At 44.5% G+C, this 230,686-nt stretch carries 232 protein-coding genes, 8 pseudogenes, 2 riboswitches and 1 other annotated feature (2 of these 243 only partly in view); of the genes and pseudogenes, 219 read left to right on the top strand and 21 right to left on the bottom strand.

What is annotated here, in order from left to right; translation table 11 throughout:
• The 6 genes in view from NQ489_RS10145 to NQ489_RS10120 are tightly spaced (at most 27 nt apart) and all read left to right on the top strand, a layout consistent with a single transcriptional unit that may run on beyond the window.
• A protein-coding gene (locus tag NQ489_RS10145; protein WP_021650566.1) for a bifunctional cobalt-precorrin-7 (C(5))-methyltransferase/cobalt-precorrin-6B (C(15))-methyltransferase crosses the window boundary here: on the top strand, positions 1–398 show its end. The gene continues 1,576 nt to the left of window position 1, outside the view; 398 of the gene's 1,974 nt are visible here — the last part of the coding sequence; its start codon lies off the left edge, out of view; it ends in the stop codon at positions 396–398.
• On the top strand, positions 399–1,802 hold the full coding sequence (locus tag NQ489_RS10140; RefSeq protein WP_021650565.1) for a cobyrinate a,c-diamide synthase: 1,404 nt from the start codon (positions 399–401) through the stop codon (positions 1,800–1,802).
• Positions 1,789–2,766 (top strand): adenosylcobinamide-phosphate synthase CbiB, encoded by a 978-nt coding sequence (gene cbiB / locus NQ489_RS10135; protein WP_021650564.1) that lies wholly within the window; start codon positions 1,789–1,791, stop codon positions 2,764–2,766. Before NQ489_RS10140 ends, cbiB begins: the two co-directional genes overlap by 14 nt.
• Before the next feature lie 27 nt (positions 2,767–2,793).
• On the top strand, positions 2,794–3,846 hold the full coding sequence (gene cobD / locus NQ489_RS10130; RefSeq protein ID WP_015524815.1) for a threonine-phosphate decarboxylase CobD: 1,053 nt from the start codon (positions 2,794–2,796) through the stop codon (positions 3,844–3,846).
• Positions 3,831–5,351: a cobyric acid synthase gene (locus NQ489_RS10125; protein ID WP_021650563.1), complete on the top strand. Its 1,521-nt coding sequence runs from the start codon at positions 3,831–3,833 to the stop codon at positions 5,349–5,351. The genes cobD and NQ489_RS10125 overlap by 16 nt, the downstream gene beginning before the upstream one ends.
• Before the next feature lie 2 nt (positions 5,352–5,353).
• The gene (locus NQ489_RS10120) at positions 5,354–5,995 is read left to right on the top strand and encodes a precorrin-8X methylmutase (RefSeq protein ID WP_015524817.1); all 642 of its coding nucleotides are present in this window, start codon (positions 5,354–5,356) and stop codon (positions 5,993–5,995) included.
• Here NQ489_RS10120 and pdxR read toward each other — a convergent pair.
• Positions 5,992–7,308 (bottom strand): MocR-like pyridoxine biosynthesis transcription factor PdxR, encoded by a 1,317-nt coding sequence (gene pdxR / locus NQ489_RS10115; RefSeq protein WP_044960829.1) that lies wholly within the window; start codon positions 7,306–7,308, stop codon positions 5,992–5,994. The genes NQ489_RS10120 and pdxR overlap by 4 nt on opposite strands.
• Positions 7,309–7,400: 92 nt before the next feature.
• On the opposite strand from pdxR, the gene NQ489_RS10110 reads away from it, so the two are divergent.
• A complete protein-coding gene (locus NQ489_RS10110) occupies positions 7,401–8,267 on the top strand; it encodes a pyridoxamine kinase (RefSeq protein WP_021650560.1) in 867 nt (288 codons plus the stop codon).
• Between the two features lie 30 nt (positions 8,268–8,297).
• Here NQ489_RS10110 and NQ489_RS10105 read toward each other — a convergent pair whose 3' ends face one another.
• The gene (locus NQ489_RS10105; RefSeq protein ID WP_021650559.1) at positions 8,298–10,214 is read right to left on the bottom strand and encodes an ABC-F family ATP-binding cassette domain-containing protein; all 1,917 of its coding nucleotides are present in this window, start codon (positions 10,212–10,214) and stop codon (positions 8,298–8,300) included.
• A 214-nt stretch (positions 10,215–10,428) separates the two neighbouring features.
• Between NQ489_RS10105 and NQ489_RS10100 the strand changes: the two genes are divergently transcribed.
• The 33 genes from NQ489_RS10100 to NQ489_RS09945 all read left to right on the top strand — a co-directional run bounded on the left by NQ489_RS10100 (position 10,429) and on the right by NQ489_RS09945 (position 43,530).
• Positions 10,429–11,076 (top strand): redox-sensing transcriptional repressor Rex, encoded by a 648-nt coding sequence (locus tag NQ489_RS10100; protein WP_021650558.1) that lies wholly within the window; start codon positions 10,429–10,431, stop codon positions 11,074–11,076.
• A 61-nt stretch (positions 11,077–11,137) separates the two neighbouring features.
• A complete protein-coding gene (locus tag NQ489_RS10095; RefSeq protein ID WP_021650557.1) occupies positions 11,138–12,655 on the top strand; it encodes a bifunctional ADP-dependent NAD(P)H-hydrate dehydratase/NAD(P)H-hydrate epimerase in 1,518 nt (505 codons plus the stop codon).
• Complete coding sequence (gene alr, locus NQ489_RS10090; protein WP_015524822.1) at positions 12,652–13,821, top strand: alanine racemase; 1,170 nt, start codon at positions 12,652–12,654, stop codon at positions 13,819–13,821. The genes NQ489_RS10095 and alr overlap by 4 nt, the downstream gene beginning before the upstream one ends.
• A 156-nt stretch (positions 13,822–13,977) precedes the next feature.
• Complete coding sequence (locus NQ489_RS10085; RefSeq protein ID WP_021650556.1) at positions 13,978–14,325, top strand: type II toxin-antitoxin system PemK/MazF family toxin; 348 nt, start codon at positions 13,978–13,980, stop codon at positions 14,323–14,325.
• A 153-nt stretch (positions 14,326–14,478) separates the two neighbouring features.
• On the top strand, positions 14,479–15,222 hold the full coding sequence (locus tag NQ489_RS10080; protein WP_015524823.1) for a YebC/PmpR family DNA-binding transcriptional regulator: 744 nt from the start codon (positions 14,479–14,481) through the stop codon (positions 15,220–15,222).
• A gap of 68 nt (positions 15,223–15,290) precedes the next feature.
• Positions 15,291–16,004 carry a ClpP family protease gene (locus NQ489_RS10075; protein WP_021650555.1) on the top strand — a complete coding sequence of 238 codons (714 nt, stop codon included), beginning with the start codon at positions 15,291–15,293 and terminating at the stop codon, positions 16,002–16,004.
• A 165-nt stretch (positions 16,005–16,169) separates the two neighbouring features.
• Positions 16,170–17,057 carry a sulfide/dihydroorotate dehydrogenase-like FAD/NAD-binding protein gene (locus NQ489_RS10070; RefSeq protein ID WP_015524825.1) on the top strand — a complete coding sequence of 296 codons (888 nt, stop codon included), beginning with the start codon at positions 16,170–16,172 and terminating at the stop codon, positions 17,055–17,057.
• A complete protein-coding gene (gltA, locus tag NQ489_RS10065; RefSeq protein ID WP_021650554.1) occupies positions 17,057–18,451 on the top strand; it encodes an NADPH-dependent glutamate synthase in 1,395 nt (464 codons plus the stop codon). Before NQ489_RS10070 ends, gltA begins: the two co-directional genes overlap by 1 nt.
• A gap of 179 nt (positions 18,452–18,630) precedes the next feature.
• A complete protein-coding gene (locus NQ489_RS10060; protein ID WP_015524826.1) occupies positions 18,631–19,506 on the top strand; it encodes an undecaprenyl-diphosphate phosphatase in 876 nt (291 codons plus the stop codon).
• A gap of 23 nt (positions 19,507–19,529) precedes the next feature.
• Positions 19,530–22,277 carry a DNA translocase FtsK gene (locus NQ489_RS10055; RefSeq protein ID WP_021650553.1) on the top strand — a complete coding sequence of 916 codons (2,748 nt, stop codon included), beginning with the start codon at positions 19,530–19,532 and terminating at the stop codon, positions 22,275–22,277.
• Positions 22,274–22,753 carry a 23S rRNA (pseudouridine(1915)-N(3))-methyltransferase RlmH gene (gene rlmH, locus NQ489_RS10050; RefSeq protein WP_021650552.1) on the top strand — a complete coding sequence of 160 codons (480 nt, stop codon included), beginning with the start codon at positions 22,274–22,276 and terminating at the stop codon, positions 22,751–22,753. Before NQ489_RS10055 ends, rlmH begins: the two co-directional genes overlap by 4 nt.
• A gap of 115 nt (positions 22,754–22,868) precedes the next feature.
• Positions 22,869–23,156: a co-chaperone GroES gene (groES, locus tag NQ489_RS10045; RefSeq protein ID WP_044960825.1), complete on the top strand. Its 288-nt coding sequence runs from the start codon at positions 22,869–22,871 to the stop codon at positions 23,154–23,156.
• Positions 23,156–23,650 (top strand): MATE family efflux transporter, encoded by a 495-nt coding sequence (locus NQ489_RS10040; RefSeq protein ID WP_021650550.1) that lies wholly within the window; start codon positions 23,156–23,158, stop codon positions 23,648–23,650. The genes groES and NQ489_RS10040 overlap by 1 nt, the downstream gene beginning before the upstream one ends.
• Before the next feature lie 8 nt (positions 23,651–23,658).
• A complete protein-coding gene (locus NQ489_RS17620; RefSeq protein WP_021650549.1) occupies positions 23,659–23,913 on the top strand; it encodes a hypothetical protein in 255 nt (84 codons plus the stop codon).
• 222 nt (positions 23,914–24,135) lie between these two features.
• Positions 24,136–25,707, top strand: coding sequence for an ABC transporter substrate-binding protein (locus NQ489_RS10035; RefSeq protein ID WP_021650548.1), 1,572 nt, complete (start codon positions 24,136–24,138; stop codon positions 25,705–25,707).
• Between the two features lie 98 nt (positions 25,708–25,805).
• Positions 25,806–26,756: an ABC transporter permease gene (locus NQ489_RS10030; protein WP_021650547.1), complete on the top strand. Its 951-nt coding sequence runs from the start codon at positions 25,806–25,808 to the stop codon at positions 26,754–26,756.
• A gap of 13 nt (positions 26,757–26,769) precedes the next feature.
• Positions 26,770–27,603 carry an ABC transporter permease gene (locus NQ489_RS10025; RefSeq protein ID WP_021650546.1) on the top strand — a complete coding sequence of 278 codons (834 nt, stop codon included), beginning with the start codon at positions 26,770–26,772 and terminating at the stop codon, positions 27,601–27,603.
• Between the two features lie 15 nt (positions 27,604–27,618).
• Positions 27,619–28,578 (top strand): ABC transporter ATP-binding protein, encoded by a 960-nt coding sequence (locus NQ489_RS10020; protein WP_021650545.1) that lies wholly within the window; start codon positions 27,619–27,621, stop codon positions 28,576–28,578.
• Positions 28,575–29,552 (top strand): ABC transporter ATP-binding protein, encoded by a 978-nt coding sequence (locus NQ489_RS10015; RefSeq protein ID WP_021650544.1) that lies wholly within the window; start codon positions 28,575–28,577, stop codon positions 29,550–29,552. Before NQ489_RS10020 ends, NQ489_RS10015 begins: the two co-directional genes overlap by 4 nt.
• A gap of 77 nt (positions 29,553–29,629) precedes the next feature.
• A complete protein-coding gene (locus NQ489_RS10010; protein WP_044960854.1) occupies positions 29,630–30,850 on the top strand; it encodes an L-cysteine desulfidase family protein in 1,221 nt (406 codons plus the stop codon).
• 44 nt (positions 30,851–30,894) lie between these two features.
• Positions 30,895–31,686, top strand: a complete 792-nt coding sequence (locus NQ489_RS10005) for an NYN domain-containing protein (protein ID WP_021650542.1) — start codon at positions 30,895–30,897, stop codon at positions 31,684–31,686.
• Positions 31,683–32,645 (top strand): tRNA dihydrouridine synthase, encoded by a 963-nt coding sequence (locus NQ489_RS10000; protein WP_021650541.1) that lies wholly within the window; start codon positions 31,683–31,685, stop codon positions 32,643–32,645. The genes NQ489_RS10005 and NQ489_RS10000 overlap by 4 nt, the downstream gene beginning before the upstream one ends.
• Positions 32,642–33,187: a DUF2284 domain-containing protein gene (locus tag NQ489_RS09995; protein WP_015524841.1), complete on the top strand. Its 546-nt coding sequence runs from the start codon at positions 32,642–32,644 to the stop codon at positions 33,185–33,187. Before NQ489_RS10000 ends, NQ489_RS09995 begins: the two co-directional genes overlap by 4 nt.
• 84 nt (positions 33,188–33,271) lie before the next feature.
• Positions 33,272–33,535 carry a YabP/YqfC family sporulation protein gene (locus tag NQ489_RS09990; RefSeq protein ID WP_021650540.1) on the top strand — a complete coding sequence of 88 codons (264 nt, stop codon included), beginning with the start codon at positions 33,272–33,274 and terminating at the stop codon, positions 33,533–33,535.
• The gene (locus tag NQ489_RS09985; RefSeq protein ID WP_021650539.1) at positions 33,535–34,740 is read left to right on the top strand and encodes a sporulation protein YqfD; all 1,206 of its coding nucleotides are present in this window, start codon (positions 33,535–33,537) and stop codon (positions 34,738–34,740) included. Before NQ489_RS09990 ends, NQ489_RS09985 begins: the two co-directional genes overlap by 1 nt.
• Positions 34,733–35,758 (top strand): PhoH family protein, encoded by a 1,026-nt coding sequence (locus NQ489_RS09980; protein ID WP_021650538.1) that lies wholly within the window; start codon positions 34,733–34,735, stop codon positions 35,756–35,758. The genes NQ489_RS09985 and NQ489_RS09980 overlap by 8 nt, the downstream gene beginning before the upstream one ends.
• Complete coding sequence (ybeY, locus tag NQ489_RS09975) at positions 35,755–36,249, top strand: rRNA maturation RNase YbeY (RefSeq protein ID WP_021650537.1); 495 nt, start codon at positions 35,755–35,757, stop codon at positions 36,247–36,249. The genes NQ489_RS09980 and ybeY overlap by 4 nt, the downstream gene beginning before the upstream one ends.
• Positions 36,250–36,325: 76 nt before the next feature.
• Positions 36,326–37,375: a DUF3048 domain-containing protein gene (locus tag NQ489_RS09970; protein WP_021650536.1), complete on the top strand. Its 1,050-nt coding sequence runs from the start codon at positions 36,326–36,328 to the stop codon at positions 37,373–37,375.
• A 34-nt stretch (positions 37,376–37,409) separates the two neighbouring features.
• A complete protein-coding gene (gene proB / locus NQ489_RS09965) occupies positions 37,410–38,273 on the top strand; it encodes a glutamate 5-kinase (protein WP_044960851.1) in 864 nt (287 codons plus the stop codon).
• A gap of 16 nt (positions 38,274–38,289) precedes the next feature.
• Positions 38,290–38,511 (top strand): DUF896 domain-containing protein, encoded by a 222-nt coding sequence (locus tag NQ489_RS09960; protein WP_044960849.1) that lies wholly within the window; start codon positions 38,290–38,292, stop codon positions 38,509–38,511.
• Positions 38,489–39,049 (top strand): 5-formyltetrahydrofolate cyclo-ligase, encoded by a 561-nt coding sequence (locus NQ489_RS09955; protein ID WP_021650534.1) that lies wholly within the window; start codon positions 38,489–38,491, stop codon positions 39,047–39,049. The genes NQ489_RS09960 and NQ489_RS09955 overlap by 23 nt, the downstream gene beginning before the upstream one ends.
• A gap of 43 nt (positions 39,050–39,092) precedes the next feature.
• Positions 39,093–40,343, top strand: a complete 1,251-nt coding sequence (locus NQ489_RS09950; protein ID WP_021650533.1) for a glutamate-5-semialdehyde dehydrogenase — start codon at positions 39,093–39,095, stop codon at positions 40,341–40,343.
• Between the two features lie 112 nt (positions 40,344–40,455).
• Positions 40,456–43,530, top strand: coding sequence for a hypothetical protein (locus NQ489_RS09945; RefSeq protein WP_021650532.1), 3,075 nt, complete (start codon positions 40,456–40,458; stop codon positions 43,528–43,530).
• A 90-nt stretch (positions 43,531–43,620) separates the two neighbouring features.
• Here the strand turns inward: NQ489_RS09945 and NQ489_RS09940 are convergent, their stop codons facing one another.
• Positions 43,621–44,352 carry an ABC transporter permease gene (locus NQ489_RS09940; RefSeq protein WP_021650531.1) on the bottom strand — a complete coding sequence of 244 codons (732 nt, stop codon included), beginning with the start codon at positions 44,350–44,352 and terminating at the stop codon, positions 43,621–43,623.
• A gap of 54 nt (positions 44,353–44,406) precedes the next feature.
• Entirely contained in the window at positions 44,407–45,249 is an 843-nt protein-coding gene (locus NQ489_RS09935) for an ABC transporter ATP-binding protein (protein WP_021650530.1), read from the bottom strand.
• A gap of 149 nt (positions 45,250–45,398) precedes the next feature.
• Between NQ489_RS09935 and NQ489_RS09930 the strand changes: the two genes are divergently transcribed.
• The 24 genes from NQ489_RS09930 to rpsA all read left to right on the top strand — a co-directional run bounded on the left by NQ489_RS09930 (position 45,399) and on the right by rpsA (position 71,912).
• Complete coding sequence (locus tag NQ489_RS09930) at positions 45,399–45,932, top strand: iron transport-associated domain protein (RefSeq protein ID WP_021650529.1); 534 nt, start codon at positions 45,399–45,401, stop codon at positions 45,930–45,932.
• Between the two features lie 77 nt (positions 45,933–46,009).
• Positions 46,010–46,903: a M14 family zinc carboxypeptidase gene (locus NQ489_RS09925; protein ID WP_015524854.1), complete on the top strand. Its 894-nt coding sequence runs from the start codon at positions 46,010–46,012 to the stop codon at positions 46,901–46,903.
• A 482-nt stretch (positions 46,904–47,385) separates the two neighbouring features.
• Positions 47,386–47,865, top strand: coding sequence for a signal peptidase I (locus NQ489_RS09920; RefSeq protein ID WP_021650528.1), 480 nt, complete (start codon positions 47,386–47,388; stop codon positions 47,863–47,865).
• Positions 47,866–47,867: 2 nt separating this feature from the next.
• A complete protein-coding gene (locus NQ489_RS09915) occupies positions 47,868–48,515 on the top strand; it encodes a TasA family protein (RefSeq protein WP_015524856.1) in 648 nt (215 codons plus the stop codon).
• Complete coding sequence (locus NQ489_RS09910; protein ID WP_021650527.1) at positions 48,512–49,096, top strand: hypothetical protein; 585 nt, start codon at positions 48,512–48,514, stop codon at positions 49,094–49,096. The genes NQ489_RS09915 and NQ489_RS09910 overlap by 4 nt, the downstream gene beginning before the upstream one ends.
• Positions 49,093–50,316 (top strand): hypothetical protein, encoded by a 1,224-nt coding sequence (locus tag NQ489_RS09905; RefSeq protein ID WP_021650526.1) that lies wholly within the window; start codon positions 49,093–49,095, stop codon positions 50,314–50,316. Before NQ489_RS09910 ends, NQ489_RS09905 begins: the two co-directional genes overlap by 4 nt.
• A complete protein-coding gene (locus tag NQ489_RS09900; protein ID WP_044960813.1) occupies positions 50,313–53,597 on the top strand; it encodes a SpaA isopeptide-forming pilin-related protein in 3,285 nt (1,094 codons plus the stop codon). Before NQ489_RS09905 ends, NQ489_RS09900 begins: the two co-directional genes overlap by 4 nt.
• A gap of 158 nt (positions 53,598–53,755) precedes the next feature.
• Positions 53,756–55,777, top strand: a complete 2,022-nt coding sequence (locus tag NQ489_RS09895; protein ID WP_021650524.1) for a GGDEF domain-containing protein — start codon at positions 53,756–53,758, stop codon at positions 55,775–55,777.
• Between the two features lie 108 nt (positions 55,778–55,885).
• Complete coding sequence (locus tag NQ489_RS09890) at positions 55,886–57,073, top strand: D-alanyl-D-alanine carboxypeptidase family protein (RefSeq protein ID WP_021650522.1); 1,188 nt, start codon at positions 55,886–55,888, stop codon at positions 57,071–57,073.
• An 87-nt stretch (positions 57,074–57,160) separates the two neighbouring features.
• The gene (locus tag NQ489_RS09885) at positions 57,161–58,195 is read left to right on the top strand and encodes a molybdopterin-binding protein (protein WP_021650521.1); all 1,035 of its coding nucleotides are present in this window, start codon (positions 57,161–57,163) and stop codon (positions 58,193–58,195) included.
• A 1-nt stretch (position 58,196) separates the two neighbouring features.
• On the top strand, positions 58,197–59,003 hold the full coding sequence (locus NQ489_RS09880; RefSeq protein WP_021650520.1) for a metallophosphoesterase: 807 nt from the start codon (positions 58,197–58,199) through the stop codon (positions 59,001–59,003).
• Positions 59,004–59,012: 9 nt separating this feature from the next.
• Positions 59,013–59,798, top strand: coding sequence for a segregation and condensation protein A (locus NQ489_RS09875; RefSeq protein ID WP_021650519.1), 786 nt, complete (start codon positions 59,013–59,015; stop codon positions 59,796–59,798).
• A gap of 23 nt (positions 59,799–59,821) precedes the next feature.
• Positions 59,822–60,391 (top strand): SMC-Scp complex subunit ScpB, encoded by a 570-nt coding sequence (gene scpB, locus NQ489_RS09870; protein WP_021650518.1) that lies wholly within the window; start codon positions 59,822–59,824, stop codon positions 60,389–60,391.
• Between the two features lie 73 nt (positions 60,392–60,464).
• Complete coding sequence (locus NQ489_RS09865; protein ID WP_044960811.1) at positions 60,465–61,262, top strand: zinc dependent phospholipase C family protein; 798 nt, start codon at positions 60,465–60,467, stop codon at positions 61,260–61,262.
• Between the two features lie 112 nt (positions 61,263–61,374).
• A complete protein-coding gene (locus tag NQ489_RS09860; protein WP_044960808.1) occupies positions 61,375–62,598 on the top strand; it encodes a D-alanyl-D-alanine carboxypeptidase family protein in 1,224 nt (407 codons plus the stop codon).
• 141 nt (positions 62,599–62,739) lie between these two features.
• Positions 62,740–64,176 (top strand): acyl-CoA carboxylase subunit beta, encoded by a 1,437-nt coding sequence (locus NQ489_RS09855; protein WP_021650515.1) that lies wholly within the window; start codon positions 62,740–62,742, stop codon positions 64,174–64,176.
• 13 nt (positions 64,177–64,189) lie between these two features.
• A complete protein-coding gene (locus tag NQ489_RS09850; RefSeq protein WP_021650514.1) occupies positions 64,190–64,951 on the top strand; it encodes an OadG family transporter subunit in 762 nt (253 codons plus the stop codon).
• Positions 64,952–64,974: 23 nt separating this feature from the next.
• Entirely contained in the window at positions 64,975–65,355 is a 381-nt protein-coding gene (locus tag NQ489_RS09845) for a biotin/lipoyl-containing protein (protein ID WP_015524870.1), read from the top strand.
• Between the two features lie 15 nt (positions 65,356–65,370).
• The gene (locus NQ489_RS09840; protein WP_015524871.1) at positions 65,371–66,519 is read left to right on the top strand and encodes a sodium ion-translocating decarboxylase subunit beta; all 1,149 of its coding nucleotides are present in this window, start codon (positions 65,371–65,373) and stop codon (positions 66,517–66,519) included.
• A gap of 36 nt (positions 66,520–66,555) precedes the next feature.
• Positions 66,556–67,968: an oxaloacetate decarboxylase subunit alpha gene (locus NQ489_RS09835; protein ID WP_015524872.1), complete on the top strand. Its 1,413-nt coding sequence runs from the start codon at positions 66,556–66,558 to the stop codon at positions 67,966–67,968.
• Positions 67,969–68,071: 103 nt separating this feature from the next.
• The gene (locus tag NQ489_RS09830) at positions 68,072–69,301 is read left to right on the top strand and encodes an NAD(P)/FAD-dependent oxidoreductase (RefSeq protein ID WP_021650513.1); all 1,230 of its coding nucleotides are present in this window, start codon (positions 68,072–68,074) and stop codon (positions 69,299–69,301) included.
• A gap of 25 nt (positions 69,302–69,326) precedes the next feature.
• Complete coding sequence (gene cmk, locus NQ489_RS09825; RefSeq protein ID WP_015524874.1) at positions 69,327–69,992, top strand: (d)CMP kinase; 666 nt, start codon at positions 69,327–69,329, stop codon at positions 69,990–69,992.
• Entirely contained in the window at positions 69,989–70,855 is an 867-nt protein-coding gene (gene ispH / locus NQ489_RS09820; RefSeq protein ID WP_021650511.1) for a 4-hydroxy-3-methylbut-2-enyl diphosphate reductase, read from the top strand. Before cmk ends, ispH begins: the two co-directional genes overlap by 4 nt.
• Positions 70,836–71,912: a 30S ribosomal protein S1 gene (gene rpsA, locus NQ489_RS09815; protein ID WP_015524876.1), complete on the top strand. Its 1,077-nt coding sequence runs from the start codon at positions 70,836–70,838 to the stop codon at positions 71,910–71,912. The genes ispH and rpsA overlap by 20 nt, the downstream gene beginning before the upstream one ends.
• 99 nt (positions 71,913–72,011) lie before the next feature.
• Here rpsA and NQ489_RS09810 read toward each other — a convergent pair whose 3' ends face one another.
• Positions 72,012–73,031, bottom strand: coding sequence for a ribonuclease H-like domain-containing protein (locus tag NQ489_RS09810; RefSeq protein ID WP_044960804.1), 1,020 nt, complete (start codon positions 73,029–73,031; stop codon positions 72,012–72,014).
• A 479-nt stretch (positions 73,032–73,510) separates the two neighbouring features.
• Between NQ489_RS09810 and rsxC the strand changes: the two genes are divergently transcribed.
• The 21 genes and pseudogenes from rsxC (at position 73,511) to NQ489_RS09710 (ending at position 91,320) form a co-directional block, all read left to right on the top strand.
• Positions 73,511–74,836, top strand: a complete 1,326-nt coding sequence (gene rsxC, locus NQ489_RS09805) for an electron transport complex subunit RsxC (protein WP_021650509.1) — start codon at positions 73,511–73,513, stop codon at positions 74,834–74,836.
• Positions 74,837–74,850: 14 nt separating this feature from the next.
• A complete protein-coding gene (locus NQ489_RS09800; protein WP_021650508.1) occupies positions 74,851–75,828 on the top strand; it encodes an RnfABCDGE type electron transport complex subunit D in 978 nt (325 codons plus the stop codon).
• Entirely contained in the window at positions 75,828–76,406 is a 579-nt protein-coding gene (locus NQ489_RS09795; protein ID WP_021650507.1) for an RnfABCDGE type electron transport complex subunit G, read from the top strand. Before NQ489_RS09800 ends, NQ489_RS09795 begins: the two co-directional genes overlap by 1 nt.
• A gap of 14 nt (positions 76,407–76,420) precedes the next feature.
• Complete coding sequence (rsxE, locus tag NQ489_RS09790) at positions 76,421–77,125, top strand: electron transport complex subunit RsxE (protein ID WP_015524883.1); 705 nt, start codon at positions 76,421–76,423, stop codon at positions 77,123–77,125.
• 16 nt (positions 77,126–77,141) lie between these two features.
• The gene (locus NQ489_RS09785) at positions 77,142–77,717 is read left to right on the top strand and encodes an electron transport complex protein RnfA (RefSeq protein WP_015524884.1); all 576 of its coding nucleotides are present in this window, start codon (positions 77,142–77,144) and stop codon (positions 77,715–77,717) included.
• A 13-nt stretch (positions 77,718–77,730) separates the two neighbouring features.
• Positions 77,731–78,522 carry an RnfABCDGE type electron transport complex subunit B gene (locus NQ489_RS09780; RefSeq protein WP_021650506.1) on the top strand — a complete coding sequence of 264 codons (792 nt, stop codon included), beginning with the start codon at positions 77,731–77,733 and terminating at the stop codon, positions 78,520–78,522.
• Positions 78,523–78,750: 228 nt separating this feature from the next.
• Positions 78,751–79,815, top strand: a complete 1,065-nt coding sequence (gene trpS, locus NQ489_RS09775) for a tryptophan--tRNA ligase (RefSeq protein WP_015524886.1) — start codon at positions 78,751–78,753, stop codon at positions 79,813–79,815.
• Between the two features lie 146 nt (positions 79,816–79,961).
• Positions 79,962–80,573 carry a Holliday junction branch migration protein RuvA gene (gene ruvA, locus NQ489_RS09770; protein WP_021650504.1) on the top strand — a complete coding sequence of 204 codons (612 nt, stop codon included), beginning with the start codon at positions 79,962–79,964 and terminating at the stop codon, positions 80,571–80,573.
• 207 nt (positions 80,574–80,780) lie between these two features.
• Positions 80,781–80,915: pseudogene (locus NQ489_RS09765) on the top strand (transposase); the annotation flags it as partial.
• Complete coding sequence (locus NQ489_RS17845; RefSeq protein WP_326928962.1) at positions 80,878–81,042, top strand: helix-turn-helix domain-containing protein; 165 nt, start codon at positions 80,878–80,880, stop codon at positions 81,040–81,042. The pseudogene NQ489_RS09765 and the gene NQ489_RS17845, both read left to right, overlap by 38 nt.
• On the top strand, positions 81,014–81,973 hold the full coding sequence (locus tag NQ489_RS09760; protein WP_326928961.1) for an RNA-guided endonuclease InsQ/TnpB family protein: 960 nt from the start codon (positions 81,014–81,016) through the stop codon (positions 81,971–81,973). Before NQ489_RS17845 ends, NQ489_RS09760 begins: the two co-directional genes overlap by 29 nt.
• Before the next feature lie 210 nt (positions 81,974–82,183).
• Positions 82,184–83,194 (top strand): Holliday junction branch migration DNA helicase RuvB, encoded by a 1,011-nt coding sequence (gene ruvB, locus NQ489_RS09755; protein WP_015524888.1) that lies wholly within the window; start codon positions 82,184–82,186, stop codon positions 83,192–83,194.
• Positions 83,195–83,324: 130 nt separating this feature from the next.
• On the top strand, positions 83,325–83,732 hold the full coding sequence (locus tag NQ489_RS09750; RefSeq protein WP_015524889.1) for a cell division protein ZapA: 408 nt from the start codon (positions 83,325–83,327) through the stop codon (positions 83,730–83,732).
• 88 nt (positions 83,733–83,820) lie between these two features.
• Complete coding sequence (locus NQ489_RS09745) at positions 83,821–85,980, top strand: peptidase U32 family protein (protein WP_021651505.1); 2,160 nt, start codon at positions 83,821–83,823, stop codon at positions 85,978–85,980.
• A gap of 6 nt (positions 85,981–85,986) precedes the next feature.
• The gene (locus NQ489_RS09740; protein ID WP_015524892.1) at positions 85,987–87,366 is read left to right on the top strand and encodes an FtsW/RodA/SpoVE family cell cycle protein; all 1,380 of its coding nucleotides are present in this window, start codon (positions 85,987–85,989) and stop codon (positions 87,364–87,366) included.
• Positions 87,269–88,762, top strand: a complete 1,494-nt coding sequence (locus tag NQ489_RS09735; protein ID WP_084449157.1) for a peptidoglycan D,D-transpeptidase FtsI family protein — start codon at positions 87,269–87,271, stop codon at positions 88,760–88,762. The genes NQ489_RS09740 and NQ489_RS09735 overlap by 98 nt, the downstream gene beginning before the upstream one ends.
• A 100-nt stretch (positions 88,763–88,862) precedes the next feature.
• Entirely contained in the window at positions 88,863–89,318 is a 456-nt protein-coding gene (locus tag NQ489_RS09730) for an NUDIX hydrolase (RefSeq protein WP_015524893.1), read from the top strand.
• A 63-nt stretch (positions 89,319–89,381) separates the two neighbouring features.
• On the top strand, positions 89,382–89,693 hold the full coding sequence (locus tag NQ489_RS09725) for a hypothetical protein (protein WP_044961521.1): 312 nt from the start codon (positions 89,382–89,384) through the stop codon (positions 89,691–89,693).
• A 4-nt stretch (positions 89,694–89,697) separates the two neighbouring features.
• Positions 89,698–90,768 carry a DUF2953 domain-containing protein gene (locus tag NQ489_RS09720; RefSeq protein WP_021651501.1) on the top strand — a complete coding sequence of 357 codons (1,071 nt, stop codon included), beginning with the start codon at positions 89,698–89,700 and terminating at the stop codon, positions 90,766–90,768.
• On the top strand, positions 90,752–91,123 hold the full coding sequence (locus NQ489_RS09715) for a GerW family sporulation protein (RefSeq protein WP_015524896.1): 372 nt from the start codon (positions 90,752–90,754) through the stop codon (positions 91,121–91,123). The genes NQ489_RS09720 and NQ489_RS09715 overlap by 17 nt, the downstream gene beginning before the upstream one ends.
• 59 nt (positions 91,124–91,182) lie before the next feature.
• A complete protein-coding gene (locus NQ489_RS09710) occupies positions 91,183–91,320 on the top strand; it encodes a hypothetical protein (RefSeq protein WP_173740860.1) in 138 nt (45 codons plus the stop codon).
• Between the two features lie 97 nt (positions 91,321–91,417).
• Here the strand turns inward: NQ489_RS09710 and rpmB are convergent, their stop codons facing one another.
• The gene (rpmB, locus tag NQ489_RS09705) at positions 91,418–91,606 is read right to left on the bottom strand and encodes a 50S ribosomal protein L28 (RefSeq protein WP_015524898.1); all 189 of its coding nucleotides are present in this window, start codon (positions 91,604–91,606) and stop codon (positions 91,418–91,420) included.
• A gap of 392 nt (positions 91,607–91,998) precedes the next feature.
• Between rpmB and NQ489_RS09700 the strand changes: the two genes are divergently transcribed.
• From NQ489_RS09700 to NQ489_RS09665, 8 genes are all read left to right on the top strand, one after another.
• On the top strand, positions 91,999–92,373 hold the full coding sequence (locus tag NQ489_RS09700; protein WP_021651500.1) for an MmcQ/YjbR family DNA-binding protein: 375 nt from the start codon (positions 91,999–92,001) through the stop codon (positions 92,371–92,373).
• Positions 92,370–92,801, top strand: a complete 432-nt coding sequence (locus tag NQ489_RS09695) for a flavodoxin family protein (RefSeq protein ID WP_021651499.1) — start codon at positions 92,370–92,372, stop codon at positions 92,799–92,801. The genes NQ489_RS09700 and NQ489_RS09695 overlap by 4 nt, the downstream gene beginning before the upstream one ends.
• A gap of 202 nt (positions 92,802–93,003) precedes the next feature.
• Complete coding sequence (locus NQ489_RS09690; RefSeq protein WP_015524900.1) at positions 93,004–93,363, top strand: Asp23/Gls24 family envelope stress response protein; 360 nt, start codon at positions 93,004–93,006, stop codon at positions 93,361–93,363.
• A gap of 20 nt (positions 93,364–93,383) precedes the next feature.
• Positions 93,384–95,036 (top strand): DAK2 domain-containing protein, encoded by a 1,653-nt coding sequence (locus tag NQ489_RS09685; protein WP_156906919.1) that lies wholly within the window; start codon positions 93,384–93,386, stop codon positions 95,034–95,036.
• A gap of 12 nt (positions 95,037–95,048) precedes the next feature.
• Positions 95,049–97,109, top strand: a complete 2,061-nt coding sequence (recG, locus tag NQ489_RS09680) for an ATP-dependent DNA helicase RecG (RefSeq protein ID WP_021651497.1) — start codon at positions 95,049–95,051, stop codon at positions 97,107–97,109.
• 78 nt (positions 97,110–97,187) lie between these two features.
• Positions 97,188–100,643 carry a BspA family leucine-rich repeat surface protein gene (locus NQ489_RS09675; protein WP_198013390.1) on the top strand — a complete coding sequence of 1,152 codons (3,456 nt, stop codon included), beginning with the start codon at positions 97,188–97,190 and terminating at the stop codon, positions 100,641–100,643.
• A gap of 95 nt (positions 100,644–100,738) precedes the next feature.
• Positions 100,739–101,314, top strand: a complete 576-nt coding sequence (locus tag NQ489_RS09670) for a DUF6465 family protein (protein WP_021651495.1) — start codon at positions 100,739–100,741, stop codon at positions 101,312–101,314.
• Between the two features lie 167 nt (positions 101,315–101,481).
• Positions 101,482–102,096, top strand: coding sequence for a GDSL-type esterase/lipase family protein (locus NQ489_RS09665; RefSeq protein WP_044961520.1), 615 nt, complete (start codon positions 101,482–101,484; stop codon positions 102,094–102,096).
• Positions 102,097–102,241: 145 nt separating this feature from the next.
• Here the strand turns inward: NQ489_RS09665 and NQ489_RS09660 are convergent, their stop codons facing one another.
• The gene (locus NQ489_RS09660; protein ID WP_021651493.1) at positions 102,242–102,472 is read right to left on the bottom strand and encodes an alpha/beta-type small acid-soluble spore protein; all 231 of its coding nucleotides are present in this window, start codon (positions 102,470–102,472) and stop codon (positions 102,242–102,244) included.
• A gap of 476 nt (positions 102,473–102,948) precedes the next feature.
• Between NQ489_RS09660 and NQ489_RS09655 the strand changes: the two are divergent.
• From NQ489_RS09655 to NQ489_RS09635, 5 genes and pseudogenes are all read left to right on the top strand, one after another.
• Positions 102,949–103,578: pseudogene (locus NQ489_RS09655) on the top strand (DNA/RNA non-specific endonuclease); the annotation flags it as partial.
• A gap of 172 nt (positions 103,579–103,750) precedes the next feature.
• Complete coding sequence (locus NQ489_RS09650) at positions 103,751–104,146, top strand: methylglyoxal synthase (RefSeq protein WP_015524908.1); 396 nt, start codon at positions 103,751–103,753, stop codon at positions 104,144–104,146.
• Complete coding sequence (gene rsmD, locus NQ489_RS09645; RefSeq protein ID WP_015524909.1) at positions 104,143–104,691, top strand: 16S rRNA (guanine(966)-N(2))-methyltransferase RsmD; 549 nt, start codon at positions 104,143–104,145, stop codon at positions 104,689–104,691. The genes NQ489_RS09650 and rsmD overlap by 4 nt, the downstream gene beginning before the upstream one ends.
• 15 nt (positions 104,692–104,706) lie before the next feature.
• Complete coding sequence (coaD, locus tag NQ489_RS09640; RefSeq protein WP_015524910.1) at positions 104,707–105,201, top strand: pantetheine-phosphate adenylyltransferase; 495 nt, start codon at positions 104,707–104,709, stop codon at positions 105,199–105,201.
• Between the two features lie 12 nt (positions 105,202–105,213).
• Entirely contained in the window at positions 105,214–105,852 is a 639-nt protein-coding gene (locus NQ489_RS09635) for a hypothetical protein (protein ID WP_015524911.1), read from the top strand.
• On the opposite strand, the gene NQ489_RS09630 is transcribed toward NQ489_RS09635, so the two are convergent.
• Entirely contained in the window at positions 105,829–106,764 is a 936-nt protein-coding gene (locus tag NQ489_RS09630; protein WP_021651491.1) for a sporulation integral membrane protein YlbJ, read from the bottom strand. The two genes, NQ489_RS09635 and NQ489_RS09630, sit on opposite strands and share 24 nt — an antisense overlap.
• Before the next feature lie 82 nt (positions 106,765–106,846).
• Here NQ489_RS09630 and NQ489_RS09625 point away from each other — a divergent pair, with 82 nt between their 5' ends.
• From NQ489_RS09625 to putP, 20 genes are all read left to right on the top strand, one after another.
• Positions 106,847–108,292, top strand: coding sequence for an aminoacyl-histidine dipeptidase (locus NQ489_RS09625; RefSeq protein ID WP_022426340.1), 1,446 nt, complete (start codon positions 106,847–106,849; stop codon positions 108,290–108,292).
• Positions 108,293–108,569: 277 nt separating this feature from the next.
• A complete protein-coding gene (locus tag NQ489_RS09620) occupies positions 108,570–109,382 on the top strand; it encodes a GTP pyrophosphokinase (RefSeq protein WP_015524915.1) in 813 nt (270 codons plus the stop codon).
• Between the two features lie 46 nt (positions 109,383–109,428).
• The gene (locus tag NQ489_RS09615) at positions 109,429–111,303 is read left to right on the top strand and encodes a YgiQ family radical SAM protein (RefSeq protein WP_021651488.1); all 1,875 of its coding nucleotides are present in this window, start codon (positions 109,429–109,431) and stop codon (positions 111,301–111,303) included.
• Positions 111,266–111,886 (top strand): hypothetical protein, encoded by a 621-nt coding sequence (locus NQ489_RS09610; protein ID WP_021651487.1) that lies wholly within the window; start codon positions 111,266–111,268, stop codon positions 111,884–111,886. Before NQ489_RS09615 ends, NQ489_RS09610 begins: the two co-directional genes overlap by 38 nt.
• Positions 111,887–111,898: 12 nt before the next feature.
• Complete coding sequence (locus NQ489_RS09605) at positions 111,899–112,867, top strand: RluA family pseudouridine synthase (RefSeq protein WP_021651486.1); 969 nt, start codon at positions 111,899–111,901, stop codon at positions 112,865–112,867.
• Positions 112,851–113,408: a signal peptidase I gene (gene lepB / locus NQ489_RS09600; protein WP_015524918.1), complete on the top strand. Its 558-nt coding sequence runs from the start codon at positions 112,851–112,853 to the stop codon at positions 113,406–113,408. The genes NQ489_RS09605 and lepB overlap by 17 nt, the downstream gene beginning before the upstream one ends.
• Before the next feature lie 12 nt (positions 113,409–113,420).
• Positions 113,421–113,954 (top strand): Holliday junction resolvase RecU, encoded by a 534-nt coding sequence (locus NQ489_RS09595; RefSeq protein ID WP_015524919.1) that lies wholly within the window; start codon positions 113,421–113,423, stop codon positions 113,952–113,954.
• A 110-nt stretch (positions 113,955–114,064) separates the two neighbouring features.
• On the top strand, positions 114,065–115,186 hold the full coding sequence (hisZ, locus tag NQ489_RS09590; RefSeq protein WP_044961519.1) for an ATP phosphoribosyltransferase regulatory subunit: 1,122 nt from the start codon (positions 114,065–114,067) through the stop codon (positions 115,184–115,186).
• On the top strand, positions 115,186–115,824 hold the full coding sequence (hisG, locus tag NQ489_RS09585) for an ATP phosphoribosyltransferase (protein WP_021651484.1): 639 nt from the start codon (positions 115,186–115,188) through the stop codon (positions 115,822–115,824). The genes hisZ and hisG overlap by 1 nt, the downstream gene beginning before the upstream one ends.
• Positions 115,825–115,874: 50 nt before the next feature.
• Positions 115,875–117,185: a histidinol dehydrogenase gene (gene hisD / locus NQ489_RS09580; RefSeq protein ID WP_021651483.1), complete on the top strand. Its 1,311-nt coding sequence runs from the start codon at positions 115,875–115,877 to the stop codon at positions 117,183–117,185.
• Positions 117,185–117,772 carry an imidazoleglycerol-phosphate dehydratase HisB gene (gene hisB / locus NQ489_RS09575; RefSeq protein ID WP_015524923.1) on the top strand — a complete coding sequence of 196 codons (588 nt, stop codon included), beginning with the start codon at positions 117,185–117,187 and terminating at the stop codon, positions 117,770–117,772. The genes hisD and hisB overlap by 1 nt, the downstream gene beginning before the upstream one ends.
• Positions 117,773–117,790: 18 nt before the next feature.
• Positions 117,791–119,071: a bifunctional phosphoribosyl-AMP cyclohydrolase/phosphoribosyl-ATP diphosphatase HisIE gene (hisIE, locus tag NQ489_RS09570; RefSeq protein WP_021651482.1), complete on the top strand. Its 1,281-nt coding sequence runs from the start codon at positions 117,791–117,793 to the stop codon at positions 119,069–119,071.
• A 150-nt stretch (positions 119,072–119,221) separates the two neighbouring features.
• A complete protein-coding gene (locus NQ489_RS09565; RefSeq protein WP_015524925.1) occupies positions 119,222–120,181 on the top strand; it encodes a M14 family metallopeptidase in 960 nt (319 codons plus the stop codon).
• A gap of 284 nt (positions 120,182–120,465) precedes the next feature.
• Positions 120,466–120,654, top strand: a riboswitch (cobalamin riboswitch).
• 184 nt (positions 120,655–120,838) lie between these two features.
• Positions 120,839–121,777 carry a nickel ABC transporter permease gene (gene nikB, locus NQ489_RS09560; RefSeq protein WP_021651480.1) on the top strand — a complete coding sequence of 313 codons (939 nt, stop codon included), beginning with the start codon at positions 120,839–120,841 and terminating at the stop codon, positions 121,775–121,777.
• Positions 121,778–122,608, top strand: coding sequence for a nickel transporter permease (gene nikC / locus NQ489_RS09555; RefSeq protein WP_021651479.1), 831 nt, complete (start codon positions 121,778–121,780; stop codon positions 122,606–122,608).
• Positions 122,609–122,666: 58 nt separating this feature from the next.
• Positions 122,667–124,235 carry an ABC transporter substrate-binding protein gene (locus NQ489_RS09550; protein WP_021651478.1) on the top strand — a complete coding sequence of 523 codons (1,569 nt, stop codon included), beginning with the start codon at positions 122,667–122,669 and terminating at the stop codon, positions 124,233–124,235.
• Between the two features lie 14 nt (positions 124,236–124,249).
• Entirely contained in the window at positions 124,250–125,035 is a 786-nt protein-coding gene (locus NQ489_RS09545) for an ABC transporter ATP-binding protein (RefSeq protein WP_021651477.1), read from the top strand.
• Complete coding sequence (locus NQ489_RS09540; RefSeq protein WP_021651476.1) at positions 125,028–125,993, top strand: ABC transporter ATP-binding protein; 966 nt, start codon at positions 125,028–125,030, stop codon at positions 125,991–125,993. The genes NQ489_RS09545 and NQ489_RS09540 overlap by 8 nt, the downstream gene beginning before the upstream one ends.
• 190 nt (positions 125,994–126,183) lie before the next feature.
• Complete coding sequence (locus NQ489_RS09535) at positions 126,184–126,312, top strand: hypothetical protein (RefSeq protein WP_021651475.1); 129 nt, start codon at positions 126,184–126,186, stop codon at positions 126,310–126,312.
• Positions 126,313–126,544: 232 nt separating this feature from the next.
• Positions 126,545–128,077, top strand: a complete 1,533-nt coding sequence (gene putP / locus NQ489_RS09530) for a sodium/proline symporter PutP (protein ID WP_044961518.1) — start codon at positions 126,545–126,547, stop codon at positions 128,075–128,077.
• A 114-nt stretch (positions 128,078–128,191) separates the two neighbouring features.
• Here the strand turns inward: putP and folK are convergent, their stop codons facing one another.
• The 6 genes from folK to NQ489_RS09500 all read right to left on the bottom strand — a co-directional run bounded on the left by folK (position 128,192) and on the right by NQ489_RS09500 (position 131,972).
• On the bottom strand, positions 128,192–129,022 hold the full coding sequence (folK, locus tag NQ489_RS09525) for a 2-amino-4-hydroxy-6-hydroxymethyldihydropteridine diphosphokinase (protein WP_021651472.1): 831 nt from the start codon (positions 129,020–129,022) through the stop codon (positions 128,192–128,194).
• A 9-nt stretch (positions 129,023–129,031) separates the two neighbouring features.
• Positions 129,032–129,838 carry a dihydropteroate synthase gene (gene folP, locus NQ489_RS09520; protein ID WP_021651471.1) on the bottom strand — a complete coding sequence of 269 codons (807 nt, stop codon included), beginning with the start codon at positions 129,836–129,838 and terminating at the stop codon, positions 129,032–129,034.
• Between the two features lie 11 nt (positions 129,839–129,849).
• On the bottom strand, positions 129,850–130,326 hold the full coding sequence (locus tag NQ489_RS09515; RefSeq protein WP_021651470.1) for an HD domain-containing protein: 477 nt from the start codon (positions 130,324–130,326) through the stop codon (positions 129,850–129,852).
• A complete protein-coding gene (folE, locus tag NQ489_RS09510) occupies positions 130,326–130,883 on the bottom strand; it encodes a GTP cyclohydrolase I FolE (protein ID WP_015524935.1) in 558 nt (185 codons plus the stop codon). Before folE ends, NQ489_RS09515 begins: the two co-directional genes overlap by 1 nt.
• A 144-nt stretch (positions 130,884–131,027) precedes the next feature.
• Positions 131,028–131,124, bottom strand: a riboswitch (THF riboswitch).
• Between the two features lie 219 nt (positions 131,125–131,343).
• On the bottom strand, positions 131,344–131,619 hold the full coding sequence (locus NQ489_RS09505; protein ID WP_015524936.1) for a hypothetical protein: 276 nt from the start codon (positions 131,617–131,619) through the stop codon (positions 131,344–131,346).
• Positions 131,616–131,972, bottom strand: coding sequence for a hypothetical protein (locus NQ489_RS09500; protein ID WP_022426549.1), 357 nt, complete (start codon positions 131,970–131,972; stop codon positions 131,616–131,618). The genes NQ489_RS09505 and NQ489_RS09500 overlap by 4 nt, the downstream gene beginning before the upstream one ends.
• A gap of 106 nt (positions 131,973–132,078) precedes the next feature.
• On the opposite strand from NQ489_RS09500, the gene NQ489_RS09495 reads away from it, so the two are divergent.
• Positions 132,079–132,213, top strand: a complete 135-nt coding sequence (locus tag NQ489_RS09495) for a hypothetical protein (RefSeq protein ID WP_021651468.1) — start codon at positions 132,079–132,081, stop codon at positions 132,211–132,213.
• A gap of 19 nt (positions 132,214–132,232) precedes the next feature.
• Here NQ489_RS09495 and NQ489_RS09490 read toward each other — a convergent pair whose 3' ends face one another.
• The gene (locus NQ489_RS09490; protein ID WP_015524939.1) at positions 132,233–132,532 is read right to left on the bottom strand and encodes a hypothetical protein; all 300 of its coding nucleotides are present in this window, start codon (positions 132,530–132,532) and stop codon (positions 132,233–132,235) included.
• A gap of 174 nt (positions 132,533–132,706) precedes the next feature.
• Between NQ489_RS09490 and NQ489_RS09485 the strand changes: the two genes are divergently transcribed.
• The 34 genes and pseudogenes from NQ489_RS09485 (at position 132,707) to galT (ending at position 170,397) form a co-directional block, all read left to right on the top strand.
• Positions 132,707–133,975, top strand: coding sequence for a cell wall hydrolase (locus NQ489_RS09485; RefSeq protein ID WP_044961517.1), 1,269 nt, complete (start codon positions 132,707–132,709; stop codon positions 133,973–133,975).
• 77 nt (positions 133,976–134,052) lie between these two features.
• Positions 134,053–134,541: a ribonuclease HI gene (gene rnhA / locus NQ489_RS09480; protein WP_021651464.1), complete on the top strand. Its 489-nt coding sequence runs from the start codon at positions 134,053–134,055 to the stop codon at positions 134,539–134,541.
• Between the two features lie 194 nt (positions 134,542–134,735).
• Positions 134,736–135,041, top strand: a binding site (T-box leader).
• A gap of 48 nt (positions 135,042–135,089) precedes the next feature.
• On the top strand, positions 135,090–136,316 hold the full coding sequence (gene tyrS / locus NQ489_RS09475) for a tyrosine--tRNA ligase (protein WP_015524942.1): 1,227 nt from the start codon (positions 135,090–135,092) through the stop codon (positions 136,314–136,316).
• 86 nt (positions 136,317–136,402) lie between these two features.
• The gene (alaS, locus tag NQ489_RS09470; RefSeq protein WP_021651462.1) at positions 136,403–139,045 is read left to right on the top strand and encodes an alanine--tRNA ligase; all 2,643 of its coding nucleotides are present in this window, start codon (positions 136,403–136,405) and stop codon (positions 139,043–139,045) included.
• 165 nt (positions 139,046–139,210) lie between these two features.
• Positions 139,211–139,387, top strand: coding sequence for a 30S ribosomal protein S21 (gene rpsU, locus NQ489_RS09465; protein WP_004222305.1), 177 nt, complete (start codon positions 139,211–139,213; stop codon positions 139,385–139,387).
• Between the two features lie 80 nt (positions 139,388–139,467).
• The gene (cls, locus tag NQ489_RS09460) at positions 139,468–141,042 is read left to right on the top strand and encodes a cardiolipin synthase (protein WP_021651460.1); all 1,575 of its coding nucleotides are present in this window, start codon (positions 139,468–139,470) and stop codon (positions 141,040–141,042) included.
• A gap of 101 nt (positions 141,043–141,143) precedes the next feature.
• A complete protein-coding gene (gene miaB / locus NQ489_RS09455; protein ID WP_021651459.1) occupies positions 141,144–142,571 on the top strand; it encodes a tRNA (N6-isopentenyl adenosine(37)-C2)-methylthiotransferase MiaB in 1,428 nt (475 codons plus the stop codon).
• Positions 142,572–142,803: 232 nt separating this feature from the next.
• Complete coding sequence (locus tag NQ489_RS09450; RefSeq protein ID WP_044961516.1) at positions 142,804–143,115, top strand: metal-sensing transcriptional repressor; 312 nt, start codon at positions 142,804–142,806, stop codon at positions 143,113–143,115.
• Positions 143,116–143,151: 36 nt separating this feature from the next.
• On the top strand, positions 143,152–145,713 hold the full coding sequence (locus NQ489_RS09445; protein WP_021651457.1) for a heavy metal translocating P-type ATPase: 2,562 nt from the start codon (positions 143,152–143,154) through the stop codon (positions 145,711–145,713).
• A gap of 262 nt (positions 145,714–145,975) precedes the next feature.
• Positions 145,976–147,388: an amidophosphoribosyltransferase gene (locus tag NQ489_RS09440; RefSeq protein WP_021651456.1), complete on the top strand. Its 1,413-nt coding sequence runs from the start codon at positions 145,976–145,978 to the stop codon at positions 147,386–147,388.
• Between the two features lie 205 nt (positions 147,389–147,593).
• Complete coding sequence (locus NQ489_RS09435; RefSeq protein WP_021651454.1) at positions 147,594–148,274, top strand: HAD family hydrolase; 681 nt, start codon at positions 147,594–147,596, stop codon at positions 148,272–148,274.
• Complete coding sequence (gene thiD / locus NQ489_RS09430; protein ID WP_021651453.1) at positions 148,271–149,074, top strand: bifunctional hydroxymethylpyrimidine kinase/phosphomethylpyrimidine kinase; 804 nt, start codon at positions 148,271–148,273, stop codon at positions 149,072–149,074. The genes NQ489_RS09435 and thiD overlap by 4 nt, the downstream gene beginning before the upstream one ends.
• Before the next feature lie 4 nt (positions 149,075–149,078).
• Positions 149,079–150,869 carry an aminopeptidase P family protein gene (locus tag NQ489_RS09425; protein WP_021651452.1) on the top strand — a complete coding sequence of 597 codons (1,791 nt, stop codon included), beginning with the start codon at positions 149,079–149,081 and terminating at the stop codon, positions 150,867–150,869.
• A gap of 101 nt (positions 150,870–150,970) precedes the next feature.
• The gene (add, locus tag NQ489_RS09420; protein WP_021651451.1) at positions 150,971–151,969 is read left to right on the top strand and encodes an adenosine deaminase; all 999 of its coding nucleotides are present in this window, start codon (positions 150,971–150,973) and stop codon (positions 151,967–151,969) included.
• Between the two features lie 128 nt (positions 151,970–152,097).
• Positions 152,098–153,984, top strand: coding sequence for a beta-N-acetylhexosaminidase (locus NQ489_RS09415; protein WP_049946998.1), 1,887 nt, complete (start codon positions 152,098–152,100; stop codon positions 153,982–153,984).
• A 168-nt stretch (positions 153,985–154,152) separates the two neighbouring features.
• A complete protein-coding gene (locus NQ489_RS09410) occupies positions 154,153–154,818 on the top strand; it encodes a response regulator transcription factor (RefSeq protein WP_005423065.1) in 666 nt (221 codons plus the stop codon).
• Positions 154,819–155,267: 449 nt separating this feature from the next.
• Positions 155,268–156,236, top strand: coding sequence for a sensor histidine kinase (locus NQ489_RS09405; RefSeq protein ID WP_227945634.1), 969 nt, complete (start codon positions 155,268–155,270; stop codon positions 156,234–156,236).
• 99 nt (positions 156,237–156,335) lie between these two features.
• Positions 156,336–157,820, top strand: coding sequence for a DUF6034 family protein (locus tag NQ489_RS09400; protein ID WP_021651448.1), 1,485 nt, complete (start codon positions 156,336–156,338; stop codon positions 157,818–157,820).
• A 118-nt stretch (positions 157,821–157,938) separates the two neighbouring features.
• On the top strand, positions 157,939–158,712 hold the full coding sequence (locus NQ489_RS09395; RefSeq protein WP_227945633.1) for a hypothetical protein: 774 nt from the start codon (positions 157,939–157,941) through the stop codon (positions 158,710–158,712).
• 18 nt (positions 158,713–158,730) lie between these two features.
• Positions 158,731–159,459 carry an ABC transporter permease gene (locus tag NQ489_RS09390; protein ID WP_021651446.1) on the top strand — a complete coding sequence of 243 codons (729 nt, stop codon included), beginning with the start codon at positions 158,731–158,733 and terminating at the stop codon, positions 159,457–159,459.
• 43 nt (positions 159,460–159,502) lie between these two features.
• The gene (locus NQ489_RS09385; RefSeq protein WP_044925097.1) at positions 159,503–160,153 is read left to right on the top strand and encodes an ATP-binding cassette domain-containing protein; all 651 of its coding nucleotides are present in this window, start codon (positions 159,503–159,505) and stop codon (positions 160,151–160,153) included.
• A gap of 2 nt (positions 160,154–160,155) precedes the next feature.
• The gene (locus tag NQ489_RS09380; RefSeq protein WP_021651445.1) at positions 160,156–161,469 is read left to right on the top strand and encodes a hypothetical protein; all 1,314 of its coding nucleotides are present in this window, start codon (positions 160,156–160,158) and stop codon (positions 161,467–161,469) included.
• The gene (locus NQ489_RS09375; RefSeq protein ID WP_021651444.1) at positions 161,466–162,173 is read left to right on the top strand and encodes a hypothetical protein; all 708 of its coding nucleotides are present in this window, start codon (positions 161,466–161,468) and stop codon (positions 162,171–162,173) included. The genes NQ489_RS09380 and NQ489_RS09375 overlap by 4 nt, the downstream gene beginning before the upstream one ends.
• A 416-nt stretch (positions 162,174–162,589) precedes the next feature.
• Positions 162,590–163,567 (top strand): M28 family metallopeptidase, encoded by a 978-nt coding sequence (locus NQ489_RS09370; RefSeq protein WP_021651442.1) that lies wholly within the window; start codon positions 162,590–162,592, stop codon positions 163,565–163,567.
• Between the two features lie 140 nt (positions 163,568–163,707).
• Complete coding sequence (locus NQ489_RS09365) at positions 163,708–164,082, top strand: hypothetical protein (protein WP_021651441.1); 375 nt, start codon at positions 163,708–163,710, stop codon at positions 164,080–164,082.
• Positions 164,083–164,394: 312 nt separating this feature from the next.
• A pseudogene (locus NQ489_RS09360) lies at positions 164,395–164,529 on the top strand (hypothetical protein); the annotation flags it as partial.
• On the top strand, positions 164,492–165,589 hold the full coding sequence (locus NQ489_RS09355) for an RNA-guided endonuclease TnpB family protein (RefSeq protein ID WP_110925765.1): 1,098 nt from the start codon (positions 164,492–164,494) through the stop codon (positions 165,587–165,589). The pseudogene NQ489_RS09360 and the gene NQ489_RS09355, both read left to right, overlap by 38 nt.
• Before the next feature lie 841 nt (positions 165,590–166,430).
• Positions 166,431–166,784, top strand: coding sequence for a hypothetical protein (locus NQ489_RS09350; RefSeq protein WP_021652245.1), 354 nt, complete (start codon positions 166,431–166,433; stop codon positions 166,782–166,784).
• Complete coding sequence (locus NQ489_RS09345; protein WP_084449175.1) at positions 166,690–167,070, top strand: DUF4825 domain-containing protein; 381 nt, start codon at positions 166,690–166,692, stop codon at positions 167,068–167,070. Before NQ489_RS09350 ends, NQ489_RS09345 begins: the two co-directional genes overlap by 95 nt.
• 280 nt (positions 167,071–167,350) lie before the next feature.
• Positions 167,351–167,830: a hypothetical protein gene (locus NQ489_RS09340; RefSeq protein WP_059085791.1), complete on the top strand. Its 480-nt coding sequence runs from the start codon at positions 167,351–167,353 to the stop codon at positions 167,828–167,830.
• A 67-nt stretch (positions 167,831–167,897) separates the two neighbouring features.
• A complete protein-coding gene (locus NQ489_RS17965) occupies positions 167,898–167,954 on the top strand; it encodes a hypothetical protein (RefSeq protein ID WP_442860162.1) in 57 nt (18 codons plus the stop codon).
• A gap of 427 nt (positions 167,955–168,381) precedes the next feature.
• A pseudogene (locus NQ489_RS17840) lies at positions 168,382–168,561 on the top strand (AraC family transcriptional regulator); the annotation flags it as partial.
• Position 168,562: 1 nt separating this feature from the next.
• Positions 168,563–168,913 (top strand): DUF2500 domain-containing protein, encoded by a 351-nt coding sequence (locus NQ489_RS09330; protein WP_044961943.1) that lies wholly within the window; start codon positions 168,563–168,565, stop codon positions 168,911–168,913.
• Entirely contained in the window at positions 168,907–170,397 is a 1,491-nt protein-coding gene (gene galT / locus NQ489_RS09325; RefSeq protein ID WP_021652240.1) for a UDP-glucose--hexose-1-phosphate uridylyltransferase, read from the top strand. The genes NQ489_RS09330 and galT overlap by 7 nt, the downstream gene beginning before the upstream one ends.
• A gap of 109 nt (positions 170,398–170,506) precedes the next feature.
• Here the strand turns inward: galT and NQ489_RS09320 are convergent, their stop codons facing one another.
• Positions 170,507–170,920 (bottom strand): hypothetical protein, encoded by a 414-nt coding sequence (locus tag NQ489_RS09320; protein ID WP_044961941.1) that lies wholly within the window; start codon positions 170,918–170,920, stop codon positions 170,507–170,509.
• Positions 170,921–171,451: 531 nt separating this feature from the next.
• Here NQ489_RS09320 and NQ489_RS09315 point away from each other — a divergent pair.
• The 22 genes and pseudogenes from NQ489_RS09315 (at position 171,452) to NQ489_RS09210 (ending at position 189,013) form a co-directional block, all read left to right on the top strand.
• Positions 171,452–172,900, top strand: a complete 1,449-nt coding sequence (locus NQ489_RS09315) for a L,D-transpeptidase family protein (RefSeq protein ID WP_021652238.1) — start codon at positions 171,452–171,454, stop codon at positions 172,898–172,900.
• Positions 172,901–173,165: 265 nt separating this feature from the next.
• Positions 173,166–173,579: an IS66 family insertion sequence element accessory protein TnpA gene (gene tnpA / locus NQ489_RS09310; RefSeq protein WP_198013380.1), complete on the top strand. Its 414-nt coding sequence runs from the start codon at positions 173,166–173,168 to the stop codon at positions 173,577–173,579.
• On the top strand, positions 173,573–173,917 hold the full coding sequence (gene tnpB, locus NQ489_RS09305; RefSeq protein ID WP_009246070.1) for an IS66 family insertion sequence element accessory protein TnpB: 345 nt from the start codon (positions 173,573–173,575) through the stop codon (positions 173,915–173,917). Before tnpA ends, tnpB begins: the two co-directional genes overlap by 7 nt.
• A gap of 150 nt (positions 173,918–174,067) precedes the next feature.
• Positions 174,068–175,684, top strand: a complete 1,617-nt coding sequence (locus tag NQ489_RS09300; protein WP_021650231.1) for an IS66-like element ISRgn2 family transposase — start codon at positions 174,068–174,070, stop codon at positions 175,682–175,684.
• A 48-nt stretch (positions 175,685–175,732) separates the two neighbouring features.
• Positions 175,733–175,933, top strand: a complete 201-nt coding sequence (locus tag NQ489_RS09295) for a hypothetical protein (RefSeq protein WP_021651964.1) — start codon at positions 175,733–175,735, stop codon at positions 175,931–175,933.
• Positions 175,934–176,009: 76 nt separating this feature from the next.
• Complete coding sequence (locus tag NQ489_RS09290; protein WP_021651963.1) at positions 176,010–176,360, top strand: DUF2116 family Zn-ribbon domain-containing protein; 351 nt, start codon at positions 176,010–176,012, stop codon at positions 176,358–176,360.
• A gap of 63 nt (positions 176,361–176,423) precedes the next feature.
• Positions 176,424–176,675 carry a DUF6019 family protein gene (locus NQ489_RS09285; RefSeq protein WP_044961769.1) on the top strand — a complete coding sequence of 84 codons (252 nt, stop codon included), beginning with the start codon at positions 176,424–176,426 and terminating at the stop codon, positions 176,673–176,675.
• 33 nt (positions 176,676–176,708) lie between these two features.
• Positions 176,709–177,424: pseudogene (locus NQ489_RS09280) on the top strand (AAA family ATPase).
• Between the two features lie 69 nt (positions 177,425–177,493).
• On the top strand, positions 177,494–178,288 hold the full coding sequence (locus tag NQ489_RS09275) for a CPBP family intramembrane glutamic endopeptidase (protein ID WP_021651959.1): 795 nt from the start codon (positions 177,494–177,496) through the stop codon (positions 178,286–178,288).
• Positions 178,289–178,458: 170 nt separating this feature from the next.
• The gene (locus tag NQ489_RS09270) at positions 178,459–179,118 is read left to right on the top strand and encodes a response regulator transcription factor (protein WP_044961767.1); all 660 of its coding nucleotides are present in this window, start codon (positions 178,459–178,461) and stop codon (positions 179,116–179,118) included.
• A 2-nt stretch (positions 179,119–179,120) separates the two neighbouring features.
• Positions 179,121–180,380, top strand: a complete 1,260-nt coding sequence (locus NQ489_RS09265) for a sensor histidine kinase (RefSeq protein WP_021651957.1) — start codon at positions 179,121–179,123, stop codon at positions 180,378–180,380.
• A 110-nt stretch (positions 180,381–180,490) separates the two neighbouring features.
• Positions 180,491–181,873, top strand: a complete 1,383-nt coding sequence (locus NQ489_RS09260) for a DUF6034 family protein (protein WP_044961766.1) — start codon at positions 180,491–180,493, stop codon at positions 181,871–181,873.
• A gap of 3 nt (positions 181,874–181,876) precedes the next feature.
• A pseudogene (locus tag NQ489_RS09255) lies at positions 181,877–182,122 on the top strand (hypothetical protein); the annotation flags it as partial.
• 359 nt (positions 182,123–182,481) lie between these two features.
• On the top strand, positions 182,482–183,075 hold the full coding sequence (locus NQ489_RS09250) for a type IV toxin-antitoxin system AbiEi family antitoxin domain-containing protein (RefSeq protein ID WP_021651954.1): 594 nt from the start codon (positions 182,482–182,484) through the stop codon (positions 183,073–183,075).
• Positions 183,076–183,342 (top strand): annotated as a pseudogene (locus tag NQ489_RS09245) (nucleotidyl transferase AbiEii/AbiGii toxin family protein); the annotation flags it as partial. It abuts the gene before it with no gap.
• A 19-nt stretch (positions 183,343–183,361) separates the two neighbouring features.
• A complete protein-coding gene (locus tag NQ489_RS09240) occupies positions 183,362–184,054 on the top strand; it encodes a response regulator transcription factor (RefSeq protein WP_021651952.1) in 693 nt (230 codons plus the stop codon).
• Between the two features lie 5 nt (positions 184,055–184,059).
• Positions 184,060–184,977, top strand: a complete 918-nt coding sequence (locus NQ489_RS09235; protein WP_021651951.1) for a sensor histidine kinase — start codon at positions 184,060–184,062, stop codon at positions 184,975–184,977.
• 216 nt (positions 184,978–185,193) lie between these two features.
• Positions 185,194–186,120, top strand: coding sequence for an ABC transporter ATP-binding protein (locus tag NQ489_RS09230; protein ID WP_044961765.1), 927 nt, complete (start codon positions 185,194–185,196; stop codon positions 186,118–186,120).
• Positions 186,113–186,907, top strand: a complete 795-nt coding sequence (locus tag NQ489_RS09225; protein ID WP_021651949.1) for an ABC transporter permease — start codon at positions 186,113–186,115, stop codon at positions 186,905–186,907. Before NQ489_RS09230 ends, NQ489_RS09225 begins: the two co-directional genes overlap by 8 nt.
• Before the next feature lie 12 nt (positions 186,908–186,919).
• Positions 186,920–187,735, top strand: a complete 816-nt coding sequence (locus NQ489_RS09220) for an ABC transporter permease (RefSeq protein WP_021651948.1) — start codon at positions 186,920–186,922, stop codon at positions 187,733–187,735.
• Between the two features lie 5 nt (positions 187,736–187,740).
• Positions 187,741–188,202 carry a hypothetical protein gene (locus NQ489_RS09215; RefSeq protein WP_044961764.1) on the top strand — a complete coding sequence of 154 codons (462 nt, stop codon included), beginning with the start codon at positions 187,741–187,743 and terminating at the stop codon, positions 188,200–188,202.
• A gap of 397 nt (positions 188,203–188,599) precedes the next feature.
• A complete protein-coding gene (locus NQ489_RS09210) occupies positions 188,600–189,013 on the top strand; it encodes a sigma-70 family RNA polymerase sigma factor (protein ID WP_044961763.1) in 414 nt (137 codons plus the stop codon).
• 145 nt (positions 189,014–189,158) lie between these two features.
• Here NQ489_RS09210 and NQ489_RS09205 read toward each other — a convergent pair whose 3' ends face one another.
• On the bottom strand, positions 189,159–190,523 hold the full coding sequence (locus NQ489_RS09205) for a sensor histidine kinase (RefSeq protein ID WP_021651944.1): 1,365 nt from the start codon (positions 190,521–190,523) through the stop codon (positions 189,159–189,161).
• A 4-nt stretch (positions 190,524–190,527) separates the two neighbouring features.
• Complete coding sequence (locus NQ489_RS09200) at positions 190,528–191,229, bottom strand: response regulator transcription factor (RefSeq protein WP_044961761.1); 702 nt, start codon at positions 191,227–191,229, stop codon at positions 190,528–190,530.
• A 142-nt stretch (positions 191,230–191,371) separates the two neighbouring features.
• On the opposite strand from NQ489_RS09200, the gene NQ489_RS09195 reads away from it, so the two are divergent.
• The 4 genes from NQ489_RS09195 to NQ489_RS09180 are packed head-to-tail and all read left to right on the top strand — an operon-like array spanning position 191,372 to position 193,940.
• Positions 191,372–192,136 (top strand): ABC transporter ATP-binding protein, encoded by a 765-nt coding sequence (locus NQ489_RS09195; protein WP_118617161.1) that lies wholly within the window; start codon positions 191,372–191,374, stop codon positions 192,134–192,136.
• A complete protein-coding gene (locus NQ489_RS09190) occupies positions 192,133–192,858 on the top strand; it encodes an ABC transporter permease (RefSeq protein WP_021653132.1) in 726 nt (241 codons plus the stop codon). The genes NQ489_RS09195 and NQ489_RS09190 overlap by 4 nt, the downstream gene beginning before the upstream one ends.
• A 16-nt stretch (positions 192,859–192,874) precedes the next feature.
• Entirely contained in the window at positions 192,875–193,639 is a 765-nt protein-coding gene (locus tag NQ489_RS09185; RefSeq protein ID WP_021653131.1) for an ABC transporter permease, read from the top strand.
• Positions 193,640–193,643: 4 nt separating this feature from the next.
• Positions 193,644–193,940: a hypothetical protein gene (locus NQ489_RS09180; RefSeq protein ID WP_021653130.1), complete on the top strand. Its 297-nt coding sequence runs from the start codon at positions 193,644–193,646 to the stop codon at positions 193,938–193,940.
• A gap of 342 nt (positions 193,941–194,282) precedes the next feature.
• Here NQ489_RS09180 and NQ489_RS09175 read toward each other — a convergent pair.
• A pseudogene (locus NQ489_RS09175) lies at positions 194,283–194,514 on the bottom strand (DUF6061 family protein).
• Between the two features lie 488 nt (positions 194,515–195,002).
• On the opposite strand from NQ489_RS09175, the gene NQ489_RS09170 reads away from it, so the two are divergent.
• From NQ489_RS09170 to NQ489_RS09145, 6 genes are all read left to right on the top strand, one after another.
• Entirely contained in the window at positions 195,003–195,959 is a 957-nt protein-coding gene (locus NQ489_RS09170) for a helix-turn-helix domain-containing protein (protein ID WP_021653127.1), read from the top strand.
• Positions 195,960–196,132: 173 nt separating this feature from the next.
• Positions 196,133–196,810: a response regulator transcription factor gene (locus NQ489_RS09165; RefSeq protein WP_021653126.1), complete on the top strand. Its 678-nt coding sequence runs from the start codon at positions 196,133–196,135 to the stop codon at positions 196,808–196,810.
• Complete coding sequence (locus tag NQ489_RS09160) at positions 196,803–197,702, top strand: sensor histidine kinase (RefSeq protein ID WP_021653125.1); 900 nt, start codon at positions 196,803–196,805, stop codon at positions 197,700–197,702. The genes NQ489_RS09165 and NQ489_RS09160 overlap by 8 nt, the downstream gene beginning before the upstream one ends.
• A gap of 135 nt (positions 197,703–197,837) precedes the next feature.
• Positions 197,838–198,344, top strand: a complete 507-nt coding sequence (locus tag NQ489_RS09155) for an ABC transporter ATP-binding protein (RefSeq protein ID WP_330670988.1) — start codon at positions 197,838–197,840, stop codon at positions 198,342–198,344.
• A gap of 391 nt (positions 198,345–198,735) precedes the next feature.
• The gene (locus tag NQ489_RS09150; RefSeq protein WP_024852766.1) at positions 198,736–199,344 is read left to right on the top strand and encodes a hypothetical protein; all 609 of its coding nucleotides are present in this window, start codon (positions 198,736–198,738) and stop codon (positions 199,342–199,344) included.
• On the top strand, positions 199,341–200,198 hold the full coding sequence (locus tag NQ489_RS09145) for a macro domain-containing protein (protein WP_021651979.1): 858 nt from the start codon (positions 199,341–199,343) through the stop codon (positions 200,196–200,198). The genes NQ489_RS09150 and NQ489_RS09145 overlap by 4 nt, the downstream gene beginning before the upstream one ends.
• Positions 200,199–200,347: 149 nt before the next feature.
• On the opposite strand, the gene NQ489_RS09140 is transcribed toward NQ489_RS09145, so the two are convergent.
• Complete coding sequence (locus tag NQ489_RS09140; protein ID WP_021651980.1) at positions 200,348–200,602, bottom strand: helix-turn-helix domain-containing protein; 255 nt, start codon at positions 200,600–200,602, stop codon at positions 200,348–200,350.
• Positions 200,603–200,814: 212 nt separating this feature from the next.
• Positions 200,815–201,051 carry a helix-turn-helix domain-containing protein gene (locus NQ489_RS09135; protein ID WP_044961784.1) on the bottom strand — a complete coding sequence of 79 codons (237 nt, stop codon included), beginning with the start codon at positions 201,049–201,051 and terminating at the stop codon, positions 200,815–200,817.
• A 118-nt stretch (positions 201,052–201,169) separates the two neighbouring features.
• Here NQ489_RS09135 and NQ489_RS09130 point away from each other — a divergent pair, with 118 nt between their 5' ends.
• From NQ489_RS09130 to NQ489_RS08965, 34 genes are all read left to right on the top strand, one after another.
• Positions 201,170–201,571 carry a hypothetical protein gene (locus NQ489_RS09130; protein WP_044961786.1) on the top strand — a complete coding sequence of 134 codons (402 nt, stop codon included), beginning with the start codon at positions 201,170–201,172 and terminating at the stop codon, positions 201,569–201,571.
• Between the two features lie 61 nt (positions 201,572–201,632).
• Positions 201,633–201,950, top strand: coding sequence for a DUF5720 family protein (locus NQ489_RS09125; protein WP_044961788.1), 318 nt, complete (start codon positions 201,633–201,635; stop codon positions 201,948–201,950).
• 110 nt (positions 201,951–202,060) lie between these two features.
• Positions 202,061–202,969, top strand: coding sequence for a ParM/StbA family protein (locus NQ489_RS09120; RefSeq protein WP_021651984.1), 909 nt, complete (start codon positions 202,061–202,063; stop codon positions 202,967–202,969).
• Positions 202,966–203,241, top strand: coding sequence for a hypothetical protein (locus NQ489_RS09115; protein WP_021651985.1), 276 nt, complete (start codon positions 202,966–202,968; stop codon positions 203,239–203,241). The genes NQ489_RS09120 and NQ489_RS09115 overlap by 4 nt, the downstream gene beginning before the upstream one ends.
• Positions 203,242–203,397: 156 nt before the next feature.
• A complete protein-coding gene (locus NQ489_RS09110; protein WP_009248030.1) occupies positions 203,398–203,907 on the top strand; it encodes a hypothetical protein in 510 nt (169 codons plus the stop codon).
• Between the two features lie 83 nt (positions 203,908–203,990).
• The gene (gene dcm / locus NQ489_RS09105; protein ID WP_064787015.1) at positions 203,991–205,280 is read left to right on the top strand and encodes a DNA (cytosine-5-)-methyltransferase; all 1,290 of its coding nucleotides are present in this window, start codon (positions 203,991–203,993) and stop codon (positions 205,278–205,280) included.
• A gap of 6 nt (positions 205,281–205,286) precedes the next feature.
• On the top strand, positions 205,287–206,246 hold the full coding sequence (locus NQ489_RS09100; RefSeq protein ID WP_021651988.1) for an amidoligase family protein: 960 nt from the start codon (positions 205,287–205,289) through the stop codon (positions 206,244–206,246).
• Between the two features lie 10 nt (positions 206,247–206,256).
• The gene (locus NQ489_RS09095) at positions 206,257–206,754 is read left to right on the top strand and encodes a gamma-glutamylcyclotransferase family protein (protein ID WP_021651989.1); all 498 of its coding nucleotides are present in this window, start codon (positions 206,257–206,259) and stop codon (positions 206,752–206,754) included.
• 54 nt (positions 206,755–206,808) lie between these two features.
• On the top strand, positions 206,809–211,200 hold the full coding sequence (locus NQ489_RS09090) for a SpaA isopeptide-forming pilin-related protein (protein WP_021651990.1): 4,392 nt from the start codon (positions 206,809–206,811) through the stop codon (positions 211,198–211,200).
• Positions 211,178–211,960 carry a class B sortase gene (locus tag NQ489_RS09085; RefSeq protein WP_031476124.1) on the top strand — a complete coding sequence of 261 codons (783 nt, stop codon included), beginning with the start codon at positions 211,178–211,180 and terminating at the stop codon, positions 211,958–211,960. The genes NQ489_RS09090 and NQ489_RS09085 overlap by 23 nt, the downstream gene beginning before the upstream one ends.
• Before the next feature lie 596 nt (positions 211,961–212,556).
• Positions 212,557–212,859, top strand: a complete 303-nt coding sequence (locus NQ489_RS09080; RefSeq protein ID WP_009248024.1) for a type II toxin-antitoxin system RelB/DinJ family antitoxin — start codon at positions 212,557–212,559, stop codon at positions 212,857–212,859.
• A 1-nt stretch (position 212,860) separates the two neighbouring features.
• On the top strand, positions 212,861–213,175 hold the full coding sequence (locus tag NQ489_RS09075) for a type II toxin-antitoxin system RelE/ParE family toxin (protein ID WP_009248023.1): 315 nt from the start codon (positions 212,861–212,863) through the stop codon (positions 213,173–213,175).
• A 96-nt stretch (positions 213,176–213,271) separates the two neighbouring features.
• Positions 213,272–214,432: a methionine adenosyltransferase gene (metK, locus tag NQ489_RS09070; RefSeq protein WP_009248022.1), complete on the top strand. Its 1,161-nt coding sequence runs from the start codon at positions 213,272–213,274 to the stop codon at positions 214,430–214,432.
• Positions 214,432–215,403, top strand: a complete 972-nt coding sequence (locus tag NQ489_RS09065; RefSeq protein ID WP_009248021.1) for a DUF3991 and TOPRIM domain-containing protein — start codon at positions 214,432–214,434, stop codon at positions 215,401–215,403. Before metK ends, NQ489_RS09065 begins: the two co-directional genes overlap by 1 nt.
• Positions 215,404–215,408: 5 nt before the next feature.
• Positions 215,409–216,206, top strand: a complete 798-nt coding sequence (locus NQ489_RS09060) for a hypothetical protein (RefSeq protein ID WP_044961791.1) — start codon at positions 215,409–215,411, stop codon at positions 216,204–216,206.
• 99 nt (positions 216,207–216,305) lie between these two features.
• A complete protein-coding gene (locus NQ489_RS09055) occupies positions 216,306–217,340 on the top strand; it encodes a hypothetical protein (RefSeq protein ID WP_021651994.1) in 1,035 nt (344 codons plus the stop codon).
• Between the two features lie 18 nt (positions 217,341–217,358).
• Positions 217,359–218,165: a DNA-methyltransferase gene (locus NQ489_RS09050; protein WP_009248018.1), complete on the top strand. Its 807-nt coding sequence runs from the start codon at positions 217,359–217,361 to the stop codon at positions 218,163–218,165.
• A gap of 81 nt (positions 218,166–218,246) precedes the next feature.
• A complete protein-coding gene (locus tag NQ489_RS09045) occupies positions 218,247–218,573 on the top strand; it encodes a DUF7768 domain-containing protein (RefSeq protein ID WP_044961833.1) in 327 nt (108 codons plus the stop codon).
• A 126-nt stretch (positions 218,574–218,699) separates the two neighbouring features.
• Positions 218,700–219,077, top strand: coding sequence for a hypothetical protein (locus NQ489_RS09040; RefSeq protein WP_021651997.1), 378 nt, complete (start codon positions 218,700–218,702; stop codon positions 219,075–219,077).
• A gap of 8 nt (positions 219,078–219,085) precedes the next feature.
• Positions 219,086–219,394: a plasmid mobilization protein gene (locus tag NQ489_RS09035; protein ID WP_009248015.1), complete on the top strand. Its 309-nt coding sequence runs from the start codon at positions 219,086–219,088 to the stop codon at positions 219,392–219,394.
• Entirely contained in the window at positions 219,395–220,669 is a 1,275-nt protein-coding gene (locus NQ489_RS09030; protein ID WP_021651998.1) for a relaxase/mobilization nuclease domain-containing protein, read from the top strand. It abuts the gene before it with no gap.
• Between the two features lie 14 nt (positions 220,670–220,683).
• Positions 220,684–221,484 (top strand): PcfB family protein, encoded by an 801-nt coding sequence (locus NQ489_RS09025; RefSeq protein ID WP_021651999.1) that lies wholly within the window; start codon positions 220,684–220,686, stop codon positions 221,482–221,484.
• Between the two features lie 6 nt (positions 221,485–221,490).
• Positions 221,491–222,441, top strand: a complete 951-nt coding sequence (locus NQ489_RS09020; RefSeq protein ID WP_021652000.1) for an ArdC-like ssDNA-binding domain-containing protein — start codon at positions 221,491–221,493, stop codon at positions 222,439–222,441.
• Between the two features lie 81 nt (positions 222,442–222,522).
• On the top strand, positions 222,523–222,834 hold the full coding sequence (locus tag NQ489_RS09015) for a hypothetical protein (protein ID WP_044961794.1): 312 nt from the start codon (positions 222,523–222,525) through the stop codon (positions 222,832–222,834).
• 18 nt (positions 222,835–222,852) lie between these two features.
• Positions 222,853–223,131, top strand: coding sequence for a DUF4314 domain-containing protein (locus NQ489_RS09010; RefSeq protein WP_009248010.1), 279 nt, complete (start codon positions 222,853–222,855; stop codon positions 223,129–223,131).
• Between the two features lie 32 nt (positions 223,132–223,163).
• Positions 223,164–224,891 (top strand): VirD4-like conjugal transfer protein, CD1115 family, encoded by a 1,728-nt coding sequence (locus NQ489_RS09005; RefSeq protein ID WP_021652002.1) that lies wholly within the window; start codon positions 223,164–223,166, stop codon positions 224,889–224,891.
• 8 nt (positions 224,892–224,899) lie between these two features.
• A complete protein-coding gene (locus NQ489_RS09000; RefSeq protein ID WP_021652003.1) occupies positions 224,900–225,238 on the top strand; it encodes a hypothetical protein in 339 nt (112 codons plus the stop codon).
• A gap of 63 nt (positions 225,239–225,301) precedes the next feature.
• Complete coding sequence (locus NQ489_RS08995; RefSeq protein ID WP_044961796.1) at positions 225,302–226,141, top strand: hypothetical protein; 840 nt, start codon at positions 225,302–225,304, stop codon at positions 226,139–226,141.
• A gap of 14 nt (positions 226,142–226,155) precedes the next feature.
• Complete coding sequence (locus tag NQ489_RS08990) at positions 226,156–226,620, top strand: DUF4313 domain-containing protein (RefSeq protein ID WP_021652005.1); 465 nt, start codon at positions 226,156–226,158, stop codon at positions 226,618–226,620.
• A 6-nt stretch (positions 226,621–226,626) separates the two neighbouring features.
• Positions 226,627–227,073 carry a PrgI family protein gene (locus tag NQ489_RS08985; RefSeq protein ID WP_021652006.1) on the top strand — a complete coding sequence of 149 codons (447 nt, stop codon included), beginning with the start codon at positions 226,627–226,629 and terminating at the stop codon, positions 227,071–227,073.
• Positions 227,066–229,396 carry a VirB4-like conjugal transfer ATPase, CD1110 family gene (locus NQ489_RS08980; RefSeq protein ID WP_021652007.1) on the top strand — a complete coding sequence of 777 codons (2,331 nt, stop codon included), beginning with the start codon at positions 227,066–227,068 and terminating at the stop codon, positions 229,394–229,396. The genes NQ489_RS08985 and NQ489_RS08980 overlap by 8 nt, the downstream gene beginning before the upstream one ends.
• A 68-nt stretch (positions 229,397–229,464) precedes the next feature.
• Positions 229,465–230,265, top strand: a complete 801-nt coding sequence (locus NQ489_RS08975; protein WP_021652008.1) for a DUF6674 family protein — start codon at positions 229,465–229,467, stop codon at positions 230,263–230,265.
• Positions 230,266–230,295: 30 nt separating this feature from the next.
• Complete coding sequence (locus NQ489_RS08970; RefSeq protein ID WP_021652009.1) at positions 230,296–230,643, top strand: hypothetical protein; 348 nt, start codon at positions 230,296–230,298, stop codon at positions 230,641–230,643.
• A gap of 27 nt (positions 230,644–230,670) precedes the next feature.
• Positions 230,671–230,686: the start of a CHAP domain-containing protein gene (locus tag NQ489_RS08965; protein WP_021652010.1), read on the top strand. The gene runs 1,694 nt beyond the window's last position; 16 of the gene's 1,710 nt are visible here — the first part of the coding sequence; the start codon lies at positions 230,671–230,673; its stop codon lies beyond the right edge, outside the window.

Genomic DNA, 230,686 nt, shown 5'->3' with positions numbered 1-230,686 from the left:
ATGCCATCGAGAAAAAGGAAGATGCCCTTGCTCTTCTGAAGGAGAACAGGCGGAAATTTGCCACAGACAATCTGGAGATCGTGCCTGGTACTGCACCGGAAGCGATGGTGGAACTACCTGTTCCGACACATGCCTTTATCGGCGGGTCTTCCGGAAACATGAACGAGATCATCCGGCTTCTTCTGGATAAAAATCCGGGAGTACGGATCGTGATCAATTGCATCACTCTGGAGACGGTGACGGAAGCCATGAATGCCATACGAGATTTCAGCCTGACGGATGTGGATATCGTACAGCTGTCTGCGGCAAGATCCAAATCTATCGGAAGGTATCATATGATGATGGGTGAGAATCCGATCTATATCATTTCCTGCAGCGGAAGAGGGGAGGAGATTTAGGTGAAGGTCTCGAGAATACTTCTTGCGGCAGGTGCCAGCGGAAGCGGAAAAACCCTGATCACCTGCGGGCTGCTTCAGGCGCTGGTGAACCGTGGCCTTAAGGTGGCTTCTTTTAAATGCGGCCCGGATTACATAGATCCTATGTTCCACAGCCGTGTGATCGGTACAAGATCCCGAAACCTGGATACGTTTTTTACAGATGGAGACAGAACCCGGTATCTTCTGGCAAAGAACGCATCGGACTGTGAGATCGCAGTGATGGAGGGAGTCATGGGGTATTATGACGGTGTAGGAGGGATCACCTCCAGAGCCAGCGCCTATGATCTGGCCTCCACCACAGATACACCGGTGATCCTGATCGTAAACAGCCGTGGCATGAGTGTTTCCCTGGCTGCCTATGTAAAGGGCTTTCTGGAATACAAAAAGGATAGTCATATCTGCGGCGTGATCTTTAACCAGATGTCTCCCATGCTGTATCCCAGGATGAAGAAGCTTCTGGAAGAGGAGCTTTCCGTAAAGGTGCTGGGATATGTTCCGAAGGTGGAGGACTGTGTGATCGAAAGCCGTCATCTGGGGCTGGTGCTTCCGGAGGAGATCCCGGAGCTGAAAAGCCGTCTGCAGAAGCTTTCCGAGGTACTGGAGAAAACCCTGGATATCGATGGGATCCTGGAGCTTGCAGGGGAAGCACCGGAGCTTGCGGCACCAGAGACGGAAATGCTGATACAGAAGGATACTGCCTTCGGATACCGTACAGAGGAAAAGGTGCGGATCGGTGTGGCGGATGATGAAGCCTTCTGCTTTTTCTATGCGGATAATTTAAATCTTCTGGAGCAGATGGGAGCGGAGCTAGTACGTTTTTCACCCATTCATGACAGAGAGCTTCCGGAGGATCTGGACGGGCTTCTTTTAAGCGGCGGTTACCCGGAATTAAACGGGGAGGCGCTGGAAGAAAATCAGGAAATGTGCACCCGGATCCGGGAAGTCATCCTGGACGGAATGCCTTGTCTGGCAGAATGTGGCGGATTCATGTATCTTCATCAGGAGATGGAGGATATGGAAGGAAAGCAGCGCAGAGTCTGCGGGGTGATCCCTGGAAGGGCTTACCGGACACCGAAGCTGAACCGGTTCGGCTATATCACCCTTACGGAAAAACAGGATACCGGACTTGGTGAGATCCCGGCTCATGAATTCCATTACTTTGATTCCACAGATTGCGGAGAGGATTTTCATGCGGCAAAGCCGGCATCTAAAAGAGGATGGGATTGTATCCATGACCGGGGCAGGCTGATGGCAGGATTTCCGCATCTTTATTATTACGGAAATCCCAGGGTTCCGGCACGCTTTCTGAAGAACGCACTGGAATATAAGAAGGAACGGAGGCAGAAAAAAGATGCTGAAATATAGTCTTCCTGCACTGGCCATAGGATTTGTGCTGGATCTTCTGATCGGAGATCCCAGATGGCTTTATCATCCGATCTGTGTCATCGGCAATCTGATTGCAGTGCTGGAAAAGGTGATCCGGAAGATTTTTCCGAAAAATCACGGCGGTGAGCTGACAGGAGGCTTTCTGATCGTAGTGCTTGTCTGTCTGTTCAGCGGCGGGGTGCCGCTTCTGGTGCTTTATTATCTTTACCGGTATCTGCCGGTGGCCGGATTTGTGCTGGAGGTTTTCTGGTGCTATCAGCTTCTTGCCACCCGTTCCCTGAAAGATGAGAGTATGAAGGTTTATGACCGGCTGAAAAACGGAACTCTGGACGAGGCACGCTATGCGGTGTCCATGATCGTAGGCCGTGATACCAGAGAGCTTACGGAAACCGGCGTGACAAAGGCTGCCGTGGAAACCGTTGCGGAAAATGCATCCGACGGCGTGATCGCCCCCATGCTTTATATGGCTATCGGCGGGGTGCCGCTGATGTTTTTGTATAAGGGTATCAATACCATGGATTCCATGCTTGGATATAAAAATGACAAATATCTTTATTTCGGCCGTATTGCGGCAAAGCTGGATGATGTGGCCAATTATATCCCTGCCAGGATCTCCGGATGGCTGATGGTGGCAGGAACTGTTTTTACAGGAATGGATACAAAAAATGCGGCAAAGATCTACAAACGTGACCGGAGAAATCATGCAAGCCCCAACTCTGCTCAGACAGAGGCTGCCATGGCCGGAGCGCTGGATGTACAGCTTGCGGGAAATGCATATTATTTCGGGAAATTATATGAAAAACCCACGATCGGGGATCCGATCCGCCCGGTGGAGCCGGAGGATATCAAAAGAGCTAACCGGCTGATGTACGCGGCATCCATACTGGGTGTGGTTGTATTTGGACTGCTCAGTGCGGGGATCCGGTTCGGGTTATTAAGGTAACAATAAATACAGACAGGAGAATGACCAATGACAAAACACATACATGGAGGAGACGTATATAAACATAAAGACTGCCTGGATTTTTCGGCAAATCTGAATCCTTTGGGAACACCGGAAAGTGTGAAGCAGGCCATTATCCACAGTCTGGATCATATTGCACAGTATCCCCAGGTGGGATGCGGCGTTCTCAGGGAAAGGATCGCAGAATCGGAAGGGGTAAAAGCGGAAGAGGTAATATGCGGTAACGGAGCAGCAGAAGTGATCTTTACGCTCTGTCATGCAGTAAAGCCAAAGCGGGCTCTGATCCCGGCGCCTACTTTTGCGGAATACGGACAGGCTCTGGCCAGCACTGGCTGTGAGCTGGAATATTACATGCTGACGGAAAATGACGGTTTTGTGCTCAGTGAAGCATATCTGGATATCCTCCATAAGGGACTGGATATGGCTTTCTTATGTAACCCCAACAATCCTACCGGCATGCTGATCCCCCACAGGCTTCTGAAAAGGATCCTGGAAAAATGCAGAAAGCTGGATATCCTGCTGGTGGTAGATGAATGTTTCCTTGATTTTGTAAAGGAACCGGAAGAGTATTCTCTGAAGCATTCTCTTTCCGGGTTCAATAATCTTTTTATCCTGAAAGCATTTACAAAAAGATATGCCATGGCCGGTGTGCGGCTGGGCTATGGCCTCTGTTCTGACAGAAAGCTGATGGAAAGGATGGAGCTCTGCGTTCAGCCATGGAATGTTTCCACCATGGCCCAGGCAGCCGGGCTCCAGGCACTTACAGAGACGGAATATGTAGAGGAGGGAAGACAGCTTGTTTTTCGGGAGGCACAGTGGCTAAAGGATGAGCTGGTCCGCATTGGGTATAAAGTATTTCCGTCGGAAGCAAATTATATTTTCTTTAAAGGACCGGAGGAGCTCTTTGACTTCTGTCTGCGCAAGCGGATCCTGATCCGTGACTGCAGCAATTATCCGGGTCTTACAAAGGGGTATTACCGGATCGCGGTAAAGCGCCATGAAGAAAATGTAAAACTGATCGAAGTACTTGAGGGAGGTATATTATGGCAAAAGCAATAATGGTACAGGGAACCATGTCCAATGCCGGAAAAAGCCTGCTGGCTGCGGGACTTTGCAGGATCTTTAAGCAGGATGGATATCGTGTGGCTCCTTTTAAATCACAAAATATGGCACTGAATTCCTTTATCACAGAGGATGGTCTTGAGATGGGACGGGCTCAGGTCATGCAGGCAGAGGCAGCCGGGATCCGGCCGTCTGTCCTGATGAATCCCATTCTTCTGAAGCCTACCAATGATGTAGGCTCCCAGGTGATCGTAAACGGAGAGGTTCTTGGAACCATGAGTGCCAGGGATTATTTCAAATATAAGAAGACCCTGGTTCCGGATGTGATGAAGGCGTACAACGCTCTTGCAGCGGAAAACGATATCATTGTCATCGAAGGTGCGGGAAGTCCTGCCGAGATCAATCTCAAGGATGAGGATATTGTAAATATGGGTATGGCAAAGATGGCCAAGGCACCGGTCCTTCTTGTGGGAGATATTGACCGTGGAGGTGTTTTTGCCCAGCTGATCGGTACGGTGGAGCTTCTGGAGGACGATGAGAAAGCTATGGTAAAGGGGCTGATCATCAACAAATTCCGCGGAGATAAGACTATTCTGGACCCTGGTGTTGTCATGCTTGAGGAAAGAAGCGGGATCCCGGTGGTGGGTGTGGCGCCTTATCTGGATATCCAGGTGGAGGATGAGGACAGCCTGACGGAGCGTTTTGACCGGAAGCAGGAAGCCGGTGTCATTGATATCGCAGTGGTCCGTACACCAAGGATTTCCAACTTTACGGATTTTAATCCTTTTGAGAGCATTCCCGGAGTTTCTCTCCGCTATGTAAAACACCCGAGAGATCTTCACTCTCCGGATATGATCATCCTTCCTGGAACCAAGAACACCATGGGTGATCTGATCTGGATGCGGGAAAGCGGAATGGAGGCAGCGGTTCTCAAGGAAGCCTCCAGAGGCAAGCTGATCTTTGGTGTCTGCGGCGGCTATCAGATGCTGGGCGAGACCTTAAGCGATCCTCATGGCGTTGAAAATGGCGGTTCCATGAAAGGAATGGGACTTCTTCCCATGGAAACGGTATTTGCCGAAAAGAAAACCAGGACCAGGGTGCAGGGGCATTTCGGTCAGCTGTCCGGTGTGTTTGCTCCTCTTTCCGGTGCGGAAATCGAGGGCTATGAGATCCATATGGGCGAAAGCATCCTGAAGGACAATGCAGGAACAGCCACGAAGATCACAGACAGCGTCAGCGGTAAGAAAAAAGAAGAGGGTGCTTTTGCGGGAAATGTGTGCGGAACCTATATCCACGGCGTTTTCGATAAGGAAGCATCTGCAGAGGCGATCATCCGCGTGATCGGCGAGAAAAAAGGTATTGATGTGGAAAATATGACAGGCGTGGATTTTGCGGCATTTAAGGAACAGCAGTATGATATCCTGGCTGCAGAGCTGCGGAAGCATCTGGATATGAAAAAAATCTATGAGATACTGGAAAACGGGATTACGGAGGAAGAATAGAAATGAAAGTTGAGCTTGAAAATGTAAAACCCATGGAGATTGAAAAAAGAAGCTTTGAGATCATCACAGAAGAGCTGGGGGATACTCCCCTGATCCCGGGAACAGAGCTGATCGTAAAACGCTGCATCCACACAAGCGCAGATTTTGATTATGCAAAAAATCTCTGCTTCTCGGAGGGGGCAGTGGAAATGGCCATGGACGCCATCCGCAACGGTGCCTGTATCGTCACAGATACCCAGATGGCAAAGGCCGGGATCAACAAGCGTGCACTTGCCCGCTACGGCGGTGAGGCTTACTGCTTCATGTCCGATGAGGATGTGGCTGCCCTTGCAAAAAAGAACGGGACTACCAGAGCCACAGCCAGCATGGACAAGGCAGCAGAGATGGATAAAAAGCTGATCTTTGCCATTGGAAACGCACCTACCGCACTGGTACGTCTTTATGAGCTTATTGAGAATGGAAAGCTTTCTCCTGAGCTGATCATCGGTGTGCCGGTAGGCTTTGTGAATGTTGTGCAGTCCAAGGAGCTGATCATGCACGCAGATGTGCCTTATATTGTGGCAAAAGGACGCAAGGGTGGAAGCAATATTGCTGCGTGCATTGTAAATGCCCTGCTCTACATGATCGATAACCGGAGAGATTAGGAGTCGGTAACCTCCTTCAGAAGCTGACAGGCAGGCAGAAAATCCTTGGATGGAATGGAGGAGCAGGAGAGGACCAGGGTGACCTCGGCTCCGTTTTCTCTGAGAACCTCCAGTCCCAGACCACGGTTCCGGGCTCTGTCTGTCAGTTCACTGCCTGTGAGAGAACAGGGAAGAGTAAGGGCAAGGCTGGTTCCTGCGGCTCCTGTTTGGATCTGGCAGTCCTGGCCGAAGGTTTCCCGGACAGCCTGGGAAAGAGCCTTCAGCTTCTGGGAATAAAGGCGGCGGAGCTTTCTTGTCTGGGAAGCCAGATGCCCGTCGCGGATAAACTGGCAGAGCGCGATCTGTTCTGCCTTGGAAGCAGTCTGATTATAAAAGGCTGCTTTTTTTGTATATTTTTCCCGGAGAGAGCGTGGCAGTACCATGAAGCTGACACGGATGGAGGGCAGCAGCAGCCTGGAAAAGGAACCGATATAGACAACGTTTTCACCACCTGCAAGACCGAAAAGTGAAGGCGTTGGCTTCTGGAAATAAACAAATTCGTTTTCGAAATCATCCTCAATGATCAGATGGTCATTGATCTCTGCATGACGGATCAGCTCCAGGCGTCGTTTTACCGGCATGATCTCGCCCCATTTCGTCATGTGAGCAGGAGAAACATAGATCACATCGCAGCTTTTGTCCCGGTAATGGACATCAAAGCCGTAATCCTGAAAGATGGTGCTGCATGTGGTGAAGGACGGTGTGGGGAACGAAACGGTTTTCCGTTCATGGATCAGAGGGCAGAGGATCTGGAGAAGGGGCTGGAGACCGGCCCCTACTACAATGTCATCCGGGGAGCAGATCACATTTCTGCGTTCCCGGATATAGTCTGCGAGAACCTCCCGGAAATCGCTTTCGCCCTGTGGTTCGCCATAAGAAAGCATACGGTCGCCCTGGCGGAGGGCACTTTTGATGTAACGCTGCCACAGATCAAAACGGAAGCTTTCCCGGTCAACACCGGAAGAGGCAAAATCATAAAGGCAGGGCGTGATATCCTTATCCTGTTTTTCGGGGGTAAGCAGATGCTGCTTGGAAGCAATGCCGGTGACATAATAGCCGCTCTGTGCCCTGGCGATGATATAGCCGTCTGCTGCCAGCAGAAGATAGGCATTTTCGATGGTGGTACGGCTCAGCTTCAGCTCCTGGGCGCATTTGCGGAGGGAGGGCATTTTGCTTCCGGGAAGGAGACGGCCTTCCAGAATCAGCTTCCGGTAATAGTGATAAACCTCCAGATAAAGGTGTTCTTTTTTGTGTTCAGCGGATATATTTAACATAAGTATGATGATTTCCTTCCAAAAATGATTGCGTAAACCTGACAGTTCATTCTATAATATTACAGAAAAAAACTCAAGACTGGAGAATTACCATGAAAAAAATAGCAGTGATCAATGATCTTTCCGGGCTGGGGAAATGTTCACTGACAGCAGCGATCCCGGTGATCTCGGTGATGGGAGTCCAGGCGTGTCCACTTCCCACCGCTGTTTTAAGCAACCAGACCGGTTATGAAAGTTATTTCTGTGAGGATTTCACAGAGCATATGGAACCATATATGGAGCAGTGGAAAAAAAGAGGATTTTTCCCGGATGGGATCTATACAGGATTTCTTTCTGACGATAAGCAGGCAGACAGGATCCTGAAATTTATGGATGCGTTTGCAGGGAAGGATACTCTGATCCTTACAGATCCGGTGATGGGGGATGACGGCGCGGTTTATCCGATCTATACAGAAGAGCTTCGCAGCCGGTTCTGCGAACTGACACGTCGTTCCTATGTGATCACACCGAACCTTACGGAAGCCCTCCTTCTTCTCTACGGAAAAGAAAAAATGGAGGAGATCTGGAATAAACTGCAAAAGGTATCAGAGGCCCGGCGGATGGAAGAGATCCGGGAGATCGGGTGCGGACTTGCCCGGAAATTTTCACTTCCTGCCGTTGTGATCACCGGAGTGGATCACAGGGAGGAGGGGCAGCCTCTGAAAATGGGAAATCTTGTCCTGGAAAACGGAAACAGCTCCTGGGTATTTGCAGAGAAATCCGGCGGAAGCTATTCCGGGACAGGAGATCTTTTTGCATCCGTGCTCAGTGCAGGGCTGGTAAAAAGATATTCCATGAAAACCTGTGCAGAGCTGGCCGTGGATTTTATCTCGGCATCGATCCGCGATGCGGTGGAGGAAGGAACAGACCGTAACGATGGTGTATGCTTTGAACAGCATCTCGGCATGCTGCTTCCATAAAAACATAAGGGGATAAAAAAAAGCTGACCGTCAGGCCAGCTCTTCCCATTTTTCATAAAGCTCTTCCAGTTCTTCAGCGATGGCTGCTTTTTCGCGGCTCAGCTTTGTACATTCCGCTACATTGGTGCAGACATCCGGAAGGACCATGGTTTCGTCGATCTCGCTGTCTCTTGTTTCCAGCTCTTCGATACGGGCTTCGACTTTTTTCAGCTCGGCTTCCCGTTTTCGTTTCTTTGCCTGTTCTTCCTTCATCTGCTGCCAGGAAAGCTTGTTCTCGGAAACCGCTTTTTCTTCTGTAGGTGCCTCCGGAGAAGTGCTTCCCGGTGCATAGGTACTGGTCAGCTCCTCCTTCTTTTCCAGATAGTAATCATAATCACCGATGTAATTTACCACTGCTTGGTTTGTCAGCTCCATGATCCTGGTCGCAGTCTGATTGATAAAGTAACGGTCATGGGATACATAAAGGACTGTACCGGTGTAGCTGACTAGTGCTTCCTCCAAGATCTCCTTGGAAGCAATATCCAGATGGTTGGTAGGCTCGTCAAGGATCAGGAAGTTGGCTTCGGAAAGCATCAGCTTTGCAAGGGAAACACGGCCTCTTTCTCCACCGGAAAGTGCGGAGATTTCCTTGAAAACATCATCTCCGGTAAAGAGAAATGCGGCAAGCATATTTCGGATCTCGGTCTCTGCGAGAGTCGGATAAGTATCGGAGATCTCCTGGAAAATCGTTTTGTCCATATGCAGAACATGATGTTCCTGATCGTAATAACCGATCTGCACCTTGGAACCAAGGGAAAATTTGCCGGCATCTGCCTCAATAAGACCGTTGATGATCTTCAGCATGGTGGTCTTTCCGGTTCCGTTGTTTCCGATCAGTGCCACACGCTCGCCGCGTTTGATATCAAAGGAGATATCGGAGAACAGGGTCTGTCCCGGAAAGGCCTTGGAAAGCGCTTCCACGTGGAGCACATCGTTTCCGCTTAACACCCGTGGTTCCAGCGAGATACGCATCCGGTCCTGGAGCTCAAGAGGTTTTTCAATTCTCTGTACACGGTCCAGCATTTTTTCACGGCTTTCCGCACGTTTGATGGATTTTTCACGGTTAAAGGATTTCAGCTTGGCGATAACGGCTTCCTGATGCTTGATATCCCGCTGCTGATTTAAGTATGCCTTGTACTGTGCGTCACGAAGCTGAGCCTTCTTGAGAGCATAGGCAGAGTAGTTGCCGCTGTATACGCGGGTCTGTCCGGCTTCGATCTCAATGACCTTGGTGACCACCTTATCCAGAAAATAACGGTCATGGGAGACGATAAAAACAGCTCCCGGATAATTCAGAAGATAAGTTTCCAGCCAGGAGATGCTTTCCATATCCAGGTGATTGGTTGGCTCATCCAGAAGCAGGATATCCGGCTTGGAAAGAAGCATCTTGCCCAGCGCCACGCGGGTTTTCTGACCGCCGGAAAGAGTTTCAATCTGCTTGTCATAATCTTCCTCCGTGAAGCCGAGACCCTTTAAGACACCGGTCAGCTCACTTTTGTAAGCGTATCCGTTCTCCAGCTCAAACTGATGGGTCAGGCGGGTATAGGTTTCCATCAGACGGTTCAGCTCATCACCGGTCACCGTGTTCATTTCCTGTTCCATATTGCGGATACGGCGTTCCATATCGATGATGTGCTGCTTGGTGGTAAGAAGCTCTTCGTAGATGGTATGATGTCCGTGGATATCCTGGTACTGGGCAAGATAGCCGATATTTTTATCCCGGGCAAGCACCACGGTACCGGAATCAGCAGAAAGCTCCTGCATGATGATACGCAGCAGTGTGGTCTTTCCTGCACCGTTGCAGCCGATCAGAGCAGCCTTTTCACGGTCTTCAATGTGAAAGGATGCATCATTTAAAATTACTTTTTCGCCAAAGGCCTTGCATATATTCTGACATGATAAAATCATAAAAACTGTCCTCCTGTATAAAGAATCACCCCTGTTTATGTCTGAACAGGGAAAAATCCTCCACCTATTATAACGGAAACTGCCGGGATTTCAAAGAAAAAATCAATTATTAGAAAAAATATAAAGAAATTTGTACAGAATAGACAACTTTAATTGACAGGAAAATGTCAATTCGTTATAATTAACCTAGTGTAAGGTAAGGAGGAAAACTATCGTGGAGACAAAACAAATCTCGAAAGCGGTGATTAAGCGTCTGCCACGCTATTACCGCTACTTAGGAGAGCTGATGGAAGATAATGTAGAACGTATTTCTTCCAATGAATTAAGTAAGAAGATGCATACCACAGCTTCTCAGATCCGTCAGGATCTTAATAATTTTGGCGGTTTTGGGCAGCAGGGGTATGGCTATAATGTACACTATCTTTATACAGAGATCGGTAAGATCCTGGGACTGGATACCGTTCATCCGATGATCATCCTGGGTGCCGGTAATCTGGGACAGGCACTTGCCAATTATGTGGATTTTGAGAAGCGCGGGTTCAGGCTGGTTGGTATCTTTGACGTAAATCCTGTGCTTGAGGGCATCGCAGTCCGTGGACTTGAGATCCAAATGCTCAGTGAGCTTCCGTTTTTCCTGAGAGAGAATAACGTGGAGATCGCGATTCTGACACTTCCCAAGAATAAAGCCAAGGAAATGGCGGATATCCTGGTGGAGAACGGGATCAAGGCAATCTGGAATTTTGCACATCTCGATCTTGAGACACCGGATGATGTGATCGTAGAGAACGTTCATCTTTCCGAGAGTCTGATGACACTGTCTTATAATCTCAGTAAATACAGGCAGGAACATGTGGATAAGTAAGAATTGTTAAGCTGCCGGAAACGGCAGCTTTCTCTATGACAGAGGGGAGGCAGAAGACAGAATGAAGAAGCTTGTTACCTGCAAAGAAATGAAGGATCTGGACTCCACAACGATCCGTGAGATCGGAGTTCCCTCCGAGGTTCTGATGGAGCGGGCAGCACTGAAGGTGGTAGAGGAAACAGAAAAGTATCTCCAGAAGGACGAAAGGATCCTGGTAGTCTGCGGAAGCGGAAATAATGGCGGTGACGGTATCGCTGTTGCCAGATTGTTCCATCTGAAGGGGATCCGGGTAGAGTTTTATATGGTCGGAAACAAAGATAAAATGACCAGAGAGACTGCTCTTCAGTATAAGATCGCTTCCGGTTATCGTGTCCCGGAGGTGAATAACCCGCAGTGGAGTGAATATACTACTATAGTAGATGCCGTGTTTGGGGTAGGCCTGACGCGTCCGATCGAGGGGCATTATGCTGATATCATCCATGAGATGAACAGTGCGAGGGCCAAAAAGATCGCAGTTGACATCCCGTCAGGAGTGAACGGAGATACTGGCCTGGAAATGGGAATTGCCTTCAGCGCCGATCTGACTGTCACATTTGCCTACCGGAAAAGAGGTCTTTGCTTTTATCCGGGAAGACTGTATGCAGGAAGGATCGTTACCGCCGATATCGGGATCTATGAGCAAGAAGCTGTGACTGCATCTGCCGCCTGTCTGGAAAATAAAGATCTGAAGCTGTTTCCGGAACGTGATCCCGGCGGAAACAAGGGTACCTTCGGAAAAGTGCTCTTTGTGACCGGAAGTGAGGGAATGTGCGGAGCCGCTTATTTAAGCGCCAGTGCAGCACTTCGTGCCGGTGCGGGAATGGTAAAGATCCAGACTGTGGAAGCCAACAGGATCCCACTGCAGATACTCCTTCCGGAGGCTATGGTCTGCAGCCGCTTTGATCAGGAATCCAATGAACAGCTTCTATCCTGGTGTGATGTGATCGTGATCGGACCGGGACTTGGAACATCAGTGGCCAGCCGTGAGAGAGAACAGTGGTTTCTCACGGCGGCTGCCCGGGAGAAAAAGCCGCTGATCCTGGATGCGGACGGCCTGAACCTTCTGGCTGCACATCCACAGTGGTATCAGTATCTGGGAGAGCATGTAGTCCTGACACCGCATATCGGAGAAATGAGCCGGCTCAGTGGCAGAACGATCCAGGAGATCCAGCATGAGATCGCAGATATTGCACTGAAATGTGCTGCGGAAACAGGCTCTGTGTGCGTATTGAAGGATGCATGTACGGTGATCGCAGATGAGAAAAGCCAGATGTATCTGAATCTTTCCGGTAATTCCGGAATGGCAACTGCAGGAAGCGGAGATGTGCTTTCCGGGATCCTGGCAGCAGTGTTATGTATGTATCTGAAAACGGAGGAACAGCCTCCCATGGTTTTAAAGGCCGCGTTAGGTGTTTATCTTCACGGACTTTGCGGTGATCTTGCAGCCGCTGAAAAAGGAAAGCGCAGTATGCTGGCAGGAGATATCATAGAATATCTGCCCAAGGCATTAGCTATAGGTGAAGAGGAGTCGGAATTATGAAAAAATACGAGAGAGTAAAAGCACTGGTATCACTGGATGCCATTGCCCACAATTTTGAGGAAATGCATAAAAATGTCAAAGAAGGGACAAAGATCATCGCTGTGATCAAGGCGGACGGTTATGGCCATGGTGCCAGAGCTATTGCCCGTCTGATCCAGGACTATGACTATATCTGGGGATTTGCAACAGCTACTGCAGAGGAGGCACTGGAACTTCGGCATGCAGGGATCACCAAGCCTGTCCTGATCCTTGGCCTTGTATTTGAGGAATATTATGAGGAACTTGCAGCCAATGATATCCGAATCACCATATCGGATCTTAATACAGCGGCAGAATATGCAAAAGCAGGTGCACGCATTGGAAAAAATGTACATATTCATCTGGCTCTGGATACGGGAATGACAAGGATCGGATATGCGGATATTCCGGAAAATGCAGTAAAGATCGAAAAAATCTCAAAAATCCCGAATCTGGTGATCGAGGGAATGTTTACCCATTTTGCCAGGGCGGATGAGACCGACCGTTCTCCTGCACTGGTGCAGCTGGACCGTTATCTTCGTTTTGCAGAGCTTCTGGAAAAAAGAGGTGTTCATATTCCGGTACGTCACTGCTCCAACAGTGCAGGTATCATCCGTGTTCCGGAAGCAAATCTCAATGTTGTTCGTGCCGGCATCACCATTTACGGTATTTATCCGTCAGAGGAGGTAGAACGTGATATTGTGAAGCTGACACCTGCAATGGAGCTGAAAAGTCATGTATCCTATGTGAAAAATGTGGAACGTGGAACAGCGGTAAGCTATGGAGGAACGTTTGTTACAGAACGCTTTACCAGAATGGCAACGATCCCCGTAGGTTATGCAGATGGCTATCCGAGACAGCTTTCCAATAAGGGCTGGGTCCTGATCCGGGGCAAAAAAGCTCCGATCCTCGGACGGGTCTGCATGGATCAGTTTATGGTTGATGTCACAGATATCCCGGAGGTGAAGGCCGGGGACGAGGTCACCCTGATGGGAAGAGATGGAGAGGAATTTATCAGTGTGGAGACACTGGGAGATCTTTCCGGAAGATTTTCCTATGAATTTGTCTGCGGGATCAGTAAACGTGTTCCGCGGGTTTATATCAAAGACGGTAAGGAATGCGGAGAAGAGGAGAGCTTTTTCCAGTAGATCCGTAAATACCCGGATCCGGAAAACGTCGGGTCAGACATAAGGCCGGTAAAAAAGTACCACGCATGGTATACACAAAGAAATTGTGGAAATACTTATCTGTAAAAAGGAATACGGCTTGCAAATAAGCCGGACCAGAATCGGAGTGTGAATTGTGTGGTTATAAAAAGAGGGGATATTTTTTACGCGGACTTAAGACCTGTAGTGGGCAGTGAACAGGGCGGCATCCGTCCGGTGCTGATCATCCAGAACGATGTGGGCAACCGTCACAGTCCCACAGTGATCTGTGCGGCAATTACATCAAAAATGAATAAGGCAAAGCTGCCGACACATATTGAGATCGATGCATCCGCCTACGGGATCGAAAAGGATTCCGTGATCCTTCTGGAACAGCTCCGCACCATCGACAAGCGGCGTCTGAAGGATAAGGTGTGTCATCTGGACAGTGCTATGCTTGATAAGGTGAATCATGCGCTTGAGATCAGTCTGGAACTGACTTTTTAGGGGAACATGAGGAATTTTGACCGGTTTGTTTTCTGATTCTTGACGAAATCTTTTATAAGTGCTATATTAAACCGAGTTGCAATTATGTAAAACGGTACCCAAAATGAGCAGGGCACGAAAGAAAATATACGGTAACAAGGAGAGGAAGATACCATGTCAGGACATTCAAAATTTGCCAACATCAAACATAAGAAAGAGAAAAATGATGCCAAGAAGGGTAAGATCTTCACAGTCATCGGCCGTGAGATCGTTATGGCAGTAAAGGCCGGCGGCCCGGATCCTGCAAACAACAGCAAGCTTCGTGATGTCATCGCAAAAGCAAAAGCGAACAACATGCCGAACGATACGATCGATCGTGGAATCAAGAAGGCAGCAGGTGCGGATTCTGCAGACAGCTACGAGAAGGCTGTATATGAGGGATATGGTCCGAACGGTGTTGCTATTATCGTAGAGACTCTTACAGATAACAAGAACCGTACTGCAGGTAATGTACGTAACGCGTTTACCAAGGGTAACGGAAGCATCGGAACACAGGGATGCGTATCCTTTATGTTCGACCAGAAGGGCCAGATCATCATCGATAAGGAAGAGCTTGAGGATGAGTGCGGCGAGATGGATGCGGACGAGCTGATGATGACAGCTCTGGATGCAGGTGCTGAGGACTTCAACGAGGAAGAGGACAGCTTTGAGATCATCACAGCACCGGACGATTTCAGTGCTGTACGTGAGGCTCTTGAGAAAGCCGGAATCCCGCTTGTAGAAGCACAGATTGCCATGATCCCGCAGACCTATGTGGAGCTGACGGATGATCAGGCTATCAAAGATCTTCACAGAACACTGGATCTTCTTGATGATGACGACGACGTTACTGACGTATGGACAAACTGGGACGAATGATCTCTGAATAGAAAGTAATATTTTGCATATAATACCTCCAGAATTTCAGATTCCGGAGGTATTTTTTTATGGAAAAACAGAGCGAAGAGAGAAAACAGAAGGAACTGGACCGGGAAGCGAGCCAGAACGAACAGATCCGGGAAACCGGGCAGGCAGTGCTCGATGGAAATTTCCGGAAGCATAAAGTGGAGCTTCTGACGGTGATCGGGGAAATCGAAGGTCATGAATCCGCGCCGTCTCACAGCAAAACAACCAAGTATGAGCATGTACTGCCAAAGCTGGCTCTCATTGAGGACGATGAGGAGATCGAGGGGCTTCTGATCCTTTTAAATACGGTAGGAGGAGATGTGGAGGCAGGGCTTGCCATTGCGGAGATGATCGCGTCTCTGAGTATCCCTACGGTTTCCCTGGTGCTGGGCGGGGGACATTCCATAGGTGTACCCATGGCAGTATCAGCAGATTATTCCTTTATCGTGCCAAGTGCTACCATGGTGGTCCATCCGGTGCGCCAGAACGGAATGTTCATCGGCGTAGCGCAGTCCTACCGCAATATGGAAAAGATCCAGGACCGGATCATTGCCTTTGTATCCGGACATTCACATATCACGGCAGAACGGATGGAGGAGCTGATGCTGGATACCTCCCAGCTTGTAAAAGATGTGGGGACTATGCTGGAGGGTGAGGAAGCGGTAAAGGAAGGACTCATCGATGAAGTAGGAGGGATCCGGGAGGCACTGGACCGATTGTATACCCTTATCGAAAGGAAAAAAACACAGAAATAACCAGTTTTGTATGTGGCTTTTGATGATGCTAGTTGTATAAGGCTAACATGGTTGCGCTGTGCTGTGGTAAAGAATTTTGACAGAAATTGTAAATCTACTCTTGTCATATGCTGATTTTTAGCGTATTATTAATAAAGGTTTATAATTTGCGCGAGGAGGAAGACCATGTATAAGGTTTTAAAAGCTGAAACGCTGGCAGCTAAGATCCATCTTATGGTTGTGCATGCACCACGTGTTGCAAGCCACTGTCTGCCAGGACAATTTATCATTGTGAAACTTGACGAAAAGGGAGAAAGGATCCCGCTTACCATCTGCGATTACGATCGCGAGGCCGGTACAGTTACCATCGTATTCCAGGAGATCGGAGCATCTACCATTAAGATGTCCGCACTGAAGGCGGGAGATTCATTCCGTGATTTCGTAGGACCTCTGGGATGTCCGTCTGAGTTCGTCCATGAGGATATCGAAGAACTTAAGAAGAAAAAAATGGTATTCGTAGCCGGTGGTGTCGGTACCGCACCTGTTTATCCGCAGGTTAAATGGCTCCATGAGCACGGCATCACAGCGGATGTTATCCTTGGTTCCAAGACTAAGGATATGGTTATCCTTGAGAAAGAGCTTGGCGCTGTTTCCAATCTTTATGTTACAACAGATGACGGTTCCTATGGCCGTTCCGGTATGGTAACAAAGACTCTTGAGGATCTTGTGACAAACGAGGGCAAGCATTATGACGTCTGTGTAGCGATCGGACCGATGATCATGATGAAATTTGTCTGTCTTCTTACCAAGAAGCTTGGTATCCACACAATTGTCAGCATGAACCCGATCATGGTTGACGGAACCGGTATGTGCGGCGCTTGTCGTCTCCAGGTCGGTGATGAGATCAAATTTGCCTGCGTAGACGGACCGGAGTTCGACGGACATCTCGTTGATTTCGATCAGGCTATGAAGAGAAGCCAGATGTATAAGACCCAGGAGGGCCGTGCATTACTGAAGCTTCAGGAAGGCGATACCCACCACGGTGGATGCGGACATTGCGGAGGTGACAACTAATGGCAGATGCAAAAATGTTAAAAAAAGTTCCTGTAAGAGAGCAGGATCCGAAGGTACGTGCGACAAACTTCGAGGAAGTATGTCTTGGATATAATCAGGAAGAAGCAATGGAAGAGGCACAGAGATGCCTTGGCTGTAAGAAACCGAAATGTGTAGAGGGATGTCCGGTATCCATCAATATTCCGGGATTTATCGAGCACATCAAAGAGGGCAACATGGAAGAGGCTTACAAGGTGATCGGTTTATCTTCCGCACTTCCGGCTATCTGTGGTCGTGTATGTCCGCAGGAATCCCAGTGTGAGGGACAGTGTATCCGCGGTAAGAAGGGCGAGGCTGTTTCTATCGGTAAGCTGGAGAGATTCGTTGCAGACTATGCTCTGGAGCATGATATCAAACCTGCAGGAGCAGAGGTTAAGAACGGACATAAGGTTGCAGTGATCGGTTCCGGTCCATCCGGACTTACCTGTGCAGGTGACCTTGCAAAGGCAGGATACGATGTAACTGTATTCGAGGCTCTTCATGAGCTTGGCGGTGTTCTTGTTTACGGTATTCCGGAGTTCCGTCTTCCGAAGCAGAAGGTTGTTAAGAAAGAGATCGAGAAGGTCAAAGAACTTGGCGTTAAATTCGAGACAAACGTTGTCATCGGTAAGTCCACTACCATCGATCAGCTGATCGAGGATGAGGGATTTGAGGCTGTATTCATCGGTTCCGGTGCAGGACTTCCGATGTTCATGGGCATCCCGGGTGAGAATGCAAGCGGTGTATTCTCTGCAAACGAGTACCTGACAAGAAGCAACCTCATGAAAGCATTCGATGATTCCTATGATACACCGATCGCAGCAGGCAAAAAGGTTGCAGTTGTCGGCGGTGGTAACGTTGCCATGGATGCTGCAAGAACAGCGCTGAGACTTGGTGCTGAGGTACATATCGTATACAGAAGAAGTGAGGCAGAGCTTCCTGCACGAGCAGAGGAAGTTCATCACGCTAAGGAAGAGGGCATCATCTTTGATCTTCTTACAAATCCGAAGGAGATCCTCGTTGATGAGAACGGCCACGTAAACGGTATGAAGGTTGTCAAGATGGAGCTTGGTGAGCCGGATGCATCCGGAAGAAGACGTCCGGTAGAGATTCCTGGTTCCGAGTATGATATGGATGTAGATACTGTCATCATGTCTCTTGGTACTTCACCGAACCCGCTGATCTCTTCCACAACCAAGGGCCTTGACATCAACAAGAGAAGATGTATCGTTGCCGAGGAAGAAACCGGTAAGACATCCAAGGACGGCGTATATGCCGGTGGTGATGCCGTTACAGGTGCAGCTACCGTAATCCTTGCCATGGGTGCAGGTAAAGCTGGTGCAAAAGGTATCGACGAATATCTGAAAAATAAATAAGCAGAAAGTCTGTTTATAAACAGATCCTCCGACTGTGTTTTTTGATGCAGCCGGAGGATTTTTTTTCTTGTAGATCAAAAAAGAACATTTGTTTGAAACTTTTGCCAAGTGAAGATTGTAAGTTTTACTCAGTTATGCTATAATGTGTTGGAAAAAATTTAAGAAAAGGAAATATCATTATGTCAGTGATACATGCGATTATATTGGGAATCATTCAGGGAATCACCGAATTTCTGCCGGTGAGCAGCTTCGGACATCTCTGTGGAGTGCAGGATCTTTTGGGCGGTACCAGAGGCTCCGGTGTGCTTTTTGAAGTGATGCTCCATCTGGGAACTATGATAGCTCTGATCCTTGTTTTTCTGAAGGACATCAAGAAGATCGGGATCGAGCTGATCGGAATGATACTGGATCTGATCGGAAATGCCAATATTTTTCTCTATAACCGTAGGACTGGGAAAGAGCTTACCTACGCAAAGATCATAAGCGGAACTTACCGGAAGCTTACTGCCCTGATTATGGTATCTACTATTCCTACAGTCCTGATCGGATATCAGTGCAAACGACTTGTTGTGCGAAGCGCATCCTCACACATGTTTTCCGGGATCGGAATCCTTCTTACAGGTGTGATCCTCCTTGTTGTGGACTACAGTAATGTCAATGGCAGCAAGGGAACAAAAGAAACCAGCTTCGGAGATGCTATGTGGATGGGTATCTGCCAGGGCCTTTCTGTGTTTCCGGGCCTTTCCAGGCTTGGACTTACCATGAGCGCAGGACTTTTCTGCGGCCTCGGACGGAAGTTTGCAGTGAAATATTCGCTGCTGATGAGCATTCCGGCTGTGGTGGGAGCTTTTTTTGTGGAGATGGGAGAGTTCACTTCTGTTCATATGACTGTTGGCCAGGGATTTACTTATGTTCTTGGAATGATCGTGGCCGGGATCACAGGCTATCTGGTGATCCGTTTTATGCTTAAGCTTTCGAATCAGGTCAGACTGCGTTATTTTGCATTTTATTCTTTTGCAGCCGGAATCCTTATTCTGGCAGCGAATTATATTTGATATCAACTGGGAGGAGTCTGACAATGGCAGCTTCAAAAACGACAAAAAAAAGAAAAAGAAAACCTGCAGCGAAGCAGCAGCCTGTCGGTAACCGCTTTCAGACAGAGATCTTGATCCTTGTGATGTTTGCGGCCTGCCTGATCCTGATGATCAGTGCATTTGGTATGGGAGGAATCGTAGGAAATGCCATCAGTGCCGTATGCTTTGGCATCATGGGACTTTGTGCATATATTTTCCCGATCCTGCTTTTTGCCGGAGTTACGTTCCTGATCGTGAACAATACCAACCGCCTTGCCTACAAAAAGGTACTGGCGGGCGTGGTATTTTTTGTGTTCCTCTGCGGCTTTCTTCAGCTGATCACAGAGGGCTATACGCCAAGTACCACGTTTTCAGATTATTATTCACTGAGTTCGGAATACCGTACCGGCGGTGGAGTATTCGGTGGTGCAGTATGTATTTCCACAGCATCCGCTTTTGGCGTTGTGGGCGGAACTGTGATCATCGTTCTGGTGCTTCTTGTGTCTCTCATTATCATAACACAGAGATCCTTCTTCGGATTTATGAATAAGATCCTGGACTTTTTTACAGATGCAGCAAGAGAGGGCAGAGAAGCTTATCTTGAGGGACAGCCGGACAGAGAAAAGCAGAAGGAGCTTCGCAGAAAGATCCGTGCGGAAAAAAGAGCGGAGAAGATCCGCCGGCTGGAAGAAGAGCTGGAGGAAGAAGAACTTGCCCTTACAGAGAAAGATCCGGAAAATATCTCAAAAAAACAAAAGAAAAAAACAAGAAGATCGCAGAAAGAAAGACAGGCTGCGGTGAAGGCGAACCGGGAAGGAGAATTTAATCTTCCTTCTTTCCTTGATGAACAAAAGGCTGTACTTCCGGCAGATACAGATCTGACAGAAGAGGATCCAGGGCTTGATGAGAAACCGGAGGAGCATGCTCAGCCGCTGGAATTCCAGATCCACCGTTCACAGTCCCAGCCGGCCCGGGAAGAGTCGGAGGAGCCGGATTTCGAAAGAGAAATGCAGGAAGCCGAAGAGGAGGATGCTTATGCCGGCTACGAGGATGTGGATATTCCCGAGATGCAGCAGATCCTGCCGGCAAAGACAGCTGCAGCAGCAAAAGCTTCTCGGGAAACAGGAAAGGCAGCCGTTCCCGCTGAGATAAAGGAGGATCCTCAGCCGGAAGCTGAACAGAAGGCATCCCATCAGCCCTCCAGAAACCCGAAGTCATCTCAGACAGAGATCGAGCATGGGATCAGAAATATCCAGCATGAGATCAGCCAGGGAGAAGCTCCGGAGAAGAAACCATATCAGTATCCGCCGCTGAAGCTTCTGAAGCGCGGAGATGGCAGATCTCAGGGAGATTCCGATGCACATCTGCGCAAAACAGCGCAGAAGCTTCAGGAAACCCTGCATAATTTCGGCGTCAATGTAACCGTTACCAATGTGAGCTGCGGACCTACCGTTACCCGCTATGAGCTGCAGCCGGAAATGGGTGTGAAGGTCAGCAAGATCGTTGGTCTTTCCGATGATATCAAGCTGAATCTTGCTACACCGGATATCCGCATCGAAGCACCGATACCGGGAAAGGCAGCCGTGGGGATCGAGGTCCCGAACAAGGAGAACAGCCCGGTCATGCTGCGGGATCTTCTTCAGTCAGAGGAGTTTAAAAATGCGAAATCCAAGCTGTCCTTTGCAGCAGGTAAGGATATTGCCGGAAAACCGGTAGTGGCAGATATTGCCAAGATGCCGCATCTTCTTATCGCCGGAGCAACCGGCTCCGGAAAATCCGTCTGCATCAATACGCTGATCATCAGCATCCTTTATAAGGCTACACCGGATGAGGTGCGTCTGATCATGATCGATCCGAAGGTGGTGGAGCTCAGTGTATATAACGGGATCCCGCACCTGTTCATTCCGGTGGTCACAGATCCGAAGAAAGCGGCCGGTGCGCTGAACTGGGCTGTTTCCGAGATGACCAGCCGTTACAATGCCTTTGCGGAATATGGGGTACGTAATCTTGGAGAATATAACAAAAAGGTTGCCAATATGCGGGTCCCGGAGGGAGAAAAGGCACCTGAGAAGATGCCGCAGATCGTGATCATCGTGGATGAGCTTGCGGATCTTATGATGGTTGCGCCGGGAGAAGTTGAGGATGCGATCTGCCGTCTGGCCCAGCTGGCACGTGCAGCAGGTATCCATCTGATCATTGCTACCCAGAGACCATCGGTCAATGTCATCACAGGTCTGATCAAGGCCAATATGCCGTCCAGGATCGCATTTTCCGTATCTTCCGGTGTGGATTCCAGGACGATCCTGGATATGAACGGTGCCGAGAAGCTTCTTGGCAAGGGCGATATGCTGTTTTATCCTCAGGGATATCAGAAGCCGGCCAGACTGCAGGGCGCTTTTGTTTCAGATGAGGAGGTCAGTGCAGTCGTAGAATATGTCTCTGACAAAAATCAGGGTGCTGTTTATGATACCTCCATCGAGAAGCAGGTCAATACAGCTGGTGTTCCGGGAGGAGCCGGCGGCGGTGACAGAGATGTCTATTTTACAGAAGCCGGTAAATTTATCATTGAGAAGGAAAAGGCCTCCATCGGTATGCTCCAGCGTATGTTCAAGATCGGATTTAACCGTGCGGCAAGGATCATGGATCAGCTTTGTGACGCAGGAGTGGTAGGTCCGGAGGAAGGAACCAAGCCAAGGAAGGTTTTGATGTCAGCAGAAGAATTTGAGAATTATCTGGAGGAGAACGGTGGATGAAAATAAGTATCCTGACAGTAGGGAAGATCAAGGAAAAATATCTGCGGGATGCCATTGCGGAGTATTCCAAGCGCCTTGGGCGTTACTGCAAGCTGGAGATCATAGAAGTGTCCGACGAAAAAACACCGGATAATGCCAGCGAAACAGTAGAAGATGCCATTCGGAACAAGGAAGGGGAGCGTCTTCTTAAATATATCCGGGATGATGCGTTTGTGATCACTCTAGAGATCGGAGGCGAACAGCTGACCTCTGAGAACTTCGCACGGAAGATCAACGAGCTGGGAATACGTGGGACCAGCCATATCCAGTTTGTGATCGGCGGCTCTATCGGTCTTGGAAAAGAAGTACTGAAGAGATCAGACTATGCTTTAAGCTTTTCGAAGATGACATTTCCTCATCAGCTGATGCGTGTGATCCTTCTGGAACAGATCTACCGCAGCTATCGTATCATCAGCGGAGAGCCCTATCATAAATAATATCATACTACATATCTGCAAATATCTTGACAATTTTCGGATATGTAGTATGATAAAAAAAGAGTAGCACTCGAAGCTCAAGAGTGCTAATAATCACAGAAAGAAGGAAATGAATATGGCATTAAAACCAGTTGCAGACAGAGTTATCGTAAAATATTTTGAGACAGAAGACAAAACCGCATCCGGCATCGTACTTCCGGACAGCTCCAAGGAGAAAACCCAGCAGGCAGAGGTTATCGCAGTAGGTGGCGGTAAGGTCGTAGACGGTAAAGAAGTACCGGTACAGGTAAAGCCGGGCGACCGTGTGATCTACGGAAAATACACAGGAACCGAGATCAAATATGAGGGTGAGAAATATCTGGTGATTAACGCAGATGATATCATTGCCATCGTAAAAGATTGATGAAGAATTTTTATCGTAATTTTCTGAAATTATGCTCCATGCTGGTGCTGCAGAATGTAGTGACCTTAAGTGTCAATCTTGCGGACAACATTATGCTGGGAGCTTTCAGCGAAACTGCATTATCCGGTGTGACCACCGTAAACCAGGTACAGTTCGTCTTTCAGCAGCTGCTTATGGCTCTGGGAGACGGACTTGTCATATTCGGAAGTCAGTACTGGGGAAAGAAAGAGACAGAGCCGGTAAGGAAGATCGGTGCCTGGGCCATGCGCACAGGCTTTTTTATTGCCCTTATGCTGTTTATCCTGGCCAGCCTTTTTCCAACACAGCTGCTGGGGCTTTTTACAACAGACCAGACGATTATCAAAGCCGGTCTTTCCTATCTGGCGATCATCCGGTTTACTTACTTTTTCTTTGCAGTGACGCAGATCCTGCTTGCTACACTGCGCTGTGTGGAAATTGCAGGGGTTGCCTTCGGGCTTTCGGTAATGACTTAAGTGTAGTAATGGTAGGAATGTCCTATCAGATGCCGACAAACGGTGGTATCATTCGGGGAAGCGGAAGCATCGCTTATTCCATGAAGGTGGACCTGATCAGTACCTGGGGGATCGTGATCCCTCTGTCCATGTTTATGGCATTTGTAGTCAAGGCATCTCCGGCAGTGGTGGTATGCTGCCTGAATGCAGATCAGATCTTTAAATGCGTGCCTGCATTTTTGAAGTGCAATTACGGACACTGGATCAAAAATATGACGAATTAAGGAAATATATATAGATCAGAGGCAAGATACAGAAAATTTATCTTGACGCCTGTGTAATCTGTATGTAGAATAAATACAAGCTTTAACGAAATGCAGTAAAAAAATCTCTGAAGAGCCAGGGACAGCTTGACAAAGGTAATATGGTATAGTATTATCTTGCTTATATCATATTAAACTGGTGGGAAAAGAGGTATACTCACTGAAACACAGGAGGAACAGGAAATGAGAAAAAAAGTACTGGCAGCGCTTCTGGCAGCTGCAGTGGCAGGAACAACTGTTATGTCAGGAATGACTGCTTTTGCAGCAGAAACAGAAGGAACCAAGGCGGAAGGCGGAAATATTACCATTGCAGAAACAGCAGATCCGCAGAACATCAATCCGCTTTACGTTGTGGATCAGACAAGCTTCGATATGATGCAGGCACTGTACAGCCCGTTTTTTGAGATCGTGAACGGAGAGATGTATTACGGAAACGGACTTTGCGAAAGTGTAACAGCCAATGATGATGCCAGCGAATTCACATTGAAGCTCAAAGACGGACTGAAATGGCATGACGGTCAGCCGATCACAGCCGATGATGTGGTATTCACCATGCAGGTGCTGGTAGATGAGAAGCAGAATGTTCCGTACTCTTCTTACGGATACGTTAATGACAAGGCAGTAGAGGCAGAGAAGGTTGATGACCTTACAGTCAAGATTTCCCTTGGATCATCTTCCGCAGGATTTCTTGGCGGACTGAGCCAGGTTTACTGTATTCCGAAGCATATTTATGACGGCGTGGAGAATATCGGAGAAAGTGATCTCAACAATGAACCGGTGGGAAGTGGTCCTTTTAAGTTCGAGGAATACAAATCCGGAGAGTATTATAAAGTAACAAAATTCGATGACTATTTTGATGATGTAAATCTGGATTCCATCACCTTCAAGATCGTAAAGGATTCCAGCTCCGCCAATGCGGCACTTGCAAGCGGAGATCTGGATGCACGTTTGATCAGCGCAGATGATTACGATACCGTCAGTGCTTATGATAACGTAAACATCAATACCTATAATTCCGGACGTGTCAACGCCATGTTCATGAATGAGCTGAACGAAGATCTTCAGGATGTAAAGGTACGTCAGGCGATCGCATACGCACTGAATAAAGAGGAGTTCTGTCAGTTTGCTTTCCTTTCCGAGGATTATGCAGAACCTGCAGATTCTATTTTCACACCGGATACACTCTACTATACAAAACCGGACAATACCTACGACAATGATCCGGCTAAAGCACAGGAGCTCCTTTCCGAAGCAGGAAAGACAAGTCTTTCTCTGAATCTGATGTATATCTCCACAGATAAGACAATGGAGAGTGAGGCTCTGTATGTACAGTCTGCCCTTGCCAATGTAGGAATCACTATCAATCTTCTTCCTACAGATGAGTCTACCTTCAAGAATAAGACAAAGGATCCGGAGTGCACAGATTATGATCTGGTACTGAGCTTCTACACTCTGGGAGAAGAGCCGAGCCTTTATGCAGACATGAGTTCTTCCGTCAGCCGTTCCAACTATTCCAGGATCAAGGATACAGATCTGGATGCATTATGGGAAGAGGGCAACAGCACTGCAGATGAGACAAAACGTGGCGAGATTTATAAGGAGATCCAGAATACGATCAATGATAACATGTATATCTATCCGATCGCTTATTCCAATGGTTTCTATGCGGTAAGTAAAGATTTCGGAGGCTTTGATGAATGTCTGTTAAAAACTATTTATTATGATTATTCCAAGATCTACACATTGGAGAAATAAATAATTTTATAGCGGATGAATACCGGAAACAGAAAGAGGCTGACGCGTTTTTGCGCCAGCCGATTTCCTGTTTTCGGGGAAAATAAAGGAGGTACATTTTGAAGAAGATCGTAAACCGTCTGATACAGTGTATTCTGACACTGTTTATTGTCTCTGTTCTCTGCTTTGCACTGACAAAAGCAGCGCCCGGAGATCCTGTCCTGACTTATGTGGAACCAAATATGAGTGAAGAATATATCCAGAACCTGAGAGAAAGCCTGGGACTTACAAAGCCTGTCTATGAGCAGTACTTTCTGTGGCTGGGAAGGATCCTTCACGGGAATTTCGGAAATTCCCTGATGAATAACCGACCGGTCCTGACACAGATGCTGGAGAGGCTTCCCGCAACCGTGATCCTAATGGGAACCAGCATGCTGCTTGGTTTTCTCATTGCCATTGTACTGGGCCTGTATTCCGGAAAGAATAAAAATGGTGTTCTGGATAAGATCACCAGCATGTTCTGTTATGTAGGTATCTCCATTCCTACGTTCTGGTTCGGTATCATGCTGATCTATCTCTTCAGTGTGCATCTCCATATCCTGCCAAGTATCGGTATGCATTCAGACGGCAACCGTTCCTTAGGAGATCTGATCCTGCATATGGTCATGCCTTGCGCAGTTCTGACCTTTGCAAATGCGTCACAGTACATCCGGTATTTAAGAAGCAGTACCATTACGGAAATGTCCTCCGATTATGTTATGGTGCAGAAGGCTTACGGAATGAAAGAGTCTGGAATCCTTTTCCGGCATGTACTGAAAAATGCCATGCTTCCTATGATCACAGTTCTCGGAATGAGCCTGCAGTCTCTGGTTTCCGGTGCCATTATCACCGAGCAGGTTTTTGCATGGCCGGGAATCGGTCAGCTGGCAGTGACCGCTGTTATGCAGTATGATTATCCCCTGATCATGGGAATCACCATGTTTACCGCGCTTCTCGTGGTGCTCGGAAATCTTCTGGCAGATATCCTGTATGCTGTCTTTGATCCGAGGATCCGCAAAGCAGGATGTTAGGAGGTAAAGGGACATGAGAGAAAATATCTGGAAAAATATCAAACTTGGTTTTAAGACAAATAAACTTGCAGTGGTAGGTGCAGCAGCGATCATCCTGCTGGCACTGATCTCCATTTTTGCCTTTTTGTATCCGGTAGATCCCAATGCCATCAGCGCCACAGAGAGACTGAATGCTCCTTCCATGGCGCATCTTTTCGGTACGGATGATATGGGACGGGATTATCTGGCCCGCTGTATTTACGGAGGAAGAGCATCCCTTCTGGTGGGCTTCCTTTCCATGGTGCTTTCGACAGCCCTTGGTGTGATCATCGGTTCCATCAGCGGTTTTGTGGGAGGAACGGTGGATGCAGTGCTGATGCGTCTGGTGGATGCGCTGATGAGCCTTCCGACATTCCTGATCATGATCGTTATGAATGCCTTCCTGAAACCGGGACTTCAGAACATTGTCCTGATCATCGGCTTTCTGACCTGGATGAATATTGCCAGGATCGTCCGTGGCGAGACTATTTCCCTGAACGAGAGAGAGTATGTCATCTATGCAAAGATCTCTGGACAGAAGAAATTCTCCACCATTGTACATCATATCCTGCCTAACATCATGCCTACCATTATCGTGGCTGCAACCATGAACATTGCCAATGCCATCCTGATGGAATCTGCACTGAGCTTTTTTGGCCTGGGTATCCAGCCGCCTACGGCTTCCTGGGGAAGTATGCTGAGCAATGCACAGCGCTATATCCAGCAGGCACCGTATCTGGCTATTTTCCCCGGAATCCTGATCCTGATCACGGTCGTCAGCTTCAATTATCTGGGAGAAGTATTAAGAAAAGTATTCGAGCCCAAGTAAGGAGGACATTTACATATGGAAAAATTACTGGAAGTAAAAGATCTGAAGGTGTCTTTCTTTACAGACCTTGGAGAGACACAGGCAGTAAAAGGTGCAGGCTTTGCCATCAGTGAGGGGGATTTTTTCGGGATCGTAGGAGAGTCCGGAAGCGGAAAAAGCGTGACCACCAAATCCATTCTCCGTCTCGGACCATCCAACTGTAAGATCATGGGTGGTGAGATCCTGTTCCGGGGAGAAGATATCCTGAAGAAAAATGAAGCAGAGCTCCGTGAGATTCGCGGTGGTGAGATCGCCATGATCTTTCAGGATTCTCTTTCCGCACTGAATCCGGTTTACACTGTTGGCAATAAGATGGTAGAGCTGATCCGGCGCCATACCAATATGAACAAAAAAGAAGCAAAGGCCCGGGTGCTGGAGCTTCTCACAGCCGTTGGCATCACAGACCCGGAAAAGGCTATGAACAGCTATCCCCACGAGCTTTCCGGCGGTATGCGCCAGCGTGTGATGATCGCCATGGCCATGAGCAGTGATCCGAAGATTCTGATCGCAGATGAGCCCACCACAGCCCTGGATGTTACGATCCAGGCGCAGATCCTTCATCTGCTTCTGGAGCTTCAGAAAAAAAACAATATGAGCATCATCCTGATCACTCATGATCTGGGCGTTGTAGCGCAGACCTGTAAACGGGTAGCTGTCATGTGTGGTGGCTACGTGGTGGAAGAGGGAACTGTAGAAGAGATCTTTCTTCATCCGGGACATCCCTATACACAGGCACTGATCGCAAGCATGCCGCGGGTGGGAGGTACCTTTGAACAGTTTCTGGAGAGAGATCTTTCGGACGGAAACGGTGATCTGTGTCCCTTCCTGAATCGCTGTAAATATGCGGACAAAACCTGTGAAGCCTGTCTTCCGAAATATTATGAGGCTTCAGAGGGACACAGGATATTCTGTCACAGAAGGGAGGAGAAGAGATGAGCAAGCCCTTAATTGAAGTAAAAGATCTGAAAGTATATTTTAAACAGAAATCTCCGAAGCTTCTGTCCTTTAAGCCGGGCATACTGAAGGCTGTGGATCAGGTAAGCTTTTCGATTGAAAAGGGGAAAACCTTCGGTCTGGTAGGAGAATCCGGAAGCGGAAAATCTACCATCGGAAAGGCAATCCTACGTTATCATAAACCCACAGGCGGTGAGATTTTTTATGAAGGAACAGAGATCGGAGCCATGGGGGAAAAAGAACTGCTTCCATATCGCAAAAAAATGCAGTCCGTTTTTCAGGATCCCTATTCCTCTCTGGACCCAAGCCATACAGTGCAGGATATCATCTGTGAGCCTATGGCGATCCATAAAATGTACACGCAGAAAGAACGTAAGGAGCGTGCAAAAGAACTGATCCGCGTGGTTGGCCTCAAAGAGCAGGATCTTCTGAAGTATCCTCATGAGTTCTCCGGCGGACAGCGTCAGAGGATTTCCATTGCAAGAGCACTTTCCGTACAGCCGGAATTTGTAGTCTGCGATGAGCCCATTTCTGCGCTGGATGTTTCCCTGCAGGCCCAGATCGTCCAGATGCTTCAGGATCTTCAGGAAAAATACGGGCTGACCTATCTGTTCATCAGCCATCAGCTGCAGGTGGTCCAGAAGATCTGTGATGAGATCGGGGTGCTTTATCTTGGAAATCTCATGGAGATCGCAGATGCAGATAAGCTCTATTCCAATCCGCTACATCCTTATACAAAAATGCTGATCTCCTCGATTCCGGTTCCGGACCCGAGAGTCAAAACTCTGGATCAGATCGTTACGGATACCGGAGTACAGTCCAGATCTATCGGGGGCTGCCGCTTCCATAACCGCTGTCCGTGGTGTGAGGAACGCTGCAGACAGGAAACCCCGGCACTTCGTCAGGTGGAGCCGGGACATATGGTAGCATGTCATAAATATCAGGAAAAGAAATAATCATAAAATACGGGAAGGTAAATAAAAAAGTGGACAAAAATATATATAAAAACTATCTGGCGATCCTCCGTGAGGAGATGATCCCGGCTATGGGATGTACAGAACCGATCGCTCTGGCCTATGGTGCGGCAAGAGCAAGAGAGATCCTTGGGAAAGAGCCGGAGCGTATCGTAGCAAAATGTTCCGGAAATATCATCAAAAATGTGCGTTGTGTGATCATTCCCAATTCAGGAGGCTTAAAGGGGATTCCTGCAGGTGTGATCCTTGGGGCGGTGGCAGGAGATGCCTCACTGAATATGGAAGTTCTTTCCAAAGTCGATGAAAAGGGCAGGGCACGCTGCCGGGAACTTCTGGAGGCAGATATCTGTAAGGTGGAGCTTCTGGACACGCCGGTAGTCCTTCACATTATCATCGAAATGTATGCCGGTGAAGATGCCGTCAGCCTGGAGATCAAATACGATCATATCAATGTGACCAGGATCAGCAAAAACGGAGAGATCCTCCTTGATGCAGATAAAGCAGTGGAAGAAAAGGAAGAGACGGACCGCGGCCTGTTAAATCTGGAGGATATTCGGGAATTTGCAGATACCGTAGAGCTTTCCGATGTAAAGGAGCTTCTGGATGCGCAGATCAGAAGCAACATGGCCATTGCTCATGAGGGAATGACCGGAAAATACGGCCTGGGTATCGGGCGCGTGATCCGTGAAAATTATTCTCACGATATGCTCACCAGAATGAGAAGTCTTACTGCAGCGGCTTCTGAGGCACGTATGGGTGGCTGTGATATGCCGGTTGTCATCAATTCCGGAAGCGGAAATCAGGGAATTGCATGCTCTGTTCCGCTGATCGTCTATGCAAGAGAGATGGAGCTGCCGGATTACAGCCTCTACAGGGCTCTGGTGTTTTCCAATCTCCTCACAGTTTATCAGAAGCAATATATAGGGAAGCTGTCTGCCTTCTGCGGTGCGGTATCGGCCTCCTGTGCAGCCGGAGCTGCCATTACCTATATGGTAGGCGGAGATATTTCCCTGATCAAAAAAACGATCGAGAATACCCTCGCCAATATTCCGGGAATCATCTGTGATGGGGCCAAGATTTCCTGTGCTGCCAAGATCGCAGCCTGTCTTGACGCAGCCTTTCTGGCACATCATCTTGCCATGAACGGGCAGTCTTATGCACCTTATACAGGAATTCTCCAGGAAGAAACCGCAGAGACCATCAGCTGTGTGGGACAGATCGGAAAAGACGGTATGAAGGAAACAGACAGAGAGATCCTCAAGATCATGCTGGAGCATTGACCCGCATCGGAGACGGCACAGATTAAACAGAAAAGGTTGGATTTATGGACAACGAATTAAGAATTGCAATACTGATCGATGCAGATAATGTATCAGACAAATACATCAAGATCATCGTGGATGAAGTGGCAAACATCGGCATAGCCACCTACAAACGGATCTATGGAGACTGGACCAGTGCACGGCTTTCCTCCTGGAAAAAGGTTCTTCTGGAGGATTCCATCATTCCTATCCAGCAGTACAGCTATACCACCGGAAAAAACGCCACCGATTCGGCGATGATCATTGATGCCATGGATATTCTGTATTCCGGAAATGTGGATGGATATTGTATTGTTTCTTCGGATAGTGATTTCACCCGTCTGGCAGCAAGGCTCCGGGAATCCGGAATGCTGGTCCTGGGTATGGGAGAGGAGAAGACGCCGAAGCCGTTTATTTCCGCATGCAACCAGTTTAAATATCTGGATCTTCTCTATCGCAACCAACAGGAAGAAGAGAAGAAGGAAGATCTGGCTACTGCAGCAGAAGCTAAAAAATCCGGAAACAGCAGCAAACAGAGCAGCCCCGGCTCCAGGAAGAACAAAGATCTCAAGCGGGTACGCAAGGCCATTAATGCCATCATCGAGAAATTTTCTGACGAAGAGGGATGGCTTTCCTCCGGACAGCTGGGCGACCAGCTTGGGAAACGACTTCCGGATTTTGATGTGCGTAATTACGGATATTCCAAGCTGACCCCCTTTATCAAATCTCTGGGAAATTATGAGACAGGCAGGATCCCCACAGGAAGCGGAGGGAGAAAGCAGATCTATTTCCGGATGAAGGAGGATAAACAATGAAGAATTATCTGGCACCTATGGAGGGCGTAACCAACTGGGTTTACCGGAATGCATATCATGACTGTTTTTATCCCATGGATAAATACTTTACTCCCTTCATCACTGCCAAGCCCAATAAACGTCTCAGCAGCAAGGAGATCAAAGAGGTATCACCGGAAACCAACGGAGATCTTCCGGTGATCCCCCAGATCCTGACCAACAATGCGGAGGATTTTGTGAAAACAGCCCATATCTTCCGGGATGAATATGGACACAGGGAAGTAAATCTCAATCTGGGATGCCCCTCGGGAACTGTCACAGCCAAGGGAAAGGGTGCCGGTTTCCTGGGCGAGCCGGATAAGCTGGAACGTTTTCTGGATGAGATCTTCGAAAAGACCGGGATGGAGATCTCCATAAAAACGAGAGTGGGAACGGATTATGAGGAAGACTGGGAACGGCTTCTTGAGATCTACGGCAGATATCCGCTGAAGGAGCTGATCATCCATCCACGCCTTCTGAAGGATCATTATAAGGGAGTTCCCAGATATGGACTGTATGAGGAGGCAAGGGAAAAGCTGAAGGTTCCCCTGGGATATAACGGGGATATTTTTTCAGTGGAGGCTTATCAGGAAATCCGGGAGAAATTTCCGGATGCAGACAGCGTCATGTACGGAAGAGGCCTGATCGCAAGGCCCTATCTTCTGGATGCCATTATGCAAAAAGAAGACGGAGAGGATCATCGGGAAGAATACCGAAAAAAGCTGCGGCAGTTCCATGACCGTCTTTACCGGGATTATCAGGAATATCTTTCAGGAGAACGAAATGTACTTTTCCGCATGAAGGAATTGTGGAGTTATATGGCACCGGGCTTTACCAATTATGCCAGATATCTGAAAAAGATCAAAAAATCCCAGCATTTTGGTGACTATGAGGCAGCAGTTATGAGCCTTTTTGGAGAACAGGAGATCTTAAAGGTATGAACAGTATAAAAGAAAAATTTGATGAGTTTATTTCCCAGTATCCCATTTTTGAGTATCGTGTGCTGGATACCGGGGATATTAAAGTACAGTCACGTGTACGCACGATCTGTAAACAGGAATGTGAACGTTATGGAAGCACATGGGCCTGTCCTCCGGCAGTGGGAGAGCTGTCAGAATGCGAAAAGAAGATCCGAAGCTATCCGAAAGCAGTTTTCTTTTCCAGCGTTGCGGAGGTATCGGATATCATGAACATGAAGGAGATGCTTTCCACAAGAATGGAACACGAAGCGCTTACAGAGAAGGTACGTGATTTTCTGGAGGGAGAGGGCTATGAGACCTTTACGCTTTCTACGGAATCCTGTGACTTCTGTGAACGCTGTGCCTATCTGGACGGAAAACCATGCCGTTTTCCGGAGCATATGCATCCATGTCTGGAAAGCTATGGCGTGGTAGTCAGTGAGATCGTAGAAAAGGAAGCTATGGAATACAATCTGGGTGGAAATACCATTCTCTGGTTTTCCATGGTGCTGATCCGCAGATAAAAGACAAAAAGCAGATACAGTGAAAGATACATAAGAAGAAATCCTCCGGCATAGATTAATGATAAAAGCCGGAGGATTTTTTTAATGAGAAAAATGTCAGCTTTTCTGGAGCTTCCCGGGGAACCGGCATTTCGGGAGGTGCAGGTGATACTTACGGGAAAACGCCGGGCAGTGATCGAAAATTACCGGAATATCCAGAGCTATACAAGGGAGGAGATCCTGATACTGACACCTTCCGGCAGACTTGTGATCCGTGGGAAAAACCTTGTGATCCCCTGCTACACAACCCTTGAACTATGTATCCGCGGGCAGATCGAAAGCATTACGCTGGAGGAGGGAAATAAGTAATGATCCCAGGTTTTGTGCGGGTTTCTGTTAAGGGGCAGCAGTGCCAGCGGTTTGTGAATCTGTGCAGAGGCAGGGAAATGGATCTGAAAAGGATCATCTGTACCGGTGAGACGGAGCTTCAGCTCACCATGAGGGTAGCGGATTTTCTGCAGATCTCGCCACTGCGGAGAAAAACAGGGGTACATATCCACATCCTGAAAAAAAGAGGACCTTTGTTTTTTCTGCTTTTCTGTAAAAGAAGAAAAATGATCCCCGCGGGGTTTCTGGCAGTTTGCTGCCTCCTTTTTTTTCTGTCAGGCAGAGTGTGGAACGTTGAGATCCGGGGAAATATTTTAAATCCCACACCCCAGCTGATGAGCTTTCTGAAAGAGCAGGGGGTCTGTTTCGGAGTATCCAGAAAAAAGATCAGCTGCAGTGCACTTGCAGCTTCCCTGCGAAGAGAATTTCCGGAGATCACCTGGGTGTCTGCCGGATTTTCGGGAACGGGCCTGCGTTTTGAGATCCGGGAGGGAACTGCCGGAGAAAAAGCAGAGCCGGAAGAAAGAGCATGCAGTCTGTTTTCAACTCTGGACGGTGTGATCGATTCCATGGTCACACGGCAGGGAACTCCTCTTGTCAGGGCTGGGGATGAAATAAAAAAAGGTCAGGAACTGGTTTCCGGGATCGTGGACATCACCGATGACAGTCAGGAGGTCATCCGCTATGCATATGTTCAGGCAGATGCGGATATTTACATCCGACATACCATTGCCTATTACGATACCTTTCCGTTGGACATAGAGAAAAAGGTATGGTCCGATAAAAAGAAAACAAGGCTTTTTTTTCAGCTGGGAAACTGGTTTCTGGACTTTTCCTCTCCTCTGAAACAAAATGAGGAACGCCTCGTCAGCCGGGAACCTCTTTTCAGTATCGGGATTTTTCGTTCTCCTGTTACCCTGGGGATCGCTGCGATCGGAAAGTATGAAGTACAGAAAGAGCAGCTGACAGAGGATGTCGCAAAAAAACAGGCCATACAAAGGCTTTATGCCTATGAAGAAAAATTAATAGAAAAAGGGGTTCAAATATCTGAAAATAATGTTAAAATAGAAATAAATCACCAGGACTGCGTCAGCAGAGGCACTCTTACCGTCATTGAACGGACCGGAAGAGAAGCCCCCACAGAAAAAAAGACGCAGTCAAAAGAAAGGACACCAGAGGATGGCTAGCAGCATTATCGAATTATATGTGGATGTGCCGGCAGACCGCCAGGCGAATATTTTCGGACAGTTTGACGAGCATCTGAAGCTGATCGAACGTACTCTGAACGTAACCATGATCTTCCGTGACGGTTCTCTTAAGATCCTGGGAAGCCAGGAGGGAGCCACACAGGCCAGGGCAATCGTGGAGGAACTGAACACACTTGCGGGCAGAGGCAATACCATCACACAGCAGAATGTGAATTACGCACTTTCCCTTGCCATGGAGAAGATCGGCTCCGTGATGGAGGAGATCGACAAGGATTTTATCTGTAATACCATACAGGGCAGACCCATCAAGCCCAAGACTCTCGGACAGAAGGACTATGTGGAACAGATCCGTAAGAAGATGATCGTGTTCGGCGTGGGACCTGCCGGAACCGGCAAAACCTATCTTGCCATGGCTATGGCAGTAACTGCTTTTCGCAATGAGGAGGTTTCCAGGATCATTCTTACCAGACCGGCCATTGAGGCAGGCGAGAAGCTGGGATTCCTTCCTGGCGATCTCCAGAGCAAGGTCGATCCCTATCTGCGTCCTCTTTATGACGCATTGTATCAGATCATGGGCGCAGACAGCTTTGCCAAAAACATGGAGAAGGGGCTCATCGAGGTTGCCCCTCTTGCCTATATGAGGGGACGTACACTGGATAATGCCTTCATCATCCTGGATGAGGCACAGAATACCACACCTGCCCAGATGAAGATGTTCCTGACCAGGATCGGCTTCGGTTCCAAGGTGATCATCACAGGAGATGCATCCCAGAAGGACCTTCCCAGGGACGCCACGTCTGGTCTGGATGTAGCGATGAAGGTGCTGAAGAAGATCGATGATATCGGATTCTGTCAGCTGACCAGCAAGGATGTTGTACGTCATCCACTTGTACAGCAGATCGTACAGGCCTATGACGATTATGAAAAAAAACAGAAGCCTGTCAAATCCAGGAAGGATGACAGGTATGCTGTAAAAAATAAGGAGTACAGAAGATGACCATAAATATCGAATATGAGACAGATCAGGATCTGGGCATTGACTATGCTGCCCTTGCATCCCAGGTTGCGGACAAGGTTCTTGAAATGGAAAAATGTCCCTATGACGGACAGGTCAATCTTGTCCTGACAGACAACGAGGAGATCAAGAGGGTAAATACGGAATTCCGGAATATCCAGGCGCCTACGGATGTGCTGTCATTTCCTATGATTCCCTTTGAGACACCGGCGGATTATTCCGTTGTGGAAGAGGATGAGTCCTATTTTGATCTGGACAGTGATGAACTCCTTCTTGGAGATATCATGATCTCCGTGCCTAAGGTTTTTGCCCAGGCAGAGGAATACGGACATAGTGTGACAAGGGAATTCTGTTTCCTGGTGGCACACAGTATGCTGCATCTTCTGGGCTATGATCATATGACAGAGGATGAGGCAAAGGTCATGGAAGCCAAGCAGGCAGCGGCACTGAAGGCGCTGGGGATCAACCGCTAGCTCCGGAATGACTGCGGGCTGTCCCACGGAAAAGCTAAGCGGAAAACTCTTCCGCTTTAAGAAAAGGAGGTAATATATGAGAATGAAAAAGACAGGTATCCTGGCAGGTATCACAGCTGCATGCATCTGCATTGCCCAGACTGTTCCCGCTTTTGGAGCAGGGCAGGATCTGGTAGGCTTTGTCCCCAATGAGGAAAAGCAGGAAGAAACCCAGGTAAAGAGCTATCTTACCGGCGAAAATGTTCCGGAGAGCATTGGACGGAGAAGACCGGTTGCCGTGATGATGGGCAACAACAGTGTCGGAGCTCCCCAGAGTGGTATCGGACATGCCGGTGTTGTTTACGAAGCGCCGGTGGAAGGTAATATTACCCGTCTTATGGGTATTCTCGAAGATTACGATGAGTTGGAACGAATCGGTTCCGTTCGCAGCTGCCGTGACTATTATCTCTTTTATGCCAACGAATTTAATGCGATCTATGCCCACTACGGACAGGCTGCCTATGCACTGCCTTATCTGGAGCAGCATGTGATCGATAACCTCAACGGGATCCAGATCGGCAAGCTGGCTTTTTTCCGCACAACAGACAGGAAGGCACCTCACAATGCCTACACAGATGCCAGTCACCTTCAGGCAGGCATAGATGCCATGGGATACAGCCAGGAATATAAAGAAGAATATACCGGACATTATCTTTTTGCAGAAGATGGTACAGAGACTGTACCGGATGGGATCACAGCCAGCCTTGTGAAGCTGGATAATTTTACTGACAATCATCCGTGGTATGAATACGATGAAGAGACAAAGGAATATAAGAGATTCCAGTTTGGCAAGGAACATGTGGATCAGTTGGATAATGAACCGCTTACCTGCGACAATATCATCCTTCAGTATTCATCCTGCCCGGCCTACGATGGAAACGGCTATCTGAATATTGATGCCATTTCCGGCGGAGAGGGCAAGTTTATTACCAGAGGCAAAGCTATTGATATCCGCTGGGAGAAGGATTCTCCATGGGGGATCACGCATTATTACGACGGAAATGAACAGGAGATCCGCCTGAATCCGGGTACTACCTGGGTGGAGATCGTACAAAATGACAGGATTGATTCCGTTACTTATCAGTAAGACTAATATACAGGTATCAGGAGAAACAAAAAACATGAACGCAAATTACAGGGAACGACTGAAAGACAAGAAACGCATCGTTATCAAGATCGGATCATCATCACTGATCCACGCAGAAACAGGAAGACTGGATTTCCGTAAGCTGGAGATCCTGGCCAGAGAGCTCAGCGACCTTCACAATCAGGGGAAAGACGTAGTGCTGGTATCCTCCGGAGCCATTGCGGTAGGTGCAGCTGCACTGGGTATGAAGGGAAAGCCGGCAGAGCTTGAGAAAAAGCAGGCCTGTGCAGCTGTGGGACAGGCCAGGCTGATGACCATTTATCAGAAGCTTTTCGGGGAATACAATCAGATGGTGGCACAGATCCTGATGACCAAGAATACCATGGTCAACAATACCAATCGCAGGAATGCCCAGAATACCTTCCAGCAGCTTCTGGCAGAAAAGGTGATCCCTATTGTAAATGAGAACGACTCGGTATCCTCCTACGAATTCCAGAACCTGGTAAAATTCGGAGACAACGATACCCTTTCCTCTGTGGTTGCTGCACTGATCGATGCGGATCTTCTGATCCTCATGTCCGATATTGACGGTCTTTTTACAGACGATCCCAATTCTAATCCGGATGCACAGTTTATCGACATTGTAGAAAACATGGATGACAATATGCGTAAGCTTGGCAAATCCTCCACAGGAAGCAATGTCGGTACCGGGGGAATGGCGACCAAGCTTACTGCTGCGATCATCGCCACTGCGGCAGGGGCGGACATGGTCATTGCCAACGGAAACGACTTCCACAACATCCACAGGATCGTGGAAGGCAGGAGCTGCGGAACATTATTTGTAGGAAACAAGAAGGAAGAATTCTTCCTCATTGATTATATCGAAAAACTGCTTTAAGGAGAGTATCACTATGATGGACAATATCAAGATCGACAGGATCAACGCACTGGCACATAAACAGAAAAGTGTAGGTCTTACCGAGGAAGAAAAGGTGGAACAGGCGAAGCTTCGGAGAGAATATCTGGATGCAGTGAAGGGGAACCTCCGTGCGCATCTGAATAATATCGATATCAAAGAAAAGGATGGCAGCATCACCAATCTTGGAGAAAAATATGGAAGAAAAAAAGGAAATTAGAAAAAAGATCTTCAAAGCCAGAAAAGAACATACCGATGCCTGGATCCGGGAAAACAGTCTCCGGATCACAGAGGCCCTGACACAGCTTCCGGAATACCGGAATGCAGAACGGATCATGGCATACGCAGATTATAACCATGAAGTGATCACACGCTATATCATCGAGCAAGCCTGGAAAGACGGCAAGGAAGTGGCAGTGCCAAAGGTTTTCGGAAAGGATATGGTATTTTACAGACTGACCGATTTCAGTCAGCTGGAATCCGGCTACTTCGGGATCCCTGAGCCAAAGGAAGACGGAGAAACGGTTTCCTGGGAAGAAGCCATGATGGTCATGCCCGGGGTGGCTTTTGACGTGAATTGCAACCGGGTAGGCTATGGCGGCGGTTTTTATGACCGCTTTCTGGAAAAACATCCGGAGGTCTGCCGCGTTGCAGTAGGATTTTCCTTCCAGATCCTTTCGGAGGTTCCCACAGAGCCTACGGATATCCGTCCGCAGGTCATTGTGACGGAAGAGAATATATACCGCGATGCACAGTAAGATATTGCTGTAAAGACAGAAAGAAAGGCAGGAATATTTGGAAATGAATGAAATGCTTGAAAAACTGGGACAGAATGCGAAAGATGCGGAGACAGTCCTTCGAAATCTTTCCACAAATGACAAAAATAAAACCCTGGAAGCTGTGGCAAAGGCTCTTGTCGCTCATACCGATGAGATCCTGAAGGCCAATGCCCTGGATGTGGAAAACGGTAAAAAGAATCAGATGCCGGAAGGCCTGATCGACCGTCTGATGCTGACACCGGAGAGGATCGAAGGAATGGCAGACGGACTTCGTCAGCTTACCGGTCTTGAAGATCCCATCGGGGAAGTTACCGGTATGAAAAAACGTCCCAACGGACTTCTGATCGGACAGAAACGTGTTCCCTTAGGCGTGATCGGCATCATTTATGAAGCGCGTCCCAATGTTACCTCAGATGCATTCGGTCTTTGTTTCAAAACCGGAAATGTCGTGATCCTGAAGGGTGGAAGCGACGCGATCCATTCCAATACTGCCATTGTCAACTGTATCCGTGAGGCATTAAAAGCCTGCAGCATTACCGAGGATGCTATCCAGCTGATCCAGGATACCTCCAGAGAAACGGCTGCGGAATTTATGAAGCTGAACCGGTATGTGGATGTACTGATCCCACGTGGCGGAAGAGGACTGATCAAAGCAGTGGTAAACCAGAGTACGATCCCTGTCATCGAGACCGGAACCGGAAACTGCCATATCTATGTGGACGAGACTGCAGATCTTCAGATGGCAGCGGATATTGTGATCAATGCAAAGACCCAGCGTGTGGGTGTATGCAATGCATGCGAGTCCCTTCTTGTAAACCGTAAGGTGAAGGACGATTTCCTGCCGGTACTGGCCGGACGCCTTAAGGAGAAGCATGTGGAGGTCCGTGCAGATGAAGCAGCAAAGGCTCTGATGCCGGGAGCAGTTCCTGCAACAGAAGAGGACTGGGGAACAGAATATCTTGACTATATCCTTTCTGTAAAGGTAGTGGATTCCGTGGAGGAAGCCATTGCACATATCAATAAATATAATACAAAGCATTCGGAGGCTATCATTACCAATGATTATACCCATGCCCAGAAATTCCTGGATGAGGTAGATGCAGCGGCAGTTTATGTGAACGCTTCTACCAGATTCACCGATGGAAATGAGTTTGGATTCGGTGCGGAGATCGGGATCAGCACCCAGAAGCTCCATGCAAGAGGCCCAATGGGACTCCTTGCACTGACCACCACCAAGTATATTATTTATGGTAACGGACAGGTACGTCCGTAAGACAGATACAGTAAAGCGGATTCTTTGGTCCGCTTTACTTTTTTGAAGTGTTGTGCTATACTTTTTTGTAATTGGATTTAAACAGACTAACTCATAACAGGAGGACTTATAAATGAAAAAAAAGCAGCTTTTTGCAGTCCTGCTTGCAGGTTCCATGACTGTTGGAATGGCACCTGCCGCAGCGTTTGCCGCTGAAGATACCGGAGCGGTAACAGAGGCAGAAGCACCGACTGCAGACGAGAATACAGAAACACCAGATGACGGAGCGGCTGTGGATGACCAGTCACAGAGTGAAGCCGACGCCCAGGCTCAGGCAGAGGCCGAAGCCCAGGCAGCAGCTCAGGCCCAGGCAGAGGCAGAAGCACAGGCAGCAGCCCAGGCCCAGGCGGAAGCAGAGGCACAGGCAGCAGCCCAGGCTCAGGCGGAAGCAGAGGCACAGGCAGCAGCTCAGGCTCAGGCGGAAGAGGCGCAGCAGGAGCAGCAAACTACTGCGGCAGATGCAACGGTTACTACTGCGGCAGAACTTCAGGCAGCGATTAATAATGCACCTGATTTTGCAGGATCTATTGATGATAGTGATCTATATACATCTGCTTATAAGATTCTGATCAGTGCATCGTTTAATCTCACAGATACTATTACCGTTCCTGCCAATAAAAATATTGCAATTTTTGGTGCAACAAATGCTACAACTGTAGTTGGACGTGGAAGTGTTGCAGGAGATATGTTCAAAGTAAGTGCAGGAAGTATTTTGTCCATGACACAGAATGAAGGTGACGGCTCCTCAGAAATCGGTAAACTTTCTGTTGAAGGTAAGAAAGACGATGAAACTGCAGTCGATGGATCGATTGTTTCCGTAGAAGCTGGCGCTAAATTTGTGATGACGACAGGTGTTACCCTTTCCAAGAATGTTTCTACTGCAGCAGGTGCGGCAGTTAAAAACAGCGGTAAACTTGTAATTACAGGTGGAGAGATCAAAGATAATGTATCTACAGGCGGAGCTGTTTACAGCACAGGTACGATTTCTTTGGAACATGGAACGGATGCTGCAGCAGACGAACCGAAGATCATCGAGAACTATACAAGCGCAGAAAAGAACGTAAAATCCAATATCGTATTAGGAAAGCAGGATCAGAGTGCAGGAAGTATCATCATTGTCGGTGCATTTGAGAACCAGAACATTGGATATTCCGTAGAGAATCCGGTAGTTGACTATACAGTTTTCCAGAAGCCTGAATCTTTAGCTGCGGATGCATTTGCAAAGGCAATTAAGGCGATGAGCTATGAAGGCGACCAGAGTTATGGAATAAATACAGCTACAGGTCTGCTTGTTTCCAACATTCCAACGGTTAATATTGATAATCCTACAAGTAAAGAAGCAAATACTGTTTCTGTAACCTTCACATCTGATAAAGCAGGTACATATTACTATAAATATGTTGCAAAAGGTGCGGAAGCTCCGACCATCGAGACAGCTACAGAAGGTGGAACGGTTAAGGCAGGAGAAACTACTTCCCTGAAACTTACCAAGGTCACAGACAAGACTATTGACCTTTATGTATGGGTAAAAGAAAGTGAAAGTGGTAACGCCATTGTTGGTGAAGGTGTAAAGAAGGATATTGCAGTAACACAGGCACAGAATCCAGTTGATCCGAAACCGGCAGCACCAAAGGTTACAAAAATCAGCGCAGAAAGTAAAACTGCAACAACTGCAGAAGTAGTTCTTCAGTCTGATAAGAGTGGTACATGCTATTACAAATGGGTGGCAAAGGGAGCGGATAAACCTTCCATTACAACTAAAGACAGCAAGATTGCGGTCACCGCAAAAAAAGATTGTAAGATTGATCTGAAAAATCTGGAAGGTGATGCGATTGATCTTTATGTGCAGGTAGTAGCAAAAGATGGATCAAAGACAGCAGTGACCAAGATTGCAACTGTTACTTTGAAAGAAACAGCTAAAACACCTGCGAAGATTTCCAACGTAAGCTACAAATGGAAAGGTCATACATCTGCGACTGTAACTATGCGTTCTGATAAAGCAGGTGTGTACTATTATGAATGGGTAAAACGTGGTTCCAAAGCTCCGACAGTTGATAAAATGAGCAAAGGAACAAAGGTTTCCGCAAATAAGGATTTCACGATCAGTTTGAAAGATTTGGATGCAAACAATGCGATTGATGTTTATGTGAGTATCAAAGGAACTGACGGAACTGTAAGTACACCAAAGAAGATTACATTGGATGAAGCTAAGCGTCCGGCAAATGTCAGATGGGTTGGCTTTTCATGGATCAACCATACATCTGCGAATGTTACCCTTATTTCGAATAAGAGCGGTACCTGTTATTATAAATGGGTTTCTCGTAACAGTGATGGCACATCTGCCACTCCGAAAGATCTTACATCTACCGGAAAACAGATAACATTTACTGCTGATAAGAAATTTAATATCGGTCTTGAGGATTTAGATTCTGACAACCCAATTGATCTTTATATCCAGATCAAAGATAAAAATGGTGTTTTGACGAATCCATTGAAAATAGCATTTAAAGAAGATTCCAGACCGAAAGTTGCAGATCCAACTCCGACTGACACACCGAATGCATACATCCCGGATGTAAAAGAGAGCATAGTACAGGGACTGGATGAGGCAATTCAGTTCTATCCGAATCAGTTCTATGAATTTACTGTGATCGGTGCAGGAACAACCAATCAGGATCCAAATGAGGGTGATGTGAAGTGGGTTCCGGTTTACTGGAGTACAGCTGCAAACCCAACCCAGAGCCAGATGCATACAGCATGGAAGATTGGTTCCGGCAAGGGAATCAACAAAGACGCTACATACAACCTGTATGTATTCTTCCAGAAATACGTCTATACCGGTGGTCAGTGGCAGAAGACAGATACCATTGAATCTGCAGTATATCAGTTTAAATCTGCAAAACTGACACCTACCGGAACTCCGGGAGCAGACGGTTCATATGGCGGCGGTCAGACAGGCTCTGATCCGGATGCAACCATAACAGGAGAGGCATCTGCAACATCCTCCAACGGAGGCAACGGAACCAGATCTAAGAACGCAGTATCAACAGCTGATAACTCACCGGTCGGAACCATGTCCGCACTGGCAGTGGCATCACTTCTTGCAGGTGGATATGTGATTGTGAGAAGAAGAAAAAAAGATATTTAAACGCACAATAGCCAGAATAGCATAAGAAACAAAAAATCACCGGTTTTCCGAAAGAACAGGAAAGCCGGTGATTTTTTTGTAAAGAAAAATTTACAGATTTTTTTTCTTATAGATAAACCAGGAAGCTGCAATGCTGAATGCAATGAGATAGACTGTCAGGATCAGGACACTGAGGTAATTGACTCCACCGCCAGAAGCAATGGTACGGATCAGATGACTGGTCTGTGACAGTGGAAGAGCAGCTACAAAATTCCCAAGAAAGCCCGGGATCTTCTCTGTAGAGAAGAAGGTGTTGCACAAAAAAGCCATTGGCATAATGATATAATTGGAAAAACGAGGTACATCCGCATGGTTTTTGGCAAGGAAAGAAACCACAACGCCGATGGCTGAAAATACAGCACCGTTGAGGAACATCACCAGCAATGACCATCCGTTGAACACAAGACCGGTTCCGATCGGCATAGTCAGAAGAAGAATGATCCCTCCTGCATATAGCCCGCGGAGACTGCCTCCGATAATCTGTCCGGCAATAAACTGCCACAGAGGTGTCGGAGATATCATAACCTGGTCAAAGGCTTTCTCGTAAAGACGCTGTACATTCAGATTCTGTGCGATAGCATTAAAGCTTCCGTTCATTGTAGTCAGTGAAACTACACCAGGGATCAGGAAATTCAGATAAGGCTCTCCATGTGAGGAGGTCTGGATCCCCATTCCAAAAACGATCAGATACATCAGCGGCGCGATCATGGCCGCCAGCGTGATCTTATAGAAATCCCTTCGGAACTCCACCCATTTTTCCCATAAAATAGTAAGTATTCCCATGATAATTCATCGTCCATTCTGTTAAATTATAAGATAACTGTGGCTGACGCCGGCTTATCGCTGCATCAGATGCCTGCCTGCGCGCTCCACAAAAACATCCTCCAGAGTTGTCTCACGAAGGGTGCACTGTCCGTCCAGAGAGGACAGAAAAGAGATGGCCTCTTCCCGACTGTGGAAGTAGTGGCTTTTTGCCCCTTCCGGTGTTTCCTGATCTACGGTGTATTTGCCCAGGCCGTCGATCAGGCCCGATGGAGTATTGATCTCCTCCAGCTTTCCGTGATCCATAAGTGCTACCCGGTTGCAGAGAGACTGTGCCTCTTCCATATAGTGGGTTGTCAGAAGAATGGTCAGATTTTTTCCGTTCAGCTGACGGAGAAGATTCCACATCTGTCGTCTGGATAGCGCGTCCATACCTGCAGTGGGCTCGTCCAGAAGAAGGATCTCCGGACTTGTGAGAAGTGCCCGGCATACCATAAGCTTTCGTTTCATACCACCGGAAAGCTTCCTTACAGTCCGCTTGCGGAAGGGAAGAAGTCCACAGAAATCCAGAAGCTCTTCAGTTTTCCGTTTAATCTCTTTTCGTGGCATGAAATAAAGACGGCCCTGATATTCCATGATCTCGTCCATGTTCATATCCTGGCGCATGGAATATTCCTGCGTGATCACGCTGATCTTGCGCTTCAGATCCGGTCGGTTGCGTCCAAGTGTCTGCCCATCAATGAGGATTTCGCCCTCTGTGGGCAGGAGCAGAGTGGAAAGCAGACTGATCGTGGTGGTCTTTCCGGCACCGTTGGGTCCCAGCAGACCGAAAAATTCGCCGGTTTCTATGCGAAGATCCAGAGAATCCACAGCAGTAAAACTGTCGAATTTTTTTGTGAGATTTTTTGTTTCGATCATCTCTGTTCATTTCCTTTCGTTTGTATGCAAATTTCACTCTATTATACTGGAAAAGAAGAGACATTTCAACAATTCTGAGATGTTCTTTACAGAAAAGGGGCGTTGTGCTATAGTGATACGAAGGAAAAATAGAAAACGGAGAGAAAACCATGAAACACAGGATGAGAACAATAATGCTGCTTCTTCTGACTATGCTGCTGCTATGCCCGATACAGGTTCTGGCTGCAGGTGGAGAGAACGCAGTGAAGACAGATCTGGAGGACGGAGAATATTCCATACAGGTGGAGCTGGAAGGCGGAAGCGGAAAGGCCAGCGTTTCTTCCCCCACATTGATGCTGGTAAAGGATGGGAAGATGTATGCACGGCTCCAGTGGAGCAGCTCCAACTATGATTATATGATCGTAGATGGGGAAAAATATCTCAATGAGAGCGAGGAAGGCAGAAATTCTGTTTTTACTGTCCCGGTAACTGCCCTGGATGATAAGATGGAAGTGATCGCAGATACACTGGCCATGGGCGCCCCGCATGAGATCGATTATACGCTGACCTTTTATGAGGCTTCCATTGGCTCCAAGGGCCAGCTTCCTCAGGAGGCAGCGAAAAGAGTGGTTGCAGTTGCGCTGGTGATCATCATCGGCGGCGGTATCCTGAATTATTTTGTAAACAAAAGGAATCGGTGTTAAACCGGTTCTTTTTTTATGCCCTTTCGCATAATATACATAATAATGAACATGTATAAAGACGGAAGGAAGGGAACATCATGGATACAGTACAGGATAAAACCTACGAAGCAATTTATTATTCACTGTGGGAGGCAGCCAGGCGTTACAGCAGCTTTACACAGTTTCGGGTGATCGGAAAAAGCCACGATGACCGGATGATCCCTATGCTGGAGATCGGACAGGGAGATGCCTGTATTTTCTGTGTGGCCGGTTTTTCCGGAACGGATGGACAGATGACGGACAGGCTTACCAGGATGGCACTGGAGCTTTGCAGAATATATGAATGCAACTGGACCGTGGACGAGCTTTATGAGGTAAAAAAGCTCCTGGATCAGACCAGGCTTTGTATCATACCGGTGGTCAATCCGGATGGATATGAGATCTGCCGGAAGGGCTACAATACTGTGCGAAATCCCATTTTCCGTCAGATGCTGAAAATGCAGGATGTTCCCTGCGATGAATTCGAGGGAAATGCAAGAGGAATGGATACTGCACGGAATTTTCCTACTACCTTCTGCAGCAGAAAAAAGATCCATCAGCAGCCTGCCAGTGAAAATGAGACACGTGCACTGATCCGGATCTTTCAGGAATACGGAGGACGTGGCCTGCTGGTTTTCTGCGGATATGGAAAAAAGGTGGTTTATTATCGGCGGGATCAGAATTTTTCCACTGGTCAGAGATGCTACCGTCTTGCACGCCACCTAAAAAAATGTACCAGGGGAAAGCTGGAGCAGCTTGCAATAGAACGAGAAGCGCAGAACGGGCGAAGGAGCACAGGCAGGCCGGAACAGTATTACGGAGAAATGATCCGCCAGCCGGCTTTCCGGATCGAATTGCCGGTAAATTCCGGAAATAAAGAAGAGGAAGAACGGGAAATCCGTGATCTGATGCTGCTTCCATTGGAATATATTTACTCTCTGGTACAGCTGTAAAAAAATCTGGCGTTGCACGGATGCAGGGTCTGTCAGCTTATGAAAAATAGGGTGACAGACATACCCGCTGAGAAACCAGTGTCGAATCCTGTCGGACGAATTTGATTGACTTCCGGATCTGTGGACCCTATAATAATATCATCTGAAACAAATCTTTTTTAACAAATGTCGCAGGAATCTTTCACCTCTGTAAGTAATGAGAGGAACTGCACATCTGAGCATATCTGCTCGAATAATTTCCATTCAGTATTTTTGCTGTATTATTATTTTGATCATGCTTGTCCTCACTTCAAAATCTGTGAGTTTAAGTGATGGGAGCATGTTGCGAATTGCCATATTGACTGCTATACAGGGAGGACTTTTTTATGGCTCAATTTATGTGGGGCAGGTCTCCGCCGGAATTTTCCTGATATCCGAACACTGTTTCTTTCCCTGCAGAGGGAAGTGATCATCAAATATCGTATGTAGAACAGAATACAGGAATGAAAATATTTTTTCGATGTATCGGCAACACAGTTCTGGGACTGATGCTGGTGATGGCATTGGTGCTTCTTATTCCCGGACTTTTCGGGATCCGGCCCTATGTGGTCTATTCCGGATCCATGGAACCTGAGATCCCAACCGGAGCTGTGGTTTTTACAAAGGAAGGAGAGTTTTCTCCGAAAAAGGGAGATATCATTACTTTTCATAACGGAGATACCGTTGTCACCCACAGAGTGGTTAAAAAAGAAAAGGACATCTTTATCACAAAAGGTGACGCCAACAAGACAGAAGATCCTGTTCCCGCAGAGGCGTCACAGATCATCGGGCGGGTAGTCTTTCACCTGCCTTATCTGGGCTACGTGATCCATTTTCTGAAAGCCCGGATCCCTTTTGCCGCAGTTTGCATAGCGGCATGTCTGTCAGTACTCTTTGATCTGGCATATACCCCAAAAAAGAAAAAAATACAGGGAGGAATTTAATCATGATGAAAAACAGAAAACTGGTAAAAGGAATCGCACTTGCTGCTGTGATCACTGCACTGGCAGCCGGAGGAACAGCTGCATATCTCACGGATTTTGAAACGGCAACCAACAGCTTTACCGTAGGAAAAGTGGATATCGACCTGGATGAGCCTAACTGGAAACCGGAGGACAATACAGATCTGGTTCCTACTCAGGTGATCCGGAAGGACCCCTATGTAGCAAATAAAGGAGTAAATGAAGCATTTGTCTATCTGGAAGTTTCTGTTCCGGTCCGAAATGTGATCACAGTAGCCAAGGATGGTACCAGGAATGCGCTTGCAAAAACAGAGCTGTTCAGCTTCACCAAAAACAAGGACTGGACACAGCTGGAGCGGACCGAAGTGGGGCAGAATATGGTCTACACCTATGCATATAACCACATCCTGAAGCCGGGAACAAAGACTACAACTCTTTTTGATACAGTAACCTTTGCCAATATCATCGAAGGTCAGCTGGATACACAGCAGATCGATATGCCGGTACGGGCTTATGCGATCCAGGCTACCAATACCGGGGATGACAAGACTACGGTTCTGGAGCAGGCAACTGCTGCTTACCAGAAATATGTAAATCAGAATAAAGGACAGGCCGGTGGTGTCACGAAATGAATAAATTAAAAAGACCCGTTTTCCTTCTCCTGACAACAGGGCTCCTGTGCGCAACAGGGACTGCGGCGTATTTTTCAGACTTCGAAAAAAAGATAAATTCTGCTGCAGTGGGGTATGTGACAACGGAGATCGAGGAAGATTTTCCGGATCCTACACCTACGCCTATGGAGAATGGTCCGTCCTACAGAAAAGAGATCCGGATCGGAAATTTTTCCGGCAGTGTGAAAGGGTTCCAGGCAGACTGCTATGTGAGGATGTCCCTTTCCTACTCCAATGACGATATCGGCAGAGGCGTGAAATTAACAGGTCTGGATACGGCAAACTGGGTGTATAACAGTCAGGACGGCTATTATTACTACCGGAAAAAAATATCCGAGGGTGAAAAAACAACTCCTCTGTGTACCGGATTTCAGATCGATCCCCAAAAGATCGATGATACTTATAGGGACAGCATTAAAGATTTTGAGATCAATGTTTATGAGGAAGCTGTACAGGCAGAAGGATTTTCAGATTATGAAAGTGCGTGGAGGTATTTTTCAGATCCGGTTTCTGCTCAGGCAGAAAGGAGGGGGAATGCTTGAAAAAACACCTTAAAGCCCTGCTGGTAGGTGCTGCTGTGGCAGGCAGTATCCTGGCGTGCACGGCTGCTTATGCCAGATTTTCAGATTCCGTGACAGTGACCAATCACATATCAGTGGGAGATATCAATATTTCTCTTCGGGAACTGGAAAAAAAGGACGGCCGAGAAATGAAATATCAGGATCGCCGGATCGTTCTTCCGGGAGATGAGATATCCAAGATCCCCAGGATCACCAATCACTCAGAGCCATGCTGGGTAAGGGTGAAGATCTCTTATACAGATGATCTGGAAGGTTTGGATGGTCTGGATGACAGGAATCTTACAGGAATGTCACCGAGATGGATCCGGAAGGGAGAGTATTTTTATTATACCAGGAAGCTGGAACAGGGAGACAGCGTGGATATTTTTACCGGTGTGACTGTACCATCCCAATGGGATGAATCCTACCAGGATAAGAAGCTGGGGATCACCATCGTGGCGGATGCTGTCCAGGCGGCAAATTTTGCACCGGATTTCCGTGCCATGTCACCCTGGGGAAATCAGAAGATCTTAAGATGTATCCACGATACCGATGGTCTTGTGGTTCAGAAAAAAAGTCCGGTGGATCTGAAGGTGGAGTTTGAAGGAAATGCGCACAAACTGATCGCGGCTCCGGAAGACTTTTTTTCCGGATTTTCCACGGCAATGCCGGGAGATGTTTTTCATGATTCTGTAGAGATCCGTAATACAACGGAGCATGCAGCAGAGATCTTCTTCCGCACATCACCGGAATGTAAATCGGTAAAGGATCAGGAATTTCTGAAAAAGCTGAAGCTGGTGATCACCATGAATGATAAAAAGCTGTATTCCGGGGATCTTCTGGCTGCATCTCTCAATAAAGCCGTGTCCCTGGGGGAATTTTCCAGCGGAGAAAAAGGAAACATGAGATTTGAGGTTACGGTTCCGGCAGAGCTGGATAATTTATATGCTCTTCGGGCAGCAGATGTGAAATGGATCTTTTCTGTGGAGGAGGATCAGGAGACGGTGGAAACCAGTCTCGTCCCACGCCGGAATGACAGGAAAGAAGCCACAGAAAGAGCTTCCGGAAATAACAGCTCTTCGGTAAGGACGACACCAGTGAAGACAGGAGATGAATCTCCTGTGATCCTGTTTGCACTGATGGCCGTTATAGCGCTGCTTACCTGCAGTCTGACGCTATGGAAAGGAGGACGAAAAAATTGAAAAGAAGAATGATCGGTGCATGGATGGCATTGATGATCACAGCTTCTTCTCTTGTGGTTTCGGCCAGTCCTGCAGCAGATATGAGTTCGGTATCAGCAGATCCGCAGCAGGAACAGACAGAACCGGAGGAAGAAGAGGAGGCCCCGGACATTCCGGTAACAGATCAGCCTGGGGAGGCTGAAATGCCGGTTCCGACAGCCTTGCCTGAACCGGAAACGGTGGAGGAAGCTTTTGAAGAAGGTAAAGATAATACTGAAAATACGGACAGTGATGAGCTGATCGAACCGGAAGAAGAACCGGAAGCTGCTTCAAAAGAAGGAGAAAATATAGCTCTGACAGAGATAACGGAGCAGACAGAGGATCCGGGATTTACTGTATTCACGGAAGAAAACGCGGAAATCCTTACAGGAGAAAGTGAAGAGGATCAGGAACTGATCCAGGATATCGAAAACGGAGAGATCATTGCTCTTTCTGCAGCACTTCCCGGGGAGTTCCGGGAAGCTGGCAGTGCGGAAGTAATCTCTGAAGGAGAGGATGCTATCGCAGCTACAGCACTTTCCCCGTCCCAGTATTATCTGGACAGCTGGACCAGGGTTTACTGCGATGAGATCTGGACAGCTGCCAATGATTTTCTTGGTTCCGGAAATAAAACTCGTATGGGATGTACGTATCGCTCTGTACATTATATCGATGATACAGGAGAGGAAAAGGTTTCACCTCTGTATTGCCTGAAAGCAACTCAGGATGGGTTGGACAGTATGACGCTGAAGAATGAGGCAGTAAAAGCACTGACTAATTCTGTGATCCAGAAGCTTTTGTACTTTGGTTACGGAGGACCGGGGGATCTGGGAACCGGATACGACCCCTCCTGCAGTCACATAGACTGGTCAAAATGGCAGAACCGTTATGTATTTACGCATATTGCGCTGTCAAAGGTATACTTTAATGACTGTGGATATGCCACAGCAGCAGAAGTAGAACATACAGGGATAAACCGCCTGATCGATAAGATCCAGACATTGACGATCCCTGCAAGAAACAAGGCAGCCGTTTATGTTTCCGAAGACGGTTCCTGGGCAGCAGCATCCGGAAAGACGATCCCGTTAAGTGTATTCCGAAGCAGACCTGCAGGTTTTCCCTTTGTTCCGGACAGTATGAAGGACGGATTTCAGATGAGTACTCTTATGAAAGTAACAGATGGAGCAAAAGCAGGGAACGGGATCACCATAACAAGAGGAGCCGCAGAAAAATGGCAGCTGGCCTACTGGACAAGTGCAGCGGATTATAATTCTCACAAAACCAATCCCAAAATGATGTCGGGGACAAGCCTGAGTCTGAAGGATGGGGCATATTTTTTTCTGATCTTTCCGTTAAATGCATCTGCAGCAAAGAAGTTTTCCTGCAAAATGCTGCTTCAGCCGGTTTCCTATATCCTGGTTGACGGAAGTGCCCAGGCAGGAAAAGATGGAGTACAGGATTTTGGCGCTTACGTATACCAGGGAACAAGAGGAAGCCTTTCGTTTTCAGTAAAGCCATCGGTTTACGGCAATGCAAAGCTGGTCAAGAAGGAACCCAACACGGGAAAACTGATCCAGGGAGCGCAGTACGGACTGTTTGCAGCAGAAGCTCTGACCTCCGGATATCGTACTATGTACAGTAAGGATCAGAAGGTTTCAACCGGAACAACAAACGCCGGTGGAGAGATCCTTTTTTCAAAACTGGTTCCCGGAAAATACTATGTGAAAGAAACGAAAGCCGCTGCAGGCTATAAACTGAACACCGCTATCAAAAATGTTACAGTAACCGGCGGAAAGACGACAACCGTCAGCGTAACGGATATCATGGATATCAGCGGAACAGTATCCATCAGAAAGAAAGACGGAAATACCGGCGATCCACTGGCAGGAGCTGAATTCACCCTGTATCAGTGGAGTAAAAAAAGCAAAGCCTACGTAACCTTAAAAAAACTGACTTATGATGGACAGAAGCGTACCTATAACTCCGGGAAATTTAATTATACCGAAGACAATCAGGGAAAATTCCGTGTGCGTGAGACAAAATCTCCTCCCAATTACACCGGAAACTGGCAGAAGAATTTTACGCTGGATAAGCCGGGAGAAAAGCAGGAATTTCTGTTTGAAGCAGTGAACTACCAGACTGAAAAACGAAGGATTGAAGTTCGTAAGATCGATGCGAAAACCGGTGAGATCCTGAAAGGTGCGGAATTTACACTTTATGAATACAGTGCAGCAAAAAAAGCCTATAAAGAAAAAGGAACACTTCTGGATTATGACAGCTCCAGCGAACTTTATGTAAGCGGAGAACTTTTAAAGACCTCGGATAATGAGGGAAAATATAAGATCGTGGAAACAAAGACTCCGCCCGGATATACAGGAAGCTGGGAAGAAATGGTAGATATCACAGACAAGGATGCACGCCTTTCCTTTGAAGTTGTCAATGAAAAGGAAAAGGAATATACAGGGGTGATCCGTCTGAGAAAAACAGATATCTATACCGGGGAAGTTCTGGAAGATGCGGAATTTACCGTGCTTCAGTGGAATAGAGGGAAGCAGACTTACCAAAATGACCTGGGCGGGCAGAGCATCCTGAAATTTGACGTAGAAACCGGATGGTACTCTACGGAAGAGCTGCTGCTTACAGATGCTAATCAGGGAAGGTTCAAAGTAGTGGAAACAAAAAATCCGGAAAACTATACAGGCAAATACGAAAAGGAGGTAATCTTCCAGAAAAAAGAAAATACAGATACGGATACTGTGGATCTGAAAGCAGAGAATACTCCGGTAACACTTCCGCTGGGAAATATCACCATCATAAAAAAGATCAAAGAGGAGGATATTACCTGGGCTCATGGAAATCCAACCTTTTCCTTTGTGGCAGAAGGTACGGATCTATCCGGAAATCCTCACAGATATGAGGATTATGTGACCTTTACCAGAGGAAGCTATGAAACCGATAAAAATGGCTATGCAACATTATCGGTCACTCTCAGGAATATCCCGCTGGGGCAGTATACGGTCTGGGAAAAACCGGTACTACGCTACTATCTGAAAGATGTACGAGCAAATACAGAGAATGTCCGCATCATAAAAGGCGCTGCACCTGCATATGGTACAGATCCCCGGAAGATTGCTTCCGGTACGGCTGCTCTGACAACGGAAAACAAAACTGCATCGCTGACCTTTGTAAATGAAAAATCCAGATATGACCGATATTCCCATAATGACAGCATAAAAAATACCATACCCGTATCATTTTCATGAAAAAAGGCAGGAGGGCAGGAGTAATCCTGCCCTTAGCTGCGTATTTTATATAGTAAAAAACAAACTGTAAAAAGAAATAAAAGAACTACATATATACAGTAAGATATGGTATACTTTCACTAATACTGTGAGATCAGGAACCCTTTGGGAGGTCGTGAATGAAAACAGATGAAAAAAATCCTATTTTTGATATTCGGGATACATTGGAAAAATACGCTTGCATTTATCGAAATACTACACTGAAGCTTTTTCAGTACTGTCAGGAGACGGACATATATGAACGTCTGGATGAATACCTGAGACCTGTAAAAAATATTACGGATTTTAAGACTAGTGGACAGAAATACAGCAATGTTTATAAAGACGACTGGAAGTTTTTGACGGATTTTTTGACATCCCGGGAAGGCGGGACGATAGAAGTGCGGTGTATCAATAAAGACGGTAATGCGAGTCTTCTGACAGTACGGGGATTTATAGCACAGGATAAAATTACCGGATATCATTATTTCATAGGAAGCTCCAGAGATATCACCAGGGAGAAGCTGCAGGAAGAATTTCTTGAGGAACGTGCCCAGAAAGATCCTCTGACCGGAGTGTATAACCGCTTTTTCGGAAAAGAACTGATCGATGAATACCTTGCATCCAGAAATCCCTATGCAGGATGCGGGATGATGGTGCTTGATGTAGATTATTTTAAAAATGTAAATGATACTTACGGACATATGTTCGGTGATGAAGTCCTGAAACGTTTTGCGGAGCTGTTTGTGGCTTTGTTCGACATTAATGATGTGATCATGCGTCTGGGTGGCGATGAATTTGTGATCCTTTTGAAGGATATCAGCCATGCAGCAATCATGAAAAAGGCAGGAAAACTGATACGGGAAGTGCAGAAACTTAAATTTCCGGGAACCACGTATCTGGCAACCTGCAGTGTGGGGATCTGCTTTCTTCCGGAAAATGTTTCCGGATATACATATCAGCAGCTCTTTGAAAATGCAGACTGGGCACTTTACCAGGCAAAGAAAAATGGAAAAAACCGCTATGCTTTCTGTGATAATCTGAGACGTTTTGAGGATAAGACAGAGGAAAAGCAGGAATTATACGAGGGTGTTGAGATAGATGCCAGATATCTTCATAATGATATTGTTTCTACTGCATTTGAAATATTTGAAAAAATGAGCAGCTTTCAGGCAGCGATTGAACTTCTGATGAAAGTGATCGGTCTGAAATTCCGGCTTAACCGGATCACAGTCCTGCATACCAAGGTGGCAGAGCAGAAAATAAACAGGGTTTTTCAATGGGTTTCGGAAGAAGAATACAGGCTTTTGATAGATGAGATACATTTTTCAAAAAGTGATTTTATCACATTGTTTCGCCACAATGATGAATATGGTACTGTGGTGATTCAGGAGAATGATCTGGCTGAATATTCGGAACAGAGAAGAAAGAATGTGTTACAGTGCGGAGCAAAAACCGTAGTCTGTGCTGCCATGTACTGTGAGGGAAGCTATACAGGGGCCATTGCATACGTGACCTGCCAGGAAAAAAGGCTCTGGTCCAGAGAAGATCGTAAGCTATTGGGAGAAGTGACCAAGATCATTTCTGCGCATTATGCCAAGAACCAAGCATTTAACAGTGCTTATCGTAGCATTGCTGCAGAATCCGGACGGGATCAGCTTACCGGATTGTCTTCTTTTTCAAGATTTCGCGAAAATGTGGAGAAAATGCTGATCGGAGGTTACGGGCCGGGACATGCAGTGATATATACCGATTTTGAAAAATTTAAACGTATTAATGCAAAATACGGATATCGTGTGGGAGATCAGATCCTGCGGCAGTTTTCTGAGTATGTGATAAGCGTTCTAAAAACAGATATGGATGTATATTTTACCAGGGCGATCTCTGATCATTTTATCCTTTTCACTCCATGTGATATGGATGTTGATCCGGAAACATCTGTTTTAAAGACCAATCAGGAGTTCTTACGGCAGATGAAAGAGAAATATCCGGATATGGAGCTCTGTGTCCGCACTGGGATCTATCTGATCACCAAAGAATGTAACAATGCATCTGAGGCGATCGATGCAGCGAATTATGCAAGAAAATATGCTGCTGGAAATTGTGAAACAGGTGTTAAGCTGTATGACGAAGAACTGAAAAAGCAAAGCGATGCAGAGTGAAAGATACAGGAATACGGACCAGAATCTATGCTTTTTCAGAATTTCAGGAATAATCTTTCGGGAAAGCTTTTACAATAGAACAGAGATGTTTGCGGCAGGAGTGAGCTTATGAACAGAAGTGTTCCGGAAAGTCTTTTAATCTGTATTTTAGTCTTATGCCTGGCTCTGACACCCGTTGGTGTTAGGGGAGAAACGGAAGATAGTGGAAAAGCACAGCAGCTGATCGAAGCGCCGGGTGCAGTCCTTATGGAAAAAGAAACCGGTACCGTGATCTATTCCAGGGATCCTGACACCCGAAGAAGCCCGGCCAGTATTACAAAGATCATGACATTGATCCTGATCTTTGATGCTATCCGTGAGGGAACCCTGCATCTGGAGGATAGCATTACCACCAGTGCTTATGCCAGATCCATGGGAGGGTCTCAGGTATTTCTGGAAGAAGGGGAAAAGCAGACTGCAGAAACCATGATCAAATGTATTGTGATCGCTTCCGGAAATGATGCCAGCGTAGCTATGGCGGAGCATGTTGCGGGAACAGAACAAGCCTTTGTGGAGAGGATGAACGAGAGGGCGAAGGATCTTGGAATGAAAAATACTCATTTTGTGGATTGCTGCGGGCTGACGGAATCACAGGAGCATTATACAACTCCCTATGACATTGCACTTATGAGCAGGGAGCTCATCAGCAGATATCCGGAAGTTCTTACATATTCATCTGTCTGGATGGAGGATATCACACATGTTACCAGAAAAGGCTCCTCGAAATTTACACTGACCAACACAAATAAACTGCTGCGCAGCTATGAGGGGTGTATGGGACTTAAAACAGGCAGCACCAGTATTGCAAAATACTGTCTCAGTGCTGTGGCAGAACGAAATGGGATCACACTGATCGCCTCAGTGATGGCCGCACCGGACCCGAAAACAAGATTCCGGGATGCAGCAGCTCTTTTAAATTACGGCTTTTCTAAATGCACATTGTATCTGGATGATGCTCTGGAGCCACTGAAACCTATGAAGCTCCGCAAAGGAGTCAAAGAGCAGGTTCCGCTTGTATATAGAGGGAAATTCCGATATATCAGCACAGATGGAACGAAACCTGACAATGTTAAGAAAAAGTTGATCCTTCCCAAAGAACAAAGTGCGCCGGTGAAAAAAGGGCAGAAAGCAGGGGCACAGGAATACTATCAGGATGGGAAAAAGATCGGTAGTCTGGATATCCTGTACGGGGAAACAATAAAAAAGGCCGGATACCATGACTGGCTGGAAAGAACCTGTCAGGCATTTCTTTTGTGATGCCTGCAACATATTTTGACAAAAAGGGCAGACTGGATGTATAATACAACGGATTGAAGAAATAACAGAACAGGGAAGGGATTTTGGATGAAAGAGATCAGAACAGAAGATGCAGTGGGACACATTCTGTGCCATGATATCACGCAGATCATAAAAGATGAGAAAAAAGGCGTTCTTTTCAAAAAGGGGCATGTAGTGAAAGAAGAGGATATACCACTGCTGCTCTCTGTAGGAAAAGAACACCTTTTTGTGTGGGAGAAAAAACCGGGGATTCTTCACGAAAATGAAGCTGCAGAGATCCTTTACAAAATCTGTGCCGGAAACTCTTCCAAAGTACATGGAACTGAGATCAAAGAAGGTAAGATCGAGGTGGTATCAAAGATCGATGGTATTCTGAAAATACGTCGTGATGCACTTGTGGCTGTGAATTCTCTGGGAGAAATGATGATTGCTTCCAGACATGGCGATTTTCCGATAAAAAAAGGTGATAAGGTTGCAGGAACCAGGATCATTCCGCTTGTGATCGAGAAAGAGAAAATGGATGCAGCAGAGAGGGCAGCAGGAAACCTTCCGATCTTTGACATTCTCCCTTACCAGCATAAAAAAGTAGGGATCGTCACAACCGGAAGTGAGATCAAAAAAGGACTGATCCGGGATACCTTCACACCGGTACTCCGGGAAAAGCTTTCCGGGTTTCCGACAGAAGTGACAGGCCAGGTGATGCCGGGAGATGATAAGGAAGAGATCACAAAGGCTATTCTTTCTTTTGCAGATGCAGGGGCAGATCTGATCTTCTGTACCGGTGGAATGAGCGTGGATCCTGATGACCGTACTCCAGGTGGAATCCGGGATACCGGAGCAAAGATCATAACCTATGGAGCACCTGTACTTCCAGGAGCTATGTTGCTTGTGGCATATCTTGAGCGGGACGGAAGATCCATACCGGTACTTGGACTTCCGGGCTGCGTCATGTACGCAAAAAGAACAGTATTTGATCTGATCCTGCCCAGAGTGATGGCAGATGATGAGATCAAGGCAGAGGAGATTGCCGCGCTGGGAGAAGGCGGACTATGTCTGAACTGTCCGGTTTGTACTTTCCCGAACTGCGGATTTGGAAAATAATATGAAAAAATTCAGAATCAAACAATATGAGATCCATACGGACAAGATCCATGCTCCACAGGGCGTGAGGATGATTCTTCTTGCAGATCTTCACGGAATATCCTACGGAAAAGACAATATCCGGCTGACAGAGACGATCCGAAAGCTTGCCCCGGACGTGATCCTTTCTGCCGGCGACATGGCTGTACGCACAGAAACGAATACTCTGGTAACTGCATGTAAGCTGCTGACAGAGCTTGCCGGAGATTTTCCCGTGTATTATGCACTTGGCAATCATGAATATAAAATGTTCCTTTCCGAAGAATACCGGCCATATTATGCAAAATACGAAAGAGCACTGAAAAAAGCCGGTGTGCATATTTTAAGGAACGGACGTGAAGATATGGTCCTGCAGGGAGAACACTTCTGTTTCTGGGGATTGGAGCTTCCCATCGAATATTATCACAAACCAAGATCACCGAAGCTAAAAAAAGAAGTGATGGAAGAAATGATCGGAAAACCTGAAGATAAAGGGATGCAGATCCTGCTGGCACATAATCCGAAATACGGAAAAACCTATTTTGAATGGGGCGCGGATCTGATCCTGTCCGGACATTATCACGGAGGCGTTGTCCGTCTCAGCGAACATTACGGCCTTTCATCTCCTCAATATCTGTTTCTCCCGCCGTTTTGCTGCGGAGACTTTCACAAAGGGGATCAGCATATGATCGTCAGTGCTGGACTTGGAGAACATACCATCCCCATTCGGATCCATAATCCAAGGGAACTGCTGGTGATCGATATAAAACCTTCCGAAAAAATGAAATGAGGAAACCCTATGGCATTATCTGTTAAGCTGAATGTATTTGAAGGCCCTCTGGATCTTCTGCTTCACCTGATCGACAAAAACAAGATCGATATCTATGATATTCCTATTGTGGAGATCACAGATCAGTATATGGAATATCTGCATTCCATGGAAAAAGAAGATCTGGGGATCATGAGTGAATTTCTTGTCATGGCAGCTACTCTTCTGGATATCAAATGTAAAATGCTTCTTCCGAAAGAAGTGAATGAGGAAGGAGAAGAGGAGGACCCTAGAGCAGAGCTTGTGCAGAAGCTGCTGGAATATAAGATGTACAAATATATGTCCTATGAATTACGGGACAGGCTTGGAGATGCGGCAGGGGTTTATTACCGAAAACAGGATCTTCCGGAAGAAGTGCTGCAGTATACTCCACCGTCTGATCCCCAGGAACTTCTCCGGGGTCTGACACTGGAGCGGATGAGTGCGATCTATCAGGCTTTGATCCGCAGACAGGAAAATAAGATCGATCCGATCCGAAGTAAATTCGGAAGGATTGAAAAAGAGGAAATATCACTTTCCGATAAATTGCTGGAAATGAAGGAATATGCAAAAGCGCACCGGAAATTCAGCTTTCGCAGGCTGATGGAAAACCAGCATTCCAAAATACAGCTGATCGTGACCTTTCTGGCGATTCTGGAACTGATGAAGATGGGACATGTTCATGCAGAACAGGAAGAGCTTTTTGATGATATTCATGTGGAAGTTATCACGGATCCGGACACATGGAAGAATCTGACAGAGTTCGCAGATGAATAATATAGTAGGAATGAGGACAATAAGTGGAAATCAAACGAATTGAAGGAGAAATCGAAGCCATCCTGTTTGCAATGGGAGAAGCTGTGGAATTACCCCGTATTGCCAGAGCGATCCGTCAGGATCCGACAACAACGGAAAATATCATCCGAAATATGATGATCCGTTATCAGGAAGAAGAGCGGGGGATCCAGATCATAGAGCTCGAAAACTCCTTTCAGCTTTGTACAAAAAAAGAATACTATGATTCTCTTATCCGGATCGCAGCGCAGCCAAAGAAACCCACGCTGACAGACGTTATGCTTGAGACCCTTTCGATCATTGCCTACAAACAGCCCGTTACAAAAGCAGAGATCGAAAAGATCCGAGGGGTAAAATGTGATCATGCCATCAATAAGCTGATGGATTATGATCTGGTGAGAGAACTTGGACGTCTGGATGCTCCGGGTCGCCCGATCCTCCTGGGAACCACCGAAGAATTTCTGCGTTGCTTTGGTGTCCATGGGCTGGAAGACCTTCCGGAAATGGATCCGGTCCAGCTGGAGGATTTCAAGGCGGAAGCAGAGGAAGAGATCCAGCTGAAGCTGGACGTATAACAAATAACACGGACAGATGCCGGTTTACCGGGACCTGCCGGACAGATCAGAAAACAGAAGAGGAGTGACGAAAATGCCCACAACATACGCACATGATCTTTTTGGAAAAAGGGTTTACCGGAAACTTTCCGCAAAATTACAGCATCTGATCCGAAGCAACGGAAATCTGTACCGGATCGGACAGCATGGTCCGGATATCCTGTTTTATTATTTTATATCCAAAAATCCGGTGACACAGTACGGAGTGCAGATGCATGGACGGAAAGCAAGAGAATTCTTTGAAAAGGGCATGGCGAAGGTCCGGGAGGAAAAAAATCCTGCACTGATGGCTTACCTGTTGGGGTTCGGATGTCATTATATCCTGGATTCTACCTGTCATCCTTACGTCAATCAGGTAGCTGCCGAGGGGAAAATCTCACATACGCTCTTTGAGAAGGAATTTGACCGTATGCTGATGTATGAAACCGGCAAAGATCCATTGCGTTTTTATCCGTCGCATGGGATCCGTGCCAGTTTTCTCAGTGCATGGACGATACACCAGGTACTGCCGGCGATCCGTACCTGGAACATTTATCTGTCATTGAAAATGATGAAGATATTCACCTGTATTTTGGTATGTGATGATGGAGGAAGGAAGAGACGCCTTTCGGAACATGCCCTTTCCCCCGCAGGAAAAAAGATATCTGCGTTTATTACCGAATTTTTTATGAGCCCGGAGCCGGAGATCGACTGTAGGGAGGAGCTTCTTAAGCTGGACAGTCTGATGGAAGAGGCACTTGCCAAGGCGCCGGATATGCTGGAAGAGCTTGCTGCACTTGCAGTCAGGCCAGGACATCTTTCTGACAGATGGGATCTGACCTTTAACGGATGATCGATCCCGGCAGACAATAGATACAAGTGATATCTGAATGCTATCCCCGCATAAAATTAAATATAACAGTTACTGTAAACAGTTATATGAACCGTGTACGGGGTGATGCATTATGAGCAAACGGCGTATGGCCGCTGTCGTGCTGGTGACAGCGGTCCTTATTATTTGTCAGATCTTTCCGGTAAAGGCGGCAGATGACGAAAATCTATATGCACTTTCTGCAGTTCTCATGGATGGGGAGACCGGCCGTGTGCTGTACGGAAAAGAAGCATACAAGGGACGGCCGAATGCCAGCACCACAAAGGTAATGACCTGTATTCTTGCTCTGGAGCTGGCAAGGGGAGATGATTACGTACAGGTTTCCGGGAATGCGGCATCTCAGCCACAGACACGTCTTGGCATGCGGGAGGGCCAGCAGTTTTATCTGGAGGATCTTCTCTATTCACTGATGCTGAAAAGCCATAATGATTCCGCCGTGGCCATCGCGGAACATATCGGCGGCTCCGTAGAAGGTTTTGCAGAGAAGATGAATGAAAAAGCAAAAGAGCTGGGATGTAAGGACACACATTTTGTTACACCCAATGGTCTGGATGGAGAAGATGAAGGAGGTATCCATCATACAACAGCCCGGGATCTTGCCTTGATCATGGCGTATGCAATAAAAAATGCAACATTTGTCCATATTACCCAGACTAGAGATTATACTTTCACGGATATCTCAGGAAAAAAGCATTATTCGGTACATAATACCAATGCTTTCCTGGATATGGAAACAGGAGTGATCTCCGGAAAAACAGGATTTACAGGAAATGCCGGATATTGTTATGTCTGCGCAGTCCGACAGGACGAGCGATTATTTATCGTGGCTCTTCTGGGATGCGGATGGCCCGGAAATAAAAATTATAAATGGAGCGATACTAAGAAGCTTCTTTCCTATGGCAGGGAAAATTATCAGTATGTGATGCTGCCGGAGCTTCCGCAGCTGCCTGAGATCCCGGTAACAGAAGCAGCACCGGGAAAAGAAGATCCATATCCGCAAAAGTCCGATCGTTCCGGATATCCTCCCAAACAGGTTATGCTGAAAATACACGCAGTACTTTCTGAAAAAGATCGTGAGAAAAGATATCTTCTGAAAAAAACAGAAACGATCACATGGGAAACGGAGCTTCCGGATAAGCTCCCGGCACCAATACAGAAAAACCAGAAGATCGGTACACTCCATGCAAAGCTCAACGGAAAAGAACTCCTTTCCTGCCTTGTAACCGCCGATGACAAAATCGACAGAATTACCTATAAATGGTATGTGGATAAAGTATTTAAGGATTATTTCCATTAATTTAGCGACCCCTGGCATAAGTCAGGGGTTAATTTTTTAACGTTCGTGACGAAAAGTATTGAATTTTCTGCAAAAAAAAGGTACAATTATACTCGGCTGAATTTTTGGTTATATTAATAAAAAAATGGAGGGCATAGTATAATGAGTAATGCGACACAAAGCGTAGCGGCTGCAAGGATCAATTCCCTGCTTGACGCCAACAGTTTTGTTGAGATCGGACAGGCTGTCACAGCCAGAGCTACAGATTTCAACATGACTGAAAAAAAAGCACCTTCAGACGGTGTGATCACCGGATATGGTGTGATTGACGGCAGTCTGGTGTATGTATACAGCCAGGATGCATCTGTACTGAACGGAACAGTTGGTGAGATGCATGCCAAAAAGATCGCCAAAATTTATGATCTCGCTCTGAAAGTTGGAGCACCTGTTATCGGTCTTGTAGACTGTGCGGGACTTCGTCTTCAGGAGGCTACCGATGCACTTGAGGCATTTGGTGAGATCTATCTGAAACAGACACTGGCATCCGGTGTTATTCCACAGATCACTGCTGTTTTCGGAACATGCGGCGGTGGAATGGCAGTTGTACCGGCTCTTACAGACTTTACATTTGTAGAGGAGAAGAAGGGCAGACTGTTTGTAAACACTCCAAATGCACTGGAAGGAAACAGAGTGGAAAAATGCGATTCAGCTTCCGCACAGTTCCAGAGTGAGGAGACAGGACTTGTTGACGGCATCGGAACAGAAGAGGAGATCCTTGGACAGATCCGTACACTGGTCAGCATGCTTCCGGAGAATAATGAAGACAATGACAGCTTCAAGGAATGCACAGATGACCTGAACAGAGTATGTGATGATATTGCAGGCTGCACAGGCGACACAGCTATTGCGCTTTCAAGAATCGCTGATAATGGTGAGTTTTTTGAAACAAAGGCAGCTTACGGCCAGGATGTCGTAACAGGCTTCCTTCGTCTGAACGGAGCTACCGTTGGCGCTGTTGCAAACAGAAGCGAATCTTACGATGCTGATGGCAATAAGACAGAGATTTCCGACGGAACTCTTTCTGCAAGAGGTGCAAGAAAAGCAGCAGACTTCGTAAAATTCTGTGATGCTTTTGAGATTCCGGTACTTACTCTTACTAATGTAACAGGATTTAAAGCTACACTCTGCAATGAGAAGATGATGGCTAAATCCGTAGGTGAGATGGTACATGCTTTTGCATCTGCGACTGTACCGAAGGTAAATGTTGTAATTGGTAAAGCATACGGAACTGCATACGTTGCCATGAACAGCAAATCTGTCGGAGCAGATATGGTTTATGCATGGGATACAGCTGAGATCGGTATGATGGATGCTTCCCTTGCAGCAAAGATCATGTATGAGGGAGCTGACGCTTCTACACTGAATGAGAAGGCAGCTGAGTACAAAGAACTCCAGAACGGTATCGCATCTGCAGCAGCAAGAGGATATGTGGATACTGTGATCAAAGCAGAAGATACAAGAAAATATGTAATCGGTGCTTTTGAGATGCTGTTCACAAAAAGGGAAGACCGTCCATCCAAAAAGCATGGAACAGTCTAAGTGAGGTGAGCGTATGAGACAGTTTTATAAAAAGATCTCTTCTGTCTGCATGGCACTTCTTTGCGTAGCTGCACTTCTGATTGGATGCACAGCTACTGCATGGGCTGCTGATGAGATTGATGATTCTGTAAAGAGTCAGCTTGTCACAACAACCAAGGGCCTGACGGATGCGATCATCGCAATGTCCGAGGATGATATCCAGGGATATCTGGAATCAGAGGATGCTTTCACACAGAGTGCTGCAAGTGCATGGGATGGCTCCAGAGAAGAGCTTGGTGAGAAAAAAGGTGATATTGATGAGAAAGATATCACAGTGGAGTATTCCGATGATCAGTATACCGTTGTTGTTCCGGTATCCTTCGAGAAAAACAAAGCGAATTTCACTTATGTATTTGATAAATCAGGAACCCCGACTTCTCTTACAGTTGATGTGAATTATACACTGGCACAGAACATGGAGAAGGCAGCGATGAATACAGTGATGGGTCTCGGAACAGTATTTGTGATCCTGGTATTCCTGATCTTCGTGATCTCTCTTTTCAAATATATTCCCGGACTTGTGGAAGGAAAGAAAAAAGAGAGCAAACCGGCTCCGGCAGCCGCAGCACCGGCTCCGGTTGCAGCACCAGTTGCTGAGCCTGCTGTTGAGGATGTGACAGATGATGGTGAGCTTATTGCCGTGATCGCCGCAGCGATCGCTGCTTCTGAAGGCAAAACAAGCACAGACGGATTCGTAGTACGTTCCATCCGCAAAGTCAACCGCAGAAAAAGATAATCATTATTTAGGAGGATTTTAAAATGAAGAGTTATACAATTACTGTTAACGGAACAGCATATGAAGTTACTGTAGAAGAGAACGGAAACGCAGCAGCTCCAGTTGCAGCAGCACCAAAAGCAGCAGCTCCGGCTCCTAAGGCAGCTCCGGCAGCAGCTCCTAAGGCAGCAGCTCCGGCAGCAGGCGCAGGTTCTGTTAAAGTTTCCGCAGCCGTTCCTGGAAAAGTTGTAAAAATCGTTGCATCTGTTGGACAGAGCGTAAAAGCTGGTGACAGCGTAGTGATCGTTGAGTCCATGAAGATGGAGATCCCGGTTGTTGCTCCTCAGGACGGAACAATCGCCAGCATCGATGTTGCAGAGGGTGCTGCCGTTGAAAATGGAGATACTCTTGCAACAATGAACTAAACAGGAGGTAGACAAATGTCTTATGTAACAAATACCCTGTCAAACCTGATCCATCAGACAGCATTTTTCAACCTTACCTGGGGAAACTACCTGATGATCGCAGTGGCATGTGTGTTCTTATATCTTGCCATTAAACATGGTTTTGAGCCGCTGCTGTTGGTTCCGATCGCTTTTGGTATGCTTCTGGTAAATATTTATCCGGACATTATGCTGAGCATTGAGGATTCATCCAATGGCGTTGGCGGACTTCTTCATTATTTTTACTTAATGGATGAGTGGAGTATTCTTCCTTCACTGATCTTCCTGGGTGTCGGTGCGATGACAGACTTCGGTCCGCTGATCGCAAACCCGATCAGCTTCCTGATGGGAGCAGCTGCACAGCTTGGTATTTACCTTGCATACTTCCTTGCAATTTTCCTTGGATTTAATGGTAAAGCAGCAGCAGCGATCTCTATCATTGGTGGTGCTGACGGCCCGACTTCCATTTTCCTTGCAGGTAAGCTTGGACAGTCTTCTCTTATGGGACCGATCGCAGTGGCAGCATATTCCTATATGTCCCTGGTACCGATCATCCAGCCTCCGATCATGAAGGCTTTCACAACAGAGAAAGAGCGTAAGATCAAAATGGCGCAGCTCCGTCCTGTTACAAAACTTGAGAAGATCCTTTTCCCGATCGTTATCACAATCGTTGTTTGCCTGATCCTTCCGACAACAGCTCCCCTTGTTGGTATGCTGATGCTCGGAAACCTGTTCCGTGAGTCCGGAGTTGTTAAACAGCTTTCTGAAACAGCTTCCAACGCTCTTATGTACATCGTAGTAATCCTTCTCGGAACATCTGTAGGTGCTTCCACAAGTGCTGAGGCGTTCTTGAACGTAGATACACTGAAGATCGTAGTTCTTGGTCTTGTTGCCTTTGCCTGCGGTACTTTTGGCGGTGTTATGCTTGGTAAGCTTCTCTGCAAGGTTACTCACGGAAAGATCAATCCTCTGATCGGATCAGCCGGTGTTTCTGCCGTTCCTATGGCAGCCCGTGTATCCCAGAAGGTTGGTGCTGAGGCAGATCCTACAAACTTCCTGCTGATGCATGCGATGGGACCGAACGTTGCTGGTGTTATCGGTACAGCGGTTGCTGCCGGTACATTCATGGCGATTTTTGGTGTCTAACCCATTGTCTTATAAAAATTTGTAAGGAGAATAATTATGGCAGAAATAGAGAAAAAACCTGTGAAAGTTGTGGAAACGATCCTGCGTGACGCTCATCAGTCCCTGATCGCTACACGTATGAGCACAGAGCAGATGCTTCCGATCATTGAGAAGCTTGACAAAGTCGGCTACTATGCAGTAGAGTGCTGGGGCGGTGCTACTTTCGATGCTTCCTTACGTTTCCTGAAAGAGGATCCGTGGGAAAGACTTCGTAAACTTCGTGACGGTTTCAAAAACACAAAGCTTCAGATGCTGTTCCGTGGACAGAACATCCTTGGATATCGTCCATATGCAGATGATGTAGTAGAGTATTTTGTACAGAAATCCGCAGCTAACGGTATCGATATCATCCGTATCTTTGACTGTATGAATGACCTTCGTAACCTTCAGACAGCTGTAAAAGCAGCAAACAAGGAGAAAGCACATGCACAGGTTGCAATGGCTTACACACTTGGTGATGCTTACACACTTGATTACTGGACAGATCTTGCAAAACGTATCGAAGATATGGGTGCAGATTCCATCTGTATCAAAGATATGGCAGGACTTCTTGTTCCGTACAAAGCTACAGAGCTTGTTCAGGCTCTCAAAGAGACTGTTAAGATCCCGATCGATCTTCATTCTCACTATACATCCGGTGTTGCTTCCATGACATATATGAAGGCAGTAGAGGCAGGTGTTGATATCATCGACACAGCAATGTCTCCGTTTGCTCTTGGAACATCCCAGCCTGCAACAGAGGTTATGGTTGAGACCTTCAAGGGAACACCATATGATACAGGATTTGATCAGCAGCTTCTCGCTGAGATCGCTGACTACTTCCGTCCGATGCGTGATGAGGCTCTTGATACAGGTCTTCTCAATCCGAAGAACCTTGGTGTAAACATCAAGACTCTTCTGTATCAGGTACCTGGCGGAATGCTTTCCAACCTGACATCACAGCTGAAAGAGCAGCATGCCGAGGATAAATTCTACGAAGTACTTGAGGAAGTTCCGCGTGTACGTAAAGACCTTGGTGAGCCACCGCTTGTTACACCGTCCTCTCAGATCGTTGGTACACAGGCTGTATTTAACGTGATCATGGGCGAGCGTTACAAGGTTGTCACAAAAGAGACAAAAGACGTGTTAAGTGGTAAGTATGGCGCAACAGCCAGACCGTTCAATCCGGAAGTACAGAAAAAATGTATCGGAGATATTGAACCGATCACATGCCGTCCGGCAGATCTTCTGGAGGATGAGCTTGATAAGCTTGAGAGCGAGATGGCACAGTACAAGGAGCAGGATGAGGATGTTCTCACATATGCACTGTTCCCGCAGGTTGCCATGGACTTCTTTAAATATCGCCAGGCTCAGAAGACAAAAGTTGATGAGACTGTAGCAGATACCAAGAACGGCGCATACCCGGTATAAAGCACACATAGAAATGCAGATGCATTTCAAAACAGGAAAAGGAGCTTGCTGTATGCAGGCTCCTTTGTGCATAAAAAAGATAAAAAAGGCAGGATAACAGGTAATGTCCAAAGTTGCGATCATAGGCGGCGGTGCCGCCGGAATGCTCTGCGGTGTATATGCTGCGCGCAGAGGACACCAGGTTCACATACTGGAAAAAAATGAGAAACTCGGAAAAAAGCTTTTCATCACCGGAAAGGGACGGTGCAACGTCACCAATGATTCCGATACCGAAGAACTTTTTCCGGCAGTGATGTCAAACCGCAAATTTCTTTACAGTGCTTTCTACACCTATGGAAGCAGAGATGTGATGGAATTTTTTGAGGAGGCAGGAGTGCCGCTGAAAACAGAGCGTGGAAACCGGGTTTTTCCGGTATCGGATCATTCATCAGATATTATCCGTGCGCTTGAGCGGGAACTGAAAAAAGCCGGAGCGCAGATCCATCTTCATACAGAGGTAACGGAAGTTTGTACACAGGATGAAAAAGTTACCGGTGTATTACTTTCGGACGGTACCTTTTTTGAAGCGGATACTGTGGTAGTTGCCACAGGCGGGCTTTCCTACCCGTCCACAGGTTCCACAGGAGATGGATATCGTTTTGCTGCTGAAACGGGACATAAAGTTGTTTCCCAGTCACCATCACTGGTACCATTGGTGGCAAAAGAAGATTATGTTTCCAAACTTCAGGGCCTTTCCCTTCGGAATGTGGAGCTTACAGTAAAATCCGGCAAAAAAGTTCTCTATAAAGATTTCGGCGAGATGATGTTTACTCATTTCGGAGTGACAGGACCGCTGATCCTTTCCGCCAGTGCCCAGATCGGCAAAAAGCTGGAAAAGGAGCCTTTGGAGGCTTTCCTGGATCTGAAGCCGGCGCTTGATGCAGAACAGCTTGACGCCCGGATCCTGCGTGAATTTGATGCAAATCATAACAAGCAGTTTAAAAATGTGATCGGTGTTCTTTTTCCGTCTTCTCTGACTCCGATCATGATCGAAATTGGCGGTATCCCCGGGGAAAAACCGGTACATGAGATCTCCAGGGAAGAGCGTCAGGCTTTTGGCCGTCTGATCAAGGCTTTTCCGTTTACGATCACGGGAATGGGAGAGTTTAAGGAAGCGATCATCACAAGAGGCGGTGTGTCAGTAAAAGAGATACAGCCATCCACAATGGAATCCAAAAAAATAAAAAATCTGTATTTTACAGGTGAAGTACTGGATCTGGATGCAGTGACCGGTGGCTATAATCTTCAGATCGCATGGTCTACAGCGTATGCGGCAGCTCAGGCGATCGAATAACAGAAAAGAGGAAGGAGCAACGATTATGGGTATTAATATTGCAATTGACGGACCGGCAGGTGCAGGAAAAAGCACAATTGCAAAAAAAGTGGCAAAGGAGCTGTCCTTTATTTATGTAGATACAGGGGCAATGTATCGTGCCATGGCACTTTATCTTCTGGAAAAAGGGATCAGCGGTGACGAAAAAATCTCTGAAGCCTGTCACGATGCGGATATCTCTATCCGTTATGAGAACGGTGAGCAGCAGGTGATCCTTAACGGAAAGAATGTAACTGCGTTCCTCCGTAAGGAAGAGGTAGGAAATATGGCATCTGTAAGCTCTGCAAATCCGGAGGTGCGTGCACATCTTCTGAAGCTGCAGCGCAATCTTGCAGCCGAGAATAATGTAGTTATGGACGGAAGAGATATCGGAACCACCATTCTTCCCAATGCGGAAGTAAAGATCTTTCTGACTGCAAGTGCAAAGACCCGTGCCAGCAGACGATACCTGGAGCTTACAGAGAAGGGTGAAGCCTGCGATATGGATGAGATCCTGAAAGATATCGTTGACAGAGATGAGAGAGATATGAACCGCGCGGTTTCTCCGCTTAAAAAAGCAGAGGATGCTGTTCTTGTTGATTCATCTGAGATGGGAATTGACGAAGTGGTTGAGAGTATCCTTTCCGTATACAGAAAAAGGGTGAATGGATGAACGTAAAAGTTGCAGAAACTGCCGGCTTCTGTTTCGGCGTACAAAGAGCAGTTGACCGTGTTTATGAGCTGATCGGTTCCGATGCAGCACCGATTTATACACTGGGCCCGATCATCCATAATGAGGAGGTTGTCTCAGATCTCGAAAAAAAAGGTGTGGCTGTGATCTGTGAGAAGGATCTTGGCAGCCTGAAGGGCGGCACTGTTGTGATCCGTTCCCATGGAGTAGGCCGCAGGGTTTATAACACGATCAAAAAATATGGTCTCGGATATGTAGATGTTACCTGTCCTTTTGTGCTGAAGATCCACAAGATCGTTGAGAGAGAAAGTTCCAGAGGTGCCCATATTGTGATCATCGGTGATCCGGACCATCCGGAAGTCCAGGGGATCTGCGGATGGTGTCAGGGACCATATACAGTGGTCAGAAATGCTGAGGATGCTGAAAAATTCAATATTTCTCCGGAAAAAGAAGTATGTGTAGTGTCCCAGACGACATTTAATTACAACAAATTTCAAGAATTAGTTGAAATTCTCCGCAAAAAGAGTTATGATAATAATGTTTTAAATATTTTAAATATTTTAAACACTATTTGTAATGCTACCGAAGAACGGCAGAAAGAAGCTAAAGCGATAGCCGGAGAGGTAGACACTATGCTGGTCGTAGGTGGCCGACATAGCTCCAATACTCAAAAGCTGTTTGAAATATGTAAAAAGGAATGTGGAAATACTTACTATATACAAACACCTGTAGACTTGGATTCTGAAATGTTCCAATGCAGTAGTTGTGTAGGTATTACAGCAGGGGCTTCCACCCCAAAGAAAATTATTGAGGAGGTTCAAGAACATGTCAGAGTTAAGTTTTGAACAGATGCTGGAAGATTCCGTAAAAACAATCAGAAATGGAGAGATCGTACAGGGTACCGTCATCGATGTTAAAGATGATGAGATCATCCTGAATATCGGCTATAAAGCAGACGGTATCATCACAAAGAACGAGTACACAAACGATTCAAGCGTTGTGCTTACAGACGTTGTTAAACCTGGCGATACCATGGAAGCAAAGGTTCTCAAAGTAAACGACGGAGAGGGACAGGTTACACTTACCTACAAACGTCTTGCAGCAGAGAAAGGCAACAAACGTCTTGAGGAGGCATTCGAGAACCAGGAGGTTCTGAAGGCTCCTGTAACACAGGTACTTGACGGTGGTCTTTGTGTCAATGTTGAGGAAGCAAGAGTATTCATTCCTGCAAGCCTTGTATCTGACACATATGAGAAAGATCTTTCCAAATATGCAGATCAGGAGATCGAGTTCGTTATCACAGAGTTCAACCCAAGAAGACGCCGTATCATCGGTAACCGCAAACAGCTTCTTCTTGCTGAGAAAGCTGAGAAACAGAAAGAGCTTCTTGCTAAGATCAACGTAGGCGATAAAGTTGAGGGTGTTGTTAAGAATGTTACAGATTTCGGTGCATTCATTGACCTCGGCGGAGCAGACGGACTTCTTCACATCTCTGAGATGTCCTGGGGCAGAGTAGAGAACCCGAAGAAGGTATTCAACGTAGGTGATAAAGTTACAGTTCTTATCAAAGATATCAACGGAGACAAGATCGCACTTTCCCTTAAATTCCCGGAGGAGAACCCATGGCTTACAGCTGCTGAGGACTTCGCAGTAGGAAACGTAGTAAAGGGCAAAGTTGCACGTATGACAGATTTCGGTGCATTTGTTGAGCTTGCACCTGGAGTAGATGCTCTTCTTCATGTATCTCAGATCTCCAGAGAGCACGTTGCGAAACCATCTGATGTACTTTCCATCGGTCAGGAGATCGAGGCTAAGGTTGTTGATTTCAATGGCGAAGACAGAAAGATCAGCCTCAGCATGAAAGCACTCGAGGATAATTCTGCAGAGCAGACAGAGGAGTAATTTCTCAGAAGCTGTACAGCAGATGAATATTTTGAATTTCAGAGGCCGTCACATTTATTGTGACGGCCTTTTTTTGATTGGAATTGCGTAACAGAGATATTATTTAAGAACAGAAAGATAATATGGCAGGCAGTGTTTCAGATAGGTTTTCTGTTTTAAAGGATCATGCAGAAAAGCTTCTGTTACAGGAAACCAGGTGTAACAGGTTTCCCTTTTGGCAGGTCTTCGGAGCTTTTTATCCATGCAGGCACTTAAGGTTTTGGGTATTGCAGTGTCTTCGGAAGGGATGTAATCGTAATCCTTATAATTGGAGTAGTATTGCTTTAAACGTCCATTTTGAGACTTTACAAGAAGACGGACACAGTTATTCTGTCCAATTATGTAGATTTCTTCACTATGATTTGAAAATTTAACAGGCAGATCGTAATTAGTTTTAATGGTAAAGGCCAATTGATCGTCTTGAATTTCACAATTTAGTGCTTCGTAATCTTCATTGAAAAGAGCAAGATAGGATAGCATGGAGAAAATTTTTCCAAGTCCAAGAAGATCTTCCCGGTTATGTCCCATAACGATCTCTGCCGCTTCTGGTTTCTTTCCGGAAGCGAATTGTTTGTAAAGACGGATGCAGGCACCTCCATCACAGTAGTTCCGTTCAGTGATACCGAGAAATGATTCCATAGAAGGCTGATTCATCCGTGAAAGCTTCAAAAGTCCCTTGAGCGGCTTTAGTTCCCGGTAAAGGTCCAGAGAAGGCAGCTTTGCAAAAGGGGAAGAGAGTCCGTGGATCTGATATCGTGCATCCAGATAAGGCTGGTCAAAGCTGTCACCGTTATATTGGATCGTACATGAAAAATCCTGAAGGAATTCAGAAAATGTTTTCAGAAGTTCAGATTCTTCCTCTTCGTTTTCAATCATCCACTGGTACATCTGCCAGTTGTTTTCTTCGTAGGCTACAGCACCGATCAGATACAGAAAAGTGGAATTTCGTGATAGTCCTGTAGTTTCAATATCATAGAAAAGCGGTACAAAGCGCTCTGAAAATCTATGGTTTTTAGTCAATTTTTTAACAGTCTTAAAGTCTGGAAACCCTTGTAAAATCGGCATTTTTTTAACGATCATGTTAATTTTCTCCTTTATGGATTGTATCTGATTATACACAAAAAAATTGCTTTTCAATAGTGCAATTTAAAGTGAAATGAGTTATAGTTATTAGTAGAGTTGATGATAAAAAACAGGAAATGGTACTGGATTTATGTAGGGATTGACAGTGAAAAAATGACTATTATCGCTTCATAAATTAGTTATTCATTTACAGCTTTTTTATGAGCTGGTGAATATCTTCTACTGAAGTATATCACAGGATCGTGTCTGGATTCAATCTTTCATACATATCCTGCTCAAAGCAGAAGCTACTTTGTTACTGTTCGCTGGTAATGTTTCGCGAAATGATTTATGGGAGCGAAATAGATCTTGTTTGTCTTGGATGAAATAAGAAAAGGAAAATCAGAAACACAGAATCAACTTTAAAAAAGAGTATATGCGCAACGCAGAAATACCATGTACATGTACTTGCAAAAATAAAGGAGGAGATGAGATCTATGGCATTTTTAACCTTCAGGGGTGGTATCCATCCTTATGACGGCAAAGATTTGTCAAAAAACTGTCCTGTCGAGAAGTATCTGCCGAAGGGAGATCTGGCAATTCTTGTTTCTCAGCACATCGGAGCTCCGGCCAAGCCGATCGTAAAAAAAGGTGATCATGTGCTTGCAGGACAGAAAATCGCAGAAGCAGGAGGATTTGTTTCCGCACCGATACACTCGTCTGTATCAGGAACCGTAAAGGGAATCGAGAAACGTCTGACCGCAGTAGGCGCCATGGGTGATGCGATCATCATTGAGAATGACGGTCTGTACGAATCTGTGGAATATGCACCTGCAAAGCTTTCGGATCTTTCCAAGGAGGATATCCTGAAAAGGATTCAGGAAGGCGGAGTTGTTGGTCAGGGTGGTGCAGGTTTCCCGACACATGTAAAGCTCTCACCAAAGGAACCCGACAAGATCGATCATATCCTGGTCAACGGAGCGGAATGTGAGCCTTATATCACCAGTGACTACCGAAGGATGATGGAAGAACCGGAAAGCATTGTTGGTGGTCTGGAAGTAATCCTGAAAGCTTTCCCGAAGGCAGTGGGATGTATCTGTATCGAGGACAACAAACCGGATTGTATTGCCAGGATGAAAGAAGCCATCAAAGGCAAAGAGCGTATGGAAGTAAAAGAGCTTAAGACCAAATACCCACAGGGTGGTGAACGTACGCTGATCTATGCGGTAACAGGCAGAGAGATCAATTCCACTATGCTTCCGGCAGACGTAGGATGCGTGGTTGATAACGTAGAGACTGTTACTTCTGTTTATAAGGCAGTGATCCTCGGACAGCCGGTCATCAGCCGTAATGTAACGGTTACCGGAGACGGAATCCGCACACCGAAGAACTTTTCCGTTCTTACAGGCACAGATCTGTCTGAACTGGTAGATGCTGCAGGCGGACTGAAGGAAAAGATCGCAAAAGCAATCTCCGGCGGACCGATGATGGGATTTGCGCTGTATGATCTTCATATTCCATGTACGAAGACAACTTCTTCCCTGCTTTTCCTGGAGCGTGACGCAGTTTCCGAGGCGAAGCAGATCCAGACTGCATGTATCAATTGCGGACGTTGTGTAAGCGTCTGTCCGGGCCATGTGGTTCCGGCCCGCCTTGCAACTCTTGCAGAACACGGTGATATGGCAGGCTTCGAAAAAATGGATGGTATGGAATGCTGCGAGTGCGGCTGCTGCAGTTACATCTGTCCGGCCAAACGACCTCTGACTCAGAGTATTAAATCTATGAGAAAAATGGTTCTTGCAGAGCGCAAGAAAAAGAAATAGGGGGAGGAATAACAATGGAACAAATGTATAACGTATCATCTAATCCCCATATCAGGGATAAAATGACCACCAGCCGTATTATGCAGCTGGTAGTGATCGCACTTCTGCCGACAACACTTTTCGGTATCTGGAACTTTGGAGTGCATGCACTCCTTGTAGTGCTGGCGACGGTTGCATCCAGTGTGTTTTTTGAATGGCTGTATGACCGACTGATGCATAAAAAGAATACAACTACTGATTTCAGTGCAGTTGTAACAGGACTTCTGCTTGCACTGAACATGCCGCCCCAGATCCCGATCTGGATGCCGATCCTTGGCAGTGCTTTTGCGATCATTGTTGTAAAACAGCTGTTCGGTGGACTTGGACAGAACTTTATGAACCCGGCTCTTGCAGGAAGATGTTTCCTTATGATCTCTTTTGCCGGAAAAATGACTAACTTTGCAGTTTCCAAAAGCTCCCATGCTGTTGTAGATGCGGTTACACAGGCAACACCTCTGGCAGCGCTTAAAAGCCAGGGATTCATTGAGGGGACTTCTATTCCTGTAAAGAATCTCTTCCTTGGTAATATCCAGGGTACCATCGGTGAGACTTCTGCCCTGGCGATCCTCATCGGTGCAGTGATCCTTCTCGCATTTAAGATCATCGATCTGAAGGTACCTCTTACATATATTGGAAGTTTTGCAGTATTTGTCATTTTCTATATGTTGGGAACAGGCAAAGGCTTTGACGTAAACTATCTTTTCAGTCATATCTTTGGAGGCGGTCTGATGCTTGGTGCCTGGTTTATGGCAACCGATTATGTGACGACTCCGATCACTCCGAAAGGTCAGCTGGTATATGGCTGCTGCCTCGGTATCGTGACAGCGGTATTCCGTCTCTTTGGTGGTTCCGCAGAGGGCGTTTCCTATGCGATCATTTTCTGCAATCTTCTGGTTCCGCTTATTGAAAAAGTAACAAAACCGGTTGCTTTTGGAAAAGGAGGCAAGAAATAATGGGTAAGATTATCAGAAATACATTGATCCTTACGATCATTACAGTAGTTGCCGGCCTTGGCCTTGGACTGGTTTACGAAGTTACCAAAGAACCCATTGCAAGAACCGAGGAACAGGCAAAAAAAGAAGCATGGCAGACTGTATTCAGTGATGTAAGCCTGGAAGATTTTAAAGCTGTAGATGTAGACAAGGAAGCAGCAGATAAAACAGCTGCAGATCTTGGAATCAAAGCAATCGTAGATGAAGTCTGTGAAGCAGCAGATGAAGGCTATGTGGTAACTGTAACCGATAAAGAGGGTTACGGCGGTGATATCCAGATCACAGTTGGTGTAACAAAAGACGGCACCGTCAGCGGCGTTTCCATTCTTTCCATCAGTGAGACTGCCGGACTTGGAATGCGTGCTACAGAAGCGAAGTTCCAGGAACAGTATGTTGGAAAGAATACCGATAAATTCTATGTATCCAAGGACGGCGGCGAAGGTGAGCCTATTGATGCTATCAGTGGTGCGACCATCACATCCAGAGCTTTTACCGGTGCAGTCAATACAGCTATCGGCTATTGCAAAAACGCATTTTAGGAGGGTAGTTGAATATGAATAATTGTGGTGAAAGATTAAAAAACGGCATTATAACCGAAAATCCGATTTTCGTCCTGATGCTTGGTATGTGTCCTACCCTTGCGGTAACGACTTCTGCGATCAATGGTATTGGTATGGGACTTTCCACAACCGTAGTTCTGGTTATGTCAAACATGCTCATCTCCATGCTGCGTAAGGTTATTCCAGACTCCGTCAGAATGCCGGCCTTTATCGTAGTTGTAGCATCTTTTGTAACTATCGTACAGTTTCTGATGGAAGGCTTTACTCCTTCTCTTTATGAGTCACTTGGAATTTACATTCCACTGATCGTTGTTAACTGTATCATTCTGGGACGTGCAGAGAGTTATGCTTCCAAGAACCCTGTCCTTCCGTCTATCTTTGACGGACTTGGAATGGGTCTTGGCTTTACAGTGGGCCTGGTTGCCATTGGTCTTGTAAGAGAGATCCTTGGTTCTGGAAAGGCTTTCGGAGCACAGATCATTCCGGTTGCTGATGCAGCTACCGGTGCTGCCGGCTATACCCCGATCACTATCTTTATCCTTGCACCTGGAGCATTTCTGGTTCTTGCCGGACTTGCAGCGATCCAGAACAAAGTAAAGATCAACATGGCAAAGAAGGGCAAAGATGTTTCCAAAATCCAGTCCGGCTGTGGCTCCAATTGTGCGACCTGCGGCGGATGTCCTTCCGACAAAGAATAAAAAGGGGGAATAGAAAATGGCAAGCTTGATGTTGATCGCAATTGGTTCTGCGCTTTGCAGTAACGTTGTATTAAGTCAGTTCCTGGGAATCTGTTCTTTCCTTGGAGTATCCAAGAAGACAGAAACTGCAGCCGGCATGGGTGGTGCGGTTGTATTCGTTATTACCATTGCATCCTTTGTTGCAGGTCTGCTTTATAAATTCATCCTGGTACCGACCCATTTTGAGTATCTGAAAACGATTGTATTTATCCTGGTTATCGCGGCACTGGTACAGATTGTAGAAATGTTTCTCAAGAAATTTGTACCATCCCTTTACAAGGCACTGGGTGTATACCTTCCTCTGATCACAACAAACTGTGCAGTTCTTGGTGTAGCACTGAACAACGTTAAATATGAATACAGCATTCTTGAAAGTGTTGTCAACGGATTTGCCACAGGTGTAGGTTACCTGATCGCAATTGTATTACTTGCGGGAATCCGTGAAAAAATGGAATACAACGATATTCCGGAATCCTTCCAGGGTATGCCGATCGTTCTGCTTACGGCAGCACTGATGGCTATTGCATTCTTTGGATTCTCCGGAATCGTATAGGAGGAAGAAGAGCATGAGTATAACAGGAATTATTATGGCTGCAGTCATTGTCGGCGGTACTGGTTTATTCATTGGTATCTTCCTCGGACTTGCAGACAAGAAATTAACCGTTAAGGTAGATGAAAAGGAAGAAGCCATTCTCGGCGTTCTTCCAGGAAATAACTGTGGTGGTTGTGGATATCCGGGATGTTCCGGACTCGCTGCCGCAATTGCAAAGGGAGAAGCTCCTGTAGATCAGTGTCCGGTTGGCGGTGCTCCGGTTGCAGCCAAGATTGGCGCGATCATGGGACAGGAAGTAAAAGAAACCGCACGTCAGGTTGCTTTTGTAAAATGTGCGGGAACCTGTGATAAGACGACTGTGAAATATGAGTACACAGGTGTGGAAGACTGCGAGATGATGGCTTTCATCCCTGGCAGCGGTGCAAAAAACTGTACATTTGGATGTATGGGCTTCGGAAGCTGTGTAAAGGCATGTCCATTTGATGCGATCCATATAGTGAATGGTATTGCGGTCGTAGATCAGGAAGCATGTAAAGCCTGTGGCAAATGTGTTGCCAAATGTCCGCGTCACCTGATCGAGCTGGTACCATATGACAAACAGACACGTGTAGCCTGCAGCTCCCACGCAAAAGGTAAGGCAGTTACAGCTGCCTGCGAGCTTGGCTGTATCGGCTGTAAAAAATGTGAGAAGAATTGTCCGTCCGAGGCGATCACAGTTACCGATTTCTGTGCACACATTGATTATGATAAGTGTATAGGCTGCGGTAAATGTAAGGAAGTTTGCCCAAGACATGTGATTCTGTAAAACAAAAAAGAACTGCCTGTCACGGAAGTTTTCCGAGTGACGTGGCAGTTCTTTTTTGGAATAAAGCATGTTGTGCCCGATAATGCATAAATAAAATAAATACATACAAATTTTTGGTTATATTTCAATGAAAAATTGCAGTTTCCGGTTAAAAATATTTGACCGGTGAATTTCAAGGGGCTATAATAGGATATAAATATTCAGTATACTTCAAGGAGAACGAAATTCATGAGTAAGATTATTTTAACTGGCGACCGCCCGACGGGGCGCCTTCATGTAGGTCATTATGTTGGATCTCTGGCAGAGCGTGTGAAGCTGCAGAATTCCGGCTTATATGATGAGATTTATATTATGATCGCAGATGCCCAGGCACTTACAGATAATGCAGAGCATCCGGAGAAAGTACGTCATAACATTCTTCAGGTTGCTCTGGACTATCTGGCATGCGGGCTTGATCCGGAGAAATCCAATATTTTTATCCAGTCCATGGTTCCGGAGCTGACAGAACTTACCTTTTATTATATGAATCTGGTTACGGTAGCACGAGTACAGCGTAATCCTACCGTTAAATCCGAGATTAAGATGCGTAATTTTGAAGCCAGCATCCCGGTAGGCTTTTTCTGCTATCCGATCAGTCAGGCTGCGGATATTACTGCTTTCCGTGCAACACATGTACCGGTAGGTGAAGATCAGCTTCCGATGCTTGAGCAGTGCAAGGAGATCGTCCATAAATTCAATACCGTTTATGGTGATACACTGACAGATCCGGAAATTGTTCTTTCTTCCAATAAAGCATGCTTACGTCTTCCGGGAATTGACGGAAAGGCTAAGATGAGTAAGTCTCTCGGAAACTGCATCTATCTGTCTGATGAAGAAGATGTTGTGAAGAAAAAGATCATGTCCATGTTTACAGATCCGAACCATCTTCGTGTTCAGGATCCTGGTCGTGTAGAGGGAAATCCGGTATTTATCTATCTGGATGCCTTCAGCCGCCCGGAACATTTTGCTGAATTTCTGCCAGAGTATCAGAATTTGGATGAACTTAAGGCTCACTATCAGAGAGGTGGCCTTGGTGATGTGAAAGTCAAGAAGTTCCTGAATAATGTTATGCAGGCAGAGCTTGGACCGATCCGTGAAAGAAGGAAAATGTGGGAGCAGCGAACCGAAGATGTGTTCGATATCCTGAAAGCCGGTACAGAGGTTGCCAGAGAAAAAGCTGCCGCAACGCTTCATGATGTCCGTTCTTCTATGCGGATCAATTATTTTGAGGATCAGGATTTCCTTAATCAGTGATAGAAAACAGCGAGAGGAATCACAGGCTTGTATACAGGATCAACCCGGAGATTGTATTCCGGGTTGATTTTTTTTGAAAATTATGTTACTATTGCGTTCATATGGGAAACAGATGTTCAGCTGTTTCAGGGAAGGAGCCTTGAGATTTGATTTCTTTTGTAAAAGGTACCGTAGCAGATATCGGTGAAAATTGTCTGGTTGTGGAAAATGGCGGAATTGGTTATGAGATTTATATGACAGGACAGGATCTTGGGAAAGCACGGATAGGCGATGAAAAGAAGGTCCATACCTTTCTCTATGTGCGGGAGGATATTCTGCAGCTATATGGTTTTTTTTCGAAGGATGATCTTGGCATGTTCAAGCTTCTGATCGGTGTCAACGGAGTCGGACCTAAAGGCGCTCTGGGTATCCTTTCCGGGATCAGTGCAGACGAGCTTCGTTTTGCAGTGCTTTCCGATGATGTAAAAACAATCTCCAAGGCCCCTGGAATCGGGAAAAAGACAGCCCAGAAAATGATCCTGGAGCTGAAAGACAAGTTGAAGCTGGAAGATGCTTTTGAGATGAAACTGGCGCATCAGCAGGAAGAAGCAGCTGAGGGAGCATCTGATCTGAGGGATAGTCGTCAGGAAGCGGTGGAGGCGCTTGTCGCATTAGGATACAGTTCTGCAGATGCCCTTCGTGCAGTACGAAAGGTACCGGAAGATGTGCCGGCAGATGATGTAGAAGCAATTCTTCGGGCTGCACTGAAAAATTTTTAACAAATGTAGCAAGAATTCTCCCACCTCTTCAGATGGTGAGATGAATTGCACATCTGAGCATATCTGCTTAAAAAAATCTCTATAGTATAAAAGAAACACTTGTTCTCCTTTCCCTGATGTAGTATACTGAAAAAGAACAATTAGTTCATAAATACATATCCGTCGATATAAGAAAAAGGATGATAAATATAATGGAGTTAGACCATGAAAGATGCATTCTGGAGTCAGATCTTCTGTCTGCTCAGTGCAGGCGGAGCAACGATTGAAACGATACGGCAGTATATAGAAAGCCAGGGTGAGAAGAATGAACCGCGCCGTAAAAATAAGGATCTATCCAAATAAAGAGCAGAGAGTTCAGATAGAGCAAACAATCGGCTGCAGCCGCTTTATCTATAACCAGATGCTTGCAGATAAGATCAGCTATTACCAGAAAAAAAAAGATGCTCCGGAACACACCGGCCGGATATAAAAAGGAATATCCATGGCTGAAAGAGGTGGATTCTCTTGCCCTGGCGAATGCGCAGCTGCATCTGGAAAGTGCGTTCCGGAAGTTTTTTCGGGAACCAGCCTGCGGATTTCCACGTTATAAATCAAAGAAGCATGCAAGAAATTCATATACGACCAATGCACTAAACGGAAATATCCTTTTGCAGGATACCTATCTGAAGCTTCCAAAGATGTCCGTCATAAGGATAAAACTTCACCGTCAGATTCCATCAGACTGGAAACTGAAGTCTGTAACTGTGAGCCGTGAGCCATCCGGGAAATATTTAGCCAGCCTTTTGTTCTGCTGTGAGAACCAAACAGTGGAAAAAAGACCGGCAGAGAGATTTCTTGGGATCGATTTTGCCATGCAGGGAATGTGTGTATTTTCTACAGGAGAAAGAGCCGGGTACCCTATGTTTTACAGAAAAGCAGAGAAAAAACTTGCAAGAGAACAGAGAAAGCTCTCCCACTGTGAAAAAGGAAGCCGGAACTATCAGAAACAGAAAAAAAGGGTAGCTTTATGTCATGAAAAGATAAAGAACCAGAGAAAAGATTTCCAGCATAAGCTCAGTAGGGAGCTTGCGGAAAGATATGATGCAGTATGTGTGGAAGATCTGAATCTGAAGGGAATGTCCGGAGGACTGCACCTTGGGAAAGGTGTGCAGGATAACGGGTACGGGCAGTTTCTGTTCATGCTGGGATACAAGCTGGAAGAATGCGGAAAACATCTTATAAAAGTAGACCGTTATTTTGCATCCAGCAAGATCTGCAGTGTATGCGGACATAAGAAAAAGGAATTGGCATTGTCGGATAGAATGTATGTTTGTGGATGTGGAAATAGGATGGACCGGGATGTGAATGCAGCAGTCAATATCCGTGAAGAAGGAAAAAGAATCTATAAAGAATGTGCCTGACGGCACAAGAAAAAAATCCGTAACCGGATAAACATAAAAAACAAAACCGCGGGACACGCGGGGATAGCCTGTTTTAGCTTTGCTCTAAAGGGTAATCGAGCAGGAAGCCCCCACTTCAAAATCGTAAGATTTAAGTGGTGGGAGCATGTCACCGCCGTGAGTAAGAGCAAACATGCTCGCACTGAAATGAAATAGAACGGAGCATAGCAAATGGAGAACAGGATCATTACAACAGATGTTACAGAAGAGGATTTTTCCCTGGAGGGAAATTTAAGGCCTCAGAGTCTGGATGAGTATATTGGTCAACAGAAAACAAAAGATACCCTGAAAATTTATATCGAAGCAGCAAAGCAGCGTCATGATTCACTGGATCATGTGCTGTTTTATGGACCTCCGGGGCTGGGAAAGACTACACTTTCCGCGATCATTGCCAATGAGATGGGAACACATATGAAGGTAACATCAGGTCCTGCGATTGAAAAGCCAGGCGAAATGGCTGCGATCCTGAACAACCTTCAGGAAGGAGATGTGCTGTTTGTAGATGAGATACACAGACTGAATCGACAGGTAGAAGAGGTTCTTTACCCGGCAATGGAAGATTTTGCTATCGATATCATGATCGGCAAGGGAGCATCCGCCCGTTCCATTCGTCTGGATCTTCCGAAGTTTACATTGGTAGGTGCAACAACGAGGGCAGGTCTTCTTTCCGCGCCGCTTCGTGATCGTTTTGGCGTAACACAGAGACTGGAGTTTTATGATAAAAAAGAACTGACGACGATCATTCTACGTTCCGCTCAGGTGCTTGGCGTGGAAATCGAACCCAATGGAGCTGCCGAGATCGCCAAGCGTTCCAGAGGAACCCCCCGTCTGGCCAACCGTCTTCTGAAGAGAGTACGTGATTTCGCCCAGGTGAAGTATAATGGTGTGATCACCTACGATGTTGCCTGCTTCGCATTGGATCTTCTGGAGGTAGATCAGTATGGCCTCGATAAAACGGACCGCCGCATTCTCCAGACCTTGATCTTGAATTTCCAGGGCGGACCAGTGGGGCTTGAAACACTTGCCGCATCAATCGGAGAAGACTCCGGAACACTGGAAGACGTGTATGAACCCTATCTTTTGCAGACAGGTTTCCTTAACAGAACTCCACGTGGAAGAATGGCTTCCGTGCTGGCATATACCCATCTTGGATATCCTCGTCCTGATTTATCGACAAAATAATAGAAAAACTTCTATACATTTTTGCGGGAATCAGTTATAATAAAAGAAATTGCGGGTTGTAAGACCGGCAATGCAGAGGAATGTTATTGAGGAAATTACCAGTAACAGATAAATTCAGGAGGCTTTACGAATGGCGGTAAAGAATACAGCACAGGTTGTTATCGATGGAAAGATCATTACTCTGGGCGGGTATGAGTCCGAGGAATATTTTCAGAAGGTTGCAGCCTATATGAATAATAAGATCAGTGAGCTGAGTCAGATGCCGGGATACTCCAGACAGGCCATGGAGACCAAGCATACACTGCTCAGTCTGAATATTACAGATGATTATTTTAAGGCAAAAAAACAGGCGGAGATTTTTGAACAGGATCTGCAGCAGAAAGACCAGGAGATGTATGATCTGAAACATGAACTGATCTCTTTGAAAATGCAGATTGAAGAGGCGAAGAAGGCAGAACAGGAAGCTCAGGAACAGAAGAATCTTCTGGACGGTAAGGTGAAGGAGCTGGAGAAAGAACTTGATGAACTGCTTAAATAAGGAGGGGGGATTGCTTCGGTAATCCTCTTTTGTTTTATGGTCATCGGATTGATTAACAGATGGGAGATGAGGGAATACTGTGAAAAATATGATAACAGAACTGCTCTCGCCGGCAGGTTCTTATGAAAGCTTTGAGGCAGCTATTGGTGCCGGGGCTGATGCGGTATATGTAGGGGGACCGGCTTTTGGAGCAAGAGCTTATGCGCAGAACTTCACCCAGGAAGAGCTGATCACTGCCATTGAGACCGCACATATCCATAACCGTAAATTATATCTTACTGTGAATACACTTTTGAAGAACCGTGAACTGGATGATCAGCTGTTTGAATATCTGCTTCCGTATTATGAGGCAGGGCTGGATGCGGTGATCGTACAGGATCTGGGAGTATTTTCTTTTATACGCCGGAATTTTCCGGATCTGGATATTCACGCAAGCACACAGATGACAGTAACCGGACCGGAGGGAATGCGGTTTCTGGAGGAAAAGGGAGCAACGCGTGTGGTTCCGGCCAGAGAGCTTTCCCTGGAAGAGATATCTGCCATGCATAAGGCAAGTCCTCTGGAAATAGAGACTTTTATCCATGGAGCTCTCTGTTACAGCTATTCCGGCCAGTGTCTGATGAGCAGTATTTTCGGTGGAAGAAGCGGAAACCGTGGCCGCTGTGCACAGCCATGCAGGCTTCCTTACAGTGTAACCATGGATCACAGAAAATATAAAGGAGACAAGGATTTTTGTGCATTAAGCCTGAAAGATATCTGCACTCTGGATATTCTTCCGGATATCCTGGAGGCGGGTGTTATGTCTCTGAAGATCGAAGGGCGTATGAAACAGCCGGCGTACACAGCGGGCGTCACGGCAGTATATCGAAAATATCTGGATATGTATTTAAGTGGAAAAGAATATCACGTTCAGGAAAACGATCGGAAGTATCTTCTTGAGCTTTTCAGTCGGGGAGGATCCTGCAAAGGATACTATGATATGTATCGCGGGCCGGAAATGATGGCTTTTGCCAATGAAAAAAAATCCGGTAATATCCAGCCGGAGATCAGAAAAATAAAAGAAAAAATTCATGGGAATTTAATACTTTCTCCTGAAAGTCCTGTTATACTGGAAATAACCTGCAAGGGCCAGACAGTAACTGCTATGGGCGGTGAGGTACAGTTTGCTAAAAATCAGCCAATGGAAGAACAGAGGATCCGTCAGCAGATGGAGAAACTGGGAAATACAGATTTTCAGTGGGAGGATCTGAACATTGAAATAAATGGAAGGATTTTTGTTCCGGTTAAAGTTCTCAATGAAGTACGAAGAGATGCTCTGAGTCAGCTGCGAGAAGCACTGATCGGATGTCAGAAGAGAGCACAGGTTACGAAGCAGCCGACGAAATCTAAGGATCAGGCTGCCTGCCACAGAAGGGTAACAGACAGCCTGCCTGTGTATGTATCCTGTGAACGTTCGGATACTGCGGAAGTACTTTTGAACGAACCGGGGATTACAGGTTTTTATTTTCCTTTTGATACTATGGAAAAATATTTTTCACCGGAACTTGCTGCAAGCAGTGAATTATATCTTTCTACTCCACATATCCATCGCGGAGAAATCCCCGAAAAGTGGCTTCGATCAGCTCAAAAATGGTTGGAGCAGGGTATGAAGGGCTTTCTGGTAAGAAACCTGGAATCTTACGCCGTACTGAAAAAAATGGGATATGGCGAAAAATGTATCCTGGATGCATCCATGTATACCTGGAATGATCAGAGTGTTGATTTCTGGCGGGAAGAGGGAGTTCTTCGAAATACAGTCCCCCTTGAGTTGAATGAGGGTGAACTGAAACATAGAGATAATACTTCTTCGGAGCTGCTTTTATATGGTTATATCCCACTGATGCTTTCCGCGCAGTGTGTAAGGAAGAATCTTTTCGGATGTACAGGAAAATATGAGACGGCTTATCTGAAAGACCGCTATAACAGTGAATTTCCGGTAAAATGCAGTTGTGATCCATGGGGAAAAAACATCTCCGAAAAAGCAAAATACTGTTATAATATCATTTATAATAGCATTCCTTACGGACTTCCGGGTGAAAAAGATCAGGTAAAAAAACTGAACCTTCACTCTTTGCGACTGGCATTTACGATCGAAGAGCCAGAGAAAGCAAAAGCGATCCTGAAAGAATTCCGGACGGTTTATCAGGAAAACGGAAAACCTTCCGGACGCAGGTATACAAAAGGCCATTTTAAAAGAGGAGCCGAGTAAAAGTGTATGATTAATGTAATTACAGAATTATCTAAGTATGTGATCCTCACATTGATGATCGTCTATACCTTTCATTGTTTTTATATGGTGTGGCGGCAGGATGAGGAAGAAAAGAGAGAACTGCTCCATCAGCAGCTGACCATGATCTTTTTTATTGATTTTACAGCATTTCTTGTGATCTATTTAAAAAGCATGGATTTCAGGGTCATCCTGTTCTATATCGAAATGATGATCTTTTTTGCAGCGATCCAGATCCTTTATCGAATTATTTATCAGAATGCATCGCTGCTTCTTTTAAATAATATGTGTATGCTCCTGAGCGTAGGATTTATCATGCTCTGCCGGCTTTCACTTCCGTCTGCAACTAAGCAGCTTCTGATCGTGGCCGCAGGTAGTGCAGTATCACTGGTAATACCGGTAATGATACGAAAAATGAAATTTTTAAAGGATCTTACATGGGCTTATGCCGGAATTGGTATTGTACTTCTGGCGGCAGTTCTTGTTCTGGCAAGCACAAGCTACGGTGCAAAGCTTTCTCTTATGGGAATCCAGCCTTCCGAGGTGATCAAGATAACCTTCGTATTTTTTATGGCATCACTTCTGTGTACCAAGGTGGATTTTCGCAAAGTAGTACTGGCTACGATCGTTGCAGTGATCCATGTAGGGATCCTGGTTCTTTCCAGGGATCTGGGTAGTGCAGTAATCTTTTTTGTCACCTACCTTGTACTGATCTATGTGGCAACCAGGAATCCGAGCTATTTATTTCTGGGACTTGGCGGAGGATGCGTTGGTTCGGTGATCGCATATCATCTTTTTGGACATGTCCGTCAGCGAGTCAGTGCCTGGAAGGATCCGATGGCTGTCTATCAAAATGAAGGTTATCAGATCGTGCAGTCTCTGTTTGCAATCGGAACCGGAGGCTGGTTTGGAATGGGACTTTGCCAGGGCTCTCCGGAGAAGATTCCGGTCGTAAAAAATGATTTTATCTTCAGTGCTATTTGTGAGGAACTGGGTGGCATTTTTGCCATCTGCCTGATTCTTGTATGCACAAGCTTTTTTCTGATGATCGTTACTATTGCACTAAAGATCAGGAATCCGTTTTATAAACTGATCGCACTGGGGCTCGGAACAGAATATGCTTTTCAGGTATTTCTGACCATCGGCGGTGCAACCAAGTTTATTCCAATGACAGGAGTTACACTTCCGCTGGTGAGTTACGGAGGCAGTTCTGTCATGTGTACCATCCTGATGCTTGCGATCATTCAGGGACTGTATATTCTGAGGGAAGATGAGGACGAACAAATTGAAACGCAGCGAAAAGAAACGATTGAAAGAAGAGGAAAGAGAGCAACGCCTGAGAGAAAGAGAAATCGCCAGACTCCGTAGAAAAAAGAACCGGCCTTTAACTTTTGTATCGGCCTTCTTTATATTGATCTTTGTCAGTCTGATCGGATATCTGGCCTATTTTGACGCCATAAAAAGCGAAGATTTTATCAACAGCCCGTACAACACCCGTCAGGATACATTTTCGGACCGGGTAGTACGTGGAAGTATCCAGTCTTCGGATGGTGAGGTTCTGGCACAGACCAATGTGTATGAAGATGGAACAGAAGAGAGAACGTATCCGTTTTCCAATATTTTTGCACATGCAGTAGGATATGATACCAATGGTAAGAGTGGTTTGGAATCGGAAGCAAATTTCCAGCTTCTCACCTCACATTCATTTTTTCTGGAACAGATGAAAAATGAATTCCTGGGAAAAAAGAATCAGGGTGATACCGTGATCTCCAGTCTGAATGCAGATCTTCAGACAACGGCATACAATTCTCTGGGAGACCGGAGAGGAGCGGTAGTTGTACTGGAACCATCCACCGGACGTATCCTGGCTATGGTGAGCAAACCGGATTTTGATCCGAACACGATCGCACAGAACTGGGATACCCTTGTTAATGATGAAAGTAACAGTAGCCTTTTAAACCGTGCAACCAATGGAGCTTATCCTCCGGGATCAACATTTAAGATCGTCACGGCACTGGATTATTTCAGACAAAAGGGATCACTGGAGGGATATTCCTATCTGTGTCAGGGAAGTATCACAGTGGATGACCACACGATCCAGTGTTACAATGGTGCAGTACATGGACAGGAGGATTTTTATTCCGCATTTGCACATTCCTGTAACTGTGCATTTGCAGATATGGGACTTGGTCTGGGAGGAGATACTCTGAAAAGTACTGCAGAGGATCTGCTCTTTAATAGGGCGCTTCCGCTGAATTCCTATAAAACCAGTCGCTTTACCCTTGATAAAGATTCTCCGAATGCACTTGTGATGCAGACCTCGATCGGCCAGGGTAACACTCTTGTTTCTCCGATGCATATGGCATTGATCACAAGTGCCATCGCCAATGATGGTATACTGATGAAGCCAACCATGATCGATAAGATCGTGAATAATTCCGGTGATACGGTCAGGGAAACAGAAAAAACAGAATACAAACGTCTGATGACAAGAAATGAAGCCAATATCCTTGGAAAACTAATGAAAAATGTAGTTGAAAACGGTACGGCTTCCGCATTGAATGGACGAGGATATACTGTTGCCGGAAAAACCGGTTCTGCGGAGTTTGATGAAAATGGCTCCAGTCATTCCTGGTTTGTGGGTTATTCTAATGTAGATGATCCGGATATCGCCATTGCAGTGATCGTGGAAAACGGCGGAACCGGAAGTGAAGCGGCAGTTCCCATTGCGGCCAATGTTTTTGATGCATATTATTTCGATTAAATTGAGAACAGTATCTGCTTCTTGCCCCTTGCCTATAAGGTGAAAAAGAGGTATACTATAGCCAGTGCAAAAGACACACGCATTACAGGAGGATTGCAATATGATAGAAGCAACAAGCTGTGGCGGTGTGGTAATTCATCGGGGTAAGATCCTGGCATTGTATAAATCCTACAGGAACCGTTATGAAGGATGGGTGCTTCCCAAAGGAACTGTAGAAAAAGGAGAGACTTTTGAGCAGACTGCTTTACGTGAAGTAATGGAAGAAGCAGGTGTTCGGGCCTCTATCGTGAAATATATCGGTAAAAGCCAGTATAATTTCACCGTTCCGGAGGATGTGGTAATGAAAGAGGTACACTGGTATCTCATGATAGCTGATAATTATCATAGCAAACCCCAGCGAGAGGAATATTTTGTAGATTCCGGATACTATAAGTTTCATGAGATCTATCATCTTCTCCGTTTTTCCAACGAGAAGCATATCGTGGAACAGGCCTATCAGGAGTATCTGGAAATGCGAAGTGAGGGCGTCTGGGCGAAACAGCAGAAGTATTTTTAACAACAGGACAGGGCTGTGTACTTACGCAGCCCTGTTTGGCATTATAACGGAGGTGAGGGCAGATTGCTGAAATGGATGAAAAACTATTACATAGGAAATGATGTAAAAAATCCTACTAGAATAAGAACCAGGATCACTGCTGGCAAATTCGTGCCGGATATCTACGTTGTTACTTTGTCTGATAATCCCGGAAATATTTTGGAAATTCTTCCTGCAGGCATGCTTGTACAGCGAAGCGCCAGAGCCACCTGTCCTTTGATCATTGGAATGGCTAGAGGAAAATCCGGTGCTATACAGATGGTACAGGATATGATCGAACAGGTTTATACCGAAACTGGAAATTTTAAAATAAAAGAATATCTGAAAAACAGGTGAACCAATGCTGCATATATTATGGCTGATAATAAAATGGATATTGATCCTTCTGGGGATCCTGATCGGGCTGATTCTTATGATCCTGCTGCTTCTTTTATTCTGTCCGATCAGATACAGAGGGAAAATAAAAAAAGACCGAACGGATAGTCTTCGGGAAATACATGCTTTCGGTGAAGTGAGCTGGCTGCTTCATATAATTTCTGCGCAGGTATTCTGGGAGCAGAGCGTTCTGAAAACAAAATTATGTTTTTTAGGGATTCCTTTGGAAAAATTTAAAAATCTGTTTCGTAAAAAAAAGAAACCTAGATCTCTTTCCAACTCCGGAAATCAAAATGCCAAAAAACAGGCAGAGGCTTCCAGAAGCCATGAAAAGACATCAAAAAACGAAAATCAGAACGATACCGCAGAGCTGCAAATGTCTGAGCCTCAGGAAGATACTGTTGAAGATATAAATGAAATTTTGGAAAATGTAATAATGGAGCCGATATCGATTTCCGAAGAAATATCGGAAGAATCGGAAGATGAAAAGAAGCTTCGGACAAAGATTGCAGATTTAATTTTGAATATAGTGGGAAAAATAAAAACGGCAGTTGGAAAGCTGATCCGAATCGTACAGAATTTTCTTGGAATCCCCAAAAGGATTCTGAAAAAAATGCAAAGTCTTGCATTAACAATCCGGAATTTCTGTGATAAGATAAACTGGTGGAAGGAGTTTTTAGACCATCCCCGAACCAAAGAGGCTCTTTCCTTTCTGTGGAAAAATGCAAAAAAACTGATTTATCATGTGCTTCCGACAAGGATCACCGGAAAAATCACATTTGGCAATGAAGATCCGGCAGTTACAGGTATGGTATTGGCTGTATTAGGAATGACGATTCCTTTTCATAAAAACAAGATCGAAGCAGCGCCCCTTTTTGATGATGAAAATGTTCTTGAGGGAGAGATCCTGTTAAAGGGAAGGATTTATGGAATTGTAGTTCTCAAAACAGCAGCAGAGCTTTATTTCAATAAAAATATAAAATACGTCATCCACCGATGGAGACATAAGGAGGTAAAACATGGAGAAAGAGAATAATTTCAAAGATACCGTGAATTCATTATTTAAAGGAATGGATGGCTTTGTATCGGCCAAAACAGTGGTTGGCGATGCCATTCATGTAGGTGATACCATTATCCTTCCTCTGGTCGATGTATCCTTCGGCGTGGGAGCCGGAGCTTTTGAAGGGGATAAGAAGAATAACGGCGGCGGAGGTCTTGCCGGAAAGATGTCTCCCTGTGCAGTACTTGTGATCCAGAATGGAAGCACCAAACTTGTAAACGTAAAAAATCAGGATGGCCTTACCAAGGTTCTGGATATGGTGCCGGATTTTGTGAACCGTTTTGCGCCAGGTGCAGGCAATGCTGAGGATACAGACGGGAAAGAAGAGTAGTATTCCATTTAGATTTCATGCATATACTGTAATAAAAAACAGGAAATGAGCAGACAGGAGTGGGAAAGCTAACTGGTTTTATGCTGTTTTTTATTGGTGTGGGCATGGTTCTTGGTATCCTTATTACAGAGAATTTTATTGTGATCGCAATGGCAGTCATATGTCTGCTGTGCGGATATCATATGTTTTGCAGATAAGCGGGAAGTGTGCACCTGGCATGCTTCCCGCTTGTGATTTATCTGTCTTGGAGACAAAAAAACAGCCCCCGCATTCTACGGGGGCATACGATATTACTTACGCTCTTTCAACTTTTCCGGATCTTAAACAAGAAGTACATACATACATTTTCTTTGCTCCGCCGGCAGTTGTTTTTACTCTGACGGATTTAACGTTAGATTTCCACATTTTGTTGGATCTTCTATGGGAATGACTCACATTGTTTCCGAAATGAGCTCCTTTATCGCAGATTGCACATTTAGCCATGAATAGCACCTCCTTTTATCAACAGTCACCATTTTAACAGATGAATTGCTCTTTTGCAAGCAAAAAAAGGAAATTTATCAAAAATTCTGCAAAGAGTTTTAAGGAAAGTATTCCATACCTCCGGGAACAGGGCGGATCATGGTGGAATTAAGCGTTGTGTGTATGGTTTAGATCAATTTGAAACATAGAAAATTACCCAGTGCGAATTAATTTATCGTTTTTTCTTTGGCCTTGTCTCTTTCCTGAATCTGAATAGAACATATTCTTGTTGAACTGGCATATGAGGATAGGAAAAACGGGAAAATGCAAAAGAATTTGGCAGGTAGTTCGGAATCCGAAAATGTGGTATGATTATAGGTAGGATATCAGAAACGTCAGGAGTTGAATAGATTGTGAAGACGGAAGAAATCTTTAAATATGTGCAGAAACAGTACGGAACAGTCCCAGAATATTTATGGAGTACATCGCCAGACAGTGCAGTACTTCGACATAAAAACGGAAAATGGTATGCAGTGATCATGACTATTGAAAAATCAAAACTGGGATTAGAAGGAAAAGATCCGGTTGATATCATGGATGTAAAGTGTGATCCGGACATGACAAATATGATTATTCAGACGCATGGATTTTTACCTGGATACCATATGAACAAGCAGTACTGGATCACGATTTTACTGGATGGTTCGGTCAGTAAAGCAAAGATACTGGACTTTTTGGACATGAGTTATGACCTGATTGATGGCGCAGGCAGAAAGGAAAACAAATGAAAAAAGCAATCATATATGCATCGGTACATCATGGAAATACAGAAAAATTAGTAAAGAGCATAGCAGAAGAGTGTCAGGTTGATTTGATTGATGCTGTAAAACAACCCGATGCAGATCTGAGCAGTTATGATATGATTGGGTTTGCATCAGGAATCTATTTTTCAAAATTTCATCAGTCATTATTGGGATTTGCAGAGAAGAATCTACCGGACGACAAAAAGGTATTTCTGATCTGTACTTATGGTGGAAGTGCGAATTATAAATCCATTGAGCAGATTTTGGACAAGAAGCGTTCCAAAGTAATAGGAAAATTCGGGTGCAAGGGTTATGACACATTTGGTCCATTTAAACTGGTTGGTGGAATTGCAAAAGGGCATCCAGATGAAGAAGATATAAAAAATGCAGTTGCGTTTGTAAAAGGATTATAAGTAAATAAACGAAAAAGAAAAACCGGTTTCATAGTATCGGTCGGCATGCTCCATCACAATCCGGGATTCCCCTTCAATAGAGTGGATGAGCTTAATTTTCTATAAGATAAAACAAGTTGAACTCTATCATTGCGTAATTATAAAAAAAAGGTTATAATAGTTTTATATAATTTAATCTGAATGAAACAATGGAGGTAACCATATGAATGGACGTATAGATTCTGGATTGGGTCAGATCGTAATTGATACGGATGTCATTGCGACTTATGCCGGCAGTGTGGCGGTAGAGTGTTTTGGTATCATCGGAATGGCAGCTATCAGTATGAAGGATGGCCTGGTCAAGCTTTTGCGTATTGACAGCCTGAAACATGGTATCAGTGTTAAGATCACGGATGATAATAAGATCCGGCTGAATTTTCATGTCATCGTAGCATATGGCGTGAATATCAGTACTATTGCGGACAATCTTGTCAACAATGTAAAATATAAAGTCGAAGCCTTTACAGGAATGGAGATTGAAAAGATCAACATTATGGTTGAGGGCGTGCGTGCAATAGATTAGTTTTAGAGGAGGAACTTGTGGTGAATAACAAAACCATAGATGCTAAAATACTTTCCAGAATGTTTCTGTCCGGAGCAAAGAATCTGGAAGCGAAGAAAGAGTGGATCAATGAACTGAATGTGTTTCCTGTACCTGATGGAGATACGGGAACCAATATGACGCTTACCATCATGTCTGCTGCTTCTGAAGTAGGTGCTCTTACAGATCCGGATATGGAATCCCTGGCAAAGGCAATTTCTTCCGGTTCCCTCCGTGGAGCCAGAGGTAATTCCGGTGTTATCCTGTCACAGCTTCTGCGTGGATTTACCAGAGGTGTGCGTAAACTTACAGATCTGGATGCACCTGCCATTGCCGCAGCTATGGAGCGAGGCGTTGAAACTGCATACAAAGCAGTTATGAAACCAAAAGAGGGAACCATTCTTACTGTAGCCAGAGCTGCAGCAGACAGAGCAGCAGAGCTTGCTGATGCTGCAGAAGATCTGGATGCTTTTTTCGACGGGATCTTTCAGCATGCAGAGGAAACTCTTGCCAGAACACCAGAGATGCTTCCAGTCCTGAAAGAAGCAGGAGTTGTGGATTCTGGCGGACAGGGACTTCTGGAAGTTTTCCGTGGTGCCATCGACGGATATCATGGAAAAGAAGTGGATTATTCCCAGTTTGAGGCAGCAGCTCCTAAGATCACAAAGATTTCTCCTCAGGCAGAGGCAGATATCAAATTTGGATATTGTACAGAGTTTATTATCCTTCTTGAAAAACCGCTTCCACAGGATGATATCGACCGTTTCCGTGAATTTCTGGATTCCATCGGTGATTCCATTGTTTTGGTGGCTGATGATGAGATTGTCAAGGTACACGTGCACACCAATCATCCGGGACAGGCTTTTGAACGCGCACTCACGTATGGTCAGCTTTCCCGTATGAAGATTGACAATATGAGAGAAGAACATCAGGAAAAACTGATCAAAGATGCGGAAAAACTTGCAAAAGAACAGGCAGAAAACAAAGAACCACCAAAGGATCATGGATTTATTTCCGTATCCGTAGGTGAGGGACTTTCTCAGATTTTCCGTGAGCTTGGCGTAGATTATCTGATCGAAGGCGGTCAGACTATGAATCCGAGTACCGAAGACATGCTCAATGCTATTGAGAAAGTAAATGCAAAAACAATTTATATTTTCCCGAATAACAAGAATATTATCCTTGCAGCTAACCAGGCAAGAGATCTGACTGAGGACAAGGAGATCATTGTAGTACCAACCAAGACAATCCCACAGGGAATTTCCGCAATGATCAGCTTTGTTCCGGAGAAGGGCAGCGAGGAGAACCTTGCTTCCATGACCGATGCGATTTCCAGAGTGAAGACCGGACAGATTACTTATGCAGTCCGTGATACACGCATTGATGACAAGGAAATCCATGAGGGAGATATCATGGGAATCGGTGATGCAGGTATCCTTGCAGTAGGCAGAGATCGACTTCAGGTAGCGGAGGAGATGGTAGCAGAGATGGTTGACGAGGAATCTGAGATCATCAGTGTTTACTATGGTGAAGATGTATCTGAGGAAGATGCAGAGGCACTTTCTGATTCTCTTACCGAGAAATATCCGGAGTGCGAGGTTGAGCTGAACCAGGGTGGACAGCCAATTTACTACTATCTGATTTCTGTAGAATAAAGAGCACAAAAAATGAATGATAAGACACCTTTACGTGAATTAAAAGGCGTGGGTGAGAAAACAGAGAAGCTTTTCCAGAAGATCGGGATCACGACTGCGGAAGAGCTTCTCCGTTATTATCCGCGGACTTACGATATATATGAGGAGCCTGTGGAGATTGCATCAGCAGAGGAGGACAAAACAGTCTCTATCCGTGCCACTATAACAACAGGTATTTATATTAACCAGATACGCAATCTCCAGGTTCTGACAACAACTGTGGCAGATGCAAGCGGCCGATTGCCGGTTGCCTGGTTCAATGCGCCTTATTTGAGGGGAACACTCAAAAAGGGCAGTGTGTTTATCCTCAGAGGAAAGATCATCAGAAAAAAAGGCCGTCCGCAGATGGAACATCCGGAGATTTTTACCCCGGCAGCTTATGAGGAGATCATTCACAGTATGCAGCCTGTATATGGTCTGACGAAAGGACTTTCCAACAAGATGATCACGAAGTTGGTCCATCAGATTTTGGATACAAGGCCTCTCCATGGGGAATATCTGCCGGAGGAGATACGGGAACGCTATCAGCTCGCAGATGCTAATTATGCGATCCGGACTGTTCATTTTCCGAAAAATATGCAGGAGCTTCTCACAGCCAGGAAACGTCTGGTATTCGATGAATTTCTGCTTTTTGTGCTGGCAATACAGCTCTTGAAGGAGAAAACAGAAGAGGCTCCAAACACTTTTCCAATGAAACCAGTATGGACAACCGAGGAAATCATAGAAGGGCTTCCCTATGACCTGACCGGAGCCCAGAAGAATGTCTGGCATGAGATCGAACGGGATCTGAGCGGTCATAAGCTGATGTCCAGGCTTGTACAGGGGGATGTTGGTAGCGGCAAGACCGTGATCGCATTTTTAGCTATGGTACTTTCAGCAGAGAATGGATTTCAGAGTGCTCTGATGGTACCGACAGAGGTTCTGGCAAATCAGCATTACGAAGGCTTTCTGAGGCTGATGGAAGAACAGAATATCGCTTCCTGCCATCCGGTGCTTCTGACAGGATCTACCACAGCCAGACAGAAGCGTGAGATCTATCAGAAGATTGCAGACGGTGAAGTGAATGTGATCATCGGAACTCATGCCCTGATCCAGGAAAAGGTGGAATATAAGAATCTGGGGCTTGTGATCACAGATGAGCAACACAGATTCGGCGTTCGCCAGAGGGAAGCGCTGACGACCAGAGGAAATCCGCCTCATGTACTTGTTATGAGCGCAACCCCCATTCCCCGGACACTGGCGATCATTTTATACGGAGATCTGGATATTTCGATCATTGACGAGCTTCCTGCAAAAAGACTTCCGATCAAGAATTGCGTAGTAGGAACTTCCTACCGTCCCAAGGCGTATTCTTTTATTGAAAAGCAGGTGCAGATGGGAAGGCAGGCTTATGTGATCTGTCCTATGGTGGAAGAGAGCGAAGGCCTGGAGGCAGAGAATGTTACAGATTATGCCAGAAAGCTTCAGGAGATCCTTCCAGGGGAGATCAAAGTAGAAATCCTTCACGGAAAGATGAAGCCAAAAGAGAAAAACAGGATCATGGAGGCTTTTGCTTCCGGCGAGATTCAGGTACTGGTATCTACCACAGTTGTGGAGGTTGGAGTGAATGTGCCAAATGCTACCGTCATGATGGTAGAAAATGCAGAACGTTTTGGGCTTGCCCAGCTTCATCAGCTTCGGGGCCGTGTAGGGCGTGGAGAGCATCAGTCTTACTGCATTTTTATCCAGGGAAATAATGAAGAAAATACTTCTAAACGTCTGAAGATCCTCAATGAATCCAATGATGGATTTTATATAGCCGGAGAAGATCTGAAGCTTCGGGGCCCAGGAGATCTTTTCGGTATCCGTCAGAGCGGACTGATGGAATTTAAGATTGGTGATATCTACAATGATGCGGGAATCCTGAAGAATGCAAGTGAAGCAGCTGGTGAGATCCTGGCACTGGATTTTGATCTTATCCTGCCTCAGCATAAGGCTTTAAAGGAGCATCTCAAGGGGTATATGAGTGAAGAACTGGAAAATCTGGGGATCTAATTGGATGGAGCAAAGCGAAGAATCAGAACTTCGTTTTAGTATAAAAAGAAAAAGGGAGAAAACAGGATGAGGAGAAAAATGATCAAAAAACTTCTGTGTGTCGTTTTATCAGGGTCTATGATCTTTGGCAATGCAGGGATAACCATGGCTTCAGAGACAGAACCGGAAACAGTCCAGGAAAATGTAAATGAGGAGACTGACAGTCCAGAGGAAAGTTTTTCTGAGGAAGATATTTTTGAAGATGGAATCTCAGCAGACGATGAAGCAGCAGAATTACCTGATAGCACAGAACAGGAATTAGAAGAAGAGCCGGAAGAAGCGGATAATATAGAAATGTCGGAGGACACTGAAAATCTTTCGGAAGAACCGGAAACAGAAGAAATGGCAGAAAGTGATGACTTTTCTGATGGAGAAGAAGATGCTGTAAGTGCTTCCGCAAGCATGATGGATGGAGGAATCACCGGAGATATTGCTTGGTCAATTGATACATCCGGATGTCTTACATTAAAAGGAAACGGTGACTATGATACCTCAGATTATTATTGGGATGCAGAAAGGGGCTGGAGTAAATGGCAGGATGATATTAAAACAGCCATAGTTGAAATTTCCGGAATCACAAAGACAAGAGCTATGTTTAAGGGATGCAGGAATCTTACCAGGATCACTTTTAAAAACTGTGATTTCAGTAAGGTGACAGACATGGCCTTTATGTTCTCAGATTGTGAAAGCCTTACACAGCTGAATACTGGTTCATTGAAAACCGGAAATGTATCTCATATGCAGGGAATGTTCCGAAATTGCAGTAAATTAAAAACTCTGGATGTCAGTAAATTTGATACTTCAAAAGTTAATGATATGAATAGCATGTTTTTAGGCTGTGAAAGCCTTACACAGCTGAATGTCCGGAATTTTAATACTTCCAGAGTGACAAGGATGAGCGGAATGTTCCGTGAATGTCGGAATCTTAAACAGTTGGACGTCAGTAGATTTAATACAGCGAATGTTACGACTATGGAGGAGATGTTTTATTGCTGTGAAAGCCTTACACAGTTGAATGTCAGTAATTTCAATACAGCAAATGTTGTATATATGAACGGTATGTTCGAACGGTGCGAAAGTCTTACACAGTTAAATGTACGAAACTTTAATACATCAAATGTAGAAGATATGGGCAAAATGTTCTGTACTATGAGCAAGCTCAAGTCTCTGGATCTGAGTAGTTTCAATACTTCTAATGTACAGAATATGTATTTCATGTTTTATGGAAATGAGTCTTTAACAAGCCTCAATATTAAAAATTTTGATACATCCAAGGTAGTAGATATGAATTCTATGTTTGGCGAGCTTAAAAAAATGACTTCTCTGGATGTTTCTGAATTTAACACATCAAAAGTAAAATCTATGGAAGGAATGTTTTCACGCTGCTATGCGTTAAAAGCTGTGGACGTAAGCCATTTCAATACTTCTGAAGTGGTAAAGATGGGATATATGTTTAACTCCTGTAGCAGCCTGGAATCTCTAAATCTCAGTAAGTTTAATACATCTAGCGTCAATGATGCAAGATATATGCTGTACTATATGGATAATCTTAAAACACTGAAAACGATCCCGAACCTGAAGTGCTCTATAGAACTTCCATTTACCATGTCAGACAGCTCAGGCAAAAAATATACGACCATGCCAACGAACAGTAAATGTATCACTTTAAAGGTAGTTGCTTCAAAACCAGTAGTTAGAAAGAGCATCAAAACGGCAAAGGTAACTGTAAAAACCGCAACTTACAATGGAAGTCCGCAGAAGCCAGGTGTAACTGTTAAACTTGGAAATACAACATTAAAAAGCGGCACAGATTATACAGTAACTTATTCTAATAATACAAAAACGGGAACAAAAGCTGTTGCAAAAATCACAGGAAAGGGAAGTTACAAAGATTCTGTTTCTAAATATTTTACCATCAAAGCATGCAGTCTTGACGGTAAAGTTCAAGTTAATTTGAAGACAATGATTTACACCTGGGATGGACAGGCAAAAACTCCCGCATTTTCTATTTATATGCCGAAAGCCAATGCGGCCGGAATGATCTCATTACAGAATGAAAAAGATTATACATATAAATATCTTAATAATAAAGAACCTGGAACAGCAACTTTACAAATCACAGGAAAGGGCAATTTTACAGGTACAAAAAAAATAGCTTATAAGATCAGCAAAGCAAAACAGCCGGTAAAAGTTACACCAGGAAGTATTACAAAACTTTATACAGACAAAGGCAAATCCTACAAAATCAGTGTTTCAGGAAAAAAAGAATTTGCAAAAGTGACATATTCAACCACTAATGCAAAAATTGCATCTGTAAAAAATAGCAAGATTATGCTTAATGGAGAGGGAGTGGCAACAGTTACTGTAAAAGTTGCGGCGACCAAACATTATCAGGCACAGAATATTGCAATTAAGATTAATGTGCTGAAAAGACAGAATATTACCACTGCTGTAAAGAATGGGGCAAAAATAGCGTATTCCACTACAATGAAATCTCTTGGTGCCAAAGTTCCTTCAGAAGGTGGGAAACTTACTTATAAGTCCTTAGATACCAGTATTGTTTCTGTGGATTCCAAAGGTAATTTGAACTTTAAAAAGGCAAAGAAGCTTGGAAAAGTTACAATCCAGATCACTGCAGCGAAATCTTCTTCCTATGCTCCGGCAACCAGGAAACTGACGATCACTACGGTAAAAGGAACTCCATCTGTCAGCTGTGTACAGCAGCAGGAACGTAAGATCTATGATGGAGCATTCAATCTCGGGGCAAAAGCAGATCAGAATGCAACATTGGTTTATTCCAGCAGCAACAGTGCTATTGCATCGGTAGCTTCTGATGGAACGGTTACTTTGAAGGAATGGCAAGAAAACGATATTCAGAGAGAAGTGCAGATCACAGTTACTACAAAAAGTACAACGTTTTATAATGCAGCGAAGCCGGTAATTGTTAATCTTACTGTTATTAAAAAGAAAAATCTGCAGCAGAGAATTGAAGATGAAAAAATCAAATTTCCTGATGGGAAATTTTGGAACCATGTTGTAAACAGTTATTCAGATCTGACAGATAATCTGGACAGCAGCGGAGCTCCTGAAAGATTTCAGGATACGATCAGTGATGTTCCATGCAAACATCACGGAACTCAGAGCGGAATTGATCCGATACCAGGTAATGGCGAGTATGATTGCAATAAGTTTGACGGGGCTATCCAGTGTGATGGGTTTGCAAGAAAAGTATTTTATGATATCTGGGAAGGGCAGAGAGTATCAGGCCTTCAGAGAATATATGATAATAATGTTCAGGTAGGAGACTATGTGCGCATCAATAATAATGGACATTCGGCTATCGTTACAGAAGTTTACAGTGATTCATTTAAAGTGATAGAGTGTAATCTGGATGGGGACGGACGTCATCATAATTGTCTGCTGCGTCATAACTGGACATATAGTAAAAGCAGTGTAACTTATCGTGTACATGCTGTAAATTACAGCCTTAACTAATAGACTTTTGAAACTTTTCTTTACAAAACTTTCAAATCGTAGTATTGTATTGCATGAGAAAAGATTAACAAATCCCTTGTAAGGAGGCTATAAACATGGCTAGAACAAAGAAAGCTGCAACCAAGACAACTGTAAAAACGGCTTCAATAAGCGAGACTCCTGCAAAATCTGTAGTAACCGCATCCGAAGAGAAAGCCGTTAAGGCTGAGACAACGAAGACAGACGATGCAAAAGCTTCTGTAGAAACAAAAGCAGCTGAGAAGACAGCTGAGGTAAAACCTGCCGCTGAGAAACCAGTAGAAGAAAAAACAGCAGAAGTAAAATCTGCTGAAGAGAAAACAACAGCTGTAAAATCAGAAGAGCCAGCTAAGAAAACCGCTGCCAAGAAGACAACAACACGAAAAACAACTGCAGCTAAGAAAACAACAACCAAGACGGCTGCTAAGACAACAGCAGCTAAGAAAGCTGATCCAGTGACAGAAGTATATGTTCAGTACTGGGGCAAAGAGATACATACTTCAGAGGTTGCTGACAGGATCAAAAAGATCTGGACAGAGGATATGGGCAAAAAAGCTTCTGAACTGAAAGATCTCAAAATCTACATTAAACCCGAAGATAATGGTGCACATTATGTGATTAACGGAGATGTTACAGGATTTATCGGACTGTAAACAAAATCTTCATCGAACAGTATTTTAAAAGATATATATTGGCCTGTTATAGAGAATGTCTATAGCAGGCTATTTCTTTTGCATATTTGACCAATTCCAAATAGCATGTTATTATTCATTTAAGTAATAACATACTAAATAGATAGGGATATAGTAAAACGAAACAGATATTATGCTTTGGAGATTCCAATACATGGGGATATGACGGAGAGAGCAGAGAGAGACTACCGTGGGGAGTACGCTGGACAAGCCTTCTCCAGGAAAAACTGAATAAAGAAGAATATCGCGTGATCGAGGAAGGACTGTGCGGAAGAACAACGGTTTTCGAAGATCCGCTCCGCGACGGAAGAAAAGGAACTGCACTTCTTCCCACACTTCTGGAAACACATGCCCAGGTGGATGTGATCACGCTGATGCTGGGAACCAATGACTGTAAAACTGTTTTCGGAGCATCCGCAGATGTAATCGGAAAGGGAATCATAAGATTGCTGGATCAGGTCCAGGAATATGCGCCAAAAGCGAAAGTCCTTCTCATGGCTCCGATCTACCTGGGAGAAAAAGTATGGCAGGAAGGATATGACCAGGAGTTTTCCAGAGAGTCTGTGATCGTTTCCAGAAATCTGCAGCCTGTTTATGAAAAAATCGCAGCTGAACGTCATATCAGTTTCCTTCCGGCAGCATCCTATGTACATTGCTGTGACGCAGATCAGGAACATCTGAATGCAGCAGGACATAAGAAATTTGCAGAGGTTGTATATCGAAAAGTACAGGAATTGCTGTAAATAAATATAGGATTTTAAGACTTTTGGATCTTATATAAAATAAAAAGATGTTGTCTGGCAGTTTTTCAGTTCTGTCAGACAGCATCTTTTTTGCATGAGCTTAGATCAACTCAGCATAGTAATAGATCTACCTGCGCGTACAGATTTAGTACTGCTGGCCGCCCTGGGAGCCGCTGGACATCTGGCGTTCCTGTGCTTCGATCATCTTTTTGACCATATATCCACCTACGGATCCGTTCTGTTTGGAAGTCAGGTTTCCGTTGTATCCGTCTGTAAGCGGAACACCCAGCTCGTTTGCTACCTCATATTTGAAACGGTCAAGTGCGCCCTTTGCTTCCGGTACAACTGCTTTGTTAGAAGAAGTGTTACTTGGCATAATTCATTTCCTCCTTGGTTGTTATTTGGTTTGATGTTACATTGCTAGTATGTGAAAACCATAAAATAATACACTGGCAGTTAAAGGAAATTTAACATATAAAAATATTTCCGTTCATAAATTATACCGCGGCAAAAAACCGAATGTATGGTTGCTTTTTGATGGGAGTTGCGGTTATAATAATCTCTGCATCACATATAATATCTGTCAGACAAAAAAAGTAAGGGGGTCCCGTGAAAAAGAAGCGTTATCCTACATACAAGCGAAAATATAAACGAAAAAAACAGCCCAGGCGAAAAATACTCACAGCCATTATCCTATGTGTCATCCTTGCAGTATGTAATGGCTGGATGCCGCCGCGGAGCCTGAAAGAGGTAAAAGATCAAAGCCGGATCTTCGGACAGGTATTTCTTACATATATAGAAGAAAATGCGCAGATCCTCTGGGAAGATGTTTCGGAATCCGCTTCCGATGCAGTGACAGGATTACTGAAACAATCTCAGACGAAGACAGGAGGGCAGACAGAATCTGTTTCTCTGGATCAGATTCCGGAATACAGCGGCAGTCCATATGTGGAGATCAATGGAAATATACCCTCTTTTTCTGATGAAAAAAGCGCAGGACCTGCATACGAATTTTATAGTGAACTAGATTCCCTGGGGCGCTGTGGTTATGCAGAATCCAAGATCACACCGGAGCTGATGCCTGATGAAGAGCGAGGAGCGATCGGAATGGTGAAGCCTACAGGATGGCATACTGTAAAATATGAAAATGTAGATGGCAGGTATCTGTATAATCGCTGCCATCTTATCGGATATCAGCTGACTGGAGAGAATGCAAACAGGAAAAATCTTATCACAGGAACCAGATATCTCAATGTGACGGGAATGCTTCCTTTTGAAAATGAGGTTGCAGATTACGTGCACAGTACAGGAAATCCCTGCATGTATCGTGTAACTCCGTTTTTTAAGGGAGATGAACTGGTAGCCCGGGGTGTGGAAATGGAAGCCGAATCCGTTAAAGACCAGAAGATATTTTTCCATGTTTTTGTTTATAACATACAGCCGGGAATTGAAATTGATTATACTACAGGAAACAGCTGGGAAGAATAGAGTATATGGAGTAACGCCGGGGAAAATATTAATTTTTCATGAATTTACATGAATTAAATTGCACTTTTTTGGGCGTTATGCTAGAATCAGTTACAGAGTTATATGATTTTACCTATATAAAGGGGAAAAAGGGATGTAACCCAAGGGCAGAATGGAGAGGTGAATTATGAATTTAGGAATTATTGCGCATAACAGTAAGAAAGTTCTGATTGAAGACTTCTGTATTGCATACAAGAATATCCTTGCCAAACATGAAGTATATGCAACCGGAACAACAGGAAGAAGAATTGAGGAAGCAACCAGTCTTCACGTTCACAAGTTTCTTGCCGGAAGTATAGGCGGAGACAAGCAGTTTATGGAGATGGTAGAGCGTCAGGATCTGGATATGGTGATCCTGTTTTATAACCCTGTCATGATGGACCCGGTAGAGCCGGATATCATGAGCATTGTCAAACGCTGCGACCAGTACAACATTCCGGTTGCTACAAATATTGCCACTGCGGAACTTCTGATCCTTGGACTGGCCCGCGGTGATCTGGATTGGAGATTAAATCTGAAATGAGAGTCATAGCAGGAAAAGCACGTAGATTAAACTTAAAAACCATTCCCGGAAATGAGACACGACCAACAACAGACCGTATTAAGGAAACTCTTTTTAACATTCTCCAGCCTGAAATACCTGGTTGTCGGTTTCTGGATCTGTTTTCCGGAAGCGGAGCGATCGGTATTGAAGCTCTGAGCCGTGGAGCCGAGTATGCCGTATTTGTGGAAAAAAATCCCAAAGCATGCACTTGCATCCGCGAAAATCTTTCATTTACAAAACTCACGGATGGTGGTAAACTGCTGAACATGGATGTGCTTCAGGCACTGCGTTCACTGGAAGGCGGAGAACCATTTGACTGTATTTTTATGGATGCACCATACGAACAGCATCTGGAACAACCAGTCCTTGAGTATCTGGCTGACAGCACTCTTGCAGATGAAAACACGCTGATCGTTGTGGAGGAAGATCTACATACGGATTTTTCTTATGTAGAGGACCTTGGATATCATCTGGTACGTTCCAAGGAATATAAAACCAACAAGCATGTTTTCCTAAAAAAATGAAAGAGAGACAGACATATGATAACAGCAGTATACCCGGGAAGCTTTGACCCGGCAACCTATGGCCATCTTGACATCATTAAGCGGGCAAGCATTTCATTTGACCGGGTTATAGTGGGAGTTTTGCATAATTCTGCAAAAAGTCCGTTGTTTTCTGTAGAAGAACGTGTTAAGATACTAACAAAGGCGACAAAAGATATCCCGAATGTGGAGGTGAAAGCATTCGAGGGCCTGTCAGTGAACTTTGCCAGGGAAAACCATGCCCAGGTGATCGTTCGAGGGCTTCGTGCTGTCACGGATTTTGAATATGAACTGCAGATGGCCCAGACTAATCGTGTTCTGGCACCGGATGTGGACACCGTTTTTCTTACAACCAGTCTGGAATATGCATACTTAAGCTCCACGATCATGAAAGAAGTTGCTAATTTCGGAGGAGATCTGAGCAAATTCGCTCCACGTGAGATTACGGATGCAGTCGAAGAGAAATTGAAAAAAAGAGAAACAGAGAAATAAGGAGAGTGTATTATGAGCAGCAGAATTGAACAGATTATTCAGGAGATTGAAGAGTATGTGGACAGCTGTAAATTCCAGCCTCTTTCCACTACCAAGATCGTAGTGAACAAAGAAGAGATTGAGGAGTATTTACGTGAACTTCGTCTGAAAACTCCGGATGAGATCAAACGTTATCAGAAGATCATCAGCAATAAGGATGCGATCCTTGAGGATGCTCAGGCTAAAGCTGACAGTCTGATCGCAGATGCTCAGGCCAAAGCTCAGGAACTTGTTACACAGCATGAGATCATGCAGAAAGCATATGCACAGGCAAATGAGACCATAAATGCTGCAAACAAGCAGGCTCAGGAGATTCTTGATTCTGCAACACAGGATGCAAACAGCATTCGTCTCAGTGCGATCACATACACAGATGATATGATGGCTAATATCGGTTCTGTCCTGAATCAGACACTTGAAGATGCCGGTGGTAAATATAAAGCATTTATTGATGCTCTGCAGAGCTGCCTTGAGGTTGTTAATCATAATCGTCAGGAGCTTGCACCACAGACTGCTCAGGCAGCGGCAATCTCCAATACCTTCCAGGATGATGACAGTTCTTCTATAACAAAAGAAGACGAAGATCTGTTAGACGATATCGGAGAAAACTAGGATCAGGAATATCGCACTGGCGTTCAGACATTTTGAAATAGCGTAGGGGATCAGTGACAAACTGTTTTCCAATACGCTTTTTGTCTGAGCCATGACGCAAAAGCCACCAAAAGAAGTCAGGAGCATAGAAGCAAGGTATCTGCTTTTCCATGGCAGCGGTGCGCCGGCAATCTGTTTCAGCCCGGTAGTTAGTTCCAGTGGTGCTGTGAACAGCATACAGCTTTGTGCATGAAATGGCCAGTAAAAGCTGATACTGGCGAGTATCAGTGAGAAGAGGAGAATATAGCCCCCGAGACGTGTGATGGTTTCAAATCCGTCCATGATCGAGACATCCAGGATGACTCCTATGGAGTCCTGTTGGTATGTCTCTTTTTTTATCTTGTTTACGCAGACAGAGTCCACGGTATGCCCGCGATATACAACGAAACGAAAAAACAGCATACAAAAGAGATCTGCCGCCAGAAAAGTGAGGATCATCTGTACTGCTGATATCTTATTTTTCAAGAGTATCCCGGAAAGATAGGAAATGATAAATGCGGGACTTGCATTGCAGCTAAACGTAAGAAGATATTCCCCTTCTCTGCGGGAAATCTGCTGGTCTATGTACAGATCATGTGCCAGTTTGGCTCCCATAGGATATCCGCATAACAGACCCAGGATCAGAACATAGGCTCCAGCAGGTGAAAGCCCGAAAAACGTTTTCCAGAAGAAAGCAGATGGTTTCAGAAGCTTCCGGATATTTCCAGTTTTTAATAATGCTCCTGTCAGGATCAGAAATGGCAGCAGAGTGGGAATCATGATATTCAACCACAATCCAAGTCCATTTTTTACTCCGGTAAGAGCTTCTTTTGGGTGAAAAAGCAGAAAAAACAACAGGCAGATATAGAAAAATATGATTATTTTTCGTTTCATAAAAACAGGTCCTTGCTTTTTTTACAGTATATGATTATTATAAAAGACAAATGAATTTATGAAGCAGAAGGAGGCAGAATTTATGCCAGTATTAGAAAATTGTGAACCAAAGAGAGTTTTTCATTATTTTGAAGAAATCTGCAAGATTCCTCACGGTTCCAGAAATACAAAACAGATCAGTGATTTCCTTGTGGAATTCGCGAAGGATCATGGATTCAGATATGTACAGGATGAGCTGAATAATGTAGTGATCTACAAGCCAGGCACACCAGGATATGAGAATTCTCCCACAGTGATCATCCAGGGCCACATGGATATGGTATGTGAAAAACGACCGGATGTAGATCATGATTTTACAAAAGATGGTTTGAACATCTCTGTAAAAGATGGTTATATCACAGCCAACGGAACAACTCTTGGCGGTGATGATGGTATTGCAGTTGCTTATGGTCTTGCCCTTCTTGACAGTACAGATATTCCACACCCTCCTCTTGAAGTACTGCTCACGGTTGATGAGGAGATTGGTCTTCTTGGTGCAGTCGGTCTGGACTGCAGCGTGCTGAAGGGAAGAAGATTTATCAATCTGGATTCTGAAGCGGAGGGAAGTCTCTGGATCAGCTGTGCCGGCGGTCTTTCCGGTATCAGCCATATCCCTGTCCAGCGTGTAGAAGGAGAAGGAGAAAAGGTACAGGTCAAAGTCTGTGGACTTATGGGCGGACATTCCGGTGCCGAGATTGACAAGAACAGAGCGAATGCCAATAAACTTATGGGACGGTTTCTTTACGGACTTAAGAAAAAAGCGGAATATGCCCTTATTTCTCTTACAGGCGGGCAGAAAGACAATGCCATTACAAGAGAGTGCACCGCAGAATTTCTTACGGATTCCGTTGCTGAGGTAAAAGCTTACGCAAAAGAGCTCCAGGAGCAGCTCCGTGAAGAATATACTGGTTCTGACGAAAACATTACTTTTGAAATAACAGAAAAGGGTACTGCAACAGCAGAGGTTCTTCATCCTACAAGTCAGGAAAAGATCGTATTTTATCTGCAGAATGTACCATTCGGAATCCAGAAAATGAGCGGAACCATCAAAGGCCTGGTGGAAACCTCCAGCAATATCGGTATCCTCCGTCTGGATAGGGACGAGCTTTTTGCAAGTTCCAGTGTAAGAAGCTCTGTAGACGCTGCATGCAGTGCATTATCTGATAAAATTGAATATCTCACAGAATTTCTTGGTGGTGACTATGAAGTACAGGGTGCATACCCGGCATGGGAGTACAGAAAGGAATCTCCATTACGAGATAAAATGGTTGCAGTTTTTGAGGAAATGTACGGACATAAGCCTGAAGTCGTAGCGATCCACGCAGGCCTTGAATGCGGGCTTTTCTATAAAAAAATGGAAGGACTGGACTGTGTATCCCTTGGACCGGATATGAAGGATATCCATACATCCGAGGAGGTTCTCAGCATTGCTTCCACAGAAAGAGTATGGAACTATCTTGTACAGGTTCTCAAAAATCTGAAAGACTGATCCCGTTCGGAGTATGTTCGAACTTTTACCCTGGAGAGACGTAAGGTTTCTCCAGGGTATTTTTATGCCCTGATAAAAAATATTCATAAAATACAGAATTATACATATATATAGATTTGTGGATGCATCACACAAAAGGAAAATAATTCTATATTTTTTTAATAAAAAATTGATAAACAATCCCTTTTTTTTCAAAACATATGTTATAATAAAAAATATATGCCGCTGTCACCAAAACCAAAAAGAGACTGGCGGCAGATGATAAGGAGCGAGCAACATGGAAATACAGTTATGGCGAAGTATTTTGTGCCCTTACGAGCTGGCTGTCAAAGAACTGACAGTCAAGTTTAAACATATGATAGAAGAGTATCACGAAAATGATCGTTATTCTCCCATTGAACAAGTCAGTGGACGAGTAAAAAGCGTTTCCAGTATCCTGGAGAAAATGCAGCGTAAAGATATCCCGATCGAACAGCTGGAAACAGAAATGGAAGATCTGGCGGGAGTACGGATCATATGTCAGTTTGAAGAAGATATCGATACCGTTGCTGCGATCATCCGAAAAAGAACAGATATGGAAGTCAAAAGTGAAAAGAACTATCTGACGCATATCAAGCAGAGCGGTTACCGGAGTTATCACATGATTCTTTATTATACAGTGGAGACTATTCATGGGCCGAAACGGCTTCAGGTAGAAATACAGATCCGTACCATGGCAATGAATTTCTGGGCAACGATCGAACATTCCCTTCAGTATAAATACAAAGGTGATATGCCTCCTCATGTAGCAGAACGTCTTAGTAAAGCATCCGATGCGATCATTTCGCTGGATCATGAAATGTCTTCTGTGCGCAATGAGATCATGGATGCCCAGAATTCATCTCAGATGCAGTCCAATCTTGTAAAGGATATTTTGAATAATATTGAAAATCTCTACCGTGTTTCCAGTGAACGGGAAGTCAGCAAAATACAGGATGAGTTCCTGCGGGTATTCAAAACCAAGGATCTGCGTCAGCTGGAACGCTTCCACAGGCAGCTGGATATCATTGCAGAGGGTTATCGTGCCCAGGCAGTCCATCACAGCATATGAACACAGGGCAGACAGTACTAATACACATACATACGAGGAATTATAAATGCAGGATTTTTTACCAGTTACAAGAGAAGATATGAAGTCAAGAGGCTGGGATGAGTTAGATTTTGTCTACGTGACAGGAGATGCCTATGTGGATCATCCGTCTTTTGGATCTGCGATCATTGGACGTCTTCTGGAAAGCAGAGGATATCGTGTGGGCATGATCCCTCAGCCTGACTGGCGAAAGAAGGAGAGCATCCAGGTGTTCGGGGAACCGCGCCTGGGTTTTCTCGTTACAGCAGGAAACATGGATTCCATGGTGAATCATTATACGGTTTCCAAAAAGCACCGAAGCACAGATGCCTATTCTCCGGGAGGAAAAATGGGATTAAGACCGGACAGGGCTTCTGTTGTATACAGCAATCTGATCCGGCAGACCTATAAACATACGCCTATCATTCTTGGCGGGATCGAAGCCAGCCTTCGAAGAATGGCACATTACGATTATTGGGAAAATAAGGTCAAGCACAGTATTCTGATCGATTCCGGTGCGGATCTGATCTCTTATGGAATGGGGGAACATTCCATCCTGGAGATCGCAGAAGCCCTGCAAAGCGGGATTCCGGTCCAGGAGATCACATATGTGGCAGGGACGGTTTTTAAAAGCCACGATATCAGCAGGGTTTACGATCCGGTGGTCCTTCCGTCATTTGAACAGGTACAGACCGATAAAAAAGCTTACGCGGACAGCTTTGCCATTCAGTACCGAAACACGGATCCATTTACAGCAAAGCCTCTGGCAGAATCTTATGGGAACCGTGGATATGTGATACAGAATCCACCATCTCAGCCTCTGACGCAGATGGAAATGGACGATGTTTACGATCTGCCTTATACAGGACGATATCATCCCATGTACCAGAAAGAAGGCGGGATCCCGGCACTGAAAGAGATCAAATTCAGTCTGACCAGCAACAGAGGATGCTTTGGAAGCTGTAATTTCTGTGCGCTGACTTTTCATCAGGGCCGCATCCTTCAGACAAGAAGTCACGATTCCATTCTGAAAGAAGCTGAAAAGATGACGGAGGATCCGGATTTTAAAGGCTATATCCATGATGTAGGAGGCCCTACAGCTGATTTTCGTCATCCTTCCTGCAAAAAGCAGCTGACAAAAGGAGTCTGCAAGGAACGGCAGTGCCTGTTTCCTTCTCCGTGTAAGAATCTGACGGTAGACCACAAGGATTATCTTCAGCTTCTCAGAAAGGTCAGAAATATCCCCAAAGTTAAAAAAGTTTTTGTCCGTTCCGGCATTCGGTTTGATTATCTGATGGCAGACCCGGATAAAACTTTTCTTAATGAGCTTGTGAAATATCACGTCAGCGGTCAGCTGCGGGTAGCACCGGAGCATGTTTCTGATGAAGTCCTGAAGTTTATGGGCAAACCCAGGCACGAGGTTTATGAGGGCTTTCTGAAGGAATATGAAAAAGCAAATGCGCGGACTGGTAAGCAGCAATATGCCGTTCCGTATTTCATGTCGTCCCATCCCGGGTGTACAATGAAGGAAGCCGTGAAGCTTGCGGAATACGTCCGTGATCTTGGATTTACGCCGGAGCAGGTTCAGGATTTTTATCCAACGCCATCAACACTTTCTACCTGTATGTATTACACAGGAATCCATCCGCTGACAGGCGAAAAGGTATATGTGCCGAAAAATCCACACGAAAAAGCAATACAGCGAGCACTGATGCAGTATAAAAATCCGGAAAATCGCGAACTGGTCCTGGAAGGACTTAAGATGACCGGACGTATGGATCTGGTCGGCTTTGGACCGAAATGTCTCATCCGTCCCAGAGAGCTTCATAAAAAAGCCAAAAAAACACAGACAAGGAGTTCGGCACATGAAAGATACCAGAAAAAGAAAAACAAAAAAAGGTGATTTCGGTTATTTTAACAGCGAAAAAAAACGAAGACTCCTGATCACCGCAGGATTATTTTCGCTTCCACTGCTCATTTTCTTTGTGGCGTGGGCCGTCAACGGAACAAGAATGACAGTCTGGACGGTTCTGACCGTAGTAGGCTGTCTGCCAGGATGTAAATCCATGGTAAGCCTGATCATGATCCTGTTACGTCATCCTATGGATGAAAAGCTCTATAAAGAGATCCGCAAGCATGCCGGTGACTTGGTCATGTCCTATGAAATGTACATGACTTTTTATGAGAAAAGCGGTTATCTGGACGCTGTTGCCGTGTGCGGAAATACAGTAGTGGGTTATACCAGTGATCCAAAAGCAGATATCGCCTACCTTGCAGAGCAGTCACAGAAAATCATCCGTAAAAACGGATATAAAGTAGATGTAAAGATCCTGAGGGACCTGAAACCCTATCTGGAACGTCTGGATTCTATGAATGAGCACAAAGAATCTTTGAGAAACGGGATTAAATTCACGCCGGATGAGCGATACCCGGATCTTTCCAGGGAAGAACTGATCAAACATACGATCCTGGCAATCTGTCTGTAGGAGCATTATATAATGAAAGAATTTATCATTAACGAAAACGAGGCCGGACAGCGTTTTGACAAATATTTGGCCAAGCTTCTCCGTGAAGCTCCAAAGAGCTTTTTCTACAAAATGATGAGGAAAAAAAATATCACGCTCAATGGAAAAAAAGCCACCGGGAATGAAAAGCTGTTTTCAGGAGATCATGTAAAACTGTTTTTAAGTGATGAAACATTTGAAAAATTCAGCGGAAATGATTCTGCTCCACGGGCACATTATGCTCTGGATATCATTTACGAGGATGAAAATATCCTGTTGATCAACAAACCGGCAGGAATGCTTTCTCAGCCTGCTGATGACGGAACCCCTTCACTGGTAGAATATCTGACTGGCTATCTTCTGAAAAATGGCTCTCTTACAGAGAATGATCTGAGAACCTTTCGTCCTTCCGTATGCAACCGCCTTGACCGCAATACCAGTGGACTGATAGCGGCAGGCAAAAGCCTTTCCGGTCTGCAGGAACTTTCAGGGATGTTCAAGTCCAGGGAACTTCATAAATATTACCTCTGTCTTGTGGAGGGAGTTTTAAAAGAAGAAAGATATATCAAAGGTTATCTGGCAAAAGATAAAAAAAGCAATAAAGTAACCATCTATAAACAAGAGAAAGAAAATGCCCTTCCAGTGGAAACAAAGTATTATCCGTTGGGTACCAATGGAACCCGTACCCTTCTTAAGGTTGAACTGATCACAGGACGTGCACATCAGATCCGAGCTCACCTTGCTTCGGAGGGACATTCGATTGTTGGTGATCCCAAATATGGAAAAGCCGATAAAAAACTGAAAGGACAGCTGCTTCATTCTTTTCGAATGGAGTTTCCATCTATGAAAGGAAGCCTGTCATATTTATCCGGGAAGGTCTTTACGGCACCGCTTCCGGAAATCTTTCTCAGAACACTAAAAGAGGAAAAGTTGGAGGAGAGTTATTATGAAAATCTGGAATGAAATATGGGATTACCTCAAGATGATCATCATCGTGGTAGTTGTAGTCCTGGTTATCAACAATGTAGTACTGATCAATGCAAAGATCCCGTCAGAATCTATGGAAAATACCATTATGACTGGAGATCGTATCTTTGGCTATCGTCTGGCCTATGGTCTGAATATGGATGTATTTGGTCACGAGATCTCAAAAAAATGGAAAGATCCGGAACGCTTTGACATTGTGATCTTCAAATATCCGGATGATGAGTCCCAGCTGTTCATCAAACGTATCATCGGTCTTCCCGGAGATAAAGTAGAGATCAAAGATGGTAAAGTTTATATCAATGATTCAGAGACACCTCTGGATGATTCCTTTGTGTCGGAAACTCCTCTTGGAAGCTTCGGACCATACGAAGTACCGGAAAACTGTTACTTTATGATGGGAGACAACCGTAACAATTCCAAGGATTCCCGATACTGGCAGAATACATATGTACAGTTTGATCAGATCGTCGGAAAGGCGGAGATCCGTTATTTCCCATCCATCAAACTTCTAAATTAAAGGGCAGACTTTATGGCAACATGGAACAGCAGAGGACTTCGTGGTTCTACTCTGGAGGAACTTATCAATCGTACCAATGAGCAGTACAGGGAAAAGGGACTGGCCCTCATCCAGAAAATCCCGACGCCGATCACTCCGGTTAAAATGGATAAAACCTCCCGGCATATCACGCTGGCATATTTTGAACAGAAAAGTACCGTAGATTATATCGGAGCAGTACAGGGAATCCCTGTCTGCTTCGATGCAAAAGAATGCTGTGTAAAAACTTTTCCCCTTGCGAACATTCATCCTCATCAGGTAGCATTTATGGATGAGTTTGAAAAGCAGAAGGGGATTGCTTTTTTTCTGATCTATTTCAGCGCAGATAATGTTTTTTATTATCTTACCCTTCGTAAGCTGAAGGAATTCTGGAAAAGGATGGAAGATGGCGGGCGAAAAAGTTTTCGTCGGGAAGAGCTGGATGAGGAATTTTATCTTTCCGGAAAAAATGGATTTCTGGTTCCTTATCTGGAAGGGATCCAGAAAGATCTGCAATTACGGGATTGACTTTTGGAAAGGTTTCCTATATAATCAAATTTAAGTTTTTCTGTGGTAGCATGGTAGCGAATTAAAGTGAAACACAGAAAATCTCAAAACGTGTTACGGAGGAAATGAACATGCAGCGTATTTTTCATACACCTGAAGGTGTGCGGGACATTTATGGAGAGGAATGCAGCCGCAAAAAACGGCTCCAGAAGGAGCTCCACCAGGTGTTTTCAAGATATGGATATGAAGATATAGAAACACCGGGATTTGAGTATTTTGAAGTGTTCAGCAATGAAGTAGGAACGATCCCATCCAAGGATTTATATAAATTTTTTGACAGAGAGGGAAACACACTTGTTCTCAGACCTGACTTTACACCGTCTGTTTCCAGAGCATGTGCAACTTATTTTGATCCGGAAAAGGGACCTGTAAGACTTTGTTATACCGGAAATACATTTATCAACAATTCCAGTTACAGAGGTCAGATGAAGGAAAATACTCAGATGGGTGTTGAGCATATGGGAGATGATTCTGCAGCAGCAGATGCTGAGATCCTTGCTATGACTGTGGAGTGTCTGAAGGCAGCAGGACTTACCGAATTCCAGGTTAGCGTAGGCCAGGTAGATTATTATAAATCCCTGCTTGCAGAGGCAGATCTGGAGCCGGAGATAGAAGAGCATCTTCGTGAGCTGATTTCTCAGAAGAATTATTTTGGTGTGGAAGAGCTTCTTAAGGAACAGAATTTAGGCGATAACCTTTCCAAGGCTTTTGCTGAACTGCCTCAGATGTTCGGTTCAGCAGAAGTGCTGGAAAAAGCAAAAAAACTCACCTCCAATCCGGAAGCACTTTCTGCAGTAAAACGACTGGAAGAAATTTATGAGATTCTGAAAGTATACGGCTGTGAGAAATACATTGCTTTTGATTTTGGAATGCTCAGTAAGTTCCGTTATTATACAGGGATCATTTTCCAGGCTTATACATATGGAACCGGTGAACCCCTGATCAAGGGCGGACGCTACAACGAATTGATGAAGCATTTCGGAAAACCGGCTTCTTCCATTGGATTTGCCATTGTGGTTGATAACCTGATGCTCGCGCTTTCCAGACAGAAGCTGACCGTTCCGGCTGGCGATAAAACCATTGTGATCACCTATGATCCGGGAAATCTGAAAAAAGCGATCCAGGAAGCAATGGAGCTTCGGAATAAAGGTAAAAAAGTGGCATTGTGCCCGGCAAAGGAGGAGCAGGACTGATGAGATATCTTACATTTGCCCTCACAAAAGGGCGTCTGGCCAACAAAACACTGGATATGTTTGAGAAGATCGGTATTACATGTGAGGAGATGCGTGACAAAGATTCCCGAAAGCTGATCTTTACCAATGAGGAACTGAAGCTGAAGTTTTTCCTTGCAAAAGGTCCGGATGTGCCGACTTATGTAGAGTATGGTGCAGCAGATATCGGTATCGTAGGTAAGGATACCATTCTGGAAGAAGGAAGAAAGCTATATGAGGTTATGGATCTTGGATTTGGAGCATGCCGCATGTGCGTATGTGGCCCTGAAAGCGCCAGAGAAGTCCTGAATAACAATCAGCTGATCCGTGTAGCTACAAAATATCCAAATATTGCAAAGGATTACTTCTATAACAAAAAGCATCAGACTGTGGAGATCATTAAGCTGAACGGTTCCATCGAGCTTGCACCGATCGTAGGACTTTCCGAGGTTATCGTGGATATCGTGGAAACCGGAAGCACCCTTCGCGAGAATGGCCTGAAGGTGCTGGAAGAAGTCTGCCCGCTGTCTGCACGTATGGTAGTCAATCAGGTCAGCATGAAAATGGAAGATGAACGGATCCGCAAACTGATCACGGAACTTCGAAGTGTGATCAAATAAACTGAACAACAGATGAACCTCCAAAATACAGAAAGAAGGCAGAATTTATTATGCGTAAGGTAAAACTCACCAAAGAATCTACAAAAGATATTCTGGAAACTCTCTTAAAAAGAAGCCCTAATAATTACGGAAAATACGAGGATGCAGTAGCAAATATCCTTGCCAAAGTAAAAGCAGAGGGAGATACCGCGTTATTTGCATTTACCAGAGAATTTGATAAAGTCGAAGTTACAAAGGATACGATCCGTGTAACCCCTGAGGAGATCGAGGAAGCATACAAGCTGGTAGATCCTTCCCTGATCGATGTGATCAAAAAAGCATTGGTGAATATCCGCAGCTATCACGAAAAGCAGCTTCAGAACAGCTGGTTCACAAGCACAACAGATGGAACCATGCTTGGTCAGAAGGTAACCGCTCTGAACTGTGTAGGTGTTTACGTTCCCGGTGGAAAGGCTGTATATCCGTCTTCCGTGCTGATGAATATCGTTCCTGCAAAAGTTGCCGGTGTTGACCGTATTGTAATGACAACACCTCCTGGAAAAGACGGAAAAGTAAATCCAAGCACACTTGTTGCTGCTAACGAAGCCGGAGCAGATGAAATCTATAAAGTGGGTGGTGCACAGGCCATCGGAGCACTTGCATATGGAACCGAGAGTATTCCAAAGGTTGACAAGATCGTAGGACCCGGAAATATTTTTGTTGCGCTTGCAAAAAAGGCAGTTTATGGATACGTAAGCATTGATTCTATTGCCGGCCCAAGCGAGATCCTCGTTCTTGCAGATGAGACTGCAAATCCTCGTTATATTGCAGCAGATCTTCTTTCTCAGGCAGAACATGATGAGATGGCATCTGCGATCCTGATCACAACAAATGAGGAATTTGCAGATCAGGTAGATGAAGAAGTCAGAGGTTTTGTTGAGGTACTTTCCAGAAAAGCCATTATTGAGAAATCCCTGGAGAACTTTGGTTATATCCTGATCGCAGAAGATATGGATGAGGCCATTGAGGCTGCCAATGAAATTGCTTCTGAACATATGGAGATCGTCACAAAGCATCCTTTTGAAGATATGATGAAGGTACGAAATGCAGGTGCGATCTTTATCGGAGAGCACAGCTCTGAACCCCTTGGAGATTATTTTGCAGGACCAAACCATGTACTTCCTACCAATGGAACTGCCAAATTTTTCTCCGCACTTTCTGTAGATGATTTTATCAAAAAATCCAGTATTGTATATTATTCCAGGGAAGCACTCCGAAAGATCCACAAGGACATCATCCAGTTTGCCACATCGGAACAGCTGACTGCACACGCAAATTCCATTGCAGTCCGTTTTGAGGAAGAGGACAAGGAGAACGAATAATGGCAAGAGAAGCACTGATCGAAAGAAACACAAAAGAAACGCAGATACGTCTGCAACTGAATATTGATGGAACAGGAAGTTCCGATATTGATACAGGTATTGGCTTTTTTGACCATATGCTGGACGGTTTTACGCGCCATGGACTGTATGATCTTACGCTGAGAGTCCACGGTGATCTGAATGTAGATGATCATCACACCATTGAAGATACAGGGATCGTCCTTGGAAACGCTATCCGTGAGGCAGTTGGCGACAAAAAAGGAATCAAACGTTACGGCAGCTGTATCCTTCCTATGGATGAAGTGCTTGTGCTCTGCGCAGTAGATCTTTCCGGAAGACCTTATCTTGGATGGGATGCAGCGTTTTCTACGGAAAAAATAGGAGATATGGCTACAGAGATGGTAAAGGAATTCTTTTATGCAGTATCCTATTCCGCAGCAATGAATCTTCACATCAAGGTTCTTTCCGGAGGAAACAGCCATCATGTGGCAGAGGCCATGTTTAAAAGCTTTGCGAAAGCCCTTGATGCAGCAACACAGTACGATTCCCGGATCACAGACGTGCTTTCTACCAAGGGAAGCCTCTGATACAGAAGGAGACCACTTATGAACAAACAGTTGATCCCATGCCTTTATCTTCATTCAGAAAAGGCGGTAACAGGATTTGGACAGAGAAATCTTTTCGGAGACGGAAATGTAGAAACACTTGCAAAATTTTACGGTGACAATGGGGCAGATGAGCTTCTGGTATTTGACTTTTCTTCCGCAGATGCAGAGCATGACCGTGCGATCGGAAAAATCCGTGATATCTGTCAGGTATCTGAGATCCCGGTGATCGCAGCGGGAAATATCAAACGTATGGAAGATGTAAAAAAGCTGATCTATGCGGGATGTGCCAAAGTTGTACTGAATTTTTCGAAAGAGAATAATATCAAGCTTCTGGAAGAAGTATCCCGGCGCTTTGGAAAAGAGCGTATGATGATCAGCATCTCTGATCTGAGAGAATTCACAGAAAATCAGGATCTGATCGAAACATATGCAGACACTGTTCTGGCTTTGGACACTGTCGAAAATGAAATTGCAGAGATTTCTCAGATTTCCATTGTTCTTCATACCGATGAAAACAGATCTGAGAACATTCTGGAGCTTTTAGGAGAACCAGCTGTGTCCGGACTTTGCGGTGCTTATGTAAGCAGTCTTGAAAATGATCTGCATACATTTAAGGAAACCTGCGAAGAAGCCGGAATTCCGGTAAACACATATAAAAGTAATATTGCATGGTCGGACTTTAAATTAAACAGTGACGGAATGGTTCCGGTTATTGTCCAGGATTACCGGACGGATGAAGTACTGATGCTGGCCTATATGAATGAGCTTGCTTTTAACACAACATTGAAGCTTGGAAAAATGACATACTGGAGTCGCAGCCGGAATGAGCTCTGGACCAAAGGTCTGACATCCGGCCACGTACAGTATGTAAAGTCTCTTACCATTGACTGTGATAATGATACGATCCTTGCCAAAGTGGAGCAGGTGGGCGCAGCCTGCCATACAGGAAACCGTACTTGTTTCTTCAAACCGCTGATGAAAAAGGAGTACGATGATACCAATCCTCTTCACGTGTTCCAGAATGTGTATGATGTGATCACTGACCGAAAAGAACATCCAAAGGAAGGTTCCTATACCAATTATCTTTTTGATAAAGGAATCGACAAGATTTTGAAAAAAGTCGGTGAAGAATGCACAGAGATCGTCATTGCAGCCAAAAATCCGGATAAAGAAGAAATTAAATACGAAATTTCAGATTTTCTTTATCATATGATGGTACTCATGGTTGAAAAAGGAGTCAGCTGGGAAGAAATCACCAAAGAATTGGTAAAAAGATAAATTATATAGCATTCAAGAAAAAAGCTTTTGTACGTCGGATCAGAATGAACGGTTACGAAAGCTTTTTTCTGATATGTACAATTTCGGTTAGGCATGATATACTTATCGTCAAAAGTGCGGAAATATAAAAAAGGAAAAGGGAAACAACCAATGATCAAAATTGATGACTGGGTGATTGAAAAAGGAGAGAAGGCACAGGGGAAAATTAAGATCACAGGATACGGCATAGCAATGCCGGCAACTGTGATATGCGGAGTGAAAGACGGACCGACGATACTGATCACAGCGGGAATACACAGTGCGGAGTATGTAGGAATCCAGGCGGCAATGGAACTTGCAAAAGAATTTCAACCGGAAGAACTGAAGGGAAATGTGATCATCGTTCCACTGGTCAATGTCAGTGGCTTTGAGCATCGCACCATGAGTCTGGTCTATGAGGATGGCAAGAACCTGAACCGCGTTTTCCCCGGAGATCCTGAGGGAACAGCTGCAGATCGTATTGCCTATGCTATAGTGACAAAGCTTTTTTCCATAGCAGATTATTATATCGACCTGCATAGCGGAGATGGGTTCGAACAGCTTCATCCCTATGTTTATTATGTAGGGGTTGTAGATGAAAAGACAGCAGAGAAATCATTACATATGGCACGGCATATCGGCGTAAAATATGTGGTCCGTTCCACAACCGCCACAGGTGGCGCCTACAATTATGCTTCTTCTCTTGGAATTCCAAGTATTCTCATCGAAAGAGGCGGACACAGCTACTGGACCTGGGAGGAAGTAGAACAGGATAAAAGAGACGTCCGTCACCTTGTTTTTCATCTCCAGGGAAAGAAATGTCATGGTCTGAAGCATTACCGTCAGATGCTTTTGGAAAATGTAGTCTATGAATATGCGCCGTATACCGGATGCTGGTATCCATCCAAGAAGCCTGGAGAGTACTTCTTTAAGGGAGAAGAATTGGGTGAACTGAGAGATTACTATGGAAATTTACTTTACACATCTATTGCAACTGAAAACGGAGTCGTACTTTATCAGACAGCCAGTCTGAACATTATTGAAGACGGACCAATGATCGCATATGCAGCGATCACGGAGACTCTGACCTGATAGTAAACAACCTTTTCAGAACGCTTCTGTCTGAAATCATATTGAAACAGTAAGAAAACCGGGTTTTACCATTTGCTATTCTATTTGTAAAAATAGCGAGGTAAAATCCGTGTTTTTTTAGCAGATCAGATAAATCCAATTGTCAAATCCCCCATGGGGGATATATACAATTCAAGCATCTTTAACAAAATTTATGAGTTTTCTAAAAATATAACATTTTTCCATAGACATAAACTATAGTTTTATCATATAATGTTTCAGTAATTTGACAGCATTTGCTGATTTTCACATCAGCCGTTGTAAGTTCTGAGAGGATTAATAGGGAAACCGGTGTAAATCCGGTACGATCCCGTCACTGTAAGGGGAAATCCTCAGACAAAGTACCACTGGTCGAGTGCGTGAGAAATAGACCGGGAAGGTGTCTGAGGGTAAGGATCCTAAGTCAGGAGACCTGCTTGCAATTGTTTTAAAATGATTCTTACGGAAGATAGGAAGCATATTTATTTTGTGTGCCCGTATTTCGTCACGGGCTTTTTTCGTGCAAATTTTCTAAAATTCCATGCATATTCTGCATATTAAGAATCCAATAGTTTCTTTTATCTAACTAAATTAAAACGGCAATGTTAAAATCGCATCAAATGAGGAAAGGAGTAAAACGTGACAAAGAAACAAGTAGGAAAAAGATTTCTCCAGATCATCATTGTATTATTTGGAATCAGCTTTTTCACATTTGGACTGACCTACCTGTCACCTGGTGATCCTGCGGAGATCATGCTGACAGAGTGTGGTAATCTTCCTACACCAGAGCTTCTGGAACAGACAAGACATGAGCTTGGCCTTGATCAGCCCTTTCTCGTGCAGTATGGTTCCTGGCTGAAGGGTGTTGTTACAGGAGATATGGGACAGTCCTATTCTTTCAAAATGCCGGTAACAGATAAACTGGTATCCTGTTTCTGGCCGACGCTGAGGATGTCGTTGCTGGCACTTCTGATGATGGTCATTATTTCCATACCGCTTGGAATCCTGGCCGCTGTATATCAGAACAAATTCCCGGATTATTTTGTGAGAGGAATTACCTTTGTGGGAGTATCTGTTCCAAGCTTCTGGCTGGGCCTGATCCTTCTCAGCATCTTTGGTGTTCAGCTTCGCTGGATCAATGTTGCAGGAGGCAGTACGGATTTTAAATCCATGATCCTCCCGGCGCTGACTCTTGCACTTGCCATGTCTGCAAAATATACCAGACAGGTAAGAAGTGCAGTGCTGGAGGAACTTCATCAGGATTATGTCACAGGTGCAAGAATGCGTGGAATCAAGGAAAGCGTCATTCTCTGGAAACACGTCCTTCCTAATGTTATGCTTCCGCTGGTAACGCTGTTGGGACTTTCCCTTGGAAGTCTTCTGGGAGGTACTGCAGTTGTAGAGATCATTTACAACTGGCCTGGAATGGGAAATATGGCAGTAAAGGCGATTTCCTGTCGTGACTATCCTCTTGTACAGGGCTATGTACTTTGGATCGCGATCCTGTACATGTGCATCAACCTGCTTGTGGATCTGTCCTATACTTATCTCGATCCAAGACTTAAGGAGGATAGATAATTGAAAAAGGTATTACGAACATTCAAAGAAAATAAACAGTTCACTCTTTTCTTCATTCTGGGTCTCGTGGTGATCGGAATTGCGATCTTTGCGCCGCAGCTCTCACCATATGATCCACTGAATGCAGTTATGACCGAATCACTGCAGGAGCCAAGCTCCGCTCATCCGTTCGGAACGGATAAGCTTGGACGAGATCTTCTTTCCCGTGTTATCTTCGGAACAAGAACCTCTCTGATCATGACCTTATGTCTGGTTGCAGTGATCTTTGTCATCGGTACATTTTTAGGAGTTATTGCCGGATATTTCGGCGGCGTTGTGGATGCAGTGATCATGCGTATCGCAGATATGATGATCTCCTTCCCTGGGCTTGTACTGGCCATTGCCATTGCCGGTATGCTTGGACCAAACCTGGTCAATGCCGTTATTTCCATTGCGGCTGTAAGCTGGACAAAATATGCCCGTCTTGCACGAAGTATGGTCTTGAAAGTCAAGAAGAGTCTTTACATAGAGGCAGCTATAGTAAACGGAACAAAGACCTGGAAAATTCTTCTTGTACACATTCTTCCCAACATGGTAACCCAGATGGTGGTAACTGCGGCAGCAGATATCGGAACTATGATGCTGGAGCTGGCTTCCCTTTCATTCCTGGGATTTGGTGCAACTGCGCCGACACCGGAGTGGGGACTGATGCTGAATGAAGGAAGAACCTACATGGCAAAGGCGCCATGGCTTATGATCTACCCTGGTATCGCTATCGTGATCTGTGTTGTTGTTTTCAACATGCTTGGAGACAGCATCCGTGATGTACTGGATCCGCGCCAGGATCAATAAAACAACTCTGTAACAAACCAACACCATATAATCAGTATATTATCTTTAGGAGGATGAAATGAGAAATAATGTAGTTAAAAAAGTGCTGGCTGCTACACTTGCATGTATGATGACCCTTTCAATGGCAACAGTGGCTCAGGCAAAAGGTGACAAAAAAAGTGATAAGGAAATCACCATCGGAGTAACAAGCTTTGCAGATACACTGGAGCCGACAGAGCAGTATTTTAGCTGGGTTGTATCCCGTTATGCGATCGGCGAGTGCCTCACAAAATTCGATGAGAACGGTGAGATCGTTCCATGTCTTGCGGAAGAGTGGGAAAACAGTGACGATGGAAAAACATGGACCTTCAAGATCCGTGAGGGCGTAAAATTCTCCAACGGTGACGACATGACACCGGAGATGGTAAAAGCCTCCATCGAACGTACCGCTGAAAAGAGTGACCGTGTTCCGGAATTCTTTGATCTCGACAGCCTCGAGGTTGACGGACAGAACCTGATCTTCCATCTGAACAGAGCAAATGCAAACATGGCCGGATGCCTTGCAGACCCGCTGTTTCTGATCGTAGATACAAATGTAGATGATTCTACATTTGCCATGGAAGGACCGATCTGTACAGGACCTTATGCAGTAGAGTCCTTCAGCCCGACGGATTCCTGTATCGTAGTAAAAAATGAGAACTACTGGGATGGAGAAGTTCCCCTTGATAAAGTTACACTGAAATGTGTGGATGACCAGACAACACGTTCCATGGCTCTTCAGACAGGTGAGATCGATATCGCTTACAACCTGAAAACAGAGAACCTGGTTGAGTTTGAGGGAAATGACAATTACGACATCCAGGAGCTTCAGTCTCTTCGTTCCACCTATGCATTCATGAACCAGAACGAGGATCATGCACTCAGCGATAAGGCTCTTCGCCAGGCACTTCTTCGTGGTCTTGACAAGGAAACATACTGCAACACTCTTCTTGAGGGTGGTGCAACAGCTGGTAAAGCACCGGTTCCTCCAACACTTGACTTTGGATTCGATGATCTGAAGGATGAGAATTCCTATGATCCGGACAGCGCAAAGAAGATCCTTGATGAGGCCGGATACAAAGATGTTGACGGTGACGGATTTGTAGAAACTCCTGACGGAGATCCTCTTGTTCTTGATTTTGTTATCTACACAAGCCGTGCCGAGCTTGGTGTATACGCACAGGCAGCACAGGCCAGTCTGAAGGAGATCGGTATCAACGTAAACTTGAATACAGTAAGTTATGAGACACTTCTTGACATGAGAGATTCCGGTCAGTATGACCTTCTGATCTGGAACGTGCTGGTAGCAAACACTGGAGACCCTGAGAACTACTTAAGAGAGAACTGGTACAGCTCCTCTGCAAACAATACTGCAGGATACAATAACCCGGAGGTTGACAAGCTTCTTGACGAGCTTGCGCAGACATTTGATGAGGACAAGAGAAAAGATCTCATCATCGATATTCAGCAGGATATCATGGATGATGCTGCAACTGTATTCTTTGGTTATGAGACAACCTACCTCTTCTCCAACAAAAAGGTAACAGGTGTTAAGATGTATCCAATGGATTATTACTGGCTGACAAAGGATATCACTCTTGCCGAGTAAAGGAGCGCTTATTTATGCTTGAGATCAAGGATCTTTCCGTTCGGTACGGAAAACAGGCACCTACCATTGAACATTTCAACCTTTCCATGAAGAAGGGGGAGATCATCAGTGTGGTAGGCGAGAGTGGAAGTGGAAAAACAACCGTGATCCGTGCTGTCCTCGGCGCACTTGGCGGAGGTGGCCGGGTCAGCACCGGAGATATTCAGTTTCACGGACATTCTCTGCTTTCCAATACAAAGAATGAATGGAGAAATTTAAGGGGTACCCGCATTTCCATGATCTTCCAGGACTGCGGCGGAACTCTGAACCCTATCCGTAAGATCGGAAGTCAGTATGTGGAATATATCTGTACACATACAGATGTATCCAAAGCAGAAGCATGGAAGAAGGGATGCTCCATGCTTCAGAAAATGCGTCTTCCGGACGCGGAAAATATCATGAAAAGTTATCCTCACCAGCTTTCCGGTGGTATGCGCCAGCGAGTTGGTATTGCCATGGCCATGACATTTAACCCGGAGCTGCTTCTTGCAGATGAGCCGACCAGTGCGCTGGATGTTACCACACAGGCACAGATCGTACGCCAGATGATGGAGCTTCGTGATGATTTCGGAACCGGTATCATCATTGTTACCCATAACATTGGCGTAGCAGCCTATATGGCTGATCAGCTTGTTGTTATGCAGAACGGAAAAGTTGTGGATCAGGGAACACGAGATGAGGTCATGGAGCATCCGACCAGTGACTATACAAAGAAACTGCTGGCTGCAGTGCCGGAAATGGAGGGACAGCGTTATGTTTAAGGAATCCGATATCGTACTCAGTGCAAAACATATCGTAAAACAGTTTCCTGCTTCCGGCGGCAGAACTTTAATAGCCTGCAACGATGTGAACCTGAACGTTTATAAAGGAAAAACTCTGGGAATCGTAGGAGAAAGTGGCTGCGGTAAATCAACCTTTGTCCGCATGGTCATTTCTCTTGACAAACCGACCAGCGGAGAGATCCTTTATCATGGAAAAAACCTCTCTGATCTTTCCAAAAAAGAAACCTGGCTGAACCGTCAGAACATGCAGATGGTCTTCCAGGATCCGCTGGCGTCCTTTGACCCGAAAATGAAGATCGTGGATATTCTCACAGAACCTCTGATCAATTACGGAAAGCTGAAAAGAAGCGAAAAGGAATCCAAGGCCAGAGAACTCCTGAAAATGGTAGAACTTCCTGAAGATTTTACAGACCGCTATCCCCATAACATGAGTGGTGGTCAGCGTCAGCGTATCAGTATTGCCCGGGCACTTTCCCTGGAGCCGGAGATCCTGGTATGTGACGAGGCTACCTCTGCACTCGATGTTTCCGTACAGGAATCCGTGATCCGTCTTCTGGTGCGTCTCCAGAAGGAGAAAAACATCAGCATGCTTTTTATCTGCCATGACCTGGCTCTGATCCGTTCCTTTGCTCATCAGATTGCTGTCATGTACCTCGGGAATATCGTGGAGGTAATTCCGGGAGAGGATGTTACGGAAAAGTCTCTTCATCCATATACACAGGCTCTTCTGGGGGCACAGTTTTCCATTCATATGGATCAGAACAAAAAGATCGAGAGCATCGAAAGTGAGGCCCCCAGCCCTCTGGATGTTCCCCATGGCTGTCCATTCCAGAATCGTTGCGAACACTGCATGGAGAAATGCAGGACGATCCGTCCTGTGCTCACAGAAGTAGAGTCCGGACATGAAGTAGCCTGCCATTGTGTAACGGAAAAATAAGGAAATGCACAAAACAGTATGATTTTTAAAAACTTTAAAGTACTGGGCATTCTGCTGTTGTCGAAGACGGAGATATCCAATATACAATAGGTGTTGTAGTATATAATCAGGACAGCCCGGAAATGAACATGTTCATGAACTATTACAGAGAATAATCGCGCTGACAGGTGGTTCCTCCGCAGGAAACTACATGCATCTTCAGAAAACGATCGGTGTTCTGAAAGCTCTGGCTGAGAAGGAGGGGCTGACTTATTCCGAGGATGTTGAGAAGCTTGCATATACAGTGGAAGATGTGCAGAAGCGTATGGAAGAAAAATAAACAGAGATTTTGAAAAAGAGCTGGGCCGCCTTATATGGTTCAGCCCTTTTTCTTCATATAAAATACTTTTTTATGTAAAAAAACGAAAAATCCTCTTTACTTTCTAAAGTTAATATAATAAAATTTATAAATATGTGTAAAACTGGTTTAAAAGCAGAAAGCATGGGGATGCATAAGCAAAATCCCTCATGTTTTGTGATTTTAAAGCAGAAACATGGAAGGGAGAGAAACAATGACAACAGCACATATTTGTATAATGGCAGCCATTATCGTCTATCTGGGTGCAATGATCTTTGTAGGTTATCTTTGCTCCAAGAACAATAATGACAGTTCTGATTTCTATCTTGGAGGACGAAAGCTTGGCCCACTTGTCACAGCTATGAGTGCAGAGGCTTCTGACATGAGCAGCTGGCTTCTGATGGGCCTGCCGGGACTTGCTTATCTTACCGGTATTGCAGATGCAGGCTGGACAGCCATTGGCCTTGCGATCGGAACTTACGTAAACTGGAGGATCGTGGCAAAAAGAATCCGCCGCTACACACATGTGGCAGGAAATTCTATTACATTGCCATCCTTTTTCAGTAATCGTTACAGAGATGAAAAAAAGATCCTGCAGTCTATCGGAGCGATTTTTATCGTGATCTTTTTTATTCCGTATACAGCTTCCGGATTTGCAGCCTGTGGTAAACTTTTTGCAAGTCTCTTCGGTGTAAAATATCTGCCAGCTATGATCATCAGTGCACTGGTCATCGTTGGATACACCACACTGGGAGGATTCCTGGCAGCATCTACTACGGACTTTATCCAGAGTATCATCATGTCCATCGCTCTTGTGATCGTATTTGTATTCGGGATCAGCACAGCAGGTGGTATTGAAGCAGTTGCAGACCATGCAAGATCACTGCCCGGATATCTGACTATGTTTACTACATATGATCCAACAACCGGAACAGAACAGGCATATCCACTGCTTAATATCATTTCCATGCTTGCATGGGGACTTGGATATTTCGGAATGCCGCATATTCTTCTTCGTTTCATGGCGATCGAAGACGAAGAGAAGCTTACACTTTCCAGAAGAGTAGCAACTACATGGGTAGTGATCTCACTGGCAGTAGCCGTACTGATCGGTGTGGTAGGACTTGGAATGACAGCAGCAGGAGAGTTTGACCTTCTGGAAGGCTCCGCATCTGAGACAATTATCGTTCAGATCGCAGATCTTCTCAGTAAACATGGTGTATTTGCAGCAATCCTTGCCGGACTCATCCTTGCAGGAATCCTGGCATCCACCATGTCAACTGCAGATTCTCAGCTCCTGGCAGCATCCTCAGCAGTTTCTTCCGACCTTCTCGGAAGTATCCTGAAGGATAAAGAAACAAAAAAAGAAAGCATGGTAGCCGATAAGATCACGCTTCTTCTCATCGCAATAGTAGCCATGTTTATTGCCCGCGACCCGAACAGTTCTGTGTTTACTATCGTATCCTTTGCCTGGGCAGGCTTCGGAGCCGTATTCGGCCCGGTGGTACTTCTGGCATTATTCTGGAGACGTTCCAACTGGCAGGGAGCCCTGGCAGGAATGATCTGCGGCGGTTCCATGGTATTTATCTGGAAATACGGAATCAGCACGCTCGGCGGCGCCTGGGGAATCTATGAACTTCTTCCCGCATTCCTGGTGGCTATTGCAGCAAACATCATCGTCAGCCTCATTACCAAGGCACCATCCAAAGAGATCACCGACGAATTCGACCTGGTAAACCAGAAATAAAATATTTTTCGATAATAGTCAATAATTCACACTGATACAAAACAAGCCCGATACAGATTGTAGTAAAGATATCTGTATCGGGCTTGTTATCTTTTTATTATTTAATAAATAAAGTCACACCGCCAAAGTTTTTCCCTCAAGCTTTTTTAACAACTGCTCCATTGTTAAATTCAACACCGGATGCCGAAGATACGGTGCGATCTCCACCATAGGCTTCAAAACAAAATCCCTGTTTTCCATATCAATATGAGGCACATGTAGTTCCACTGTATCAATGATCTCATTATCGTAAAACAGAATATCCAGATCCAGTGTCCTTGGTCCCCAGTGAATGATCCTTTTCCGGTCCGCAGCCTGTTCCAGCACATGCAGCCTGTCAAGAAGCTCCTCCGGAGAAAGCAGAGTCCGGACTCTTAAGGCTCCGTTAAGAAACTCATCCTGCTCCACATCCCCGTAAGGCTCCGTTACAAGATACTCTGAAACCTTTTCAACAACAATCTCTTTCATATCCCGAAGACCCTGGATCGCATCATCCAGATATTTCTTCTTATCCCCCATATTGGAACCAAAAGCAACATAAGCAGTATGCCAGCCTCGGGTAATTTCCACAGCAACGGTTTTCAGTGGAAGGCCTACCGGAGCCCAGGGCTTTTCAATACGAAGGGTGATCTTTTTAAGAAGCGGAAGAGAGAGCAGCAACATTTCTGCCAGATTCTCCACAGCAGCTTCCAGAAGTTTATAAGTGTTTTTCTGAAGAAAATCGGTGATCATATGGCTGACTTCCCCATAATTGATGGAAGCGGAAAGATCATCTGTCAGCCCTGCCGGACGTGTTTCTGTATACATAACAGCAGAAACAACAAATTTCTGTCCGAGAGCTGTTTCTTCCGGAAACACACCATGGTTTGCAAAAATCTCAAGATCTCTGATTTCGATTTTATCCATCAGTTCCTCCTAACGTCCCAGAATAGCTTCTGTCATCTGGATGACGCGTTTATTTTCTTTGATGTCATGAACACGGACAAATGCACAACCCTTCATAACACCGATCACCGATGTGGCAAGAGTTCCCTCTACACGCTGATCTACAGGAAGATCAAGGGCAAGTCCGATCATGGATTTTCTGGAGGTACCAAGAAGCACCGGATATCCCAGCTTCCGGAAAAGCTCCAGATTATCCATGGTCATTAGGTTCATCTCATATGTTTTACCAAATCCGACACCAGGATCAAGGATGATCTTATCATCAGCAATACCGGCACGTTTGGCAATATTGACACATTCCTGGGTTTCTGCCAGCATATCCACAATAAAATTATTGTATTCAGTATTATCTTTGTTATGCATCAGACAGCAGGGAGCATGATATCTGGCAATGACAGGAGCCATTTCAGGATCATATTTCAGTCCCCAGATGTCATTGATAAGATCTGCTCCGTGTTTCAGGGCTTCTTCCGCAACACATCCCTTATAGGTATCTACAGAGATGGGGATATCAAAACGCCCTTTTACTGCTTCGATAACAGGAAGAATACGCTCGATCTCCTCCTGTGCGCCAACCGGTGTATGTCCCGGACGTGTGGATTCCCCACCGATATCAAGAATATCAGCACCTTCGGCGATCATAGCTTCTGTATGTTTCAGGGCATGATCCATATCGTTCCATTTTCCGCCATCTGAGAAAGAATCCGGTGTGACATTTAGGATACCCATAATATATGTTTTGTTTTTTACATCAAACTCACGATTTCCGATTTTCATGGAAAAACCTCCTAATATTGGATCGTCATATTTTTTTTGGCAGGAGACCAGTAACATTCCGGCTCTGCTTTACAGGAAAAACAGTTTCTGGAGCTTTTGTCCGCAGTATAGAGCAGTTTTCCAAGAACTGTCGGATCCGTCTGAGCTCTGTGACCACGTATTGCCGCAATGATCGCTTCCATTTCTTCCATAGAAAATCCAAGCTCGTTTAAGATCTGTCCTGCGATAGCAGCACCGGCCTCATCATGAGGAGTGCCATCTTCATACTGTCTGGCCCGTCCGATATCGTGAAGAAGGGCAGTACAGTAGATCAGTTCCTTTGAAACAGGAGCATTTTCCTCAAGTGCCCGGATATAGGCAAGGCGTGCCACATCCAAAAAATGCTCCGGTGTATGTCTGCAGAATTCACGGTCAGTCTCCAGAAGCTGAAGCTTATTAAGCTCATTCTGATAGAGCGGATGATTCCAGATCTGATTCACTCTGTCCATCAGTCCTTGACCATAGCAAGGAACTGTTTCTGAAGCTCCATATTTTCTTTAAATTCACCTCTGGTAACAGTCGTAACCGTTTTGCTTCCCGGCTTTTTGATCCCACGCATGGTCATGCAGGTATGCTCCGCTTCCAGCATAACCATGATTCCCTTTGGAGCGAGAACACGTTCCAGCGCATCTGCGATCTGCACAGTCAGACGTTCCTGGATCTGCGGTCTTCTTGCATACACATCAACGGTACGGGCCAGCTTGCTTAAGCCGGTAACCTTGCCATTTGGGATATATGCGATATGAGCTTTACCGTAAAAAGGCATAAGATGATGTTCGCACATGGAATAAAAGGTAATATCCTTTTCCAGAACCATTTCATTGTTCTCTACATGAAACTGTTTCTGAAGATGTTCATCCGCTTCATTATCAAGTCCGCCATAAATTTCCTCGCACATGCGGGCGATACGTTCAGGAGTTCCCTGCAGTCCCTCTCTGTTTACATCCTCGCCGATTCCCTCGAGAAGAAGCTTGATCGCCTCTTCAACTTTTGCTTTGTCTACCATAAATAACAACCTCCATTTGTTAAAAAAATCACGTTTTTCGGAGACTGTCTCTTTTATTTTTGCGCATAAAAAAAGATATCTCCAATTGTAATAGAACGTATGTCGAAAAAGCCCTACACAATATGAGATATTCTCTTATATTGCTGCAACGGGTGCGGATTTCATACCGTAAGACGTACTTTTCGTTCTGGCGACAACTCCCCATTCGCCAAACACTTGACGCATAAAATCCTATTTTGCATATCATTCATTTCACGGACAAGTATACCATATACTGATATAAGAAGAAAGGGAAAATGATAAAAAAATATCACAAAAATAGGGAATATGTTCTATGAATTATGCGATAGAATCTATGGATATGTCAGATTTTTGCAGATTATATTCCGACAAATATAAAAAGAAATACAAAGTAGAAAATCCCGGAACAGAAAACCGCTGTTCCGGGATCACAAAGCTGTTAATGACGTATCATTTTCATCAGATTCACAATTCTGTCAAGCTTAGCTGCCTCTGCCGGACTTTTCCCCATTTTCAGAACTTCTATGATAGTGGAGATCTCATCAGAGCTGAAATTTAAGCCCGCATTTTTTCCTTTAGAAGCTGCGCCCATGATAAAAGGCAGAAGTTCGGACGGATTTTTCCCCAATCCCTGATCTGCCAGACCCTGAAGCATGGAAAGCTTCTGAGGGTCCATTCCGGAAAGCCGGGGATTATTTTTCCAGTCATCACTCATGGATTCTCACCTCCTGACGAATCTTCATTCATGATCTGAAGCATCTGGATCGTAGCCATAAGACTGGTGATATGATCGATCTGACGGCGATTTTCTCCGCCACAGCACTTACGGATATCCTGCAGCATTTCCAGAGGATCGGTGCCGGAAAAACCGGTAGCCTGCAGATCGGCTGTTCTACGGCTGCTTTGAAAAAGCGACATGGTATTCCGAAGTTCCCGGACTTTCGTATACACAGATAAAAACCGCTGCCCGGAAGAAGGAAGGTACGGGATCATAGCCTTCAGCATCTGATCCTGGTCACTTTCCACCATTTCATCCAGAGCAGTACGTGCGATAGGCTCCTGTTCCATAAAAAAATCCTTTTTCCTGAAATCTATGAATTTGCAGAAAGAAATATGACAGAAACCTTCTCTGGTCATATTATATATAGAAGAAATTTTTCAAAGGAATGTGATTATGGAATCTGAAAAAAAACAGGAACTTGTCATTGATGGAAATTCTTTTTATGAAATAGATCTGAAATGTCTGAAAGAGAAAAAACAGAAACAGGAGGAAGCAGAAAAACGGCAGCAGAAAAGGCAGAGGAAATAACCTCTGCCTTTTCAAAAGATCAGCAGCAATTGTTGCAGCCGCATCCATTTCCGCACAAAAGCAGAAGAAGGATGATGATCCAACAGCTGTCGTTGCAGCCGTTGTTATTACAGCCACAGCCACTGTTGTTTCCACAGCAACACATCAGACAGATGATCCAAAGGATACAGGAGCAGCTGTTTCCACCGTTTCCAAACAGGGAATTTCCGCAGCCATTATTACAGCCACAGTTATTGTTACATCCACATCCTGTGCTACATCCGGAATCACAACCACATCCGCAATCACATCCACAATTGGTAGCTGCTAAGTCACTCATCGATAAGTCCTCCAGCAAATTTTATTTACACTTCATCATATGGCAGGAGTCCGTCCACAGTTACAAAAAAGTTGACAGTGTTTATTCATTACGATATAATAAACGAAATGTAACATTTTTGTAATTTTTGAGACAAACTAGCTTTTATATCTAAAACAGGAAATGGGGAAAATTATGAAGAGTTTCAGAACAAAAAAATGGCTGAAGGGTCTGATGCTTGCCATGCTGCTGATCGTGGGAAGCACAGTCTTTTCTACTTCTGCAAAAGAGGTACAGGCTGCCACTGCAGGCTTTAAAACTATCGATGGAAAAACATACTACATAAAAAGTGATGGAAGCAAGCAGAAAGGCTGGCTGACCCTGGGCGGATACAAGTACTACTTTAACACAAAGACCGGAGTACAGGTAAAGGGCTGGATGAAGGTCAATGGCAAATATACCTACTATTTTACAAAAGGCAAGGGGGTTATGGCAACCGGCTGGATGACAGATTCCAAAGGCCATAAGCGCTATTTCAATCCCAAAACAGGTAAGCTTACCACAGGCTGGGTAAACTGCAGCAAGGGAAGGAAACGTTATTTCACAAAAGGCGGAGGCATTATGGCAACCGGCTGGCTCACCAACAGCAAAGGGCAGAAACGTTATTTTTACAAAACTTCCGGTTATATGGCAACCAAATGGGTAAAAAACAAATCCAAAAATATCAGCTACTATTTTGCCACCAGTACCGGTTATATGTATACTGGTCTGAAGACGATCAATCAGAAGAACTATTATTTTAAATCCAACGGTGTCATGGCAGTAAGTACCTCCGTGACAGTGAATGGAATTACATACTCCATCGCAGCAGACGGAGTGGCCACTGCGAAGACTACCAAACCAAATCTAAATGTCAGCAATGGAGATGTCAAAGTTTACGATACCAAAAACAGCAGATATTACACTATGGTAAAAGAATATAAGAGCCATCCTGGAATAGCCAACGGCAAGACATCCGATGAAGCACTGCTGGCCGCACTTTGCGAATCGGAGGCAGGCGATCAGGGCAAGATCGGAATGGAAGCAGTAGCACTTTGTGTTCTGAATCGTACGATCAAATCAGACAAGGAATTTCCATCTACGATACGAGGTGTGATCTATGAGAATATCGGAAGCAGCACAACCCCACAGTATTCTGTAGTGCGGAACGGGGCACTTCTCAAACGTCTTAATGGTCAGTTTGAAAACCGTACTCTTGCTTATCAGGCTGCAAGAGAAGCAATGACTATTTTCAATAAACATGTCACTTCCGGCAAAGCCAGAACACTCAGAGGATTTAAACAGAAAGATTTTAATTATATGTATTTCATGATGACCAGCTATTTCTGGAACCAGAATCTGAATTTCAGCAAAGTGAAATATGAAACTTATAAAGGCCATACATTTTTTGTAGACTGGGTATAAGCAACATAGTCTCCGGCAGTAAACTTTGAACAAACAGGCGTATGGACATAAAATTGAAAATTTAAGGAGAAGCAAATATGCAGGTAAAAATCTATACGGATGGTGCAGCCCGGGGAAATCCGGATGGACCGGGAGGCTACGGAGCAGTTCTTCAGTACATCGATACCAAAGGCCAGCTACATGAACGTGAACTGTCCAGAGGCTACAAAAAAACCACAAACAACCGGATGGAGCTGATGGCAGCTATCGTAGCACTGGAAGCACTGAACCGCCCCTGCCAGGTGGATCTGTATTCCGATTCCAAATATCTGGTAGATGCTTTTAATCAGCACTGGATCGATGCCTGGCTGAAGAAAAACTGGAAACGTGGAAAAAACGAAGATGTGAAGAACGTAGATCTCTGGAAACGCCTTTTAAAGGCCAAGGAGCAGCATCAGGTAAGCTTCCACTGGGTTAAGGGACATGCAGATAATCCGTTAAATGAACGGTGTGATCAGCTTGCCACATCAGCGGCAGACGGCAATGACCTTTACGTAGATGAAGGAATAAATGGCTTACAGAAATAAAAGTTCCACTTATCACTCACAGAAAACCCGAAACATACCGCGCGAATTTATGCGATCAGCGTAAATTCTGTGCATCGCGAAGCGTGTTACTGAGAACAGAGTAAAAAGTAATATTCTGCCACTTTAAGTTGTCAAAGCAATATTAAAATTTCTTGACAAACAAAAAAGCAGTTTGTATACTTCATATAGTATAGTAAAAGGCTTGGAAGGGAAAAAGTAGCTTGAGGAAAACCCCACAGAGAGCAGCCGGCAGGTGAGAGGCGCAGGGTAGAACTTTTGTGAATACATCCCGGAGCTGCGCACCGAATCGGGACATGATACTGTAAAATAATAACGTATTATAGATAGGCTGCGACGGAATGGCACCCGTTATTGTGCTGAAGTGTTTTATATCTTGATATATATGGATATAACGGGATGTAGATTCACTTTATGAGGCAGGAAATGCGAGTTTTCTGTAAATTTAGGTGGTAACGCGGGACCCGGTTCTCGTCCTAAACGGACAGGAACCGGGCATTTTTTATATGACTATACAGGAGGAAAGAACAATGACAGTTTGGGAAGAACTGAAAGCACGTGGCCTGATCGCACAGGTTACAGATGAAGACGAGATCAAAGAGATGGTAAATAACGGGAAAGCCACATTCTATATTGGCTTTGACCCTACAGCAGACAGCCTTCATGTAGGTCACTTCATGGCTCTTTGCCTGATGAAGAGACTGCAGATGGCAGGAAACCGTCCGATCGCCCTTCTCGGCGGCGGAACAGGAATGATCGGTGACCCGTCCGGAAGGACCGATATGCGTCAGATGCTGACAAAAGAAACCATCCAGCACAATATTGACTGCTTCAAGCAGCAGATGAGCCGTTTCATCGATTTCTCTGATGGAAAAGCTCTTATGGTAAACAATGCTGACTGGCTTATGAACCTTAACTATGTAGAGCTTCTCCGTGAGGTAGGTGCTCACTTTTCCGTAAACCGTATGCTGACAGCAGAGTGCTACAAACAGCGTATGGAGCGAGGCTTAAGCTTCCTGGAATTTAACTACATGATCATGCAGAGCTACGACTTCTACATGCTGTACCAGAAATACGGCTGCAACATGCAGTTCGGTGGCGATGACCAGTGGAGTAACATGCTTGGCGGTACCGAGCTGATCCGCCGTAAGCTTGGCAAGGATGCTTATGCCATGACCATCACACTGCTTCTCAATTCTGAGGGCAAAAAGATGGGAAAAACACAGTCCGGAGCTGTATGGCTTGATCCGAATAAGACATCCCCGTTCGATTTCTACCAGTACTGGAGAAATGTAGACGATGCTGACGTTATCAAATGTATGCGTCTTCTTACTTTCCTTCCTCTTGAGGAGATCGACGAGATGGCCAAATGGGAAGGCAGCGAGCTGAACAAAGCCAAGGAGATCCTTGCATACCAGCTGACAGAGCTTGTACACGGTGAGGAGGAAGCCAAGAAAGCACAGGAGGGTGCCCGCGCACTGTTCTCAGGTGCAGATACTTCTCATATGCCTACAACAGAGCTTTCAGAGGAAGATTTTGACGAGGAAGGAAAAATCGACCTGATCACACTTCTTGTAAAAGCAGAGCTGGTACCAAGCCGTTCCGAGGGTCGCCGTGCGATCCAGCAGGGTGGTGTATCCATCGATGGTGAGAAGCTCACCGATATTTACCATACGGTTGAGAAGGATGCTTTTGCAGGGGACGGGATCGTTCTGAAACGAGGCAAGAAAAAATTCAAAAAGATCTGTGTAAAATAATTTCCCATATCTGTGACATTTCCGGGATAAAGCTACGGCATTCCGGAAATGCTGACAGGTAGGGTTGACACAAGGAGGATAACAACATGAAAAAGTACGGAGTGAACGAACTTCGTAAGATGTTCCTTGACTTTATGGAGAGCAAGGGCCATCTTGTAATGAAAAGCTTTTCCCTGGTTCCTCAGGGAGATAAGAGTCTTCTGCTGATCAATGCAGGTATGGCTCCGCTGAAACCATATTTCACAGGTGCTGAGAAGCCGCCAAGAACAAGAGTGACAACCTGCCAGAAATGTATCCGTACCGGAGATATCGAAAATGTAGGTAAAACCGCACGTCACGGTACTTTCTTTGAAATGCTTGGTAACTTCTCTTTTGGTGATTACTTCAAAAAAGAAGCCATCCACTGGTCCTGGGAGTTTCTTACTGAGGTTGTAGGGCTTGATGCAGACCGTCTCTACCCATCCATTTACCTGGATGATGATGAAGCCTTCAATATCTGGAACAAAGAAGTAGGGATTCCGTCTGAACGTATTTTCCGTTTCGGAAAAGAGGATAACTTCTGGGAGCATGGCGCAGGTCCATGCGGTCCATGCTCTGAGATCTACTATGACCGTGGCGAAAAATACGGCTGTGGCAAACCCGGATGTACGGTAGGCTGCGACTGCGACCGTTACATGGAAGTATGGAACAACGTTTTCACACAGTTCGAGAACGATGGAAACGGAAACTACACAACCCTGAAACAGAAAAACATCGATACCGGTATGGGACTTGAGCGTCTTGCTGTAGTTGTTCAGGATGTTGATTCTATTTTTGATGTAGATACAATTTGTGCACTTCGTAATCTTGTATGCGAGATCGCACATAAAGAATATGAGAAAAACTATGCAGATGACGTTTCCATCCGTCTGATCACGGACCATATCCGTTCCGCAACATTTATGATCTCCGATGGAATCATGCCAACCAATGAGGGACGTGGATATGTTCTCCGCCGTCTGATCCGCCGTGCAGCACGTCACGGACGTCTTCTTGGCATCGAGGGAACTTTCCTTGCAAAATTAAGTGCACAGGTGATCGAGAGCTCCAAAGCCGGATATCCGGAGCTTGAGGAGAAGAAAGAGTTCATCTTCCGTGTACTGACAAATGAGGAGAATCAGTTCAACAAAACTATCGATCAGGGACTTCGTATCCTTTCCGACATGGAAGAGGATATGAAAAAAGCAGGTGAAAAGACTCTTTCCGGTGACAACGCATTCAAGCTTTATGATACGTACGGATTCCCTCTTGACCTTACAAAAGAGATCCTTGAGGAAAAAGGCTACGGCATTGACGAGGAAGGCTTCCAGAAAGCAATGGAGGAACAGAGAGTCAAGGCACGTACTGCCCGTGAAGTAACCAACTATATGGGTGCAGACGCAACCGTATACGATGATATTGATGTAAACGTAACAACAGAATTCGTCGGCTACGATCATCTTACCTTTGATTCCAAGGTTACTGTCCTTACCACAGAAACAGAGATCGTAGATTCTCTCACAGAGGGACAGAAGGGTACCGTATTTGTAGAGCAGACTCCTTTCTATGCAACAATGGGTGGACAGGAAGGTGATACCGGTGTGATCGAGACTGCAAACGGTAAATTTGTTGTTGAGGACACCATCAAACTCCGCGGCGGTAAATTCGGCCACGTAGGACATATGGAATCCGGTATGATTTCCTCAGGTGAGACAGTATCCCTGAAGGTAAACGAAGAAGCAAGAAAAGATACCGAGAAAAACCACAGTGCAACACATCTTCTTCAGAAAGCACTGAAAACCGTTCTTGGTTCCCACGTAGAGCAGAAGGGTTCTCTGGTAACTCCGGACAGACTTCGTTTTGACTTTGCTCATTTTCAGGCTATGACAGCAGAAGAACTCCAGGCAACAGAAGAGCTTGTAAACAAAGAGATCCAGGCAGGTCTTGATGTTCATACAGATGTCATGGATGTGGAAGAAGCCAAGAAATCCGGAGCAATGGCTCTCTTTGGTGAGAAATATGACCAGAAGGTACGTGTAGTATCCATGGGAGACTTTTCCAAAGAGCTCTGTGGTGGTACTCATGTAAAGAATACAAGCTCCATCATGCTCTTTAAGATCGTGTCCGAATCCGGTATCGCAGCTGGTGTACGCCGTATTGAGGCACTTACCGGCAAAGCAGTTATCGAATACTACAGAAAGCAGGAAGAGCTTCTCCATGAGGCTGCAAAAGCATTAAAGGCCAATACAGCCGAGGTTGTAGAAAAAATCAGTCACCTGCAGGCTGAGGTAAAGGCTCTTCAGAGCGAAAATGAATCTCTCAAGAGCAAAGCTGCCCAGAGTGCACTTGGCGATGTCATGGATAAAGTTGTTGAAGTAAACGGCGTAAAACTTCTTGCAGCCAAAGTTGAGGGCGTTGACATGAATGGCCTGAGAGACCTTGGTGACAAACTGAAAGAGCAGCTTGGCGAAGGAGTTGTCCTTCTTGCAGCAATAAACGGCGGCAAGGTAAATCTCCTTGCAATGGCGACTGACGCAGCTCAGAAAGCAGGCGCCCATGCAGGAAATCTGATCAAGGCTGTAGCAGCCATCGTTGGCGGTGGCGGCGGCGGACGTCCGAACATGGCACAGGCCGGCGGAAAGAATCCGGAGAAGGCACAGGAAGCTATGGACGCAGCAGCAGGAATCCTTGAAAAACAGCTCACAAAATAACAAAATTGTGCGTGATCTACAATTTTGACATTTTTTTCATAAAAATCGAAAAAGATGTTGACGAAACCACATGTTATGCTATATAATAACACTCGTGCAAGAAAAATACCCAGACAGTTGTATTTTAGCACAATCTACAACTGGAGGGAGGTTAGGTGTGAGTCTATGTCAAACGTTATCGTAAAAGAGAACGAGACTTTAGATAGCGCTCTTCGCAGATTCAAGAGAAGCTGTGCTAAAGCGGGAATCCAGCAGGAAATCCGTAAGAGAGAGCATTACGAGAAGCCAAGCGTTCGTCGTAAGAAAAAATCTGAAGCCGCAAGAAAACGTAAATATAATTAATTGTGCGCAAAAATCCCTGGCTATATGGTCAGGGATTTTTAATTAAATAGAAACAGGAACGTTTGACGAAGGAAAGAAATATGAATTTGTGTATTAAACTGATTATCAAACCATTGCGATCGCTCCTTAAATTATTATTTAATCGAATTTTTTATGTAGCTCTGGCTCTTGTTGTGCAGCTGGCATGGCTGCTGATCGCCCTTTTCCGGCTTATGGAATACTCCAGATGGGTGACGATCGGAATGCAGGCCATAGGTTTTCTGGTTGTTCTGTGGATCGTAAATAAAAAGATCAATCCATCTTATAAGCTCGCCTGGACGATGCTGATCCTTATTTTTCCGGTATTTGGTGTTTCCCTGTACCTTCTTTTCGGTAAGTCACGGATCGGCGCTGTAATGGAGCAGCATTATCAGAATCTTATTGATGAAACTGCTGAATACCTGGAAGGCTCAGAGCTCACAAGAAAACGTTTAAACGAAGACGACCGTTCCATGAGGATCCAGTCGGATTACATCTGGCAGTATTCAAGATATCCGGTTCACGAGAATACCACAGCAGAGTATTTTCAGGTAGGAGATGATATGTTTCCGGTTCTGGTGCATGAACTGGAGCAGGCAAAGCATTTTATTTTTATCGAATATTTCATCATAAATGACGGGGTAATGTGGCAGACGATCCTTAATATCCTTGAAAAAAAGGCTAAAGAAGGAGTGGATGTCCGACTGATCTATGATGGCTTCGGCTGCCTTACCACATTGCCATACAAGTATGATCAGGAGATGCGCCGGCGAGGAATCAAATGCGAAGTATTCAACCGGTTCCGTCCGATTCTTAATATAATCCAGAATAACCGTGACCACCGTAAGATCTGTGTGATCGATGGCTGGACCGGTTTTACCGGCGGCATCAACCTGGCTGACGAATATATCAATCAGCGAAAACGGTTTGGCCACTGGAAGGATACAGCCGTTATGCTGAAAGGAGAAGGCGTCTGGAATATGACAGCTATGTTCCTGTATATGTGGGGAATCGTTACCAGAACAGATACTTCTCTTGATTTCGGAAATTATGTTCCGCACAGGTGGCACCCAAACGATTTTCCGGGAAGCGGTTATGTCCAGCCATTCTGCGATTCCCCCCTGGACGATGAGATCGTAGGAGAGAACGTTTATCTTAATATTATCAATCGCGCCAAAAACTATGTTTATATCTGCACACCATATCTGATCATAGATAATGAGATGATGACCGCCCTGTGCCTCGCTGCAAAAAGCGGTGTGGATGTCCGGATCATGACACCCGGTATCCCGGACAAAAAAATGGTCTTCCTGCTGACACAGTCTTATTATAAGCAGCTTCTGGAAGCAGGTGTAAAGATCTACGAATACCAGCCGGGATTTTTGCATGCCAAATCTTTTGTCTGTGATGACAAAGTAGGCGTCGTAGGAACCATAAATCTGGATTACCGAAGCCTTTATCTGCATTTTGAAGATGGTGTCTGGATGTATAAGAATGATGTGATTCTGGACATCCGGGATGATTTTACAGAAACCCTGGAGTACTGTGATCCCATTGATCTGGCATTCTGCCAGAAGAGAAATATTGTGGTACGTGCCATTCAGAACGTACTGAGAGTTTTTGCACCGCTATTATAAAAACTCTTTGACAGACAACTATAAATTCTGTATGATATATCAGACGGGAGTTCAATGCTCCCGTCTGATATTGTCTAAAGAAAAATAATTTATAGATACATATGAAATTTTTAGTTATTGGAGGAATTGATTTGAGCCAGAACAAAGAAACAGAAATCCAGCTTCAGTACATTGAAAAATGTAAAGAGCTTCTTGCCAAAAGCAGTACGAAACATCCCACCTTCCACATCCAGAACGAAGGATGCCAGATGAACTCCATCCAGACAGAGTCTATTGCGGCCATCATGGAAAAAATGGGATATGAAATGGTAGATACCGAGGATGCTGATGCAGTTGTATTTAACACCTGCACAGTCCGGGAAAATGCCAATCAGAAGATCTATGGACATCTTGGACATTTAAAGAGCATCAAACGGGAGCACCCGGATATGAAGATCGTACTGTTCGGATGTATGATGCAGGAGCATCACGTAGTGGAAAAGATCCGCAAGGATTATAAATATGTAAATCTTGTATTCGGAACCCATAATATCCACAAATTCCCCGAGCTTTTTTACCGGACGCTGCAGACCGACGACCAGATCATTGATATCTGGAAGGAATCCGATGAGATCGTAGAGGGCATGCCAACTTCTCGCAAATACTCCTTCAAAACAGGAGTCAGCGTAATGTTTGGCTGCAATAACTTCTGCAGCTACTGCATCGTTCCTTATGTCCGCGGCCGCGAAAAGAGCCGCGAGCCACAGGCCATCATCCGCGAGATCGAGGAACTGGTCGCAGATGGCGTTACTGAGATCATGCTTCTTGGTCAGAATGTAAACTCCTACGGAAAAACTTTGGAAACACCGGTAACCTTTGCAGAACTTCTGAAAGAAGTGGAAAAGATCGAAGGGCTGAAACGTATCCGTTTTATGACCTCCCATCCGAAGGATCTTTCCGACGAACTGATCCAGACCATGGCGGAGAGCCAGAAAATCTGTCACCATCTGCATCTTCCGCTGCAGTCCGGAAGCAGCAGAGTCTTAAAAGAAATGAACCGCCGCTACGACAAGGAAAAATATCTGGAGCTGGTAGATAAGATCCGTAAGGCGATCCCGGATATTTCGCTGACAACAGATATCATGGTCGGATTTCCGGGAGAAACAGAAGAAGATTTCCAGGAAACACTGGATGTTGTAAGAAAAGCAAATTACGATACTGCCTTCACATTTATTTATTCCAAACGAAGCGGAACCCCTGCAGCCGGCATGGAAAATCAGGTGCCGGAGGATGTGGTAAAAGACCGTTTCAGCCGTCTTCTTACCCTGGTACAGGAAAAGGGCCGGGAAAATTCCTCCCGTTTCCAGGGAACCATTCAGGAAATCCTGGTAGAAGATGAAAACCGTGAGAAGGGTACTCTTACTGGCCGTACCCAGCATAATCTTCTGGTTCATTTCCCGGGAGAAAAAGATCTCATCGGCAAATATGTAAAAGTAAGCCTGGATACCTGCAAGGGATTCTATTATTTCGGACATATCGTGGAAGAGTAGAATTATAGACAAGTCCTCACCCACTGCTTATTGTTTTTCGTAACCCCGTTGGGGACTTACCTGATTCGGCTAATTATAAGTTTATATTGCCCGCTCATTGCCATTATCGGATGAGCGGGCTTTTTTATTATAAAAATACTGTTTCTATTGACAAATACCCCATGAGGGTATATATTATTCCATATATAGAGGATACCCCATGGGGGTATTTATGAGAAAGGAGAGACAGCCTATGTCTGAAAAGAAAGTCTGTCCCTGCTGCTGTGAAAAACACACTGCACGCTCAGAGGAGGAGAAAAAAAAGCTGATCAACCGTCTGAAACGTATTGAAGGCCAGATCAGAGGCATTATAGGAATGATGGAGAATGATGCCTACTGTAATGATATCCTGATTCAGTCCGCTGCAGCCAATGCTGCAGTGAATGCATTCAACAAAGAGCTGCTTGCCAGCCACATCCGCACCTGCGTTGCCCGGGATATCCGGGAAGGTAAGGATGAGACCATTGATGAGCTGGTAGCAACCCTCCAGAAGCTGATGAAATAAAGGGACAAACTGGATTTTAGGAGGTACTGAAAGAAAATGGAACAATATAATGTAACTGGTATGAGCTGCGCCGCCTGCTCTGCCCGTGTAGAAAAAGCCGTATCGAAAGTTCCGGGGGTGAATAGCTGTTCCGTCAGTCTTCTGACCAACTCCATGGGAGTTGAAGGAACCGCTTCATCCGGTGAGATCATTGCCGCAGTGGAAGCCGCCGGATATGGTGCATCCTTAAAGGGCGGAGCTGCCGGAGCGAAGATTTCCATGTCTGCGGCAGAAGAAGCGCTGGAAGATCATGAAACTCCGATCCTAAAGAAACGTCTTATCACATCCGTGGGATTTTTGCTGGTACTGATGTATTTCTCCATGGGGCACATGATGTGGGGATGGCCACTGCCGAAATGGTTTGACGGCAATCACGTAGCCATGGGACTGGTACAGCTGCTCCTGGCTGGTATCATCATGGTGATCAACCAGAAATTTTTCATCAATGGATTTAAGAGTCTGTGGCGCCGTTCCCCAAATATGGATACTCTGGTAGCTCTTGGCTCCATGGCATCCTTCCTATGGAGCGTCTATGCACTGTTTGCCATGACAAGAGCACAGGTAGATGGAGATTCTGCTGCAGTTATGAATTACATGATGGATTTTTATTTTGAATCTGCAGCCATGATCCTGACACTGATCACCGTAGGAAAAATGCTGGAGGCCCGTTCTAAAGGAAAGACAACGGATGCGCTTAAAAGCCTTATGAAGCTGGCACCCAAAACTGCGGTCGTGGTACGAAAGGGACAGGAACTTACCGTTCCTATTGAGCAGGTTCAGAAAGGAGAAACCTTTGTCGTCCGCCCGGGAGAGAATATTCCGGTGGACGGAGTGATCCTGGAAGGAACCACCGCAGTCAATGAATCCGCACTGACCGGCGAGAGTATCCCGGTTGATAAAGAAACCGGAGATATGGTTTCTGCGGCAACTGTGAACCAGTCCGGATTTATCAAATGCGAAGCGACCAGAGTGGGAGAGGATACCACCCTTTCCCAGATCATCAAAATGGCCAGTGATGCGGCAGCCACCAAGGCACCGATCGCAAAGATCGCAGACCGTGTTTCCGGTGTGTTTGTACCGGCAGTGATCACAATCGCAGTGATCACAACGATCATCTGGCTTCTTGCAGGACAGACCTTCGGTTATGCTCTGGCAAGGGGGATTTCCGTTCTGGTCATCAGCTGCCCCTGCGCACTTGGCCTTGCAACACCGGTTGCCATTATGGTCGGCAACGGTATGGGTGCCAAAAACGGAATCCTTTTCAAAACAGCTGTTTCCCTGGAGGAAGCAGGAAAAGTCCTGATCGTCGCTTTGGATAAAACCGGAACCATTACAAGCGGTCAGCCGGAGGTAACAGATATTCTCCCGGCAGAGGGAGTTACAGAAACAGAGCTTCTCACTCTGGCCTGTGCACTGGAGAAAAAAAGTGAACATCCTTTGGCAAAAGCCGTTCTCAAAAAAGCCGAGGAAGAAAACCTTGCCACAGGTGAAGTAACCGGATTCCAGGCACTTCCGGGAAACGGACTTTCCGCTATACTTGGAAGTGACAAACTGACAGGCGGAAACATGAAATTTATCAGCAGCCAGACAAAGGTTTCCGCAGACCTTAACAGGAGAGCCGAGCAGCTTGCAGAGCATGGAAAAACGCCCCTTCTTTTCACACGAAACGGTAAACTTCTGGGAATCATCGCAGTTGCGGATGTGATCAAGGAAGACAGTCCCCGTGCAGTAAAAGAGCTTCAGAACATGGGAATCCGTGTAGTTATGCTTACCGGTGACAATGAGCGTACCGCAAAAGCCATCGGAGCTCAGGCAGGAGTTGACGATGTGATCGCAGGAGTTCTTCCGGATGGAAAAGAAAGTGTGATCCGCGCTCTGAAGGAGCAGGGAAAGGTTGCCATGGTCGGTGACGGTATCAACGACGCGCCGGCACTTACAAGAGCCGATATCGGAATTGCCATCGGTGCAGGAACAGATATTGCCATTGATGCGGCAGATATCGTTCTGATGAAGAGCCAGTTAAGCGATGTTCCAGCGGCAGTACGTTTAAGCCGCGCCACACTTCGGAATATCCATGAGAATCTTTTCTGGGCATTTTTCTACAATATAATCGGCATTCCCCTTGCAGCAGGTGTCTGGATCCCGCTTTTCGGATGGACCTTGAATCCGATGTTCGGAGCTGCGGCCATGAGTCTTTCCAGCTTCTGTGTTGTAACAAATGCGCTGCGTCTGAATCTGTTTCAGATCCACAATGCAGCAAAAGACAAAGAAATCAAAAATCCGGTAACATTACACATCAGTCATGATGAAAATATAAAAGAAGAAAAGGAGAACAAAACAATGGTAAAGGTAACGGTCAATGTAGAAGGAATGATGTGCGGACACTGTGAGGCACACGTAAACAAAGCCATCCAGGCAGCTTTCGGAGCAGAAGACGTAGTTTCTTCCCACGAGAACGGAACAACTGTATTCTCTGTACCTGAGAAGGTTGACGAGGCAAAGGTTGAAGAAGTGATCAAGGAAGCCGGTTACGAGTTTAAGGGAATCACCCAGGAATAAACCGGATTTTTAAACCACATATTTGCCAAATGGCCAAAAGAAACAGTTCTGTAAAAGCGGAGCTGTTTCTTTTGTCTCATACAGAAAAAATTTTCCACTTCTATAAATCCGGCTAATATCTTTATAGTTTATTCTGAAAAAGCAAGATTATCCGCCAAATTGGTTTTTATTTTCAATTCTCTTATGCTATACTGATAGCGATTATGGATATAGGAACGATAACAGAAATCGTTAACATCATAGTAGTAGAGAGGAGCGCATTATGAGCGGATTTTTTGGAGTAGCATCGAAGGATGACTGTGTACTGGAGCTTTTTTACGGAGTGGATTACCATTCTCATCTGGGAACACGCCGCGGAGGTATGGCTGTTTACGGAGAACATGGATTTGACCGTGCCATCCACAACATTGAGAACACGCCTTTCCGTACAAAATTTGACGGAGATGTGGGTTCCATGAAGGGAAATATGGGAATCGGATGTATTTCTGATTATGAGCCTCAGCCCCTTCTGTTCAGTTCCAGGATCGGCAGCTTTGCCCTCACTTTTGTGGGAAAGATCAATAATTACGATGAACTTCTGCAGCAACTGTATGATACGACCAAGGTACATTTTCAGGAGATGACTAACGGAACAGTCAATGTGACCGAACTGATCGCTGCACTGATCTGTGAAAAGGACAATTTTGTGGAAGGTATACAGTACGTACAGGGACTAATCGACGGCTCCATGACTCTGCTTCTTATGACAAAAGACGGAATTTATGCAGCCCGTGACAAGATGGGCAGAACTCCTGTGGAAATTGGCCACAAAGAAGGGTCATACTGTATTTCCTTTGAAAGTCATGCCTATATCAACCTTGGATACGAAGATTATAAAGAACTTGGCCCCGGAGAGATCGTATTCGTAACAGCAGACGAAGTCAAAACTCTGGTTGAGCCCGGAAAGAAAATGAAGATCTGTTCCTTCCTCTGGGTTTACTACGGATATCCGACAGCCTCTTATGAAGGTGTAAATGTAGAGGAGATGCGCTACCGCTGTGGAAGCATGCTTGCAAAGAGAGACGGCGATTCCGTGCACCCGGACATTGTAGCCGGTGTTCCGGATTCCGGCATTGCCCATGCCATCGGATACGCCAATGAATCCGGCATTCCTTACGCAAGACCATTCATTAAATATACACCAACCTGGCCCAGATCTTTTATGCCGACCAATCAGAACCAGCGTAACCTTATTGCCAAAATGAAACTGATCCCGGTACGTGCGCTGATCAAGGATAAAAAACTTCTTCTCATAGACGATTCCATCGTACGTGGCACCCAGCTTCGCGAGACAACCGAATTTCTGTACCGCAGCGGAGCCAAAGAGGTTCATGTCCGTCCTGCCTGCCCGCCAATCATGTACGGCTGCAAATATTTAAACTTCTCACGTTCCAAATCTGAGATGGAGCTGATCACCCGTCAGGTGATCGAGAAGAGAGAAGGCCCCAACTGTCCGCAGGAAGTTCTGGATGAATATGCAGATCCACATACAGAGAAATACGAGCAGATGGTACAGGATATCTGCGAGATGCAGAATTTTACCACCCTTCGCTATCACAGACTGGATGATCTTCTGGAATCCATTGGGATCGATCCTTGTAATGTATGCACATATTGTTTTAATGGTAAAGAATAAAAAATGTTTTGAAAATAGAGCTGCTGTTTCAGATGAGCCTCCTTAACTCCCGGTTGCATTTTGGATATCTGCGGCTTATAATAAATGCGGATATATCTTTTGTGATATATCCGCGTTTTTTATATCAGTTTTTTATGTCATGGAAAATTATTTCGTAATGTTCCAATGACAGAGTATCACAAAAAAAATTTTCAGGAGTATAAACATGATTTTTCCTATAAAAGCCGTGATATTTGATGCAGACGGCGTCCTTCTGGATTCGCTCTCTGTTTGGAAGGAGCTTGGAAAACGATATATTACAGATCTGGGATATCAGCCGGTTGCGGAAATGGACGAAATCCTTTTTCCCATGAGTATGGAGCAGGGAGCGGACTGGCTGAAAAACAGGTTTACTCTTGCGTATTCCGAAGAAAAGATCGTGATGGATCTGAAATCCCGGATCCGTAAATACTATTTTGAAGAGGTCCCGGCAAAATCAGGTGCCAGAGAACTTCTTCAATGCTTTGCAGAACAGAAAATCCCGGCTGCGGTGGCAACCTCAAGCCCCAGGGAACATATCTGCCGGGCGCTGGAAAGAAACGGACTTCGTTCCTTTTTTGATAAAATCTATACCACCAGTGAGATCGGAGAAAGCAAACATTCTCCGAAGGTCTATCTTACAGCTGCAGAAGCACTGGGAACGGGGCCATCCCAGACGCTGGTTGTGGAGGATTCACTCTACGCGTTGCAGACTGCCGGAAATGCAGGATTTCTGACTGCCGGTATTTATGACGCATTAGGAGAACCGGATCAGGAACAGCTGAAAAAGGATGCCTATATCTACTGTCGGGATCTGACAGAGTTACAGAACCATATATTCACAGAAAACGGAGGAAACCAAAGATGAAAACAGCATTAACCATCGCAGGCAGCGATTCCAGCGGAGGAGCCGGGATCCAGGCCGATATTAAAACCATGATGGCAAACGGAGTATACGCCATGAGTGCCATCACCGCGCTGACTGCCCAGAACACCACCGGTGTCACATCCATCCAGAATGCAACCGCAGAGTTCCTGGGTCAGGAGCTGGACTGTATTTTTACGGATATCTTTCCGGATGCAGTAAAGATCGGAATGGTTTCCGAAAGTGATCTGATCCATATGATCGCAGGAAAGCTCCAACAGTATCGGGCAAAAAATATCGTGGTGGACCCGGTTATGGTTGCCACAAGCGGTGCAAGACTGATCAGTGAGGAGGCGGTGGATGTTCTGAAGGAAGAACTGTTTCCTCTTGCAGATCTTCTCACCCCGAATATCCCGGAAACCGAGGTGCTTACCGGACGGAAGATCAAAAGCGCCGATGATATGATCGAAGCTGCAAAACAGGTTTCCGAGCAGTATCACTGTGCAGTTCTCTGCAAGGGCGGACATAAGCTCAATGATGCCAATGATCTTCTCTATGTGAATGGAACATATCAGTGGTTTGAGGGAAAAAGGATCGACAATCCCAATACCCACGGAACAGGATGTACTCTTTCCTCGGCCATCACTTCCAACCTTGCAAAGGGATTTTCCATGGTGGAATCTGTAAACCGTGCCAAGGACTATATTTCCGGAGCCCTTGCTGCCATGCTGGATCTGGGAAAGGGAAGCGGCCCTATGGATCATGGCTTTGCGATAAAGAACAGTTATACAGAGGAGGCATAAGATTATGACAGTTACAGAACGGATCACAGCTCTTCGAAAACAAATGAAGGAAAAGGGAATCGATGCTTATCTGGTTCCGACCGATGATTTTCATGGTTCTGAGTATGTTGGGGATTATTTTAAATGCAGAAAATACATCACCGGATTTACCGGTTCTGCCGGAACTGCCGTGATCATGCAGGACATGGCCGGACTCTGGACAGACGGAAGATATTTTATCCAGGCTGCACAGCAGTTAGAGGGAACTCCGGTTACTCTGTTTAAGATGGGAGAACCGGGCGTACCAACGATCCACAAATTCCTGGAAGAAAATCTGAAAGAGGGAATGTGTCTCGGCTTCGATGGCCGTACCGTAAGCGCAGAAGAAGCAGAGACGCTAGAAAAAATCCTTCAGAAAAAACAGGTACATTTTTCTGTAAATGAGGATCTCATCGGAAATATCTGGAATGACCGTCCGGCACTTTCCTGTGAACCGGTAATGGAATTATCCGAAAAATGGGCCGGAAGATCCAGAGCAGACAAGATCCGTGAGATCCGCAGCAAACTGAAAGAGAAGGGCGCAGACCTCTTTATCCTCACTTCCCTTGATGACATTGCATGGCTTTTAAATATCCGCGGAAATGATATCCACTGCTGCCCGGTAGTTCTTTCCTATCTTATGCTGGATGACAGTGAGCTTCGTCTTTTTGTCAATGAAAAAGCCTTTTCGGATTCTGTTAAGGAAGCACTTTCCAAAGACGGTATTGCCATTTATCCATATGATGATATTTACACCTATGTACAGACGATTCCCGAAGAGAAAAAGGTATTTCTTTCCAGAAGCAATGTAAACAGCCGGCTGGTCAGCAGTATTCCAAAGACGGTAACGATCCTGGACGGTGAAAATTTGACCCTTCTCCCAAAAGCCATCAAAAATGAAACCGAAGTCCAGAATGAAAAGACTGCCCACCTCAAAGATGGCGTTGCAATGGTGAAGTTTATCCACTGGCTGAAGAAAAATGTGGGAAAACAGAAGATCACCGAGCTTTCCGCTGCTGATAAGCTCTATGAATTCCGTTCCGGACAGGAGAATTTTCAGGGAAACAGCTTTGATCCCATCATTGCCTACGGTGCACATGGAGCCATTGTCCATTACAGTGCAACAGAAGAAACCAATATTCCACTGGAGCCAAAAGGGCTGGTTCTGATGGATACAGGCGGACATTATCTGGAGGGCACTACTGATATCACCCGCACCGTTGTACTTGGCCCGGTTACTGAAAAAGAAAAAAAATATTTCACAGCAGTACTCCGTGGACACCTGAACCTGGCAGCAGCAAAATTCCGTTACGGCTGTACCGGCCTGAATCTGGATGCCCTGGCTAGAGGACCGCTCTGGGCTATGGGAGAGGATTACAACCACGGAACCGGTCATGGCGTAGGTTATCTTCTCAATGTACACGAAGGACCGCAGAGCTTCCGCTGGAAAAGCCCTGCCGCGCTTCCGGCTCCTGTTCTGGAAGAAGGGATGATCACCTCCGATGAACCGGGATATTATGCGGAAAATGAATTCGGCATCCGTCACGAAAATCTTGTAGTTTGCAAAAAAGCCGAAAAAACATCCTACGGCCAGTTTATGAAATTTGAGCCACTGACTCTGGTCCCATTTGATCTGGAAGGTATCGATCCGGAACAGATGGAAGCAGGAGAGCGCAAATTGCTCAATCAGTATCATGCCCTTGTATACGAAAAGATTTCTCCGTATCTGAATGAAGAAGAGCAATCCTGGTTAAAAAAAGCCACACAGGAAATATAACCCGGAATTCACATTAATATTTCCTTCCGACAGATACCATAAGAAACGCAAAACCATTTCAGGGATAAGAATAAATCCAACCAGGGAGGTACTTAGCGCCTATGAAAACAGAAAATAGAATTGATCACTACATCGATCTCCACGCACATCTGGACGGCTGCATTACCACAGAGATAGCCAGAAAACTTGCCGCATTGCAGCAGATCACGCTTCCGGCTGCCACAGATGAAGAGCTTCTTTCTCTCCTTTCTGTGCCGGATACCTGCGAAAATCTCAATGATTTTCTGAAATGCTTTGACCTGCCTCTTTCCCTTCTTCAGACAGAAGAGGCATTGGAAGAGGCTGTTTATCTTATCCTTTCTGAAATGAAAGAAGACGGTGTGATCTACGCAGAACTTCGTTTTGCCCCACAGCTCCATACACAGAAGGAAATGACTCAGGAAACAGCGATCCATGCTGCATTACGTGGTCTGAAAAGAGCTCCCATCCCCGGTAATCTGATCTTATGCTGTATGCGCGGTGATCTTAACCAGAAAGAAAATCTGGAAACTCTGGAGCTGGCAAAAAAATATCTTGTTGAAGATGGAGGCGTGGTTGCTATCGATCTTGCAGGAGCCGAGGCACTCTTTCCAACAGAAAATTACGAGGCACTTTTTGCAAAAGCAAGAGAATATCAGGTTCCATTTACCATCCATGCAGGCGAGGCCGGAAATGCAGAGGATGTAAAAACAGCTGTCCATATGGGTGCGGTCAGGATCGGCCATGGTGTGAGGATTGCGGGAAATAAGGAAGTGATACAGCTTGTAAAGGATAAGGGGATTTTTCTGGAAATGTGTCCTACAAGCAACCGCCAGACAAAAGCTATGGAAGAAATGTCTGCTTATCCGCTGAAAGCATTTCTCGAAATGGGACTTAAGGTAACCTTAAATACCGATGATCCGGCGATCGAAAGAACAACCCTTTCCCGGGAATTCCGATATATGGAATCTCTGTTAGATCTTACCCAGGAGCAGAAAAGGCTGCTACTTCTGAATTCTGTGGAGGCAGCCTTTACTTCTAGGAACAGAAAATGGAAACTGAAAGAACAGCTTCTTTTCTGAACTGTATGAAAATTATGGTGAGCCGATTATTTACAAACGAATAAAATAGAACATTGACAGGGGGATACTCTGCTAAAAAAGATTGATTTGTTAAGAAGAGTAGAATTCCTAAAGAAAGAGGAATGCTTATGAACATTGTTTTTTCATCTGATAAGAAAGAATATAATACTATTAAAAAAGGTACTGAAATACTGCTGGCTGAAAATGACGGTTTCAACCAAAACATAGAATTGTTTGTTAAATTTCAGGACAGACCAGAAATATTGATAAATAAAAGAGAAAACCAGATTCGTATCATCTGTCGGGAAATATCTCATTATTACCGCGCACTTAATTATGCCATACATCATATGAAAGAGGATGAATTTCAATATCAAGAGCATGTCTGTTTTGAAAGAAACGGTCTTATGCTGGATTGTTCCAGAAATGCTGTATTTACAGTTGAAAAGGTGAAATTCCTGATCAAGACACTGGCAAAACTTGGAATGAATGTACTCATGCTTTATACAGAAGATACCTATGAAGTAGAGGAGCAGCCTTATTTTGGAGCTTATCGTGGAAAATACACCAAGGACGAAATAAAAGAACTGGATGCTTACGCTTCCATGTTTGGGGTAGAGCTTGTTCCGTGTATTCAGACCCTGGCTCATCTGCACAATGCGCTGAAGTGGCCGGGAATGGATAAGATTCGTGATTCTGCGGACATTCTCCAGCCTGAAAAAGAGGAAACTTATCAGTTTATTGAAAAGCTGCTCAGCTCAGTAAAGGAGAATTTTTCTACCAACAGGGTACATCTTGGAATGGATGAGGCTGTCATGCTGGGACTTGGAAATTATCTAAAAGAAAATGGATATAAAAAAGGGTCACTGATAATCAGGGAACATTGTAACAGGGTCGTAGATATTTGCAGAAAATTAGAATTAAAGCCTATGATATGGAGTGACATGTACATTACAGCAAATTCTACAGGCGGATACTATGATCTGCCCGAAAACACGGACTGCTCCAAATGGGAAAAACCGAAAAAAGATCTAGGATTAGTATATTGGGACTATTATCATGCTGATACCAGAACCTATGAAAAAATGCTGGATATCCATGCGCAGTTTTCGGATAACGTTATTTTTGCAGGAGGATCTTGGATTTGGAACGGAATTTCCCCCAATTATTCTAAGACCTATGCGTGTACCAAAGCAGCTCTTTCTACTTGTAAAAAATACAATATAAAAGAGGTGCTCTGTACAGCATGGATGGATAATGGTGCAGAAACCCCGGTGGATGCTTTGCTTCCGGGACTTGTACTTTTTGCACACCTTGATTTTCACAGAGACTATGACGAAACAATCCTTAAGCAGGAGTTCAGGGACTGCACAGGCGGAGAATTTGATGATTTTATGGCACTTGACAATTTTGATTCCTTATTCTTAAATACGAAAGAGAATAAAGAGGCTCAAAATCCTTCAAAATATCTGTTATACCAGGATCCAATGTTAGGCATTTTTGATTATCATGTGAAAGAATCAGGTGTCAATACAAAATCTTACTACCAAAACATACAGAAATGTATGAAGGAATGTGCAAAAAAAACAGGAAAATATCAGCTTTTATTCTCATTTTATGAAAAACTGGCGGCGGTATTAGCTGATAAAGCCGATTTGGGCATGTGTATAAAATCAGCATATGACAGATCGGATAGAGCAGCGTTGAAAAATATCAGTCAGAATGTTATTCCTGGAATCATCTGCAATCTGACAGAGATGAAATCATCAAGAGAAAAAATCTGGATGAACGATGCAAAGCCATTTGGTTATGAGATTTTGGATATAAAAATTGGTGGCGTAATTACAAGACTTAAAAGTACAGGATACCGGATTGACAATTATCTGAATGGAAATGTGCTTCGTCTGGAAGAGCTGGAAGAGGAAAGACTTCCCTATTTTACCAAAGGAATGGACAAGCGGGAGAACTTATGGAATCGCATCATCAGTGGATGTGACTTAAATGACACAATCTGATAAAGGTAAATGAAAGGAATCCGGCTACGTATGGAAACCAAAACTATTCTCACAGAATGGTTTTGGTTTCCTTTTTTGCTGTTACAAATCAGTTACAACTGCGATATAGAATTTAATGTATAATTAACCTGTGAAAAGATATTTATAAAAACATGTGAGGTAATAATCATGAAGGCAAGAATTCTTGTGATAGAAGACGAAATGTCAATCAATGACCTGCTATGTATGAATTTGGAGATTGCAGGGTATGAAACAGTAGGATATCTGGATGGAAATGAGGCATATGAAGCAATTATTCAAGATCATGCGTTTCAGTGTGCACTTGTAGATATCATGCTTCCCGGAAGAGACGGATATAGCCTGTTACCGAAACTGAAGCAGTATGAAATCCCCGTAATATTTCTTACCGCAAAGGGAGATATCGCGAGCAAGATAAAGGGATTAAAAGACGGTGCGGAAGATTATATTGTAAAACCATTTGAAATGCTGGAAGTGATGGTCCGTCTTGAAAAAGTACTGGAACGTAATGGCACTGTACAAGAACAGATTCAAATTGGTGATGTCATCATTGATACTGCTAGTCGTACTGTTACAAAAATGGGTATGGAAATCTATTTAAAGCCAATGGAATATAACTGCCTCATGGTGTTCGCCAAAAACCCGAATAAAGCACTGACCAGGAATCAGATCCTGCAGGAACTGTGGAATGAAGAGTTCTGCGGAGAAACAAGAACTGTGGATGCACATGTGGGTCGTATCAGGAAAAAGCTTGGCTGGCAGGATAAGATTAAAACAATTCCCAGAATCGGTTACAGACTTGAGGTGGATTTATGAAACTCTTAATAAAGATCTTTTCTCAGACTACATGTATCATTTTGTTGGTATCGTCAGGGATCTTTCTCTATACCACTTATTGTTGGAAAAATCAGAGTATACAGAATATCAACAGTTATGAAAGCAGTATATTCAGAACAAATATCTTACAGTTTGAAAATAAAACATGCCTTTCTGACAATCAGAAACAGAATGCCGACAACGAAATGCGCCCCCAAATAGTTACTTATGCTTTTCGGCAGGTTTTTCATGACAGCGCGGTTTTATATCTTGATGGAAAAATGATCTATAATGGAACTGTTTATGAATTCGATGTAAAAAAGTTAAGAGAATTATGTGAAAGTAAGGCAAACATGGTGGATCATGGCAGCAACAGTGACGGTCATGGCCCTATGATCAGTCAGATAAATGGAAGGACACTTTTGTTATTTTACTATGGCAATGTAAATATGGGATATCAGATTATTACTTATAAAGATATAACAGATGTAATAGAAAAAAGTCATCTGCTGTTTTTTCAGACGGGTGGATTTACTTTATCTTTGATCGTGGTGATGGGAATTATCCTTTATTTGAGCCTTCGAAAAATCACAGCACCGCTTACAAGCCTAAGAGAAGCTACGCTTCTTGTTTCTGAAGGTATTTATGATTTTAAAGTACCGTCAGAGGGCAATACAGAACTTGCGCAGGTAGGTGCAACCTTTAATTTTATGACAGGTAAAATAAAAGAACAAATTGAAAGTCTTTCTAACATAAACCGGACACAAAAACAGCTTATTGGAAGTCTGGCTCATGAGCTGAAGACCCCAATGACTGCAATCATAGGCTATGCAGATACATTGCTTACTGTGCGCCTAACCCCGGAAAGGCAGGAGAAGGCTCTGATTTATATTGAAAATGAATGTCGCAGGCTGTCAAGACTTTCTATGAAAATGCTGGAATTAACCGGACTCTACGAAGCTTCGGAAGACTCATTCAATCCAGTGGAAATACAGGTGGATAATTTCCTGAAAGAAGTAAAAGAACTTATTGATTGCAGGCTTCAAGAAAAAAACATCTCTCTTGATGTATTTTGTGAACCAAAAGAATTGGTAAAGAAGTTTGATCAGGACTTAATGATAAGTGTAGTGACAAATCTAATTGATAATGCAGTCAAAGCTTCCAGGAAAGAATCTAAAATTGTGCTTGAGGCAACCCCAGACCATCTGATGGTTCAGGATTTTGGAAAGGGAATACCGAAAGAGGATCTGGAAATGGTGACGGAACCATTTTATATGGTAGACAAATCTCGTTCCAGGGCAAAAGGAAGTGTAGGGCTCGGTCTTTCTTTATGTCAGAAAATTATAGAACTGCACGATTTCCAACTGAAGATTGAAAGCAATCCGGGAAAAGGAACTACCGTCTCTGTTTTCTGGTAATCACACTAACGTTTACATATCAGTTACAAATCGCGAAAGATTTGGTGTAATGCTCGATGATATACTTATAACAACCTTAGAAAGGAGATATTACCAGAAATGAGAAAAAACATAAAAAAGTTTGCAGGAATAGTGCTTTGTATTGGAATGTTTACAGGATGCGCACAGACCCCGGATTCTTCTTTGGTAAAGCCGAAGGGGAGCAAGGCTGTAGATGCTTATACGGAAGCGGATGATGTTAGCGGTTCTAAAGGAGAAGCATCTGAAAGCAAGAACGATGACGGTTCAGAGTCAAAGACAACCATCAGGAATCTCATTGATGCTCCTCAAAATTATAAAAGCCATGTGGAAGATGACAGTGCCAAGCTCGTGGTAAATACAGATGCAAGCGTAGAAATTCCGGAAGTGGAAAAGATATCTGCTATTTCTGTCACCGCGGCAGAAGTTACCCAGGAGCTTCTAGACCGTATTACAAACGCATTCTTCTCAGAGGCAAAACTTTATACCATGGATAGTTATTATGTGAAGACAAAGGATGAAATTAAAAAAACTCTGGATGAACTAAAAGAAGACGTTGCAAACGGAAACCTGGATCCGTATAACTATGGAACAGACGATGATGGGAATTATGTCTATGATATCTATGAAGATATTGAGACATGGGAACAGGAATACGAAACTGCTCCGGAAAAGAAAACCCTGACAGAGGCAAAACCTGTTGCCGGAAATTTTTTCGATTGTATTGCACAAATGTCAGACGATTCACAATACTATTATAAAATATCTTCCGATGGCTCCGATACCTTGTCAGTCAAGATCAAGAAAGCAGCAAACAAGGGCGGGGAAAAAATACCGGAGGATGCAATGTGGTGTGATTACGGATATTCTGAAGAGGAAGAAAAACCCACAGAAGAATCAATCGGGCTGTCCCTGGATGAAGCAAAAAAACTTGTAAAGGAAAAAGTTGAAAAAATGGGCATCACAGATTTACAGTTTTCTAACTGGAATTACGCGGTGTGCAAAAGTTTTGAAGGCGATAATAGTTCAGCTAATTTTGGAAATGGATATAGAATTGATTATGCACGTACCATAAATGGTGTGCCGGTAACTCAGACAATTGCAGACGGTGGGGCATTGGAAGATATGGACAGCACAATGGAAACATGGTCTTATGAAAGTCTCTGTTTCTATGTCGATAAAGATGGCATAGAAAGCATGACTTATTCAAATCCCTACACAATTGGTAACATAAAGACAGAGAATTTAAATCTTCTTTCATTCAGCGAGGTTATGAAAATTTATGAAAAAATGATGTTGGTAACAAACGCTGATAATATGCAATATGAAAATTCCAGGGCCTATAATATTGATCGGATTGTTCTTGGTTATGCCAGAATATATGAGCCGTCTACTGACGCACACACAGGTATTATGATCCCCGTCTGGGATTTTTTCGGCAGCATGACTTCAGAAAGTGAATATAACGGAGAAACAGAATCAAATACCAGTAAAGATCCGAATGAAAGCTTCCTTACCATTAATGCCGTGGATGGCAGTATTATAAACCGGAATTTGGGTTACTGACATGAGACAGGTATTTGGAATTGTACGGTACAATTTCTTCGGATTTTTACGCAATCCCAAAGTTATTTTTATATTTCTGTTAGAATTTGTACTTAGTTTCCTGCTTACAGGCAGAATCATGGTTGTAATGGAGACCTACGATACACCGGTACAGGCCATTGAACCATTTATCTGGACATTTGGGGATGGGATAGCAGTACTGTCCAGTTCGCTGCTCTTGCTTCTTATGTTTTCTGACCTGCCGAAGATGACACCTGTTACTCCATACCAGCTGACCCGGACAACCAAGAGGAAATGGCTTTTAGGTCAATTCATTTATGTTATTCTTGTAACTGTTTTATATACGGTTTTGATGCTGTTATTTACGGCCGTGCTGTGTATGAAAAAGAGTTATCCAGGCAATCTGTGGAGCGAAACTGCCGCCATGCTTGGTTATTCAGAATTAGGAAAAAACCTGCAGGTCCCTTCTACAGTAAGAGTCATGGAAAGTATCTCACCTTATGGCTGTATGCTGCAGGTTTTCTTCCTGCTGTTTTGTTATTCGCTGACCTTAAGCTTTGTAATCCTTGTAGGAAATCTCTATAAAGGGAAGACTAAGGGTATGATTTTTGGCCTTCTTTACAGTGTATTTGGTTTTTTATTGGACCCGAAAGTACTGGCTGCAATTTTACATAAAGAAAAATACGAAATGTATCAGGTAAATGTATTAATCTGCTGGATCAGTCCTCTGAACCAGGCAGTATACGGAAAACATAACTTGGGTTATGACCCATTGCTTCCGAAAATCACGCATTCCTACATGTTTTTTCTGGGTATTTTAGTTCTTCTTGCAGTTTTTGCAATTAACCGGATGAAAAAATATACCTTTGAATTTCTTGGAGAAAAGACATGATCGGAAGGGGGAAAACCTATGTGGGGTGAAATAAAACGTATGTTTTTTAATAAGAATTTTCTGGCAGCATGGCTGATAGCCTGCATCTCCATCGCCATTGGACAGACTTATCCCAGCTTAAAAAAAACACTGACATGTGGTACTTTTATCAGTATACTGGAAGGTTCCTTAAAAAGTCAGGCAGTATCTTTTGCCATTCCGGTAGCAGCCGTATTGCCATGGAGTGATTCCATTCTGCAAGAATATAAAAGTGGATTTTTAAAGGAGATACTTCCCAGAACGACTCGCAGACAGTATATCGAAGGTAAAGTTTTTTCCATTATGGTATCTGGTTTTATGGTCTGGACGTTATCTATACTAACGGTACTTTTTATCAATTTTATTGTGTTCTATCCGCTGGAGATAAAGGGTGCTATTCAAAAAGAAGCACTTCTGGACTTACTTATGAAGGCATTTCGGACAGGACTTATCGGAAGTATCATAAGTACTTTCGGTGGAAGCTGCGGGATTTTATGGGATTCTGCTTACATGGCATATGGAATCCCTTTTGTAAGCTTTTATTTCGGAATTATCCTTCATGACCGCTATTTTAAGAATCAGATATGGTTTTATCCAGTAGAATGGATACTGGCTGATGAAAATTGGGGACCGGACAAAATAGGACTTTGGCTATTTCTACTGTTGTTTTTATTAGTAATGCTGGGAATTCTGGGAGGTGTTTTATATGGAAGATTGGAAGAAATCTGAAGGGACATTTAATCTGGCCTGTGATCCGCAAAGAGCAAGTGGAATGATGCAGAACACCTGTGTAAAAATAGAACACGTGACCAAACGTTTCGGTGAAGACATCGTGTTACAGGAAGTAAATCTTTCCCTGAAAACAGGGAACGTCTATGGGATTGTTGGAAATAACGGTTCCGGAAAGACCGTCCTTATGAAATGCATCTGTGGGTTTCTCCCTGTAACTACGGGCACTATTTTTGTATTTGGAAAAAAAATAGGCCATGATGTGGATTTTCCTGAAAGTCTTGGAGTTATTATCGAGACTCCCGGTTTTCTTACACAATATACGGGCTTTAAAAATCTGGAGATCCTGGCAGACATGAATGGCCGGATTTCGAAGGCCGATATCCGCATAGTCTTAAAAAGGGTAGGATTGGATCCGGACATGAAGAAACCAGTCGGAAAATATTCCCTTGGAATGCGTCAACGCCTTGGTATTGCACAGGCCATTATGGAAGATCCTCTGTTTTTGATTCTGGATGAGCCGTTTAATGGACTGGATAAACATGGCGTGGAAGAAATAAGAGAACTGCTGCTGGATTTAAAAGCAGCAGGAAAAACCATTTTGCTGGCAAGCCATAATGAAGAGGACATCAGAATCTTATGTGACCACGTATATGAAATGGATGGAGGAATCTTAAGAGAAAGGACTGCCTGATAATGAAAAATTTATTTGTAAAAACGGCATTAGTATTGTGTACGACAATAATATTTCTTCCAGCTACCGTTTTTGCCACAGAGCCTCAAAACACGGAAGTTACATCTGCTGAAGAAGGATTTACGGACTCAGATCCGTCCGTATCTTATGAGAATGATAACTCGTTAACCCTTGATGAAAAAGAGGATGAATCTACGAGTACCGAACCTCCGAGTACCGAACCACCGGCAGAGGATGAAAAGACTCCTGATAAAGCTGATACCGATAAAGAAAATCCGGATCCGGATATTTTTACATCAGGAGATGACTTTGGTGATGGTTCTAAATCGAATCCTTTTCATGTTGTAATAGACAGTGATAATCCGGAAGACGGTGACGCCCCGCAGATAACAGATCCGGTTATAGACAACGGAGGGTATTCGGGCGGTGGGGGAGGAGGCAATTCAACATCAGACTCATCAAGTGAAAAAATATTACATAAACCGCAGGTATTATTAGAAGACAGCAATCTTTCAGGTGGACGATTGGAGGCTGGTTCTACAACAGAAATGTCGCTGACATTTCGAAATAAAAGCTGCAGTCAAAATGTATTTGGTTTAAAAATTTCCCTTTCTACAGAGAACAAAGGAATCGAATTTGAGAAAAACTCTTTTTATGTACAAGTCCTGGCTCCTGGTGAAGCAATTACTTTGGAACAGATGATTACTATAACAGAAAACTGTGATCCTGGCCAGGCTGTCATTACTTTTTCTCTGGATTATGAAGATTCGAAAGCAACGGCAACTACCGGTACAGAATTACTGTCTTTTCAGATCATCCAACCGGTTCGTGTTAAGCTGGAAGCTTCAGATATTCCATCTGTTTTATACACTATGGATACAGTAGAGATCCCGGTAAAAGCAATGAATCTCGGAAGAGACAAAATATACAATGCAAGTGTCAGCTTAAAGGCTGATGAATTAAGCTCAAACGATACTGCATTCTTAGGGACCATAGAGGCCGGAGATTTATCCCAAGGAAGTCTTCGCATATATGTAAAAGGAAAAACAGGAAAATGTGCAGGTCAATTAATTCTTACGTATGAGGATGCAGATGGCAAATCATATGAGGAAGAAATAAAATTTGATTCTGAAATCAAAGAAACCCAGATAAAGTCTTTAAAGGTTGAAGATGACCAGGAGAAAACCAATAACTGGTGGTATTCCATAGCTGCAGTTGTTGCAGTACTGCTTATTTCCATAATCCTGATTCTGGTCAGAAAGCTTCATAAGAAAAATATCCTTCTTGAAGAAGCGAGAAAGGCGGCTTCTCATTGAAAAGAAAAAAAATAGACAGCTTTACCTTATTTGTCATACTTCTGCTGACATTGATACTTACATTATTAGGAATGCTGCTGGCAGGCATGAAAGAAGAAAAACGGCAATTTACTGTGCTGCTCCCACTTGGAGATCTGGCTTATGATGAAGATTTTTTGCAGAAAGCGAAGAAGATAAAAGGTATAAAAGAAATCTGGCCAGTCATAGAAGTCCCGGTTGTCATCAAAATTGAAGATTATACGGAAACAACGACTTTTTCAGGAATTGATATGAATGCGTTTGGAAAAAATCCAACTCAGAATGAACTGGGGAAGATGCCGTTGTTATTGCTGGGAAATGGTTCCCTACGGGATATGAAAGACTATAATAATCATGCCATTTCAAAAAAACAACAGGAAAAATTTTTAGAGATGGGTGAAAACCTGAATATTTTTTATTCCCTGGATGAAAAAGAGAAGGAAACTTCCAAAGCCACGGATGATCTTACCACTTTATCCGGCAATTCCGCAAGAGAACTGCAAACCTCATATATGCCCTGTAAAGCCGCTGTAGTAACAGAAGGCAACGAAATCTACATACCCATTTCCCAGGCACAGGATCTCTGCAGAGAAATAGGAGAGCCTTCTGAAATCAGTAAAGTATATCTAAAAATAAATGGAAAAAATAACCTGGAGAACGCAAAGAAAATACTTTCAGGAATTTAACATAATATTAATATATAGCAAGAATTCTCCTTCCTCTGCAGATGTGCAATGAATTGTAAAAGCAAAAAAAAACACTTGGTTGGTGCTGCAGTTCATGGTATAATAGTATCAGTTGATAACATAAATGATAAAAAAGCTTATTTTGTTAAAAAAAGGATCACAATGTACATTTGAATATCAGATTTACTGCTTTTTGATCATGTGGTTGTAATGTTCCGTGCATAGCCCAGAATGGAACTAAGTAAATTTATCAATGTCTGTTCCTTTTTCAAAATCTGAGATTTAATTGGCAGAAGTATATCACATGATAATGCTTATGGTATGGAAAAAAGCTTTCGTTGTAGCCTATGGTTCTGCATGGAAAGTTATTGGATAAAAATACTGATTAATACTTGGTAAAATGAGGGAGCTCACAAATGAAAAAAATTACAATTGCCTTAATTATGGTTATATCATTAATAGCACCAATTCAGACAATGGCGGAGAGTGTTACCCAGACCGGTACAATAATAGAGCCTTTGGAACAGAATATTGAACAGATCATCGATGAAATCACTTCTGAACCGCGTCCAATAAATTCTGATGCAATACAGAATGTAAAAGAATATATTAGTGAATATTTTGGCAATCTGGGATATGACAATATAGAATACCAGAAATTCGAATATAACGATGAAAACAATGAGAATGCAATAAGGCATTCCTCGCAGGCGGATGTGTTTCTGGCATCAACAGCCGAGAATGCAATTGTTGACGGCATTGGTGAAAATATCATTGTGACAAAAAACTCATCTATTGATACTACAAAAAATCTGATCATAAGTGCCCATTATGACAGTGCAGAAGATTCGGTGGGCGCCAATGATAACGGTTCCGGAGTGGCAGCAGTGCTTGAACTGGCAAGGATTTTAAAAGATACAGAGATGCCGTATAATATAAAATTCATCCTGTTCTCGGGCGAAGAGAAATATATGCTGGGTTCAAGATGGTATGTTGGTAAGCTGACGGAGGACGAGCGGAAACAGATCATCGGAGTAATAAATATTGATACTATTGCAGAAAAAAGTGATCTGGGTTATATGGCGATGATCGAAGGAAACAAAAGACCAGACAATGCGGAATATGATGATGAGGGATTGAAAAAACTGGCAGAATTAAATAAAAACAGTATGTCAGAACTATTTACACCCAGTGACAGATTTTTCCTGACAATGGCAACCAACAGTGACCATTATCCGTTTGCATTAGTGAATATCCCGGCAGTATCGATTGTCCAGGACTGGCAAGATGGTTTGAACGTGAATGATAGTTCTGATGTAAAAGAAAATATGGATATACAGAGAATTGTGGAAGTGATTGATCAGGTTATGGAAGTACTTCCAACGATCAATTAAATTTATATCAAAAATCTCCCACTAATAGTAGTGCCAGATAAAAAACATTGTAGAAGTCAGTAATATTAATGTTTTTCATGGTGCTATCACGGTGTGAAGTCGAAATAATCAAATACTGACAGAGACTAGGAGGTGGAATAATGAAAAAATGGATCGTGATGCTGGCGGTACTTGTTATGTTCTGTCTGGCGGGATGCGGGGAAAAGCCGATGACAGCAGTGTATTTTCATCCAGATGATAACAGCTGGTATTTTGCGGATCTGGACACGGACACGATTTTCTCCGGAACGATACCGGATAAGCTTACGGATGAGAATGGAAAGAAGCTGACAGAGGAAGATATGACAGACGGAGATGTTTACCTGATCTATGGAGATGGTATCATGCTGGAAAGCTTCCCGGGACAGTATCCGGGAATCACAAAGATGGTACGGAAAGAACAGGGCAATCAGGAAAAGGCCGATCATTACCGGAAGGAGCTGCTTTCCATGATGCGTCCGGTGACTGGAGAGTGATAAAATAAAGCTTTTTTAGAAAAATATTAAAAGAAAATATATATCCATTTCTTCTATATTTTGATAAACTATATATTAAGACCACTGAGAAGAATAAATTTTAACAAATGTAGCAAGAATTCTCCCACCTCTTCAGGTGGTGAGATGAATTGCACATCTGAGCATATCTGCTCAAAAAAAATCTCTATAGTATAAAAGAAACACTCGTTCTCCCTTCCCTGATGTAGTATACTGAAAAAGAACAATTAGTTCATAAATACATATCCGTCGATATAAGAAAAAAGATGATAAATATAATGGAGTTAGACCATGAAAGATGCATTCTGGGGTCAGATATTCTGTCTGCTCAGTGCAGGCGGAGCAACGATTGAAACGATACGGCAGTATATAGAAAGCCAGGGTGAGAAGAATGAACCGCGCCGTAAAAATAAGGATCTATCCAAATAAAGAGCAGAGAGTTCAGATAGAGCAAACAATCGGCTGCAGCCGCTTTATCTATAACCAGATGCTTGCAGATAAGATCAGCTATTACCAGAAAGAAAAAAAGATGCTCCGGAACACACCGGCCGGATATAAAAAGGAATATCCATGGCTGAAGGAGGTGGATTCCCTTGCCCTGGCGAATGCGCAGCTGCATCTGGAAAGTGCGTTCCGGAAGTTTTTTCGGGAACCAGCCTGCGGATTTCCACGTTATAAATCAAAGAAGCATGCAAGAAATTCATATACGACCAATGCACTAAACGGAAATATCCTTTTGCAGGATACCCATCTGAAGCTTCCAAAGATGTCCGTCATAAGGATAAAACTTCACCGTCAGATTCCATCAGACTGGAAACTGAAGTCTGTAACTGTGAGCCGTGAGCCATCCGGGAAATATTTTGCCAGCCTTTTGTTCTGCTGTGAGAACCAAACAGTGGAAAAAAGACCGGCAGAGAGATTTCTTGGGATCGATTTTGCCATGCAGGGAATGTGTGTATTTTCTACAGGAGAAAGAGCCGGGTACCCTATGTTTTACAGAAAAGCAGAGAAAAAACTTGCAAGAGAACAGAGAAAGCTCTCCCACTGTGAAAAAGAAAGCCGGAACTATCAAAAACAGAAAAAAAGGGTAGCTTTATGTCATGAAAAGATAAAGAACCAGAGAAAAGATTTCCAGCATAAGCTCAGCAGGGAGCTTGCGGAAAGATATGATGCAGTATGTGTGGAAAATCTGAATCTGAAGGGAATGTCCGGAGGGCTGCACCTTGGGAAAGGTGTGCAGGATAACGGGTACGGGCAGTTTCTGTTCATGTTGGGATACAAGCTGGAAGAATATGGAAAACATCTTATAAAAGTAGACCGTTATTTTGCATCCAGTAAGATCTGCAGTGTATGCGGACATAAGAAAAAGGAACTGGCATTGTCGGACAGAATGTATGTTTGTGAATGTGGAAATAGGATAGACCGGGATGTGAATGCAGCAGTCAACATCCGTGAAGAAGGAAAAAGAATCTATAAAGAATGTGCCTGACGGCACAAGAAAAAAATCCGTAACCGGATAAACATAAAAAACAAAACCGCGGGACACGCGGGGATAGCCTGTTTTAGCTTTGCCCTAAAGGGTAATCGAGCAGGAAGCCCCCACTTCAAAATCGTAAGATTTAAGTGGTGGGAGCATGTCACTTGCTTTGTGGAACAGATTGATATTTACAGGGAGGAATCGTATTTCAGATTCTTCAAGTACATAAGAGTTCACTTTTCGTTGTATTTTAAAGAAAGAGAGACATGGAAACTTTGGAACAACAGCGAAAGTATCTTTGAAAAAGATCAAGGGATTACAATAAAATGATATGTAAATGAAGAGTAAGGGGAAAAATGCTGATTACGGATATTATTAACATTTTGGGGAATGAGTTTAGTAGTATATATTGCGTAAATCGTCAAGATCAGTACATTCAGATTTATAGACATCTAAATGAAAACACAGAGTTAGATGAATTAATGAACGAGAAAAAAAACATATGAAACCGTAATACAAAAGTATATAGAGACCAATGTATTTGAAGAAGACAGAAATAAAATGCTGGTTGCTACGGATTTTAATAATATATGCAAACAACTGCAACTGGTCTCACAGTTCACAATACATTACAGGATAAAAAATGGTAATGATACTTTGCGTTATCGTATGAAATGTGCAAGAATTGGAAATGCAGATACATTCGAAAAAATAGTGTTTGCGTTTGCAAGTGAGGATTCAGATATAAGATTAGATGAGTTAGGCATTATGAACTCGAGCAGCACCGGTGAGAAAAGAAAAAGCATCTTTTCTCTGCTTATTAAGTGATGATTGTGAGCTGGATCATCGGAGAATGGACAATGTTATTAATGAGTTTGGAGAGAATGCTCCGATTAAAGGAATAAAGATTAAATATGGTATTTACAAAAATATAGATAAGAATCTTTCAATAGCTACCATATGTGATTATGCATCTATGGCGGCAGAAACAGTTATGGAAGATTATAATCATGACTATGCGTATTATACAGATGAACTGGCGCAGAAGAGACTTTATAATCAAATGATAGAAAACGATTTTACAGATGCTTTGAAAAATAAGGAGCTGGTTCATGATGAAAAAAGTAATTCTAATTATTTTATTTACGGTATCAGCAATATTGCTTTCTGCATGTGGCAGAAAAGAAGAACTGTACGAGATTCCTGACCTGTCACAGTACAAGACAGATTATGTAGGAGATTCTTCGAATGTTATAAATATTGTAAGTGGGCAAGAGTATCCGGAAGGATATTCTTATGATAGCATACAGATACAGTCTGAAACGAAGCCTTATGGATTAACAGTATTTCTAAAAGTTGAGCCGTCTGCAGTTAAGATTGAAGATGAATTGCAAGTTAATGCGGATATGACATTTGATTTGATTGGTAATTTGGAAACACTTGATTATAAAATAGCGGATAGTAAGGAAATCATTGCATCGTATGAACGGTAGATCATTCGGTGATTAATAATTTGTCTGCTATTATATAATAAGAAGAATAGAAAAGCGCATCATATATGTGGCGGGACAAGTTTGAAACAAAGAAGTAGAGGTTACCTGAGAAAATAGAGTATAACAAATAAACCATTCCGGGACGGGCGGCTTTGCCGCACAAAAATATTCATCAGCCTTATAAAGAATAATACCAGAGGGAAAATGTATTAGATAGCGAAAGGCAATGCATATGTTTCATGACGCATTGGTGTCTTTCGCAGAAAGACGGGGAATAAATATGAAAAAACTTAACTATACAGAAGATTTATTGAGAGTTATCTTCTTTTGGATAGGAACATTCTTTCTTGTTTCCGGTATCTTAAGTTTTCTTGGGATATTAAAACCAGCAGTAAACTCAGGTATTCAGAATCCAGATATGTTGGGAACTGTGTTTTCTATAACGGGGGTGCTTTTGTGTATAATAAGTGCTGCTCTTGGAATTTATACTGCAAAGCTTGATAAATTACATTTACAATTAATCGAAAATGGTACAAAAGTGAAGGGCTTGGTAGAAAAAGTATATTTGCAAAAATACACAAGATATAGAAGACAGATTCCATACAGGATTCTATATAGTTTTACATATCATGATAAAGTGTATTATCATAAAAGCCGTTTGGTATGGGAAAAGCCGGATCTTAAGAAAGGCGACTTGATTACCGTATATGTAAATAATCTTGGTAAATCAACAGTTTATAATTGCAATGAAGCGGTCTGATATCTAGCCTCTATATTTCGGAAAAATACTGCACGATTTGTGGTTTACAGAAGAGCAGCTTCAAAGAATGCTGAGGATGAAAAATGCAAATCCATCAGATGTATGGAAATTCAGAGATTATTAATTGGACAAATTGAAAGCTGAAAGGAAAACTGCCTATCCGTTTTCAGCATTGGCGGATCCGTCTGCTAATAAGTGGTTTAAAAATCAAAAAACGTGGTAAGAGTATTTTCATAATTCTGTTCAATTTTGTCTATGTTTTCGAGAATCCTGTTCATGTACAAATGCAACTAAATTAGAGTATAATAAGGGAAACCATTGAAACTGGGTTTCCGTAAAGGACATTCCTGTGATGGCAGGAATGTCCTTTACATATAGCGGTAAATTCTGAAGTAGTTGGCATAGAAGTTCATGAGGTAGTTGACGTATGCTTTAAATCTTTTCATTTCGTTTTCCTCCTTTCTTTATCTTACAAGCACATTATAATATCAGAAGACGTCTATTACTTGCCAAATGGGAAGAAAAAGTAGACAAAACTTGCAGGAGATTAATTGGAATGTACTGGTAAGAGCATCACAGACATTTGCCTGGATGCAGGAGTTGAGAGCCAAAGGACATTTAACCGGGTATCTCGTGAAAGATATAAAGTAACGTCAAGGGAATACCGGAATTTTTATCGTGAACAACATATAAGTCAGACCCAGGATGAAATATCTGGAATGGAGAAATAGGATGGCATTTATAATCTGTGTAGCAGCACTCATAATCATGATGTTTGTATTTACCAAAATGTTGTTAAGTTTTGGCAATAACAGCAGTGCGGCAGTTGAATCTGTTGATGCGACTGTAGTTGAAAAGAAGCAAGGAATCTATACCCATATGCAGTCTGAATCACATGTACCTTGGTTTCGCGTTGTATTTGAGATGACAGATGGAAGTTTGATGGAATTTCAAATGCAACAGGGAGATTTTCGTGAATTGGAAAAAGGCGATCGAGGTATGCTGACTTATCAGGGAAATCGGTATATATGTTACCAAAAATATAAATTTAAAAGTGAAGCACAGGAGGAAGAAAAATGTTAAGTGAAAGCATTGCAAAACTGGTACAGTATGGGATTACAACAGGTCTGACACCAGAATGTGAAAGAAATTACACAACAAATCTTCTGCTGGACGTTTTTCATGAGGATGACTATGAGAAACCGGACAGCATTGAGGAACCTGTTAATCTTGAAACAACATTGGGCGAATTGCTGGACGAAGCTGTAAAAAGAGGACTGATCGAAGACAGTATTGTATACCGGGATCTATTTGATACCAGATTAATGAACTGTCTGATGCCGCGTCCGGGCCAGGTGCAAAAAGAATTCTGGGATAAATATAAAGAAAGCCCAAAGGAAGCAACCGATTATTTTTATAAACTGAGTCAGGACAGCAATTATATCCGCAGATATCGCGTAGAGAAGGATCAAAAGTGGAAGGTAGACAGTCCATACGGTGAGATTGACATTACCATCAATTTGTCCAAACCGGAAAAAGATCCAAAAGCAATTGCCGCGGCAAGGAATGTAAAATCCGGAAGCTATCCGAAATGTCTTCTTTGCCCGGAAAATGAAGGATATGCAGGACGTGTTAATCATCCGGCAAGGCAGAACCACAGGATTATTCCGATCACAATCAATGATACTCCTTGGGGATTCCAGTATTCTCCGTATGTGTATTACAATGAGCATTGCATTGTGTTTAACGGCCAGCATACTCCAATGAAAATCGAGAGAAATGCATTCATTAAACTGTTTGATTTTGTAAAACTGTTTCCGCATTATTTCCTTGGATCTAATGCAGATCTGCCGATCGTAGGCGGCTCGATCTTAAGCCATGATCATTTCCAGGGTGGACATTATACATTTGCAATGGCAAAAGCACCAATTGAGCAGCACGTGGTACTTCCGGGATTTGAAGATGTAGAGGCTGGAATTGTAAAATGGCCGTTATCTGTACTTCGTATTCGTCATAAAGACTCTAACCGTTTGGTAGATCTGGCAACACATGTGCTGGAAGTATGGAGAGGTTATACGGATGAAGCAGCATTTATTTATGCTGAAACCAATGGAGAGCCTCATAATACAATTACACCAATTGCACGTAAAGTAGGGGATATCTACGAATTGGATCTGACATTAAGAAACAACATTACAACAGAAGAACATCCGCTGGGTGTGTATCATCCGCATGCAGAATATCATCATATTAAGAAAGAGAATATCGGCCTGATCGAAGTTATGGGCCTTGCAGTTCTTCCGGCCAGATTAAAAGGTGAGATGGAACTTTTGGAAGAGTATATTCTTGAAGGCAAAGATATTTCTTCAAATGAGCAGATTGAGAAACATGCAAAGTGGGTTAAGAAGTTCCTTCCGAAATATCCGGAAATCACAAAAGAAAACATCCATGGCATTCTTCAGAAAGAGATTGGAATCGTATTTACCCATGTTCTGGAAGATGCAGGAGTATACAAATGTACGACCGAGGGAAGAGAAGCATTCATGCGTTTTCTTGAAACATTATAAAAATTGAAATAAAAGGATTCTTTGGGAAATGGGAGGTAAGTGAAACCTCCCATTTTTTTTTAAGGAAGATGATGAAAATAGAATATTTTTTATAAGGTGTGAAACCTTCCTAGGCTTTTCTTTTAGATGTAAGAAGAAGTAGCAGTGGAACAAAAATAAAGATCCTCCATAGTGCAGGAATGGTGATATTGTTTCGGAATGCAAATGCACTGCCAGAAGAATCTGCCGGTATGTAAATGCGAAGATCTACAGTACAGGATGAACTTTCATCTCGTATATCTAAAGGAAGCTGAGAATGATATACTTTGCCTTCATGGGTGAATTTAACAGGCAGTGCCCAGTAATAATGACGCGGACTACCAAAATTATAAAGATAATATCCGTCTGCTTTGATTAAATTTGGATTTTCATGGTAAAGAAAATAGTTTTTATTGGCATAAAAGAATGTCCCGCCCATTAATAGAAGCCAGATCAGCACCAGTGCAGCTTTATTCAAAAAAGGACTATCAAATACTCTTTTCAAAAAATCACCTCCTGTTAGATAAGGACATTTTATCAAATGAACCAGGAAAATTCGATAGAAAGAAAAAATTTATTATTATGAGAACCGATTTGCTTGTATCTGCATCTGATTAGTGTAAAACAAACACGTGTATAATCCGGCCGGACAGAAGGAGAAAACAGAGAAGCGATTTTGTATAGAAGAAAATAAGTGAGATCTGATTAGGTGCTGTCGTGAATCAGTCAAGGATGAAAAATCCCTGACCGGTCATGGCAGCCCTTTTTTTCCTGTTTTCAGGGTTCTGTTCACAGAGAAAAAGGAAAGTGTCTGAAAGTACCCCAAAAGTGCTAAATGTGAGATAAATGATGATGCGGTGTTCCTATCCGTAAAAGAGCAGGGGAAAAATGTTTTGTAGAAATCAGCTTACTGTTTGTAAAAGAAAATGTTTTTTCCAGCAGCCTTGGTTATTTTTTATTAAATCGGAGATATTAAAATCAGACGATTTAAAAAGTTTGTCTGAATGCTGTTTATCGTTAAAAACAGGGGGCATGGATGGGAAAAAGAAAAGAGATAACCGGTAAGGATAATGGAAAGCAAAAAATGTGGATAATGATCACTGTCATCATAGTGTTCTTTGCTATGGCTGGCTATGCAGGAATGTCTTATTACTATTCAGACAGATTTTTTCGGGGAACAACGATCAATGGAATTAACTGTTCTGGAAAAACATCGGAAGAGGCAGAACAGGCGGTTGCTAAAAAAGCAGAGGATTATCTGCTGGAAGTAAAGGCAAGAAATCTGAAATCACAGAGTATCAATGGAAAATTGATCGGATATCGTTATGTTTCGGATGGCAGTATTTCCCAATATCTGGATGAACAAAAACCATATAAATGGGTTCGGGGATTTTGGAAAAAGCAAAATTATACAGCCAAGGAAAACATGACCTATGATAAAGTGAAGTTAAAAGAACAGATGGAAAAACTGGAATGTGTAAAAAAAGAGAATCAGACAGCACCAGAAGATGCTTATGTAGCTTATAAAGATTCGAAGTTTGAAATCGTACCGGAAACAGAAGGGAATACCCTGGATTTCAATGGAGCTTATCAGGCACTGTCAGAAGCGATTACTGACAAAAAAAGAACGATTGACCTGAATAGCTGTCCGGCTGTTTATGTAAAAGCGGCAGTAATGAAAGATGATCCAGATCTTAAAAATTCATTGGAAGAATGCCAAAATCTGATCCGGACCAAAATCGTATATATATTTGGAGAAGAAACGGTAACATTGGAGGGGGACGAGATCAGAAACTGGCTCATTTTTGATGAGAGAGGACGGCTGCAAAAAAATGAGGATGAACTGAGACAGTACGTGGCAGAATATGTGGCAAAGCTGGCTGCCACACATGATACCGTAAATACAGAGAGGGAATTTTGTACAACAAGCGGACGTACTGTTCAGGTGTATAGTTCCGTTTATGGATGGAAGATCGATCAGGAAAAGGAAATAGAAACCATTATGCAGGAAATGATTGCAGGAGTACAGATAAACCGGGAACCGGTATACGCCATGCGGGCAAATGCACGGGGTATGAATGATATAGGCAGCACGTATATTGAAGTGGACCTGTCTGCACAGCATTTATATTACTATCAGGATGGTTCTATCATTTTGGAATCGGATATTGTGTCAGGAGATATGCAGTATGCAGAACGGCAGACGCCACCGGGGATTTTTCAACTGTATTACAAGAAAAGTCCATCTGTGCTGAAAGGAAAGATGTTGGAAAATGGGAAATATGAATATGAAAGACCAGTAACTTACTGGATGCCTTTTAATGGGGGGATTGGATTTCATGATGCTTCATGGCAACCATACTTTGGAGGAAATCGTTTCCGAGAAGGTGGTGGATCCCATGGATGCATTAATCTTCCGGCGGACAAAGCGGCAGAACTTTATAATAGGATAGACGAAAGTGTGCCGATTGTCTGTTTTTATTAAAAATGGGCAGGATATATAGTTTTATATAGAGGTTTGTTTATAAAATGGAAGATCTTAATTGGTCTTCTGTTTTTTTATAATTATCAGCAATAATTTCATGGAAGAAAAGTGTGTATGGTAAGCGCAAAATAATTCGACGGATTGTGTTGCCCTAAAAATCATTCCATAATAATCATTAGAAAATGCAAGCATTTCACTTTATCTTCTCTTGCCAGAAATGATAGATGCGAGCATTTTACTCTATCCGATTTATGGAGGTGTGCTCATGAGAAGCAAAAGAATACCTGCCGAAGAACAATACCGTCTCATCATGGAATGCCGTCAAAGTGGATTGACCGATCATCAATGGTGTGTGGAACACGACATCAAACCGGGGACTTTTTACAACTGGGTAAAAAGGCTGCGTCAGAAAGGTTGTGTGGATTTGCCAGCGTCAACCGGACGCAGCTATCGTGCACCGGAAAGCCAGGAAGTTGTCAGAATGGATTTTCATGATACTGACCCGCTCCCATATGAACAGCCATTCAATGTGATTCCGGTAGCTACGGAAAGAAATAACCTTTCCGTAGCAGAGCCAATGAAGCTGTCTGTAGGAAGCTTCCATCTAACAATACCAAATGGAACAGATCCTCAGCTTCTGGCTCAAACGCTCCGCATTGTGAAGGAGTTGGAATGTTAGGGGATATCACAGCCGCCGATGAAATCTATATCGTAACAGGCAGAACGGATATGCGGAAATCCATTGACGGGCTGTGTGCTATTGTAGAGGATCAACTCCATATGGATCCAAGGCGAAGTGCCCTGTATCTTTTCTGTGGAAAACGTTGTGACAGGATCAAAGCTTTGCTCTGGGAGTCTGACGGATTTGTGCTGCTGTATAAACGCATGGAAGTCCAGGGCAGGTTCCGCTGGCCCAGAAATCAGCTGGAAGTAAAGCAACTGACCTGGCAGCAATTCGACTGGCTCATGTCCGGGCTTGAAATCGAACAGCCAAAGGCATTCAAACCTACGGAATGATCGCGTAAAACATCTATGCCAACCAACAGAAAGGGAGGGGGTTCTCACCCTATATCATGTCTGAAATCCCTTGTAAATACTGGGTTTTCTGCTTCTTTTTCATTGCTTTTTATGGTATAATAAGAGCAGTGAAAAAGGAGCAGAAAACATATGGCCGGTAATTCAAAAGATTCAAAAATCCTCGCGTACAAGGACCTGATCAACCAACTGAATAAGACGATTTCCACACAGACAGAACTGATCCAGTCTTTACAAAAAACATTGGAAGCAGACCGTCTGGAAAAAGAAAACCTTCGTCAGCAGATTGAATATCTCACGAAGAAGCTTTTTGGTACTTCCAGTGAAAAACGGAAAGATATCGATGGTCAGCTGAATCTTTTTGATGAAGCCGAGCAGGAAGCAGATCCGACATGGAAACAGGAACTTCCTGATGACATCACTGTTCCGGAACATAAGCGAAAAGCACGACGGACACATGCAGATCTCTTTAAAAATGTTCCTTCCTGCGACGAGATCATTTCTCTTCCGGAGGAGGAGCGGAACTGTCCAACCTGCGGAACACAGATGGAATGTATTGGGAAAGAATTCGTCCGCCATGAATTCCGGTTTACCCCTGCCAAAGGGAAAGTAGTAAATATCTATCGTGAAACCTATAAATGCCCGGAATGTGCCATATCAGAGGAACACCCGGATGATCAGACATTTGTCAAAGCGCCTGTCCAGGAACCATTGATCCCAGAAAGTTATGCATCGGAATCCGTTGTAGGATGGGCAATGCACCAGAAGTACCAGAATGGCCTGCCATTAAACCGGCAGGAATCGGAATGGAAGCAGCTGGGTGTCCCATTAAGCCGGGCTACGCTTGCTAACTGGATCATTTACTGTGCCGAGAATTACCTCTGTCATGTTTATGATTATTTTCACCGTCAGTTACGGATGCGTAAATATCTGATGGCAGATGAAACCCGGGTTCAGGTACTGAATGAGCCGGAGCGCAATCCTGAAACAGGTTCCTGGATGTGGCTCTTCCGCAGTGGAGAAGATGGGCTTCCGCCGATCCTGCTCTATCATTACACAGAGACAAGGGCAAAGTTCCATGCAGCATCTTTCTTGCAGGGGTTCAGCGGATATCTGGAGACTGATGGATACCAGGGTTATAACAATCTGCCGGATATCAAACGCTGCTCTTGCTGGGCACATGTGAGACGTTACTTCACAGATGCCATACCGAAAGGGAAAGAGTATGATTACAGCCTTCCGGCAGTGCAGGGAGTACAGTTCTGCTCCAAGCTGTTTGATTGTGAGCGGTACTCAAAAGCAAAAAATCATACTGCGGAGCAGAGAAAACAGTTCCGTCTTGAAAAGGAGAAGCCGATACTGGAGGCATTCTGGAATTGGCTGGATCAACAGCGTCCAAATAAGGGAACCCGTTTGGCGAAAGCGGTGAACTATGCCCAAAATCGGAAAGACACCCTGATGACCTATCTGGAAGACGGTCATTGCAGTTTATCCAATAATCTTAGCGAGAATGCAATCAGACCATTCACTGTTGGCCGGAAAAACTGGCTGTTCAGTGCCAGTCCGAAGGGAGCTGCCTCTAGCGCTATTGTGTATACAATGGTTGAGATGGCAAAAGCGAATGACCTGAATACCTACAAATATCTGACATACCTCTTATCACAGCGGCCAGACGCTAAAATGTCAGATGAACAGCTGGAACAGCTTGCCCCATGGAGCGAGACTGCGAAAGCGAACTGTCAAAACTAAACATAGAGTAAAACGCTTGCATCTATCATTTTGGTGCAAGCGTGATTCATGGGCAGCGTAGCAATATTTTGCGCTTACTGTGTATGTTCCGTCCAGATATGGAAAGAAGTCTTTGACCATTTTGACCGGCAACCGAAAAAAATCGAGACAAATGAGAACTATTCGATTGATGAAGATGCAAAGGAAATCTTGCGGGAGAAAAGCAAGAGGATGCTGGTTACAGAAGCAAAACGAATGGCAGTGTATTAAAATTAGGTGGATGTAATTGAGGAAAAAATATGATATCATGTTAGTAACAAAACGGAAATTATGGAGGGAATAGAGTGTGAAAAAATGCAAATATTGTGGCAAAAAACTCAATGATAATTTTGAATTTTGTAACAGTAAATGTGAAAATTGTTATGAAAAGATGATGGATAAAGACAGCCATAAAATCAAGTATTTTACATTAGGCATTATTTTGGGATTCTTAGTTATGTTTTATGGCATTATTTCTAACAATAATGTCTTTATAATAGGAATTGGGATTATAGTAATGGGTATAGATGTTGTTTTATTGCCATTTACAACTCCTGAAACAATTAATTTTCTAGGATATCAAAAGTCAAAATTCGCAGGAAGAATATCAGGCATATTGCTTATAGCAGTTGGAGTATGGATGTGTTTTATTCAATGATAAATCCCAGCCTGCAAAATTGAAAATAAATTGAAAGTCACGAAATCGGAGGAGTTAATGATTATGTGGAATGAATTAGGCTTAAGCGGGGGAACCGCAATTATTATTTTGATTGCGCTGTATTTCGTCATCAAATGGGCAGTGAAAAATGGAATCAAAGAAGCCTACAGTGCCATTACTGGAAAGAAAACGGAAGAAGATGTCAGAAACGAAAAAGAATTGAAAGAACTCGGATTTGAGTTAGAAGATAAATTCCAGTTGACCGAGCTATTTAGAGCGAATGATGCTTCTTGTCCAAAGAGCAAGAAAAGGTAGATTAGAAAGTGTTTTTTACAGGCAGGTGATTAGATGAATGATCAATTCTTACAAGGAGTAATATTCGATTGGAATAGAATTGATAACGATAGTTATTTAAATAGAATTAAGGCTTTTAAAGGGATTGAAAAACTTGTTTTCAATAAACCAATTACCTTTTTTGTCGTAGAAAATGGCAGTGGTAAATCGACTTTATTGGAGGCACTTGCTGTAGCACATGGTTTTAATCCAAGGGTGGAACAAAGAATTATGTTTTTTCTACGCATGATACACATTCAGAATTGTGTGATGCGATAAGAATTTCCAAAGGCTATCGGAAGGAAAAGTGGGGTTATTTTCTTAGGGCTGAAAGTTTTTATAATGTTGCGACGAAGGAAGAAGAATATGCGGATCTCACACATCCTTCCGCTAAATATCATGAAAAATCACATGGAGAGAGTTTTCTCGCATTGGCACAGAATAATCAGCGTCCAAATGGCTTGTATCTTTTTGACGAACCGGAAGCTGCATTATCCCCACAGAGACAGCTTACATTGTTGATGCAAATATATAGTTGTGCAAAAGAGGGAGCACAGTTTATTATAGTTACGCATTCGCCAATTTTGTTAGGAATACCTGATGCAGATATCTATTGTTTTGATGATGGACGAATACATTTATGCGAATATGAAGAAACAGAGCGCTATCGGGTAACAGAAATGTTCATAAACAACAGGCAGATGCTGTTGGATAAATTGCTAACAGATTAGACAAGAAAGGAATCGACGGATTCAAGTTTGTGAAATTAAGAAAATCTGGATTGTAGAGGAAAATATTACATGAAGAAATTAGTATTGGTATCATTAAAAACGTTTGCCTTTTTTGTAGGCTGGGCTATATGTGTTTCAATTTTGCCTATACCAGATACAAAAAGTGCGGCAGTCTGGAGATTTTGGGCAGAATTGATTCCATTATTGTCAGTTATTGGTTTTACAATTATTTTCTGGTTAATAGATAAAAGAAACATACGATTACATCTGACTGGAAAACCTGTTTATAATATCGTACTTGGGTGTATCACAGGAGCTATTTGGTTAGGAGTATCTGTTGTGATATTATCTTTAACAGGGGTCATACATATTGATGGCAGAAACCATATTTCTATGCTTTGGTTATGGTTATTTTCAGTTTTTATCAATAGCGTTATGCAGGAAGTGTTAGTTCGTGGTTACTTGTATCAGATGATAAAAAATAATTACAACATAGTTGTCGCTATCCTTATATCTACCGGATTATTTACATTTGCACATGGTGGGGCTTTTGAGGCAGGAGTACTTCCTGTACTAAACGTTATAACGATGAGTCTTTTCGTGACGGCAGTTTTGGAATATACGGAATCCTTAGTTGCTCCGATCGTAATCCATTTTTTATGGAATGGAGTTGGTGCAATTATTTTGGGTGGAGTATCATTAGCAGAAGATTATCCGCATTTGTTCAACATGGTAATTAGTGGAAATTCAATTTTGTCGGGTGGCAGCTGTAAAATTGAAGGTAGCATAGTTGTACTGTTTATGAACTTGATTTTAATGTTAGGATTCGTAATGGCAAAAAAGAAAAGAGACAAAAATCTATAATTTCAGTTTTATTGTACTTTTCTAATTCGAGACACACTGTGCCCTGAATTGAGCTGGTCACATTATCGTGCCCTGATACGTATAAATGATGCGAAAGCAAGAACAAATGCAATGTAGACTTGGGATATAAAAAACTATACTATAGAAAAGCGTTAGAGGTGGCAGCGGGAATGAAAAATAAAATTTTGGTGATAGAAGATGACCGTGCAATTTCAGAATTGCTGTGCATGAATCTGGAAGCGGCAGGATATGAGACTGTGGCAGCTTATGATGGGGAAGAAGCCCAGCGGCTGCTCTTATGGCATGAGGATGCAGATATGGCAGTGGTGGATATCATGCTGCCGGGAAAAGACGGATTTGCACTTATGGAGGATTTTAAAAAGAAAGATATTCCGGTGCTCTACCTGACTGCAAAGGATGATGTGGCTTCCAAGGTGAAGGGATTAAAGCTGGGTGCGGAAGATTATATGGTAAAACCTTTTGAGATGCTGGAACTTCTGGTACGCATTGAGAAGGTACTGGAGAGGACGGGACGGGCCAAGAAAGTCTTAACGGTCCGGAACATCCTAGTGGACATGCAAAGCCATCAGGTCTACAAAGACGGGCTTCCGGTAAGCCTAAAGCCAATGGAATATGACCTCTTTGTGCTGCTCCTGCAAAATAAGAATATTGCGCTTGGAAGGGAAGAACTGTTAAAACGGGTCTGGGGAGAAGACTACCTGGGAGAAAGCAGGACGGTGGATGTCCATATCGGACAGCTCAGAAAAAAGCTGGAACTTTATGATGAGATCAGGACGATCCCGAAACTTGGATACCGTCTGGAGGAATAAGGATGAAGCTGTGGAAACGAACGGTACTTCTTATGCTGGTAACGCTATTATGTGCCCTGATCCCAGTGGGAACGCTAAGTCTTTATATCACAGGAAAACGAAGCCTCAATAATGCTGCAGAGACCTACGGAAGACAGCTGGAAAATGGCAAGATACTCCTGGAACAATTTTGGGATAACAGCAAATATGAGCAGATGTCCGAGACTGGAAAGAAGGCCTATATGGGATTTCAATTTCAACGATGCTGTGGGTCCGGCATGGCGCTGATCGATAAGAAAAGTAGTACCGCTATTGAAAACCTGACAGATTATAAAGTGGTTGGGATTGAAAATCTGGGTCTGAAGAATGAAAAAGATCCATATGCCTATAAGATACAGAAACTGGGGAAGAAATACCTTCTTCTTCAAAAAGTAGCCTTATCTAAACCAGAAGGATACGAAGTCCTCTCCGTCCGGGAAGTCACAGGACTCTTCACAGAGCTGAGGCAGACCGCTATCTGGTTTGCCGGAATCTATCTGGCAGTGTTTCTGATGGCAGGACTTTTTATTTATATGATGATGAAAAGAACCGTGGAACAGATGGAGAAGCTACAGGAAGTGGCAGAGAAACAGGAGCTGCTCATGGGGGCACTTTCCCATGAAATGCGTACCCCGTTAACGTCCATTATCGGGTATTCGGATACCCTGCGCCATGTAAAGCTGAAAGATGAACAGAAAGACCGGGCACTGGAACATATCAACCGGGAGGGAAAGCGCCTGGAGGCTCTTTCTGGGAAGATGCTGCAGATGCTGGGGCTTTATCAGAACCATGCCATACAGATGGAAATGACCATGGCAGGTGACCTTTTAAACCATGTCATAGACATGGAAAAAGAACAGGCAGAAAAGAAAGCGGTGCACCTCAAGATGGAATGTGAAGCCTTTTCCATGAAAATGGATCCGGCCTTGATGGAAAGCCTTCTGATAAACCTGATCGACAATGCCCTAAAGGCTACGGATGCCGGTGGAAGCATTTGGGTAAAGGCTTATGAGAAAGCTGGAAAAAAGATCTTTGAGGTGTCGGATACCGGAATGGGGATCCCGGAGGAAGAAATGGGAAAGATCACAGATGCATTCTATATGGTGGACAAATCACGAAGCCGAAAAGAAGGCGGATCCGGACTTGGGCTGGCACTCTGTGTGAAGGTGGCTGAAATCCATGGCGGATGCTTGAAAATCGAAAGCAGACAGAGAGAGGGGACCACGGTAAGAGCCATCTTTTGATTTACAATTTGTTTACATCTTGATGAATACATCGGCAAAGCAATATGGTACTCTTTTCTCATAAGAAGAGGGTACCTTTTTTAATACCGAAAGGAAAGGATGGAAAAAGGATGAAGAAAATAAAAATGTTTATGGGAGCCGTTCTGTGTATGAATCTTTTGACATTATCCGGATGTGACCGTATTGTCCAGTCTGCTGTTGTGGAAGAAAAGGATCAGACAGAACAGAAAAAAGAAGAGAAAAAGGAGACAGTTCAGAAAATCGTTGCCGAACAGGTTCAGGCACCGGAAACATACCAGACAACAATCCAAGCAGATCTAAGATCAGCGGACCGGGAGGATAAAGAAACCCCGATGAATTTTACCCTGACAGCGGATGCACCGGTAAAAGTCCCGGATGTAGATGCAATCTGTTTAAAAAAAGTAAAAAGGGTGGCGATTCCTGAAGAAGAACAGAATAAAATAAAAGACACATTCGGAAAAGGACAGCCCATGCAGGAAGAGAAGAATGAGAACGAACAGGCGGGGACATATACAGTAGATGGACTGACCTATCGGTATTCTTATACACAGAGTGAGCAGGTATCGGATGTGGAGGAACTCGGATTTGGGATAGCGAAGTTTATCTTTGACGATTGTGGAGACATGACCCTGGAATCGAGTGAGAAAAAAGAAAGGGAAGAACGCTTTCAAAATTATATAAAGGCAGGAAGCGGGAAAGTATCTGAAAAGGAAGCAAAGGAGAAGGTTTCAGGTCTTGTGTCCGGAAACTGGGAGATATTTGAAAGTTCCTCAAAAGCACTTACTGAAGGAAGCACTACCTTGGAAAAAGATGATTTCATTTTTGAACGGATGATAGACGGGGTTCCGGTTAATTATGTGAGGGAAACCTCTCTGCCTGTTAATGAGCAGGCTCTTGAATGGGAAAACGAAGATGGAACACTTCATGAAGGACAGTCTGAAGGATGGGAAAATGAAGTACTGACGATGGACTTTTGCAGTGGGACACTTCAGAGTTTTCTGCACCGAAATCCCATAGAAGTATCGAATGCTTCCGATGAAAGGCTGTTCCTACTTCCTTTTGATGAGGTCAAGGATATCTTTGAAAAAACGATCACTTTGCAGGTCATGACAGAAGACAAGAATCGGCTGATCTCTGTCGATGGAGGAAGCCACTACCGTTATCCGTCCATTGATGCACAGAGTGCGGAGATAACCATAACAAAGGTACAGCTGGGTTATATGTGCATGCCAGACAGTGAAGGCAGCGATACCGAAGCAGTCCTGATCCCGGTGTGGGATTTTTATGGAACCTGGACATCCAAAGAGCCAGAGTATGAGTACGGAAATGGGGAGGATGGACCGGTCATGGGAGACGTGACGATGGATGATGCAGGCGTTCCACTCCTTACGATCGATGCACGGGATGGAAGCGTAATACAAAGGATTCAGGCTGGATGGGCGACTTCTATGGGATCCAAGGATATAAAATAGAGTGTGAATGAAAATGGTGATGAGAACCGTGTCCTTAATAAGAAAGAAACCATGCTGGCATCACAGAAGCAGGATGCAATGAAAGTAGCATTTAAAGACTGGATTTTTAAAGACCGGCAGAGACGAGAGAGGCTGGTAAAAGTGTACAATGAACGATTTAACAGCATCCGCCCCCGTGAATATGATGGCAGTCATTTAACTTTCCCAGGAATGAATCCGGAAATAGAGCTTCGTCCGCATCAGAAGCATTAGATTGCCAACCCGGAGATATTCTGGAATATGTAAAAAATGATAATGATTTGAAATGATATTTTCTATATTTCAAATGGATTGAAAAGGACTTAGATTTGATAATTTATCATAAGTCCTTTTTTCATACGCATAAATCAATCACTCCTTTCTGGGTATGAAAAAAGCAGTCAATCGTATAGACTAACCGCTTTTCTCCCTTAAGATGATTACATATTTGCAATCGCAAGTAAACTTAAAAAAATAACAATAAAAACCGTTCCAATAGTAGTAAGAACATTTATAATTTTAACTGCTATTACTTATATTTACTTTCATGCTAATGTGTATTATCATATTAGCATGAAAGGAGAGAATATATGACTCAATTTGAAAAATTAGATTTGTTATTGCGTGAATGTGGAGGGACAATTCAGACATTTCAAGTCCTAAATAATGGAATTAGTAAGTCTGTGTTTTATGCCTATGTGAAGGAACGAGGATTAGAGCAAGCTTCTCATGGTGTGTATGTATCACCTGATACGTGGACAGATGCGATGTTCCTTTTGCATTTGCGTTGTGGTCAAGCTGTATTTTCTCACGAAACTGCATCGTTTTTTCATGATTTAACGGACAGAGAGCCTTTGAAATACACCATAACAGTAAGAACTGGATATAATCCAAGCCGTTTGCAGGAAGACGGTTTTCAAGTGTATACAGTAAAAAAGGATTTACATGAAATAGGGATCACAACTATGCTGACATCATTTGGACATTCAGTTCCGGTTTATGATATGGAGAGAACGATTTGCGATCTGCTTCGCAGCAGGAAAAATATTGAAATGCAGGTCTTCCAAGATGCATTAAAGCAATATGCGAAACGTAAGGATAAAAACTTACGGATGCTTATGAAATACGCAGCTATGTTTCATGTTGAAAAGATACTAAGACCATATTTGGAGGTGTTACTTTAGATGATAACAACAGCAAGACAATTAAAGGATTTAATTCGTAATATGTCAAAAAAAAAATCCGCAGATGCACAGATTTTGATGCGGAATTATATGATGGAACGTTTTTTAGAACGAATTTCTTTATCAGAGTATAAAAACCAGTTTATATTAAAAGGTGGAATGCTGGTGGCGGCAATGGTTGGTCTGGATGCCAGAGCTACTATGGATCTGGATGCTACCATAAAAGGCACTAATGTTAGTGTGGAGGATGTAGAAATGATTATATCCCAAAGGAAGGAGTTGCATCATGAATAGGATTTTGATTATAGATGATGACAAAGCACTGTGTGAATTGATTAAACGTAGCGTACAAGCAGAAAACATAGAAGCTGATTTTTGTAATACCGGAAAAGAGGGTTTACAAAAATTAAGAGAGCAGGAATATCAGCTTGTAGTGCTGGATGTGATGATGCCCGGCATGGATGGTTTTGAAACGCTGGAAGAAATTCGCAAGGAGTACAGCTTACCGATTTTGATGTTTACATCTAAAAATGACAGCCTTTCTAAAGTACGAGGCTTACGGGCCGGAGCGGACGATTATCTTACAAAACCGTTTGATATGGATGAACTGATTGCCCGTATTGCGTCTCTTATACGCCGCTACACCCGTTTTAATCAGCAAGCCGGAGCCATACAAAAGCTAAATTTTAACGGACTGCAGATTGACCTTGAAAATCGTTCTGTTACTACATCAAACGGCACTTTTGAACTGCCCCCAAAGGAATTTGATTTACTCCTGTACTGTGCAAAGCATCAAGGAAAAATTTTGACAAAACAACAGATTTATGAGGAAGTTTGGGGCGAAGAATATTTCTATGATGACAGTAACATTATGGCGATTATCAGTCGGCTTCGTAAAAAATTAGAAGTCAATCCTTCAAGCCCAAAGTATATACAAACGGTTAAAGGGATTGGCTACCGGTTTAATAAGGAGGTGTAGTCAGTATGGAAATCATTGTATTCTTGTCCATTGTGATTGCTGTTGTAGCTGTATTGACTTCCATCGTTCTCGTTCAGCGTGTAAAAAAACAAATAGCAGAAATGGCCGATGTGCTGGTTGATGTGAAAAACGGAAATGGCAACCGGCGTATTCTATCTGCAACAAATGAACTGACAGCACCTCTTGCTTATGAAATCAACGAGATCGTTGTGGCCTATGAAAGCAGACTTTCAACTGTACGGCAGACGGAAGAAACCAACCGCCAGCTTATGACGAGCCTTTCCCATGATGTGCGAACGCCCCTTACTACTCTGATTGGGTATCTTGACGCTGCACACAAAGGACTGGTCACAGGAAAAGACCGGGATGATTATATTGAAACCGCCCGCCGGAAAGCCCATGATCTGAAAGAATATATTGATGTACTCTTTGACTGGTTCAAGTTAAATTCTAACGAGTTTGCTTTGGAGATCCAGAGCGTTGAAGCTGCAGAGCTGACAAGAAATATCCTAATCGACTGGATACCGATTTTTGAAGATAAGCAGGTCGATTATGACATTGATATTCCCGAACATCCTGTCCGGGTAAGATTGGATATGGACAGCTATATGAGGATCGTTAATAATCTCATTCAAAATGTAATCGCTCACAGCCATGCAGACAAAATCGAAATTGCCCTGTCAAAGAAGGAAAATAACATGGAGCTGCTGCTTGCGGATAATGGAGTGGGAATTGAGAAGGAAGATTTGAAACACATTTTTGAACGGCTCTATAAGTGTGACAAAGGACGGTCTGACAAAGGCAGCGGTCTTGGTCTTTCTATTGTCCATCAGCTTGTAGAAAAGATGGGTGGGAGCATAACAGTTGAAAGTGTACCGGGAAAAGGAACGGAATTTACTTTGCTTTTTCCTTTGGAAATTTAAGCGGGTTCCCGTCTTTATGGCGGGAGCCTTACTTATTTTCAGAAGTCTTTTAGAAAATGGCATGGGAACCTTCTCAATCCCCAAACGGATTGAGAAGTAGCGGAATAGGATTTACATTGCAATTCATTCCTTAATTGCAAGGTTAATGCAAGGTTGCGGCAAGGTTAATGCAAGGTTGGCATGATAGAATACCTTACAGAACAGGAGGTTTTGAATATGGATACAAATTATATCATTGAAACAAAAAATCTGACGAAGCAATACGGCTCACAAAAGAGTGTGGCTGACTTAAATATCCATGTGAAGCGTGGGAGAATTTACGGTCTGCTGGGCAGAAACGGAGCCGGAAAAACCACTACCATGAAAATACTGTTGGGCTTAACGAAGCCGACTTCCGGGGAGGTCAAAATCTGGGGAAAGTCTTTGAAAGGGAATGAAAAGAAGCTGTTGCCCCGTATCGGAAGCCTGATTGAGTCCCCAGGTTTTTATCCCAATCTGACCGGCACAGAGAACCTGCGTATCTTTGCTACTTTGCGGGGCGTACCAAACAATCATGCTATCAAAGATGCTCTGGATCTGGTAGGACTGCCCTACAAAGATAAAAAGCTCTTTTCACAGTATTCTCTTGGTATGAAGCAGCGGCTTGCCATCGCCCTTGCCGTTATGCACGATCCGGAGCTTTTGATTTTGGATGAGCCGATCAACGGCCTCGATCCCATCGGTATTGCAGAAGTACGCTCCTTTATTCGGGAGCTTTGCAACGCAAGAGGAAAAACTATTTTGATTTCCAGTCACATTCTTTCAGAGATTTCCTTGCTGGCTGACGATATTGGAATTATTGACCACGGTGCATTGCTGGAAGAAGAAAGCCTTGCTGAGCTGGAGCAAAAAAGCAGTAAACATATCCGTTTTACGCTCTCTGATACTGCACAGGCGGCAAGAATTTTGGAACTCAATTTCCATGAAAACCATTTCTCCATACAGGACGACCATAATCTGCGCCTGCACAACCTTGATCTACCTGTGGGGAAAATTGTAACTGCCTTTGTAGAAAATGGATTGGAGGTATCGGAGGCGCATACTTGTGAAGAAAGTCTTGAAGATTACTTCAAGCGTGTGACAGGGGGAGAAGGAATTGCTTAAACTAATCAAATGCGAATTTTTGAAATTGAAACGGAAGCCATTGGTATTTATTTCCCTACTGCTTTCTGTTTTCATGCCATTGGCTTATGCTTTCTTTCTGGCAGATGTAAACACTGATGTGGATGCTGTAAATGGAGTGATGTCCAGCCTATTCCAACTTAGTGCATATTTGTTTTTGATGCCACTTCTTGTGATACTGGCTTCGAATCTGTTGTTTGAGGAACTCGATAATGACACACTGAAAAACCTTGTTACCATACCGGTAAATAGAACCAAGCTAGTGCTGTCCAAAATGCTGGTTTTACTGTTGTTTGCCGTTGGCTTTATGGCAGTTGGAGGATTGGTAAACCTTGCGGTTTTGTTGTTTCAGGGTTGGGAGCCGGTTGGTTTTTTGACCTTGTTTGGCGTTGGGATTGAAGAAGGGTTGATTATGTGGGTTGGCGCACTTCCCTGCATTCTGCTCGTTATTCTTCTTAATAAAAACTATATCGTGTCTGTTGTGATTACCTTTTTCTATACGATTGCGAATTATATCCTTTCCATGAACGATATGTTTCTTACACAGCCTTTTGGTTTGAACATAGGAACCCTGTTCCCGGGACCGCTGGCCTTCCGCTGGACATTTCAATTTTATGACCAAAGCCAGACCAGTGCGGAGTTGGCAGATTTGTTGGAACGGGTCAGTCCGTATTTTCTGAATAGTGTTCAGGTATTTGGTGTGGTTATTGTAGAAGCCATTGTATTTCTTGCGCTGATTGCATTTGTTTACCGGCGTCAGGAAATCTAAGGGGGTGTGACTATGTGGAACTTATTAAAATCGGAATTATTGAAACTGCGCCGGTGCCAAATCCTTTTGGTAGGGTTGGTAGCGCTTGCACTTTGTCCTTTGGTGCAATATGGAAGCCAGTTAATTATGGAGGCGGAGTACCGAAATCCAAACTATGATTTTTCTGCACTATTTGAAAATGTTGTTTGGGGAAACACTCAGATATTCCTTCCAATTTCACTGGTAATGATCGGAGGATGGCTTATAGACAGAGAATCCACTCATGATACACTGAAAAACATCATGACAATTCCTGTTTCTATGCCGAAAATGTTGGGAGCTAAGTTACTTTTAGTCGGTATGCTTGCAGTTTTGCTGGGAATATACAGCGTTGGCATTACCTTGATTACTGGTTTGACGGTTGGATTATCGGGATTGACAGCGGAAGTGTTTTTTCATGGAGGTACGCAGATCGTGTTAGCAGCTCTGACGACCTATTTGGTCTGTATGCCGCTGATTCTGATTTTTGGGCATATCCGAGGGGCATATCTGGGCGGTTCCATTCTGGCGTTCTTTCTTGGATACAGCATGTTGTTTTTCAAAGGTGGTATCCTTGCCAGCATCTATCCGTTCTCTGCTGCGCTGATTTTAGTGGGATTTGACATGAGTGAATATGCCGGAACAACCACATCCTCAACCCCTTTGTTGGCGGTCATTGGGGTTGGCATCATGGTTCTCTGGGCGGTGCTGTTGTTACTGATGTCCAGTAACAAAAAAGAAATGAAATCCCGTAAACAGGCAAATGCCAAGGGAAAAGGAAAGCGTGCTGTACGCAGGAAAGGAAGGTGATAGCTGTGAAGAAAATAGTTTTATCATTATGCCTGATACTATTGGGTGCTTCTGTGCTTTCAGGTTGTACAAAAGACGAATTTCTCGATCAGTATAACAATATTGTTCAGTCTGCTGGTTCCATAGCGCTTACCGGAAATTCATCCTTACAAGGTACGAAAGAAAAAGGAATTGATGATTATACAGGAAGCTATACAGCCAACTATGAGGATTTTTCAGATACAGAGTATTTGTTCGGCGGAACTTCCATAAAGCGTGAAGCTGGTAAGGACCTGTCTATTGACTGCGCGCTGGAGGTTACGGAGGGAACTGCAAAAGTATTTTGGATTTCTGGAGCTGATGAAGCAGTCACTTTGTTTGAAACAACCGGAACATATAGTGACACAATTACACTTCCTGATGGTGGAAATTATATTGGCATTGAATGTGAGAATTTCACTGGAAACATTGAATTAAATATTGAATAATACTCTGCCGGACGACGGCAAAAGAAAAAAAGCCGTCGTAGAGCAGACAATTTGACACGCCCATTTGAAACGGCGGCTTTGATTTTCAGAGCCGCCGTTTCTTTGCGTTTACACAATCCTATGACGACTTGCAGGGACACGGTAGCCGATTGGAGGTTATTTTGCCGTGTCTCGTTTGCTTTTTCAAAGCTCGCATGATCTACATCAGTTAAAAAAGCATTGCTCCTCCCGGGCACGTATAACATTGCATCGGCATTATCGTTCCGTGTAATTCAGTACAATAATGGCTGTTCTTGGTGCCATTATTTCGGAGATACTCCAGTTGTCTGCTGCTACCGTTCCCCATCTCTGTTCGGTTCACCCTTTAACCACCCGTGAATCGAAATGGAGGTACATAATGAAGAAAGTCAATCTCCGGGATCTGTATCCCGATGTTTATAAAACCGATCACTTTGTAGAAGTAACAGAAGATGTGCTGGAGACGATCAGAGATTCTGAGCGTGCAGAAGCTGCCTATGATCGGAGGATGTATCATTATAAGGCGCATTACTCTCTGGATTGTGAGAATGGCATTGAAAATGCGATCCTGATGAAGCCCCAGACGCCGGAAATGCTCCTGGAGGAAAAGCAGCTGCGGGAGCAGCTCTACATCGCAGTGATGGCTCTGCCGGAGAAGCAGGCCAAGCGGATTTATGCCCGATACTACCTGGGAATGACGGTAAACGAAATTGCCGAAGTAGAAGGTGTAGACCCAAGCCGTGTCCGAGACAGTATCCGGCGTGGCTTAAAACAGCTCGGAAAATATTTTTGATAAAGTTTCATTTGATGCGCCTGTTTTTTGTCAGTGTTAATAAGAAGGTTATACCGATTTGAAGTGCGCTTATTAAGAAAACGCCAGATCCAGGGGCGTATCACCTCTGCATCTGGCGTTTTCTTATAGATTTGTACTTGCCTGTTTATCCAATATACGGGAATATTAAAGCAGCTTCACACCCTTTCGGGAAAACATTAGTAAGTTTGAAATTGCCGTTATGAGCTATGGCGACTTGTTGGACAATCAGAAATCCAAGCCCATGTCTTAAATCAAGCCGCTCATCTGTGCTTTCCATATAATGCGGTTTTTCTTCCAGCTCTTGCAGCTTTTCAGCAGACAGACCCGTTCCGTTATCCGTAACCGCCAAGATAAGATAGTTTTGCGATGTTGTAAGCGAAAGGCAGACTTCACAGCCCTGTGGGTTGTGTTTTATGCTGTTCTGGACAAGGTTGTTTACAGCTCGCGAAATCAATCTGGCATCACATTCCAACACAGCATTTTCGGCGTCAGGAGTGATCTTAATTCCGATGTTGTAGCTATCGGAAATTCCTGTATTCAACAGGTCTACTACATAGGATCGCAGTAGTTTGGATAAGCGAACCATCTCTTTATGAAGCGGCTGCATCTCATATTCCAACTGCGATACTAAATTCAAATCCTGCACCAGCTCTTTGATTTTTACACTTTGCTTCCGTACTATTTCCGCCTGTTCACGGATGCTCTTGCTGGCAGCTTTACTTTCTGCAATACGGCCCGCATACCCCATAATCATGGAGAGAGGTGTGCGGATGTCATGAGAGACCCCGCTGATCCAGTTGGCTCTGGCTTCGTTTTGCCTGCTTAATATCAGAGAGGCTTTATTTACGCTGTTCGCAATTTCGGATAACTCTCTATCAATATGGAGAGAAACGGGTTTGCCATCGGCCAATGTTTCAATGGCATCTACAATCGGTTCCGTGTTCTGGATGATCCTGCGTTTTGAAAAATAGTAGGCCAAAAACAGGCACAGCACATCCATACCCAACATTCCTATCACATAGAGGGGAATTTTCTGAATAGTCTCCATGGAATAGTAGTTGCTGGTGAGCTTCATATAGCTATTCTTTGGATACCCTAAAACTAACAATCCATCCTCTGTACTCCAGACAAAAACAGGATAATCCTCCAGATAGCCTTTGGAAAATAAAGCTACCTCTTGAATGCTGTAATGTTGCGGCACTTCTTGTGGCACATCGAGCCGCCAGAAGCATTCGCCCGTTGACGTTAGATACATGGCCCAGATATTGTACTGGCGCAATTTCTGCTCTGCGTAATCGGGCAAACCTTCTGTGGTAGCCGCAGTAGAGGTCAGCTCAAGCATGGCGCGCGGGGACGCTTCTCCGTAATCCTCTGAAACTGTGTGATAGAAAGTCACGCCATACAGAACGACATTGACAATTACCAGGATCAAAAGAAATGCAGCGAAAGACGCCAAGTGCTTTGAAATATAGGTTCCAAAAGATTTCATGGCGTCACTTCCTTGTAATCAGTTTATAACCCAGCCCCTTGATCGTAATCAGGGAAACGGGCTTTGAGGGATCGGCTTCAATTTTTTCCCGAATCCGCCGTACATGGGCATTCAGGCTATTTTCATAGCCGAAAGGATTGTCGCCCCATAATGCTTCACAAAGAGCGTCAACCGTAACGATCTTTCCCTCGTTGCGGGCCAGCGTTTCCAGCAGGGTATGCTCTTTTGCGGTCAGGGGGATAATCTCGCCGCCCTTGTTGACCTCTGCCCGGCTAAAATCAATCGTACATCCATCCAGGAAAACCCGCGGGCTGTCCTCTTTATAAGTTCGGCGCAAAACCGCATAGACACGCAGTAATAGCTCCTGCGGCATAAACGGCTTTGAAATATAATCGTCTGCTCCAAGGCCAAGACCGGCCAACTTGTCTGCTGCTTCGTCTTTTGCGGTCAGAAAGATGATTGGCACATTTGTAAAAGTGCGGAGCTGCTTCATCAGGGAAAAGCCGTCCCCATCTGGCAGCATGACATCCAAAACCATCAAGTCGGGTTTTTCTTTTTCTGCCGTTATTATAGCCTCTTTTACCGTTGCGGCAGTAAGTACCGTTTCAAAACCAGCATCGCTTAAAAAATCGGATACCATTTTCAGCAAATCTGGCTCATCGTCTACAAGCAAGAGCTTCTTCCGATGCAGAAAAGAGTTGTCCATAGCGTCACCTCCCGAAAGTATTATAACATAGGATTTCAAGTCTGCGGAGGGCATCCTCAAAAAGTAAGGTAAAAGTAAGGACGGGAGAATGTAGATGTCAGGTTGAAGTTGTACCATAGAAGCATCGAAAGGAGATGTTTCTATGGACTATATCATTACAACGGAACATTTGACCAAGAAATATAAGAACTTCACTTCGGTCAATCATGTTTCGCTTCATATTCGCAAGGGCAGCATTTATGGTTTTCTTGGCCCGAACGGGGCAGGCAAATCCACTACCATGAAAATGCTGTTGGGGTTGACCGCTCCCACAAAAGGCAGCTTTACCATTGATGGGAAACAGTTTCCGCAGGATCGGATTGCCATTCTCAAAGAGATCGGCTCTTTCATCGAAGCGCCGTCTTTCTACGCGAATCTCACCGGGCGGGAAAATCTTGACATTATCCGCCGCATTTTGGGACTGCCGAAAGCTGATGTGGAAGATGCTCTGGAACTGGTAGGGCTGACCGAGTTTGGCGACCGGCTGGCAAAACAGTATTCGCTGGGAATGAAGCAACGCTTGGGCCTTGCCGGGGCGCTCTTGGGGCGTCCGCCGATTCTGATTCTGGACGAACCCACAAACGGTCTTGACCCGTCTGGTATCCACGAAATCCGCAATCTGGTAAAATCCTTGCCCAGCCTTTACGACTGCACGGTGCTGATCTCGTCCCATATGCTGTCTGAAATCGAATTGATTGCAGATGACATTGGGATTCTCAACCACGGGCGGCTGCTGTTTGAGGGAAGCATGAATGATCTGCGTCAATACGCCCTGCAATCCGGCTTCGTTGCGGACAATCTGGAAGATGTGTTTCTTTCTATGGTTGAGAAAGATAACATGGACAGAAAGCAGAGGGCAAAATTATGAAAACGCTGGCAATCGAACTTCGGAAAGGAAAGCGAACCGGCGTGATTCCCGTGCTGCTGGCCGTTGGTGTCTTGGGAGCCGCCTACGCATTTGTCAATTTCATTGTGCGGAAAGACACACTTCTGAATTTGCCGCTGGCCCCGATGGATGTCTTGTTGACCCAGCTCTACGGCATGATTATGGTGCTGAATCTGTTCGGTATCGTGGTTGCTACCTGCATGATCTACAACATGGAATTTAAGGGAAGTGCCGTAAAGAAGATGTATATGCTTCCCGTCAGCGTCCCAGCCATGTATCTGTGCAAATTTCTGATTCTGACGGTCATGTTTTTGGTTGCAATCGTGCTGCAAAACCTGGCACTTGCACAGATTGAAATGACGGACTTGCCGGACGGAGCATTTGAGATGGGTACGCTGGTACGCTTTGCCGGATACTCTTTTCTCACATCCATGCCGGTACTGTCGTTTATGCTGTTGATTTCCTCGCGCTTTGAAAATATGTGGGTGCCGCTTGGAATTGGTGTTGCCGGTTTTCTGAGTGGTATGGCCCTTGCAAATTCGGGGCTGACGCTTTTGCTGGTGCATCCTTTTGTGATTATTCTGAAACCAGCAGTAGCCATGAGCGCCCAGCCTGATTCGACGGTTGCCCTTGTCGCTTTGGTGGAAACACTGTTGTTCCTTGCTGTGGGCTTGTGGCTGGCGAAGTACAGACGCTACGAGTAAGGAGGGATAATAAGAAATGAGCTTTTGGGATTTACTCAAAATCGAGTTTATGAAAGTAAAACGCTCCAAAATCGTACCCCTGATTTTCATTGCACCTTTATTGGTGGTGATTTCCGGGGTTGCGAATTTGAGCAACTACTTTACACCGGAATACACCAATGCGTGGCCTGCCATGTTTATTCAAAGTACGCTTGTTTACGCCTACTATCTGCTTCCATTCAGCATGATCGTGGTTTGCGTGATGATCGCAGGACGAGAAACAGGAAATAACGGGATTCTGAAAATGCTGGCGCTACCGGTCAGCCGCTGCGCATTATCCATTGCCAAATTCTGTGTGCTTACCTTTTATCTGTTTATGGAGATGGTGGTGTTTCTTGTCGTATTTGTAATCGCTGGGCTGATTGCGACACAGACAATGGGAGTAACAGAAACCCTGCCGATCCTATATCTTCTGAAATGGTGCTTGGGGCTGTTTCTGACTATGCTGCCGTGCATTGCGGCTATGTGGGCCATCACTGTGCTGTTTGAAAAACCGCTTCTTTCTGTGGGATTAAATCTGCTGCTTGTGATTCCCGGTGTATTGGTTGCGAATACGCCGCTGTGGATCGCCTACCCGTACTGTTACAGCGGTTATCTCGTTTCCTGCTCTCTCCATGACTTTACAGCAGAAACTTCCGACGCCGCTTTTTCGGTGTTTCCGTTCCTGCCATGCGCGATTGTAGTGTTTGGCCTGTTTTTCGCGCTGGCTGTCACCCAATTTGGGAAAAAAGAAATGAGGTAAAACTATGGAAAAGAAAAAACTTCAATCAGTTAGTATCGCTGCGCTCATTGTGAGCATACTACCGCTGGCGGCTCTTGTCCCATCGCTTCTGCACCTTTCGCTGTCGGACGGAGTCCGAACCGCTTGGGCCGGAGCCAATATCGTTTTTGTTCTGCTGGGCCTGATTCTTTCGGTGGTATGTGTGCGGAGCAGGGAAAGCCGCAGCGTTATCAATATCGTATCTACGGCAATCAGCGCGTTTTGGGCGTTGCTGATGGTGGGAATTGTTGCGCTTGCCATGTTCCTTACTTTCGTTCAGTGAGGAAACGGTTATGCGTAGAGTTGGGAAATTTATTGGATGCTGCCTGATCGCGGTTTCTTTGCTGGTTTGTACTGCCTGCTCCGTCTCGATAGGTTAGAGCAAAAAGCCAAACTGTACTATGGTAACTATTGCTGCAAAACGGATTTTGATTTAATCCGAAAAATTAAAGCCATAGTCAGTAACTAACTACAGACACCATCTGCCGGACGACGGCAAAAGAAAAAAGCCGTCGTAGAGCAGACAATTTGACACGCCCTTTCTTTGCGTTTACACAAACCAATGATGAATTTTCCGGAAATATTGTAGCTAATAGTGATTTAAACTGTTGTATTTGTTTAAAAATCAAAAAATTTCTAATGAATCTTCTGCATCTATCCACATTTGCAAATTTTCATCAAGATATAATCTTGCATATTCCAGTGGTTCATCAATAGCAAGTGCATCTAATACACAGTCTGATCCAGGCGTGATTTTTAAGTCCTTCTCAGCTTCCCAACAATCAATGCGGAGCATATAACCAGTAAACATCAATGCTGTTTCTGTGTGGATTGCATTCTGCAAATATCGTTCTCATCGTATAGCATCTCCTTATCATTCAATCAATCATCAGTTACAAAAATTAGAAGCATTTCAATCAGTTCACCATGTCACTTTCATTTTGTGTTATAATGTGTTATCAGATTTTTTTGCCCTTGTATTTGCCCTTATCAGAGTTTGTAAACACTGGTGGGACGATATAACACAAGGGAAACAATAAGGGAAAGCTCACCTGCGACAAATTCAGTGTTTTCAATGGTTTACAGTGAATTTGATAACAAAATATAACAGTTATTAAATCTCTTAAAACAGGTGAAATCTCAATCGAAATTGACCGAGCGCATTGGGCGAGAGATACTTCTTGTTTGAATGTTGGAATGATTATAGGTATTTGTTTTCGGTATGAAAATACCGTTTATTTATTCTAGACATAAGATGTCCGGTTGAAAATTAACGGATTCTCGTTTTATGTCGTGGTAATTTTGGTGCATATTGGTAAGCTGTAAGTGGAAGAGAGGTAGAGATATGGATACAAAAAAGATTGGAGCTTTTTTAAAGCAATGTCGTAAAGAAAAGAATCTTACGCAAGAACAGCTTGCCGAGAAGTTTGGGGTATCTGCAAGAACAGTTTCCAGATGGGAAACAGGAATAAATATGCCAGATCTCAGTGTACTTGTTCAACTTGCTGAATATTACGATGTTGAGATGAGAGAGCTCCTGGATGGAGAAAGGAGCCAGACTATGAATAAAGATATGAAAGAAACACTGGACAAAGTTGCGGTGTATGAAGAATGGGTGAAACAAAAAGCATTAAAGGCTGGAAATCTTGCATTTGCATCAATGTTTGTGATTGGTGTGTTAGCGATTATTATTCAGATGCTATTAATGGTGGATACTCGTTTGGTTTTGGGAGAGATAGTAACTGTCTTAGTAGGAGGAATCCTATATGTAGCTATTATGGTGTATAATGGAATATGGGATAAATGCCTGCCAAAAAGTGCTACTATATGGCGGAATTTTCTCACCAGTGTAATATGTGCAGGAATTTTTACAGTCATCTATGGTACATGTTTATTTAGAATGGGAGCTACAGAAACACAGATAACACGATTGGCATTGGGATTTCTGATAGGTATTACTATTGTGTCATTTATTATTCTTAGGACCTTAGCATTTATTAATCGAAAAAGAAATCAGAATTCACCAAATGTTCAGGAGAGAAAAGAAACTTCCCAATCTAAGACAGAATGGACAAAGATTTATAATGCACAGAATATAGTAGAGACAGAACAGCTCGTAGAAATGTTAAAGCAAAGTGAAATAGAAGCTTTTTCCCAGGAAGCAGGTGCGAATGTTGCAATGCATGGAGCACCTGGATTTGGAATATATGGTGTGAATATATTCGTGAAAACCGATGATGCAGAGAAGGCAGTACAGCTGATCAAGGAGATTAATAACCAAGAGAATGAAGAAATTTTTTGACATTGTCACATATGCGTGCTAATATGATTATAGAAAAAGTGTGCTGCCGATAGACGGTTAGTCCACATACTTAATTGATTGAAAATAACCGTTCACTTCACGCTGGAGCGGTTATTTTTTTGTCTTGTTATTAACTTTGCCGAATACCTTTGAGTAACGAGGGAGTGAGATATATGGAGCAATTATTGATTGTTGAAGATGATATTGGTTTGAATCAAGGTTTATGCAAAGCACTGAAAGTAGATGATCGGAAAATCATTTCCTGCAAAGACCTGAAAACGGCGAAGGAGCAGCTGCTTTGCGGCGGTGTATCCCTGATCCTGTTAGATATCAATCTGCCGGATGGCAGTGGGCTTGAATTGCTACGGGAGGTCAAGGAAACCATGCCCGGGATTCCTGTTATTCTGCTGACTGCCAATGATACCGATCTGGACATCGTGGACGGACTGGAGAGGGGCGCTGATGATTACATTACCAAGCCCTTTTCTCTTTCGGTTTTGCGGGCAAGAGTGAATACCCAACTGCGAAAGCAAGCGTCAAGCTATAAAAATGCACCGATCCATATTGATCTATTTCACTTTGACTTTGAAGCAATGACCTTTTATGTGGGAGATTCAAAAGTGGAATTGAGTAAAACAGAGCAAAAATTACTGCGTCTGCTTGTTGAAAATCGTGGTCGAACCATGACCCGTGGAGACCTTGTAGACAGGATTTGGACAGATGGTGCTGAATATGTGGATGAAAATGCTTTGTCTGTTACGATCAAGCGTCTGAGGGATAAGCTTGGGGCACAGAAATACATTAAAACCGTCTATGGAATCGGTTATAGCTGGGTGACAAAAGATGAATAAAAGCGGCATCGTGATCATACTGCTGTGTTTTCTGGCGGCGGCAGCTGTTGTATTATGGGAGCGGAGAAAGGTCAGAAAAACGATGGAAGAAATCGAAAGGATGTTGGACGCTGCCATGACCGGTTCTTTTTCTGAAATCACTTTTGATGAAAGCCAGCTGTCTGCTTTGGAAACAAAGTTTGCACACTATCTTTCTGCCGCAGAAGCATCTTCTCGAAATATGGCACAGGAAAAAGACAAAATCAAATCCTTGATTGCGGACATTTCCCACCAGACGAAAACGCCGATTGCAAACCTGCTGTTATACAGCGAGCTTTTGATGGAGGAAACTCTGCCTGCATCGGCAAAGGAAAACGTGGAGGCACTGTACAAACAATCGGAAAAGCTACGATTTCTGATTGATTCTCTCGTAAAACTTTCCAGACTGGAAAATGGGATCATTTCACTTTCCCCTCAGCAAGCATCACTTCAGCCGCTGCTTGAAAGCGTAGTAGAACAATATGCCGCCAAGGCTTCTGGAAAAGGATTATCCATATATCTGTACGACACAGATATTTCCGCTACATTTGACTTCAAATGGACAGCGGAAGCACTGGCTAATATTGTAGACAATGCCATCAAATATACGGAGCATGGAACAATCACGATTTCTACCGTAAGTTACGAAATGTTTACAAGGATCGATATATCGGATACCGGTTCAGGTATCCCGGAAAACGAGCAGGCAAAGATATTTTCCCGTTTTTATCGTTCAAATGCTGTTCAGGAACAAGAAGGGGTTGGCATCGGCTTATACCTTGCCCGACAGATTATATCCGGTGAGGGCGGTTATATCAAGGTTGCTTCCGTTCCGGGAAAAGGAAGTACGTTTTCCATATTTCTGCCGAAATAACAACAATTCTATCAAAATTGTTAGATTTCATTTTCCGCCGGAAAGAATGTGGAAAGAATCCTATGCGATAATCTGTATGTATCAAAGGATCGTTTCCTTTCATACATACAGATTTTTTCATGGAGGTACTTGTTTATGGAGGTTTTACAGGCAAAAGACCTGAAAAAGATTTATGGCTCCGGTAATAACGCCGTTCATGCGTTGGATGGAGTTGATTTAAGTGTGAAGAAGGGAGAGTTTGTTGCAATTGTCGGCACATCCGGATCCGGAAAATCTACACTTCTGCATCTGATTGGAGGGCTTGACAGACCGGATTCCGGCAAAGTATGGATTGATGGAACCGATATCTATTCTCGAAAAGATGATAAACTGGCACAGTTTCGAAGAAAGAAGATAGGATTTATCTTTCAGGATTTTAATCTGATTCCATCGCTGAATGTGTGGGAGAATATCGTTCTTCCGCTGGGACTTGATAATCGCAAGGTAAAGCCGCGGGAAGTGGAAGATATTCTCAAAAAAATCGGACTGCAGGATAAGAAAGATGCGATGCCGTCTGCTTTGTCTGGTGGACAGAAACAGAGAACTGCGATAGCCAGGGCATTGGTGACAAGACCGGCGATAATTTTGGCGGATGTAAACTGAACCCCATGTGCTTACTGTACATAGCGTGTACACAGTAGAATTACATGACAATATAGGTACATGATACACAAGTAATGAGAAAAAATGTGTATGGAGTAGGAAGAAAGTATTGATATCTGGTATGAGGAAAGACATCCTTGTAGCAGGTTTTTTAAATTAAAGTTCTTGTTTATGATTTTTAATTTTGGATATGTTATCTCGGATTTCAGAAGTTATTAAGTACTTATGATTTAATGAAGTTTAAGGTATATTTTGAATGAGGATATTGGTTAGAAAGGTCAAGAATTTTTAGCAAATAGTTACTTGTAATAACAGTTAATTAGTAGTACAATATCATTAGCACTCGTCCTGGTTGAGTGCTAATAACGATGAAGACTGGGAGGACACATATATGAGTAAACAAGTATACATAAGTGCAGACTATTCTGAAAATGATGGAGATCGTGAAGTTGTGAAAGAATTAAATAAATGGGGACAGGATAATCTTCATAAAGTTGATTTTATTGATATGTCTCAAGTGGCATCTGGAAGTGTATCAAAAGATTCTGATTGTCGAATATGTGATTTGAAAAAAGAGTTTAATGCTCAAATTAATGCTTCATCAGCAGTTATATTTGTGGTTGGGGATAAAACAGCATTACGTACAGCGGGGAGTTCTTGTAGAAGGGTAAACAATAGTCAAAGTTTGTGTAGTTGTACACCTTATAAGCAGAATACAAATGGAACGAAGCCTTGTAAAGTAGCTTTTACATCTACTCCAGGTGAAAATGATGATGTAGGATGCATTAATTCATACTCATATTTGAAACATGAATTTAAACAAGCTGAAAAACGAAATAAAAAAATTATTATAGTTTATAATTCATCAAGGAAAGAATCGACCTGGCTTCCTTCTTATATGAAAGCGTATGAAAAAGAAGCGAGACCTTTTTGGACTAAAAATATTTTAGGGGACAAGGTAGGTGATTACTCGTATATAAAAGAGGTGCTTGGTTTTTGAGTAATTTATTTAAAAAGAGTGCAGCATATGCTTTTGCAATTATTTCAGCAGTTTTTACCTTTGTTCCAGAAGCTGTCTTTCAAAAGATTACGTTGATTCCAAAAGAATCTTTTGAACAATTTGCGTGGATTTATATAAATATTTCAGAAATTAATATTATCATAAATCGTATGTTGGCTTTTGCGCTTGTATGGGGGATTGTAGCAGTTATATATGGAATCTATCTATGTTTACGAAAAAAAGTTAGCATGAAGGGGGATAATTATCAGATTACAGTTGAATACGGTGATTTGCTTAAAATAAAAAAATGTAAGAAGGTAATTACCTTTGATGAATGTTTTTCAACAAAGGTAGGAGATGCGCCTGCTGATATAAAACCAACGTCTATTTGTGGACAATATTTAAAGAGCAACCCCAATTTAAATATTCAATCATTAATATCTGGTTCGCAACTAAATCCTATCAAGAGCAGATCGAAGTATCAAAATAAGGAAAGGTATGAGTCAGGCAGAATAGTGCCAAATGGAGATGACTTATTATTGGCATTTGCTAAATTAGATAAAAAGGGATTGGGGAGATTAACACGTGATGAATATTTGGAATGTCTGACGATATTGTGGGAGGAAATAGATACATATTATGGGCAGACAGATGTATGTATACCTATTTTAGGATCAGGATTAACTCGTTTTGATGGCGGATCGGGGGCATCAATTTCTCAACAGGAATTACTTAATATGATGATTTGGTCTTATAAGTTAAGTTCTCATAAAATAAAATTGCCGCATAAATTAAGGATAATCTGTAAAAAGAGTGGAGATTTTTCGCTAAATAAAATTGATTCTCAAATATAGTGTGATAAAAAGAACATTATTTGTTAAATTTCTTGAGTAAGGATATGATCAAGGATTTTCATTGAATATAGATTAAAAATTTGAGAGTTGGTTATTGTACAATTAATGAGTTAGTATAAAGAAGAGTCATAGTCTCTGGTCAAAGAGTGCTATGACTTTTCTTTTCCCTCGATGAGATACTCATAGGAAACATTAAAAATTTCAGTAAGCGCTTTTAATTCTACATCTGTGACGTAGCGCTTATTAGTCTCAATTCTGGTGATTACATTTTTATCCATATCATACCCATTCAGCTGAAGCTGGTAGGCTAAGAGCCTCTGTGACATATTATGCTGACGGCGGAGCTCAATGAGCCTTTGGCTGATCAGGTTTTTCTCCCCGGTGGATGTTTTCGGTTTCGGCATATTTCTAATCCCTCCTGCAAATAGTGTTGGCAGGGTTGTCTCACTTTTTGCACTTTTTCTATTGATTTTACATGGGATTAGGAATACAATCGGTTGTAAAAGTGAGACAAATATACCAAAATAAAATGAGAGAATTAGTTGGAGAAAAACGGAGAGAATAAGAAAAAAGTGATCGTACCAGAGAAAATTTAAGAAGTGACTGCTTTTCCGGTTTAGAGAAGTCCGGAAAAGAACGCATTGATATCGGTATGGAAGATTTTAGCAAGGGCAACAAGTTCCGATATCTTGATGTTCATGCGGTTGGTTTCCAGCTTGGCATAGGTGCTTTTGGACATAGAAATTCCCATCAGGTTCAATTTTGCAATGACCTGATCTTGAGTAAGTTTATTCGCATAACGGATGGATTGTATATTTTTGCCGATATCCATATCTGGTCTGATTTTCTGCATCATAAAGTCCTCACATTTTCATAATATTTCGCAATAAAGAAACTTTATATTGATTTTACTGGGTTCACTTTTTATAATGTTTCGTAATAAGGAATTATTTACAAGAAGGGTGATGGGTATGCACCAAAAGGATATGGAACGGTTTGCTTTCCTGTTTTTATGCGGGAAGCGTGACAGGGAAATCTTATTGGGAAAAGAAAAGATGACGTTTTCAGACTTGGACAGGCTGACGTATGTGACAGATTTTTTAGGGCTAAACTTGTATAACCTGGAAATCTGGAATGAGTATGCAGGACAGTTTGGCGAACAGTTTCGGCAGTTGGAATTGCTATATGATGAGACTTGTAGCATCATGTCTTGGGAGTCGACAGAAGCAGATGAGCATCTGCATGAGCGATGGATCCGGGAATTTTGCATCCAGGTACCGGATAAGGAAATTCGGAAACAGCTGGAACAAATTATAAAACAACAATATCAGGAACAAGGGATGGTAGATCCCACAGAGACAGACATCGTATAGGTGCCTGTCTTTTTTTCGCAGAAAATTAGGGAAAAGATTTCGAAGGGAGGTGATAGGAAACGTGAGTATCAGTATCCATGAGTTACTGGCAGTAGCCAGGGAATCGGAAGGTGTGAAGGCAGTGAAGGGTGATGCCATACTGTGTGAGAAACGCTTTGCACCGGATACCCGATATATGGTGGAGTTTTTGTTGTTGGAGCAAAAGGAATGGTTCGGGGAAAAGGGAGAGTATCATCGCTATTTCCTGACAAAGGAAGCGTACCGTGAACTGATCGATCTGCAGAATCAGGAAGTCCTGCGATTTCAAAAGCAGGCGCTTGTTTTAGAGGGAACGCTGCATTATCTTCCAGCCCAGGCATTTGTCCGGGACCAGGAGTAGGAAGCTTAACAGGCTGGAAAAGAAAACATCTTTGCCGGAGCATAGCTCCGAGTCCGGGAGCTCTTTCACCGGAAATTTCTATAGAGCGAGAAAGAAGGGAGTGGTAAGCAATGATCATTGGAATCGACCACGGATATTATGCCATTAAAACAAAACAGGTGTGTTTCCCAACGGGACTGATGCGGTACACCTATGAACCTTATACCATGCAGAATGTTCTCCAATACGGCGGTGCTTATTATGTGTGTGGGACGGGGCGGCAGACTTTAGTGAAGGACAAGACTGCCAATGATAATTATTATCTTTTGACGTTGGCTGCACTGGCACAGGAGATTCGGAAACGAAAAGGGGAGAAAACTGCCAAGGTTGTTCTTGCAGCCGGACTTCCCCTTGCCGGGTTTGGAAGGGAAAAACAGAAATTTAAGGAATATCTGTTTCGGAAGGAACAGCCTGTCCGCTTTTTCTACGAGGGGGAACGCTATGAAATCCAGATTGAGGATGTGAAACTGTTCCCCCAGGGGTACTCTGCACTAGCCCTTTATCCGGAATACTTAAAAGATGAACCCTCTGTTCTTCTTGTGGATATTGGAGGCTGGACAGTAGATTTGATGCGTCTTGATAATGCGGTTCCCAATGCGGCTACCTGCAGAAGCCTGGAACTGGGTGTTATCCGTTGCATGGATGAGATTTTAGAGCAGGTGCGCAGAAACACCGGGCTGTCCGTAACGGAGACACAGATCGAGCGTGTTCTGAATGGAAAGCCCTGCAGTATGCCTGCAGAAGTTGTGTCTTTGATTGAGAAACAGGGCAGGCTTTACATTGAAAAGATACTGTCTGCGATCACCGAGGCAGGCTTTGATCTGCGGGCAGTCCCTTCCGTTTTCATGGGAGGCGGTGCTGCTATTTTCCAGCACCGTGTAAGCACCCAGGACCTCCTGTGTCGCCCGATTTACCTCACAGACGTCCATGCCAACGCAGCCGGATATGAACGGATTGTGGGGCAGATGAGGACGCTGTGAGCCGCCCGGTCTTTTCCTTTCGCCCAAACCTTAAGAACCCGGAGCATGAAAAAGCGTGGCAGATTTTAATGGAAGTTCCAAAAGGACAGAGGAATCAGTATCTGGTGGATGTGATTTTGGAAAAAGAAGAGCGGGAAACTTTGCGGAAACTGATTCAGGAGACGGTTCGGGAAGAATTGAAAAGTGGCAGTATGGAACGATTGCCAGCATGTGAAAAGGAAGAAATTCCAGATCAGATGCTGGATTTTTTATTTCAGATGGAGCAGGAGTAAAGGGGGTGAGGCCTATGGGCAAGGAAAGTATGGCATTGTTGGATATGCTTGGGTTTTGCATACATTTGACATGGATTCTTTAGTGGGTATTGTGAATAGCTTTCTTTCAAATTTTGGAGTATGTTGTGTATAACAAAACGAAAGGGGAAAACGCTTATGGCAGAGATGAAGAACATATGCGGAAAGATCCCGGTGGAATTACATGAGAAGGTACGAGCCGAGATCGAAGAAAGGGAAACAAGTACACAGATCTTTATCCGGCAGGTGATCGAAGAACACTTTAACAGACTGGAGAACAAAGGAGAAGAAAGCATGGAAAAAAGAACATTAGCAGTACAGGTCACAGAGGAATTATTCCAGAGAGTCAAATGGGCAGTCACAAAGGAAGGCATCAAACAGAAAGATTTTATCATCCGCATCATCGAAAAAGCGGTGGAAGAGGTAGAAGCCAAATGGAAGGAACTGGAACAGCCGGAAGAAAACGCAGAAACAGATAGACTGGAAGAAGCAAAAGAAACTGCGGAAGATGTCTATGAAGAAGAGACTACCGAAGCGGAAACCGAAACAGTGGAAGCCGCAGAGGAAGAGGCGGATGCAGAAATTTCTGAGGATGCAGAGGAAGAAGAGATTCCGGAATCCGGGGAAGAAACCGAAGAGATCGCATAATGCCAAACAAATAGAACTATAAAACCAGCAGGCGGTGTGGGAGAAAAACCATGCCGCCTGTTTTTTTTATTCAGCAAAGGAGGTTGATAGCCGCAACCATTCGATTTTTTGATTTATTCAGCGGGATCGGGGGATTCCGGGAAGGGTTAAGACGTGCAGGCGGTTTTACCTGTGTGGGACACTGCGAGGTGGATGCTTATGCGGATAAGAACTACCGATTGCTGTTCGACACAGAAGGGGAGTGGTTTTGCAATGACGCAAGAACAATCGAAACTGAACGAATGCCGGACTTTGATCTTTTGTGTGCAGGATTTCCTTGCCAGGCATTCTCTATCGCCGGAAAGCGGGAAGGATTTGCAGATGCCAGAGGAACTCTGTTCTTCGAGATTGCCAGACTGGTTGCAGACAAGCGACCTGCGTATTTCATCCTTGAAAATGTTCCCGGACTGCTTTCGCATGACAAAGGCAGGACGTTTCACACCATCCTCAGTACGTTATCTGAGCTGGGGTACGGTGTGGAATGGAAAGTGCTTAACAGCAAGGATTTTGGAGTCCCCCAATCCAGAAAACGGGTGTATATTGTCGGATATCTTGATCGACGATGTGCCGGAAAAATATTACCTTTCCCAACAGCAAATGGAACGCCTCTTGTACAAATCCAGACAGGAAGGCAAGGGGAACGGATCTACAAAGCCGAAGGGTTAAGCTGTACCCTGACTTCCGGAGCCGGAGGTGTGGGTGGTAAGACAGGGTTGTATGAAGTGGGTGTTCCTATTAAGGAGAATACAAAGCAGGGATATAAGATGGCGTATCCAGGCGACAGCATTGACTTAGGATATGCAGGACTGAACACCAGAAGAGGGCGTGTGGGGCATCAGATCGCCCATACCCTTACCACAGGAATCCAGCAGGGAACGCTTCATTTTGTGGATCTGTCTCCGCCGCCTCTTGTCACAGAGCAGTGCAGGTGTCTGAATACCAGACAGTCCGGCATCCATAATCATAAAGGGGAATGCTCTGGTGTCTTAAAAGAGGAAGGCGCCAGGGCAGTGCTGACTCCGGGAAGAGAAGAAACTCGGCAGAATGGCCGGAGGATGAAGGAGCCGGAAGAGCCGATGTTCACCATTACTGCCACGGACCGGCATGGAGTTGCCTATCGGGGCAGAATCCGGAGGCTGGTGCCAAGGGAGTGTCTGCGGCTGCAGGGCTTTTATGACTGGCAGATTGACCGTATAGAACAGGAGACTTCGGACAGCCAGCTTTATAAACAGGCTGGAAATGGAGTGACCGTCAACGTGATCGAAGCCATCGGAACGCTTCTTCGGCAGGCAGATGCAGAAATCCGGGCAGAGGATGAAAAGACAAAGAGGTAAGGCAGTATGGCAATTGGAATTCAGGATCAATATTTCGGTACAGAGATTGAGATGACAGGAATCACCAGGCAGAGGGCTGCGGAGAAAGTAGCAGAACTGTTTGGAACAAGGGCAGTTTGCGACGGTGGATATTATGGGGTCTGGTCTGTGACAGATCAGGAAGGAAAGAAGTGGAAGTTCATGTATGATGGAAGCATCTATACGGAACGCAGAGAGCGTGGACGCATGGTTCGTGCCGGAAGTGAATACAGCACCGAAATGGTCAGTCCGAAACTGTCCTATGGAGAAATGGGAAAGCTGCAGGAAGTGGTGCGGTGTCTCAGACATCATGGGGCAAAGGTAAATGCATCCTGCGGGCAGCATGTGCATGTGGACGCTTCCAATCACACACCAAGAAGCCTCAAAAATGCTATGACCATTATGTATTCCAAAGAGGACATCCTGTTCAAGGCATTGAGGGTACAGACATCAAGGGAACAGGAGTATTGCCAGAAGGTGCGCCCCATTGTGTTGGAGAAGATCCGCCGGATGCCAAACAGCACCATTTCCATGGAAAAGTTGAAACGGGTATGGTATGGGGGCAGGGATGGAAGTCAGAATCATTATGACAGCACCCGGTACTATGCGTTGAACCTTCATGCAGTGTTTTCCAAAGGAACTTTGGAGTGGAGATGTTTTGAGAGTACCCTCCATGCAGGAAAAGTGCGGGCAAATATTACCCTGGCTCTTGCTATTTCCGCCCAGGCCATCAATCAGAAATGCACCCAGATGCGGAAAACGGAGATCACAGAGAATCCGGCATTTACCTTCCGTACCTTTTTATTGCGGCTGGGGCTCATTGGCCCGGAATATAAAAATGTCCGGGAACATCTGCTTGCCAATCTGGAGGGTGACAGAGCATGGAGATATGACCGCAGTACCTATGAATGTTTGAATCGAAATCATCGGGCAGAGGATGCCCGTTAGGAGGTAAGAGATGAAAGAAACCTATTATTTTGCCTATGGCAGCAACATGAACTTAGACCAGATGGCGTACCGCTGTCCGGCAGCTTCCGTAGTGGAGAATGTCAAGCTGGAGGGATACCGCCTGACCTTTTGTGGCAGGGGGAAAGGAAGCGGTGTTGCCACTATTTTGCCGGAAGAGGGCAGCCAGGTGGAAGGGGTGCTTTGGAAGATCACACCGGAGTGTGAAAAAAGCCTGGACTTTTATGAAGGGTATCCCCACCTGTATGGGAAGGAGCCTGTTCTTGTTCAGGGAAAGGATGGTGTGAAGCGGGAAGTCATGGCATATACCATGAATGCACCCTATAAGGATCAGCCTGCCATCCCCTCGGATCTTTATTTTATGGGAATCGTGGAAGGCTGCCATCAGAATGGGATTTCCAGCCGATCTATAACCGATGCGCTAAAGCGTACAAGACAGGAAGTGGGAAAGCAAAAAGCCAGTCACAAGAAAACAGAAGTCAGTAGATAACAAAGCCGCAGGGGAAAGCCTCTGCGGTATTTTTAACGAAAAAAGGAGAATGCAATGAAGAGCAGAAATATCAAAACAAGACTTGCAGCCTTTGGACTCGCACTGCTTATGGGGCTTAGTCCGCTTGGGAACTTAGCGGATGTCCATGCGGCAGAAACAAAAAATCCGTCAGAGCCAGTGACGGAGAGTGCAGAAATATCTGAAACGGAACAGACAGAGGAAGTTTCAGAAGCTGCGAAACATTTGGTAACAGCAGAAGACATCACGAAAGATATTTCCGACAAGGATTTTATGGCGGAGACTTGTATGGAAGGCATCCATTACAATCCAGAACAAGAGGATGTTACCTTGGAACGTATCGAAGCGGAAGATGGAGGGAGCTACCATCCTGACCAGGCAGGAACTTATATCGCAACCTACTGGGTTGTGCCAAAGGATGCGCGTGACAGCTATTCTGTGAGCAGAAAGATCATCCTGACAGATACGGAAGGGCAGGCTCATACAGAAGAAAATGGCGGTCAGAAACAGAAGGAGGATACGAATTCTGAAGAAGATTCGGAGACGCCTGTGCAGGAGATCCCGGATGTGGAAGTGACGGTATCTGGGGAAGATGCAGATGCACAGGCAGCAAGGGAACTGGAAGAAAAGATTGAGGATGGGGAAGTGACGATGCTTTCCGGTGCGGAAAACACTTTCCGAGCAAAGGAAACCGTACATCTGGAAAAAGGGGAGACCATCTACTATCCAAGTTATATTGGAAATTACTTAACCTGCTGGTTTACGGTCAATGGAAAGATCGCTTACTGTCTGGAATCCCATCGTTCCTCACCGCCGAGTGGTGACTATGTGGCACAGGTATTGGACAGCAATAAGAACTTGCAGAAGGTGCTGTATTATGGTTATGGCGGTGCCGGGGATATTACAGGCAGTTATCTGTCCGGGAAAAGTGCAGAAGAGAAATATGTATATACCCACATCGCAGCCAGTTATGCCTATGCAGGTGAGGCAGGATTTACAGGATGTAAGTATGAAGATCTGGTAAACGCAGGCGTGATCGCCTATATTGACCACCTGTTTGCTATGGAAGAGCCGCCGAAGGGGGAAATTTCTCTTTCCAAGACTTCTGTAAAAGCAGTCCGAAATGGAAATGTACAGAAAACACCGGATATCACATTGTCCGGGGATCACCGAAACTACATTTCAGTCCATGTACCAAAAGACATCACCATTTATAACAAGACAAAGGGAACTTCCGCAGAGAATGGTGCGCTGAAGATCTATGGCGGGGATACATTTTATCTGACTGCCCCAATGCTTCATACCGGAAAATATTCCTCCGGGGAGCTGCATGGTTCTGTAGGGGAAACCTGGAGAACACTGGTATTATCCACAGGAAACAGCAATCAGGACATTGGAGTCTTTGAATCGGAGAAAGCCAATCCGGTAAGTTTTACGGTAGACTGGCTGGAGATGACAAGGATCGAGCTTTTAAAACAGGATGCGGATACCAAGAATCCTTTAGACGGTGCAGTGTATGGCATTTATACAGACAGCAAGTGTGAGCATCTTTTGATGGAAATGCCAGTTACCGGGGAAGAGGGAAAAGCAGTCAGTGATTATTTTGAGGCAGCCATCAAAACAGTATATGTGAAGGAGATCAAGGCTCCAGACAAGTATGCACAGAGTGATGTGATCCATAAGGTGGATGTGGAAGCCGGAAAGACGGTCACCATCTCAGCAACCGATGAGAGGGTGAAAGGTGCTGTCCATATCCAAAAGATCGATAAGGAGACACAGACCTTTCTTCCCCAGGGGGATAGTTCCCTTGCCGGGGCTGTGTATGGTCTGTATGCTAGAGAGGATATCGTCCACCCGGATGGAAAGGCGGGGGTTCTGTTCAAAAAAGACAGCCTCATCGCACAGGGTGTGATCAAGGAGGATGGTACCTTAGATTTTTCCGAATTGTATCTGGGGAAAATGTATGTGAAAGAGATCACTCCGCCGGAAGGCTATACGGTAGATCCAACAGAGTATGAGGTGGACCTTGCTTACGAAGGACAGGAAGTGGCAGAGGTAACCAGGGACCTGACGGTACAGGAACAGGTGAAAAAGCAGGCGTTCCAGCTGATCAAGATCAGCGAAGATGGAGACCAGACAGAAACAGACCTTGTGGAAGGGGCAGGTTTTAAGGTGTATCTGGTCAGCAGCCTTTCCAAAGTAGAGAGTGGGGAATTACAGCCATCCAATGGGGATCAGTTTACTGCGGAAGATTTCCGAGGTTATGATTTCAGTAAGGAAGAGGTGGCAGTGACCTATGTGGATGGCAAGGCTGTCCCAGTACAGGAGCTTATTACAGATAAAAAAGGATATGCTCTCAGTCCGGAGCTTCCGTATGGTCTTTATGTGGTAGAGGAAAGCACCGTACCGGAGAACTTGAAAGCCATCGATCCGTTTTTGGTGAAGGTTGATGAGGACAGCAGAGAACCGATGGTATGGCGTGTGTTCGATGACCGTCCGTTTGAGTTTTTGTTAAAAATCGTGAAAAAGGATGCACAGACAGGCAATCCGGTTTTAAAAGCAGGAGCTTCCTATAAAATCTTTGACATGGAAAAAGAGAAATATGTAGAGCAGACGGTATTCTATCCGAAGAAAGAGACCATCAGCGTTTTTAAGACCAATGAGGAAGGCTATCTGGTAACACCGGAAGAATTGAAATGTTCTACTTACCGGATCGAAGAAGTGAAAGCACCGGAAGGGTTTGTAAGACAGGGATATGAGAGTTCCTTGTATGAAGGGGAAAAAGTAATTTCTCCATTGGAAGTGACCGGAAAAGGCAGTTACAAAGAGAACCCGAAAGAGGGAATCGTGATCACGGTTTCTTCCGATACCGCCCATCAGATCGATCCCGATACCGGGGCAGTCATCGTGGAAGTCGAGCAGCCAAACGATGAGCAGGTGGGAAGCCTGACACTGACCAAAACCGGGGAACAGCCAGTGGAAGTGAAGGGGGATTCCCTGCTTGCAAAGGCAAAGAGACTGGCAGGAAAGATCAAAGATGCAGTGACCGGAGAGGATACCGATACCGGAGTGTTCCATGATTTTGTCTATGAAGAATCCGGTGTGGAAGGGGCAGCCTTTGAACTGTATGCCAAGGACACCATTTATTCCCCGGACGGAGCAAAGGATGAGCAAGGCAATCCGGTCATCCGTTATGAAAAAGACGATCTGGTGGCAACTTTAGTGACCGATTCAGAAGGAAAGGCAGTGGTAAATAATCTTCCATTGGGTTCTTATTATCTGAAAGAAACGGTGGCAGGTGACCATTTCGTATTGAACCCGGAACAGAAAGAATTTACCCTGACCGTAGAGGATGATACTCAGGCAGTTGTTTATGAAGGGGTTGCTTATAAAAATGAGCGACAGAAGATTTCCATTTCTGTAGAAAAGAAGGATGCAGTCACAGAAGAGAAGCTGGAAGGCGTGATCTTTGGATTGTATGCCAAAGAAGATATCCTCTCCCAGCAGGGTGAGGTTCTTGTGGAAAAGGACACTCTGCTGGAGAAGAAAGCAACGGATGAGAAGGGACAGCTTACCTTTGACAGCGACCTCTATCATGGGAAATATTATGTAAAAGAGGAAGTGAGAAAACCGGGATATCTTCCAAATGAAGAAATCTGGGAGATGGATGCCTCTTACACAGACCAGAACCTTGCAGAAATCAAGCTGACAAAAGAAGTGGAAAACCAGCCGACTGAGAGCCAATTTACGAAAACCGATGCAACAACCGGGGAAGAACTGGAAGGCGCGAAGCTTCAGATCATCGATAAAGAGGGCAACATCGTAGAAGAGTGGATCAGTGCAAAAGAACCACACGTAGTTTATGGACTGCCAGAAGGAACGTATATCCTTCACGAAGAACTGCCGCCTTATGCAGAGGGCTATGTATCTGCAGAAGATATCGAGTTTGAAGTAAAAGAAGATGGCAGTGTGACCAAGGTGGAGATGAAGGATGATTATTCCAAAGTGGAAATTTCCAAGACGGATATTACCACAGGCGAGGAACTGGAAGGTGCCAAGCTGCAGATCTTAAATAAAGAGGGTGAGATTCTGGAAGAGTGGGTAACGGATGGAAAGCCTCATCTGGCAGAGAAACTTCCGGTAGGGGAAGAGCTGACTCTGCGTGAGATCACAGCGCCGGAAGGCTATGAGATTGCAGAAGATGTGAAATTCACATTGGAAGATACCATGGAAATCCAGAAGGTGGAAATGAAAGATGCAAGAACACCGGAAACACCGGGTGTACCGCAGACAGGGGATGACCACTGGAAACCAATCCTGCTGTTTGTTCTCCTGGGAGCATCAGCAGCCGGACTCATGGCAACCATGATTTATAAGAAGAAACATGGAAAGACAGAAAAAGCAGATGAAACGAAAAAAGAAGAGTAGGCTGTGGATTCTGCAGGTGATGTTGTGTGTCATCTGCATAATGAGTGCAGCGTTGCTTTATTATGATTTTGTTATCATCCCCCGGCAGAACCGGGAACTGGTGGAGGACTTAAAATCCCACTTCCCGGAGGAATTTCCTCCGGGCGGGGGCTCTCCAACACAAAAAGAAGAACAGGCTGGAAGAGAACTGGAAGTGCCTGCCGTTGACTTTCGCTCCCTCCAGAGTCAGTATCCGGATGTTCGGGGCTGGCTTACGATCCAGGAGAGTGGCATCGATTATCCGGTACTGCAGAGCAGCCCGGAAGAACCGGAGTATTATCTGCCGAGGGATTACCGGGGAAACTACGACATCAATGGAAGTTTGTTCCTCCAGGCAGACTGTATTCTGGGAGAATCGGGAAATCTGACCATCTACGGTCACAACATGAACAGCGGGGCAATGTTCGGGAATCTGGATCAGTACGCCTCCTATGATTACTGGAAAGCACATCCCAGGGTGTTCTTTCAGACACCGGGAGGGATGGAGGAGTACCGGATAGCGGCAGTTTTGAAAGCCGATGTGTCCATGTTCGACTTCCAGAGGACATCTTTTCAGAGTCCACAGGAATTGGAGGCTTATGTAGCGCAGGCAAAAGCGCTGTCGTTGTTTGAAACAGGGGTAGATGGCATAGGTTGTGAGAAAACTCTGACGCTGGTGACCTGCTCTTATGAGTGGAAACAAGCCCGGAACATCCTTGTGGCAGTAAAAACAGGAGCTTAAAGGGGAAAAAGTGTTCAACAGTGGGAACTTTCTTCCGGTCTCTGGATATCTCCAGTACGCTTCGGAGTCAGTAATGTCAGAAAGTGTTCAAAAGTACCCCAAAAGTGCAGAATATGAGACAAGCTGCAGGTAAGAAGTGGCACTACGGAACAAAAAGTGTTCGAAGTTAATGGATGTGCAACGGATCGTGGCGGCTTGTGTAGTCTTGTAGTGTTGGGAAAGTGTTCGAAGATGGGCGCTTTTCCAGCTCTTTGGTGGCTTTTTGGAACTGAAGTTGCCGGGAAGTGTTTGAAAGCACCCGAAAAGTGCAGAATATGAGACAGGGCTGCATGAAAAGGACAGTACCATCATACTGTTCGAGGATGTAGGATGTACAACGAAATGTGGCGTGATGTAGTGTCAGAAAGTGTTTAAAGACTGGGACTTTTGCAGCTATCTGGATGTATCTGCCATCTATCTGGAATGTGTTTTTTAAGCGAAAATCTGAGAGTATAATGAAAATGTAAAATCGGATATAAAACTTAGAAAATGTGAGAAATAGTGCTTGAATTGTAACGACAAAAGCGTTACAATATAAGAAACAAGGAGGTGTGATCATGGAAAAAACAGCAACATTAAACTTAAGAGTAAACCCAACTGTCAAAGAGCGGGCAGAAAAAGTATTGTCTCAGTTAGGTGTTCCTATGTCAACAGCGATTGATATGTATTTGAATCAAATTTCTCTTACAGGTGGAATTCCATTTTCTGTTTCTTTACCAAAAGCACCAGTATCGATTCATGCAGATGCCATGACAACAGAAGAAATCCATCAGAAATTGGAAAAAGGTTACAATGATATAGCTGCAGGAAGAGTGCAAAATGCAGCAGAAGCGTTCGCAAAATTCAGGGAGAATCATTGATATGAAACACTATACGGTTGAGATTACAAATGAAGCATTGGCTGATATGGAGCAGTTATATAATCACATCGCTTATGTTCTTCAGGCACCAGAAAATGCGATGGATCAATACAACCGGATTGCAGACGCTATTTTAACATTGGATACTATGGCTGAGAGAATCCGTATTATGGAATCAGAGCCGGAACGAAGCAAAGAGATGAGAAGATTGTTGGTAGACAATTATTCGGTCTTTTTTGTAATCCAGGGAGATAAGGTGATTGTAACAGATGTACTGTATAGTGCATCAGATATTGAAAGCCGATTAAAAGGTTAAATGAGAAAATTAAACAATATATAAAACATCAGGCAGGATATGTTCCCGTAAAAAGGAAGGTGTCCTGCCTTTTTGCATGAAAGAGAGGGAATTCATATGAGAAAATTTTATACAGCAGAAGCAGTAACAGAAGGACACCCGGACAAATTGTGTGACCAGATTGCAGATGCAATCTTGGATGTGTGTCTGAAACAGGATGAACAGTCCAGAGTAGCATGTGAGGTGCTTGCTACGAAAGGAACGATCATTGTGGCAGGGGAAATCACCAGCACCTATGAACCGGATGTGTTTGCAGTTGTGCGAAAAGTACTGTCTGACGTGGGTTATTCCAGTGAAGGGATTGCAATGGACACTTTTGTCCATCGACAGAGTCCCGATATTGCAGGGGCAGTCGATACTTCAAAAGAACGAAGGGAAGGAGTGTCTGACAATCAGATAGACTGGTTCCAAGGGGCAGGGGATCAGGGTGTGATGATCGGATATGCCTGTGATGAAACGAAGCAGCTCATGCCTATGCCTGTGGTGCTGGCCAATCGGATTGTCCGGGAATTATCTGCCTGCAGACAAAGCTCTTATATTCAGGGGATCTTACCGGATGGGAAAGCCCAGGTGACCGTAGAATATGAAAATGGGAAGCCTGTCCGACTGGATAGTGTGGTAGTGTCCTGCCAGCATACGGAAGAAAAAGATTTGAAAAAGCTGGAAGCGGAGATCCGAAAGAAGGTGTTATTGCCGGCGCTTCGTCCCCTGCCACCGGATGAGGAAACCAAGATTTATATCAATCCATCGGGGCGTTTTGTCTGTGGAGGACTGGATGCAGATACGGGGCTGACTGGAAGGAAGCTGATGGTAGACAGTTATGGAAGCATGGTTCCCCATGGCGGTGGTGCATTTTCCGGAAAGGATTGTTCAAAAGTGGATCGTTCAGCAGCCTATATGGCTAGATATATCGCCAAGAATATCGTAGCTGCGGGGCTTGCCAGCAAGTGTCAAGTGTCTTTGGCTTATGCAATCGGAGTGGCACAGCCAGTTATGGTGCAGGTGGACACGTTTGGTACGGGAAACGTGTGTGCGGATGACTGTCTGGAGCTGGCAATCCCGCTGGTGTTTGGGCTGACTCCGAAGCAGATCGTGGATACCCTGCGCCTTACCCGTCCTATTTTCCGACAGACTGCAGCCTTCGGGCATTTCGGAAGAAAAGAGTTTCCGTGGGAGCGCACCGATAAGGTCGAGGCTCTTCGCAATGCAGTGATCTGATGGCTTGGGTTACTGAAGAAGAATATCAGGCAGCCAAGCAGGTGAGAGCCTACGAGTATCTGCAGACATACCAGCCGGGGAGATTGAAAAAAACACGGACAAGAAATGAATGGCAGCTTCAGGACCATGACAGTTTCAAAATCAATGAGATTACCAGCAAATGGCATTGGAAGTCCAGGGGTATTGGTGGAATGTCGGCTCTCCGGTTTTTGATGCAGGTAGATGGCATGGGATATACGGAAGCAGTAAAAATCTTGTGTGAGCAGACGCCTGTGTATGTTTCCAGAGCAGAACCAGCCCCCAGGAAGAAGCCCTTTTCCCTGCCTTTCCCCAACGACAGTTTTTACCGGGTACGGAGATATTTGAACCAAAGGGGAATCCGGGATGAGGTACTGGATTATTGTGTGCAGCTGGGAATCCTGTATGAGAGCGCCCCCTACCATAACGCTGTTTTTGTTGGCATGGATGAACAGGGAGAAGCAAAGTATGCGTTTCTGCGTGGGATTTATGACAGCCGGGGAAAGAGCTTTCGAATGGAACAGGAAGGAAGCAACAAACAGTATAGCTTTTGTGTTCCGCCTTTGGGGAAAAGCCATCGGGTAGCGGTGTATGAAGCCTGTATTGATGCCCTTGCCCATATGACGCTGGAAGATGGACGAACCGATAAGTATCGCCTGTCTCTGGGTGGAATCGCAGCGCCGAAAGAAGGCGCGGAACGAGCAACAAAAAAGATGAAGCGCCCGGATGCATTGGAATATTTTCTGAAAGAGCATCCGGAGGTAACAGAAATTGAGCTCTGCACCGATAACGATTTTGCCGGGCGATGGGCATGTGCGCAGTTAAAAGAGCAGTATGAGGAAAAATATACCGTAGTTTGTAACTTACCACAGATGGAAGGTGCAGACTATGGAGACCTGGCAAAACAGGCGGTGGAAAAACAGAAGAAACAGCAAAAGGAAAGAGGCAGGTGAGGCAAATGGAAGATACGATCAAAATAGAATTATTGACACCGCTGACAGGAACCTTTCTTCCCAATGAGATGGAACAAGATTGGGAAGAAGAGGATTACAATGACTTTGAAGAAGAGCAGGTATTTTTTGAAGGAGATGATTTAACGGAGTATGCTTCTGTGATTCAGGAAAAGATTGCAGAATACAACCGTGTCGGACATGACGATGATAGGACCGATAATCTGATGGATTATTTTGACGGAAGTGCTGCCATTAAAGAAAAAGTAGTGTCCGCAGTTCCATCGGTGAAAGAATCGGATGGTGTGTTATATGGCTGTACAACTTTAGAATTGAAAGAGTATCTGGAGGCGGAAGAATTATCGGAACTGTGTGAATATCTCACCGGACAATATAGTGATGGATGGGGAGAAGGCTTTGAACAGCAGGAGATTCCGGTAGAGGGTGGTGAACTGTGTATACACTTTTGGCGCCCCATAGATTTTGAATTTCAACAGGCAAAATCAGAAGTCTCAAAAGAAAAGTCGGAGAAACAAGAAAATCCGGTAAATGTTCCGAAACGCCTGAAAATGCAGCTTTTGGGAATGGATGGAAATGTGTTTGCGGTTATGGCCAGGGCAAGTAAACTGCTTCAGGAAAATGGGCAGGGACAAGAGGCAAAAGAAATGATTGCACGTGTCCAGAAATCAGAGAACTATTATCAGGCACTTCATATCATCAGTGAATATGTGGAAACAGAACTGAGTGCATCTTCTCAGAATGATACCAAGCCCCCAAAGAAACGTGGGAAGGAAGAATGCCGATGAAGTTATCTTTTGTCACATCAAAGGAGATGTGGGAAGAAAAAATAGCAGAAACAGATTGAAAAGAGAATAAACAGCCAGAACACTGACAAGGGAGGTCTTATGGAAAAAAGATTGCAATTATGGAGTCCTGTGTGGGGATGGCTTGCCACAAAAGAAGGGGAATCTGTAGATTTGAAGGGACAGGATCTTGTTCTTTATGAAACTGCCATCCAAGAGGCACTGGAGCAGGAAAAATTGTATTACAGAAAAAAGTCGGCACCATTCAATCTGATGGATTACTATGATGCGGATGATTCTGTAAAGGAGAAAGTGCAGAACCTCGATATCCAGGTGAAAAAAGAACAAGATGGTTTGTATGTTTGTGCCAGCCTTGCATTAATAGAGCCTCTTACACAGCAGGAACTGGAAGCGATCCAGAACTTTCTCAGCAGGCAGTACGAAGGGGGAATTTTTGATACCTCACGTATTCGTACCTATTCCGTAGAGGAAGGAGAAGTCGTTTTTGATTTTTCAGTAGATACAAAAGAAAAGTTCTCTCAAAAAGAAGTCCAATGCGAAACGCAGAAGAAATATGAAATCACTTCCATAGCCCATCCACAATTTCCATGGCTGCATAGAATCCGAGCATTGGTAGACGTAAATGAAGCGGTTCCCAAAGGAACCTTGGGTGGCTTTGTAGAATATGAGCAAAATCTTTCCCAGGAAGGATCATGCTGGATTTATGACCAGGCTATCTGCTGTGAACGTGCGGTAGTGGAAAGGAGTGCAGGACTGTTCCAAGAAGCGATTGCCAAGGGTGATGCCCTTCTTACGGGAACTGCAGTGATGTATCAAACGAGTATTGCAGAGGAATCCTGCCGTATTCTAGCTGGAGAGGTTTGGAATATGGCACACATTCGAGGATTTGCCAAGATTACTGCGGCAAAGGAAACAGGAGATGCACCTTTGATTCTCGGAAATAGCTTGGTTTTTGGAAATGTATGCGGGAAAGTATTGGTGAGAGGAAATGTTCTGCCAAGCCGGAGTGTGGAGAATCAGACACAGGAGCTGTTAGTTTTCAGGGGAGGTGATTCAATTCATAAAGTGAATGAAAGCAAGAAAAAAACAAAAAGTAAAAAACAGCCGGAGCGCTGATAAGAAAGGATGATGCCTATGGAAAATACCCTGCAGTTAGGGAACTTATTGAAAGAAGGAACATACCCGGAGGAATATACCGGAGGGAAAAACTGGACAATTTTACATGGAGATACGCTGAAACTGGTGAAAGCATTTCAGCCGGGGATCTTTGATGCAGTGATTACCGATCCGCCTTATGCGTCTGGGGGAACAAAACAGAATGAGCGAAACCGCACGACTAATCAGAAATACAGCAGTATGAAGGCAGAGAATGCACTGCCGGATTTTGATGGGGATAACAAGGATCAGCGTTCCTGGACCCATTGGATGGCAGAGTGGCTCTACGATGCGCGGAAAGCCTGTAAAGTTGGTGCGCCAATCTGCCTGTTTATTGACTGGAGACAATATCCCTCTATTACCGATGCACTCCAGTGGGCAGGCTGGATCTGGAGAGGAACTGCGGTTTGGGATAAGGGAAACTCTCGTCCGCAGAAAGGACGTTTTCGCCAGCAGGCTGAGTATATTGTGTGGGGCAGTAATGGCCCGATGCCAATCAACCGCCCGGTTTCCTGTCTTCCCGGTGTGTTCCGTTATGGAAATCCCCAGAACCGTATTCATGTGACAGAGAAACCGTTGCAGCTGATGAAAGATGTCATTCAGATTTGTGAGCCGGGTGGTAGAATCTTAGATCCCTTTGCCGGAGCAGGAACAACCATCCTTGCGGCGGTGGAAGAAGGCTATGAGACAGTAGGCATTGAAGTGACCGATGCTTATTATAAGCTGGGCAGTGACCGTGTAAAGTTTGCATTGGAAGCAAAGGAAAAAGAAGAGAGCGAGAAATAGCAAGGGCATCCACATGGATGTCCAACTTTGTTTCAGAAGAAGAAAAGTGCATCCACCTGGATGCAGGAAAGGGGTGAGGCGATGGAACAGGCGATGGCCTATGTGTGTTGTCCGGCAGAAGAAAGCAGAGTGAAGGTGCAGCGATATTGCCGGAAGATTTATGAGTTGGGATATGTTCCCATTTGTCCGAGGTTTGGATTTCTTTCTTTTCTGGATGAAGGGGAAGCTGAGGATTTGCAGGCATACAACCGGATGTCCCACTTGATCTTAAAGCGGTGTCGGATGGTGGTGGTCTGTGGAAAAGAAGTCACCGGAACGATGAACACAGATATTAGTACCGCAGACCGATTGCATATCATTTGTACCACATTAGATGGATTGATCAAGATCAAAGAAAAGGAAGCATAATCGATTCTGCATGGGGGAGTCGATGGAAATCGGTGGAACTGGTTTTGCAAGCATAGCGTTTGGATATCCAAACGCACTTTGGGGAGAACCCCAATCCCCCGGCAGTCGAGAAAGGAGAGAAGTGAAATGTTTTTTGCAGGAATGGCTCTTGGGGCAATGGCAGGTGCAGCCTTTGGCATTGGACTGATGTGCTGTGTGGTTGCCGGAAAGAGAGAAGATCAGCAGATGGAGCAGATGCGGATACGCAGACAGAAACAGGGAGAACCAAAACAGATCCAGTTCCGAGATATGGAAAGGACAAAGCGGTTCATCCTTTTGGATGGGGAAAGTCTTTGCATGATGGCAGAGGACGGAACGAAAGAGATTGGGCTTTGCCGCTTTGTGGATGAAAAGCAGGTAGATGTGAATGGGCAGGTCTGGGAGATCGGGGAATTCCTCTGGCAGATGGAACGCAGGGGAATTCAGGTGTATCCCTTAGAGACAGCAGAAAAGAAGAAAAGGTAGGTGGTTGAATGAGAAAACGAAACCATGTAGTTCCTGTCCGTCTGAATGCGAAAGAACTTCGCCATCTGGATGGGCAGGTAGCAAAGAGTGGACTAAGCAGGGAGGAATTTTTACGTTCTCTGATCTTAGGTGCACAACTGCAGACAAAGCCCTGTGAGCATCACGCAGAACTTCTTCGAAAAATCGCGGGGCTTTGCAACAATGCGAACCAGCTGGCTCATGTCGCCAATGGAACAGGGAGGGCAGGGGAAGCCAGCATACAGGAAATGCTTCGGATTTCCAAAGAGACCTGGCGTCTGGTGAAAGAGGAATGGTAGATGGCATATACCAGCGTTCTCCCCGTCCACCGCCTGGACCGTTCCATTGAATATGTGAAAGACCGGGCAAAGACAACCAAGAGTGCCGGATCCCTGGAAGAAGCCATTGATTATGCATTAAACCGGGAAAAGACGGAACAGACCATTTTTGAAGATGCCATTGGGTGTACCTGTGAGAATGCCTATGTGGACATGGTAAAGACAAAAGAGCGTTTCCATAAAAAAGAAGGGGTACAGGGATACCATTTGGTACAGAGTTTTGCGGAAGGGGAAGTATCTCCGGAACTGGCACATCTTATTGGACAGGAACTGGCAGAGCAGCTTTTGAAAGGGCAGTATGAGGTCGTGATCACTACTCACTTGAATACGAAGCATTACCATAATCATCTGGTGTGGAATTCAGTGAGTATGGTAGATGGGAGAAAATACCATAGCAATGCCAAAAGTTATTTTACCGAAGTGCGTCAGATTTCCGATCAATTATGCAGAAAATATGGTCTTTCGGTGATCCAGACGAATCAGGGAAAAGCCATGCATTATGCCCAGTGGAAAGCAGAAGCAGAAGGGAAGCCCACTTGGAGGACTGCCATCCGCATGGATATCCGGGATGCCATTGGTGTGAGTTTTTCCTGGAGTCAGTTTGTCAAAGAAATGGAGAAACGGGGCTATACCTGGAAGCTGAACCGGAAGCACCCATCCTTAAAAACACCGGGGATGGAGCGGTATATTCGTCTGCGTTCCTTGGGAAAAGGATATGGGGAGGCAGAAATCCGGGAGAAGATCCTGCGTCCAAAGATCCAACAGGTGTATGGAAACACGCAGATGCAGTTTCCAAGACGGAAACTTACCGGACTTCAGAGACTTTACTATTCCTATTTATATCAGATGGGGGTATTTCCGAAGAAACCAAAGCGGATTCCCTATGCAGTGCGTTCCGATATTCGGAGGCTGGAGAAACGAATCAGCCAGATGGAATTTTTACAAAAGGAAGAGATCACCACCAGGGAAGAGCTGGCAGCATACCGGAAACCCTTGGAAGAACAGGTACTTTCTTTGATGAAAGAGCGCAGAGAATTATACCGGAAAGAACCGGGCGGTATGCGCATTCAGGAAATCAATGGGGAGTTAAAAGAACTTCGTAAGAAAATCCGTTTAAGCCAGCAGATTGAAAAGCAGTCCTTGGAAATGGAAGAGCGGTTAAGGCAGGCAAAAGAACAGGAGGAGGTACAGGAAATGTCAGGGAAACAGCGAAGGGAGGCAGAATGGAATCGGTAAGGAGGTGAGAGCGTATGAACTATGGCGGTGATGCGGCGGATCAGATTGTCCGGTATTCCATGGAAGGCATGGAACATACCTTACGGATTAGTGGAAGCATTGCAAAAAATCTGGCGGTGCTGATTGTAGCGGTGATGAAGGATCAGAAAAAGACCAGGGGAAAGACCAACCTGCTTCGGATGTTAAAGGAACAGCGGGCAATGAAGTTTTTCACCATTCCCCATGACAGGCTGCGGGAGTTTGCCGGGGAAGCCAAATCCAGAGGGCTGTTGTATGTGGTCATCCGGGATAAGAAAAATCCCAAGTCCGCAGAAATCATGGTGTTTGCCGATGATGCAGCAAAGGTAAACCGGGTGCTGGACAAGATGAATCTGGACTTTGTAAAATCCGAAGCTGGAGAAGCGGTTGTAGAACAAGCGCCAGTACGGGAAGCAGACCGTGTGATTGATGCAGAGTTTACCGAGAAAACAGAAGGGAAAGAGGAACTTCCGGTGAAGACCGAAAAGGTGGTGCTGCCGGAAGGGACCATTGAATTTGAACTGGATGAAGAAGAGCATTTGTTTGATGTAGGGGAAGTTTCTCCTTCGGGGGAAAATTTTACCCAGGCGGAGAAGGCAGAGAATCTGTCCGAACCTTCCTCGCACAACAGCGCTTCTTTTTCCGGGCAGGAAACTAGCTGGAAAGGGGACAAGCCATCTGTCCGGCAGGAACTAAAGAAGATTGAAGCCGAGCAGAAACAGCGCAGGCAGACACAGAAGAGTCGGAGAAAACCGAGAAACCAGCAGAGAAAAAAGAAAAAAGTGAAAGGCAGGTAAGGTGATATGGATTTAACGAATATGATCCCAGGTGGAGCAGGGGAAGAACAGGCGGTAGAGCAGCGGCTGTCAAAAGAAGAATATGCAGCCATGAAAAAACAGCAGAGGGAAGAAGTGTGGGCAGAGGTTGACGCCCGGGCGCAGGCAGTGTTCCAAAATGGAGAATCTTTAAAAGGATTCTTGGATTTTATGGCACAGTGCAACACTCAGAAAACGCCCAACCTTCTGCTGATCTACGGACAGAATCCACAGGCAACCGTGGTAAAGTCTTATGATTACTGGAAGGCAGAGAACCGTTCCCCAAAATCCGGGGTGCATGGATACACCTATATGGTCAGTACGGAATATGAAAAAGACGGGGAGATGCGCACAGGCTATACCATCAGTAAGGGCTTTGACATCAGCCAGATGAGTGGAAAGCCTCTGGAAGAACGTCCGCAGCGTTCTATGGAAGAACTGATACAGTCTGTACTAAAGGATCAACCAGTGCGGATGCAGATCGCAGACAATCTGCCGGAGGGCATCCAGGCACAGTATATCCCGAAACAGCGTACCGTCTATGTGCGCAATGGCATGGATGAGAATACAACGTTCCATGCAGTGAACCGGGAACTGGCGTGTGCAGCATTAGACCAGCATGATGGGAATTATGTCAGGAAGAAAGTTAATGCCCAGGCATACTGTGCCGCCTATGTAATCGGTAAGCGGTATGGGGCAGAGGTGTCCGGTTTCCAGTTTGGAAAAGTAGCAGAGATGCAGGCAAACGGGCAGAAAGATCCCCAGGAACTGCGTGGCTTTTTAAATGATGTGCGTCAGGCAGCCTATACCATCCGCAACCATATGGAACGGAACTTCGGGGAACAGGAGCAGACTTTTTCTAAAGATGATTTTTCCTTTGAGGAACCGCCAAAGCAGACACCGAAGAAGGAGAAAAAAGAGAAACAGCCGGAGCGGTAAGTTCTGGAAAAAGTTCCGCTGTTGGGATAGCTATTGCGGGGTTTTTGTGGTATGTTGGGTGTAACAAAGGAGGTGCCAAAGATGGCAGATTACTATTTGAAAACAGACAATATCATGAAAAATATGTTTACGGTGGCATTAAAAGACGAACTGGCAGCCCAAAGTCAGATGGGAAAGGTTCGTCCGGCTACAGAAGCCATGCTGCAGAAAGTCCGGGACTATGAACTTTCTGAGAAAAGGCTTCCCATCACAACAGGGGAACAGCGGGAACTTCGCAATACCCTCAATCGGCTGCGGGACAAGTATCTGGCCATGGGCAGGTACAGCGATGGCATTGACAGTGTGATCTTAAAGGTCATGAAACCGAACACCAGCAGGCGCTTCTTCTGGTAGCAGAAGGGAGGGATGTCTATGAGGATGTATAATCAGAAACAAGTGGAACAATTACGAAAGCGGTATCCCGAAGGAACAAGGCTCTGCCTGGACTTTATGGATGAGGCAGGGATGCCGCCGGGATTACAGGGAACGGTAGCATTTATCGATGATGCCGGACAGATTCACATGCATTGGGAGAATGGGCGGAGCCTTGCCATCGTTCCCGGTGTGGATTCTTTTCATAGGGTAGACGGACCAGCAAAGGAAGCGCCAAAGAGTGAAAAAGCGAAGAAGGAGCGAAGCCAGCAGAGGTAGCATGGAAACGTTCTGACCTTTGGGTATGGCTGTTGTTTCTGCCCGTTGTCTGGTGGACAGGCGCCATCACTGCCTGTGCCATTGAGCCGGATACCAATCTGTTACAAATCTTACAAGTGCTGACCGAAAAACTGGATCAGCCATTTTCTATCACTTATACACCGTACACGATGCGGTGTGTGTTCACATTCACAATCGCCTATGTGTCAGGCATCGGTATTTATTACTCCCAGAAGAAAAATTATCGGAGAGGGGTGGAGCATGGCTCTGCCAAGTGGGGCGATGCAGCTTCCATCTGCAAGCGTTACCGGGACAAGCGGTACACCCAGAATCTCATTTTAACCCAGAACTTCCGCATGGGATTGGACTGCTATAAACATAAACGAAACTTGAATGTCCTTGTGGTGGGCGGTTCCGGTGCAGGAAAAAGCCGGGCATATGCTGTAGTCAACATTATGCAGTGTAACTGTTCCATGGTGATTACCGATCCCAAAGGAGAGCTTCTGCGGAAAACCGGAGGACTACTGGAGCGGGAAGGATATGAAGTGCGGGTGTTTGACCTCATCAATCCGGAAACCTCTTTTTGTTACAATCCCTTTGCTTATGTGCGGGATGACAAGGATGTGCTAAAACTCATCAACAACCTGATCCGAAACACCACGCCGAAAGGAGCGCAGAGTTCGGATCCGTTTTGGGAGAAAAGTGAGACTGCCTTGCTTCAGGCGCTGATGTTATATCTGTTACATGAAGCACCGCCGGAAGAACAGAACTTCTCCATGATCATGGAAATGTTAGGCTCTGCCCAGGTAAAAGAGGACGATGAGGAATACCAGTCACCCTTGGATATTTTGTTTGAACGACTGGAGATGCGAAATCCGGAAAGTATTGCGGTGAAGCAGTATGCCATTTACAAGCAGGCGGCTGGAAAAACTGCCAAGTCTATCCTGATTTCTGTGGGTGTCCGTCTGGCAGCCTTTAACTTAAAGCAGATCGCCAATTTAACCTGTACCGATGAACTGGATCTTTACAGCATCGGGGAGAAAAAGGTGGCGCTGTTTTGCTGTATCCCGGATGCAGATACCAGCCTCAATTATCTGGTGGGCATGATCTACAGCAACCTGTTTCAGACCCTTTATTATGTGGCAGACCGGAAATACCATGGGAAACTGCCGATCCCGGTACACTGCATCATGGATGAGTGGCCCAACGTGGCATTGCCGGATGATTTTGACAAACTTCTGGCAACCATGCGGTCGCGCGCAATTTCCTGCAGTATCATCATTCAGAATATTGCCCAGATGAAAGCCTTGTTTAAGGACAGCTGGGAAAGTCTCATCGGGAATTGCGATGAATTTTTATACCTGGGCGGGAATGAAAAAGAGGGGCATAAATATGTCTCAGAACTACTGGGAAAAGAAACGTTGGATACCAATACCTACGGGCAGACCAAGGGGAGAAGCGGAAGTTATTCTGTGAATTTCCAACAGTCTGGAAGAGAACTTCTTACCCCGGATGAAGTGCGACTTTTGGATAACCGGAAAGCGGTGCTGCTGGTGCGTGGGGAGCATCCCATTTTGGATGAGAAATACGATTTGCATAAGCATGTGAATGTGAAATATACCGAGGATGGCGGTGCGCCTCCATATGATTATGCGAAAGCACCGCTGTCCCATGAAGATGTAACCATTGATACCAGGAGACTGGATGATTATGAACTGCTCTCAGCTGAGGAGATCCTCGGAGGGGAGCAGTCTTTTTGATTGGAGGAATGCCATTGAAGAAAACAAATGAAATGCCAAAGAATCAAATGGGAAAAGGGCCAAAATATCCCTTTGCCTTTTATGTGGCACTGGTGCTGTCTATGACCGTAGGGGCAATGCCGGTGCTTGCTGCCGGAGATCCGCTGGCGGTTATTAATAACCTGTCCACCTTTATCTTTTCCCTGATCCGGGCCATCGGTCTGATCTTATTGGGATTTGGTGTGGTACAGGTAGGCTTGAGCCTAAAGAGCCACGATCCCAGCCAGAGAGCCAACGGGTTTCTGACGCTGGCAGGCGGCGTCATCATCACTTTCGCAAAAGAAATCCTGGACCTGATCGTTGGGTAGCAGGAAGAAATGGAAAGGGGCGGGGAGAGATTCTTCCTGCCCCGGCAAAGGAGGTGAAGCTGTTTGAGTGATAACTGGATCGTGCAGAACCTAAACTCTGCACTGAACACCTGGAATGAGAAGCTGGCAGAAATCTGGACACTGCTTACCCAAAGCCCGGAATCTTTTAAGGGGGGAGATATTTGGAGTGTCATCACTGGAATCAACGGAGCGCTGACCGCCATTGGTTATGGGCTGTTAGTCTTGTTTTTTGCTGCCGGGATTGTCAAGACCTGTGGCAGCTTTACGGATATGAAGAAGCCGGAGCATGCCCTCAAAGCCTTTATCCGGTTTGCTCTGGCACAAGGCGCCATTATGTATGGCATGGAACTGATGACAGCGCTGTTTTCCATTGTGCAGGGGATTGTGTCCACCATCATGGCACAGTCGGGCATGACAAACGGGGGTGTGACAGAACTTCCGGCAGAGATCGTGGAAAAGATTGAAGCGGTGGGAATGCTGGAATCCATTCCCTTGTGGATTGTGACCTTGCTGGGAAGTCTTTTGATTACGGTACTGTCCTTCATTATGATCCTTACCGTATATGGAAGGATGTTCAAGCTGTATATGTACACTGCCATTGCACCCATCCCCATTTCCACTTTTGCGGGAGAACCCTCCCAGTCGGTGGGAAAGAACTTTATCAAGTCCTATGCGGGAGTGTGTCTGGAAGGGGCGATCATTGCACTGGCCTGCATTATCTTTTCCGTATATGCTGCCAGTCCGCCGGCAGTAGGGGACACCTCTTTAAGTGCGGTGACCATTGTGTGGAATTATATCGGAGAGTTGGTGTTTAACTTATTGGTACTGGTTGGGGCGGTAAAAGCATCCGACCGGATTGTGAAAGAAATGATGGGATTATAGGAGGAAGTAAAACCATGAATGAGAAGAAAAATAGAAACGATAGAAAGACTTTGCCATTCCCTTGGGAATACGGGCAGGAAGAAATTACTTTGAAGGTATCCAGCTATGCTTACGGAAACGGACTTGCGATTTTGATGTATCGCCAGGAAGAAGGGGAGTTGGAATTGTTTGATGATCTGACGGTAAATCTTCCGGGCGGGTATGGGCTGGAACCCCAAGAGGCATTTATAAGCGGTGATTTTACGAAGGACAAGCTGGCATTCATCGAAAAGAACAGGCTGGGAAACAGACTGCCGGGACAGGCCCGGTCAGGCTTTGCTACCTACACCCCAGTGGCGTTTGACCTTTCAAGGCTTGCCCAGTATGACCGGGAAGGGGTGGAAGAATTTTGCAGACAATGGGGGCTGGATGTGCCAAAAGAATCGGAAAAAGACCAAGGGAAACTTACAGGCAAAAAGAAAAGAGAAAGAGAGAGATAAAAATATATGGAAGTAAAAATGAATAAAGAAATCCGTAACTATCAGGAGTCCATGTTTATGGGGCTGAATTTGCGCCAGTGTATCTTTTCCCTACTTGCCATCGCTGTGGCAGTAGGGATTTATTTTGGTCTGGGAGACTATGTGGGGCAGGAAATGACCGGGTGGCTGTGTATTCTTGGTGCTGCCCCTTTCGCAGCCTGTGGGTTCTTCCAGTATCATGGCATGAATGCAGAGCAGTTTGCCTGGGCATATATCAAGTCCGAATTTTTATACCCCAAGCGATTGCTGTTTCAAAGCGAGGATCTGTACCATGCCTGCATGGAAGAGACTATGAGTCTTGGAGAAAAGACCAGGGGAGATGGCGCTGTTCTTTTGAAAAAGCGGGAACAGCGGTCAAGGAAAAAACAGATGAAGCAGAAAAAGAAGGCAGGAAGGAGTGGTGCGTTTGATTAAAACCTTACAGCAGGCATTAAAAATGGACCGGGAGAAGTTCAAAGTCCCAAGGTCTGTTCAGCAGGCGATTCCCATCCAGCGGATCTGGCCGGATGGGGTGTTCCAGTCCGGGACGAAATTTTCCAAATCTTTTCGGTTTTCGGATATCAACTATGCCATTGCAAGCAAAGAAGATAAAACGGAAATGTTCTTAGATTACAGCGAGTTGTTAAATGCTTTGGATTCCGGCGCATCTGCCAAGATCACCCTGAACAACAGAAGAATCAATAAGGAAGAGTTTGAAGCCTCCCTGCTGTTGCCGATGAAAGAGGACGGGCTGGATACATACCGGAAGGAATACAACGAAATGCTGTTATCCAAGGTCAGCGGCACCAACAACAGCATTTATCAGGAACGGTATCTGACGGTCAGTGTCCATAAGAAGAACATTGATGAGGCAAGAACCTATTTCGCCCGTGTGGGAACGGATATCATCACCCATCTGAGCAAGCTGTCCTCTATTGGGGAAGAACTGGATGCGGAACAGCGCCTGCAGATTTTCCGGGATTTCTTTCAGGCAGATCAGCCCCAGTGTTTTCCCTTTGATATGAAGGCATTTGCCAAACGGGGGAGCAGTTTCAAAGACTGGATTTGTCCCCAGTCCATGGAATTTTCCAAAGACTGTTTCAAAATCAACGAGCGGTACGGGCGGGTGCTGTATATGCAGGATTATGCCAGTTATGTGAAAGATGACATGATTTCGGAATTATGTGATTTGAGCCGAGATTTGATGCTGTCCATTGACATCCTCCCGGTGCCAACCGATGAGGCGGTAAGGGAAATCCAGAACAGACTTCTGGGCGTGGAAACGAATGTGACCAACTGGCAGAGACGCCAGAATGCCAATAATAACTTTTCTGCCATTGTGCCCTATGACATGGAACTGCAGAGAAAAGAGACCAAAGAGATGCTGGATGACCTGACCACCAGGGATCAGCGGATGATGTTCGGCATCCTTACCATGGTGCATATGGCAGACAGCAAGAAACAGTTGGATTCGGATACGGAAAGCATCTTATCCGTGGCAAGAAAGCATTTGTGCCAGATGGCAACTTTGAAGTGGCAGCAAGTGGATGGCTTGAATACGGTACTGCCTTATGGCATCCGAAAGATCAATGCCCTGCGAACCTTGACCACAGAGTCCACTGCAGTATTGATCCCGTTCCATACCCAGGAGATCATGCAGCCGGGTGGTATTTACTATGGGCAGAATGCGGTGAGCAAAAATATGCTGGTGGCAGATCGGAGGAAACTTCTGAACGGAAATTCTTTCCGTCTGGGTGTCAGCGGTTCGGGAAAAAGTTTCTCAGCAAAAGAAGAGATTGTGGACCTTGCCTTGTCTACGGAAGATGACATCCTGATCTTAGATCCGGAGTCTGAATTCGGTTCACTGGTGGAAGCACTGAATGGAGAAGTAATCACAATTTCCGCCACATCCAACACCCATCTGAATGCACTGGATATGGATTCTGCATATGGAAACGATAAGAATCCGCTGATTGAAAAGTCGGAATTTATCCTGTCTTTGTTTGAACAGTTAGTGGGGGCTGGCAATCTGTCGGCAAAGGAGAAATCCATTTTGGACCGCTGTACCGCAGATGTGTACCGGGACTATATCCGAAGCGGTTATCAGAGCGAAGCGCCCACCTTGAAAGACTTGTACCGCCAGCTCATGCTCCAGCCGGAAGAAGAGGCCAGAGGACTTGCCTTGTCTTCCGAACTGTTTATCAATGGAAGTCTCAATACCTTTGCACAGAAAACCAATGTGGATACGAAGAACCGTATCATTGCCTATGATATCCGGGAACTGGGAGAGCAGCTCATGCCCCTGGGGATGCTGGTTACTTTGGACAGTATTTTCAACCGTGTGATCCAGAACTGGAAGAAAGGAAAGACTACCTGGATCTTTGCCGATGAGTTTTATCTATTGTTCCGATACCAATATAGCGCTGACTTTTTCTACCGCCTCTACAAGAGAATCCGTAAATACCAGGGATTTGTCACAGGTTTAACGCAGAACGTAGAGGAACTGTTAAAATCCGATACGGCAAGGCTGATGCTGGCAAACAGTGAGTTTTTGATCCTTTTGAATCAGGCAACCACAGACCGGGATGAACTGGCTTCCCTTTTGAATATTTCCGAGAACCAGTTATCCTACATCACCAATGTAGGCGCAGGAAAGGGACTGATCCGGTGTTCCGGAAATCTGGTGCCATTTGAGAACAGCTTCCCGAAGAATACGAAGCTGTACCGCTTGATGACAACGAAACCGGGAGAGTGTTAGTCGAAAAGATATTTAGGGTGCTGCTGGAATTTCTTCGGCAGCATCTTTTTGGGAAGGAGGGAATGTAAATGGAAGAAGGACAAACAGTGGAAATCCAGGAAACGAGAGAACCGCTTCGGGAGCAGGGCAGTGTCCGGGCATTACTGGAACTGTTGGAACAGCAGGGCATGGAACAGGAAAAAGGGGATGTGATCCGTATGGCAGACTATATCGATTCCATGGAAATGCAGCTGGGAACCGTCCTAAAGGAATTGGGAGAGGTGAAGAAGCAACTGGGTGTGATGCAGGAAAGCAAGGTCAAACTCTTTGCGGTGAACACAATCCAGAAGGCGGAACATCAGGTGCAAACACTTCGTTTTCAGGTGGGAGAATTTAAGACAAAGTTTGTGAAACGTGCAGAGCAGGCAGTTGTTGATTTTAAAGAAAAGGGGAAAGATGCCCTTGCCTCTGCGGTAAAGGGAATGCACCTTACGCAGGGATTACAAATACTTCAGTCTTCTCTGCACAGCGTGATGCTGTCGATGGATCAAAAGATTGATCGTCTGGGAAGTATGGCGGAAGAACTGCATGTTGCCAAAGGGCATCTGCGGAATGCATTTCTGGAAGCGGGTGGAAAAGAGGTGCGAAAGCTCACAGAACGCAATCCCGAACAGGGAATCATCTTTCAAACCCAGAAGGTGTTATTCCAATCCATGCGGAGTATCCATCAGTTGGAACAGAAAACGGAGCGATTGCAACAGCAGATAGGGAAGCTGGAAGCAAGAGAAGGAAAACAACCGTCTGTGAAGGATACCCTGCAGAAACTGAGACAGGAACAACACCCTTTGAAGTTTGGTAAAGAAGAAAAACAGAAGTCTGCGGTTCGATAAAGAGAAGTTTTTCAAAGGGAGGTGAAATCCATGAAAGAAAAAACAACCATTACGTTTCTTGCAGCGGAGTGCGGGGAGTTCCATGGGATGGGGGAATGTATCGAATGTACATCTTTAAAAGAAGCCTTCCGGCATTACCAGAGATTTTGCAAACGTTCCCCTCAGATGCTCCCGTCTTTGGAATTTTCCCTGCACCATGCAGAGGATCCTCTGTATAACGAGGGAGAATATCCATTAGTTACCGGGGAGAAGGGAAAAGAGTTATTATCCTATGTTCCCTATTATGCCAATCATCCGCTGGTGCAGGAAGCAGTAAGGGAACTGGAACAGCTGGAGAGTCAGCAGAAGAAAGCAAAAAAGCGGGGAAGGGAACGTTAGAAAGTACAGAAGAAGGGAGGTGTGTGATTGAAAGATATCAAAG

It is taken from the genome of Blautia sp. KLE_1732_HM_1032 (assembly GCF_025147905.1).
Taxonomy (GTDB): Bacteria; Bacillota; Clostridia; order Lachnospirales; family Lachnospiraceae; genus Blautia_A; species Blautia_A fusiformis.
The sequence above is the reverse complement of the archived record's forward strand: the minus strand, read 5'-3'. Positions and strand labels throughout refer to the sequence as shown.

What these genes read in the sequence shown, in the direction of transcription:
- NQ489_RS09260 (WP_044961766.1), top strand. Translation starts at nt 180,491, where the DNA reads ATGAAGAAAATAAAAATGTTTATGGGAGCCGTTCTGTGTATGAATCTT.
- metK (WP_009248022.1), top strand. Translation starts at nt 213,272, where the DNA reads ATGAGAAAATTTTATACAGCAGAAGCAGTAACAGAAGGACACCCGGAC.
- NQ489_RS09930 (WP_021650529.1), top strand. Translation starts at nt 45,399, where the DNA reads ATGAAACACAGGATGAGAACAATAATGCTGCTTCTTCTGACTATGCTG.
- NQ489_RS09745 (WP_021651505.1), top strand. Translation starts at nt 83,821, where the DNA reads ATGATAACAGAACTGCTCTCGCCGGCAGGTTCTTATGAAAGCTTTGAG.
- NQ489_RS09490 (WP_015524939.1), bottom strand. Translation starts at nt 132,532, where the DNA reads ATGAGTGACTTAGCAGCTACCAATTGTGGATGTGATTGCGGATGTGGT.
- folK (WP_021651472.1), bottom strand. Translation starts at nt 129,022, where the DNA reads ATGGATAAAATCGAAATCAGAGATCTTGAGATTTTTGCAAACCATGGT.
- NQ489_RS09405 (WP_227945634.1), top strand. Translation starts at nt 155,268, where the DNA reads ATGGGATATCAGATTATTACTTATAAAGATATAACAGATGTAATAGAA.
- NQ489_RS10060 (WP_015524826.1), top strand. Translation starts at nt 18,631, where the DNA reads ATGTCAGTGATACATGCGATTATATTGGGAATCATTCAGGGAATCACC.
- ybeY (WP_021650537.1), top strand. Translation starts at nt 35,755, where the DNA reads ATGACCATAAATATCGAATATGAGACAGATCAGGATCTGGGCATTGAC.
- NQ489_RS09885 (WP_021650521.1), top strand. Translation starts at nt 57,161, where the DNA reads ATGAAAGAGATCAGAACAGAAGATGCAGTGGGACACATTCTGTGCCAT.
- NQ489_RS09735 (WP_084449157.1), top strand. Translation starts at nt 87,269, where the DNA reads ATGAGGACGAACAAATTGAAACGCAGCGAAAAGAAACGATTGAAAGAA.
- NQ489_RS08990 (WP_021652005.1), top strand. Translation starts at nt 226,156, where the DNA reads ATGAATGAGAAGAAAAATAGAAACGATAGAAAGACTTTGCCATTCCCT.
- NQ489_RS10095 (WP_021650557.1), top strand. Translation starts at nt 11,138, where the DNA reads ATGAAGAAGCTTGTTACCTGCAAAGAAATGAAGGATCTGGACTCCACA.
- NQ489_RS09895 (WP_021650524.1), top strand. Translation starts at nt 53,756, where the DNA reads ATGAAAACAGATGAAAAAAATCCTATTTTTGATATTCGGGATACATTG.
- galT (WP_021652240.1), top strand. Translation starts at nt 168,907, where the DNA reads ATGTTAAGTGAAAGCATTGCAAAACTGGTACAGTATGGGATTACAACA.
- NQ489_RS09095 (WP_021651989.1), top strand. Translation starts at nt 206,257, where the DNA reads ATGAAAGAAACCTATTATTTTGCCTATGGCAGCAACATGAACTTAGAC.
- NQ489_RS09205 (WP_021651944.1), bottom strand. Translation starts at nt 190,523, where the DNA reads ATGAAATCTTTTGGAACCTATATTTCAAAGCACTTGGCGTCTTTCGCT.
- NQ489_RS17845 (WP_326928962.1), top strand. Translation starts at nt 80,878, where the DNA reads ATGAACCGCGCCGTAAAAATAAGGATCTATCCAAATAAAGAGCAGAGA.
- NQ489_RS09390 (WP_021651446.1), top strand. Translation starts at nt 158,731, where the DNA reads ATGTGGGGTGAAATAAAACGTATGTTTTTTAATAAGAATTTTCTGGCA.
- alr (WP_015524822.1), top strand. Translation starts at nt 12,652, where the DNA reads ATGAAAAAATACGAGAGAGTAAAAGCACTGGTATCACTGGATGCCATT.
- NQ489_RS10125 (WP_021650563.1), top strand. Translation starts at nt 3,831, where the DNA reads ATGGCAAAAGCAATAATGGTACAGGGAACCATGTCCAATGCCGGAAAA.
- NQ489_RS09065 (WP_009248021.1), top strand. Translation starts at nt 214,432, where the DNA reads ATGGCTTGGGTTACTGAAGAAGAATATCAGGCAGCCAAGCAGGTGAGA.
- NQ489_RS10075 (WP_021650555.1), top strand. Translation starts at nt 15,291, where the DNA reads ATGGAAAAACAGAGCGAAGAGAGAAAACAGAAGGAACTGGACCGGGAA.
- NQ489_RS09595 (WP_015524919.1), top strand. Translation starts at nt 113,421, where the DNA reads ATGGCAACATGGAACAGCAGAGGACTTCGTGGTTCTACTCTGGAGGAA.
- tyrS (WP_015524942.1), top strand. Translation starts at nt 135,090, where the DNA reads ATGACAGTTTGGGAAGAACTGAAAGCACGTGGCCTGATCGCACAGGTT.
- NQ489_RS09800 (WP_021650508.1), top strand. Translation starts at nt 74,851, where the DNA reads ATGGAACAAATGTATAACGTATCATCTAATCCCCATATCAGGGATAAA.
- NQ489_RS09250 (WP_021651954.1), top strand. Translation starts at nt 182,482, where the DNA reads ATGACTCAATTTGAAAAATTAGATTTGTTATTGCGTGAATGTGGAGGG.
- NQ489_RS09015 (WP_044961794.1), top strand. Translation starts at nt 222,523, where the DNA reads ATGGCAGATTACTATTTGAAAACAGACAATATCATGAAAAATATGTTT.
- NQ489_RS10035 (WP_021650548.1), top strand. Translation starts at nt 24,136, where the DNA reads ATGAGAAAAAAAGTACTGGCAGCGCTTCTGGCAGCTGCAGTGGCAGGA.
- rlmH (WP_021650552.1), top strand. Translation starts at nt 22,274, where the DNA reads ATGAAAATAAGTATCCTGACAGTAGGGAAGATCAAGGAAAAATATCTG.
- NQ489_RS09160 (WP_021653125.1), top strand. Translation starts at nt 196,803, where the DNA reads ATGAATAAAAGCGGCATCGTGATCATACTGCTGTGTTTTCTGGCGGCG.
- rsxE (WP_015524883.1), top strand. Translation starts at nt 76,421, where the DNA reads ATGAATAATTGTGGTGAAAGATTAAAAAACGGCATTATAACCGAAAAT.
- NQ489_RS09880 (WP_021650520.1), top strand. Translation starts at nt 58,197, where the DNA reads ATGAAAAAATTCAGAATCAAACAATATGAGATCCATACGGACAAGATC.
- NQ489_RS09120 (WP_021651984.1), top strand. Translation starts at nt 202,061, where the DNA reads ATGATCATTGGAATCGACCACGGATATTATGCCATTAAAACAAAACAG.
- NQ489_RS09440 (WP_021651456.1), top strand. Translation starts at nt 145,976, where the DNA reads ATGAGCGGATTTTTTGGAGTAGCATCGAAGGATGACTGTGTACTGGAG.
- NQ489_RS09380 (WP_021651445.1), top strand. Translation starts at nt 160,156, where the DNA reads ATGAAAAATTTATTTGTAAAAACGGCATTAGTATTGTGTACGACAATA.
- NQ489_RS10055 (WP_021650553.1), top strand. Translation starts at nt 19,530, where the DNA reads ATGGCAGCTTCAAAAACGACAAAAAAAAGAAAAAGAAAACCTGCAGCG.
- NQ489_RS09370 (WP_021651442.1), top strand. Translation starts at nt 162,590, where the DNA reads ATGAAAAAAATTACAATTGCCTTAATTATGGTTATATCATTAATAGCA.
- NQ489_RS10015 (WP_021650544.1), top strand. Translation starts at nt 28,575, where the DNA reads ATGAGCAAGCCCTTAATTGAAGTAAAAGATCTGAAAGTATATTTTAAA.
- NQ489_RS09085 (WP_031476124.1), top strand. Translation starts at nt 211,178, where the DNA reads ATGAAACGAAAAAAGAAGAGTAGGCTGTGGATTCTGCAGGTGATGTTG.
- NQ489_RS09990 (WP_021650540.1), top strand. Translation starts at nt 33,272, where the DNA reads ATGAGAAAAATGTCAGCTTTTCTGGAGCTTCCCGGGGAACCGGCATTT.
- hisG (WP_021651484.1), top strand. Translation starts at nt 115,186, where the DNA reads ATGAGATATCTTACATTTGCCCTCACAAAAGGGCGTCTGGCCAACAAA.
- gltA (WP_021650554.1), top strand. Translation starts at nt 17,057, where the DNA reads ATGGCAGATGCAAAAATGTTAAAAAAAGTTCCTGTAAGAGAGCAGGAT.
- NQ489_RS09295 (WP_021651964.1), top strand. Translation starts at nt 175,733, where the DNA reads ATGGGCAGCGTAGCAATATTTTGCGCTTACTGTGTATGTTCCGTCCAG.
- NQ489_RS09515 (WP_021651470.1), bottom strand. Translation starts at nt 130,326, where the DNA reads ATGGACAGAGTGAATCAGATCTGGAATCATCCGCTCTATCAGAATGAG.
- NQ489_RS09660 (WP_021651493.1), bottom strand. Translation starts at nt 102,472, where the DNA reads ATGCCAAGTAACACTTCTTCTAACAAAGCAGTTGTACCGGAAGCAAAG.
- NQ489_RS09565 (WP_015524925.1), top strand. Translation starts at nt 119,222, where the DNA reads ATGATCAAAATTGATGACTGGGTGATTGAAAAAGGAGAGAAGGCACAG.
- NQ489_RS09350 (WP_021652245.1), top strand. Translation starts at nt 166,431, where the DNA reads ATGGACAATGTTATTAATGAGTTTGGAGAGAATGCTCCGATTAAAGGA.
- NQ489_RS09605 (WP_021651486.1), top strand. Translation starts at nt 111,899, where the DNA reads ATGAAAGAATTTATCATTAACGAAAACGAGGCCGGACAGCGTTTTGAC.
- NQ489_RS09040 (WP_021651997.1), top strand. Translation starts at nt 218,700, where the DNA reads ATGTTTTTTGCAGGAATGGCTCTTGGGGCAATGGCAGGTGCAGCCTTT.
- NQ489_RS09945 (WP_021650532.1), top strand. Translation starts at nt 40,456, where the DNA reads ATGAAAAAAAAGCAGCTTTTTGCAGTCCTGCTTGCAGGTTCCATGACT.
- NQ489_RS09090 (WP_021651990.1), top strand. Translation starts at nt 206,809, where the DNA reads ATGAAGAGCAGAAATATCAAAACAAGACTTGCAGCCTTTGGACTCGCA.
- NQ489_RS09995 (WP_015524841.1), top strand. Translation starts at nt 32,642, where the DNA reads ATGAACAGTATAAAAGAAAAATTTGATGAGTTTATTTCCCAGTATCCC.
- NQ489_RS09630 (WP_021651491.1), bottom strand. Translation starts at nt 106,764, where the DNA reads ATGAAACGAAAAATAATCATATTTTTCTATATCTGCCTGTTGTTTTTT.
- NQ489_RS10040 (WP_021650550.1), top strand. Translation starts at nt 23,156, where the DNA reads ATGAAGAATTTTTATCGTAATTTTCTGAAATTATGCTCCATGCTGGTG.
- NQ489_RS09135 (WP_044961784.1), bottom strand. Translation starts at nt 201,051, where the DNA reads ATGCAGAAAATCAGACCAGATATGGATATCGGCAAAAATATACAATCC.
- NQ489_RS09055 (WP_021651994.1), top strand. Translation starts at nt 216,306, where the DNA reads ATGGAAAAAAGATTGCAATTATGGAGTCCTGTGTGGGGATGGCTTGCC.
- NQ489_RS09080 (WP_009248024.1), top strand. Translation starts at nt 212,557, where the DNA reads ATGGAAAAAACAGCAACATTAAACTTAAGAGTAAACCCAACTGTCAAA.
- NQ489_RS09210 (WP_044961763.1), top strand. Translation starts at nt 188,600, where the DNA reads ATGAAGAAAGTCAATCTCCGGGATCTGTATCCCGATGTTTATAAAACC.
- NQ489_RS09935 (WP_021650530.1), bottom strand. Translation starts at nt 45,249, where the DNA reads ATGATCGAAACAAAAAATCTCACAAAAAAATTCGACAGTTTTACTGCT.
- NQ489_RS09890 (WP_021650522.1), top strand. Translation starts at nt 55,886, where the DNA reads ATGAACAGAAGTGTTCCGGAAAGTCTTTTAATCTGTATTTTAGTCTTA.
- NQ489_RS09610 (WP_021651487.1), top strand. Translation starts at nt 111,266, where the DNA reads ATGAAAGATACCAGAAAAAGAAAAACAAAAAAAGGTGATTTCGGTTAT.
- NQ489_RS09315 (WP_021652238.1), top strand. Translation starts at nt 171,452, where the DNA reads ATGGGAAAAAGAAAAGAGATAACCGGTAAGGATAATGGAAAGCAAAAA.
- NQ489_RS09535 (WP_021651475.1), top strand. Translation starts at nt 126,184, where the DNA reads ATGCATCTTCAGAAAACGATCGGTGTTCTGAAAGCTCTGGCTGAGAAG.
- lepB (WP_015524918.1), top strand. Translation starts at nt 112,851, where the DNA reads ATGAAAATCTGGAATGAAATATGGGATTACCTCAAGATGATCATCATC.
- NQ489_RS09340 (WP_059085791.1), top strand. Translation starts at nt 167,351, where the DNA reads ATGAAAAAACTTAACTATACAGAAGATTTATTGAGAGTTATCTTCTTT.
- NQ489_RS08970 (WP_021652009.1), top strand. Translation starts at nt 230,296, where the DNA reads ATGAAAGAAAAAACAACCATTACGTTTCTTGCAGCGGAGTGCGGGGAG.
- ispH (WP_021650511.1), top strand. Translation starts at nt 69,989, where the DNA reads ATGAACGTAAAAGTTGCAGAAACTGCCGGCTTCTGTTTCGGCGTACAA.
- NQ489_RS09750 (WP_015524889.1), top strand. Translation starts at nt 83,325, where the DNA reads ATGGCGGTAAAGAATACAGCACAGGTTGTTATCGATGGAAAGATCATT.
- NQ489_RS09550 (WP_021651478.1), top strand. Translation starts at nt 122,667, where the DNA reads ATGAGAAATAATGTAGTTAAAAAAGTGCTGGCTGCTACACTTGCATGT.
- NQ489_RS09495 (WP_021651468.1), top strand. Translation starts at nt 132,079, where the DNA reads ATGGAATCTGAAAAAAAACAGGAACTTGTCATTGATGGAAATTCTTTT.
- NQ489_RS09920 (WP_021650528.1), top strand. Translation starts at nt 47,386, where the DNA reads ATGAAAATATTTTTTCGATGTATCGGCAACACAGTTCTGGGACTGATG.
- rsmD (WP_015524909.1), top strand. Translation starts at nt 104,143, where the DNA reads ATGAGAGTCATAGCAGGAAAAGCACGTAGATTAAACTTAAAAACCATT.
- NQ489_RS10000 (WP_021650541.1), top strand. Translation starts at nt 31,683, where the DNA reads ATGAAGAATTATCTGGCACCTATGGAGGGCGTAACCAACTGGGTTTAC.
- NQ489_RS09010 (WP_009248010.1), top strand. Translation starts at nt 222,853, where the DNA reads ATGAGGATGTATAATCAGAAACAAGTGGAACAATTACGAAAGCGGTAT.
- NQ489_RS09355 (WP_110925765.1), top strand. Translation starts at nt 164,492, where the DNA reads ATGAACCGCGCCGTAAAAATAAGGATCTATCCAAATAAAGAGCAGAGA.
- cls (WP_021651460.1), top strand. Translation starts at nt 139,468, where the DNA reads ATGAATTTGTGTATTAAACTGATTATCAAACCATTGCGATCGCTCCTT.
- NQ489_RS09785 (WP_015524884.1), top strand. Translation starts at nt 77,142, where the DNA reads ATGGCAAGCTTGATGTTGATCGCAATTGGTTCTGCGCTTTGCAGTAAC.
- cmk (WP_015524874.1), top strand. Translation starts at nt 69,327, where the DNA reads ATGGGTATTAATATTGCAATTGACGGACCGGCAGGTGCAGGAAAAAGC.
- cobD (WP_015524815.1), top strand. Translation starts at nt 2,794, where the DNA reads ATGACAAAACACATACATGGAGGAGACGTATATAAACATAAAGACTGC.
- NQ489_RS09960 (WP_044960849.1), top strand. Translation starts at nt 38,290, where the DNA reads ATGGACAATATCAAGATCGACAGGATCAACGCACTGGCACATAAACAG.
- NQ489_RS09740 (WP_015524892.1), top strand. Translation starts at nt 85,987, where the DNA reads ATGATTAATGTAATTACAGAATTATCTAAGTATGTGATCCTCACATTG.
- NQ489_RS09265 (WP_021651957.1), top strand. Translation starts at nt 179,121, where the DNA reads ATGAAGCTGTGGAAACGAACGGTACTTCTTATGCTGGTAACGCTATTA.
- NQ489_RS09270 (WP_044961767.1), top strand. Translation starts at nt 178,459, where the DNA reads ATGAAAAATAAAATTTTGGTGATAGAAGATGACCGTGCAATTTCAGAA.
- rpmB (WP_015524898.1), bottom strand. Translation starts at nt 91,606, where the DNA reads ATGGCTAAATGTGCAATCTGCGATAAAGGAGCTCATTTCGGAAACAAT.
- NQ489_RS09635 (WP_015524911.1), top strand. Translation starts at nt 105,214, where the DNA reads ATGAGCAGCAGAATTGAACAGATTATTCAGGAGATTGAAGAGTATGTG.
- NQ489_RS09170 (WP_021653127.1), top strand. Translation starts at nt 195,003, where the DNA reads ATGGATACAAAAAAGATTGGAGCTTTTTTAAAGCAATGTCGTAAAGAA.
- NQ489_RS10020 (WP_021650545.1), top strand. Translation starts at nt 27,619, where the DNA reads ATGGAAAAATTACTGGAAGTAAAAGATCTGAAGGTGTCTTTCTTTACA.
- tnpA (WP_198013380.1), top strand. Translation starts at nt 173,166, where the DNA reads ATGAGAAGCAAAAGAATACCTGCCGAAGAACAATACCGTCTCATCATG.
- coaD (WP_015524910.1), top strand. Translation starts at nt 104,707, where the DNA reads ATGATAACAGCAGTATACCCGGGAAGCTTTGACCCGGCAACCTATGGC.
- NQ489_RS09365 (WP_021651441.1), top strand. Translation starts at nt 163,708, where the DNA reads ATGAAAAAATGGATCGTGATGCTGGCGGTACTTGTTATGTTCTGTCTG.
- NQ489_RS09835 (WP_015524872.1), top strand. Translation starts at nt 66,556, where the DNA reads ATGGCAGAAATAGAGAAAAAACCTGTGAAAGTTGTGGAAACGATCCTG.
- add (WP_021651451.1), top strand. Translation starts at nt 150,971, where the DNA reads ATGAAAACAGAAAATAGAATTGATCACTACATCGATCTCCACGCACAT.
- NQ489_RS10010 (WP_044960854.1), top strand. Translation starts at nt 29,630, where the DNA reads ATGATCCCGGCTATGGGATGTACAGAACCGATCGCTCTGGCCTATGGT.
- NQ489_RS09955 (WP_021650534.1), top strand. Translation starts at nt 38,489, where the DNA reads ATGGAAGAAAAAAAGGAAATTAGAAAAAAGATCTTCAAAGCCAGAAAA.
- NQ489_RS09075 (WP_009248023.1), top strand. Translation starts at nt 212,861, where the DNA reads ATGAAACACTATACGGTTGAGATTACAAATGAAGCATTGGCTGATATG.
- NQ489_RS09030 (WP_021651998.1), top strand. Translation starts at nt 219,395, where the DNA reads ATGGCATATACCAGCGTTCTCCCCGTCCACCGCCTGGACCGTTCCATT.
- miaB (WP_021651459.1), top strand. Translation starts at nt 141,144, where the DNA reads ATGAAATTTTTAGTTATTGGAGGAATTGATTTGAGCCAGAACAAAGAA.
- NQ489_RS09950 (WP_021650533.1), top strand. Translation starts at nt 39,093, where the DNA reads ATGAATGAAATGCTTGAAAAACTGGGACAGAATGCGAAAGATGCGGAG.
- rpsA (WP_015524876.1), top strand. Translation starts at nt 70,836, where the DNA reads ATGTCAGAGTTAAGTTTTGAACAGATGCTGGAAGATTCCGTAAAAACA.
- NQ489_RS09165 (WP_021653126.1), top strand. Translation starts at nt 196,133, where the DNA reads ATGGAGCAATTATTGATTGTTGAAGATGATATTGGTTTGAATCAAGGT.
- NQ489_RS09200 (WP_044961761.1), bottom strand. Translation starts at nt 191,229, where the DNA reads ATGGACAACTCTTTTCTGCATCGGAAGAAGCTCTTGCTTGTAGACGAT.
- NQ489_RS09230 (WP_044961765.1), top strand. Translation starts at nt 185,194, where the DNA reads ATGGATACAAATTATATCATTGAAACAAAAAATCTGACGAAGCAATAC.
- NQ489_RS09385 (WP_044925097.1), top strand. Translation starts at nt 159,503, where the DNA reads ATGATGCAGAACACCTGTGTAAAAATAGAACACGTGACCAAACGTTTC.
- NQ489_RS09000 (WP_021652003.1), top strand. Translation starts at nt 224,900, where the DNA reads ATGCCATTGAAGAAAACAAATGAAATGCCAAAGAATCAAATGGGAAAA.
- trpS (WP_015524886.1), top strand. Translation starts at nt 78,751, where the DNA reads ATGAGTAAGATTATTTTAACTGGCGACCGCCCGACGGGGCGCCTTCAT.
- hisIE (WP_021651482.1), top strand. Translation starts at nt 117,791, where the DNA reads ATGAACAAACAGTTGATCCCATGCCTTTATCTTCATTCAGAAAAGGCG.
- NQ489_RS09505 (WP_015524936.1), bottom strand. Translation starts at nt 131,619, where the DNA reads ATGAGTGATGACTGGAAAAATAATCCCCGGCTTTCCGGAATGGACCCT.
- NQ489_RS08975 (WP_021652008.1), top strand. Translation starts at nt 229,465, where the DNA reads ATGGAAGAAGGACAAACAGTGGAAATCCAGGAAACGAGAGAACCGCTT.
- NQ489_RS09795 (WP_021650507.1), top strand. Translation starts at nt 75,828, where the DNA reads ATGGGTAAGATTATCAGAAATACATTGATCCTTACGATCATTACAGTA.
- NQ489_RS09180 (WP_021653130.1), top strand. Translation starts at nt 193,644, where the DNA reads ATGGAAAAGAAAAAACTTCAATCAGTTAGTATCGCTGCGCTCATTGTG.
- NQ489_RS09845 (WP_015524870.1), top strand. Translation starts at nt 64,975, where the DNA reads ATGAAGAGTTATACAATTACTGTTAACGGAACAGCATATGAAGTTACT.
- NQ489_RS10070 (WP_015524825.1), top strand. Translation starts at nt 16,170, where the DNA reads ATGTATAAGGTTTTAAAAGCTGAAACGCTGGCAGCTAAGATCCATCTT.
- NQ489_RS10005 (WP_021650542.1), top strand. Translation starts at nt 30,895, where the DNA reads ATGGACAACGAATTAAGAATTGCAATACTGATCGATGCAGATAATGTA.
- NQ489_RS09810 (WP_044960804.1), bottom strand. Translation starts at nt 73,031, where the DNA reads ATGATCGTTAAAAAAATGCCGATTTTACAAGGGTTTCCAGACTTTAAG.
- cbiB (WP_021650564.1), top strand. Translation starts at nt 1,789, where the DNA reads ATGCTGAAATATAGTCTTCCTGCACTGGCCATAGGATTTGTGCTGGAT.
- NQ489_RS09435 (WP_021651454.1), top strand. Translation starts at nt 147,594, where the DNA reads ATGATTTTTCCTATAAAAGCCGTGATATTTGATGCAGACGGCGTCCTT.
- NQ489_RS09970 (WP_021650536.1), top strand. Translation starts at nt 36,326, where the DNA reads ATGAGAATGAAAAAGACAGGTATCCTGGCAGGTATCACAGCTGCATGC.
- NQ489_RS09780 (WP_021650506.1), top strand. Translation starts at nt 77,731, where the DNA reads ATGAGTATAACAGGAATTATTATGGCTGCAGTCATTGTCGGCGGTACT.
- NQ489_RS09760 (WP_326928961.1), top strand. Translation starts at nt 81,014, where the DNA reads ATGCTCCGGAACACACCGGCCGGATATAAAAAGGAATATCCATGGCTG.
- NQ489_RS09330 (WP_044961943.1), top strand. Translation starts at nt 168,563, where the DNA reads ATGGCATTTATAATCTGTGTAGCAGCACTCATAATCATGATGTTTGTA.
- NQ489_RS08985 (WP_021652006.1), top strand. Translation starts at nt 226,627, where the DNA reads ATGGAAGTAAAAATGAATAAAGAAATCCGTAACTATCAGGAGTCCATG.
- NQ489_RS09220 (WP_021651948.1), top strand. Translation starts at nt 186,920, where the DNA reads ATGTGGAACTTATTAAAATCGGAATTATTGAAACTGCGCCGGTGCCAA.
- NQ489_RS09500 (WP_022426549.1), bottom strand. Translation starts at nt 131,972, where the DNA reads ATGGAACAGGAGCCTATCGCACGTACTGCTCTGGATGAAATGGTGGAA.
- NQ489_RS09045 (WP_044961833.1), top strand. Translation starts at nt 218,247, where the DNA reads ATGGAACAGGCGATGGCCTATGTGTGTTGTCCGGCAGAAGAAAGCAGA.
- NQ489_RS09840 (WP_015524871.1), top strand. Translation starts at nt 65,371, where the DNA reads ATGTCTTATGTAACAAATACCCTGTCAAACCTGATCCATCAGACAGCA.
- pdxR (WP_044960829.1), bottom strand. Translation starts at nt 7,308, where the DNA reads ATGTTAAATATATCCGCTGAACACAAAAAAGAACACCTTTATCTGGAG.
- hisD (WP_021651483.1), top strand. Translation starts at nt 115,875, where the DNA reads ATGCGTAAGGTAAAACTCACCAAAGAATCTACAAAAGATATTCTGGAA.
- NQ489_RS09910 (WP_021650527.1), top strand. Translation starts at nt 48,512, where the DNA reads ATGAATAAATTAAAAAGACCCGTTTTCCTTCTCCTGACAACAGGGCTC.
- NQ489_RS09240 (WP_021651952.1), top strand. Translation starts at nt 183,362, where the DNA reads ATGAATAGGATTTTGATTATAGATGATGACAAAGCACTGTGTGAATTG.
- NQ489_RS09675 (WP_198013390.1), top strand. Translation starts at nt 97,188, where the DNA reads ATGATCAAAAAACTTCTGTGTGTCGTTTTATCAGGGTCTATGATCTTT.
- NQ489_RS09615 (WP_021651488.1), top strand. Translation starts at nt 109,429, where the DNA reads ATGCAGGATTTTTTACCAGTTACAAGAGAAGATATGAAGTCAAGAGGC.
- NQ489_RS09670 (WP_021651495.1), top strand. Translation starts at nt 100,739, where the DNA reads ATGGCTAGAACAAAGAAAGCTGCAACCAAGACAACTGTAAAAACGGCT.
- NQ489_RS09445 (WP_021651457.1), top strand. Translation starts at nt 143,152, where the DNA reads ATGGAACAATATAATGTAACTGGTATGAGCTGCGCCGCCTGCTCTGCC.
- rpsU (WP_004222305.1), top strand. Translation starts at nt 139,211, where the DNA reads ATGTCAAACGTTATCGTAAAAGAGAACGAGACTTTAGATAGCGCTCTT.
- NQ489_RS09190 (WP_021653132.1), top strand. Translation starts at nt 192,133, where the DNA reads ATGAAAACGCTGGCAATCGAACTTCGGAAAGGAAAGCGAACCGGCGTG.
- NQ489_RS09400 (WP_021651448.1), top strand. Translation starts at nt 156,336, where the DNA reads ATGAGAAAAAACATAAAAAAGTTTGCAGGAATAGTGCTTTGTATTGGA.
- NQ489_RS09050 (WP_009248018.1), top strand. Translation starts at nt 217,359, where the DNA reads ATGGAAAATACCCTGCAGTTAGGGAACTTATTGAAAGAAGGAACATAC.
- NQ489_RS09020 (WP_021652000.1), top strand. Translation starts at nt 221,491, where the DNA reads ATGGATTTAACGAATATGATCCCAGGTGGAGCAGGGGAAGAACAGGCG.
- NQ489_RS09730 (WP_015524893.1), top strand. Translation starts at nt 88,863, where the DNA reads ATGATAGAAGCAACAAGCTGTGGCGGTGTGGTAATTCATCGGGGTAAG.
- NQ489_RS09850 (WP_021650514.1), top strand. Translation starts at nt 64,190, where the DNA reads ATGAGACAGTTTTATAAAAAGATCTCTTCTGTCTGCATGGCACTTCTT.
- NQ489_RS09715 (WP_015524896.1), top strand. Translation starts at nt 90,752, where the DNA reads ATGGAGAAAGAGAATAATTTCAAAGATACCGTGAATTCATTATTTAAA.
- NQ489_RS09185 (WP_021653131.1), top strand. Translation starts at nt 192,875, where the DNA reads ATGAGCTTTTGGGATTTACTCAAAATCGAGTTTATGAAAGTAAAACGC.
- NQ489_RS09415 (WP_049946998.1), top strand. Translation starts at nt 152,098, where the DNA reads ATGAACATTGTTTTTTCATCTGATAAGAAAGAATATAATACTATTAAA.
- NQ489_RS09395 (WP_227945633.1), top strand. Translation starts at nt 157,939, where the DNA reads ATGGTTGTAATGGAGACCTACGATACACCGGTACAGGCCATTGAACCA.
- NQ489_RS10120 (WP_015524817.1), top strand. Translation starts at nt 5,354, where the DNA reads ATGAAAGTTGAGCTTGAAAATGTAAAACCCATGGAGATTGAAAAAAGA.
- NQ489_RS09980 (WP_021650538.1), top strand. Translation starts at nt 34,733, where the DNA reads ATGGCTAGCAGCATTATCGAATTATATGTGGATGTGCCGGCAGACCGC.
- thiD (WP_021651453.1), top strand. Translation starts at nt 148,271, where the DNA reads ATGAAAACAGCATTAACCATCGCAGGCAGCGATTCCAGCGGAGGAGCC.
- NQ489_RS09300 (WP_021650231.1), top strand. Translation starts at nt 174,068, where the DNA reads ATGGCCGGTAATTCAAAAGATTCAAAAATCCTCGCGTACAAGGACCTG.
- NQ489_RS09940 (WP_021650531.1), bottom strand. Translation starts at nt 44,352, where the DNA reads ATGGGAATACTTACTATTTTATGGGAAAAATGGGTGGAGTTCCGAAGG.
- NQ489_RS09100 (WP_021651988.1), top strand. Translation starts at nt 205,287, where the DNA reads ATGGCAATTGGAATTCAGGATCAATATTTCGGTACAGAGATTGAGATG.
- NQ489_RS09690 (WP_015524900.1), top strand. Translation starts at nt 93,004, where the DNA reads ATGAATGGACGTATAGATTCTGGATTGGGTCAGATCGTAATTGATACG.
- NQ489_RS09345 (WP_084449175.1), top strand. Translation starts at nt 166,690, where the DNA reads ATGATGAAAAAAGTAATTCTAATTATTTTATTTACGGTATCAGCAATA.
- hisZ (WP_044961519.1), top strand. Translation starts at nt 114,065, where the DNA reads ATGCAGCGTATTTTTCATACACCTGAAGGTGTGCGGGACATTTATGGA.
- folE (WP_015524935.1), bottom strand. Translation starts at nt 130,883, where the DNA reads ATGGTAGACAAAGCAAAAGTTGAAGAGGCGATCAAGCTTCTTCTCGAG.
- NQ489_RS09860 (WP_044960808.1), top strand. Translation starts at nt 61,375, where the DNA reads ATGAGCAAACGGCGTATGGCCGCTGTCGTGCTGGTGACAGCGGTCCTT.
- NQ489_RS09855 (WP_021650515.1), top strand. Translation starts at nt 62,740, where the DNA reads ATGAGTAATGCGACACAAAGCGTAGCGGCTGCAAGGATCAATTCCCTG.
- hisB (WP_015524923.1), top strand. Translation starts at nt 117,185, where the DNA reads ATGGCAAGAGAAGCACTGATCGAAAGAAACACAAAAGAAACGCAGATA.
- tnpB (WP_009246070.1), top strand. Translation starts at nt 173,573, where the DNA reads ATGTTAGGGGATATCACAGCCGCCGATGAAATCTATATCGTAACAGGC.
- NQ489_RS09025 (WP_021651999.1), top strand. Translation starts at nt 220,684, where the DNA reads ATGAACTATGGCGGTGATGCGGCGGATCAGATTGTCCGGTATTCCATG.
- NQ489_RS09985 (WP_021650539.1), top strand. Translation starts at nt 33,535, where the DNA reads ATGATCCCAGGTTTTGTGCGGGTTTCTGTTAAGGGGCAGCAGTGCCAG.
- NQ489_RS09140 (WP_021651980.1), bottom strand. Translation starts at nt 200,602, where the DNA reads ATGCCGAAACCGAAAACATCCACCGGGGAGAAAAACCTGATCAGCCAA.
- NQ489_RS10080 (WP_015524823.1), top strand. Translation starts at nt 14,479, where the DNA reads ATGTCAGGACATTCAAAATTTGCCAACATCAAACATAAGAAAGAGAAA.
- NQ489_RS09695 (WP_021651499.1), top strand. Translation starts at nt 92,370, where the DNA reads ATGAAAAAAGCAATCATATATGCATCGGTACATCATGGAAATACAGAA.
- NQ489_RS09425 (WP_021651452.1), top strand. Translation starts at nt 149,079, where the DNA reads ATGACAGTTACAGAACGGATCACAGCTCTTCGAAAACAAATGAAGGAA.
- NQ489_RS09485 (WP_044961517.1), top strand. Translation starts at nt 132,707, where the DNA reads ATGAAGAGTTTCAGAACAAAAAAATGGCTGAAGGGTCTGATGCTTGCC.
- NQ489_RS09035 (WP_009248015.1), top strand. Translation starts at nt 219,086, where the DNA reads ATGAGAAAACGAAACCATGTAGTTCCTGTCCGTCTGAATGCGAAAGAA.
- proB (WP_044960851.1), top strand. Translation starts at nt 37,410, where the DNA reads ATGAACGCAAATTACAGGGAACGACTGAAAGACAAGAAACGCATCGTT.
- NQ489_RS09285 (WP_044961769.1), top strand. Translation starts at nt 176,424, where the DNA reads ATGTGGAATGAATTAGGCTTAAGCGGGGGAACCGCAATTATTATTTTG.
- rsxC (WP_021650509.1), top strand. Translation starts at nt 73,511, where the DNA reads ATGGCATTTTTAACCTTCAGGGGTGGTATCCATCCTTATGACGGCAAA.
- NQ489_RS09830 (WP_021650513.1), top strand. Translation starts at nt 68,072, where the DNA reads ATGTCCAAAGTTGCGATCATAGGCGGCGGTGCCGCCGGAATGCTCTGC.
- NQ489_RS09150 (WP_024852766.1), top strand. Translation starts at nt 198,736, where the DNA reads ATGAGTAAACAAGTATACATAAGTGCAGACTATTCTGAAAATGATGGA.
- rnhA (WP_021651464.1), top strand. Translation starts at nt 134,053, where the DNA reads ATGCAGGTAAAAATCTATACGGATGGTGCAGCCCGGGGAAATCCGGAT.
- NQ489_RS09275 (WP_021651959.1), top strand. Translation starts at nt 177,494, where the DNA reads ATGAAGAAATTAGTATTGGTATCATTAAAAACGTTTGCCTTTTTTGTA.
- NQ489_RS09620 (WP_015524915.1), top strand. Translation starts at nt 108,570, where the DNA reads ATGGAAATACAGTTATGGCGAAGTATTTTGTGCCCTTACGAGCTGGCT.
- NQ489_RS09130 (WP_044961786.1), top strand. Translation starts at nt 201,170, where the DNA reads ATGCACCAAAAGGATATGGAACGGTTTGCTTTCCTGTTTTTATGCGGG.
- putP (WP_044961518.1), top strand. Translation starts at nt 126,545, where the DNA reads ATGACAACAGCACATATTTGTATAATGGCAGCCATTATCGTCTATCTG.
- NQ489_RS09925 (WP_015524854.1), top strand. Translation starts at nt 46,010, where the DNA reads ATGGATACAGTACAGGATAAAACCTACGAAGCAATTTATTATTCACTG.
- NQ489_RS09875 (WP_021650519.1), top strand. Translation starts at nt 59,013, where the DNA reads ATGGCATTATCTGTTAAGCTGAATGTATTTGAAGGCCCTCTGGATCTT.
- NQ489_RS17620 (WP_021650549.1), top strand. Translation starts at nt 23,659, where the DNA reads ATGGTAGGAATGTCCTATCAGATGCCGACAAACGGTGGTATCATTCGG.
- NQ489_RS09060 (WP_044961791.1), top strand. Translation starts at nt 215,409, where the DNA reads ATGGAAGATACGATCAAAATAGAATTATTGACACCGCTGACAGGAACC.
- NQ489_RS09110 (WP_009248030.1), top strand. Translation starts at nt 203,398, where the DNA reads ATGGCAGAGATGAAGAACATATGCGGAAAGATCCCGGTGGAATTACAT.
- NQ489_RS09625 (WP_022426340.1), top strand. Translation starts at nt 106,847, where the DNA reads ATGCCAGTATTAGAAAATTGTGAACCAAAGAGAGTTTTTCATTATTTT.
- NQ489_RS10025 (WP_021650546.1), top strand. Translation starts at nt 26,770, where the DNA reads ATGAGAGAAAATATCTGGAAAAATATCAAACTTGGTTTTAAGACAAAT.
- NQ489_RS09650 (WP_015524908.1), top strand. Translation starts at nt 103,751, where the DNA reads ATGAATTTAGGAATTATTGCGCATAACAGTAAGAAAGTTCTGATTGAA.
- NQ489_RS09720 (WP_021651501.1), top strand. Translation starts at nt 89,698, where the DNA reads ATGCTGCATATATTATGGCTGATAATAAAATGGATATTGATCCTTCTG.
- NQ489_RS09450 (WP_044961516.1), top strand. Translation starts at nt 142,804, where the DNA reads ATGTCTGAAAAGAAAGTCTGTCCCTGCTGCTGTGAAAAACACACTGCA.
- NQ489_RS10110 (WP_021650560.1), top strand. Translation starts at nt 7,401, where the DNA reads ATGAAAAAAATAGCAGTGATCAATGATCTTTCCGGGCTGGGGAAATGT.
- NQ489_RS09410 (WP_005423065.1), top strand. Translation starts at nt 154,153, where the DNA reads ATGAAGGCAAGAATTCTTGTGATAGAAGACGAAATGTCAATCAATGAC.
- NQ489_RS09155 (WP_330670988.1), top strand. Translation starts at nt 197,838, where the DNA reads ATGGAGGTTTTACAGGCAAAAGACCTGAAAAAGATTTATGGCTCCGGT.
- NQ489_RS09195 (WP_118617161.1), top strand. Translation starts at nt 191,372, where the DNA reads ATGGACTATATCATTACAACGGAACATTTGACCAAGAAATATAAGAAC.
- folP (WP_021651471.1), bottom strand. Translation starts at nt 129,838, where the DNA reads ATGAAAATCGGAAATCGTGAGTTTGATGTAAAAAACAAAACATATATT.
- NQ489_RS09865 (WP_044960811.1), top strand. Translation starts at nt 60,465, where the DNA reads ATGCCCACAACATACGCACATGATCTTTTTGGAAAAAGGGTTTACCGG.
- alaS (WP_021651462.1), top strand. Translation starts at nt 136,403, where the DNA reads ATGAAAAAGTACGGAGTGAACGAACTTCGTAAGATGTTCCTTGACTTT.
- NQ489_RS09540 (WP_021651476.1), top strand. Translation starts at nt 125,028, where the DNA reads ATGTTTAAGGAATCCGATATCGTACTCAGTGCAAAACATATCGTAAAA.
- NQ489_RS09235 (WP_021651951.1), top strand. Translation starts at nt 184,060, where the DNA reads ATGGAAATCATTGTATTCTTGTCCATTGTGATTGCTGTTGTAGCTGTA.
- NQ489_RS09545 (WP_021651477.1), top strand. Translation starts at nt 124,250, where the DNA reads ATGCTTGAGATCAAGGATCTTTCCGTTCGGTACGGAAAACAGGCACCT.
- NQ489_RS10105 (WP_021650559.1), bottom strand. Translation starts at nt 10,214, where the DNA reads ATGATTTTATCATGTCAGAATATATGCAAGGCCTTTGGCGAAAAAGTA.
- groES (WP_044960825.1), top strand. Translation starts at nt 22,869, where the DNA reads ATGGCATTAAAACCAGTTGCAGACAGAGTTATCGTAAAATATTTTGAG.
- NQ489_RS09915 (WP_015524856.1), top strand. Translation starts at nt 47,868, where the DNA reads ATGATGAAAAACAGAAAACTGGTAAAAGGAATCGCACTTGCTGCTGTG.
- ruvB (WP_015524888.1), top strand. Translation starts at nt 82,184, where the DNA reads ATGGAGAACAGGATCATTACAACAGATGTTACAGAAGAGGATTTTTCC.
- recG (WP_021651497.1), top strand. Translation starts at nt 95,049, where the DNA reads ATGAATGATAAGACACCTTTACGTGAATTAAAAGGCGTGGGTGAGAAA.